This window comes from Chryseotalea sanaruensis, assembly GCF_003990915.1.
In the GTDB taxonomy this organism is placed as follows: domain Bacteria; phylum Bacteroidota; class Bacteroidia; order Cytophagales; family Cyclobacteriaceae; genus Chryseotalea; species Chryseotalea sanaruensis.
Genome location: NZ_BHXQ01000004.1, coordinates 1 through 230,686, shown reverse-complemented (window position 1 = coordinate 230,686; position 230,686 = coordinate 1). Strand labels below are relative to the sequence as shown.

The following is a 230,686-nucleotide window of genomic DNA, read 5'->3' as shown; positions in this document are numbered from 1 at the left end:
GATATCGCGTGGATAAAACCAGGAAAAGACGGACAGTTGCATGCTATCAATCCGGAAGCAGGATATTTTGGTGTAGCTCCGGGTACTAATGAAAAAACAAATCCAAACGCTATAAAATCTATTGCGAAAAATACAATCTTCACCAATGTAGGCGTAACTCCCGATGGTGATGTATGGTGGGAAGGATTAACAAAAGAAGTTCCCAAAGACATCATTGATTGGCAGGGAAAAAAATGGAATCCTGCAAGTGGCAAACCAGTAGCGCATGGCAACTCACGCTTTACTGCACCTGCTATTCAAAATCCTAGCATTGATGAAAATGTAGAAAACCCTAATGGTGTACCTATTAGTGCATTCATTTTTGGTGGTCGAAGAAGCACAACAGTACCGCTAGTATACCAAGCCATGAATTGGAGTTATGGTGTTTACACAGCTTCAACAATGGGCTCTGAAACTACCGCGGCAGCTTTTGGCGAGCAGGGGAAAGTGCGAAGAGATCCATTTGCTATGTTACCTTTCTGCGGTTATCATATGGCCGATTATTTTAATCACTGGTTACAATTTGGAAGAGACTTACCAGCACCTCCAAGAATCTTTAATGTAAACTGGTTTAGAAAAGATGCGCAAGGGAATTTCATGTGGCCTGGATTTGGTGACAACATGCGCATTTTGAAATGGATCACAGAACGTGTTAAAGGAAAAGCCTCTGCGGTAGAAAGCCCTATTGGATGGATGCCTCACTATGATGACATTGATTGGAGAGGTCTCAATTTTACTAAAAAACAATTTGACGAATTGATGTCAATTGATCGGGAGGCATGGAAACAAGAATTATTATCTCATGCTGAATTATTTGAGCGCATGTATGACAAACTTCCCAAAGAATATATTTTTATGCGCGAGCTAATGCTCTCCGCATTATGGCGCTCTGCCGCTCAGTGGAAGTTAGAACCAGAAACTGTTTAGTGAATTACGTTCGCGTTAATTCACTGGGGAGGTGCAAGGGGCACCTCCTTTTTTTATAACCACAGTAATACTAACCTTTAGAAGTTTAAGCCTGCCCCATTGCTCCCCCAAAATTCATAGGAAATTTAGGTGATTCAGTTGTTTGCTTAATCGCACCAAAAGATGCTTCGTATTTAGCAATGTTATCTTCAAGGGCTGCAAGTAAACGTTTAGCATGCTCTGGAGTTATAACAATTCTAGATTTAACTTTTGCCTTTGGTACTCCAGGCATAAGTCTGATAAAATCTATGACAAACTCACTATTAGAGTGGGCTATCATAGCCAGATTAGAATAGATGCCTTCTGCTACTTCTTCCGTAAGCTCTATGTTAATCTGATTTTGATTGGGTGCGGGTTTATTTTTTTCGTCAGCCATAAGTTGATTCGTTAATATGTCAATTCGTTGATTCGGTGATGTTGTGATTCGTGTATTTTCGGTGGTAACTCCCATAAAAAAGAAATGTGCTAATGAATCCACCAGCACATTTCTTAATTATCGAATCAACGAATCAATTCATTACCGAATTAATCTTGGAGTTCTTTCTCTTTACGAGGAGTACGCTCAGGAGCATTTCTCAATGCTTCGTATTCGTCTTTGTGTGTAACAAGCAAGTCGTTGAATTTACGCTGACCTGTACCAGCAGGGATCAAGTGACCTACAATCACATTTTCCTTCAAGCCATTCAGACCATCTGCTTTACCACGGATGGCAGCTTCGCTCAACACTTTAGTTGTTTCCTGGAATGATGCAGCTGACAACCAGCTTTCAGTTTTCAAGGAAGCTTGTGTGATACCTTGTAGCGTTGGTCTTGAAACCGCAGCCTGTGCATCACGCACTTCAGCCAATTTCATATCCTTGCGCTTCAATTGCGAATTCTCATCGCGGAACTCACGACCCGTTACGATCTGGCCTGGCTTGAACTTATCTGAGTCACCGGCTTCGGTTACTACTTTCTTATCCAACACCAAGTCATTCTCTTCACGGAATGTAAGTTTGTCTACCATTTCACCAGGCAAGAAGCTTGTATCACCTGAATCGATGATCTCTACTTTTTGCATCATCTGGCTAACGATACACTCAATATGCTTATCGTTGATCTTCACACCTTGCAAACGGTATACTTCCTGAATTTCATTCACTAAGTATTCCTGTACTGCCGTTGGACCTTTGATCGCCAAAATATCTGAAGGCGTAATTGAGCCATCTGATAAAGGTTGACCTGCTTTTACAAAGTCATTATCCTGCACAAGAATGTGTTTAGACAATGGCACTAAATAACGCTTCTGTACACCATCGCGTGACTCGATGAAAATTTCACGATTACCACGCTTGATACCACCATACGTTACTACACCATCGATCTCACTTACAACAGCTGGGTTAGAAGGATTTCTCGCTTCAAACAATTCTGTTACACGTGGCAGACCACCAGTAATATCGCGTGACTTACCCATTGTACGAGGAATCTTGGCAAGTACCTGACCTGCTTTGATTTTTTGTCCTTCTTCTACCGCTAAGTGAGCGCCTACCGGGATGTTATATCCCTTCGTATCGTTCTTACCCTTAACAATTACTGCAGGGTTCTTAGTCTTATCACGTGTGTCAGTAATTACTTTCTCACGGTGACCAGTCTGCTCATCTGATTCTTCTTTATAAGTTACACCTTCAATAATGGCTTCATAACCAATTTCACCATCGAATTCAGATAAGATAACTGCGTTGTAAGGATCCCAGTAGCAAAGCTCCTGACCTTTTTCAACAGTTGCACCATCTTTAATTCTTAAGAACGCACCGTAAGGAACGTTATTAGAAATCAAGACTCTTCCTTCACCATCAACAATCTTAATTTCACCAGTACGACCCATTACGATCTGTACTTTGTTGCCATCGTTATCAGTGGTATCGATAGTACGCAAACCTTCGAATTCAATCTTACCTGGGAATTTAGCCTTCACGTTTGCTTCAACAGCAATGTTCGAGGCCGTACCACCCACGTGGAATGTACGAAGTGTAAGCTGTGTACCAGGCTCACCAATTGATTGAGCAGCGATAACACCTACGGCTTCACCTGCCTGAACCATACGGCCGCTGGCAAGGTTACGTCCATAACATTTCGCACAACCACCTACTTTAGATTCGCAAGTAAGGATAGAACGAATTTCAACTTCTTCAATATTTGTCTCATCAATCTGCTTAGCAATCTCATCAGTAATTTCCTGATTCGCTGCTAATACCAATTCTTGAGTTAATGGATCATAAACATCGTGTACTGAAACACGACCTACAATACGTTCTGCCAAAGGCTCAACAATATCTTCGTTGTCTTTCAAAGCAGTTACTTTCAAACCGCGCAAGGTTCCGCAATCCTCTTCAGAAATTACAAGATCCTGTGCAACGTCTACTAATCTTCTTGTTAAGTAACCAGCATCAGCTGTTTTCAAAGCAGTATCGGCCAAACCTTTACGCGCACCGTGTGTAGAGATAAAATACTCTAATACATCTAGCCCTTCTTTGAAGTTAGATAAGATCGGGTTTTCAATGATCGAACCCACTGAACCTGCAAGGTTCTTCTGAGGTTTCGCCATCAAACCACGCATACCACCTAACTGACGAATCTGTTCACGAGAACCACGAGCACCTGAGTGCATCATCATGTAGATAGGGTTGAAGCCCTGATCATCATTTTCTAATTGATTCATCAATGTATTTGTTAACATGGTGTTAGCACGTGTCCAAATATCGATTACCTGATTGTAACGCTCGTTATCCGTGATAAGACCCATCATGTAGTTGTTCCAAACTGAATCAACTTCTTTCTGAGCATCCTTAACAAATTTCTCTTTCTCAACAGGGATCTTCACATCGTTCAATCCCATTGACAAACCACCCTTGTATGCCATCTGGAAACCAAGCTCCTTAATATCATCCAGGAATTTAGCAGTCTTAGCAAGACCAGCTAGTTTAAATACATCGGCAATAATTGTTTGAAGCTTCTTCTTAGAAAGAAGTTCATCTACAAAACCAACTTCTTCAGGTACGTATTGATTGAAGATCACGCGACCTGCAACAGTTTCAATTACCTTTTGAGTAAGCTCGCCTGTTTTCTTATCTCTAATTTTAGCTCTTACTTTAATGATGGCATTCTTAGAAAGTTTGCCTTCATTGTAAGCAATTACCAATTCTTCAACTGAATAGAATTTTCTGCCTTCACCTAATACTGCTGTTTCAGGCGTTCCTTTTCTACCTTTAGTTAGATAGTAAAGACCCAACACCATGTCCTGAGAAGGTACAGTAATAGGTGCACCGTTAGCAGGGTTTAAGATGTTGTGAGATGATAGCATCAATACAGATGCTTCCAAAATTGCTTCTTGTCCAAGTGGCACGTGTACGGCCATCTGGTCACCGTCAAAGTCAGCGTTAAATGCAGTACACACTAGAGGGTGTAACTGAATCGCTTTTCCTTCGATCAACTTAGGTTGGAAAGCCTGAATACCTAATCTGTGAAGTGTAGGAGCGCGGTTTAAAAGAACAGGATGTCCTTTTAATACGTTCTCCAAAATATCCCAGATCACAGGATCCTTGCGATCAACAATTTTCTTAGCTGACTTTACAGTCTTCACAATTCCTCTTTCGATGAGCTTGCGAATAATAAATGGTTTGAATAATTCAGCTGCCATATCTTTTGGCAGACCGCACTCATGCAATTTCAATTCAGGACCAACCACAATTACGGAACGGCCTGAGTAGTCAACACGCTTACCAAGTAAGTTCTGACGGAAACGTCCTTGCTTACCTTTCAACATGTCACTCAATGATTTCAATGCACGATTACCATCTGAACGAACCGCATTCACTTTACGTGAGTTGTCGAACAATGAGTCAACCGCTTCCTGAAGCATACGCTTCTCGTTACGAAGAATTACTTCAGGTGCTTTAATATCGATCAATCGCTTCAAACGGTTGTTACGGATAATAACACGTCTGTAAAGATCATTCAAATCTGATGTTGCAAAACGACCACCGTCCAAAGGAACAAGCGGACGAAGTTCTGGTGGAATAACCGGAACCATTTTAATCACCATCCACTCAGGCTTGTTGGTAATGCGTGTGTTTGCATCACGGAAAGCTTCTACAACTTTCAAACGCTTTAAGGCTTCTGCCTTACGTTGTTGTGAAGTATCGGTTGCTGCCTGGTGGCGCAACTCGTACGACATCTCATCAAGGTTAAGACGAGACAACAACATTTCCAATGCATCAGCACCCATCTTCGCAATGAACTTGCGAGGATCGTTGTCATCAAGCATTTGGTTTTCGCGTGGAAGTTTATCAACGATATCGAGGTATTCTTCTTCAGTTAAGAAATCAAGACGGTTGATGCTGTCTTCTTCTTTAACACCTGGTTGGATAACCACATAGCGTTCGTAGTAAATGATCTGATCTAATTTCTTGGTAGCAAGACCAAGCAAGTAACCAATCTTATTCGGTAAAGAACGGAAATACCAGATATGAGCAACAGGTACCACCAATTCGATGTGACCCATGCGCTCGCGTCTTACTTTCTTCTCAGTAACTTCTACACCACAACGGTCGCAGATGATACCCTTGTAGCGAATACGCTTGTATTTACCGCAATGACATTCCCAATCCTTTACAGGACCAAAAATACGCTCACAGAACAAACCGCCCATTTCAGGCTTGTACGTTCTGTAGTTGATGGTCTCTGGTTGTGTAACCTCACCATGCGAGCTTTCCAAAATAGATTCCGGAGAAGCTAAGCTGATGGTGATTTTAGAGAAATCGCTGTTGATCTTTTTATTTTTTCTGAAAGACATCTCTGTGTTGTTTAGTCTTTAGTACTATTCTTAGTTGTTCGTTGTTGGTTGTTAGTTGTTTGCAACTCTAAATGAGTAACCAACAACTAACAACGATCAACGTTAATTAATCCATTGTAATTTCAAGAGCAAGACCTCTGAGTTCGTGCACCAATACGTTGAACGATTCAGGAATATTTGGCTTGCGCATGTTCTCTCCTTTTACAATTGATTCGTATGCTTTTGCACGACCAATTACGTCATCAGACTTAATCGTCAGGATTTCCTGAAGGATGTGCGATGCACCGAAGGCCTCAATCGCCCACACTTCCATTTCTCCGAAACGCTGACCACCGAATTGTGCCTTACCACCCAATGGCTGTTGCGTAATGAGTGAGTACGGTCCGATAGAACGTGCGTGCATCTTATCATCAACCAAGTGACCAAGTTTAAGCATGTACGCCACACCTACGGTTACAGGCTGATCGAATTTCACACCGGATAACCCATCGTATAAATAAGTTCTTCCGTATTCAGGTAAACCCGCTTCATTCAACTCATTCTGTACTTCTTCAATAGAGGCACCATCGAAAATCGGAGTTGCATACTTGCGACCCAATTTCTTGCCGGCCCACGCCAATACTGCTTCATACAACTGACCCAAGTTCATACGAGAAGGTACACCAAGCGGGTTCAGGCAAATGTCAACAGGTGTTCCATCTTCCAGGAATGGCATATCTTCATCACGTACGATACGGGCTACAACACCCTTGTTACCGTGACGCCCCGCCATCTTATCACCTACTTTCAACTTGCGTTTTTTCGCAATGTATACTTTCGCTAACTGAACTATACCTGTTGGTAACTCATCACCTACTTCCAGTGTAAAACGCTCGCGCTTAAATTCACCTGAAATGGTATTGCGTTTTAAGATGTAGTTCTTAGTCAACTGTGCTACAAGATCATTGGTATGGTCATCTGTTGTCCAGTTTTCTAATGATACGTCAGCAATCAAGTTCACTTCTTCAGGAACTGCATAGTTGCTTTCATCACGGTAGATGTTCTTATCAGGGAAGAGGTTGTTCTCAATTACTTTCGCAGAGAACTTAACGCCTTTACTTACTAATTCATCACCGAACTTATGTTTTACACCGTTGCTGGTTTTAGTATTCAACAAAGCGCTCAACTTCTTGATCATTTCATTGCGCAGGTCAGTCAATTGCTTGCTGTAGCGGTTCTTTAATGCATCAAGTTCTTTCTTGTTTTTAGTACGAAGATCTTTGTCACGTTTAGGACGTGAGAACAATTTCGTTTCTATAACCACACCTTTCAATGATGGTGGTGCCTTCATAGAAGCATCCTTCACATCACCAGCCTTATCACCGAAGATTGCACGAAGTAGTTTTTCTTCTGGTGTTGGATCTGTTTCACCCTTAGGTGTGATCTTACCAATAAGAATATCACCTTCTTTCACTTCAGCTCCAACGCGGATGATACCGTTTTCGTCAAGGTTTTTAACAGCCTCTTCGCTTACGTTAGGAATTTCAGAGGTTAATTCTTCTTCACCACGCTTAGTATCACGAACCTCAAGTTCGAATTCTTCAATGTGGATAGATGTGTAAATATCATCGCGTACAACACGCTCAGAAATTACAATCGCATCTTCAAAGTTATATCCCTGCCAAGGCATGTAAGCCACTACCAAGTTACGACCTAAGGCGAGTTCACCACCTTGTGTTGCATATCCCTGACATAATGGTTGCCCTTTCACAACTTTATCACCCTTTCTTACAAGAGGTGTTAAGTTGATACAAGTATCCTGGTTAGTTCTGCGGAACTTGATCAGGTTATATGTTTTGTATTCGTTATCGAAGTGTACAAGCTCTTGCTCCTCAGAGCGCTCGTACTTCACTACAATTTTCTTTGCATCAACATAATCAACCACACCTGCACCTTCAGACAATACCAATGTGCGTGAATCCAACGCGATACGGCTTTCAAGACCAGTACCAACGATTGGGGCTTCAGGGCGCATTAAAGGCACTGCCTGACGTTGCATGTTCGAACCCATCAGGGCACGGTTAGCATCGTCATGTTCAAGGAAAGGAATCATAGAAGCCGCTACAGATACGATCTGGTTAGGAGCCACATCCATGTAACGAAGTTCTTTAGGTTCAACCACAGGGAAGTCACCTTCAAAACGTGCTTTTACCTTCTCATCGGTTAGTTCTCCTGTAGAAGATATCTTAGCGTTTGCCTGTGCGATATAATGTGTATCCTCCTCTTCTGCTGTTAAGAAGATGATAGAATCTTTCATTTTTACTTTACCATCTTCAATCTTACGGTAAGGTGTTTCGATGAAGCCCATCTTGTTCACTTTTGCGTGAACGCAGAGAGACGAAATCAAACCGATGTTCGGACCTTCCGGAGTTTCAATAGTACAAAGGCGACCGTAGTGAGTATAGTGAACGTCACGTACCTCGAAGCCTGCACGCTCTCTTGAGAGACCGCCTGGACCGAGTGCCGACATTCTGCGCTTGTGCGTAATCTCGGCCAGTGGATTGGTTTGATCCATAAACTGGCTAAGCTGGTTAGTACCAAAGAATGAGTTGATAACAGAAGACAAGGTGCGCGCGTTGATCAGATCAACAGGCTTAAAGTCTTCGTTGTCACGAACGTTCATTCTTTCTTTAATGGTACGCGCCATACGGGCAAGACCTACACCGAATTGGGTGTAAAGCTGCTCACCTACAGTACGCACACGTCTGTTACTCAAGTGATCGATATCATCGATCAAGGCTTTTGAATTGATCAAACCGATCAAATACTTAACAATAAGGATGATGTCATCCTTGGTAAGTACACGATGATCGTAGCTCAATTCAAGACCTAATTTTTTATTGATACGGTAACGACCTACTTCACCAAGATCATAACGCTTCTCACTAAAGAATAAGCTGTTGATGATATCGCGTGCTGTTTGTTCGTCAGGCGCTTCAGTATTTCTTAATTGACGGTAGATGTATTCAACTGCCTCTTTTTCAGAGTTAGAATTATCTTTCGCTAAAGTGTTGAAGATAATTGTGTAATCAGCTACGTTGATATCATCGCGGTGAAGAATGATTGACTTAACACCTGATTCAACAATCGTATCTGTATCTTCAGCTGAAAGAACGTGGTCACGCTCTAACAACACTTCGTTACGGTCGATAGATACTACTTCACCAGTATCTTCATCCACGAAGTCTTCAGTCCATGTTTTCAACACCCTTGCTGCAAGCTTGCGGCCTACTACTTTCTTCAAGGTGTTTTTGTTAGCCTCCACTTCTTCAGACAAGCCGAATAAGTCAAGGATATCTTTATCAGTACCATAACCAATTGCGCGAAGCAAGGTGGTTACAGGGAATTTCTTCTTACGGTCGATGTACGCATACATTACGCTGTTCACGTCAGTGGCAAATTCTATCCACGACCCTTTGAAAGGAATGATACGAGCCGAATATAGTTTAGTGCCATTTGTGTGCTTGCTCATAGCAAAGAACACGCCTGGTGAACGGTGTAATTGAGACACGATAACGCGCTCTGCTCCGTTGATGACGAACGACCCGCGTTCAGTCATATAAGGAATGTTACCAAGGAACACTTCCTGTTCGATGGTTTCAAAATCTTCGTTGTCCTCGTCATTACAAGTGAGGCGCAACTTGGCTTTTAAAGGCACAGAGAAAGTCAAGCCTCTGTCGATACACTCATCAACTGAGTATTTCGGAGGATCGATAGTATAGTCCACAAACTCAAGCACAAAGTTTTCGCGCGAGTCGCTGATGGGAAAATTCTCTGCGAATACTTTAAACAAGCCTTCGTTTTGACGTTTCTCTGCAGGTGTTTCAATTTGCAGGAAATCCTGAAAAGACTGGAGTTGAAGATCCAGAAAATCGGGGTAATCTATTACGCGGTCGATGGATGAGAAATCGATACGACCATTAGAATTTTTCTTTGCCAAGGTTAATTTTTTTAGGTGCCTGGACTCTTGAAAGAACTTTGGGTAGAAATGGGAAAAGACCCTGTACCATTTTGACACGGAACAGGGTCTGTGAAGATGGTGTGAAGACGCTACCCAGCGTATCTCACCAACCGAAGGGAATTATTTCAATTCTACTTCAGCACCAGCTTCTACAAGCTGCTTCTTCAAGTTTTCAGCTTCGTCCTTAGGAAGACCTTCTTTGATAGTCTTAGGCGCGCCATCAACTACATCTTTAGCTTCTTTCAAGCCAAGACCAGTCAATTCTTTAACAAGCTTCACGATTTGAAGTTTGTTAGCACCAGCGCTTTTCAAAACTACATCGAAGTTAGTCTTAGCTTCAGGGGCAGCAGCGCCACCAGCAGCAGGACCAGCAACCGCTACAGCAGCAGCAGCAGGCTCGATTCCGTATGTTTCTTTTAGGTAAGAAGCTAATTCGTTTACTTCTTTAACTGTGAGTTCAACTAGTTGATCTCCAAGTGCTTTAACATCAGCCATTTTTGTAAAATTTAAAAGTTTTTAATTCAGTTAATTATTGTTTTGAGGCGCGTTCTTCCAAAGACTTCACCAAACCGGCCACGGTATGCTTTCCGCTCTGAAGAGCAGAGATAACATTCTTGGCAGGTGATTGAAGTAATGCAATAACATCACCGATGAGCTCATTTTTGCTCTTAAGCTCGCTGAGCATGTTCAGGTTCTCAGCACCGATAAATAAATCGGATGATACTGAGGCGGCCTTTAGTGCAGGTCTGCCATCCAGTTTCTTATGGTATTCCTTCAGAACTTTTGCAGGTGCATTACCGATCTCTTTAGAGAACATAACGCCTGAAAATCCTTTTAATACTGTGAATACTGGAGAGAAATCCGTGCCTTCTTGTGCTTCTAAAGCTTTGCGAATAAGTGTGTTCTTGTAAACACGGTATTCAATTCCACTTTTAAAGCACATTCTTCTAAATGCATTTACCTGTGCTACGGTTAAACCGCTGGCATCGGTAATGTAGAAGTGCGCGTTTTCTGCAAACTTGCCTTTCAGCTCTTCTATTATCTGTTCTTTTTCGTCTCTGGTCATGTCTTAAAAATCTTAAATGCCAGCAATTGTACCTTTGTCAAGGATGATACCCGGGCTCATAGTAGTCGAAATAGTGATACTTCTGAAGTATTCACCTTTCGCAGAGGCGGGTTTCAACTTTGCCACAGTGTTGATCATTTCCATTGCGTTGTCGCGGATCTTATCAGGAGAGAAAGAAGCCTTACCAATGCTTACATGGATAATACCGGTTTTGTCGATTTTAAAATCGATTTTACCAGCCTTCACTTCTGTTACTGCTTTTCCTACGTCAAGCGTTACTGTACCTGACTTAGGGTTTGGCATTAAACCACGAGGGCCCAATACTTTACCCAACTTACCCACCTTAGCCATTACGGTTGGCGTACAGATGATCACATCGATATCTGTCCATCCACCTTCGATCTTAGTGATATAGTCGTCAAGTCCTACGTGTTCTGCACCAGCATCTTTCGCAGCCTGAACCTTGTCAGGCGTACACAATACCAATACACGAACTGTCTTACCGATACCGTGAGGCAATGCAACTACGCCACGCACCATTTGATCAGACTTCTTAGGGTCAACGCCCAAGCGGATGTCTAAATCAACAGATGAATCAAATTTGACGAAGGTTATATCCTTCAACATTTTTGAGGCGTCTTCGAGAGAGAATTCTTTCTCGAGGTTGAATTTTGCCAAAACGGCCTTTCTATTTTTTGAAATCTTTGCCATGTTCAATGATTCTTTTTCGTTGAACTTAATTTTCCCACGGTGGAGTACCACTTACTGTAACACCCATGCTACGCGCTGTACCGGCAATCATCTTCATGGCTGACTCTACTTTAAAAGCATTTAAGTCAGGCATTTTGAGTTCTGCGATGGTCTTCACCTGTTCCCAGGAGATAGAACCAATCTTTGCACGGTTAGGCTCAGCGGAACCCTTCTGCTTCTTCATCGCTTCAAGGATGAGGTTAGCAGCGGGCGGTGTTTTAATGACGAAGTCAAACGACTTGTCATTGTAAATAGTAATGAGAACGGGCAATACTTGTCCTGGTTTGTCTTGCGAACGGGCGTTGAACTGCTTACAGAAATCCATAATGTTCAAACCCTTGCTACCCAAAGCCGGACCAATTGGCGGTGACGGGTTAGCGGCACCACCTTTTACCTGAAGTTTCAGATAACCTGTAATTTCCTTTGCCATTGCTACTTAGTCTAGCTTTTCAACTTGCATATAACTCAACTCAACAGGGGTGTTTCGTCCGAAGATTTTCACCATCACGTTAAGTTTCTTTTTGTCTTCGAATATTTCCTCTACAGAACCTGTGAAGCCACTGAACGGTCCGTCCATTACTTTCACTTGTTCTCCCTTAATGTAAGGGGTGTCGAGTTTTTCTTCAAAGCTGTCAATCTCATCAACTTTGCCGAGAATTCTGTTAACCTCTGATTGACGAAGAGGAACAGGAATCTTGGAAGCCCCGGTGCCGTTGTTGCCCAAGAATCCGATTACACCTGGTATTTCGTTTACCATGTGGAATGCTTTTTCATTGGACATATCTGCACTAATGAGGATGTAACCCGGAAAAAAGCTGCGCTCACGTACACGCTTTTTACCGCCCCTCATTTCGTACACTTTCTCTGAAGGTATAAGCACTTGCGGAATTGCTTCAGCAAGCTTGGAACGCTCGATCTCCGTTTCCAGGTAAGATTTTACTTTCTTTTCCTGGCCACTGACAGCGCGTAATACGTACCACTTAAGTTCGCCCATACCCTATTAAAATTCACTGTAAAACCACTCTAACCCTGACTTGAAAACCCAGTCAATAGCGCCAATAACCAAAGCAAAAATGGTAGAGGCTACCAATACCAAAATGGCACTGCTTTGCAACTCGCTATACTTGGTCCACGAAACCTTGTTTTTGATTTCGTCCCAGGATTCAGATAAATAGGTTGTTATCTTTTCCATACAACTCTTTTTGTTTGCTGCCTCTCAGCAGATTGTCTCCTAAACAACTGTTTAAGAGGTTTTTACCTTTGGCCTAAGCTTTAGATAATTTTTGCACGGGCGGAGAGATTCGAACTCCCATCTGCGGTTTTGGAGACCGTAATTCTACCCTTGAACTACGCCCGTTTGTTTATTTTATCCTCACCACACTACTTCAGGTCAAGTTTAAAATTTAACCAGACTCCCTAATCCTCTGAATAACACACGTTTACACCTGTATCCAAATTCAAAAGGACTGCAAAGGTATAAATCGGCTAATAGAAAACAAAGGCGTTCCAGAATTTTAGTTCCGGAACGCCTTTTTTAAGCTTTTCGTAGTGATATTCTACGATCCCACATATAATGTGGTGCCGGTATGAATCCGGCACAGCCTTGTTTAAATTTATTAATCCAAGATCTCAGTAACCTGACCAGATCCTACAGTACGGCCACCTTCGCGGATAGCGAAACGAAGACCTTTTTCCATAGCAATTTTGTTGATCAAAGTAACTTCGATAGATACGTTATCACCAGGCATAACCATTTCTACACCAGCAGGCAACATAACTTCACCAGTTACGTCAGTTGTACGGAAATAGAACTGAGGACGGTATTTGTTAAAGAATGGTGTGTGACGACCACCTTCTTCCTTGCTCAATACGTAAACCTCTGCTTTGAATTTAGCGTGAGGCGTAACTGAGTTAGGCTTACAGATAACCATACCACGAGCGATTTGCTCTTTTTCAATACCACGTAACAATAGGCCTACGTTATCACCAGCTTCACCTCTGTCAAGGATCTTACGGAACATTTCCACACCTGTGATTGTAGATTCTAAGTTCTCAGCACCCATACCTAGGATTTGAACTTTGTCACCTGAGTTGATGATACCACGCTCAATACGACCAGTAGCAACAGTACCACGACCAGTGATTGAGAACACGTCTTCAACAGGCATCAAGAAATCTTTGTCGATCAAACGAACAGGAAGAGGAATGAATGTATCTACTGCATTCATTAATTCATCTATTTTCTCAACCCACTTCGGCTCGCCATTCAAACCACCCAAAGCAGAACCACGGATAACTGGAGTGTCATCGCCAGGGAATTTGTATGATGATAAAAGTTCGCGGATTTCCATTTCAACCAGGTCTAACAATTCTGCATCGTCAACCAAGTCTACTTTGTTCATAAATACCACAAGAGCAGGTACACCTACCTGACGAGCCAAAAGAATGTGCTCGCGAGTTTGAGGCATAGGTCCATCAGTAGCAGCTACTACAAGGATAGCACCGTCCATTTGGGCAGCACCAGTAACCATGTTTTTCACATAGTCAGCGTGACCTGGACAGTCAACGTGTGCATAGTGACGGTTTTCTGTAGCGTATTCTACGTGTGAAGTATTGATAGTGATACCTCTTTCTTTTTCTTCAGGAGCGTTGTCGATTGAAGAGAAGTCGCGCATTGCTGCAAGACCTTTCTTAGCCAATACTTGAGTGATTGCAGCAGTAAGCGTTGTTTTACCGTGGTCAACGTGACCGATGGTACCAACGTTAACGTGCGGTTTTGAGCGGTCAAATGTTTCTTTTGCCATATTTGAAAATCCCAGTTAAAGTTTAAAAGTGTATAGTTAATTTAATTAGTTACTAGCTATTGCCTCCTTTTACAGAAGCTTATACACCCCAAACATGATATGCCTGTCGAATAAGGGTTATTCGATGAAATTCCTGGATTGCTTTCTTGATGGTCGCTACGCATCGGCAAAAAGGAAATTTCAAAATTTCAAATTTCAAATGTTAAGAATGCCTCGTTTGGCAATCCTTTTTCAAATTACTTAGAGCTGTTGAAGAGAATTGAACTCTCGACCTCTTCCTTACCAAGGAAGTGCTCTACCCCTGAGCTACAACAGCGGATCAATTCAAAATTTCAAATTTCAAATTCAAAATTCTGTCATAATCAAAGGTTTCAACTTCAAATTCAAGCCCATTTGAAATTTGGAACTTTGAATTTGAAATTAATCCGAGCGGGAGACGAGGCTCGAACCCGCGACCTATAGCTTGGAAGGCTATCGCTCTACCAACTGAGCTACTCCCGCAAATAAATTTCAGATTTTAAATTTCAGATTCCAGATTTAAAGCAATCTGATATTTGAAATATTGAATTTGAAATTTCTAGTGGGGGAAATAGGATTCGAACCTATGAAGTCATACGACAACAGATTTACAGTCTGTCCCAGTTGGCCGCTTTGGTATTCCCCCTCAGTATTTTTAAGAACGCTCTGCACCTTTTTAAGGGTGCTCCTAAAAAATAGGAGTGCAAAATTATACGCTTTTATACTTTTTCAAAACTTTATCCTCGTATTTGATCAGTATTTCTTTCAGATATGCTATAAAAGGGGTGAAAATCTGGAATTATTTGAGGTGAGCTCCTTTTTTGAGAACCCTTTTACATGATTATAATCTCTTTAACCGATTCTTTACCAAACTCTTTCTGGAAAATCTCGATCACTTTAGTCTTGTGGAAAGAGAAGTCGCTTTTAATGGTTGGTGAATCAAATTCAACAAATAAGACTGCGTTTTTAAGCCAAATCCGTTTGGTTCGTTTGGCAATAGGCTTGCCCACTAAGCGTTCCCACGAGGCCAGCACCGATTTTTCATCGAAACGATCTTTCAGTCTGTAGGTCTGTAGCAAATCTTGCAAGGCCTGCCCTACTGATTGAATTTCATCCCTTTTCTTGCGTATAGCCACTGATTTCTCCTTTTTCTACTGTAAAAATTTTTCTTTCCAGATTTACCACGTCCAACAGGTGCAAAGTACGATCCGGCCGGGCATCAGTTAAGAAAACCTGACCAAAGGTCGGGAATAGTTTTAATAATTGTCCAATACGTTCACTGTCAAGCTTATCAAAGACATCGTCTAATAATAATACAGGATAAAAACCTTTATGCTGTTTAAGAATTTCAAGCTGAGCCAGCTTCATGGATAGGACAAATGATTTTTGCTGACCTTGTGACCCAAGTTTTTTCAGGTCGCCTTCGCCTAATAAAAAAATAAAATCATCGCGATGTATCCCGAAACTTGTTCGTTGCAAAGCGAGGTCTTTTGTCCTGCCTTTGAGTAGTCCCTCTTTATAATCCTCCTCTATTAACTGAGATGAATAGCGAAGATTCACTGGCTCATTTGCCACTAAAAGTTGATAGTACCGTTGAAAGACTCCAAGAAATTCCTCAATAAAGCTGAGGCGCTTCTGAAAAAGTTGCTGCCCCAATGGCGCAAGCAGGTCATCGTATGACTCAATCATTACCCAATCTTGTCTTCCCGATTCCGCAAACATTTTAAGCAAGCCATTGCGCTGTTTCAAACAGTGGTTGTAACGCATCAAACTATCCAAATACACTTTATCAAATTGAGAAATGAGCGTATCGAAAAATCTACGCCTTGCTTCGCTGCCATCTTTTACAAGATCAACATCATCGGGCAGTACCAATACGGCAGGGTACTTACCGATATGCTCGCTTAGTTTGGCATAATCTTGCCCGTCTTCGCGGAAAATTTTCTTCTGGCCAACCTGTAGACCCAGGGTTAAATCATGTGCTTTGCCTTCTTTGGTAAAGGTGCCCCGCACAACCAACTGGTTTTCGCCTTCCTTAATATAGTGTTGATCGGCAGATGAGATTGCTCCCTTGGTAAATGCCAGACTATAAATGGCGTCTAGTAAATTAGTCTTACCACTCCCATTTTTACCAACTAAAATATTTAAGTGCTTAGAAAAGGTGATGTCAGCCTCCGCATAATTTTTAAAATTGAATAAGTGGAGGTGATCGAGCGTCATTAAGTCGTTGGTAGCTGATTTAAGTTGCGAAAATACTATTGTTTCGAATTGAAGTGCGAAAGCTACAGCTTGATTATTCGGTTTCTGTTTGTGACCGTGACTTTTAATAGCTTGATAGGGGGTGTAGCAAAACAGCCAATTATGGTTAATTCTATTTTATTCATTGTTAATTGGCGGTGCGGACGTATTTTCGCAGTTCAAAATTAGTGTTATGGCTACATCCAAGACGGCTGCGAGTGCAGCAAAGGGATCAAAGACTGAGTTTTCTAAAGAAACCTACCTTTTCTGGTACGAAAGCATGCAATTGATGCGCAAATTCGAAGAGAAGGCTGGCCAATTATATGGTATGCAGAAAATTAAAGGCTTTTGTCACTTATATATAGGACAAGAGGCTTGTGCAGCAGGTGCAGTTAGTGCCCTTGAAAAAGGTGATAAGTATATTACTGCTTACCGCGATCACGCCCATCCATTGGCATTGGGTACCAGTGCAAATGCGGTAATGGCTGAATTGTATGGCAAGGAAACAGGCGTTTCGAAAGGAAAAGGCGGTTCAATGCATATTTTTGATGTTGCCAACCATTTTTATGGCGGTCATGGTATTGTAGGAGGCCAGGTGCCACTTGGTGCAGGTCTTGCCTTTGCAGAGAAATATAATAAGACAGGTAAACTTTGTATCTGTTATATGGGCGATGGCGCTGTGCGTCAGGGTGCCTTTCACGAAGCGTTGAATCAGGCTATGTTGTGGAAAATTCCTGTGATTTTTGTTATCGAAAATAACGGTTACGCTATGGGTACCTCCGTAAAGCGTAGTTCAAATGTAACTGATCTTTCTACGTTGGGTGAATCGTATGATATGCCATCTGAAGCAGTTGACGGCATGAGTGTTGAAGCTGTACATAAATCAGTGGCCAGAGCAGCAGAAAGAGCAAGGGCTGGAGAAGGACCAACTTTATTGGAATTCAGAACTTACCGTTACAAGGGACATTCAATGTCTGACCCTCAAAAATACCGCACAAAAGAAGAAGTAGAGGAATACAAGAGACAAGACCCTATTGAGCAGGTGCGTGAAAGCATTTTAACAAACAAATTTGCTACTGAGAAAGATTTGGAAGCTATTGATGCCAAAATAATGGCTACAGTAGAAGAATCTGTTCGTTTTGCGGAGGAATCTAAATTCCCCGATCCGGCTGAAGCTTTAACCGATGTTTATGAGCAAAAGGACTATCCTTTTATTTTTGGTTAAAAAGGCAATTTGTTTAAAAAGCAGTAATTAGTACTTTTGCGTCCCGCTTATCAAAGCGGGACTATTTTTTTATCAAAATGGCAAAGAAAGACGAAAACAAAAACGTACTCGAGAACTCAGAAGTTCTGGAAGAAAAAGTAATAGGTTTTGAACATTGGATTGAAAGCAACTCCAAACTTGTTTTTGGCATTTTGGGTGCCTTAGTTATTGCGGTTGGCGGTTACTTCGGTTTCCGTTACTATGCTGACAGTCAAAACGAACTTGCTCAAAAAGAAATGTTTCAGGCAATACACTACTTTGAAGCCGACAGCTTAAACCTGGCTTTAAATGGTGATGGTAATAACCTAGGTTTTATTGACATCATTAATGACTACGGTATTACAGAGGCTGCTAACCTTGCGCATTACTATGCAGGTGTAAGTTATCTGAAGCAAGGAAAGTTTGATGCTGCTGTTCTCTATCTGCAAGATTTTAGCTCTAATGATTTATTGGTGCAACCACGTGCGTACAGTCTTTTAGGCGATGCCCACATGGAATTGCAACAGTATGAAGAAGCTGCTAAAAATTACGGTAAAGCTTCTACTTATAAGCCAAACAAATTTTTTACACCAGCTTACTTGATGAAGCAAGGTTTGGCATATGAGAAGCTGAACAATAACGAAAAGGCTATTGAAGCTTACGACAGAATTATTAATGAGTTTTTTGAATCACCTGAGTACCAAAACGCAAGAAAGTACAAGGCTAAGTTGCAGAGTAACTCATAATCAGAAATTATTTTATATTTAAAGGACAGTGGAAGCTGTCCTTTTTTGTTTCTAACCACACAATGATTTTTAAGCATGGCGGGCACCCTTACATCCGGAAAAATTAAAACCAAACGCAACCTTAGCAAAACTAAAGTTGCCATTGTGGTAGCTGAGTGGAATGAAGATATTACAGGAGCTTTGTATGAAGGCGCTTATCAATCCTTGTTGGCGCACGGTATAAAGAAGCAAAATATTATCCGCAAGAATGTACCGGGTACTTTTGAACTAACGCTTGGCTCTTTGTGGATGGCGGAGCAAAAAGATGTACAAGCAGTGATTGCTTTGGGTTGTGTTATACAGGGTGACACCCCTCACTTCGATTATATCTGCCAAGCGGTAGCTTATGGAATTACTGAGGTCAATATTAAAACAAAAAAGCCAGTGATATTTGGTGTACTTACCACACTTAATAAAAAGCAAGCGCTTGAGCGTGCCGGTGGTAAATTAGGTAATAAAGGAGAAGAGGCTGCACTAACAGCATTAAAGATGCTGGACTTCTAGCGCAACCTCTACTTCAGTATTAGTTATTGCCTTTGCTTTTGATAAAACTTTTTAACTCTTCTTTTTCAGACTGAAATATTAAATCATCAACCAGTAGATAGTAGTTCTTTTTATCGGGACACTTATCGTATAATTTTTTTAGCAGGTCTGGTTTTCTTGCTGCCTGACTAATCTCTGTAAACATTTTTTTGATCTGACTTACCTTAAAGCAATGGTCTATGGCTAAGGTTTCAATAAGACTAATACGCTCATGATCGAAGAATTTATCTTGTACTTTCTTTAGCACTTTTTGAAAATCTGCATCGCTTTCTTCACAAGCTGGCGCTGGTGGGGCCAGGTAAAAAGAAGCATATTTCAACCACTCTTCCCGAAGTTTAGTGTCTAGAAAAAGTTGTGCCCCTAATCTGTATGCTTCCTGATCGTACACTCTAGGGAAAATTTTAATCAGCACCTTTAGCTTAGTTTCTTCTAATCGGAAGGTGGAAATTAATTTCATTGCTTGTGCAAAATCAAAACATGCAGTTTCAACAGCATTTACTACGACTACTTCTTTAGCCTCTTCGGTTGGCTGGTAAAAAGCATTATTGGCAGTTCTTCGAAATATTTCCTCATTTGCAACAGGTCCGTTACAGCCCTTTACTCCTGCATAACGAATACTAGACGGGTAATTGTATCTAGGGAAAGTTAGCACTTGCTCTATAGGTAAAGGTGGATTAACTGGTACTGTAACTGCAGGTTCTTTTTTAACAGGAGCTTTGATTATGTCGTATAAACGGAAGGCGTAAGACAGGTTAGTAAAAGCATCCATCACCTCATAGAAATTAGCGGGATCAGATGTGCGTTTAAAGGCTGTCGTGGAAAAAATAAGACGAGGTTGATCTTCTGAAAAAAGTTGCGCCATTGTCTTAACCTGTGCCGATACCAAACACTTGTCTTTGATAAACAATAAAGCCACATCAAGTTTTTTCGCATTCGTTCCTTGTATGGCTACTTGATTAAATCCTTCCTGAAAAGAACTTTTATCAATTGGATTTGTGCAATCCTGAGCAAAGGCTTCAAGGCCAAGTATCAGCAACATAAATAAAATGAGAGCTCTCATAGGTTTAAGGGTTTGGTCGAAGACTAAGTACGTGATTTTAATTTCCGCAACATAATATGAGTTTGGACTTTCAAGTAAGGTGCCAAATACCTTATTAAATAATTCAACCTTAAAGTACTTGCCCACATTCTACCACGAAATGGTGTTTGAGCCATTAAAACTCAATTATATCCGAATAAATAACAAATATACCGATAAGCCAAATACCTGAAAATTAAGGTCTTGTTTCAGCCTTTAAAACGACCTAGACTTACTTTATAAATCTTCAAGCGGTCAATTTAAGGCTGACACCCTGAAGTCGAGTATGTGCAAGCAAAAATCGACATGAAATAAATAAGTAGCTGAGTGAGCCGAAAATCAAAAGAGTAGGCATTAAACCTAAACAACCATCACTATGAATTTAGTAAGGACCTATTTAAGGCCAATCGCATTTCTTATGAGTTTGGCAATGATCATTTCAAGCTGTTCTTCGCTTGACTCTACTGTGTCACCTGAAGTTTCTCAATTTTCTGGTAAAGAAATTTTTGAAGGTGTTTTTTTCTCATCTAATTCTTTCGCTCAAAAAATTAATTCATATAAAGAAAATGTAGCTGGGCTTGAAGGCATGTCTACTAAGCAAAGAGCTGAATTTGATAAAACGCTCTCTGAATTAACAACCTCTATTGAACAAAACAACCCACAATTCTTTGAAAATTTTAAGGGCGAAATTCTATCCAAAGATCATCTTAGAATTAAAAAAGCAATCATAAGTGGAGGTAAGGAGCTTTATACTCATTTGGAAATTCTTTACCCAAATGCATACAAGGTTGTTGACAAGGTAAAAGAAGATTTTGTGAGTGGTGAAATTAAAACAGATGGTCAGCTTGACAGAAATAAACTTGAGTCAAAATCTGAAGAGTATCTTGAGTTGTTAGATCATAATATGATTACTTCTGAATCTGGAAGAGAAGCTGCTTGTAGCTTTGTTCTTGTTTGCGTTGCATACTTTGTCTTGGCTGTCCATAATCAAGTTGCTGTAACCTTTAACGTTGCAGCCGCCATTACCGTAGCTGTTGCCGTTGCAGCAACTGTTACTGTAACCGTCACTGAAGAAGAAGTCGCCCAGGTTGAAAGAATAAATGGAGTAAATGCAGAAGATCTACTTGTCTTCGAAATTCTTGTAAATGATTTAGCGACCTTAACTGATTAATATTTTGTTTCAGTACAAGTATTCAATAACCTTCTTGATCGGATTAATCTGTATAACAGCACTGTTATCTATTGTTTTCTTTTCTGTTATTAAGTTTAATCCGGTTCAAGATGGTTTTGTGAGGCGGATGGTCTTTGCGGTTGTTCCGCAAGGGTGGTCATTCTTCACTAGAAGCCCTCGTGAAGCGCAGACCGTTATTTATGAAATAATAGATGATGAGTTAACTCTTGTTGATCATCGTCATTCAAGCTTCAGGCATTTTATCGGTTTAAATAGACGGGCCTCAGTTGTTATGTCTGAGATGCAAATAGCACGTGCTGAACTACCCGATAGCATTTTTATGACTACTGAATGGAATTATCAAGCTGGAATTACTGGAAAATACCCTGTTGCCTCATCTAAAGAAGTCGAGAATAAGTTATTCAAGCCACTCCTTTGCGGGGAATTTCTATTGGTTTTTCAGGAGCCTGTACCTTGGGCATGGAGTAAATCTCTATCAAAAATTAAAATGCCTGCAAAGGCTGCACGAATAACTCTTACATGCCATGATAAAAAGTAAACTGGATAATTTTGAAAGTTTTATTAGAAGATTATCCAAAAAATACGATCCTCACACAAATGTAATTGGTTTAGGGAGATCAATATTAGCAATTGGTACATTACTTACTTTACTTACTAATCCAACTCATTATCTCTTCAACAAGTCAACAGAGGGCGTCTACTTTAATCCATTACTGAACACAGATCAGTTTACACTCAACAAACTAAATTTTTTTCTGCTGCTTGGTGCTGATCACGCTTACCTCATGCAGATAGCAGCGATTGTAATCCTTATTGTTGTTGTCTCAGGCTACTTCATTAAGGTTACCTCTGTTTTACATTGGTGGATTGCTGTTAGTTTTATGCTTTCTTCTTCTTTATTGGATGGTGGCGATCAAATTGCCGCGATAATGTCATTACTGTTAATCCCAATTTGCATAACTGATACGAGAAAAAATCATTGGGAGGTTTCGACAAAAAGAGAATCAGCTTCTAATGTTTTGGCAATTATGGCTGTTTGGCTCATTCGTATTCAAGTTGCCATTATTTACCTTGATGCGGCAACTGGTAAATTTCCTGTAACTGAATGGGCAAATGGAACAGCTCTTTACTATTGGCTCAATCACTCCGTCTTCGGAATTCAAAGCGGATTAACACCATTACTTAACCCAGTATTGAGTAATAAATTTTTAGAGCCCATACTTACTTATAGCGTGCTTATTCTGGAGCTATTACTTTTTACTTCAATATTTGCTTCTGTTAGATTCAGAAAAAGGATACTTCCTATTGCCATAAGCTTTCATTTATTTATAATAATCTTTCATGGTATTTTCTCGTTCTTTTTTTCTATCGTTTGTGGTTTAGTATTGTATTTGTATCCGACATATCATGACTTAAAGTTTAAAGCGCTTACATTGAAAATAAAAAAGGCGTCATGATAAGTAGGTGGCTTTTTATATTCTCTTATCTAATTACAATAACTATAACCATAATTGTTATCACATTAAGATTTGAGCTATTGGCAAATTCTATAGAAGTTATAATTCTTCTTTCTTTACTTTTAATTATCAATTTATCACTCTACATGTTGTCGCTCAGGCCATCGAAGTTAGCTTATCCCATACTTATAAATGAAGAGAATAAAAAAACAGCATACAAAAGGGTTAAAATTTTATTATCGGGAATTTCATTTTTTATATCAACCTTATTCTTCGTATTAATATTTCAAAAAATAAATCAATCAGATTTTAACATCCCAGATTGGGCCTTAACAAGCTACATCATTCTTTTGTCTATATTACCTCTATTTGCAATCAGGTATTTTGTAAAATAAAACTGCCTTCTGTTTATGTCAGAAGGCAGTTTATCCGAGACAACAGATTCTCTGATTTACATATTCTTAACAATTTCTTGTGCAAATTCTGAGCACTTCAGCATAGTTGCGCCTTCCATTTGTCTGTGGAAGTCGTAAGTTACACGCTTTGATGCAATAGCTTTTTCCAAACCTCTGCTGATCAAGTCAGCGGCTTCTTGCCAACCCATATACTCCAACATCATCACACCAGAAAGAATTACAGATCCGGGATTAACTTTATCCTGACCAGCATACTTAGGTGCAGTTCCGTGTGTTGCTTCAAAAATTGCGTGACCAGTTATGTAATTGATGTTTGCACCCGGAGCGATACCAATACCACCTACCTGTGCTGCCAATGCATCACTCAAATAGTCACCGTTTAAGTTTAGTGTTGCAATCACATCGAAATCTTCAGGGCGTGTTAATACCTGCTGAAGTGTGATGTCTGCAATAGAATCTTTGATAATTATTTTGCCAGCTGCAATGGCCGCCTTTTGTTCTTCATTAGCGGCAGCTTCACCTTTTTCTTTCTTTGTTTTCTCCCACTTGTTCCAAGTGTAAACCTTATCTCCAAAGTATTGCTCTGCAACGGCATATCCCCAATCGCGGAAAGCACCTTCGGTAAATTTCATGATGTTACCCTTATGCACAAGCGTTACTGATTTCTGATTGTGTTTGATTGCGTAAGCAATTGCACTGTGAATTAAACGCGTACTACCGCTCAAGCTTACTGGTTTGATACCAATACCTACGTTTACATCAGTCTTTACATCTGTTGCACCCACCATCTTCCAGAAATCTTCTGATTTCTCTTTGGTGTTGAAGCGGATTTTGTTAAACTCTTTAGGGAATTCTTTTGCTATAAAGTCTAGTACTTTTTGTGCTTCAGGTGTACCTGCCGCAAATTCAATACCTGCATAAATATCTTCAGTGTTTTCGCGGAAGATAACCATGTCAACAGCACCTGGATTTTTTACAGGAGAAGGAACACCTTCGTACCAACGTACCGGGCGTAAACAAACATACAAATCGAGGATTTGACGAAGTGCTACATTTAGTGAGCGTATACCACCACCAACGGGTGTGGTTAACGGGCCTTTAATACCTACTAAATATTCACGGAAAATATCCAACGTTTCATCTGGCAACCAGTTTCCAGTTTTATTAAATGCCTTCTCTCCTGCTAGTACTTCTTTCCAGTTGATTTTTCTTTTTCCATTGTAGGCTTTCTCAACTGCTTTATCAAATACTAGTTGAGAAGCTGGCCAAATATCTACACCAGTACCATCTCCTTCAATAAAAGGAATGGTTGGGTTTTCAGGCACATTAAGTTTACCGTTGCTAATGCTGATTTTCTGATCGCTCATGGCTATAAAATTTGAATATTGACTAGGGTAATTTCAGGGCTCGAAAATAGTGATTCCATCTCTGCTATCAAATCCGTTGGAGTACTTGTCCTCTGTGGGCATCTAATTTTAAGAGAATAAACAGCATAATTGTAAAGCCCCATAAAGAGGAGCCTCCATAGCTAAAAAAGGGCAATGGTATACCAATTACAGGGAAAAGGCCGACCGTCATGCCAATATTAACTGCAAAGTGGAAAAGCATAATGGATAATGTTGCATAGGCAAATACCCTGGTGAACCTATTTTTTTGTCGCTCTGCAATAAAAATTATGCGGAACATAAGCACCACCCATAGCCCTATGGTTACCAGGCTTCCTACCCAGCCATGCTCTTCGCCAATGGTACAGAAAATGAAGTCAGTGCTTTGTTCTGGTACAAAATCAAATTTAGTTTGGGTGCCCTTTAAAAATCCTTTGCCAAAAAGTCCTCCACTACCGATCGCAATTTTTGATTGCGTTACATTCCATCCATAACCTAAGGGGTCTGCATCAGGATTGATAAGGGCTTTTACACGATTTTGCTGGTGAGGTTTTAAAACATTGTCCACCACATAATCTACACTCTGCAACAAACCAATTACGAGCAGCGCGCCTATTGTTAATACCGCGAGTCGTTTAAATTTTTTTCTGCGTGAGAAGAAGATGAGAACTGCCCATATTACACCTATGCCCGCATAGAGATAAATATTATTCTCAACTAACAGAGCCAGCACAAAAATGATAGCGCAGGCTATACCGACAATAATGAGAAAAGGTGACATACCTTCTCTATAAAATACAATTAAGAAAGATGTGAAAACCAAAGCTGTACCTGTATCCTTTTGCAGTAAGATCAATAGCATAGGAACAACAATCATAACAAAAAGTACAAATTGATTTCGTAGGTTGTCCATGCGGAATCCAATAGTGCCTACAAACTTGGCTACCGCCAATGCTGTAGCAAACTTGGCAAACTCTGAAGGCTGAACACCAAAACTGCCTATACCTAGCCAGGCTTTATTCCCACCCACCTCTTTACCAATAATTGGCACCAGTATTAAAAGAAAAAGTATTACGCCATAAATGATGTACGCGAACGTATCATAAAATCTCATGTCAATAATGAGAATGGCGATAATGATGATAATGCATGCAGCCATGAATAATAGCTGCCTGCCAGGGCTCAAGGAAATATCAAAAATAGATTGACGAATGGTTTCGTCATATACCGAAGCGTAAATGTTCAACCAGCCCAATAGTACTAGTGCCGCGTATAACATTACTGTTACCCAGTCCATTTGTGCCGGTATGTGTTCGTTCCTACTCAATTATAAAAAATCACCTCGTAAAACATAATCTTCAATGTGCTTACGTTGAGTAGCACCCAATAAATATTTTTCAATAATCAAACTGGCAATAGAAGCTGCGGCACGCGCACCTTGTCCTGCATCTTCAACATAAACAGATACTGCAATTTTCGGATTGTCTCTTGGCGCAAAGGCAATAAATACTGAGTGATCAGCCATGGGTGGGTTATTCTCGACTGTTCCAGTTTTACCACAGACAATAATATCTTTTAGACTTGCTCTGTACTGACCTGTACCACCCTGTACCACGTTTTGCATTGCATCTACAGCAACAATAAAATAGGATGTGTCTATGGTTGTATAATGTTTATCCAAATATTGCGGGAGTGGCTTACCGCCATCGCCTATTGATTTTACTAAATGAGGTGTGTAAAAGTAGCCACGATTAGCAACTGTTGCAGCAAAGTTTGCCATCTGCAATGGCACTACCAGATTTTCTCCTTCGCCAATTGCAATTGAATAAATATTTGAGAATTTCCAAGGTCGACCTCCGTAAGCTCTATCATAGAAGTTACTATTTGGAACCAAACCGCTTTTTTCATTAGGAAGGTCTATGCCTAGGGGAGAACCAAAACCAAAACTTCTGATGTGTTTACTCCACTCATCTAAACCAATACGTGTATCTTCAAAAGGATCGTTTACTTTTCCTTTATTCAGCATTCTGCGAAGCACATTATGGAAATAGGGATTGCAAGAGTGGGTAATGGCTCCGCGTAGGTCTTCATTGGAATGTGCTCCATGGCAGTTAATAATTGAACGGTTACATACCACACGAGTTTCAGGGGTAATAACACCTTCTTGCAAAGCCACCATTGCTTGTGCAATTTTAAAAATGGAGCCTGGCCGATATTGCGCCATGAGCGGACGATTGAATAAGGGCTTGCTTGTGTCGCTGCTAATGAATTTAAAGTTGGCACTGTAATATTTTCCTGATAACATATTAGGGTCGTAAGATGGCCCTGACACAAAAGCCAATATTTCTCCCGTTGCAGGTTCAATGGCCACAATACTTCCTGATTTTCCTTGCATCAAAAACTCGCCATACAACTGAAGATCAAGATCTATTGTTGTTGTTAGGTTTTGACCAGGAATCGAGACAGTATCAAGCTCTCCATCTTTAAAGGAGCCTTTATCAATTCCATCAACATCGCGCATCTTATAACGCACGCCTCGTTGACCGCTTAAGTATTTCTCGTAGTACGCTTCAATGCCACTTTGTCCAATATAGTCTCCTTGTTTGTAAACTCTTGTACTGTCTTTGCCAAGCTGGTTTTTACTGATTTCGCTTACATAGCCCAAGGCATTTGCAAATGCTGACGTAGTGTAAGAGCGTGTAGATCTAGCCTGAATGTAGAAGCCATCAAAATCATCTAGACGATCCTGAATGCGGGCAAAATCATCATTTGATAGTTTTGTTAAGAAAGTAGTGAGCTTTACTCGCGAATACTCTTTTTTCTTTTTTAATTCTTTAAATGCTGTTCGGAGCTCTTCTCGTGTAAGTCTGAAAACTTTGCAAAATTCCGCTGAGTCCAGGTTTTTTATCTCTTTATATATAACCTGTAAATCATACTCAGGTGTGTTATACACCAATAGCTTTCCGTTGCGGTCGTAAATTAAACCCCGAACCGGATAATCAACCTGACGAAGAATGGCATTACTATCTGCCAGTTTCTCGTATTTATTGTCCAGTACCTGAATGGCAAATAGCTTAATAAGAAATACCAGTGCGATCAGTATGACCAGAACCTGAATAATATCTTTTCTGCCTTCGTTCATATCTCCATTCCTATCTCGAGAAAAGTAATTGTGCTATTACTAACGCTGCTAAAGTAAAAAGCGTACTCATCACAACCTTAAATAAAGTAAACCAGAAATACATTGCACCGCCTGCTTCAACAAAAAATAAAACAAGATGATGCACAAAGACTAATGGCAAAGCATAAACAATAAACCATTGAACTCCGTTCACAGCTAGCGTTGGCATTGAATTTCTGTCATACCCTCCCTGTGGTGTTATTCTGTTCAACCAATAGCCACGCAGGTAGACCATAAACACTGAAGACATGGCGTGAAGGCCAACACTGTCGTAAAAGATATCAATACCAAGCCCCATTGCGAAAGCAATCGCCATCAATATAAGGGGATTGGTTTCCACTGGAAATGTTAGCAGATAAAGCAAATAGATAAAGCAAAATGCTGTATGAAAGAGCACCACATTTTTAAACAGCAATACCTGCACTAATAGTAAAAAGAAAAAAGATATGACCTTTATAATGTTAAAACTCATTTTTCGTCAATCAATTGTTCTAATTCATCCTGCTCCTCCCTCAGGTTACTCTTCACTACTGCTACGTAGCTGAGTTTTCTAAAATCCTGAGAAAGTTTAACGCGTAAATCATAAAATAGTGCTTCGTCTTTCAAATCAACCTTGTCGATAGTACCGACCATTAAGCCGTCCGGATAAATTGAATTATAACCTGAGGTTACAACTGTGTCGCCAACTTGAGGCTGGACATGGCGTGGTACGTATAACAAGTTTACATTTTCAGTGTTGGCACCATCCCATTGCACCGTGCCAAAATGACTTGTTCGTTTTAACTGAACAGAGGTTAACACGTCAATATTTAAAAGTGAAGTAACAACACTGAAATTATCAGACACTACTTTTACCTTACCGACAATTCCATCAGCACTAATAACAGCCATACCAGGGGTTATACCATCCTTTTTGCCCTTATTAAGGGTTAAGTGATTTTTGAATTGATGCACAGAGTTGTTGATAACCCTGGCACTTAAAAAATCAAAGCGATTAATTAATACAGGATCATTAATTTCTCTGACATTCAGTGTATACAGGCTTTGATTTCGTTGCTCTAGCTTTCTTTTTAAGTATGCATTTTCTTCTGATAGCCTTTGGTTGGTCTCGCGCAGCGATAAGAAGTCCCTAAAGTTTTGAGATGTATTGTTAATCGTAGCAGCCAAACCATTTGCTGAGTTAAAAAACTTAGCGCCTTGGTACTGGTTGTTTTGTACCAACAGCCACACACAGATAATCTGGAAAACCAAAAAGGTAAAAAAGGAACGGTATTGGTAAATGAAAAGGAAAAGTCTTTCCATATTACTTTGCTAACTTTGTTATATCTGTCATTTTACTTTTTCCAAGCGGTATTGTTTCATGTATGTATAGCCTTTCAGTATACAATGGAATCAACTCATCAATACAGTACGGAAATGGTGTAAATTCTTAAGTGCAGCACCAGTGCCTCTAACAACAGCACGCAAAGGATCGTCTGCAATGTGAATGGGGAGTTTCGTCTTCAGGGCCAAACGTTTGTCAAGACCTCTCAGCAGTGCTCCTCCACCAGTTAAGTAGATGCCTCGCTCGTAAATATCTGCTGACAATTCTGGTGGTGCCGTTTCCAACGCTTTCAACACTGCCTCTTCTAATTTAGATACAGACTTGTCTAAGGCGAAAGCAATTTCAGAATATGAAACTTTAATAGTTTTTGGAATACCGGTCATTAAGTCACGACCACGGATTTCATAATCATCTGGTCCGTCATCCAGTTCAGTTAAAGCCGATCCTACCTCAATCTTTACACGTTCAGCAGAACGTTCACCAATCAACAAATTGTGCTGGCGTCTCATGTAGTCAAGAATATCTCTGTTAAAAGTATCACCCGCTACGCGGATGGACTGGTCGCAAACAATGCCTGAAAGCGCAATTACGGCAATATCAGTGGTGCCTCCACCAATATCTACAATCATATTTCCAAGGGGTTGTTCAATATCAATACCCACACCGATGGCCGCAGCAATGGGTTCATAAATCATGTACACTTCTTTTGCCCCAGCATGTTCAGCAGAGTCGCGAACAGCCCGTTTCTCAACTTCAGTGATTCCGGAAGGAATACAGATAACCATACGGTATGAAGGTGGAAAAATACGTTTACCCGTATCAATCATTTTAATCAGACCGCGAATCATCATCTCTGCCGCCTGGAAATCGGCAATTACGCCTTCTTTTAGTGGACGAGTAGTTTTAATATGATCGTGGGTCTTCTCATGCATCTGCATCGCCTCTCTTCCAATGGCCAGCACTTTCTGGGTGCGCTTGTCCATCGCTATAATCGATGGTTCATCGACAACGATTTTGTCTTTGTAGATAATCAGTGTATTGGCAGTGCCTAAGTCAATGGCTATATCACTGGTGAAGAAATCAAAAAGTGCCATGTAGTAATGATGTATTAATAATTATGCAAAAGAAACAGCTATCCGAAATTTACCAAAATATAATTCGAAAGTTCTTTATCACGTAAGTTAATATTAGAAATAACAGAAAGCTAAGGTCTCTCTTTCAGTGAGCGTACCTTAACCCTTAGTGCTTAAAGTGTCTGATGCCTGTAAACACCATTGCCATCTGGTGGCGGTTGCAGAAGTTGATGGAATCTTGATCACGCACAGAACCTCCTGGTTGAATGACAGCAGTGATGCCGTGTTGTTGGGCAATCTCTACACAATCTGCAAAGGGGAAGAAAGCGTCCGAAGCCATAACAGAACCTTTCACATCAAAATTAAAGGCTTTCGCTTTGTCCAGGGCTTGCTTCAGGGCGTCAACGCGCGATGTCTGACCTACGCCACTTGCCAGCAACTGACCATCTACAGCAAGCACAATGGTGTTCGACTTAGTATGTTTTGCCACTTTGCTGGCAAAAAGGAGCGCTTTTATTTCTGGCGTTGAAGGTGCTCGCTCGGTCACAACTTTCAAATCTGACTCAGCGTCTGTTTTTAGATCTAAATCTTGAGCAATAACTCCGTTCAGTAAGGTTTTAAACTGCTTAGTTCCTTGCAACTTGGTTTTCTGGAGCAACAACATACGGTTCTTCTTCGATTTCAAAAGCTCGAGTGCTTCCGCTGAATATGCGGGGGCGATCAAAATTTCAAAAAAGAGCTTATTGATTTCTTCAGCTGCTGCCAGATCAATAGTAGTATTGGTTGCTAACACACCACCAAAGGCGGAAGTTGTATCTGCCTGATAGGCTTTAAGGTAGGCATCTTTAACCGTTGGCGCAGTTGCCACACCACAGGCATTGGTATGCTTAATGATGACAAAAGCTTTCTCCCCATCAAATTCTTGCACCAGATTTACGGCAGCATCAACATCTACCAGGTTATTGTACGATAATTCTTTACCGTTCAATTGTTCAAACATGGCATCTAAATCGCCATAGAAAGCTCCTTGTTGATGTGGATTTTCTCCATAACGCAGTGTTCGTCCTTGTCTTATACTTTTCTTAAAGCCCGGTAATTGCTGCTCGTTATTGAAGTATTCGAAAATTGCAGCATCGTAATGAGAAGTGACATCGAAAGCCATGGCCGCGAAGCGTTTGCGGTCCAAAAGAGACGGTGCACAATTACTTTGTTGTAACACTGTGAGCAATCCGGCATATTGCTCGCGCGAAGAAACGATTAATGTGTCGTTGAAATTTTTTGCACCGGCACGAATCAGAGAAATACCTCCGATGTCAATCTTTTCAATGATATCGTCCTCAGTTGCTCCACTAGCTACAGTCTCCTCAAAAGGATAAAGGTCAACAATAACAAGATCTAAAGGCCCAATGTGGTGCTCTTTAGCCTGAGCGACATCGCCTGCATGGTCTCTCCGATAGAGAATGCCTCCGAAAACTGCAGGGTGCAAGGTTTTAACACGTCCTCCAAAAATGGAGGGATAGCCAGTCAGTGTCTCAACAGCTGTTACTTTGTATCCCAATTTCTCGATAAACTCCTGTGTACCCCCTGTTGAAACAAACTCAACATTATTTTTAGCTAACTCATGAATGATTGGTTCAAGGTTGTCCTTATAAAATACAGAGATAAGAGCACGGGTAATTTTGCGATTCATAGGCGGGAAATTTGTCGCAAAGCTAATCAGGATTTGATTAATGCGCATAGCTTATCAGGATTTACAGGATTTTAAGATTAGCAAGATTGATTTGTGCGCTTCGCGCATCAGGATAGACAGGATTTAAGGATTGGCAAGATGGAGGTTTGTGCAGGGCGCATCAAAATTTACAGAATTAAAGGATGGGCAGGATTTGGCTAGGTGCTATCCATGCCAACATAGGCTGGAATAAAATCCTGAAAATCCTCCAATCAATAAAATCCTGATCTACTTACGATTGGCCAGATAAACACCCATAGTTATAGCCGTCATACCAATAAAATGACCAATGCCTAGTGCTTCGCCATCAAATAATCCCCAGCCTACTGCCACAATAGGCATGATGTAAGTAACTGAGCTTGCAAAGATAGGTGTGCTTATTTTCACCAAACGGTTGAATAAAAAAGTAGCGATGGCCGTGCTCATAATGCCTAGCAACACAATGAAGCCTGCTGCTCTCCAGGCACCATCAATCGTTTGCAATTTGATTGTGAAGTCAGAGAGACCAAATAAATAAACTATTGCCAAAGGGCCAATCATTAGCAAGGAACCGCTAGTGATGGTGAGTGCTTTAAGATCGGTTATTTTATATTTAATGAAATTGAGATTAGCTCCGTAAAAAATACAGGCTATTAAGATCAACAAGGCATATACATTCAAGCTCCCAATTTCCCCACCTGTTCTGGCAAACATCAATACTACACCTCCTAAAAATCCTAATATTATACCGACAATGGCGAGGTTCTTGAATTTTTGTTTAAAGATGAAAGCGCCAATAAGTAAAGTGAAGATAGGTGTAAGCGTATTGAGTATGCCTGCAACTGAGCTCTCCATGTTGGTTTGCGCTGTGGCGAATAGAAAAGCAGGGATAAAAATACCCATCAAACCAGATAGCAATAGTTTCCAATAGTGATCGCGGGTGAGCTCTTTAAATCGGATTAGTGCTGCGGGAAGTAGAAATAAAGCTGCCGCTGTTACACGCAAAGCACCAACTTCATCAGGTGCAAAAACTTTTAGTCCTTGTTTGATGAGGATAAATGATGTGCCCCAAATAAGTGCCAGGAAAATTAGTAAGAAGATAGCTGTTGAGCGAGGGGTTTCTGACATAATCGGCTTTCGTTCATACCTAACGGCTATGCGAATGAACAGTTGTAAAGATTGAGAAAGCTTTTGCTATTTCAAACCGGAATTTTGCTAAAATTCTTGTTTTATATGAATAGGTTACAAAACAGACAAGGAAGTACTAAACTCAACTGCGTTAACCAACTCATCTAATATTTCATGAACTGCTTCTGCTGTGGGAGCTTCAACCAAACGGGTTCTGTAAGGCTTGATGTCTTGCATTCCCTTAAAATAGTTGGTGTAGTGTCTGCGCATCTCAAAGACACCAAGTTTTGGTCCCTTCCAGCGGATGGAAAAATCCAGGTGTTGCTTGGCTACTTTAACACGCTCATTTAAATCAGGTGCAATCAGCATTTCACCTGTTGCCAGGAAATGTTTGATCTCATTAAAAATCCAGGGGTAACCAATAGAAGCGCGACCAATCATCAGACCATCTACTCCATATCGGTTTTTATACTCTAAAGCTTTTTGCGGTGTATCAATGTCTCCGTTACCAAAGATGGGGATATGCATGCGTGGATTCTCCTTGACTTTAGCGATTAGTGTCCAGTCTGCTGAGCCTTTATACATTTGTACCCTGGTACGACCATGAATACTTAACGCCTTTATGCCAATATCCTGAAGACGTTCGGCAACTTCTACAATATTTTTGGTTTGCTCATCCCATCCCAAACGTGTTTTAACAGTCACCGGCAAGTGAGTACTCTTCACTACCTCCTCTGTCATTCTCACCATTTTTGGAATGTCTTGCAGCAAAGCCGCACCTGCTCCTTTACAGGCAACTGCTTTTACAGGACATCCGTAATTAATATCGATCAGATCCGGTCGTGCAGCAGTTGCTATTTCGGCTGCCTCTCGCATGCTGTCTACATTACCACCAAAAAGTTGGATGCCAATAGGGCGTTCATATTCAAAAATATCGAGTTTCTGGCGGCTCTTGGCGGCATCACGAATGAGGCCTTCAGAAGAAATAAATTCGGTGTACATTAAATCGGCACCATTCTGCTTACAAACAGCACGGAAAGGCGGATCACTCACATCCTCCATGGGTGCTAGCAACAAGGGAAATTCTGCTATTTCTATGTTTCCGATTTTTACCATTCTAAATTTGAAAACAGACCTGTCTGGTCTTATTACCTATATTAGTGCGCAAATTTACGAAAACCTTTGTGGATGGAGAGAAGTTCCGGCTCAACACAGCCAATTATTGAAATTAACATACTATTAGTCCTCGTGGCGGTTTTAGCAGGCTTTATTGTTGTTGGTCCGCTGATTGGTATTCTGATCGCCCTACCTTTTTACGAGGGTAGTATTATGGATTTTATGTCGGCCCTCAGCGACCCCATCAGCAATCCAGGGGTTAAAATTCCCTTCTATATTGTTCAGGGGTGCTCTACATTGTTTGGCCTTATTATCGTTCCTGCTTTATTAGTTGTCGCCAAGCGACAACCGCTAATAAAATTAATGAGTGTGCCGAATACACAACTCACTGCCTATTTGATAGTAGCTTTTTCCACTATTTCCTTCATGTTGGTCAACTCTCCTTTTATTGAATGGAATGCCAACCTGACATTTCCTGAATTTATGAAAGGTTTTGAGGAATGGGCCAAGACACGCGAGGAATATGCCGGAGAAGTAACAAGCTTTTTAACAACCTTTTCTAATAGAGGCGAATTAATACTGGCGCTATTTGTCATCGCTGTACTCCCTGCCTTTGGAGAAGAATTGGTTTTCAGGGGATTGCTTCAGCCACAATTGAATAAGCATACTGGAAACATTCATGCAGCCATTTGGATCACTGCCATTCTTTTCAGCGCCATGCACATGCAGTTTTATGGCTTTGTCCCACGCATGCTGTTGGGTGGGTTGTTCGGTTATTTATACTATTGGTCTGGAAATTTGTGGGTTGCTATACTTGCCCACTTTGTTAACAACGGGTTCTCTGTATTAATGCTCTATCTCTACCAACAAAAGGTAAGCGAATTAGATATGAATAGTACAGAATCAGCACCATGGCCCGTTGTGGCAGGCGCTGCCATGATTAGCTTTGCGCTTTTATATATTTTTAAGAAACAAGTTTCAAACACCACCCCTGCGTGACAGCTCTACAGAAATATAATAACCTAACACAACGTATCATTACTGGTATACTTGGATCAGCGGCCGTAATAACTGGCGTATGTTATAGCGAGTGGACTTACTTCGCTTTATTCTTTGCTTTGTGCGGATTGGCAATGTTTGAATTCTACAAACTAGTTGGATTAGATGGCATGATTCCTCAAAAGACTTTAGGAATCGTGATTGGACTGTCTATTTTTTCTCTTACTTTTTTTATTGAACATGGTACAGTCGATCCTAAATTCTTCTTTCTGATTTTTCCGATGGCTTCTATTGTTTTCATGATTAAGCTCTACAAAAAGTTTGAGCGAAAACCTTTCACCAACATTGCCTTTACTTTTCTGGGTATTTTTTACATAGCCACTCCGCTATCGCTGATGAGTATTGCGGCATATGAAAATGGCTCTTATAACTTCGAAATTATTTTAGGTTCATTGCTAATTCTATGGGCGAGTGATACTGGTGCATATTTTGCAGGCACCTATTTTGGAAAAAGAAAACTTTTTGAACGCATCTCTCCCAAAAAATCGTGGGAAGGTTTTTTTGGTGGAGCAGCGCTTGCTTTGGTCATCACTTTTATTTTCACCCAGTACTTCCATTCTTTAGCCAGCTATCATTGGTATGTAATAGCTGTGCTGATTATTGTTGGCGGTACTTTTGGAGATCTGATTGAATCGCTTCTAAAAAGAAGCATAGAAATTAAAGACTCAGGCACAGTGTTACCAGGGCATGGTGGTTTTCTAGACCGTTTTGATGGTTTATTGATCTCTGCCCCTTTTATAGTGGCTTATCTGGAGATTTTTTGAAAACTGTTGTTTGCCCCAGATTTCACTGATCTGCACATCTAAATAGCTGGATTTTGCGTGATGCCACGCGTAGTAAAAGCTGGCATTTGAAACTGATCATCCCATATTTACTTAAGCTTTTCCGTTAAGTTTTGTAACTTAACAGCATGAAGTCGGGCATTCGTGAATCCCGTATATACGAGGTGTGGAGATAACCAGATTTCATGCCTTCATACCGTAACACAATTCCGATATGCAGGCATTTGCCCCATAATTAAAAATATTTTCAGATGAAGACACTCACTATTGATAACTCCAAAGTCTGGACAGTAGAGGATTATCTCTTACTGGGTGAGATGTCTACGCCATGTCAACTAATCGATGGAGATTTAATTATGAGTCCTGCACCTACCCCAAATCATCAAAGAATATCTCGTAGAATTTTTAATTTTCTTTCAAAATTTGCGCAGGAGCTTGATGAGGTTTTCTATGCTCCTATTGATCTATACATCGATAAAAAAAACGTTCTTCAGCCCGATTTACTTTTTATTTCTAAAGAAAACAAAGACATCATTACTCATCGTGGTATTGAAGGTGTACCTGACTTAATCGTTGAGATTATCTCGCCATCCAATATTTTTACTGATAGAAATAAAAAGAAGAAGATATACCAACAAATTGGCGTGAAGGAATTTTGGATTGTTGACCCTGCCAATAAAACACTTGAGATCTATAGCAAGAGCCAAACAGACCTTGATACACCAAGTCTTTTTCTGGTAGGGGAAGGCGAAGTGCGCTCAGCAGTATTACCTGAACTTTCTTTTAACCTTCAGGATATTTTTTAACTGCCACACAACTCTAACTCAACACGACTAATCTTTAAACTCACTGGTAAAGTGGAAACTGATGTCTGGGAAATTGTCCTGCACCATTTGTAACCAGGCTCTCGACTCTGCCATAAAAACCAACTTATCATCTTTATCACGCGCCATGTGACGTTGCTTGGAGTCTATAAACTCTTGAAGTTTTTTGGGATCCTTACTACTAATCCAGCAAGCTTTGTACAGGTTTTGTGACTGAAATTGTACAGTAGCTCCATATTCGTTTTTTAAACGAAACTGAATTACTTCAAACTGGAGTTGACCTACAACACCCACTACTTTTCTATTACCCAACTCATAGGAAAAAAGCTGAGCAACACCTTCTTCCATTAACTGAAGCAATCCTTTTTCAAGTTGCTTAGTTTTCATGGCGTCCATGTTAATTACCTCTTTAAAAATTTCAGGTGAGAAACTGGGTATACCAGTATACATTAACTTCTCTCCTTCTGTTAGCGTATCGCCAATTTTTAAGTTACCAGTATCGAAGAGACCAACGATATCTCCCGGCCAAGCTTCGTCTACTGTTTCGCGGTCTTGTGCCATGAAGGCTGTAGCGTTAGAAAAACGTATGCCTTTTTCCTGACGCACATGGGTGTAATTCGCGCCTCGCTCAAATTTGCCTGAGCACACACGCAAGAAAGCAATGCGGTTTCTGTGCTTCGGATCCATGTTGGCGTGTATCTTGAAGATAAACCCGGTGAATTTATTTTCATCGGGTTTAACAATCCGTAAAGTCGTGGCGCGTGGAATGGGTGGTGGTGCCAGACGGATGAAAGAATCTAATAATTCTTTTACACCAAAGTTATTAACTGCGCTACCAAAAAAAACTGGCGCAACTTTCCCTTCTAAATATTCATTTACATCGAAGTCAGGATATACGCCTTCTATAAGCTCAACGTCTGCTCTGAGTTGTTTTGCATTGGTATCGCCAACTAACCTGTCCAGTTCTGTATCGTTGATGTCTTTAATCTCTAGGCCTTCTTGCACTGTTTGTTTGCTGCCAGTGAACAGGTGGAGACTTTTTTCGTAAAGATTATAGACACCCTTAAAATTCTTACCCATGTTGATGGGCCAGCTTAGCGGACGAACCTTAATGGAAAGTTTTTCCTCCACTTCATCCAGCAGCTCAAAAGGATCACGGCCCTCACGGTCGAGTTTGTTAATGAAACAGATCACAGGTGTATTGCGCATACGGCATACCTCCATCAACTTTTCTGTTTGAATTTCCACACCCTTTACGCAGTCGATAACCATGATTACACTATCTACAGCTGTTAGCGTGCGGTAAGTATCTTCAGCAAAATCCTGGTGACCGGGTGTATCGAGTAGATTGATTTTAATATTTTTATAATTAAAACCCATTACAGAGGTAGCCACAGAAATACCGCGTTGTTTTTCTATTTCCATCCAGTCGGAACGGGCGTGGTCTTTAATCTTAGATGATTTTACGGCTCCAGCCTTTTGAATGGCTCCACCAAACAACAGTAATTTTTCTGTTAAAGTGGTTTTACCAGCATCGGGGTGACTGATGATACCGAAAGTTCTGCGTTTGGCTATTTGTTGATCGAGTGTCATTCTATTTCAATAAAGAAGGCGCAAAAGTACGGAAATCGAACTACTTAGGTAATAGGATTCTCAGTTATCGTGAGGAATGAATTTCTTCAGTCAGATTTTTCTTCAAAAACCTCTTTAATCCCATATCCAGAAGAAATGGTTTGTGCAGACACAAACCATGGATAGGGAGGCTGTAGGTCGCATTGCAAATTGTAACTCAATTATTCTGATAGACGTTAGTGCTAAAAACTAAAAGCATGAAATACCTGATAATAGGTTTAGCGAGTTTTATCTCTTTTACAGCTCCAGCACAGTCTGTTGTAGACTCAGTTAAAGATGTGACGACTGAAGTATACTCGATGATCGTGGTAAATAGATATTATGAGAGAGGAACGATTAATGGTTCAATTCAGACTTACTTTCCGACTATGGTCGCCCCCATCCTTCAAAAAAATAACACCGCAGTAAGTTTCAATGTAAACTTATTAAATGCACTGAACAAACATGCGGAAGAAGGCTGGTCGTTAGTTACTGTTGAAGCTAAGGATTTGAAATCGTACTCTAACCATACGGAAGCCTCGGGTGGTTGGACAGACAATAGTTTAGTCAACAGTGAGACAATCTATCTTTTTAGAAAAATCAGATAGTTGTTCCATCCAGAATTGTTAGAAAACGAAATGCTATTAAGAACCTGAACAATAGATTGGTAATTCGCTGGCAGGAAAGCTGTCAACTTTGTTCTTACTGTTTTTTCTTCTGGCCAGGTGCTGTACTTTTTCCGCCTTTCTTCTGCTGACCTGGCGCATATGGCGCGGCTGACTTACTGCCTGTTAACTTTTTCATTTGTCCGGGGGGTAAATTCCCAGACTTTTTTGATACAACGGTAGATTTTGAACAACTAGTCGTTGCGATCAAAACTAGAGCAATCAGTGTAAGACTTATAAAACGTTTCATCAGTATTTTTTTTCAAACACAAAGCTGTACTAAATGGCTGGATGAAAATATGTTAAAGCGAGGTAAACCTTACTTCTTCGCTGAAGTGTAGTGTGGTGAGATAACTGACTGGCTACCGGAAATAGTTAATCTCATTTATCTTCCTGATATTATTGACTAGTAAGTTGGATTACCTCTTCTTTGTCAAAAGTTCAGCCCTAAGCTAACTCTTATGTTGATTTTATAGCATTCCTTGTCAGCTTAGCTTTTAATAGTAGGCTTCATGTGTTCTTCATCAGATTTTCCCGAATTCCTATTATCTGCCAGACACATACCTGGTACTTGTCTTATGCCATTATTGCCTTTGAAGTGATTATCCCAATAATGATTCTGATACCCACTGTGCGAAAATACAGTTTACAAATTGCCCCTTTCCTATTAATTTTTTTTACTATGTTTATCTTAAGTAAAGAAATAGATTCATCCAGCGAACCTTGCATGTGTGGTGGCATATTGGAATCGTTAAAGATACGCCAGCATATTGTATTCAATCTTTTTTATTGCTATTTCAACAGGAGTGCCCTTCAAAGAAGAAAATAAGGCGACAGCATGATTAAACCAATATAATTGATTCTAAAAAGCAAAACGGTTCTCTTTTATTTAATACCCAAACACTTTATGAAACGCTTCTTACATTTATTGTTTGTCTTCCTTTCAGTTGTCTGCTATGGACAAGGATTTAACAACAGCCAAAGTTTTGATGACACAGACCTCCGCTTTCTCTTTTCAAAGAACGGTATTGAGGCTTTTAAATTTCCCTTTACATCCACTACCAAAAAGAGTATGAACATTGTGGTTGAGGAATATTCAAATAAGCAGTTGAAGAAAATCATTAACTTTTACGATGATTTCAAACCACTGATGAAGCTTTTTGATGAGCCTCTGACTCATTTTTTTCCACCGCTCCAAGATAGCATTGCCCAAGTGGTGCGTTTCTATTTAACCAATAAAAAAAGTGGCCTGTCTGTAACAATCAAGACTAGCACGATTGAGCGTGAATACAAGTTTTCTTTTAGGGTTGAGAAACTGACTCAATCCCGAGCTTTTGATTACATACCTAATAATCTTTCCAAACGGGAGCCGCTCTTAGTTTATTATGGAAATAAGAATACCAGTCTGATTGCCTGCCCCGGAGATGCTTCAGTGGCTAGCATCGTTAGCATGTACGATCACGTACTCATTTTTTATGCCGAGATCTTAGACCTGCATTGATATAACTTACTCTCTTTTAATGTGTGATAACCGATTTGATTTCCCCCCTGCTTAAGCAAGACAATCTATTTACCTTCAAAATACACTAGCCCTACTGACGCACTCATGCAGGTAGGTCAAAAGCAGTCCAAATTACAGCCTAAGCTTAGGTTTATTCAGTGAATACTGTCAACCTGTCACTTTTTTGGCAGAAATATGCTCGCTATTGCTAATGGCACAGTGATTGACAAAGGGTAGGAAATACTTGTAGCGAACAACAGAAATTTAAGATTATGGGAAAAATAATTGGTATCGACTTAGGAACAACCAACTCGTGCGTAGCCGTAATGGAGGGCAGCGAACCAGTGGTGATAGCCAACAGCGAAGGCCGCAGAACAACGCCTTCTATCGTTGGTTTTTTGGACAACGGTAAGGGTGAGCGCAAAGTGGGTGATCCGGCAAAGCGTCAGGCCATTACTAACCCAAAAAATACAGTGCAGTCCATCAAGCGCTTCATGGGTAAAAAGTTTGGTGAAGTGAGTGGTGAGAAGAAAATGGTTTCTTATGAAGTAGAAGCCGGTAACAATGATACAGTGCGCGTGCGTATTGGTGATCGTTTGTATACTGCTCAGGAAATTTCAGCAATGATTCTTCAGAAAATGAAGAGCACCGCTGAAGACTATTTAGGCACTACAGTAACAGAAGCTGTAATTACAGTACCTGCTTACTTTAACGATGCAGAACGTCAGGCTACAAAAGAAGCTGGACAGATTGCTGGCTTGGATGTAAAACGTATTATCAACGAACCAACAGCGGCAGCGCTTGCTTATGGTTTGGATAAGAAGAACAAAGACATGAAGATTGCGGTGTACGACTTAGGTGGTGGTACATTCGATATTTCAGTACTTGAATTAGGTGATGGTGTATTTGAAGTGAAATCTACTAATGGTGATGTACACCTTGGTGGTGATGACTTTGATATGCGCATTATGAACTGGTTAGCTGATGAATTTAAAGCTGACAAAAACATTGACTTGCGCAAAGACCCTATGGCGCTTCAGCGCTTGAAGGAAGCTTCTGAAAAAGCGAAGATTGAATTGTCGAGCTCTACCGAAACTGAAATCAACTTGCCTTACATCACCTCTATTGATGGTGTACCTGAGCACTTAGTGAAGAAACTTTCTCGTGCTAAGTTCGAGCAACTGGCTGATGATTTGATCAAGAGAACATTGGAACCTTGTAAGAAAGCTGTTGCTGATTCTGGTTACTCTGTAAGTGAAATTGATGAAGTGATTTTGGTGGGTGGTTCTACGCGTATTCCTCGCATACAGGAAGAGGTAGAGAAATTCTTTGGCAAGAAACCTTCTAAGGGTGTAAACCCTGATGAAGTTGTAGCGGTAGGTGCTGCGATTCAAGGTGGTGTGTTGACTGGCGAAGTGAAAGACGTATTGTTGTTAGATGTTACACCTCTTTCTTTAGGTATTGAAACCATGGGTGGTGTGATGACTAAACTGATTGAATCAAACACAACGATTCCTTCTAAAAAGTCTGAAACATTCTCAACGGCATCTGATAGCCAGCCTTCAGTAGAAATACATGTGTTGCAAGGCGAGCGCCCGATGGCACGCGACAACCGTACGATCGGAAGATTCCACTTAGATGGTATTCCTCCTGCTCCACGCGGTGTACCTCAAATTGAAGTAATCTTTGACATTGATGCCAACGGTATCTTACACGTAGCTGCAAAAGATAAAGGCACAGGTAAAGAGCAGAAGATTCGTATTGAAGCTTCTTCTGGATTAACTGATGCTGAGATTCAAAGGATGAAGCAGGAAGCTGAGGCTAATGCTGAGTCTGATAAGAAAGAGAAAGAGAAGATTGAGAAAATCAATCAGGCTGACTCACTTATATTCCAAACTGAAACACAGTTGAAGGAATACGGAGAGAAACTTTCTGAAGGAAATAAGACCGCCATTAACAGTGCGCTTGAAACCCTTAGAACTGCACACAAGTCGCAAGACTTAGCCGGCATTGATGCTGGTATGGCAGCACTAAATAATGCATGGCAGGCAGCTTCAACTGAAATGTATCAGGGTGGTGCCCAAGCTGGTGCTCCTACTGATGGAGCTACCAACAATGGCGCCAACGCAGGGGCTGGTGGTAATCCGGATGTATCGGATGTACAATATGAAGAGGTTAAATAATTAACTTAATTCAAGTTTTAGACAAGCCCCGCTTAACAGCGGGGCTTTGTTGTTTATGGGCAAAAGTGTTTGTTCACCGACCTATGCACTTTACCGAAGGCTACCAGCCACTATGTTTACGTATACATGTACAAACAACTTACAAATCTTATGAAAAAAATAATTCGTTTAACCACACTCTTTTTTGCGCTGTTGGCGGTGTCATTGATGTCCTGCACAGAAGAATCGGCTAAAGGAAAAGTTCAGCTGTACATTACAGATGCCCCCGTGGATGATGCCAATGTTGACGCTGTTTTCTTAAGCATTATTGGTGTTGAGTTGAAAAACAATGATGGGTGGCAAACCATTGCAGCCTACGATGAGCCTGTAACTGTAAACATCCTTGACTACCAGGAGGGTAATGCACTTTTTTTAACGGAAGAAGAAATAAGTGCAGGTACTTACACCGAAGCGAGATTAATATTGGATGCACCAGCTGAAAATGTTCCTGCTGCGAACAACCCCGGCTGTTATCTTCGTTATAAAGACGGAAGTACACAAGCGCTCTTTATCCCAAGTGGCGCACAATCTGGCTATAAAGTAAAGGGCTCTTTTACACTAGCTGCAGGTGGTACTGTGGCGGTAACGCTTGATTTTGACGTGCGCAAATCTATAGTAGTTGCAGGGGCAAGCGAACGTTTCGTGCTAAAACCGGTGGTTCGATTAGTGGCTAATCAGGATGCCGCATTAATTGAAGGCGATTACCTTGATTTTACTGAAGGTACAAGAGTAGTAGTTTACGCTTATGAAGCTGGTGGATTTACAACAGGTGAAAGTGAGGCAGATGCTGACGGTATTCGTTTTCCTAATGCCATAACAAGTACACAGTTGAATGCTGAAGGTGAATTTACACTAGCCTTTATGAATGCAGGTGATTATGAACTTGTGTTTGTTACGGTAGATGGAGAAGGGGAATTGGTTGATTTAATCGGAACCATAGATGCCACACTTACCGCTGGGGTTCGCTTAGATTTGGATATTGATTTGGCCGCCCTAGCGCTGCTTTGATCAGCAAAACGTTAATCACACAGTAATAAAGTCTAGGGCTGATACTTGAAAATCCTAAGTAATTTTCAGTGTCGGCCCTTTTATTTTTAGAGTTTAAAAAGCACTAACTTTAAATCCATATTAAAACTACATCTACCATGCCTCGTAGATTAATCCTAAGGTCTTTCAATAAAAACACATACTATTTATTTATAGTGTGGCTAAGTCTTGTAACGGGGGCTTGTATTGACAACGAAGCCCTTAGGGGACGTATTATCATAAATCTAACTGATGCTCCAGTAGATGCCTCGAACATAAAGGAGGTTAATATTGCTATTCGTAGCATTGAGGTTTTAAAAAAAGGCAGCGAAACCTGGCAAACCATTAAGTCATTTGAAGAGCCCAGAACCATCGATCTTTTATCTTTTTCGGAAGGCAAGGCCTATGATCTTACTGAGCAATACCTAACACCTGGAGAATATCTGGGTATCAGACTAGAACTTAACTTGGCCAATGTAGACAACGGACTTACAGTCTTTCCACAAAGCAATATCGTGTTTACCAACAATACACAGGAGGTGCTTTTTGTTCAGGCGGGTGGCGATAGTTATGTAGAGTCCATGGAGGCATTTTCAATTGTTACCAATCAGACTACTTTTTTAACCTTGGATTTCGATGTCAGAAAATCCGTGCTCTTAACCAATAGTGGTTATGCACTTGACCCCCAGATGCGCGTTGTAAAAACTGATAATAGTGGTACTATCGATGGTCAATTCCGAGACTTTGCCGATTATCCTAAGATGATTGCCGTGGCCTATAAACCGGGCTCCTTTAATACCAACGAAGCTGCTAATGAACGGGCTTTTGCTAATTCAGTTTCCAGCACAAATGTGAATGCAAACGTGAGCGGACGGTTTACACTTGCTTTTTTAGAGCAAGGCAACTATGATGTTGTTTTTGCCGCACTTAATAACGATGGTACGATTGCTTCTATGCTTGGTAAGGTGCCAAACGTTAAAGTTGATAAAGGAGAAATTACATCTGTGTGCGCCCAGCTAACCGCACCGCTGGTACAAGGTAACTGCGTACAAACAGACCCGCTCTAATAATTCGATCCAATGTCGTTTAGTTAAGCCTTTTTTTAGCCTCACCTCCAATCCTCTCCAAAGGAAAGGATGAACATGGAAGCTTAGCTAAATGACATTGATATTTAAATCCCTTAGCTCTTTTACACTAACGCAGCGTCACTATCTTTGTCGCCTTAAAAAATAAAATCTATGGCGATCATCATGAAATTCGGAGGCACTTCGGTTGGCAGGCCGGAGCGCATGAAAAAAATTGCAAACCTTGTAAGCAGCTCACCCGGGCGAAAGGTTGTTGTACTCTCTGCCCTTTCTGGCACGACCAACGCACTTGTGGCAATTGGTGATGCCTTACTTAAAAAGGATGCTGCAAAAGCTGAAGCTGAGATTGCTACACTGGAAAAACATTATCTAGCCTTTGTCGATGAATTATACTCCACCGAAGCTTTCAAGGCTATAGGTCATGAAATAGTAAGCAGGTTTTTTGTTTTCATTCGTATGCTGGCTGCAGGCGAATTCGATGATAAGAGTTATCGTGAACTACTGGCACAGGGAGAGTTGATGTCAACCGAAATGTTTTACCAGCATTTGCAGGAAATTAAAATTCCTTCACGCCTTTTACCGGCACTTCATTTCATGAGCATTGACGAGAATGAGGAGCCTGAATTGGAAAAAATTGCTGTGAGATTAAAACCTCTGGTTGACTCACTTAAAAATATTGACATAATTATTACACAAGGCTATATCTGCCGAAATCACCGAAATGAGATCGATAATTTAAAACGTGGTGGTAGCGACTACACTGCATCGCTTGTAGGTGCTGCCATTAGAGCTGAGGAGATTCAGATTTGGACAGACATTGACGGTATGCACAATAACGATCCACGTATTGTAAAAAAGACAATGCCTATCTCTGAGCTGACTTTCGATGAGGCTTCAGAACTTGCCTATTTTGGTGCAAAGATTTTACACCCAGCCACCATTGTACCCGCACAGAAGTACAACGTGCCCGTGCGTTTAAAGAACACCATGGATGAAAAAGCTTTCGGTACAATTATTACCAGCAAAAGCACTGAAGGAACTTTTAAAGCTGTTGCAGCTAAAGATGGCATTACGGCCATTAAAATAAAGTCATCACGCATGTTGATGGCCTATGGTTTTTTAAGAAGGGTATTTGAAATATTTGAACAATACAAAACACCAATCGATATGATCACTACTTCAGAAGTAGCCGTATCATTAACGATTGACACAAATACAAATCTTGATAAAATTGAAGTAGAGCTTAAGAAGTTCGGCTCCATTGAAATTGATAATAACCAAACAATCATCTGTATTGTAGGGCATCAGATTGCTACACAAAAAGGTGCTTTGAAAAAAGTGTTTGATGCGCTGGAAGGTATTTCTATACGCATGGTTTCCTGTGGAGGAAGTAACAATAATATCTCCGTTCTGGTGGATACAGAATATAAAGAAGAGGCACTGATAGCCCTTAACGAGGGACTTTTCAATTTGCGTTAATAAATTGTTAACCTAATGTCGTTTAGCCAAGCCCTTTTTATGGCCTCACCTATAATCCTCTCCTTCGGAAAGGATTAAAATGGAAACTTAACTAAACGACATTCATCTGGTAATCCTGTAATGACATTCATCATAACAAGAGATTGAATGAATCAGGAGGAGCAATGATTTTAATAACCATTGATCAAAAAATTGGCAGGCAGTTTTTATTGCCTGCTTTTTTTTTACATCTTTCAGGGACTAATCAGCTGCACTATGGAACTCTTCATCGTATTATTATTTGTTCTCGGTTATCTGGCAATTGCTTTCGAACATCCCATAAAGGTTAACAAAACAGCTTCGGCACTATTAACGGGTGTTTTATGCTGGACGTTGTATGCCCTCTCATCCCAAGATTCCATAGACATTATTGGTGAAGATTTATCACATCACTTAGGTGAAATTGCAGCTATCCTTTTCTTCCTAATGGGCGCCATGACTATAGTTGAGTTAGTGGATGCTTACCAAGGATTTAGGATTATTACTGATCGCATTAATACCAAAAATCCTAAAGTTTTACTTTGGATAATCTGTATTGTTACATTTTTTCTTTCTGCCATTCTCGATAACCTTACTACATCTATTGTAATGGTCTCGTTAATTCGCAAGCTCGTTCCTAATAAAGATATGCGTTGGTTTTTTGGAGGCATGATTGTAATTGCAGCTAATGCCGGTGGTGCCTGGTCGCCCATTGGTGATGTTACCACTACTATGCTTTGGATAGGTGGCCAAATAAGTGCTAGTAATATTATACTGACACTCTTTTTACCAAGTCTTGTCTGCATGATTATCCCATTGGTTTACTTGCAGTTTACATTAAAGGGTGAATTAGGTTTGCATGCAGGTAGTCATGTTCACGGTGACGGGCATGGACATGGTAAAGAAGTTAAAGGGTCGAAGGCTATGTTTTTTCTTGGTGTAGGCGGATTAATTTCTGTACCTATTTTTAAAACAGTAACACATCTTCCCCCATACCTAGGCATGTTATTAGCGCTGGGTGTATTGTGGGTTGTTTCTGAATTAATTAATCCAGATATGGATGATAAAGAGAAAAGACCTTATACCGCAGCCGGTGCCTTGTCTCGCATTGATGTGCCCAGTGTACTTTTCTTTTTAGGAATTTTACTAGCTGTTGGTGCTTTGCAGTCGATGGGTACACTCGCTAATTTCTCAAGGTTCCTAGACGAATCAATCGGTGATCAGCGTATCATCATAACCCTGGTTGGCATTCTTTCTTCTATAGTAGATAACGTGCCTTTGGTAGCCGCCAGCATGGGCATGTACGATATGACAATCTACTACCAGGATCACTTGATTTGGGAATACCTGGCGTATTGCGCTGGTACAGGTGGTAGTGTATTAATTATCGGATCCGCTGCTGGTGTAGCTGTTATGGGCATGGAGAAAATTGACTTTATCTGGTATGTTAAAAGAATATCACTTCTTGCCCTATTGGGTTATTTTGCAGGTGCTATTGTGTACCTGATTATTCAACCCTACCTAGCCGTTCATCCACCTGTACACTAATACTTTGGCGGAACTTTTAGAATATAGCTGTTGACAAATCCGCTTGTCTAAATTATTGATATTAAGTAAATGAATATGAGTACATTCATACAAAGCATTTTGTATGAAGTACACAGAAAGAATCCTCGCATTGACACTCTTAGCCATAATATGGCAAAGCTGTAGTCAAACCAAAGAAAAACCAGAAATTCCGGCCTACACCATCGCACAATTTATGGACATCGTGCAGATAAGTGGAGGAGCATTCTCGCCAGATGAGACTAAACTGTTGATATCATCTAAAGCAACAGGTATTTTTAATGCTTATGAAATTGATATTGCTACAGGTGAGCAAAAGCCACTAACCAGTTCGAATGACAATGCTATTTTCGCACAATCTTATTTTCCGGAAGATGGACGCGTGCTATTTACAAGCGATAGAGGTGGTAATGAAATCACGCATTTATTTGTACGGAGTAACGAAGGCAATACTATTGACCTGATTAAGGATAGTACAGCGAAAGCACAATTTTACGGATGGAGTCACAATAAGAAGCTGATGTACTATGCTTCCAACGGTCGCGATAAGCGTTATTTTGATTTGTATCGCATACAACTAGGCAATGAACAGGAAGGTAATGTTTATCCTGCCACCCTTGTCTATAAAAATGAAGAGGGTTACGATATCGGAAGTATCTCCAATGATGATCGCTACATCGCTCTCACCAAAACCATTACTACCACCAACAACGATATGTATCTGCTAGATACACAAAGTGGTAAGGTTAAACATCTCTCGGCTCACGAAGGTGAAGTTTCATTTAACCCGCAGTACTTTAGTCTGGATGGAAAGAAACTATTTTATACTACTGATGAGGGTAGCGAGTTTGCCTATTTAGCGAGTTATAATATTGCAACAGGCGAAAAAGAAAAAGTAGAAGAAGCACCATGGGATATTATGGGATCATATATATCACGCAACGGTACTTATCGTGTTACCGTAATTAACAATGATGCGCGCACTGAAATAAAAATATACGATGAAAGCTATGGTGGGAATGAAATAAAAATTGAAGGACTACCTGATGGCGATGTGACAGGAGTTAATATATCTGACAGTGAAAAACTGATGTCCTTTTACGTGACCAGTTCCAAATCGCCAGCCAACCTTTTCGTCTACAATTTTGAAACCAAGGAGATCAAACAGCTAACCAATAGCATGAGCAAGGAGATTAATCCTGAACATTTGGTAGCCGGAGAGGTAGTGCGTTTTAAATCTTTTGATGGCATGGAAATACCGTGCTTACTCTACAAGCCTAAAACATTGGTGGAAGGTGAAAAATCTCCTGCCTTGTTATGGATACATGGTGGACCCGGTGGACAAACAAGATTAAACTACTCCCCTATCATTCAACATTTGGTTAATCATGGCTACACCATTTTGGCAGTGAATAATCGTGGCAGCTCTGGTTATGGAAAAAGTTTTTATGCTGCGGATGATCGAAAGCATGGTGATGTTGATTTGAAAGATTGTGTTGAATCTAAGAAACTACTGGCATCACTGGGCTATGTTGACATGGATAAAGTCGGTATTTTGGGAGGTAGTTATGGAGGTTATATGGTAATGGCTGCACTAACTTTTACTCCAGAAGAGTTTAAAGTGGGTGTTAACTTATTTGGTGTTACTAACTGGCTGAGAACCTTAAAGAGCATTCCACCATGGTGGGCATCATTCAGAAATGCCTTGTATACAGAGTTGGGCGATCCAAACACCATAGACTCTGTCGCGCTTTACAATAAATCGCCATTATTCTTTACACAAAATATTACCAAACCTTTTATTGTGTTTCAGGGCAGCAATGACCCACGAGTGTTGCAAGTAGAATCAGACGAGATTGTGGCCAACGCAAGAAAAAATAATGTGCCGGTAGAATATATCATTTTCCCCGATGAAGGACACGGATTTGTTAAAAAGGAAAACAACATTAAAACTTCGCAGGAGATGCTGAAGTTTTTAGACAAATACCTGAAAGGCTTACCAGACGATCAGGCGGGTGAACAAGTAGTAAGCCCTGTTAAATAAAAGAATACAAAAACATAAAAGGCTACCCTGAGGCTAAAACCACAGGGCAGCCTTTTTTATTTATTAAATTAATTCATTTTTAACATCTTCGCAGCTTCAAATTGCATTCTATGGTTCTATACGACTCCGCTAAAATCAGGCATATCTCTGCACACAAAATAGGCAACAAAACCAATGGCGAAGACCTGATTGCTTCGAGAAGCGAATTAGAAATTGCTGATGAAGGTCGTGAACAGTTGATTTCTTATTTTTTAAAATCTTTCACTTCTGAAGAATATTATCACCTTAGTTCTACTGATGGCGATTTTCAACTAAACCCTTTATATCAGTTTGCCAAAGACGTGTTTGAATCCGGGAAACAGTTTCACAATCGCTCCGTAAGTATTGCCAAACATTTATATGAGGTCTCACTTCATCCGCAGATTAAATCAGGCGATTTATTTGTTTCCTTATTCTCTGATGTATTAGTAGATGGAGAGAAGACAGATGTGCTCGGTATATTCAAATCAGAAAGTAAAAGTTCAATTTTAAAACTGACTACGCACAAGCAAGGTGAGTTCGAACTCACTTTCGATGAAGGGATTAGTTTAGAAAAACTTGATAAGGCTTGTCTCATTTATAATTTAGATGAAGACAGTGGTTATCGTGTATCCATTGTTGACCGGACTAGCAAATCAAGCGATGCACAATATTGGCGAGAACTTTTCTTGCGTGTTGTACCTGTTAATAACCATTTTCAGGCAACATTAAATGTATTGGATATTACCAGGCATTATGTAGCTGATCAGATCACTGAAGAGTTTGATTTATCGAGGGCAGACCAACTTTCCTATCTGACAAAATCCATCGACTATTTTAAAAAGCACGATGAGTTCAATCAGCGTGAATTCGAAAATGAAGTTTTTGAAGATCCTGAACTGATAAAATCCTTCAGAAAATTTGAGAACAATTTCAGAGATCAATTAGATATGGAGCGCGAGGATTCCTTCACCATATCTGCTGAAGTAGTTAAGAAACAAGCAAGGGTTTTTAAAAGTGTATTGAAGCTGGACAAAAACTTTCACATTTATATTCATGGTGACCGTGAGTTAATTGAACGCGGTGTGGAGAAAGATGGAAGGAAGTATTACAAGATTTATTATACGAATGAACTCTGATTACTTTTACTTTGACACCTGCAAACCAGAGGAATAAACTCTTCTTTATTGTAAGCTGTGAAGGCTTTAAAAAAATACGAGTTGCAGTAAACTGCAACTCGTATTTTTTCTTATTATCTAAATGTCTTGATTCATGAGATCAAGCATTGAGAAACAATTATTGCTTGATTTGAATGATCTCGCCATACTCTTCGCTTACTTCAAAATCTACTTCAATTAAAATCGAGTATGATGCCTTAGGGAAATCGTTTGGAATTAAAAAGGTTACCTCTGTTCCTTCGTCATTAACAACAGCACTTCTTACAATAGTGGTGCCACCTAAAAAAGGAATAAAGTTGATGTTGGTAGCAAATCCTTGTTTTTTAAGGTTCTGACCTGTTATAACCATTGTCTCGCCTAATGAATATGAGAATTTATCAATGTTAGTGATAATTGGTGTGGTTGGCGGTAAGGTTACCGTAATTGTTTGTGTGTTGTAAAACGTTGTCTTGTCATTAGACGTAACATTGAGTGTATAAACATCCACAGGAACGCTGTTAGGAATTGTTACTTCAATTGAAGTGGTGGTTTCGCTCACTATGTCAAGCGTGTAGGATGTATTTTCTTTTGATAATTTCACAATATTACCAGATGCTTGAAAATATTTTCCTGTGATTTGCAAGTTTTGCCCTCTTTCTACTGAAGCTTTATCGACTAAAGTGATCTGTGGTGCAGGAAGCACTACAGTAAATGTTTCGGGCATCGTTAGCTGTTGGTTGTTAATGACTACCTTAACTTTGTATTGCCCTAAAGGCATAGTTTCTGGCAATAAAAGGCCAATTGAAGTATTGTTAACTATAACGAATGTAGTTATATCTACAGTAGCCTGATTTGCCTGGTTCGTCCAAACTACTTTTACATTAGCTGCTTCAGTACCGAAGTTAGTTCCCTTAACTAATAAATACCCAGCTTGTGCAATTTCTGTTGAACCAATATGCGCATCAATGGTAAAGTTAACGTTAGGGTCAAGAGATACAGTTACTTCGTAGGCTTGTTGTGTACCATCTTCAGCTGTAACCGTATAAATGGCAGGTGCTGTAAAGTCAACAACTGTACCTGAAGTTGGCACAACTGTAGCTTCTGGTGACACCTCAACAACAGGAGCAAGTGTTGCTACGTTTAGGGCGTTAGGGACAAGAAGTGTTACTTTTTTTGTGGCCTCATTGATAGTGCCTGATACTTCTGGTGTTAGGTTTAGTTTGAAAGAAAGTATTTTTTTCTCATTGCTTTCTAATTCAGTAACTGTAACCAAATATTCTTGAGTCGATCCATCCTCAGCAGTTACTGTGTAAACTACCGGGTTAGAAAAATTGACAGCTACATCTGATGCCGGAGAAATCTGGGCACCTTCCGATATTTCAATAGTGGGAGTAAGTGCATTTACTGCTGTTCCGTTTGGTACTGATACAGCGATTAATTTTGTTGATTCATCAATTGTTCCGACTACCTCTGGTGTAAGTGCCGAAAATTTAAAGTTTATAATTTGATTCTGATTGCTTTTTGGTGTTTCGTCATCACAACTAATGATGATAGTAATAAAAAGTAAGAAGATCAGGATTTTAGAAATTTTCATTGATTTACTTTGGTTAATTAATTTTTAATAGTGTTTTTGACGATTCAAAGATATGTGTTGTCAAACTGTTAAGTCGAGATCAATAATATATTTTAGTGAATAAGAGTACTAATTACTATTTGCAAAAAGTACATCAGCGATTTATCAAAAAAGTATTAGTTATTGAATTGCATTTTTACGTTGCTCACACTATTGCTTATTTATGCGTTGTGTAATTACCTGCTTTTCATTTTTTATGTATACAAGGTATATGCCCCGCGCTAAGGCTTCAGTATTTACCTGTATGTATTTACTCCCAGTAGTGGTTGCAACTAAACGACCTGTAACATCGTAAAGCATAACTTCTGTAATATTCGAAAATGCCATGACATCAATATTGAGTATGTCTTGCACTGGATTAGGATAAACAGAAACAGTGGATGACAAAGGCTGTTCCGCTTCAGTAATAATAAGTGGTAAGGGATCTGAGTTTTCGCTAGTACATTCCTCTATCACAGTAACAAGCGTATAGACACCTGATTGCGTTGCTGTAAGGGTGGGTGTAGTGGCTACAGATGCCCCGCCCAAATACCATACATTACCGATGGCAGCACTGGAGGTAAGCACAGTGGTAAGCAGCTCACTAACACTAATGGTGGGTTTAGCAGGGTTGATACAAAATGTTTGATCCACCGAAACGGCTGCGGTATAGTTAGCATCGCCCGTTTGTATAGCTTGTAAAGTTGCCTGGCCTGGTGCAGTTATGGTTATAGTGTTTTCATTAACAGTAATATTATCTGTTACAGCACTAAATATTACTGGAAGACCTGCGGAAGACGTAGCACTTACCGTAAACGGGGCATCGCCCATGACTTTAACCGGCAAAGAATTGAATGTAATGATTTGTGTGTTTTTATTGACCACCAAATCTTGCATAACAGAAGTAGCTGCTGTATAAGTAGCATCTCCATTTTGCGAGGCAGTAATGGTGGTAGTGCCTGCTCCCACTATTGTTACCCTATCACCCCATACAGTAGCTACATTTTCATTTGAGCTGGAATAACTAACAAACAAACCAGATGAGGAAGTAGCAGTTAAATCAAAAGAAAAATCACCAAAGGTTTTAGCCGGAAGCGCATCGAAAGTAATGGTTTGATTAACTTTATTTACAGTCAACTCCTGATTAACCGAAGAGGCCGGATTGTAATCATCATCACCTGACTGGTTGGCTACTATGGTTGTAGTGCCTACTCCTACTATAGTTACAGCACTACCTGATATAGTAGCCACATTTTCATCGGAACTGGAATAACTCACTGTTAAACCGGAAGATGCAATCGCTGTTAAATCAAAAGGAGAGTCCAGCACTGATTTTGCAGCCAGTGCACTAAAAGTAATTGTCTGATCAATTTTGTTTACAGTCAATACCTGATTAACCGAAGTAGCTGCATAATAATCATCATTGCCTGACTGAAGAGCCGTAATGGTTGTACTACCTGCTCCTACTATGGTTATGGTATTCCCTGATATGGTTGCTACATTTTCATCGGAGCTGGAATAACTCACTAACAAATTCGAAGAGGAGGTAGCTGTTAAATCAAAAGGCAAATCGAGCGTTGACTTAGGGGGTAGTGCATTAAAAGCAATCGTCTGGCCTAGCTTTACCTGCAAAACTCTCTGTACATTAATGGCTGAGTTATAATTTACATTACCTGCTTGAGAAGTAGTAATAGTGGTAAGGCCTGCTCCTACAATGGTAACTGTACTGCCCGATATGGTCGCTACATTTTCATCGGAACTAGAATAAGTCACTGGTAAATTAGAAGAAGAGGTGGCTGTTAAATCAAAAGGTACATCCAGTGTTGACTTTACAGATGGTGTATCAAAAGTAATTGTTTGATTAGCCTTTTTTATGGTCAATACCTGATCAACTGATGGGGCTGCATAATAATCATCATTCCCTGACTGAAGGGCTGTGATAGTAGAAGTACCGGCTCCCACGATGGTTACTGTACTGCCTGAGATTGTGGCCACATTCTCATCGGAACTGGAATAGCTCACTGACAAATCGGAAGAGGCAGTGGCCGTTAAATCAAAAGCCGGATCAACATAGGTTTTATCCAGAAGGACATCGAAAGTAACAGTTTGATTATATTTCACAATTAACGCTCGCTGTACAGAGGTAGCAGCACTGAAGTACTCATCTCCATTCTGGGATGCCGTTATGGTAGTGATGCCCTTTTCCACTATCGTTACCATTTTACCAGAAAGTGTAGCGACATCATCATTGGCGTTGGTTAAGGTTACCGGAAGTCCGGAGGATGAACTAACAACAAGTTCAAAGTCAGCGTCTCCCACACTTTTGTTCGGTATAACTTGAAAAGTAATGGTTTGTTCACAGTTTTTGATATCACCGGTAATGATCCATCCATGAGTACTAACCAAAACGCTGCGCGCAGCTTCTCCTACACAATACCTAAGACCTATAACGCCAAAAGTAACTCCCGGTTTTACATTTTGAAGTGCCCAAGCTTGTAAGATAGCATCATAATTCCCTCGGGATAGCTTTGAACCTGGGAACATTAAACTCATGTCTGATACATTGCTTATGTTCCAGCTATTGAGTGATTGATTGAAAGAGGAGGCGCGGAAAAACATACTCACCATGCTCGTCACGTTGCTTACGTTCCAGCTACCAAGTGGCTGGTTAAAAGAGGTGGCATCGCCAAACATCAAACTCATATTTGTTACATTGCTTACATCCCAACTATCCAAGGGATAATTAAAGGAAGTGGCATAGTAAAACATCCTATGCATGGTTATAACATTACTCACATTCCAATTACCCAACGGTTGATTGAAAGAGGATGCATTGGAAAACATTGTACTCATATTGGCTACATTACTAACATCCCAGGTATCGATTGGTTGGTTAAAGGAAGCGGCTCCGGAAAACATGAAACTCATATCTGTTACATTGCCTACATTCCAACTATTAATCGGTTGATTGAAAGCAATGGTTCCGTAAAACATACCTTTCATAATGGTTACACTACTTACATCCCAACTATCAATAGGTTGGTTAAATGCTGTGGCTCCAAAAAACATATAATACATATCCGTTACAGCACTTACATTCCAATTACCAATTGGCTGATCGAAAGTAGTAGCTTCATAAAACATATTCCTCATATTCGTTACATTACCTACATTCCAACTGCTAAGCGGTTGATTGAAAGCTACGGCTTTGTAAAACATACTATTCATATTGGTTACATTACTCACATCCCAACTATCAATTGACTGGTTAAACACCGTGGTTGAGGAAAACATAAACTCCATGTTTGTAACATTGCTTACATTCCAATTAGCAAGTGGTTGATTAAAGGAGGTAGCGAAAGAAAACATCTGGTTCATACTCGTTACATTACCCACATCCCAACTTTCCAAAGGCTGATTGAAGGCCGAAGCAACCTGGAACATAAGATCCATATTCGTTACATTACTCACATTCCAATTATCAAGCGGTTGATTAAAGGAGGTGGCTTGCCTAAACATATAGATCATACTTGTTACATTACTTACATCCCAACTATTCAGTGGTTGATTAAAAGAAGTAGCGTCCCAAAACATAGAATTCATAGACGTTACACCACTCACATTCCAACTATCCAGGGGTTGATTAAAGGAAGTGGCTCGGAAAAAAAATCCATACATAGATGATACATTGCTTACATCCCAACTATCTATAGGTTGGTTAAAGGAGGTTGCCTTATAAAACATCTCGCTCATAGTCACTACGTTACTTACATCCCAATTACCCAATGGTTGATTAAAGGAAGTGGCCTCGTAAAACAAAGCACCCATACTGACTACATTACTCACGTCCCAACTATCAATTGGTTGGTTAAAGGAAGTGGCGTAAGCAAACATCTGCCTCATAATTGTAACGTTGGTCAAATCAGGAGTATCTTCAGCGGGTATGGTTAAGTTGTTGCAGCCCATAAATGCCCTATCCATTGAGGTCCATGCTATACTCCCCCACTGTTCTACAGTGAGTAGTTTAGATTTATCACCTGTATAGTTGAAGTAAATACGTGGAAAAGCACCTGTAATCTCTATGCGATAAACGCCCGCTGTTCCAAACTCTATTGTATGGCTGCCTGTTACATTGTTAACAGTACCATTGTGGGTGGCATTCCCCACTTCTTCCCAGTATATAGCATAGTTGTACCCACCCCCTGAAGTTGGTATGGTAATTTGGGTGGTGGTACTGGTACCGGGGTTATCAGTTTTCCAAGTGGTGATAAAGGCCTGTGCGCTTGCCTGAACTGCTGTTAGCAAGAGAAATGCTGAGAATAATATTGCTTTTTTCATTGATTAATAATTCTTTGTAGGGGCTAGCGTATCTCCGCGGAATCAATGGTTTTTGGCTGCACGCTAAGTAAGTGGGATAGGAGCTTTTGAAATTAGACGTAAAAATAATAAAAATCAACCAAAATACTTCAACATACCAACGGAACTCTACTGGCTTTCTATGACTGATATACTGCTTGGCGTTTTGGAAGGAGATAGTGACCTTTAGACTAAAAAAGAAAGCACATGATCAATGGTATTCAGATTTGTGAATACAAAATCTGAATAATTATTTAAGAAGTTTTCTTTATTACTCTAGGAAAATACTTAACCAAAGTTAAGTGTTTCAAAGAATGCAGTGCTAATTCAATTTTAAAATAAAAAATAACAGCATGTTAATATTTTCTAATTATTACTACCGTCTACCCTGGCCCAAGCCAACAGCGTTACACCATCACAAATCTGTTTATTCACTCCCAACGAGGTGGTAAACTCATCATTAGGATTGTATTCATCGCTAATAATAAAATCATATGCACAAAGAAAAGCAGCCAGGCGAACATCTCTGTCCCATGTGGTTCGTTCGGCTGCTGACATATCGAAATAACTATTCATTAAATCATGATATGGTTTTCCTTCCCTGACTTTCTGAACTGCAGGTAACAGCAAACCAATCAATACAGCCTCTTGAGGACTTGCTGCAGCTAGCATTTCATCTATACCAGTATCAAGCACACTTGTACTTGCCGCTGTTGAAATGAGTTGCAACATTTTTTGGTAATTTATTTTTATCTCTTCATAATTCAAGGTGAAAGTTTCATTTGGCCTTGAGCTGGATGAACCACCAAAGGAGAAACTTTCGATAATCACTTGCTCTCCACCACCTCTTGCATTGATACTATCCAATACTTCTTTGGCAAAATTATCTATTGCACCACTACCCGGATTTGGCCCTGTGTAGCCCGAGGGAAATGGGAGTAGGTGTTTACGCATTTTTTGTGCGGCCCTATCGGATGTAGGAACAATTTTAAAAGAAGCAGGAAGTGTCGAGCTCGCTACAACCTCTCCATAAGCAGGCTGAGTTAATTCCAGCATGTGTTTTAAAAACAAATCTCTCTCCCCATACTGCGAACGTATCGTTTGTAAATCTTGAGCAGTAAGCATGATGCGTTCGTTCTCAAAAAAGTCATCCACCAGTGTAGCATTTTTATCGAATTGTTGTCGAATAAGGATACTGAAATTTTTTGGAGTAATTACTTCTAAAGCCTTTTTGCATGAACATACAAGTAGCAGGGATAAAATCAGCGCAGATGAAATTCTCATAACGTAAAAGTTTATTCAATATTCATTTAGTTGAATGAATATTGCAAGGCATCTAATACACATTGGGCTTTTTACAATATTTTATGAGCTGTTTGCAACGATAAAAAAGTAACGATCAAGAATTTAACTTAACTCCTGTGTCTACATTTGCATTCTAGGTATCAAAGTAAAAATATTTTAATCAAATGAAGTTCATTTGTATTGTCTGGAGTTCAAATCCATCTATTCCCTCACCTCAGGAATGATATTTGTCGTTATATAAAAAATGTATTGTAAAACTAAATCACAAAAAGATGAAACGCACATTCAGGTTATTATTTTATGCTTTGTTGATAGGATTAATGGGAGGGTGCAAAGATGATGACACCGTGCCGGCAGAAGCCACACTCGAGGCTTCCTCAGATCAACTTGTTAATGGAATATATAGGGGGGTAGTTGGCGCCACAGATAACAAGGGCAAATTAACAATTCACCTTGAAGGAATAGTACCAGCGGGAATAAAGTCTCTTGAGATTATTCGAAATTACAATAACGATGCAGGCCCGCAAACTTCAGTTGAGGGCATATACGAAGGGCTTGTTAATAAAAAAGAAATTGATTTGGATTTTGTTTATACGGTGCAAAGATTCGATATCGAAGCAGAGACAGAGCTTAAGGCAGTGGTTATTGACAACCGTGATCGCGAGGTGATTCTTAATCTTGCCCAAGTAGAAGCTTTTTGGCCACTCGACTTAACCAGTAATGTTACGCTTGATAGCGATACTGAAGAGGGTATTCAAAATTATGCGTATTATATGACTGTTCTAAATGCGGGAAATGAATTGGACGGTAAACCGAAGATTGATCCGCAAGCTACCAACGTTGTTTCCCTTGAATTGGATGGAATCTATAACAAAGTTCACCTGATATATGATTATGATATTGCATTAAAAGGAGTTGGGCTAGGTGCAGCACCAGTGGGTTCGTACTTATGTTCACCTTTTCAAGCTTCAACGAGTAACCCTGATCTGGTCACAGAGTTTACCGTGAAAAACCAAACGGTTCTTAAAATAATTACCTACTCTTCGCTTACAGACGCAGAAAAAGCACAATTGGAAAATATTGGTGTGAATGATGTGGCTTTACTAATGGGCTTGTACGATAATTATCAGCCTAGCGCCACAACCGAGCGTGTCACCTTCAATGGTGCACAAGGCGATGAGGCTTTCGTACTTTTCAAAACAAATCAGGGTAAGATTGGGTTGATTAAGGATTATGAAATCACCGAAGGCTCTGAAGCGTCTATAAAATTTGATTTTTGGATTATGTTGTAATCACTAATATTCATATAAAATGCTTTGTTCACCAAAGCATTTTATATATGACTACAAAGAATAGACATTGTAAGTAAGTGCAAACTTTAAAACATTCTTCAGCTATTATTATTTTAATAGAGATTAACTAACGGATTAACATTAATACCAAAGTTATTCTTATTAAACCACCCGATGAATCTGTTTGACACAATTGTTTACCCGATTACTGAAGCATCAGTAATCCCCGATGTGTAGGAGCCTGTATTTATGAGGATTTCAAACAATAGCCATTGTGATTTGAAAAACATTGAAATCAACTCTCCAGCGAATGGCCTCGTTCATTTTGGTATGCTCAAGTCAAAACAAAATTCCGGATATCAAAAACTTAAGGAGGCATACCCTATTATGGCTGTGACAGGCACAATAAGTGATAAAAAAATTGAATTTCTTCCTGATGATTACATTGGAGAGCAACTTCTTCAACCAGGAAAATACACTTATGAATTAAGCGTAATAGAGGTTGATAGTATAAAGTATTTTCGCTCAAAATTCGTTGTTGAGAAGAAATAAACTCGCCCTCTCCCAAGGATGTAACCTTACGAGAGGGCGAGTTAATTATTAGGACCCTGATTATTGAGAAACCTCGTAAGCCACTACTTTATTCTTAAAGAAAGTAGGCACTAACAATAATCTCTTCTCGGCAATGTATTCAATGTCTGCTGCATTAATGCTTTCTGCACTTGTGTCCAGCAATAAGCTGTTCTTCCACTCAGGACTAACATAAGTTACTTTACCCGTCCAGCTAGAAACAAGATATCCGCCTTCGCTTAGCGCTACAATACCATCACCTGCATCGATGCTATCTGTTTTTAAAGTTACTTGCTTGTTAACATCTATAGTGTTGAATACACCTGTTGCGAAAGAAACCATTTGTAAATCTGTGCCTTCACTTAATAAACCATTTACACCTGCAACACCCGATACATACTCAGATACTACACCGTTCTCTAATACAAGTATGTTACCTACATTAGAATCACTCACATAGACTTTACCATTTGCATCAATAGTTATGTCATTCAAGAATTGGGCACTGTCCACTACATAAGTATTGATAATATTGCCGGCAGCGATGTCAATTTCGTGAATGCGGTTAATATCAGAAACGAATAGCTTACCATTGTAAATGCCCATGCCTTTAGGAGCATCCATACCACTAACCCATTGTGCCTGAACAATTTTGCCATCCAGACCAAGTTTGGCAATAAATCCATTGCCGTCTTTGTCAGTAGGAGTTCCGTTGATATTGGAAACATAGAGCACCTCGTTTGCAGAATCATAAATAACGGATTCACAAGTTGTTAAAACTGTGTCTGTTTCCCATTTCAGGGTAAGTGAGGGAATTTTAATTTCTGCAGTTTCTTCTTTTTTAGATGGCTGGCACGCAGCAAAGGCGATAACAGCGACTAAGGCTAGGTATGTGTATTTCATGTTTTAAAATTTATTTTTTCAATTATGGAAACATGGAATCGCCTGAATTGTTCCGCATATGAGGTGCAAAGCACTTTAGTGGCGATTTCATGTTTTTACAAGTTTTTGCTTCTAAACACGAAGATAGCGTAAAATGTTTGCGTGTTGTTAATAAAATAAGCTGTCCGGAATATGCCGATACAGCTTATTTTTTGCCTGGATACTTCTTAAATCAGGCTATTGTTCTTTTTTAGCAGTATGATGAGTTATTTCAGCACAACTGTCGAGATCGAATGCGGCAAAACAGTAATCGCTGATACTTTACCATCAATTGACAAAAGGCATGAAATTTTCTTGGATGTTTTATTCATGGCTACAACAACCAGGCTATTGTCAGTATTTAAAAATGCTGTTGTTAACATTGAACTCCTGCTGGCTGATGTCTGCACACGTTTAGCACCCGGTCGTATAAATTTTGAGAAATGACCCAGGTAATAATATGCATTGGTGTAGATCAATTGTCCGTTTCTGGTATCGGCATGAATGGGTGCGAAACAAAAATTCTTAACATGGTTAGGCCCACCGGTTTCATCCAGTAAAATATTCCAGTCTGTCCAGGCTACCGTACCATTGTTAAAATCATTGATCATAGATTCACCATAGCGTTCACCCAATTTCCAGTTACTCGTGCTATCGATAGAGAATGGACAATTGCATCCTTCCGTAAAGAAAAGATTTTTCTCAGGCCAGGATTCACTAACCTTTCTGACATTATCAAACATTTGCTTACCACCAGCCCAATCTTCATACCAATGGAAACCCAATCCCCAAATGTATTTAGCAGCTTCAGGGTCGCTGAATAAAGTTTCTGCGCGCTGGTACATTAAATCGCGGTTGTGATCCCACGCAATAATTTTCTTGTCTGCAAGCCCTTCCTTCGCTAAGGTTGGGCCGAGAAAATTCTTGATAAAATCACGCTCATCTTCTGCTGAGAAGATGCAACTCTCCCAGGTTTGGTTGGCCATGGGTTCATTTTGCACAGTTAATCCCCAGATCGGTAAACCTTCTGCCTCGTAGGCCTTAATGAATTTAGCATAATAATTTGCCCATGACTGGTGGTACTCCGGTTTCAGTTTTCCTCCTCGCAACATGTTGTTGTTGTCTTTCATCCAGGCTGGCGGACTCCACGGGCTCACAAACAAGGTGAAACTACCTGCTTTTTCCTGTGCTTTCTTAAGCAGAGGTATGCGCATCTGTTTATCATGTGCAATATCAAATGAAGTCAGCTCAGCATCATTATCTTTTACATAGGTATAACTCTCGCTACTGAAATCGGAACTGTTGATGTGTGTACGACCCAGTGTGTAGCCAATGCCTGTCTCTGCATTGTAGTAGGCGTTAATAAACTCTTCCTGTTTATCGGCTGAAAGTTTAGCAAAAGTTTCTGCGGATGCATCTGTAATGGCACCTCCGATACCCAACATGGTTTGAAAGGTCTTTGAGGGATTAATGAAAATGGATACTTCCGTTTCTAAAGGTTGTGCATAATCATTGAAACTTAGTGTGTCTGTTATTGATAAGCGTAAATCAGCGGAGTCAGCGGTAGTATATTGATACGCTTCACGCATGTTTCCTATTTGAAAAGAAGTTTCTTTCTTTTCTTCTTTAGGAGATGAACAGTTTATCAATGCAAAAGAGGCAAACAGTAAAACCAGATAAATTGAAAAAGACTTCATTCTATACATATTAAAAAGTGTATGTTATAATTTCCAGGTGAGGGTAACGACAGACTTTGCAGGAATAGCGTAGGTAAACTGACCTGAACCCTGCTTTACCGCAAATGTTTTCATTGTATCATTGTTGTTGGCGACCACCATGGCAAGATTTCCATCTGTGTTAGCAAAAGCCACATAATCAACATTTGCTATATTTTCTGAAATGGTTGAAGCGATGCGTTTAGCACCTGTTTGAACAAATTTAGAAAAATGTCCGATGGTATAGTACTCAACATTACGCGTGATTGTTCCATCCGGTGCTATGGTGATGACGCCACGGCAATCGGAACATCCATTATTTTTAGGACCAAAGTTCGGATCAAGCGCCATGTTCCATAGCAATACATTCTTTGACCAATTCTTAGTAGTGCCTATAAAGATATTACTCATGCTCCATTGCAGGTTATCACTAAAATTCGTAGCCCACTCTCCTCCACTCACTTCCGTAAAGTATAAACCTTTATCAGGATGTGCATTACGCACGGTTGTCATGGCGGATACATTTCCGGCATAAGCGTGAAAAGCCGAGCCTGCTACATATTGCTTTGCTCCTGCATCATTCAATACACTAATGGCATAATTAGTATTATCCCAGTTATGGTCGTAGGCTATTATTTTTGTATTCAACGAGGCTGCCTGCAACGCAGGACCCAGATGATTTTTTACAAAATTGATTTGTTCAACAGCTTCCATGTGCATGCATGGGTATCCTGCTGTATAGTGTAAGGGCTCGTTTTGTGGAGTGATGGTTTCAATAGTAATACCTTCTGCTGCATAAGCCTGAATGTATTTTACAAAATAATCAGCGTATACTTCGTAGCAATCTTCTTTCAGTTTGTTGGCTTGCCCATTCACATACTTCATGCTGCCATTTGTTTTCATCCAGGCAGGTGCACTCCAGGGCGATCCCATAATGTGTATAACCGGATTCACCGCCACAACCTGTTTCATTACACTGATCACATCAGCATCTTTACTCAGTGAGAAATTTTGCAGACTAAAATCAGTTTCACCAGCAGGCATATCGTTGTAACTATAATCTTCCAATGAAAAATCTGATGCTCCTATTGTAAGCCGAACATAAGAAATACCAATTCCCGCACCTGGATCAAACAACTCTTGTAGTAAAGCATTGCGTCTGCTAGCCGATAAATTCTTGATCAGATAGGCTGATGAACCTGTCATGGCTGCGCCAAAGCCATCGATCTGCTGGTATGTTTGAGCAGGATCGATTGTAATTAAAGGCAGTGTAGTCGCTATTGGTTCTGTAATGGAAATGTCTCCTTCTTTGTTGAGCAATTTTGTTTTATCTCCTGTTGTTAACCATACACTTGCCTTACCTATTTCATCGGGGGATACAGGTGGACCAACCACAGGGCCGGATTCTTTATCACAAGCCTGCAGTAAGCTTAGTCCTGCCACAATTAAATAACATAATTTCTTCATCATCATTCCCAGGTATAGGTAGCCACAGCGCCTGCGGGTATCGCTACTATTAAATTTTTATTGTTGGATTTGACTGCAAATTTCTTTTCTACACTTGCTTCGTTCACTACGATCAGCACTGTTTTACCTTCTGGGGTAACAAAGGCTACGTTGTGTAAGCTGTCAGGTTCGTTGCTTGCAACCCTTACAGAACCTGGTCTTACAAACTTCGATGCCTGTGCTATAATGTAGTATGAAACGTTGCGTGCTATGCTGTCACCAATGGTTAGCGCACCCTGACACATGGTGCAACCGCCATCATCGGTATGCGGATTAAATTGCGGATCTGCTGCCAGATTCCATTCCAACACATTGCGCGACCAATTGCGTGTAGCGCCAACAATTAATTCTCTGGTGTGCCACATTAAATCTCCATCAAAGGTACCTTCTGGTGAAGTCCATTGTTCTGTAAAATAGACATGTTTGTCAGGATGAGCGTCATGCACTTTTGATAATGCTTCAATTTCACCCAGGTATAAATGGAACGCTGAACCGTCAACGTATTTTTTGGCGTCTGCATCATTGAGTATTTCAATCGGATATTCAGGATGATCGCAGTTGTGATCGAACACAATAATTTTTGTTTTGATTCCTGCTTTTTCAAAAGCAGGTCCAAGATGTAATTTTACAAAGTCTGCCTGCTCCCGAGCCGTCATTACCATGCTGGGTTTATTCTTGGGATTTTCCGGTTCATTTTGAATGGTGATGGCATCCAGTGTAATACCGTGTGCAGCCATGCCCGTAATGTACTTTACAAAATAATCTGCGTATGCTGCATAATATTCAGTTTTGAGATTTCCACCTTTAGGACTGTTGTTGTCTTTCATCCAAACAGGTGCGCTCCAGGGGCTGCCCATGATTTTGATGTCGGGCGCGAGTTGAATAATTTCTTTCAGGATTGGAATAAGATGTTTCTCATCTTCCGCCAGCGTGAAAGCTGTTAATGCTTTATCTGTTTTACCAGCAGGCAAATCGTTATAAGAAAAAACATGGTCATCCAGATCAGAAGCACCAATACTGATACGCAGGTAGCTGATCCCAATATTATTACCGTCAGACAGAAATAGTTCCTTCAACAGAGCCGCACGTGTTGCTGCATCGAGTTTTGTATGGAGCAGATAGGCGCTTCCTCCTGTTAAGGAGTAACCAAAACCATCTATGGTCTGGTATTGCTGTGCTTCGTTAATTATAATTTTGGGTAATATAGTTGTATCGCCACTTACTTCTCCAATATCAATCTTCGCCAGTAAACTTTTTTTATCTACCGTGGTAATCCACTGTTCTACACCATCTGCTTTTATTGTTACCTCCTTACTTTTTTGCCGGCAAGCAAAAAGTACTACTCCTAAAGCTATCGCAAGTAGTTGCCCATAAAAATTAATTTTCATGCTGTTGTCGTTAAAAACATCAGGAGCAGGAAGTCTGCCCCTGATGATTACCTGTACTAAACTTAAACTATTAAACTAAAAAACTACTGCTTTACAAATGTGTATTCACAAGAGGTAAAATCATCCGTTACAACAATGCTTGCATTGTATGTTCCGTTGGATACAATTCCTGTAAAGTTTGCGCCACCATTCGTCATTGTTCCAGATAGTGCCGTACCATCTGTACCAAACTGCACTTCCCATGGAGAATTAAACTTCGAGAGAAAGCCTGCTGAAAGTGCTCCGCTTACTTTAAAAGTATACGGATGCTCATAGGTCATCAATAATTCCTGACGAGCATCCCAGCCTCCCTCTACATCAGCCCAATGGAATAGTTTCATGTTGTAATATTTCCAGGCCAGTCTCCCGGTTTCAAAATTTACGCTTAGCTGATAAAGCTGATCGCGTGCGACAGCCATTTCACCATCATTCACTTCTCCGTAGTTTGTACCAGAGCCATCACTGGCTGAGTTGATGGTATACGTTTTACTTGCCTGCAGTGCCCAGAATTTTACTGAGTTAAATGTGTTAGCATCTTTTTCAAATGTTCCAACCATTACTCCATCGGCCAGCAAGTATAATTCATTTGGTACGTTATACTCACCAAACACAAAATTGCCGCTCACCGCATCTCCATTGGGATTAGCAGTTTCACCAATGATGGTGGGTGTAGGTTCAGGCTCGCCTTGTTTCTCAAGTAAATAGGTGTACGCATCTGCAGCCAGGTTGAGTGTTACCTTATAAGTTCCTATTTCAGGGCCGGGTACGTCTTCAAATACCTTACCCATTCCAGCGGCCTCTGATTCCATCACAAGATTTCCTCTAGTGTTGTTTGCATTACCACTGTTTACAATCCGTTTCAGCAAATAGCCCCAGTCTCCATTGGCGCGGAAAATGCAGCCCGCACTTGCATATGGCTTATAAAATTCAATGGTTGTTGTCCACACACTATTACCCTGGTAAGTTAAGGGAACGTCTCCTCCCCAACCGCCTTCAACGGCATCACCTACCAAACTCCAGCGATCAATCTTTAATAACGAATAGGTGTTGCTATTTAAATTAACAGTAATACGATATTGACCTGTTTCAGGTGCAGTAATGCCTGCACCACAACCCTCCAGAGTACCTTCTTCGCCACCAAATAATTTTGAAGTTGTATTCCTTTCATCACGGAAGAAATAAGTTTTACCAGCTGTTAGTGTTGTATAAACATCAAAAATATTGGTCACGTTACCTTCAGCATCTTTATGGGCGCGCATGGGTGTTGCCGCTGCCACATCGTCACCTGCTTCGGTTGCCGCACCGGTAATGAACATTGTCTCGGGCATGTAGTCATTTTGAAAACGCTTAATACTAAAGGCTTGTTTTGCAGTAGTTGTTTTGTCGATTGACTTCGCCACTACTACCCACTCAAGATCCACTTCAGCACCTGCCGGATAACAACGTGTCCACAAAATGTAATCAAGCTGCTGGGCTGTCATCTCTACGAATGCATTTTTTCCGGAATTTCCTGGTGTTAATGTCAACAAGGCATTTTCAAGACCAGTACTGCCTGCTGTTACTACATATACTGTGTACTGAACAATAAAGCGACTGCTGGCAGATGCCGGTTGCCATTCGAAACGAACTGCCGCTGCCGGTAAATTATCTTCCAATACTACATTAGCGTTAACAGCGGGTGTAGTAGGTACGGGCGTTGACAATTCCCAATTGCCAACGGGATCCATATTGCTTTCTTCACCACAGGACAAAACAATGCCTGCCAGTAGGATGAAGCTGAAAATCTTTTGTATTGTTTTCATGTGATCTGTCTTTTAATAATCTCAATCTTTAGTTACCATAACCATCATTCTGACCCAGGTTAGGATTACGATTACGCTCTGACTGAGGTATAGGTAATAATTGCTTATCCGCATTCATGTTGTAAACTTTAGCACTTCCTGTGCGCAAGTCTATTTCATTCAGACTATTCATTACTGCTACAGCTCTATTATAGCGCTTCAGGTCGTTCCATCTTTGTCCTTCCTGAGCAAGCTCCAGTCTCCGTTCATTTTCAATGGCCAATTGCATTTGAGTTTTATTTGTGGCTGGGGTAGGTGTAAGACCAACACGGTCGCGCACAAAATCAATTTCCGTACGGGCTTCTTCCAGACGATCAAGCTCGTTCAGTGCTTCAGCTTTTAATAAAATAATATCTGCTAAGCGAAGAATATACTGACGATTAGTACTTGCCCAACCATTCGCTGATTTCCACTTGTAAGCAAAAGGTACATTACCATTTACCGCTACTGACCAGAATTCATCTGACCAAGGAGCCTGTTCAAAAAGAATGGTAGCATCCTTACGTACATCATCGCCTTCGGTATCATAAGCATCTACTAAATTGTGTGAGGGTGTAATGAATTTTCTCCAGGAGTCTCCGGAGATTGATGGCGGTAATAACAACTGAGGACCAAAGTTAGCTTCTGGTGCACCTGTAAATTGTATTTCCAGAATTGACTCTGCATTGTTGTAGTGATTACCATCAAACAAGTGTGTAAAATCTGTAAGTAGGGTATAACCAGCCGGACTAGTAATTACTGCATTACAATATTCCAATACTTCATTGTAATCACGGTCGGGTTTTTGTGCATGGACCTTTGCCAACATGGCATTGGCAGCACCTTTTGTTGCACGTGCTTTATTTACAGATGCATCTGCACCATAAGTGTCAGGCAGGTGTGCTGCTGCGTATTCAAGATCTGCAATAATTTGTGCGTACACTTGTTCAACAGAACTGCGAGGTAATTGCACTTCTGCTGGTTCCGTAGAAGAAACAGGGCTTGTAATAAGGGGCACTCCTCCCCACAGTGTTACCAACTGATAATAATGATAAGCGCGTAAGAAGGAAGCTTCACCGAGAATTTGTTCTCTCCTGCCACCAATATCAAGTTTAGGATCAGTAATGGCTGGTACCTTTGCCAATACTACATTGGCTTTGGCAATGCCATTGTAGAGCTGACTCCAGTTGGTAAATAAACGACCATTGGTTGGTGTTAGTGTTAAATCTTCCGCAGCAAAAACTTCGGGGTTATCACCACCGGCATAATGATTGTCGGAGATTACATCGCTGAAAATAATGTTATCCCAGATGTAATACTCTTGTTGAAAAGTATCGTATGCTCCAATCAATGCTGCTTCTGCATCGCTGGCTGTTTTATAGGCATTACCTACTGTTGATTGCGAAATAGGAACTTTGTCCAGAAAATCTTCGCAAGCGGTAAATGCAACAGCCATTGCTGTCAGCATTAAATATTTTTTGAAATTCAGTTTCATAGTCTTCGTGCTGTTTTAGAATGTAACATTCAAACCAAGAATGAGATTGCGTGTTTGCGGATAGGTTCCATAATCCACTCCAAGCGCAGTGTTGTTGCCACCAAAGGCATTCACCTCTGGATCGTAGCCTTTATAGTTTGTAAAAGTGAAGAGGTTCTCTCCGGTTGCGTATACTTTTACTGATCCTAAATTAATCCGTGACAAGATTGATTGAGGCACATTATAGCTAAGTGTTAATGCTTTCACGCGCAGGTATGAACCATCTTCTACAAAGCGGGTAGAAGCACGCGAATTATTTGTGTTACCAAATATAGCACGCGGAATATCTGTAATGTCGCCTGGTTGTCTCCATCGGTTGTTAACAACAGCGGATTGATTTTTTACATCAATCATACCCTCCGTTTCAACACGTGTTGCATTGAAGATATCGTTGCCCTGAGTGCCTTGCAGAAATACACTGAAGTTGAAGTTTTTATAACTCAGTGTGTTAGTCATACCGTAAATGAAATCCGGATTGGGATTACCGATGAATGTACGATCAGTTGTTGCCGGTGTAAAAGTGCTCTCTCCATCCGCATCAATGTAGTACACATTACCTGTTGTAGGATCTACACCACCTGCAATATATCCGAAGAACAGACCAAGCGGTTTACCTTCGGTTGATAAACTCACTTCTCCACGCCCGGCAACACCACCACTGTAGATGTCCTGATCATTGATATCGATAATTTTATTGCGGTTGAACGAGATGTTAAAATCTGTTTCCCACTTCAATGCGCCAACTAAATTTTGAGATGTTACCATAAATTCCAGACCGCGGTTTTCCATCTTGCTCACATTCTGAATGCCACTATCAAAACCAGTTGATCTTGGGATTGGCAGGTAGAACAGTAGATCATATGTGTTTTTCAAATAAGCTTCCGCTGTGATTACTACACGCGAGTTAAGTACAGCCACATCTAAACCAATGTTGGTCTGTTGCGTTTCTTCCCACTTCAAATCAGCATTTTCAATAGAGGATTGATAATTACCCGGTTGAATCACACCGCCAATAGGATAATTCGCTCCTGCAGAAACTGCACCAACCCAGGGGTACGCATTGTTACCAACTTCATTACCTACAATACCCCAACCCAAACGAAGTTTCAGATCGTCCACAAAGGTGATCGCATTCATGAAGCTTTCTTCAGACAAGCGCCAGCCTAAGGAGAATGAAGGGAAATAACCCCAGCGATTGCTTGGCCCGAAAGTAGAAGACGCATCTGCACGGAAATTTGCGGTTAACAAATATTTATCGTTGTAGTCGTATGTTACGCGACCCATGAAAGAAGCATTACTTTTTTCGCGTTTATTGTTGTTGGCAGCAACAATGATGGAGCCTGCATTTGTAGTCGGCACAGCATTACCTGAGAAACCATTTGTTTCTATATAGCTGTCTGCCCAGCGTGTTTCCTGCAATACAGAACCCAGCATTGCGGAAACTTTGTGTATATCGGCAAATGATTTTTGATAAGTGAGTGTATTGTCGATAATGTAGTAGTTGGAAATGCTTGTGCTATTTTGAGCGATACCATTTTTTGCACGACCATATCCGGTGCGGAATGGATCGAGAAAATAATCGTAGATGCCATTGGAATAGTCTATACCAACATTGCTTCTGAATTTTAAATCTTTCAACACATTCACTTCGGCATATAAGCTACCCAGCACTCGACTGTTGTTATAACCACGATCTGATCCATCAGTAGATGAAACAGGATTTTCCCAGTCCTGAAATGGATTACGGGTAAATGTTCCATCTGCATTGTAAATGCCAATGTTGGAAGGTGTTGATAGCATGCCCAGAATTACACCACCCTGGTTGATGGCCTGGTTATCTGAAACATCTACATCATGGTAGCGCATGTAGCTGATATTGGTACCGATCGTTAACCAGTTATTTACTTTTTGTTCAAGGTTGGTTTTAAAATTATAACGATCCATTTCTGAACTGCGTATGGCACCAATTTGCTGCATCCAGCCTGCTGAAATGTAATAGCTGGTATTATCATTCTTACCAGATAATGATAGCTGATAGTTTTGCGAGCGGCCATTCTGGAATATTTCATTTTGCCAATCCGTATTGGCTGTGTATTGGCTCCAATCTGTTGACTGGCCAAGTTCAGTCATCAGGTCGCGATACTGTTCACTGTTCAATACTTTGAGTTTTCTCCATGCACTGGTAAAACCTGTGTAGGCATTAAACTCAAAACGTGGTGTTCCCGATTTTCCTTTACGTGTTGTTATCAATACCACACCATTGGCACCCTGAGCTCCATAAATGGCAGCTGAAGATGCATCCTTCAAAATGGTGAAGCTTTCAATGTCAGATGGATTGATGCTACGTGTATCGGTAATCGGAATTCCATCTACTACATAAAGTGGTTCGCTGTTACCATTGATAGAGTTAGTTCCGCGTATACGAATGTTAAAACCAGCAGAAGGTTTCCCGCTGGATGAGAGTATCTGTACTCCTGAGGTTTTTCCCTGAATAAGGTTTCCAAACTGTGAATTCGGTCGCGACTCCAGGGCCTCGCTATTCACAACCGATACAGCACCGGTAATGTCTTTCTTCTCCTGCACCCCGTAACCCACCACTATAATTTGTTCAAGTGTAGTTACGTCTTCCTCCATGGTTACGTCAAGTGTGGTTCGCCCATCTGTATTTAGTTCTACTGTTTTATAGCCAATGAAACTGAATACAAGTGTAGCATTGCCTGTGGCAATTTTATAATTGCCATTCGCGTCTGTCATCGTTCCCACATTCGTGCCTTTCACCAGCACGTTTACTCCGGGCAACGCCTCGCCTGTGGCGGTAGCCACACGTCCGGAAAGCACTACATCCTGCGCCTTAACGGCATGACAGGCCAGCAGTACCAGCAAAAACTGTAAAAATTTCTTCATAGGTAAGTGTTAGTTTATTCTATATCCAAAGCTAGAATGTATTCGTCAAATCACATTGTAACTACCTGATAAGTAGTATGTTGTAAATAATGATACGGTTCAGTCGCAGGTGAAAAAGGCTGTTTTATAAGAAATTGGGGTGTTAGTGCCTGTACGGCAGAAATCGATTGATACGCCAGCTTTTTTGCAAACGGTTTCGAAGAGTGATTTATAAGCTGTTGGAAATCAGAATTGTAAGTTATAAAACCCTGTTTTGAAAAAATTTCAACTATTTTTCAATCGTTTGAAAAACAGAAACTTACGCAGAGACTTCTTCCATTAAAAGCAATGAATCCCAGCCTTCATGGTGGCCGAAGGGGGAAATCCTGCGCCTTTCTTTCATCGCTTTTTTGATTTTGTTGCTGTAAGCCCAGCAAGTACTTTGGCGGATATGCAGGAGTTCTGAAAGCTTATGTGATGAGATGCTACCCTTGGACGAGTACACCAGAAAAATCATATAGAAAGCTTTGTTAATAGGCAAACGAGTGTTCTGTAAAAGTGTGTAAGCTGTAACAGACTCCTCATAACCACAACGCGTGCATCTTCTGGCATAAAGACTTTTGCCTTCACTGTAAGCTGTATGAGTACATTTCCGGCAACTGAAATGATTATGCCATTTACGTTCTGCCAGAAATTTCAGGCAGCTGGCATCGTCAGGATACATGGCACTGAATTCCTCGAAATCCACATCTTTAGAAAGTATACGAGCTTCCTTTACTTCTGCCACATCATGTTTCAGTTTGTCATTATCGCGTTCGAGCAGGGCATTCATGGCAGCGATCTCAGCTGATTGCTGCTCTAATAGTTTATTCGCATCCTCAAGGGCTTCTTTCTGATGTTCGATATGAGCTGTTTTTATTTTTACCTGCATTTCCAATTCCTGATTCAGGTTGTCCTTCAGGCGTTGGTTTTCATGCAATTGTTCAATCGTTCTCTCTTGTGCCACCTCTTTGTCAATTCGAAGCAGTCTGATTTTATCACTAATAGCAAAAGACAAGAAGAGCATCTCCATTACAAAACCAAAACTGAGACTGTAATGCGAAAGTTGCCCAAAGGGCATCCAGGTGAAATTGAAATACAAGGATACTTTGCTGATAGCACCATAAAATAAAAACGCATAAGCTATCACAAGAAACCGGGCTGCTTTATAGCCTTTCTTCCACCGATAAATACCTGCAAACAGGGCGGCAGAAAATGGTATAATTTCAATAAACCTAAAGGAGAACCATGAAGTAAATACAAGCACACTCAAGGCCAGAAAAACAGTTCGTACTACAAATACAAACATGAGTAGTTGGTAAAGCCAGCGCTCATCTTTTTTTAGGTTTAATACCGATGAGGCAAAGAGTAATGCTGCGGATGATGCAAGGTATAAGGTGAAGCCTGGAGCATATTGGTTCCATTCAACTGCCCGGGGCCATAAGTATTGAAAGCCTATGCCGTCAGCACTCATTTCGTACAAGCCAATTCCTATCAGGTATAGGATATAAAAAATATAATGACTCTCTCGTACGGCAAAGTACATTAAGAGATTATAGAAAATGAATACAAGGATCATCCCGTAAAAAATACCGAAGAAGAAGTATTCATCCATCGCATATTCGAGCAGATAATCGGCTGAGCGAAGTACTACTATGACGTCAGCTTGTTGCTGCGACTGTACCCTAAAGTAATACGTGATGGCATCATTGCGGTTATTATCAATCGGAAAGACAAAATTTTTGTGGCGAAGCATTCGTTTGGTGAACTCAAACTGATCGCCTTGCTCAATGTGCTGATACCCTCCTTTTCCGTTGGGTATATATAAATCAATTTTGTCTATGGTTTGATCAAAGAACTCCAGTACCCATAGTTTTTTTGATGATGCATTGTGTTGAATGCGGATGCGATGCCAATAAGCCGATGTGGGATTTACATTCTTTGGATTAAAATTCGTGGTAGAGAAAGTAAACTCACTTTGGTGATGTGAGAGGATATCCTCAAGTGTGAGTTTTGCTGTAGGATCTTCCAGGTATTCAATTTCATGAAAGGTAAAAATATGTTGACCAACAGCGTCATTAATTGTATAAGCTGGCTGCGCCACTATCGCCAGTGGTAATGCTATACTTAGAATAAAAGCTAAAAAATATCTTGCGGTCACGTTTGTGAATTGAAAACCTGACAAAATAACGAACAGAGACAATTAATGAGACTCAATCAAGTACATTGGTGGTTACCCAGTATTTGTAAGCCACCAACACTTTCTGTGCTTTCGATAAGTTATTCAAATCCATTTTGCCAAGGCGTGGCAAAAAAAGTCTATTAAATCTTGCGAGTGCTTTAAAGAGTATCTTTTTCATTTCAATACATCTCTTCTTTATTCGGAAACGATTTGTTCTTCACATCGTCAACGTACTGGCTAACGGCATTTGTTGTAATGGTAGCCAGGTCTGCATACCTTCTTAAAAAGCGGGGCTTAAACTCTTGTGTAATGCCTAGCATATCCTGCATAACCAATACCTGACCATCCACATCAGGTCCAGCACCAATTCCGATTACAGGAATGTGTAAACTGCCTGCAACTTGCTTAGCAAGTGTTGCCGGAATTTTTTCTAATACTAATGCAAAGCAACCACACTCTTGTAGAAGTTTGGCGTCTTCCATTAATTTATTAGCCTCTGCTTCTTCTTTGGCACGCACTGAATATGTGCCAAATTTATAAATAGACTGAGGTGTTAAGCCCAGGTGCCCCATTACCGGTATACCTGCTGTGAGAATGCGTTGAACAGAATCTTTTACTTCACTACCACCCTCAAGTTTAACGGCATGCCCACCTGACTCCTTCATAATGCGGATAGAAGAACGTAACGCTTCGCCTGAACTACCCTGGTAAGAGCCAAAAGGCAAATCAACCACCACCAGCGCACGCTGTACAGCCTTTACTACAGAGCTAGCATGGTAAATCATTTGATCGAGTGTAATGGGCAAAGTTGTTTCATTACCCGCCATAACGTTAGAAGCAGAATCACCAACTAAAATAATGTCTATTCCTGAAGCATCGATTAGTTTTGCCATACTGTAGTCATAGGCAGTGAGCATTGCTATCTTCTCTCCCCTGTTCTTCATTTCCTGAAGCTGGTGAGTAGTTATTTTCTTTACATCTTGCTTTTTGTGGATGGACATATTTCAAATTCAAAAATTCCAAATTTCAAATTCAAAATTTGTCGATTAATTTCGAATTTCAAATTTATAATTACTTAAGAAAGACTGCTGTTTCTTTGCCCAACACAACCTCAACATGGTCTTTGATGGTTGTTGCCAATTCATAACCAGTGTATTTTGGTAAAATTGGAAAAGAACTGTGGCTTCGGTTCACCAGTACTGCTATTTCAATACACTTTACTTCTACATCTAAAAATGGTTTGAGGCTGTAAGCCAACGTACGTCCTGTGTTCAGCACATCATCAACTACAACTATCACGCGTTTCTTAACTTCCTTCAAGTCGCAGTCGATATAAACAGTGTCTTGCTGAGGCTCTGTTTTATTTAGATGGACTTTTGTAAGCAAAGTTTTAATGGGAGAAATTGCCTCCAGTTCTTTGGCTAACAACTTAGATAATGTATAGCCCTGCCCATCAATACCTGCAATAACCACTGTACGGTCTTTGCTATGATTTTCATAAATCTCATATGCCATGCGCTTAATTTTTTGTTTTACCTGGCGCGCATCCAGTATGAGGGTTTTATCCGACACCGTCATTAATTATTAGGCAAGGGTAATACTTTACTGTCCTTAAAAGTTGATAGGATGACCATAGACTGTAGACCATCCACTACATCAATATTAGAAACCTTATCCAGCATAAGCTGTTGGTAAGCAGCAATATCAGAGCAAACAATTTTTAATACGAAGTCACCTGCACCTGTTATATGATGACATTCAACAATCTCTTCAATGTCATGAATGGCTTTGTTGAATTTATTGATGTTGTCTTTGTTATGGCCTTTTAATGATACCATTACAAAAGTGCTCACACCTAAGCCAACAGAAGCGGGGTCTATTACTGCGTGGTAGCTTTTAATAACGCCTGCATTTTCGAGTTTGTTAACACGCTCCAAAGTAGGTGCTGGAGACAAGCCTATTTCTTTTGCTAATTGTGCGTTTGTAATGTTTGAATTCTTTTGAAGTAGTTCAAGGATCTTGCGATCGGTGGCGTCTAGTTTTATGTTTTTCATATTGTAAAAAAGATTTGTAGCCAAATATAATTTGGTTAAAGATAAGGGAAAATCCTCACGTTTTAAGACCTAGCGTGCTATAATAGTCCGGAAATAATGCGCTTTGGAGGCTGATTTAAGCCTAATGTAATAAATACCCGCTTGCCAGTCCATGGTTTGGAGTACAATTGTATTTAGACCCTGTTTTGCGCTGATGCTTTCAGTAGCTATACCGTTGCCCAGGTTATCGGTTACCGCTATCAAAACCTGCTCATCTGCTGGTGAAATCCATTCTACTGTTACCGAGTTGTTTGCCGGATTAGGGTATGGACTGGTTAGTACTGAACTTGTGTTAAAAGTAATGCAGGCCTCGGTGTTCTCTAGTGCCTCATTGTTTGGCAATAGTAACCGAACACATGCATAGCTCAAGTTATTGACATTACTTACCTGAGTTGCAAAAGTATAATCGATTGCATCTCCCGGATCAATGCTATTATTAACAACCTCCTGAAGCGTGGCGGAATTATCCAATCGTATTTCAATTCTAGGATTTTGCACTAATACATTACCGCTATTCACTATGTTGGTGAGAAGTAAAAAAGATCCATCTGTATTTTCAATAATTCTAAAATTATCGAGCGTAACATTAAGAAATGGAAAAGCCACAGCTATCAATTTGCTTGTAGTGCTTTCGCAACCTGCCGTATTGTAAGCAGTAAGATCAACAGCATATTCGCCAACTTCAGTAAATGTGAACGCAGGACTATTTAGATTGCTTGTATTGTTATTCGAATCATTAAACCTCCAAGCAAAAGAGTTAGCATCTACGGATAAATTAGTGAAGGTAACCGCTAAAGGAGGCGGGCCTGATAAAGGCGTAAAAGAAAAATCTGCTTTTGGCTCTGGTAAAATATTAACAGCTTTAGTTATGGTGTAAGCGCATCCACTGGTTGCTGAAGCGGTTAGTTGTACTTCCTGAATTCCTGGTTGACTGTACAAAAAATTAACCGAAGAGCCATTTCTTTGTTCTTCACTAAAAGTCCAAGTGTAGGTTAGCACTGGATCTGATTCATCATTGATTAGCGAAGTAAATTGTGTTGAAGTGTTTACACAGTTAAAGGCACTTTCAAAATTTACTACCAAGGGTACTGGCACGTTTATTTGTTTAGTAGCAGTACCCACACATCCATTAGAGGCTGTAAGTGTAAGGCTTACCTGGTAATCGCCTGGGGTTGAAAAAACATGACTTGGTGATGCCGTAAAATAAAAATTATTTCCAATCTGCCATTGCCAGGCGTTGGCTGTTGTTGTAGTTGTCTCTTGCAGCACAACGGCAGTTTCCACACAAGCTGCAGTGTTGGTAATACTTGGTGTTGGTGATTGTGCGATGGTAATTGTTTTATTTAGCGTAGCCACGCAATTCTGATCAGAAGTAACAGTCAGTGAAACATTATAATCGCCACTTAAAGCGTAAGTATGCTGAGGATTTTGTGTTGAAGCACTTGCGTTCTGATCATCAAAATCCCACTGCCAAGTGTTAATGTTGCTGTCTGTAAGTGCTGGAGTAAGGTCGTTGAATTGTGTAGGCGTGCCATTACAAGAAAACGGTGGAAGGTCAGTATTAAAGTTTGGCACTGGGACTGAGAAGATTTGATGGGGCAATGACTTTGTACTAAGGCAACCGTTGGTTCCTAAGGTTTGCAACTCAATTGTATAATTACCTGCTGATGCATAATTAACAAAAGGACTCGTATCGTTACTTGATTGACCATCTCCAAAATCCCAAGCAGAGCTGGCAATATCTCCCTGTGAATTATTGGTTAGCTGAGTACTTTCATTAAGACAACTACCTTCGGCAGTGAAATCTACAGTTGGCCCCACTCCTACGCCTGTTAATACTTGCACAGATTCACTTGTGCAGCCGGGTATAGAGGCCTGCAATGTTAATTCCTTGTCGCCACCGCTCGTAAATGTATATACAAGGTCTTCATCTGTGCTGACAGGTACATCGTCTAGTAACCATTGAAAGCTCAGGTTGCCCTCAAAGGAATCGACAGTATTATTAGTAAAGGTAAATTCGTTGCTAGTGCATATAAGGCCAGTGGGAAGGGCAAAGGTGGCGGAGGGGGGATTATAGATTTTGATTGTTCTCTCGGTGAAGTTGTTGCAGCCGTTTGCTGCTTCAACCTCTAATCTTACTAGGTAATCTCCTGAAGACAAATACTGATGTGTTGGACTTAACTGATCAGATTCGTTTGTATCGCCAAAAAACCATGCATAGTTTTGAATTGGAATATCTGATGAAGCTGAAAAATTAACAACTCCATCTGTACAAACTCCGTCCGTTTGTAGTTCTACCAATGGCGCAGCAATATCTTGGATAAGTATTGACTTAGTTATTTTTTCAGTTAATCCATCTCGCACTGCCCGTAAAGAAATATCCTTTACCCCAGGTATGCTGAAGGAAATTTCGGGAGGGTCTTCGTTTACTGAATAATGAATATTCACATCACTACAGGATTTATTAAAGTATAAAATAACAAGCGAGCGTGAAACTGTTGGAAATGTAAGAGCACGCCAAACTCCCTTCTCATAAAATAACGTGAGTGCAAGCGTGGGTCCAAAGGAAGCTGGATTAACAATACTCGATGATTCGATTGAGCTAAAATTCGAAGTTCTTTCAAAATGAATCCGGTGAACTGAACCACCGTAAGCCATCACCAGTAATACGTTTTCATCACCCCAGTTAGCAAGTACCAATTTTACAGGGTTAGGAATAGAGGGCAATAAAGCAGTAATATCTGTAACAATAGCAGGTTCTTCTAGTCCGTTACTAAATTCTACTGTTTGAAAGCTGCTGTTACTAAACGATCCAGCAATACCACGCCACCTACCATCCTGATATTTCTGAAAGCTAAAGCCATAAGGATTACTCGAACCCGGTAATAAAGTATTCAACAGTAAGCTGGGTGAATTATTCGTAATACTGGTTCCCAACTTTGCCGTAACCATGTTATTTAGACCAAAATTTAAAACCAGTAGAAAGTAGTTTGAATTCTCTCGTACAATTTCTATATCTATAGGACTACCTAGTGTATTTTGAAAGTCTACCTCGACAAATGAAGGGTTAGATGTGAGTTGCGATCCAAAATCTAAGCGAAAAACCTTATTGTTACCCGTACTGGTAATAAAACAATACCAAACATCTAAAACCTTTATTAAAACAATACCCTGAGGGCTTAATAATGCCATTCCAGCAGGCAAAACCACCTCTTGGTTTGTAGGAATGTTACTCAAGTCATCGCCAAACTCCAGCCTAATTAATTTATTGGTGTTGCGATCAATAATAAAACCAAAATACATTCCATCATCCTCAACAATCCGCATACTCGCTGCTTGATCAATTGTATTGATTTGGTGAGGGGTGCCTACAGAAACTGATTCGAGCAAATCTCCTTCACAAAAATCCCACTCAAAATTTTCAAAATTATTTTTTATAACGTCTTTAATAGCAATTTGCTCGCCATAACACACAGTACTCGGTAATGTAAAATCGAGTTCTTGCGCATTTAGAAAAATCAAACACGAGAGACTATTAAGGATAAAAGTTAGAATCAAAGTTTTCATGCTCATAAAGAGGAAGTCAAGCCTTTAGTACTTTCACCTAAGGTTAAGCTATATAAAGTTTTGAGTCGGTATGATGTGTTTTCAATGCTAAATCTTTCACGAGATCGTCTTCTCCCATCATCTCTAAATTTATTACGAAGATTTTTATCTCGAGCTAACCGTAACATTGCTTCACTCATAGCATTAATATCTCTATTTGGCGTTAGTAACCCCGTATCATTATGATCGATTATTTCAGCTGGCCCACCGCAGTCGGTGGCAATTAAGGGAGCCCCGTAGAATAATGCTTCAAGGCAGGTAATAGAAAAAGATTCAGATTCAGAAAAATTAAGGGCAATATCGGCTCTTTTGTATTCAAGCTCTGTATCTTCAATAAAATCAATCCACTCAACTTTGTGACTAACACCTAGTTCAAATGCTCTTTCTTTCAACGATTCTTTAAATAGTCTATTTTTCTTCAATCCCATATCTCCACCAACAAAGCGAAGTTTCCAATTAGGTAATTGATCAGCTATTTTTGCAAATGCCTCCAATGCGAAATTTTGTCCTTTCCCGGCAATATAATTTGAGAGATAGAGGAAAGAATGGCTTGTTCGACTCTCATCATTCATTAAATTATGGGTTTCTCGGATTGGGAGTTCATTGGGTATCCATTCTACTTTTGGACTTAATGGTAACTGGTTTTTAAGATAGTTTGATACCACAATTATTCTTTGCGCAAATTTATCATGCAAAAGAAACCAAAATCTGAAAAGTAAAGGGGGAAAGCCATTAGGCAAAAACCGAATATGAGAGAAATAAGGCTTATCACCACCCATTAATTTATAAAGAACAGGGGTAAGGTTATACAAATCATTTGAATGTATCAGATCAATTTTCTCCTTCTTAACTATACTCCTAATTTTAATTGAGTTAACTATTAGATAAGGAACATATAAAAGAATAGCGCTTACTTTTCTACTGAGCTCTTTCATTGGGAGTTCATAAATAAGCTCAAAATCGAATTTTTCTATCAACTGTCGGCCTTGACTTTTCGAGGGGAGTACAAAAACAAAAGAATAATATAAACGCAAGTCTGAAGCAACTCTCACAATAGATTTTAAAGCGCCCGTAACATGTGTACTGTTTTCGATAATAAGTATCTTAGGTTTTATCATTGCAGAATCGGTACATCGGTAATTCGCCATATTGCCAATGCTTTGTCAGCAAAACGCTCATCATCGTTAAAGAGTTCAGAAGCAACATATAAAGGCTTAGGGAAATTAAATGGTTGCGCTTGTAAATTGATTGGGCGCCAATCGCCCGTAAGAATATCGTGGTTAGTATGATTCGGAAAAGTAGTCGTCATCAAATATGTCGCTTTCGAATCTCGAATATTATTAATGGCTTTGAAAATATCCTTAAATGAAAAATGAACCAAACAATCCCTACAAAAAAGCAAATCAACTTTTGGCAAAGCATCATTCAATAAATTGAGCTTTTCAAATTTTATTTTCTCTGTTGAAAATTGAGCCTGATTAGATGCAATCAATTCTTTAACAATATCAGCTCCTAGATATTGAGTATTTTGAAGATCTACATGTTTCATCCAATGAAAGTCTCCACATGGAATATCTAATAAAAACTGAACTGAAAACTTACTTAAGGTTTCATTAACAAGTTGAATAACAGTTTCTGTATTTTTTTTATTTGAGCCTGTGCCTGATCTAGATTCGGAATCCCGCCAATGGTTCTCTTTAAAAATAGTCTCAAAAATTTGTTCAGTTGATTTTCCCTTAAATCTATAATGTGCTGCATAATTAATGAGACGGTTTCGCCATCCAACTAGTTTAGGAAACATTTTCTTTAGAATTGCTTTCATAGTAAGATTCTATCAACTAGTTTACTTACCTGCGAAGCATTTTGTTCTTTAGAAAAGGCTACAGCACGGCCAGTTGATTTTTTTTTATAATACTCCAAAACTACCTTATCGTTAATTAATTCGGAGAATGCTTTTGTCCAGACTCCCTGAGTTGACTCATTCAATATAGGGAGCAACACACCAAATTCAGCTTTATAAGGATAATCTATTTCTATTGAAAGTGGAGATTTTTCTGTATCCATTAACATCTCTCTAGGGCCTGTAGGGCAATCAGCTGATACAATAGGTATTCCACAATACATAGCCTCGCCTAAAACCATAGGGAATCCCTCCCACATAGAAGGAAGAACAAAAACTGTGGCTCTTTTTATAAATTGAAATGGATTACTCTGAAATCCCAAAAAATATACTTGATACGCTGCATGTAATTCCATAGCTGACCACGGGTGGTACGTATTCAACTTTAAATCAGCACATAAATCTAACAATTCATCACGCAAATCTCCTTCACCAACAATAACTAATTTACAATGATGTGTTAAAACAAAAGAAGCAAACCAGTGCAACATAGCTGCCGGATTTTTTTGTGTGACTAATCGGCCTGAGAAAATCAAAACCGGAGCACCTTCATAGATAGGCTGAAAATTGGCTGGTATAGCTATGTTACCTTTATCACTGATTGTCTCTCCATCGAAATAATTATAAATAGTTTGGATGGCCTTTGGCTTGACACGATAATGAAATATTAACTCTTGCTTTATCGCCTCACTTACAGTAACAACACAACTAGCTCGACTATACATAAACGGAATTAATAATCTATGTCGAATAATCCCCAGAATCCCAGAAATATTCTGATCATACCACTTACTACCATGTACCCATGTTATGGTTTTTTCACCTTGTGCTGATAATATATTAATTAGATCGGCTCCCTCTAAATGACTAATGGATATATCGGGTTTTAACTTTTTCTTTAAAGCACGTAAAGCTTGAATACGTTTGAAAAATTGAATCAACTTACTTAATGCATTAGCGCCACCCGCTACATTCAGCGAAAACACTTCGTTACCTGATTGAAACGCATGACCTGCATCAAAATTAAACACACACTCGACTACTTTATGATTTCTCGAAAGCTCTATTGAATGATTATAAAAAACACGCTGCGCACCTCCAAAATTCAAATTTGGGATAATCATTAAAATGATTTTTTGTTGCCTATTCATATATACTAGTCAACATTAAAATAATCATACTGGTTTAAAACGGATGAGATATGAAACTTCTCTATTATAGATTGATTTAAGGCAGCGCCAAGTTGGTTTCTAATCTTTTGATTTGTATGCTGAGCAATTATTTCACATGCCTCCATTAAAAAAGTGTCTGGATGAACAAGCATAGAATTTTCTTCATGAACTAGATAATCATCAAAATCACCAATTCCCTTACATGCAATAACCGGAAGCTTTACTAATCCAGCCTCTTTAATCACCACACAACTAGCCTCTGAAATAGAGGGGTGTAGTAACCAATCAGATCCTTTCAACTGATCTAGGACATCATCTCGGTAACCTAAAAATTCTACCTGGTTTGTCAGACCATATAGATTAACCAATTGCTCAAGGTCTGTTTTCATTTCTCCTGCACCTAAATACTTCAAGGAAGCCTGTATTCCACGATCTGTCAATCTCTTAAGTACTTCAAGCGAAAGTTCAGGTCTCTTATTAGGCTCCAACCGTCCAACAGTAATTAATCCTATGGCTCCTTGCAATTGGCTTCTCAATTGACTCACGCGAGAATCATCTACCGGAGTGAATAAGTTAAAGTCATAGCCTAAATTTATATGAACAATTTTGCTTCGGTTAATTCCTTCCTTCAGAATCATGTACTCCTTAGTAGCCTTGGCTACAACAATTACATGATTTGCCAATCTGTATGTTAATTTATAAGATAAGTCGTTAGAAAAACCAGCAAGCGCTGCTAAATCATGGTGGTGCCTAACTATAATAACTTTTGCTCGGATAAGGTACTGTGCCAATACCGCAATAAAATTAGCTGGCTCAAGATGGCTATAGACTATATCTATCTTATTCAACCATACAAATTTTGCTAATTGAATGCTGTAAAAAAACGTTCTTACTATCGATGATTTTAGTTTGGGAATACTAACTCTTTTATAGATAACTCCCGCTTGTTTACAAATTGTCGGTAAATAATCATTTTGCTGTTGATTAATAAAAAATACCTGGTGCCCTTTTTTAACAAACTCAACCATTAGCGACTCTTGATCACGAACTCGGGTTCTAATAGAGGTATAGAAAAGAATTCGTTTCATTACCATCAAGAGGTTTGTATTGATACTACACTCTGTAAGTTACGCACCCAAGAATTCCAATTAAAAGTATTTCGGTACGCTTCTAAACAATTCTCGGACAACAATTTATAAGATTCCTTTTCACATAACAATTTAGTTATAATGCGAACATATCCTTCCACATCATCTTCCAAAAATAAAAAACCAGTTATTCCGTGCTCTACCTGTGAAGCTATGCCACCAGTATTAGTGGCGAGCACTGGTAAACCAAACGAAAATGCTTCAGATATCACAATTGGTGTACAGTCAGCACGTGTTGGCAAAACAAAAAACAAAGCCTGTTTAAATAACCTTTTAATTTGTAAGTCTCCTGCTTCACTGTCTTTGTCAATATGAGGTATTACCGTCACGAATTCTGGAATAGTTTCCTCAGCCGGAAAAGATAAGCCAACCATTGTTAATCGGGAGGGAATGCCGAGACCTAATAATGCTTGATGAATTTTCAGGGCAATGTCAGCTCCTTTGCGTTTCCAATCTACACCAACAAATAGCAGGTTACAGTCTTCTTGAAGAACAGTTTTGGGTGTATGTATTGTTGCTGCCTCAGAAATATTCGATCCAAACGGTATTGTAATGCAGTGTCTGGAAAATTTGCTTTGCACAAAAAATGTTGCCCAATCAGATGAAAAAATAGAATGAGTTATTCGCTTAAATGCATAACGTTCAACAAGTTCAATCTCTTTGACTGAGAACTTAGCGACACTCATCAAAGCCGGATAGAAATTAATAAGCTGCAATGTTGAACAATCACCATATGCAACTATTGGTATGGATGTTCGCAAGAACGCTAACTCTGTTAAGCCTGCAGGCGAAAAAATAAATTGTATGTTTCGCTTATTTCGTAGCCGAATTGATCCTGCCATGCCATACAGAATAGCCATCACCACCCCATAATCAAACACATACTGTTTACCTGTTAGCTTTAAAAAAAAAACACTGAAGTAATATCCTATCCGCCTTACAACTGAAAACGAGGGGAGAGAAACATAGTCAACTTCATATATTGTTGAGAGGGAACGAAAAAGAAAAAATGGAATTCCAGACCAATCCTTTGTTGTGAATGGATTTTTTGAACTTAAGAAAACGATTCTCTCACGCTTCATACGTTAGACTCAAAACCACTAGTCAACAAAGGGTTGTATGCATACACATAATCATCAACCATGCTATTTGCGGTATTTTGAGTAACTACAACAAAATTACTTTTTTCGAGAAATTGCAACACTATATCTTTTGTTTTAAAGAACTCCGACTCCCCGTTTTTATATCGGAAATCATGACAGGAAATTGCCATATGCTTTATACGTGAAAGAGAACGCTGCATACCTCTTATGATTAACTGTTCTGCCCCTTCCACATTCATTTTCACTAAGTCGATACGATCAATGTTATTGCGTTCAACAAAGTCATCAAACGTCTCTGCATCAACTTCGAAAGCCTTCTTTTTAGGGGTTGATAAAATTGTGTTAGCCAATGAATTATCTGAATCGTCAATGGAAACTGTCCCTGCAATATCAGAAAGTGCCACATTTGAATGCACTACATTTTTAAGATCATTTACTGCTACTAAATACGAAAGCGCTCGAAACGTTTTTGGATGCGCTTCAACAGAATAAACTTTTCCTCCTGAACCTACTAAATCAGAAAAAATAATAGTTTCTTCCCCAACCCCGGCTCCAATGTCAATAACCGTATCCCCCTTTATAGGTAAGTAAGCATAGCCAGATAACTCTTTTAATTGTGTTAGCAAATACTCATAATCATATGCCCACCCTGGCCCTGAGCTTAAATAACTAACACCATCAATTCGAAACTCCCATGCACCAAAATCCTTATGACTTTTAACCGCCTCAATCTTTCTTCCACGCTGCTTGTAACGTAAAAAAATAAGCATTCGTAAAATCCAGCGTGTTGGTGGATTATCTAATACTTGGATGATCGAATTCATACTAGCCATAAAAAAATTATTTAAATTGGGTATTAATACCCACCGTTAGCTCCCCTTGATGCGTAACTTCAAAATTATACTTTGCCAACAATTCTAAAATTGATGATCGAATAGAAAACTCGTCATGAATTTCAATTGCAATAACTTTTACTTTACTCAACCAGCTTAAATCGTTATCCGCTTCAAATAATTTTGCCTCCGCACCCTCAATATCAATCTTAAAAATATCAACAACTCCGCTGAAGCCTGAAACTATCTCATTAGGTGTTAGAGAAGAAATTGTACCGTCACTATTTTTTTCAACTCGAAACGACCATTCGTTTTTATCTCTAAAATCATTAACTACTGCAAGGGTTTCTTTTGTAGGCCAAAGTGCTGCCTGGTGAAGAGTTACTGAGATTAAGTTGTTCACTTCAATATTATGTTGAGTGCGTAAAAAGTTACCCTTGTCTGGCTCAATTGCAACAATTTGAACATCGGGATTTACAGCCTTAAAATAGAGAATGAACAACCCTATATTAGCACCTGCATCAACAATAGTGACAGGAAGCTTTCCAAAGTGGTATTCATATTGTTCTAAAACGTACTGATAGCCAGCATGTACAAGTACCTGATCATACACCCATACATCACTACCCGCCAAGCGTAAATGAACCTTAAAACTTCTTCCGTTTAACCGGTGGGTTACAATAATTTCGTTGCCATCAATATTTGCGGATGGATCTGCTTTTAAAATAACATATAGCTTGTTTTCTTTTACTTGTAAATCCGCATACAATTCCGACCGGAATTTTTTAACCAATTTTCCGCAAATGAGTTGTATCAACTCTTTACTTGTAAAATGCCTTAAAATGGTTAACCGCTTAATGTACATCCGTTACAATTTCTTAGTTTCTTTTTGTGGCGATAGAAAGGGTATCGTAAGCTACTTCTACGGGTACTTTTAGTTTTTTTACTATTGGAATAATATGAATCATGGCGTTCCAAAACTTAATTAACATTATTCGCTTACTCAAATCAAGAAAAGTATATGACTGCCCAGGAATTGTTGGCGTGTATGTATTGACAAAGTGCTCTGCTTCCAGTGACTCAAACTCAGATAGCACAAGTTCTAATTGAACATGATCGCATAATGCGCGCATTCCATCTGGGAAAATTCTCCAGCAATCAACCGGGAACGCATGGTAGGGCCAACTAATAGGATTCACAATAATGATCGTGCCATTTAGCTTTAAAATTCTTTTCAGCTCCGCCATCCAAAGCCAAATTTGCTTTACATGCTCAATTACTTGTCCACTGATGATCAAATCATATGATTCCGATTCTATAGGATAACTGTACTCCTCGGTGGCAACATATGTAATACCGGAATAGTTTGGGGCAATATCTAGCGTATGCCATACAATTGTATTGTTATTAACAACACGTTGGTAAGCAGATGGCACACCCGAGGGGCCAATCTCAAGTACCTTCATATTATCCTTAAAATAGGACAGAGCATACTTTCGCAAAAGCAATTCACTATTAAGATGCATTTATTTCAGATTTAAATTCCCATTTGCAAGACACATAAACATCACCATAAAACCATTTATTCTCATATTGCACAAACTCCGACCCATTATCATAAATACTAATCGGACAAATATTATCAGCTACATCATACCCCATAGTATTTGGACAATGTAACGCAACAAAGAATGTATAATTTCCTGGTGTTAATGTGGTTTTTGGTATCGTAATCCTTACGGTCGTTGGCAAATTCATTTCTAATTTAACATGATCTAACGCTTTATCAGAAGAGAAAACTCTTTGTCCGTTACGATTATTAACAGACACCATTAAATGTGTATTGCGAAGCAGCTGAGTAGCTAAAAAAACAATCTCCAGAACAATCTCTTCATTATGTGCAAAATTTGAAGTCACCTGAGAAAAATTATTTAGCGATTGCACCTGCTGAATAATGTAGCTCTTCCCCATATCTATTGCCTTGCTAACAAAGGTGTTGCTGGTCGCATAGGAATTTGTATAAACATTTATTATTTCATTTACTTCCCCTTGACAAACAATTTTGCCTCTATCAAGTAATAAAGCATTTTTACATAATTGCCCAACCATACCCAACTGGTGACTCACAAACAAAATCGTCCTCCCACTTTTGCTCACATCCTCCATCTTACCCAAGCACTTCTTTTGAAACTCAGCATCGCCAACGGCCAGAACCTCATCAATAATTAAAATTTCTGGCTCTAAAAAGGCTGCAACAGCAAATGCTAAACGCAATTGCATACCACTTGAAAAGTGCTTGAGTGGCGTATCCAGAAATTTTTCTACTCCACTAAAATCAACAATCTCATCAAACTTTGAATCAATTTCAAAGCGTTTCATACCTAGCAAAGAGCCATTAAAATAAATATTCTCCCTGCCTGTTAGTTCAGGGTGAAAGCCTGTGCCCACTTCCAATAAACTTGCCACGCGACCACGAGAAACTATGCTACCACTGGTTGGGGGGGTAATTTTAGATAATACTTTTAACAAAGTTGATTTACCAGCTCCATTCCGCCCAATAATACCAACTGACTCACCTGGATTAACAGAAAAGGAAACATCATTTAATGCCCAAAAATCCTCAACGTTATTCTTTTCAAATTTTAAAGCATTTACCATTCTCTCACGCAAGCTTAAGTAGCCTCCAGATAAATGTTGGATTCTATACTTTTTAGAGATATTCTGTACTTCAAGAATAGGTTTCACTGTCTGTTTTCCAGGTATAAGAAATAAAGCTATTTAAATTATTAGCTTAATGTAAGGGGTAACTACTATCTAAAATTATCGTTTCAATCTCTTATTTCGGCATTAAGCAAAATCTGCAAAAAAATCCTCTGTTCTTTTAAAATAAACCAAACCGATAACTAATAAGATCAAGCCCGATGCCAAACTAATAGTTAGTAAAGTTGTATCAGGATACAAACCCGTTAATGGCATTCTAAACAGCTCAATAGCCGCATACATGGGGGAACAAGCCAATACATATTGCAACAATGGATACTTTAACATTGAAACAGGATAGATCACTGGTGTCAAAAAGAAAAGAACCTGTACCAAAAAGGGAATAACGTATCTGAAATCTCTATACTTAACATTAAGGGCTGCCAACCATGAACCCATACCCAAAGCTGCAATAACGGTAATTATTAACCCTGCTGGCCAAAGTATAATTGCCATCCAACTGAGTGGCTGCTGGTAGTATAGTAATAACATTACAAACAACACAAATGCCATTAGAAAATCAAAAAGTGCCACAAGTATAGATGAAACAGGGATAATCAAACGAGGAAAATAAATCTTCTTAATAATGGAAGCATTGTTTACCATGCTGTTAGATGCATTCGTAAGCCCTGTTGAAAACATGTTCCAAACAAGTAAGCCTGAAAATACATAAACGGGATAAGGTAAATTTTGGGAAGGAATATTGAGCGCTTTACCAAAGAAAAATGTAAAAATAAGCATCATAAATAATGGCTGGAGCACTGCCCACAAAAACCCGAGCGCAGTTTGCTTATACTTAATTTTTACATCCCTCCAAGTGAAAAAATAAAAAAGCTCCCGATAGCGCCACAGCTCTTTCCATTGAAACAACTTGTGCCCACCAGATTCGATTACATACTCTACAGGTTCTGCCATTCTTAAGTCTCTTGCGTTATTTCCGAAAAGGTTTTTTGCCTATTATTCTGCAACTTTATGTAAAGTTACCATGAAAATTCTATTTATTGTCCCTTACCCCACAGGTGAGGCGCCCTCTCAAAGATTTCGTTTCGAACAATATTTTAAGTTCCTTTCAAGCAAAGGACATATTTATCATATTTCTTCCTTTTTAAACGCCCATAACTGGAGGCTATTCTACAAACCTGGGAATTTAGTGCGCAAGGGTGCTGCTTTATTAAGGGGCTTTACTGTCAGGCTTTTGGACTGCTTCAAGTCGATGAACTATGACTTAGTTTTTATACACAGAGAAGCCAGCCCTCTTGGCCCACCACTTTTTGAGTGGATAATTGGTAAGGTGTTGAAGAAAAAAATAATTTATGACTTCGATGATGCCATTTGGTTAACAGATAAGCCAAAAGAAACTCTCTTAGAAAGGTTTGTCAAATCAAGAAGTAAGGTAGGTCAAATTTGCTCTTGGAGTTACAAAATTAGTTGTGGTAATGACTATCTGGCAAACTATGCAAAACAATTTAATGCAAATGTTTTAGTGAACCCTACAACAATCGATACAGAAAGATTAAAAACTTCGACATTGGTTAAAAAGAATCCGCATAATGAAAATATCGTGATTGGCTGGACAGGCTCTCACACAACTTTAAAATACCTAGAAAGCATAGCAAATATTTTATTTAGGATAGAGCAACAATTTGTCAATGTTTCATTTCTGGTAATTGCTAATCGTGAACCTATTCTGAACTTAAAGAACTTAAAGTTCATTCAATGGAAAGAAGAAACTGAAATTGAAGATCTGAGTCAAATAGATATAGGACTGATGCCATTGCCAGACGATGAATGGACAAAAGGTAAGTGCGGATTTAAAGCCCTACAATATATGTCGTTGGGTATCCCTGCTGTCGCATCTCCTGTGGGCGTTAACACTACTATTATTCAGCATAGTACTAATGGTTATCTCGCAAAAACGGACAAGGAGTGGTTTGAAACACTATCAGAATTAATTGAAAAAAGAGAGTTACGCGATCTCCTTGGCCTAAGATCTATTAAAACTGTTGAAATGTATTATTCTGTAAATTCGAACAAAGAGAGATTTCTTAGTCTCTTTGCATAAGCCAAAGGTTAGCTAATATTTTTCTTCTTTACTTGCCCTAATTTTATTAACCATTAACACCAATCCTAAGGCGTAAAAAGGAAGCAAGGGAATCTTATATCGTGCCAAGGTGCCGAAGTTAAATGTTGATACGCCTACACCAAATGCAAACACCAAACTGAAAATAAAACAGAACAAAATATTCGGATCACTGAATGCTTTTAAAAACGCCATTGGATAGCGAAGTAACAAAAAGACAGTTATAGATAAAAAAAGAAAGCTCTCCATTGCGCTCAACAGCATAAGTGGATTTTTCACCTCCCATAGGTATGGTCTGAATAATGAAACGTTTACAGCCTTTGGCGCAAGGGCAAGCATTCCCGTAAAGGTACCATCAAGCTCGCCTAAGGTATAACCTGAACCAGCATCTCTGCCTGTCCAGAACCTGATATCGTAGGCAGTTATTTGTGCTGTTTTTGCGATTTTATCTAGTGAATACTTTTCGTCAGCTTCAGAAATTTTTGCAACACCAAAATATGCGCCCACGATTACAAAAGGAATCAACAATGGCGCAAATACAACACGGGCAACAAAGGAACCTGTAGAAAAAAGCTGTTTAGCATAAACCCAAAAAAAAGCTGCGGGTAAAAAACAAAGAATAATATACATCTTTACTTTAATAATAATCCAGGCACTAAACAGAAGCAGGATTATATTAATAATTGCCAACTTCTTTTCTATCAAAACCTTGTTAATGGCATAGGTGAGCAAACCCAATGCAGAAAGGGTAATCGTATCTTTTAAAACTCCTGAACCCCAAAAAATTACACTTGGAATGAATAGAATTGAAATGGCAATCCATTTATGGAGGTGAGGAAATTGTTTAAAAAAAGTAATAAAAAATGCCCAAGCGCCAGCAAAGCCAAATAATGCAAAAAAAATAGCTGTTGCAGAGTAGGAGGAAAATGTAAGCAAATCAAAAAATGCAGCAATTCTTACTATGAAGAAAGACTTTTCATCATAATAGAAAGGGATTTTCTGTGAATATGAAAATACTTCAGGATGCAATCCCGGTTTCGCAAATAAAAGCTTGAAACCTGTTGCGTAATCATCGGCAAATGCTTCCCAAATAATTCTACTTCCTAAAGTATGATAGTTATAGGTATCTCCACCATTGTAATAAAATTGATAGATGAAGCCTAATGCGAGCGCGCCAAAAATTTTAAGCCAGAGTGCTGGCATAAAATATCTGCGAAGAATAGGATCTTCAATACGGCTCTTGACATAAAGAGATGTCAAAAAAACCATCACTAGTACCAGGGGCGTTACAACGATATCTCTAAGCTCCACCCTTTCTGATGTTAAATAAACTCTGTACTATTAGGTAGACCCTTTACATCATTTACAAATTTTCGAAATTGCTCTTCTTTGTCTTTTTCACAAACAATCACAACGTTTCCAAAATCACCCACCAGATAACCATTAAGTCCCTGTACCACAATTAACTTTCCTTTCGATCCTCTTATAATTGAATTGCGTGTATCGTAAGTTAAGGCTTGTGCCTGAATAGCATTATTATGATCATCTTTTTCTGATATCTCATGAATAGAGCCCCACGAACCCAAATCAGACCAAGCAAAATCACCTAAACAGACATGCACGTTTTCAGCCTTTTCCATTACTGCATAATCAATAGAAATATTTTTGCATTGACCATAGGCTTGTTCAATAGCCATTTTTTCCTGATCCGTTCCTAGGTCTTTTTCAATATCTTCGAACACATCAGCAAGCTCGGCCTGATGTGTTTGTAATGCTTTAACAATTGCCTGTACGCTCCAAATAAAAATCCCAGCATTCCATACAAAGTCTCCGCTTTCTAAAAACTTCTTGGCAATGGCAAGCGCTGGTTTCTCCGTAAAAGTTTTTACTTTTTTAATAAAACCTTTGCCTTCAATAAATTGAATATAACCATAGCCCGTTTCCGGCCTGGTTGGTTTAATTCCCAATGTGATAAGTATATCTTGTTTTGCTGCCTGACTTGCCGCTTTAGTAATTACACTCTGAAAATCTATTTCCTTTAAAACAAGTTGATCCGAAGGAGTAACCACAACAATCGCATTGGGATTCATTTTTCTAATCTTATAACTCGCATAGGCAATACATGGAGCGGTGTTCTTTCTCATAGGCTCAGCCAAAATTTGGCTTTGCATAAGATCTGGCAATTGCTCATGAACAAGTTTGGTATGCTCTTCATGTGTTACTACAAGAATATTCTCTTTAGGACACAGCGGAAGAAATCTATCGTAGGTAGATTGTAAAAGTGTTCTGCCAGATCCCAACACATCCAGAAACTGCTTAGGCTTAGAATTTCTACTATAAGGCCAAAAACGCACACCGACTCCGCCAGCCATGAGCACTATGTACAAATCCTTGTTCATGTTCCAAAAATTAAGATGTTGTCGAGTTCCGTTAGAGACCAATTAAATAATCCCTTCTTTTAGTAAATCGTGAAGGTGCACAAATCCTGCAACTTTTTCATTGTCAGTAACCACCAATTGGGTAATACTTTTCTCTTGCATCACATGTAAGGCTTTGACCGCAAATTCATCTAAAGCTATGGTTTTGGGCGACCTAGTCATAATATCAGCTGCTTTTGCCACTCGGATGTCCACATCTTGCTGAAGCATTCTTCTCAAATCGCCATCTGTAATTATGCCCAATAGATGATCATTGTCATCAACTACAGCCGTACAGCCTAGCCGCTTTGATGATATCTCAAAAATAACCTCTCTTAACGAAGTAGTGGCCTTTACTTTTGGCACCTCATGGCCCGCTACAAGGTCGGACACTTTAAGGTACAATTGCTTACCTAATGACCCACCGGGGTGTAGCTCGGCAAAATCTCGATCATTGAAGTTACGCATCTTTAAAAGACACACAGCTAGCGCATCACCTAATGCAAGGTGCGCAGTGGTACTGGTGGTTGGTGCCAAATTATTGGGACATGCTTCTTCACCAATCGTTGCATTTAGTATGAAGTCTGCCTGCTTTGCCAAATAAGATTGTGTATTGCTTACCAGCGCAACAAGTTGTGAACCTCTGCGTTTTAGTAAGGGCACTAATACTTTTATCTCAGGCGTATTGCCGCTTTTAGAAATGCAGATAACAATATCCTCTTTTTGTATCATACCCAGATCACCATGGATAGCGTCTGCTGCATGCATAAAAAGCGATGGCGTTCCGGTAGAGTTTAAAGTAGCCACCATCTTGTTTGCGATGATAGCACTTTTACCAATACCGGTGATTACCACACGTCCCTTACTGGCCAATATAGCGTGAACGCAAGCCTCAAAGCTTTCGTCCAAATAGTCTATAAGCCGTTGCACAGCTAAGGATTCGTTTTGTAATACTTCCTGTGCAATGTTTTTGATATTTTTTGCTAAATTCAATTCGTAGTCGGAGTTAGCTTTGTAATAGTGCAAAGATAATGTTTTACACTAACCCGCGTTAGGCGTTAATTATGATGTTGGTAGAAGAGAAAGACACCCTCAAACTTAAACTGAAAGAAATTTTCGGTTATTCCCAGTTTAGGGGTAACCAGGAAACCATCATCCAGAACTTGCTGGATGGTCGCAATACCTTTGTTATTATGCCCACAGGGGCCGGCAAATCACTTTGCTATCAGCTTCCTGCCATGGTGCATGACGGATTGGCTATTGTTATTTCACCCCTGATTGCTTTGATGAAAAATCAGGTAGATCAGATGAACGCCTATGGCGTTAATGCTCGTTTTTTAAACTCTACCTTAAGTAAAGGGGAAATAACCCGCTTAAAGAAGGATTGCATGAATGGAGTAGTTAAACTGCTCTATGTTGCACCAGAGTCACTTAATAAAGAGGAGAACATCGAATTCTTGCAAAAAGTCAATGTTTCTTTTGTGGCTATTGATGAAGCGCACTGTATTTCAGAGTGGGGACACGATTTCCGACCTGAATACCGCAGAATCAAAACCATGATTCAGCAGCTTGGCAACTTACCGGTTATCGCCTTGACTGCCACTGCCACACCAAAAGTTCAGATTGATATACAGCGAAACCTGCAAATGGAGGAAGCTGATGTTTTTGTATCCTCTTTTAACAGAAAGAACCTGTACTATGAGGTTCGCCCTAAAAAGGAAACCAAGAAGCAACTCATCAAGTTTTTAAAAGATAACAAGGGTAAGAGTGGTGTAATCTATTGCCTTAGCCGCAAAAAGGTTGAGGAAATAGCACAACTCCTTACTGTTAATGGCTTTAAGGCTGCTCCTTACCATGCCGGGCTTGATCCTGACGTGCGTGAAAAAAATCAAGATGGATTCTTAAATGAAGATATTGATATTATTGTAGCAACCATTGCCTTTGGTATGGGTATTGACAAACCAGATGTACGTTTTGTTATTCACTACGATGTACCAAAATCCTTAGAAGGTTATTACCAGGAAACAGGTCGTTCAGGGCGTGATGGGCTGGAAGGACATTGCTTAATGTTCTACAGTCATAACGACTTAAATAAGCTTGAAAAATTCAATAAAGATAAATCGGTTCAGGAGCGTGAAAATGCAAGGGTACTCCTTCAAGAGATGGAGTTCTATGCAGAATCGCCTGTTTGCCGAAGAAGACAATTACTCCATTACTTTGGTGAAGAGTATAAGCAAGACAATTGCGGCATGTGTGATAACTGCGTGCATCCGCGCGAACGTTTTGAAGGTTCTGAGTTTGTTAAAATTGCCATTGAGGCTGTTAAGCAAACGGGTGAACGTTTTGGTATACAACACCTCGTTAATGTAATTGTAGGACTTGAAGATGATTACGTAAAAAGCTACGGTCACTTCAATTTGCCCATTTACGGAAAAGGAGGAGATGAAAACACCGACTTCTGGAAATCAATTGTTCGTCAGGCACTCATATACCAATATCTTGAAAAAGATATTGACAATATCGGTGTGCTTAAAATCTCAGAACGTGGTGAAGCGTTTTTAAAGAAACCTCACAATGTTGAATTAGCAAAAGATCACGACTTTACTACAGATATTGACGAAGAGGAAGAGTCTAGCGAGAGGCCACCAGTTAATGCCAAAGCATATGATCCTCGTCTTTTTGAAATGCTTAAAACCCTTCGCAAGCAGATGGCGAAGGAAAAAGATTTGCCTCCATATGTAATCTTCCAGGATCCGTCATTGGAAGAAATGGCTACTACTTACCCTACAACTAAAGATGACCTGGCACAGGTTAACGGTGTTGGTATGGGTAAAGTCAATAAGTTCGGTGCAGCATTTATTGAGCTTATCTTAAAATATGTCGATGACAATGATATTGAAACTGCCAGCGATGTAATTGTTAAGAGTTCTGTAAACAAATCGAAAGCGAAGATTCAAATTATTAATCAGGTAGATCGTAAGGTTGATCTTGAGGAGATTGCAGAAACCATCAATCATTCTTTCGAAGACCTGCTTACTGAAATTGAAAATATTGTTTACTCAGGCACTAAACTAAATCTTGGCTATTATATAGATCAGGCTGTTGACAAACATAAACAGGAAGACATTTATGATTATTTCATGAATGCTGAAACTGATAGTTTGGAAGATGCCTTTAATGATGAAAGCCTGATGGATTATAGCGAAGAAGAAATTCGTTTGATTCGCATCAAGTTTATGAGTGAACACGCGAACTAGACACTCGATGTTGGAGGCTGGAGGCTAGACGCTTGATTTTGGAGGTTAGAAATACTAACCTTAAAAATCAAGTCTCGAACTTCCAACCTCGAGCTTCTAGCCTCGAACTTCTAATCAACGAATTAACAAATCATCTAATCAACACATCAAATCTCCTATCTTTGCCGATTATGAATATTCTCATCATCGGTAATGGCGGACGCGAACATGCCTTCGCCTGGAAAATCAAACAAAGCCAACAGTGCGATCATTTATTCGTTGCCCCCGGTAATGCAGGCACTGCACAAATAGCCGAAAATGTTGCTATAGCTGTTGATGATTTTGAGAAGCTAGGCCAATGCTGCCTAGATAAAAAAATAGACCTTGTTCTGGTTGGACCCGAGGTGCCCTTAGTAAAAGGCATCAGGGATTATTTTGAAAGCAAAAAAGAACTTCAACATATTTTACTAGTTGGCCCCGGAAAAAATGGTGCCCAACTGGAAGGCAGCAAAGATTTCTCCAAGCAGTTTATGCTCCGCCACGGAGTACCTACTGCCAAAGCCAGAACTTTTACAGCTTCCGCACTGCAGGAGGCTCTCAATTATATCGATCAATGCAACACACCCATCGTTTTAAAAGCTGACGGACTCGCTGCCGGCAAAGGTGTAGTGATTGCCGAAAATCTGAAGGAAGCCAAAGCGGAAATTACCGAGATGTTGCAGTCGCAAAAATTTGGTGCTGCCAGCAATAAGGTGTTGATCGAGGAGTTTTTAACAGGTATAGAACTATCCGTTTTTGTTTTGACTGATGGAACAGATTACGTTATTCTACCAGAAGCAAAAGACTACAAACGTATTGGCGACAATGATACCGGTCTTAATACAGGTGGCATGGGTGCAGTCTCTCCAGTTGTTTTCGCCACGCCTGAATTTCTAAAAAAAGTAGAAGAACAAGTTGTAAAGCCAACCATTAAAGGACTTCAAGCTGAGAATATTCCCTACCAAGGTTTTGTTTTCATTGGCTTGATGAATGTAAAAGGCGAGCCTTATGTTATTGAATACAATGCGCGAATGGGCGATCCAGAAACGCAATCAGTTATGAGTCGTATTGACTCTGATTTTGTCGATTTGTTAGTTGCCTGCGCTAAAAAGGAGTTAAAAGGTAAAGAACTCAGCATCAGCAAAAATTACGCACTCACTATTGTGATGGCCTCAGGGGGTTATCCGGGAGAGTTTCAAAAGGGCTTCCCCATTTCCGGACTAAATGAGCAACATGAGGCCAACGTATTTCATGCCGGCACAAAATTGAAAGAAAACAGTATTGTAAATGACGGAGGGCGTGTTTTAGGCATTACTGCCACTGGCGCTACCCTGGCTGAAGCAAGAGAGAAAGCTTACAAAAGCGCTTTAAACATTGGCTGGGAAGGTGTAACTTTCCGAAACGACATAGGGCAAGACCTTATGAAGTTATCAGGTTGAGTCTGTGCGAACCTGAACAATATATTCGATCAGCCTTATCAGACTCAGGCTGACATGATAAATATAAATTTTGAGACATGGGATGTGCGTGTGGTACTACCAAAGACAGTTCTGTAAAAGGATGCCAGAATAACGGCACCTGCGGAACAGGTGGTTGCAATAAAATGAATGTATTCGACTGGCTTTCTGACATGGAAGTGCCAGCTGCAGATAAATTTTTAGCGGTAGAAGTTCGTTTTAAAAATGGACGTAAAGAATTTTATCGTAATACTGATAAAATTGAGCTTTACACTGGCGATCCAATTATTGTTGAAGTGCAAAATGGTCATCACTTAGGCTATGTTTCTATGCAGGGCGAACTTGTTCGCTTACAAATGCAGAAGAAAAATATTGCTGACGATGATCAAATCAAAAAAATATACAGAAAAGCAAATCAACGCGACCTTGAAAAACTACAAGAGGTACAAAAACGCGAGATGCCTACCCTGTACCGCACCAGAGAAATTGTAAAAGAAAGGAAACTAAATATGAAACTCTCTGACATAGAGTTTCAGGCAGATAATACCAAAGCAACGTTTTACTACTCTGCTGAAGAGCGTGTTGACTTCCGTGAACTTATTAAAGTACTCGCAACCGAATTTAAAGTTCGGGTGGAAATGCGCCAGATCAACTTGCGTCAAGAGGCCGGAAGACTTGGCGGCATTGGTGTTTGTGGTCGTGAGTTATGTTGCTCTACATGGCTTACTGATTTTAAAAATGTTACAACAGGTGCTGCACGTTATCAAAACCTGTCGCTCAATCCCACAAAACTTTCCGGGCAATGTGGTCGCTTAAAGTGTTGTCTCAATTATGAACTGGAGACTTACATGGAGGCTTTACAGCATATACCAAAAGTAGAGGCCCCACTATTAACACAACAAGGTGAGGCCAAATTACAGAAGACAGACATCTTCCGTAAAATTATGTGGTTTGGTTATGAGAGTGAAAATACCTGGTTCCCCATTAATATTGATCGTGTTAATCAAATATTAGAATTAAACCGTGCCGGAAAGAAGCCCGCAACTCTTGATAAAGATGCTGAAGCAGTAAGAGAACCGCTTGCAACACTTAATAGCGATCTGGTAAGCATGGACAATAAGTTCCGTGATAAAAACAAAAAGAAAAAGAAGAAGAAACCAAATCGTCAGGGAAATAGTAATAATCCCAACCCAAATCGCCCGAATAATCCTAATCCAAATCAGGGAAATAATGCTGGCGGTAATCGCCCCAACAATCCTAATCAAGGTAACAGACCTAATAATCCTAATCGACCACCCAAGGCCTGACATGAGAAATAGTTTTTATAGTTTACTTTTTGTAATCATTTGTGTAGGCTGTGATAGCACACGTTTATTTGAAGAGAACAAAGACCTTGCTAACAATCAGTGGATACAAAGTGATACTATCAGTTTCTCCTTCACCATTCGTGATCTTGGCAAAAAGTATAATGTTTATAGCAACATTCGAAATACTTCTGACTACCCTTATGCACGCTTTTTCTTTAACTATACCATCAAAGACTCTACAGGTGCTATTTTACATAACGATCTGAAATCTGTTTATCTTTTCGATGCAAAAACGGGTAAACCATTTGGTAATACGGGTATTGGCGATGTGTTCGATCATCGGGTTGGCCTTTTAGAAAATTACGTGTTTAAATACAATGGCCGATATACTATCTCACTGGATCAGCAAATGCGGTTAGACACGCTAGCTGGCATCTCATCGGTGGGGTTTAGGTTAGAAGAAGTTGTAGAACCAAAGCGTTGAAGTATTTATTGCTCGGTCTGTGTCTTCACAGACCGAAACATTTTGATCGAATAATCATTCATTAAAATGCTTTAATCATGCTGGTCTGTGAGGACACAGACCAAGGATAGAGAAAGCGCATAACTACAGCGTTATTTTATCTTGTTAACACTACATAATCATGCAGTACAGTCTGCAAAAATTGTTTTGCGTTTTTATCTTCACCTTCAGTCTTAAAACTTTTCTGCAATTTTTCAGCCAGCAACACCACAGCCTCACGATGAGCATTATTAGGGAAACTTTTAAAGCGATCCAATGTACTCTTTATAAGAAGCGCTTCATACTCCTTTAAGTACTTTGCCTGTGTATAAGTTACAGCATGCGAGTCGCGTGACTTTAGATTTAAAATATCCTGCAATTTCAAATCCATTTTCGGCACCGTTTTTACAACGGCAGTGGTGGCCACAATATCACCAATGCGCTGGGCCTTTTCAGAAGATGCTACCAAAATAGATGCAATTCCTCCTAACGAAAAGTAAATATCAATCATCCTAAAAACCCACCTGGCCGAGAAATCAGCAAAACCGGCTTTGGATCCATTAGTCTTCATCACCTGAATTTTCATTAACATTTTTCCCAGGCTTTGTCCATGATTGAGTGTTTCGAAAGCCAAAGAATAAAATATGAAAATGCAGGTAAGAAAAATACCGTAAACAGTGCCTGCGGTACCCTCTAAAAAAAATCCGGCATAGCCTACAAAGGCTAATAAACCTATAGCGCCACCCATGGCCATCAGATCTACCAAAAAAGCAACGATTCTATCGCGCAAATCTGCCAGCTCGTACTCTAGCACAACATTTTGTGTGGTTTTAATTTCTATATTTTTCATTTTTTAACCCGAAAAGAATACTTTCACTTATTCATGAAAGAGACTCGTTTCATTGCTCAAAATAAGGAAAAGTGGCAGGAATCTGAAAGACTCCTGAAAGAGAGTACTAAAGATCCCGAAAAAATCAGCACACTCTTTACCCAAGTAGTAGACGATTTATCTTATTCACGCACTTATTACCCTAATCGTTCGGTACGTGTTTATTTAAATAAAATAGCCCGAGAGTACTTTTCTATCCTTTCACGTCATCAGAAAGGGAAGCGAAATATTTTTATGAGTTTTTGGCTCGAGGAATTACCTCAGATTATGATTTTCTCCCGCAAGCCCATGCTTGTGTCATTATTTGTTTTCTTGCTGGCCGTGGCTATCGGAGTATTCTCAGCTGCTGAAGACCCACAGTTTACACAAAGTATTTTAGGTGATCGATATGTAGAAATGACTAAAGAGAATATTGCCAGTGGTGACCCTATGGCGGTGTATAAAAAAAGCAACCAGGTCGATATGTTTTTGGGTATTACACTTAATAACCTGAATGTGGCATTCCGCACATTTGTATTCGGCATTTTCTTTTCCATTGGCACCCTGGGTATTTTGTTATACAATGGTATTATGGTAGGGTGTTTTCAATACTTTTTTATCGAACGCGGTTTATTTGTGGAGTCCGCACTTACTATCTGGCTACACGGCACCCTTGAAATCTCATCTATTATTCTGGCTGGTGGTGCAGGCCTGGTGTTGGGAAGCGGCTTATTGTTCCCTGGTACTTATACGCGGTTACAGGCCTTTCAACTGTCGGCTATGCGCTCGCTCAAAATTATGCTCGGCATTTCTCCGATTTTTGTAATTGCCGGCCTCATTGAAAGCTTTCTAACCCGTTACACAGAAGTGCCTGATTTTCTTCGGTTGTTTTTAATCCTTCTTTCAGCTGCTTTCATTATCGGTTATTTCATTGTTTACCCATGGTTAAAATCACGCAGTGGCTTTGCGCATCCGCTTGAAGAAGAGAAAATAACAGCGGGTAATCATGAAACCTTACAGTATCATCGTATAAAAAGTAATGCTGAAATTTTAAAAGATGCATTCTTATTCTACAAACAGCAGGCTGGCCGAATCATACCATGGGTAATTGTGACTAGCGCTGTTTTAGCCATCACGCATGTGCCGATGAATGATGTAATAGCTGATGCTCGTATTTATGAAGAATGGTGGCAGTATTTCTTCAGTAGTCTTTATTATGCGCTCGATGTCAAAAACTATGAAATGGTAATACTTGCGAGTATCGCTTCAGCCATAATTAGCTATAGAACCTTTATAGTTTTTAAGAGTGAAAAAGAGCAAATGAAAATATCTTTTAAGTTAGGAAAGTTCTCAGCTATTCTGCTAATCTCATTAGGCTTGTACCTTATGATGTTCTGGATTGAAGGTTTTGCTACACTTATTTTAATATTGAGTTTTCTATTTATACTTATATTCTCTTATACATTTTTTGTAAAACGAGGCACAACATCAATTTGGGATAATTTTCAGGAATCAGCTGGTGCGCGCACTGGCCAAGTTTTTGGACTACAATTTATCCTTCTGTTGTTGTCTTTCTCTTTTCTTTTAATACTCTCTGCCCCACTTATCTATATGTATAGCTCTATGCTACAGTGGAATTTCTCTGAAGGTGATGCATGGACCCAATCAATAGTGAGATTCTTCGAATCATTTGTTAAGATCATTTCTTTTTACCTTGTGTTGCCTATTTTTACCATTTCTGCTTCCCTTTTATTTCATTCGTTGCAGGAAATTGCCTCTGCGCAAGCGCTTAAGAATGATATTGATAAGACAGACTTTACGCAAGCATGATTTTTTATAGGTACCTGGCATTATTTCTCATAGGCTTTTCCTTTATGACTTCAGGCTACGCGCAAGAATTCGATAGCACCTGGGTTGTAAATGAGAATTATATTGAAGAAGAATCTTCATCAAGTGAAGATGAATACAATTTGATAAAGCCTAATGAGCTTCCAGGCGCCAATGACTACCAGAAAGAAAATATCAACAAAAGAAGGCTTTCTGAAAGTGAGTGGGAAAAAGTTGTAGGAGATCAGCGTTTTGATGAGAAACAAAAAGAAAAGGAAGAAGAAAAAAAGGCAGAAATGCCAAAAGGAAGTCGTCCATGGAATTCAAATCTTTTAAGGATAATTAGTTTCGTTATTCTCATTCTTATAGTCCTGGCGCTGGTTCTTGTAGTTCTGCGTAATATTCGTCTTGATAGTAAGGTAAAGAAAAATATTTTGCTCGTTCAACAGGTTGAAGAGATAGATGATATTGAGCAGCTTGAAACTGAAAGCCTGATGTCGCAAGCTTTAAAGGCCAAAAACTATAGGCTAGCTATTCGTCTTGTTTACCTTGATTTACTAAAAAATTTACATGAAAGTAAAATCATACGTTGGAAAAAAGATAAAACGAACCTGGATTACATTTCCGAATTGAGTAACGAAAACTTTATCACCGAGTTCAGAAAAATAACACTCGGTTACGAACTGGTTTGGTACGGTGAACGCGAAGCAACTGAAAACAATTACCTTTCGATGAAGCAAGTGTACGAGACTGTTTATAATCAATTAAACAAACAAGTACGATGAAGGGTAATACTAAAACAACAGTCATTGTTCTGCTTGTTGCGCTTGTACTTGTATCACTAATTTACTTTATAAATCAACTAAGTGAAGGCCGCTACAATTGGTATGAAAGTTATGACACCAAAAGTGATCAACCCTACGGAATGGAGTTTATGCAGAAGCTACTCCCATCCTACTTCCCAGGCGCTACTATTGAAATAAATAAAAAGAAAAACCTCTCACAATTAATCAATAATTCGTCTTCTACACTCTATTTTTTTATTGGCCATAATATTTACCTGAATGAAGCAGATGAAAAAACTTTTTTAGAGTTTATTCAAAATGGTGGAACGGCTTTTATTTCCACAAATACTTTTCCTTCCAATATTATATCTGATGTTTATAGCTCTCCATGTGTAGAAGAGGTATTATACCTACATAGCAACGTTGAAAAGGCTGGTCTGAATTTCTATCATCCTGATCTACATAATAAAGGAAACTATCTATACCGTTTCCGAGAAAATAATACGGATCGAGATTATTTTTGGAAGAGTCTCGATGCATCAGCCATATGCGAACTCGAAACCAGCGTTATACCTTTGGGCTATATAGTAGCAGATGATGAATATGTTAATTTTTTTAAAATAGCTGTGGGAGAAGGCTTTATCTATTTCCACAGCAATCCAGTGGTATTTACCAACTATTTTCTCACCAAAAAATTTAATATTCCTTATACAGAAGGCGTTTTAAGTCACTTTGAAGCCAAGTCTATTATTTGGGATGAAAAATCTAAAGTTCCGTTGTTTTCGGATGATAGTAAGTCAAAAAGTCCACTTTACTTTATACTTCAACAACCAAGTCTTAAATATGCCTGGTGGTTATTCTTGTTCAGCGTTGTGTTGTACTTGATTTTTGCTGCCAAACGTAAACAACGAGAAATACCAGTATTAGAAAAAAAGAACAATACGTCACTAGAATATGTGCGCATGGTTGCTGCATTACACTTTCAAAACGGAAACCATCTAGACATTGCCCGAAAAAAGATGAAGTATTTCCTCTACTTTATCCGACAACGTTATGGTATACAATTGTCAGTAGAAAATGATAAGAGTATGCAGGCTCTTGCTCAAAAATCGAACGTGAGTAAAGAACTCATTGAAGCTATTGCCCGGCAATTTCACCTTATCGATCGCTATTCATACACTAACGTTGAGTCGGATAAACTCAGTCAACTTTATTTTGCCATTGATCAATTTTATAAATCTTGTAAATAAACATGGAAGAGCAACAAACATTACCTGACGACCGCCTGCAGCAGGAATTGCAAGAATTGCAACAACACATTGGCCGTATCAAAGAAGAAATAGGCAAAGTGATTATTGGTCAGGATAAAACTATAGACTTGTTATTAGCTGGTCTTTTCACCGGTGGACATATTTTATTAGAAGGAGTACCCGGTATTGCCAAAACACTTACCGCTAAGTTGCTGGCTCGTTCGTTATCTGTGAATTTTACAAGGATACAGTTTACACCTGATCTAATGCCTACCGATGTAACTGGCACTACTGTGTTTAACATGAAAACGTCTGAGTTTACTTTTAACAAAGGACCAATCTTCACCAATCTTGTGTTAATTGACGAAATAAATCGTGCTCCGGCAAAAACACAATCTTCATTATTTGAAGTGATGGAAGAGCGTCAGGTTACCATAGACGGTACTACCTATGTTTTAGATTTTCCATTTTTAGCAATAGCCACACAAAATCCGATTGAGCAGGAAGGGACCTACAGACTCCCGGAAGCGCAGCTTGACCGCTTTCTATTCAGAGTAAAACTGAAGTACCCAAGTCTTGAGCAAGAGATTGAAATTCTCAATCGTTTCAAAGATGATTTTAAGCAGCGCAGTATGGATGATGTAAAAGCGGTACTCAGTATTGCTGATTTAAAACGTTGTCAGTCGTTAATAGAAAAGATTCATATTAAAGACGAGATTATTACCTACATCGCTAAGCTGGTACATGCCACACGAAATCATGGAGATTTAACACTTGGTGCATCACCTCGTGCTTCATTAGCGATTATGCGTTCTGCCAAAGCAATTGCAGCCATGAGCGGCCGCGACTTTGTTACGCCAGATGATGTTAAATATGTAATGGGGCCTGTTTTGAATCACCGCATTGTACTAACTCCTGAGCGTGAAATGGAAGGTATTGAAGCTGAAACGGTAGTAAAAGAAATTGCGGAGCAATTAGAAATACCACGTTAATGCGCTTGATCAAAGATTTATTTCTAGGAACACGATTGTTTGTAGGGCTTGGCTTTGTTATAACACTACTAATGTTAGCCTTTGCCTTTCCAATTTTGATGGCAGTAGCACAAAGTCTTCTGGTGCTTTTATCTGTTTTATTTGTCTATGATTTAATTTCATTGTTTAACAGGGCAGTAAATGTGGAAGTTGAAAGAAATATTCCACATGTCTTATCACTTGGTGATGATAATGTAATCCGACTATACCTCAAGAATAAATCCCGTCTACGCTTGGGCATAACCATAATTGATGAACTGCCCGAACAGTTTCAATTACGTTCATTCACCATCAACACAATCCTCGACCCAAACTTTGAGAAAAAAATTGAATACACCATACGTCCATTAAGCAGAGGTTTGTATGAATTTGGTTCTGTACAACTTTTCTGTCAGTCAGCACTTGGTTTAATTCAAAGGCGAATACGCACCGGAAAAGAAATTCAGGTGCCCGTTTATCCATCCGTAATCCAATTAAAAAAATACGAGTTAAAAACATTTGCGCGAATAGCGACTGAGAATGGAATAAAAAAAGTAAGACGCATTGGACATAGTTACGAGTTTGAACACATTAAGACGTATAACCGGGGAGATGACTATCGAAGTATTAACTGGAAGGCAACAGGTAGAAAGGCTCAATTAATGGTGAACCAATATGAGGATGAAAAATCACAACAGGTTTATTGTATCATTGATAAAAGTCGTGTAATGCATATGCCCTTCCATGGCTTGAGTTTATTTGACTATGCTGTAAACTCAGCCCTTGTAATGAGTAACATTATATTGGGTAAGCAAGACAAGGCGGGATTGTTGAGTTTCGCAGAAAGTACTAAATCCATAGTAAAGGCAGACAGGAGTAGAAATCAACTCAGAAAAATTATGGATGCTCTTTATAAAGAGAAAGAAGATTTAGTTGAGGCAAATTATGAAAATTTATATTTAACCTGTCGCAATGTAATTAATGGAAGAAGCCTCCTCATGCTTTATACCAATTTTGAAAGTCAGTATGCTTTGCAACGCGTTTTGCCGCAACTTCAAAAATTGAATCGTCAGCATCTTTTAGTTGTCATCTTTTTTGAAAATACGGAAATCGCTAAAGACACTGCAAAAGAAATAGATAGTCTCGAAGATATTTACACTCAGGTAACTGCTGAGCAATACGCTTTTACTAAACTACAATTGTTACAGCAATTACGGCAACTGGGTATTATTGCATTATTAACGCGTCCTGAAGAGTTAACAGTTAACGCTATTAATCAATACCTGGAGTTAAAAGCAAGGGGAATGATTTAGAGAACCCAACAAAATAAAAATCCCAAAAAATATCTTCCGGGATTTTTATTTAAACTCAAGTTAATCTTAGTTATAATAAACATAAGTGCCCATAATTTTATCATGAAGCCCTTGTTTTCTATCATCCCAACCTACCATCATAAATCCAATCAATAGAATAATAGCAGACAATATTTTTGAAAAATAACGACCAACCGCTGTGCCTGCGCTTATTTGATTTCCGTGTTCATCGCCAACTTTTAAGCCCACTACAATTTTACCCAAGGTGCCTTGTTTAGCAGAACTTTCTAACACAACAAAATAAGAAATGCCTACTACAAATTGTAAGGCTGTTAAAAGAAGGCTTTCCTGAACCAGGCTATAACCGCCTAGAATGATATAGCTAAGTATAACTCCTATGATCCACAATATAATTGCGTCAATTAAATAAGCTGCGAAACGAATCCAAAAACCAGCATAATTTTTAGGGGATTGCTCATTGGAGAAGGGGGCATCGAGTATTTGTCCTGTCATAATTTTTTAGGTTTATAAATGAAAGTATAAAAAATAACGATTATTAGCAACCAAAAATTTCCCTGATACGGGTTGAGGTCTCTGTTGAATCTGCCATTACTAGCATGTGGTCCCTCGCGAGTATCTCTGTTTCTCCATTTGGTGTTACGTATTTATTACCCCGGTGAATCATAACGATATGGGAGGTTTTAGGCAATTTCAATTGTACAATAGCCTTGCCAATAGCGGGTGAGTTATCCGGAATATCAAGCTCTACCAATTCAGAAGTAGAATGTTCCTTCAATTCAAAATCAACAGGAAATTTACGTTTTAACTTTTCTGGCACACTTACATGTAACCATTTTGCCATTAGCGGTATAGTTGTGCCCTGTATTAAAATGGAGGTGGCTGATATAAAAAATACTATGTGAAAAATCATCCCTGCGTATTCTACACCCGCCAATAAAGGATACGTTGCAAATACAATAGGTACAGCCCCACGAAGACCTACCCAAGACAAAAATAATTTCTTTCTAAAGTTAAATCCCTTTGAAAAAGCCAACGATACAAAAACCGCTAAAGGTCTAGCCAATAAAATTAAGCATAATGCTATCAGTATAGCAGGCCCCAAAACAGGCACGATTTGAGAGGGATAAACAAGTAAACCCAAAGTCAGAAACATCACAATCTGCATTAACCATGATTGTCCATCATAAAATTTCATTAAACTTTTCTTATGAATGAAATTACTGTTCCCCAAAATCAATGCAGAAATATACAAGGCGAGGTAACCATTCCCATTGATTTGTTCAGTAAATGAAAATGTGAAGAATAACAATGCTAAAACCAACACCGGATAAAGTCCCTCCACATCTAATTTAATCTTGTTAACAACCCAGATCATAATTCGGCCAAAGGCATAGCCGCACACGGCACCAACAGCCATGTTATAAAAAAATCTTGGAATGAGTGAAACAAGTGAAGCATCAGGCTCCTGTACCAGGTAGATAAAACTAATGGTCAAAAAATAAGCCATGGGATCATTACTGCCACTTTCAAATTCAAGTAAGGGTCTTAAGTTGCCTTTTAACCCAACACTTCGCGAGCGTAAAATTGAAAATACTGCAGCAGCATCTGTTGATGAAACAATCGCACCAATCAACATACCATCAACCCAAGGAATATCTAATATGTAAGCAGAAAAAGTGCCTAATGTAAAGGCAGTGATTAATACACCCAGCGTTGCCAGAGATATACCCGTTCTTAAAACAGGTTTTATACTTTCCATCTTTGTATCTAAACCACCAGAAAAAAGAATAAAGGCAAGAGCTACCGCACCGAGAAATTGTGTGGCTTTGGGATCGTTAAAATAAATACCCCCAGGTCCATCGGAACCCGCCAGCATACCAATAGCGAGAAAGACTACAAGAGAAGGAATACCAAACTTGAAAGAGGTTTTACTGGCAATGATGCTGAGAAACAGCAAAATTGATCCAATCAGTAAAATATTTTCAGTGGACAAAGTCATATCTTTTAAAGATACAATGACTTTATACGGCTTTCAATAGCTATAAAACAAAAATACCAAATGTGTCAGAACGATAGATTCTTCAGCAATCATCGGCCTGACGCATGGTAAAGTAAAATTAACAAAGCGGATTATTCACAAAACAAAAATGCCCCCGAAACTCGGAGGCATTTTCAACTTAAATATTAAACTAATCTTAAACAGTTGCAGGCTTAGTCTTTTTTACATCAGTTTGTTTATCAGCACTATCTTCTTTATCAAGATCCAACACTGTAGGACCCGCGATAAATACAGAAGAATAAGTACCAACAGCAACACCTACTAATAAAGCAAAAGCAAAACCTCTCAATACTTCACCTCCAAATAATAACAAGGCTACTACAGTTAATAAAGTTGTACCTGCTGTAATGATAGTACGTGCAAGCGTGTCGTTCAATGCATCATTAACAATTTTTGCTTTGTCGTGTGATGTACCCAAACCTATATATTCACGAATACGGTCGAAGATAATTACTGTATCGTTAATAGAGTAACCAATGATGGTTAAGATAGCGGCCACAAACACCTGATCAATCTCAAATGAGATACCAAAAGCGCGAGCAATGCCAAAGGCTGCAAAAACAAACAAAGCATCATGTAACGTTGCGATAATAGCACCTGCACTGTATTGCCACTTACGGAAACGAATTAAGATGTATAAGAAAATACCAACAAGAGAGAACAAACTTGCCTTCCAGGCCGAGTTCTTTATATCGTCAGCTACGGTTGCCCCTACTTTAGTAGAACTTGAAATGGTAAAGTGCGTATCATCTAATGCACTCTCGTTTTCAGCAAACTCCAGTCCGGTGAACTTCGCCAAACCGCTTACTAAGGCATTTTTTACCTTTTCATCTGTTTGATCTGACTCGTCATCTATCAACCATGAAGTAGTAACTTTTACAACATTGTTACCACCGTAGTTTTTCACTTCAGTGCCTGAGTTTTCAAAGCTTTCGCTAAGTGCAAGTTTCATATCTGTTGCTACTACTGGCTTGCTAAAACTCACTACGTAAGAACGACCACCTTTGAAATCCACACCAAGGTTTAGTCCTTGAATAAATATTAAAACAAAACCAATAAGGATAATAACAGAAGAAACTAGGTAAGCAGGTTTGCTGTATTTAACAAAATTGAAATGCTTACGCTTCTTAATAGCGCGTGCAATAACTGTATCGAATGATATATTGCTGTCATCTCCTTTATTAGCAATCATCCACTCAACTACAATGCGTGAAATATACACTGCTGTAAAGAATGAACAGATTATACCTATGATTAGTGTTATAGCAAAACCTTTGATCGGGCCAGTACCTAATATAAACAGGAAGAAGGCCGTGATTAAAGTTGTCAAGTTTGAGTCCAGAATAGTCGAGAAAGCTTTTTCGTAACCCTTTTTAACTGCCGCACGCAATTTTAGACCAGCTGCCATTTCTTCTTTAATCCGTTCGAAAATCAAAACGTTCGCATCTACCGCCATACCAACAGTTAACAAAATACCTGCAATACCTGGAAGTGTTAATGCTGTACCCAAAGTAGGTTGAGCCAAAATACCCAAGATGAAGAATACGTTGAACAACAATGCAAGGTTAGCAATTAAACCACCTTTAGCGTAGTACATCACCATGAACACTACTACAAGTGCGAAACCACTAAGGATAGAGATAAAGCCTTGGCTCTGTGCCACCTGCCCCAATGTAGGACCAACAATAGCCTCTTCAACTATGCGTGTTGGCGCAGGAAGAGAACCAGCCTTTAAAATATTGGCTAAGTCTTTTGCTTCATCGGTAGTGAAACTACCCGATATTTGTGAATTGCCATTCGGAATTTCATCATTCACATATGGAGCAGAGTAAACAACATTATCCAATACAATCGCTATTCTTCCTTTCGGTGATTTAGCAGCAGCATCAGCAGTCATCTTAGACCACATCCGTGTGCCTGCTGCATTCATTGTCATGCTTACTGCAGCACCTTTCAATGGGTCAAGTTCGTATCTTGCATCATTGATTACTTCACCTGTTAATCTTGACTTGCCATTTCTTCCTAAATCAAGGAAGTGTAATTCCATGGCTTCATTACCTTGCTGATCCTTATCAGGTTTTGCTGCCCAGAATAAACCAACATTTCTTGGGAACATGTTTTTGATATCCTGACGCTTAAAGATAGCGTTGATCTCAGCTGTATCTTTTATATCATAGCGGAATGAACCCATTGGCACACTCAGCGAGTAGATAGGAGAAATGTTAAGATTCTGTAATGAATCTAATCCTGACTTAGTACTGTCAGCGGCTAATTGACTTTCCAAATCTGAACCAACTTCAGGAGTTGAAGTACTTACTGGCGCTTGTGCTGCTGCTTTTGCTTTTTGTTCATTAACCAGCAAATCGTTGATGGCAATAAATGAGCTACTGAGTGTAGACGTTTCCACAACATCCCAAAATTCAAGACGAGCAACACCTTGTAATAATTTACGAATACGCTGTGGATTATCTGCACCTGGTATTTCTACCTGAATGCGGCCAGTGCCTGGTAAACGTTGAATGTTAGGTGATGAAGTACCGAATTGATCTAAACGATTTTTAAGGATAGTATATGAACGATCGATAGCACTTTCTATCTCATCATTCACAACTTTCATAACTTGGGCATCATCATCGCTGATGTTGATACGACCACGAGTTGAAGCATTTGCAAAAACAGATGAAAGTTTTTTGCCCGGATTAGCATCACGATACGCATCAAAGAAAAGATCTCCAAAGCTTTCCTGGCTATTGCGCTGTGCAACACGTGCGGCATTTATAGCTTTTACAAAAGCAGAATCAGTTGTGTTACCAGCTAATCCCCTGATAATATCGATAGGCGAAACTTCAAGTGTAACATGCATACCGCCTTGTAAGTCAAGACCCATGTGAAGCTCATTGTCTTTCACATCTTTATAGGTATACTCATACCCAAATACATTGTACACAGGCTTATTCCATACTGAGTCAATATAACCTTGCTTTTTATTTAAATTCACAATACCAGTAGCATCGGTAGCATAAGCAACAGCATCTTGCTGCACCCCGCGCGATACATAGGTAAACGATAAGTAGAACAGGCACAATGCCGTGATGACTACCGTGAGCGTAATTACGAAACCTTTGTTTTGCATAAACTTAATTCAACATTAAAATTAATTCAAAATTAAAAATCTAAAATTCAAAATTGTTTTCAGGCATAATGTATAAAGCTCAATGTTAATGGCTTGTTTCCATTAATTTGAAATTTTCTAACCTGAAATTTATAATTGCTTAAGGCGCGTTAGGAGAAATAATTGCGCTGAAGAGTGTTTGAAAAAACTTGCTGGTTCTGACAACCAATGTGCTTACTAATTCCTGCTTAACTTCTTTTACCTGTTGCTTAATATCCTGGATAAAAGAGAAATCCTGCTCAACTACAATGCTACTTGATGACGTAGAAGGAGAGGAAAGTTGTGTAATGTAATTTTCTGTCGTCTTATCTGATTCATTTTCAGTGCTGGCACTTTGTTCTGTACCGTCTGATTTTGCATCAATTGAAAAATCCTGAAAGCAAAAAAGCTGGCTGAATACAACTACCACAGCGGTAGTTACACCCAGAATTAATGTCGCTATTTTGTTTTTTTGGTTCATTCGGATGGCAAAAGTAAGCCTTTAGATGAATTGAGCAAGCCTTTTATGGTCTATTTTGTATGAACTGTTGGCATCATATACTGAAGCCTTGCCTTTAAAGAAAGTACCAAAACCTCAATAGCCCTGTCAAAATGGCTATTATTAGGTATTACAAGATCAGAACTGTGCTTTAGCGGCTCGATGTATTTCTCGTAAACCGGCATAACGTGGTACTGGTAGCGGTACAATACATCGTCAAGATCGTAGCCCCTTTGTTCATTATCTCTACGGATTCTGCGGCTTAGTTTTACGTGATCTTTGGCCTCCAGAAAAATTTTAAGATCAAGCTCGTTTTCAATCTCATTAAAGTACTGCACAAAAATACCCTCAACAATGATGATGGGTGCGGGTTTTAAAACAATGGTTTTAGGGGTAGCGTTGGGATTGTTAAAGGTGTACTCCAGTTTTTCCACCTCATGCCCACCCTTGAGCCTCATAAGGTCTGCATAGAAACGCTCGTGATCAATGGCATTGGGTAAATCGAAATTTTTAACGCCTTTTTCATCGGTAATCTGTTCTTCGCGTGTACGGTAATAGTTGTCTTGCGAAATCAGGCAGATTTCTTCAGGTTTAAACTGATTTGACAGGTTTTCGATCAGGTAGGTTTTGCCTGAACCGCTGCCTCCGGTAATGCCAATGGTATAGGTTAACACAGATGATAGGTTTCAGGGTGCAAATTACAAATTTCAACTGAGGCTTTCTTTTAAAAAAGCAGTCAGTTTTTTCACTGCCTGTCCTCGGTGGCTGAGTTGATTTTTCTCTTCCATGCTCATCTCGGCAAAAGTTTTAGTAAAGCCATCTGGTACAAAAACGGCATCATAGCCAAAACCGCCTTTACCCCTGCGTGTATCAATAATTTCACCTTTTACAATTCCTTCAAAGTATTGTGCGCCAGCAGCAGTTCGCCAACAGATAACAGTTCTGAATTGCGCCTTTCGATTATTTTTACTTTTAAGATTCTCGAGTAAAAGATCGATGTTTTGCTCATTGTTCCGCTGAGGTCCTGCATATCGCGCAGAATAAACACCAGGCTCATTATTTAAAGCCTCTACCTCAAGACCTGTATCATCTGCAAAGCATGTTATGCCATAGTTTTTGAAAACGTGATCTGCTTTTTGGAGTGCATTTGCCTGAAGGGTATTGCCTGTTTCAGGCAATTCTTCATTACAATTAATTTCCTGCAGACTTAAAACAAGAAAGTCAGGCACTAGCGCGTGCCTGACTTCTTCTAATTTATGTTGATTGTTAGTGGCGAAACAAATTGAGTTCATAACTAATCATAGAAACAACGATAGGTATTATTTGACGGGTTAAGTTCTTGTTTAAATACCTCCTTAAGTCTTACATGAAAATACAAATTAGAGTTAGGTGGTATTGCTTTACCACTTCCTGCACTTCCGTAGGCAAGTACTGATGGAATATAAATTGTGGCTGAATCTCCAACATCCAATAATTGGAATGCTACCTTCCAACCAGCTATGATATTCTCCCCTGGAACACTGCTTTCTAAGGTTGTCTCAAAATTAGCACTTTCATCAAAAACAGTATCCACAGCAACAACATAACCTTTATAAGAGGTAACAAAACAGTCTCCTGGCATATTTGTGTAAAATTGAGGAGACACCGTACTGCTGCTTTTCTCGTGAATGACATAGCGAATACCACTATTGCCACGCTTTGCTACTATACCCCTGCTTTGCAAGTAGGCATCTATAGCTATTGTGTCTTTGTTCAACTGACTGTTGATTTGTTCTTGAGCGCTGGGCTCATCATCTCCACAAGCAAGTGAGACAAAAAGCACTGCTCCAATTAAAAATAAACCTAATCTCATTTTATGTCTACCATTTCAATGTCAAAAACTAAAATCTGGTTCTCGTTAATTTCGTTGCTCACCTTACGTGGACCATAGGCGAGTGGTGATGGAATGTAGAAAGTAGCTTTAGAACCTTTGTTCATTACTTTTAACGCCTCGTGCCAGCCTTTTATTACACCAGTCTGGTCGATAGTTACATCAAAAGGTGCATAAGGCTCACGTTGTGGATTATAGATTCCTTTTTCTTCAGCTAGCTTTTTAATGCTAGAATCGAAATACAAGCCATCAAGTGTATAGCCTGTGTAATTTACTGTTGTAGCCTGTCCTGATTCAGCATTAGGCCCTTTACCAGCTTGTGTAATTACGTAGCGTATACCCGATTCCATTTTTTCGGCAGTGATTCCCTTAGCAGCCAAATGAACATCAATTGCTTCAATATCTGATTGCAATTGTTTAGCACTGCGCTCTTCAGCAAGCTTCATTTGATTAGCTTGAAAATCTGCCACCTCAGTGATTTCTCTCACCTTAAAAATGTAAGTCATGGTTAAGGTTGTATCAATACCAGGAGGTACAGGACCGCCTGCCATTTCATTAAAGAATTTTTGAATTGGCATGCTGCAAGTCACGCTATCGCCAGGCGATAACATTCGGAACATCTGCATAACGCCAAACTCAGTAGCCGCAGATGCGCTATCGTTAATCATTACAGGAGCTGGCATACCTGCTTTGTAGGTATCATTCCAAACAGAATCTTTAGAATCTTTGAAAACAAAATCAACCATTAACAGCTGACCTGGCTTTGCAAGGTTACCATCTCCTTTGGCCAATACAGTATATTTAAAACCGTTGGGCGTTTCTTTTTCTGATGAACTGCAAGCAGCGCTAATTACTACCAGTGCTGCAAAAAATACATTTGTAATTTTCATTGTATAGATTTAATCGATTGCGTTTAATTGTTCTTTATAAGTAGGAAGAAGTTTTAAGAATTTTTGAATAGTTTCTTCTAATGAAAGTTTGGACTGACCCCCGGCTGCATTCTTATGCCCGCCTCCTTCAAAATGGGCGCGCGATAAGTCACTTACCGAGAAACTGCCTAAAGAACGAAATGATAGTTTAACATCTTCTTTACGTTTATAAATGAAGGCAGCCATTTTTATCCCTTGTATTGACAAGCCATAATTAACTAAGCCCTCGGTATCACCGGTTTGTGAGCTGAAGCGTCTCAACTCCTCATCAGTAAGTGTTATGTATGCAGTTTTGTATTCAGGAAGTACCACTAGTTTTTCGCTGAGGACAAAACCTGTAAGTCTTAAACGTTCCAGTGTATTTGTTTCGTAAACTAATTTAGAAATGCGTGACGGGTTCGCACCAAGCGATACTAAATCTGACGCAATCAAAAATTCTTCATGATGGGTATTGCTATGTCTGAAGCCACCTGTATCAGTCATAAGTCCTGCATACAAACACGAAGCAATGTCAGTGTCTATAATAGCACGTTCTCCAAATTCTATAATTAGCTGGTAAACCAATTGTGCTGTTGAAGCAGCATTAACATTCCATTGCACAAACTCGGCAAAATCTTCCGGCTCAAGGTGGTGATCAATCATTACCTTTTTCGCACTGGCCTGTCTCACCATATCGGCCATATCATAAATTCTAGATAAGGCTGAAAAATCAAGACAGAAAATAATCTCAGCTTCTTTTATTTTATTAGCCACCAAAGCTGCTTTGGCTGGTTCGTAGGCTATAACCTCTTCATTGCCTGGCATCCAACTTAAAAAATTTGGATAGTCACTTGGTGTTATCACCTGAACCTGATGTCCTTTCTTTTTTAAATAACCAGCTAAACCTAACGATGAGCCTAAGGCATCCGCATCCGGTTTGTGGTGTGTAGTAACCACAATTCTTCTGGGTTGGTCTAGAAATGCTTTTAAGGCTTGGGCCTGTTCCATAGATAAAAAAGAAGGCAAAAATAATCAGGATTTAATCAGTATTTATGGATTTTAATGATTCGACCCTGATTTGTCCAATTCTAGATGTTTTATAGTGATTTAAGCGAAAAAAGCCTATTTTTGCGCCCGAATTCGGGGCCAAATACCCGAATCCATTCTTATAGAAACTAAAAAATAATAGGATAAAATGGCAACAAACAGAACATTTACCATGATTAAGCCCGATGCTACAGGGGCAAACAATGTAGGCGCAATTACTAAAATGATTGAGGAAGCAGGTTTCCGTATCATTGCGATGAAGAAAACTGCCCTAAGCAAAGAGTTGGCAGGCAAATTCTACGCAATACACAAGGAGCGTCCTTTCTATAACGATCTATGCGCTTATATGAGCAGTGGTGCTATTGTCCCTATGATTTTAGAAAAGGATAATGCTGTTGAAGATTTCCGCAAACTGATCGGTGCAACTGACCCGGCTAAAGCTGCCCCTGGTACCATTAGAAATTTATTTGCGAAGTCGATTGAAGCGAATGCTATTCACGGAAGTGATAGTGATGAGAATGCAGCTATTGAAGGTGCTTTCTTTTTCTCTCAATTTGAACAGTTTTAAGCAAAAGCATTTTTATAATAAAAAAGTCAGGGCGAGTGTCCTGACTTTTTTATTATATACCATTTGATTGGTTTAACAGATCACCAACGTTGCATCGCCCGCTAATCTTCAAAGTATCTGAACTACTTCTTTTTCTTGTCTCTATTTTCGTATTCCACTAATCGCATGCGTTGATCTTGTAGATCTGGACTTTCGTCATGCAACAACAACTTGCCATAAGCCAACACCATGATGGTATACTTTTGAATTGGTTGACCTCCAATTTTTAGTAGCAGCAGCGGATTGGTGTCAGTAGTATTTTTGTCCTTTGATTCAATACCCCAGGTTCCTTGAGCAGTTTGTGCACCCATGACTACTGTCAGTATTCCATTAGCTTTAAATTGTAGATGGATCTGTTCAAGGTTGGTACGCATAGCTGGGTTTTTCCTGAAATCATCTTCAAAGCGAGCTTCGATATTTTTCATTTTTATTCCCCAGCCCTTTACAGAGTTTTGCAAATTCTCCTCACAATACTTTATCCCCTCAAGGCCTTGCCACTGAGCTTTTGCTTTCGTGGTAATGGAACATATAAAAATTAGTATTAGAATATACTTCATATTTTTAATCGTTTAACAAATTACAGGTTTGCTGATCTCGTATTAATCAACTGATTCATGCCAAAAATAATAGTAATGGCAGTATAAAGAGGTGCGAGTTAGTACATCTTGCAGTATGGCGTTTAACTAATCGACCTCACTTAGTATCTAACTATTACAAGCGCTCGATAGCATTAACTACTTCCAAAACTTGTTGCTTATTAGCTTTTGATATACTCAATTGTGCGTCATCACTCATAACCACATAACCACCATCACTTCTCACATAACGTTTTAGATGTTGAGGGTTAACTAAATGAGATTGATGAATCCGTAAAAATCCATTGGGCCTCAAAATGCTGTCTACATCCTTAAGTGTTCTGCAAATGAGAAACGAAATGTTATCCTGCAAATAAATATGTGTGTAATTACTTTCAGCCTGACAGCGTATAATTTTTGTAATCTCAATAAATTCCAAACCATCAGTTGTGGGCAGGGCTACCTTAGTTTGCAGCTTTGCACTATTCTTAAGCATATCTAACATGAAGCTGAACTGATCTGTTTGCAAGGTTTTTTGTTTCTTTTCAAGCCAGCGGTTAATGCAGTCTGTCAACTCTATTTCATCAATTGGTTTTAATAAATAGCTAAGTGCGCTGAATTGAAATGCCTTGATAGCATATTGATCATAAGCTGTAGTAAAAACAACATCGAAAGAGAAACGATTTAATCGGTTCAATAAATCGAATCCACTCATCGCTGGCATTTCAATATCAAGAAATAACATGTCGCATGAATTCTCCTTTAAGAAAGCCATCGCAGTTAGCGGATCGTTAAATTTACCCAACACAATAGTGGGAATATCCAATTGTTCTAATTGAATACTTAATGATTCTGTACAGTGCTTTTCATCATCAACGAGCACCACTTTAATAGGTTGATACATTTTCATTCTAAATACTTCTAACTTCCTGCTTCACTTTTAAGCGAATAATGACCCGTGTTCCAACTGCTTTTTCCTGTTCATATAAATCCTGTACTTCCAAACGGATATCATTGTTCAAATTTTTATTAAACAACTCAATTCTACTTTCAGTTAAAGCCATTCCAACAGATTTATGCGTGTTAACACGGGTTGCTTTTATAGCCTTGGCATGCTTACGGCCAATTCCGTTATCTTCAATTATGAATACATAATCTTCTGTGCCTTCATCATCGAATACAGAAATGCCTAATTTTTTTTCGTTAGATTCAGAATTTAGTAACCCATGCCAAATAGCGTTTTCAACAAAGGGTTGCAACAGCATAGGCGGAATTAAAATGGCTGATGCATTTACTTCATCACTTACATTTATCGAGAATTGAAATTTTCCTTCAAAACGATTGGCCTCAATCTCCAAATACAATTGAAGTGCAGCTAATTCCGCTTCTAATGAAATAAGATTATGTCGCGAATGATCTAATATTTGTCGAATAAGCTTTGAAAAGCGAGATAAGTAACCGGAAGCTTTATCGTTTTGGTTACTCATGATAAAGTACTTAATAGAGTTAAGGCTATTAAACAAGAAATGTGGATTCATTTGCGAACGCAACGCCATCATTTCTGCTTCCATCAGTTTTCTTTCCAGTTCAGAACGCTGCGCTGATGCTTTTTCCTTTTCAGCTTCTTGTGTTATAGAAATAATTTTTTCGGAACGTTGCAGTACCTCCTCTTCCAATTTATGCGAATAATTTTCTGCCATTTGTCTATTGGCCTCTACTTGTTGTACGTAAGCCTGATGATTTTTGCTGCGTTCATCCTCGGCTAACTTTATTCTATAACCCAAAGCAAAAGAAAAGCATAATACTTCAAGTAAAATACCGGCTTGATAAATGTTAGAAGGCTTTAGTGCAGGAAAAAACTGTGGAAGAATAGTTGGTTCATAATAACAGTAACTTGCTACAATACCTCCGAGCAAAAAAGCACTCAATCCGCTTATAAAATACTTTACAATTGGGGAATGTACTTTTCTGATCACTTGTATTATCACAATTAAGTTGACCGGAAAAATAATTGCTCTGCTTCCTATAAAAAGAGGCAATGCTATTGCTGCGGGCGCTTCTACCAATTGCACTATTAAAATAGCAGGAATATATACAAGGTAACTCACAGTCATTACCCAGATAATCTTGTAAATTTTTTCATCGGCCTTTTTAATTTGCAGCAATTCCAGTGCGAACAAATTATAAGCTGCAAAAGAGAAAAACTGAACTGGTTCAATTGCATAAATACGCAACCATGGCCAGTAATCCACCCACTGCCCGATAAGGGTAAGTCGCGGCATGTTTAACATTACATAGAGCACACAAAATGCCAGATAAAATGAGTAGTACAAATAAATGACCTGCTTATTCTTAAAATAAAGGAAAGCCATGAACAACACCATAAAACCCAAAGCCCCCTGAAAAAAAGTTGCCAGCAAAATGGAAGTAGTGTGGGTGTCTCGAAAAATATGGATGGTCTTGTAAAAACTAGTCTCGCTATGAAGTGCAAGCTGGAACTCTGCTTTTTTCTTCGCCCGATTTTTTATTGTAACCACTAGCTCCCGATCTGCCTTAGAAGGTAAGGTGAAAGCTGTATAGAAGTAATGAGCTTCGAAAGTGGCTTCATTTACCGGAACCCGGTAACCCACTTTCAATTTTTGTTCAAGAATACCCTCATTGTATATATAAACCTGAACAAAATCATTGAATCCAGAATAAAAGTAAATGACTTCGTCAGTTTCTAAATCGTTTCTAACGGTGAGACCAATGGTATAAATAGTATCGGCTAAAGAGGGAGTCTGACAGGTAAAGGGAATAAATTGCTTAACAGTATCTCCATTTGCGCTAACAGTAATTGTCTTTAAAAGTTTTGCGCCTTGTATTTCACAAACACGAACTTGACCATTCCACTCTGAGAGCAGATAAATCTCGGACGATTCCATTGATTGCTGAGCACGCAAATGAGTCGTTATACTTAGCAATACTATTAACAAACAGACTTTTGGCACACGCATATCGGTGTAATTTACAACTGTATTCATATTCCAAAAAATCTTTATACAAGAGTTGTCTCTACAACTTAGTATTTGATTTACCCAAGTGAGTATTTCGCCAATGGTGTTAGTTCAATTCTGGATTCTCAGTCATAAACTACTTACACTAAGTTACAAGTCTGTCAATACTCAATAGAGGTTCCTGCAACGCACCCCTTACTGTATTTTGCATCATTATAATAAAACAAAACCCAATTAAATTACCAGTCATGAAAAGAAAGATTCTCGTTGTTATTGCTTTGTTTGTTTGTTCATTCGCCTGGTCACAGGATCAAAAAAAAATCGGTGGCTTTCTGGCCTATGGCACCGAAGTGGAAAGTCTAGGAATTGGTGTTAATGCCGAGTTTCCCATTGCTGATTCCAAATTTAGTATCGCTCCAAATTTCATTTTTTACTTTCCTAAAGAAGAGTTTGGTATAAAATCAACCATTTGGGAGCTCAATGCTAATGCAAATTACTATTTCTCCTCTACCGAATCTGCAAGTTTCTATGGTGTTGGCGGCCTTAACTACACACAGGTAAAAGTAAAAGGCGAAACTTTCTTTGGAGATTTCTCTGCAAGCGAAGGCAGTATTGGATTAAACTTAGGAGCGGGTGTTAATTTCAATCTCGGTAAAAGTTTTGCGCCCTTTGCCGAACTTAAATATACCATTGGTGATTTCGATCAATTGGTATTGGCAGGTGGTTTGAAATTCAACTTCTAACCAAAAAAAAAATTAAACCTTATATAGAAAATTACTTAATATGAAATTAGTTAAACTATTTCTCCTTATAAGCTTATCGTTTTTCACATTCTCTTGCTCTGAAGATGACGAACCAGAAGTGAGCGAGTTGGAAGACATTCGCCTAAGCTTTGCAGAAAGAGACGAAGTTATCGAACTGCCAGCAGGATTGATTAACTCTTCTGATCCGTATGCTCAAACAGCTTATGGTTATGCCTCTAGCGCTAACCTCATGACGGTCTATTTTAGCTTTTTTGCATTTCCGGAAGGCGCCACCAAAACTACAAATAGAATTGTTGCCGCAAACGCCCGCACCTCTGCTACCGGGGAATACTTAGTCTACACTTGGTCAGATCCACAAGTGGGTGGAATTGCCTACCAACTTGGTGACTTAGGAGATCGTTACTCTTTTGAAGTATTCTTTCAAAATGTAGGTAGTACACAATGGCTTCGTTATTTATATGCCGAAGAAAAGAAAGACCAGAGTAGTGGGTTTATGAAAATCTTCGACATAGATGCAGAAGATGCCTCATTTGCGGTTATTGAATATTCATGGACACGAGCAAATCAATCAATCGTGTTTCGCTATGATTTCTATACTGAAAATGAATCTACTGTAAGCACTGTTATAACAGTTAATGAAACAACAAATGCAGGTAAGGTTGAGTACTTTATCGGTACTGATTTAACTTCACTTATATCATGGGATGCCCTGGGCAATGGTACATGGGAAGAATACGATGAAGATGGAAATGTAGTTAATGAAGGAAGCTGGGTGGCGGGAGTTTAAATTAAAACTTGTCAGCATTAAAGTCAGGGCAACTATGCCCTGACTTTATTATTAATAGAAAATCAATTTGGTGCTTAAAATCCTCAAATTTTAGTCGATCAACATTCATTTATCGTGAAGTTGAATTTGTTTCCATTCCCCGGAAAGCTTTGTAAATTGTTGCCATATCATTATGACAAAAGCTGAGCTCAGAAAACTATACCTGCAAAAACGTCAAAATCTAGGCGAAGTCAACTATCACCAACTGAACCTGGCGCTCTATCATGCTTTCTTCACCAACATTGATTTGTCTTTTTTAAAAACAGTTCATACTTTTTTACCCATTCGCGAAAAGCATGAACCTGATACCTGGATGATCATCGATCGTATACGCAGGGAATTCCCTCACATCCGATTATCACTTCCAAAGATTAATGCTGCCGGAGTAATGGAAAACATTTATTTCGAAGGACTTCATCAACTTGAAAAAAATAAGTGGGGAATAGAAGAACCCAGACATGGTGTGCCCACACCAGCAGAAAAAATAGACTTGGTGCTTATGCCTCTCCTTTGCTATGATGTTGAAGGTAATAGAATAGGGTATGGAAAAGGTTACTACGATATCTTTTTAAAAGCATGCAAACCTACCTGTAAAAAAATAGGTGTTTCACTTTTTGATACAACTGAGATAATCGATGACGTTGATCCTCATGATGTACCGATGGATGCCATACTGACACCCACTGGGTTAAGGTCATTTAAATAGAAGGTTCTTGCTGGCTAAGGCAATGGAATGAACCAAGACCCCAAATAATATCTACTGAATCAACACCAACTACTTTACGATCTGTGAAGCAGTTTTGTAAAACATCCAGTGCGTGGTCGTCATTTTTATCACGGAAGGTTGGCACCACCACATATTTATTTGCAATATAGAAATTGGCATATGAAGCTGGTAAACGCATGTCATCATAAATAATAGGTGATGGCATGGGTAACTCAACAATGTTCAATTGCTTTCCTGTTTCTAGTCTGAGTCCTTTTAAGTCTCTCAAGTTCTCTTGTAGAATCTCATAGTTCGCATCCTGTTTATTCTCCTCCACAATAGTTACAACTGTATCTTCATTTACGAAACGAGTCAGGTCATCAATGTGTCCGTCAGTATCATCACCAATGATTCCATCGCCTAACCACAAAATATGATTAACACCATAATAGTTAATCAAATATTCTTCAATCTGCTGCTGGTTTAAATGAGGATTTCTGTTTTCATTCAATAAGCAAGCGCGTGTAGTCAATAACGTACCCTTACCATTAAATTCTACTGAGCCTCCCTCCATTACTATTCCAGGATGTGCTACGGGTATGTTGTAATGCTCAGCAATCAGTGTTGGAATTACATCATCCAGATCAAATGGCGGATATTTTCCACCCCAGGCATTGTAACCCCAATCAACAATCATTTTTTTCTTTTCTGCAGGGTTAATTAAAAAAGCAGGGCCATGATCTCGGCACCATGCATCATTAGTGGGATGAAAGAAGAATTCAATATTATTCAGATCAGCTCCAGCCTCGGTAATGTGACGAAGTGCTTTTTGTTTCATCGCTTCGTTTAACACATTAATCTTCACCTTCTCACCTTCCGCTACTAGCTTAATGAATTCAGCATATCGCGGATAAATAGTTTCAATCTTACCTGGCCACGAGGCTTCTTTGTGGGGCCAGCTTAACCATGTTGCATCATGCTTGGCAAATTCTGCCGGAAAGTGGTAACCGAGTTGCTTTGGTATCATACAGGTTGTTGGTTGCTGGTTGTTGGTTGTTGGTCCCGAACAACCAGCAACGAACAACTATCAAAATTACTCTTCGTCAATATATCTCTTCGTAATTGGCTGATACGAGTCAATGCGTCTGTCGCGTAAGAATGGCCAATGTGTTCTGTAACGATCTGTCTTGGCTAAGTCAAGTTCCTGAACATGCACTTCTTCTTTATCATGTGAGGCCAGGTAAATTACACTACCAAAAGGATTTGAGATAAAAGACCCTCCCCAAAATTTCATGGCGCCATTTTGTTCAAAGCCTACACGGTTTACGCTCACCACATGTACACCATTCGCTACTGCATGACTGCGCTGAATGGTTTGCCATGCATTGTATTGTTCAGTATTGGTTGCCTCATCCTGAGAAGTGGCCCAACCGATAGCAGTAGGATAAAATAAAATTTCAGCACCCATTAAAGCTGTAATACGTGCAGCTTCAGGATACCATTGATCCCAGCAAATGAGTACGCCAAATGTGGCAAACTTTGTTTTAAATATTTTATAACCTAAATCACCCGGTGTGAAATAAAATTTTTCGTAATAAGCCGGATCATCGGGGATGTGCATTTTTCTATACTTCCCTAAATATTTTCCATCTGCATCAATTACGGCAGTAGTGTTGTGATATAAACCTTCCGTTCTTTTTTCGAAAAGGGAAGCAATGATTACAACATTCAATTCCTTAGCAACCGCAGAAAGTGCATCGGTAGAGGGGCCAGGAATGGATTCTGCCAGTTTAAAGTTTTCGTAATCTTCCACATCGCAGAAATACAATGAAGTGAACAACTCTTGCAGGCAAACGATTTGCGCACCTTTTGCGGCCGCATCTCTGATTTTTGCAATTGCCTTATCCAGGTTTTCGGCTGGTTTGGCCGTACAAGTCATTTGTACGGTACCAATATTTACTTTCTTGTTCGACACAATTATTCCGTTAGACCGCAAAGATAAAACAAGTCTGTTTTATTACTCATTTTTTTAATGCCCTTACCATCTCTCTTTTGCCCGGAGGACCAGGCAAGGATTCTACCACCAGATCAAAAGATTTGAGATCGCGCTTGAGCTGGCCTTTGGCGCAATAGGTAACAAATACACCTGAAGGATTCAGTGAAATGACAACTTTTTGAAGTATTGATGCTTCCCACAATTCCGGTTGCTTATTCGGTGCAAAAGCATCAAAATAAATTATATCGAAACTCTTTCCGACAACATCAAATTCCTGAAGACTTTGCTCCACTTTGTGAAGACTGAAGTCTTTGTTAATCAATACCTCTTTATTCCACTCAGCCTCGTGAAGTTTCTCGAAATCTTTTTCAAATTCACTTCCGGTTGCATAATTCAATGAAGGCCAAACAGATTTGGGCAGCGGGTAGGTCTCTAAACTTGTATAGTGGATGCTAATATTCAATGCTTGTGCCTCTTGTAAGGTTAACCAGGCATTCAAGCCGGTTCCAAAACCTACTTCAAGGATTGACACTTGCTTATTCCCAGCTTTTTCAATAAAAAAGTTAAGCCCTTGTTTAATAAAAACATACTTAGACTCCTGTAGGGCACCATGACGTGAGTGATAGGTTTCATCCAAAGATGTATTCAGTAATGAATGTGAACCATCACCTGTGGTTATTAACTCAATCATGCTTATTCAATTTCATCACAGGAGAACTTTCCTTTGGGAACATGTAAAAACTCTTTTTTTGGTAGCCTCAACCCTTGCCAATCAGCAGGCTTCTCCCTTCTCCAAAAGAGAAGGGAACAAGGAGTTTTTTAGAGGCTTCCTTTATAAATTAAAGCCACAGCATACGCACACACTCCCTCTTCCCTACCTACGTAACCCAGTGTTTCGTTAGTTGTTGCTTTAATTGACACTGCATCTTCCTCCACATTCATTAATGGTGCCAACACTTTTTTCATGGCTTCAATGTGTGGATTTATTTTAGGCTTTTCTAAAACAATGGTGCAATCAACATTTCCCACAAGCCAGTTTTTTTCAGCTAATAGTTGAGCGACTTCTTTTAAAAAGAATTTACTATCCATGCCTTTCCATCGATTATCAGTATTAGAAAAATGGTAACCAATATCTCTCAGATTAGCTGCGCCTAGTAACGCATCGCATAAAGCATGAATCAACACATCGGCATCTGAATGGCCAACAGCGCCCTTGGGCGCATCTGTCAACTCAATGCCACCCAGGTAAAAATTACGTCCAGCTTCCAGTTCATGCACATCGAAGCCCATGCCTATACGTATATTCATTACGATAAAATTTTACTTAGTACTTGTTGATTGATAATACAAGGTTGACAGATTTTGTTCTGTCAGGATGTAACCTGCAACACGTTTGATTTCATCACGTGTAACAGCATCAATTTTAGTCATCTCCTGATTAACAAGATTAGCATCACCTGATAATTTAGCAAAGGCTAAATTCATCGCGCGATTCATTACCTCTACTTCACCAAAAGCTAATGTAGATAAAGTCTGGTTCTTCACTTTCACCAATTCTTCTTCTTCAATACCTTCATTTACAAGCTGTGTCAATATTTCTTGCACCGCAGCCTCTGCTTTATGCAGGCTTATTCCATTGTTCACTCTCCCACTAATCACAAACATACCCGGATCAACAGTGCCCATTACGAATGATGAAATTGAAGTGAATATTTCATTTTCCTTAACCAATTGATTATAGAGCCTGCTTGATTTGCCGCGGCTTAATATATCGCTTAATAAATCGCTGGCGTAATAGTCATCATGAAAACGACCCGGCATGTGCCATGTCATGTATAAAGCATCGGCAGGTACATTTGCTTCAACAGTTGCGCTACGCTTTTGCGTTTGCTTAGGCTCCACTGGCAAATTTCTTTCTGGTCGTTTACCTGAAGGAATTGGTCCAAACCATTTCTCCGACAATTGTTTTACCTGATCTAGTTTAATATTACCAGCTACTACCAGAATAGCATTGTTAGGCACATAATGCTCAAAGAAAAATTGTTTAACGTCATCCATCGTGGCATTTTCAATGTGACTAATCTCTTTACCAATAGTTGCCCATTGATAAGGATGCGCCTGATATGCCAGCGGTCTTAGCTTGAGCCATACATCACCGTAAGGTTGATTTAAGTATCGCTGTTTAAATTCTTCTATAACTACTTTGCGCTGCACTTCTAAAACCTGCGGATCAAAAGACAAGCTCAGCATACGATCACTCTCCAGCCAAAAGCCAGTCTCGATATTCGTTGCAGGTACAGTAAGATAATAATTGGTGATGTCTGTATTAGTGAAAGCGTTGTTCTCGCCACCAACACGCTGTAACGGCTCATCGTAGTTGGGAATGTTTTTTGAGCCCCCAAACATTAGGTGCTCAAATAAATGTGCAAAACCTGTTTTATCCTCACGCTCATCGCGCGAGCCAACATTATATAAAATATTAAGAACTGCAATCTGCACACTAGTGTCTTCGTGTACAATTACCTGCAGGCCGTTATCAAGGGTAAATTCGTTGAATGAAATCATGGTAGAAGAACAAAATCAATAACAAACATAGTTCTTCTTAGTTTAAGGCTTGCCTTAAAATCCGGATTAATTAATCATCCACTCCACACGCTTCATGGTTTCATCGTGGTTTTGCTTGTTGAGAATGTTATGACGTACAGCTTCAATTAATTCTTTAATACGATCGCGGTTGTAGCCAAACTTTATAGCATACAAATTACACAGCTTAGACTCTTCGTCATGGATGGCATTATCAACACTCATCATGTGTACAAGGTCATATAACTGATGAAATTTTTCTCGCTTATCAGCTGGAACCTCAAATACAACATCGTTGGGGTTCGCTTTGATCTCCTTCAACTGATTTTCCGAAATACCGTTTCGTTTGGCGATGGTTTTAAGTAGCTCAAACTCTACCGGATCAAAATTGCCATCTACAGCAGCCATTTCAATCAGGTTTTTCATGTGACTACGGGCAGTACCTTTTCCTTGTTTAAATAGATTAAGAATTTCAGAGAATTTCATGAGAGGGCTGGGTTATTAAGTCGGGATGAAGATAAGGATGTGTCCTTGGCTTAGCAAGCGCATCCACTAAAATCTCCTATCTTCGCATCGAATTTGCAGTATGAAATTTGATCGTCAGCAACTAACACCCGACACGCTAAAAAAGCTTTATCGTGCTATTCTGTTTCCCCGATTAATCGAGGAAAAAATGCTTATTCTTCTACGTCAGAACCGGATCAGTAAGTGGTTCAGCGGCATAGGGCAAGAGGCTATTTCTGTGGGGCTTACCCAAGCCCTGGAAAAGGATGAATATATTTTACCAATGCACCGCAATCTAGGTGTGTTTACAGGTAGGGAAATGCCTTTCGATCGGCTTTTCGCACAGTGGCAAGGCACCATGATGGGCTATACTAAAGGGCGCGACCGTTCTTTCCATTTCGGCACGAACGAGCACCATATTGTAGGCATGATATCCCACCTAGGCCCCCAAAATGGTGTGGCCGATGGTATTGCATTGGCTACCAAACTGAAGGGCGAGAAAAAAGTAACCGCTGTGTTTAATGGTGATGGCGGCACCAGTGAGGGCGATTTTCATGAGGCCATAAATGTGGCTGCGGTTTGGGATTTGCCGGTAATATTTATCGTAGAAAATAATGGTTATGGCCTTTCAACACCCAGCAATGAGCAGTTTCGATGCAGGCAGTTTATCGACAAGGCTATTGGCTATGGCATTGAAGGTGTCCAAGTCGATGGTAATAATATTCTTGAAGTGTATAGCACGGTTGTGCGCATTGCCGAAAAAATGCGCAAAGACCCTAAACCTGTTTTATTAGAGTGCATCACTTTCCGAATGCGCGGGCACGAAGAAGCCAGTGGTACTAAGTATGTACCTAAAGAACTGATGGAAACCTGGGCTAAAAAAGATCCGGTCGAAAATTATGAACAGTTTTTATTAACAGAAGGCATAGTAGATGCTGGCTACATAGAAAACCTTAGAAAAGAATTAAAGAAAGAAATTGAAGATGGACTTGCTGTAGCCTTTGAAGAAACACATCCCGAGGCCAGTACCGAACTTGAATTACAGGATGTTCATGCACCTTATGTGCAAACAGTTGTGGCTCCCGCCTCTAACAATCAAACCGAAAAACGTTTTATTGATGCTATTAGCGATGGCTTACGTCAAAGTATGGAGCGCCACGACAACCTGGTGCTGATGGGACAAGATATTGCTGAATACGGAGGTGTTTTTAAAATCACAGATGGATTTGTTGAAAAGTTTGGCAAAGCACGTGTGCGCAATACACCTATTTGTGAAGCAGCCATTGCGGGTGCAGGTCTAGGTTTGTCTATTAAAGGCATGAAGGCCATGGTAGAAATGCAGTTTGCTGATTTTGTTACTGAAGCCTTCAACCAAATTGTAAATAATCTTGCTAAAGCGCATTGGCGTTGGGGACAAGCTGCCGATGTAGTGGTGCGCATGCCAACAGGTGCCGGTACTGCTGCCGGACCTTTTCATTCGCAGAGTAACGAAGCCTGGTTCTTTCACACACCTGGTTTAAAAATCGTTTACCCTTCTAATCCTTATGATGCAAAAGGTTTGTTGTGTGCATCCTTTGATGATCCGAATCCTGTCATGTTCTTCGAGCATAAGCTTATGTATCGATCCATTAAGGAGATGATCCCGGATGATTATTACACGATAGAAATTGGTAAAGCTAAGCTTGTCAATGAAGGCAGTGATTTATCCATCATTACGTATGGTATGGGCGTGCATTGGGCAAAAGAAATTATCAACACTATGCCTGAAGTAAAAGCTGACATACTTGATTTAAGAACATTGCTTCCCTGGGATAAAGTAGCCGTTGCTGAAACGGTGAAGAAAACAAATCGAGTGCTTATTCTTCATGAAGACACATTAACTGGTGGCATTGGTGGCGAAATCAGTGCATGGATTAGTGAACATTGTTTTGAGGATTTGGATGCTCCTGTTTTGCGTGTTGCCAGTCTTGATACACCCATTCCTTTTGCGCCAACCTTAGAAAATAATTTTTTAGCGAAGGGGAGAATTAAAGAGGCAATAGAGAAACTCTTAAAGTTCTAGAAAGTATCTTTTTCGCTTACTTTCTGCACTATGATATATTTGATTGGTGAGATTGCTGTGATTTGTACTTGTTAGAAAACCGCTTAAAGTTCAAGCTCCGTTCACCAAAATTGATTAACAGACCAATCTCAAGGTTATATGCTTCAAGATAATTGATGGCCTGCGCAAAGTGAACATCTTCAACTTTTGTGATTGCTTTTAGTTCAACTGAAATCAGACCTGCCACTAAAAAATCAACTCTTCTGGTGCCAATCTGCTCATCTCTGTAAAATATGGGCATTTCAAACTCTCTGCTGAAATCAAGACCGGCCAGACCCATCTCAATCTCCAATGCCCGCTGGTAAATAACCTCCTGAAAGCCATTACCCAAAGCACTATGCACCGTCATAGCACACTTGATAATCCTTCCGGTTAACTCAGAATACTTATACTTTTCATCAATCATAGTAATCCTCTAATCTTAAAAATCACTGTCCAGCGAGTCCTTACCTCGCTGTCCAAAAATTACTAATTGGATATTTTAGTCCTGTGCTCACACACCAAAACTCACCTTTGCTAATTGCAGTTCCTGTCGCTGGGTTTGCGTTATTAGCCGTGTAATTAATGTCTATTTGCGTGGTCTTGTTCAGCCCGCTGTAATAGTTTGTAGATATTGAAAGCAGTAAGGTTTCGAATAGTTTAAATTCTAAACCAATACCTGTTTGTATGAGAGAAAAATAACGAGATACATCAGGGTTCTCTGAGTAGTTGTACTCTATTGTTGTAGTACCTGATGTTTGATTGCCGTAGCCTGAACCGTAACCAAATGGAGGATTAATACCAAATGAATACCCAACAACAGGAACCAGAGAAATTTTTTCCTTGTAGAGATTCAAGTTAAGACCGAAACGAACCGGAATTATCCATGAAGGGTCACTGCTCGAACTTCCGTAATAAGGTATTGTTTTGAACCCAAAGCCTTGCCAGTAATATTTTAGTATCAACCCTGTTTCAATAAAAAGGTTTTTGTTTAGTTCTTGTCGTATATGAAAACCTCCTGCCGCGTTACCTAGCGGCACGTTCATTAGGTAATCACCATTGTCGGTAATCTTGTAAATGTCATTAGCTGACGAAAATTCGATTCCGAAATATGTCTTGTTTTGTCCGAGAGCAGAATTCAAATAACAGATTACTATTATAACTGCTAGCATAAATTGCTTCATCATGATTTGGCTTAGTGATACTGGACTAACGTAGAATTACTAATAATATTTTTATTCTATCAGTCTTTACATTGTGAATGATCATAACACAAATCAATCGCTATATACTTTACAAATCAAGGTATTTAATAATCAGTCTAACTTGTCAACCTTATACTAGTCTAACCTAAAGGCTATGCGCTACACAAAAACTAATGCTCTTCCGCCAACAGTGCTGTATACAAATCCAACCACTCAGGATTTTTAATGGCAATCAAATCTTCTTTCCATTTTCTCTTTTGGCTTCTAACAAATTCTTTGCGGGCTAATGCTTCTTCAATCGTAAGAAGGTGTTCGTAGTAAACTAACTTGTTAAGCTTATGTATTGCTGAATAGACGTGGGGGTGATAACCGTTTTGATGTTGCCATATTCTTACCGGCAAATTTGCAGTTGAGCCCACACAAAAAACGGTGTTGTCTTCGTTGCTAACAATATAAATGCTGCCTCCTCCCATCAGTTGGAAGGTAGCGCATACAGCTAAAAATCGCCTGGATTTCTATTTAGTACCAAGACCAATTTTCATAAAAAGCCGACCATGCTCGTAAGTGATGATTATAGCAGACGAGCTGTTCGAGATGTTTTCAGCGATTTTAAAAATTGATTTTGGTTCAGCAACAGCGACCGGTCAGACCGCTTCTAGTTATTGCATACAGCGATCAGAACGGTTGTTATATCTGTTGTACAGTTTAGCGCAGCGCATCTCGAACTACAATAATGCCGGATTAAAATCCGGTACATTAAAAGTTCCAGATGCCCTTCGGAACATCTGGAACAGCAAACCGATTATATCAGAGCGTATAAATACAAACCATCATTGCAAAAGGTAGCTAACGGCAGACTACTGGTGTTTTTACTATGGTGCACAGGCTCCGCACTTAGAAATTTTTACTTACGCCCTCTAAATACAGTGGTGCTATTTTTTTCGTTATCTTAGCTCCTTACTTAGCCAATTTTTTGCAAGGATCACACCGTCATATCGCTTGTATGCTTCGCTGGCCAGCTTTGCTGGTGCTATGGATATTATTTTTATTGACATCCGAGCAAGTAAACGCTCAAAATACCAAAGGTGACAGACCGGCAGCACCTAATAAAAAGGAAACCAGGCAAACACGATTTAAAGTTAAATCCAAACAAGGCGATAGGGCCAAAACCAAGGATATTGCTGGTAGAAGACTAAGGACCAAAAATAAATCCTCGGCAAATAAAGCCAATGCCAGTTATCCGCAACCCCGAACTGCCACACGTAGCCCGCGTCAGGGACGCGACAGGGCTGGCACTCCTATAAGACCTATTGTAAGCAGCTCACCTCGTGATCGAGAGAGGAAAAATTCAGCAGGCAGACCTCCTAAACGTGTAGAAGTAAGGTCTGTTTCTGCCGCAGCATCCAAACGCAACATCTACCCACAAAAAAATGTGAGGAGTGTTAGCGCACAAAGTAGTAAGCGCAATGTTTATTCTCAGCGATCAAACCCCTATGTAAACAACGCTTCACGCAAACCAAAAGATCCTCAGGGTACAAGTGGTGCCAGACCAAAAAGGCGTGTTCAGGTACGGTCAGTCACCGCAAAATCATCACGACAAAATGTTTATTCTAACCGTGGTAATCGCTATGTAAACAATGCATCTCGCAAACCACGCGACACACAACGGCCAAGTACGCGCACTGCTTCGGGAAGAAAGGTGCAAACTCGTAGCTCAGGGCCAATTTCATCCAAAAGAATAAGCACAACACCTAAATCATCTTCACGTGCATTTATTCGTCATAAAGGACTAAATCCTTTTGTTGGTTTTTTTAGTGTAAAGAGGAAAGAAGGCGATGTCTCAGGTAAAGATCTTGCCGGAAGACCTTTGCGTATGCGGAATTTTCGATCCCCTGCACAGGCAGTAATCAAACCAACTATAGATCCAAAAAGTAAAAGGCCAAGAGGAGATCGTTCCTATAAAGGTCCGACTGGATCTTATAAATCAGCTACCCGCAAGCAACCAAAAGCATGGGTTGGTGATTTAGCAGGTCGAAAGATTCGTGGGCGCAATTTCAAATCTAAAAAAGGAGGAAGTAACGCTCCTATTTATGCACCTCGACTGGCTAAAGCAAAAGTAGGTGATCACCCAAAGAATAAAAGTATTGGCGGTTTCAGGTCCTATTCGAGTAAATATGTTGGCAAAGTAGGTATGCCCATCCCTGTAAAAACACCAGGTAAAAAAGCAGAAAAAACAGCGCGATATCAAAACAGACTTAATGGCAAAAGGGTAATCAGTGGTGGCGGAAGTATAAGTGGTAAAAAGTGGAATAATAATGGACAACCAATATCGCCACGACAGCCAGGCATTGGTATAAGAGGTATTAACTATGCGGGAAATTTAAAAGCCGGCAAGCCACAAAAAGGTGGTGGTAGTATTAGTGGTAAAACATGGAATAATTCCGGACAGCCTATTACTCCACGACAGCCAGGTATAGGCATAAAAAACATAAACTATGCTGGTAACCTAAAAGCAAGTAAACCCCAAAAGGGTGGTGGCAGCATCAGTGGTAAAACATGGAATAACTCCGGACAGCCTATTACTCCACGACAACCGGGTATAGGCATAAAAAATATAAACTATGCTGGCAACTTAAAAGCCAGTAAACCCCAAAAAGGTGGTGGTAGCATTAGCGGTAAAACATGGAATAACAATGGGCAACCTATCACCCCACGACAGCCGGGCATTGGTATTAAAAACATAAACTATGCAGGCAATCTAAAAGCAAGTAAACCACAGAAAGGTGGTGGAAGTATTAGTGGCAAGCTGTGGAATAACAATGGACAGCCTATCAACCCAAGACAGCCAGGTATTGGTATTAAAAATATTAACTACGCAGGCAACATCCCAGCCACAAGACCACTAAAAGGTGGTGGAAGTGTTAGTGGCAAAATGTGGAATAACAACAACCGACCCATTGCACAGCGTGTACCTTCAAAGACGGGCATGCAAGCAGCCACTTATAAAGGGACTATTGGTGTAGGTAAGGTTATGGTAGATCAGGGAGAATCATTTACAGGTTTTAAAAAGCAGAGCAAATACCTTAAAAGCCCTTACCAACATGCTAGCGCCTTAATGAAGAGAGAGCAGAAGTATGCCTATCAGGCAAACGGAGTACCTATAAAAATGAGACAACCCGGATGGGCACGAAATAAAAATGCGCATGAGGATGCGATGCTGAAGAAAGATCCGGGTGGAAATGTTTTCAAGACTGGTGGATTACAAATTGCTGTTAAAAGCCCTGGTTATAAACAAAATCCAAATGCTAACGCGGGTTCTATCCTTAAACGCAAGCCATCGGAGCAGACTTACCAGACCAATGGCCTTACCACCAGGTTGAAGCAACCCGGATGGGCACGAAACAAAAATGCGCACGAAGATGCTCTGCTAAAGAAAGACCCTGGTAGCAAAGTGTTTCAAACTGAAGGCTTACAAATTCGGATAAAGAGCCCGGGGTATAAGCAAAACCCTAATGCACATGACGCCTCAATTATGAAGCGCAAGCAAAGTGCAGGAACATTTGCCATTAATAACCTCACCACTAAAGTAAAACAGCCAGGATGGGCACGAAACAAGAATGCACATGAAGACGCACTGTTGAAGCGCGATCCAAGTAAGTCTGTGTTTGCTACCAATGCTATTTATGGTAAGGTTAAGGCCTATCAGTATATCCGGAATCCATCCTCTAGTAAGGATGCATTGAAGGTTCGCGAACCTGGAAAAGCCTTTGCCAAGGCAAACAACTATCAGGGTAATATTAAAATGCAGAAGTTTAACTTCTTCAAGAATCCAGATTATCATCCCGACTCACAATTTGTGAAGACAAATAAGAACAATGTGAAAGGCGAACGGGACCTCTTTACCAATATTCGCTTGTTCTGGGCAAAAAACTTCCGCAAAAATGAAACACAACCCGATAACATTAAAGAGAAAGTGCGCAAACCAAGATATGACAAAAGAGAGGTCGGACTTTGGTATGATTAAGGTATGATTAAAAGCATATCAAAATTTTAAACGATTGACCTCTTCTTCCTTTTTCATTTCGTTAACTTGTGCCCCAAATTTATTGTCTTGCTGTACCTTGAATATATTTTCTTTGCTGCCATAATCGCGCAACTTATTTACTTCACGCTGTTTGTAATTGCTTTTTCCAGGAAAACCAAGGCTGTTAGTGCTTTGTCTCTGCCTTCAGCTACCCCCCTTTCTGTGGTAGTATGTGCACATGATGAATTGGAAAACCTTCAAGTGCTTATACCTTCACTTTTGCAACAACAACATCCCAATTTCGAAGTAATTGTTGTTGATGACAGAAGTAATGATGCTACGCGTGATTGGCTTTTAGAAGAGACAAAGTTGTATCCTTCATTGCGCATGGTGCACGTAGACCATACCCCCGATCATATTAATGGGAAAAAATATGCACTCACACTCGGTATCCGGGCGGCAAAACACGATTGGATTGTACTCACCGATGCCGATTGCCTACCTGAATCAACTAATTGGTTGTCTGGCTTAAGTGAGAGCATAAGTGAAAGCACACAAATTATTTTAGGATACTCTCCTTATCAAAAAAAGACAGGATGGCTTAATCTTTTTATCCGATTTGAATCGATTATAACTGCCTTACAATACATGGGTTTCGCTTTGTTAAAAAGACCCTACATGGGTGTGGGCCGAAATATGGCCTACCGCAAATCTTTGTTCATGGACAATAAGGGATTCACCAACATGCTTTCCTCCACAGGTGGTGACGATGATCTTTTCGTGAATAAACATGCGAAGGGAAGCAATACCGCAGTGGCCATTGGTGCGCACACACTTGTATCATCTGTACCTAAAACCACGGTAGCCGAGTTCTTTCAGCAAAAGATTCGGCACATGGCAGCTGGGAAGCGGTATAAGTTTATTGACCGCCTGCTACTGGCTCCCTTTCTTTTAAGCTGGCTGCTAAGCCTTATTTTGGGCATTACTTTACTTTTTCTCTCCACTAATCCCATTTTTATAGCCGCAGCGCTTTTATTACGTTTACTCGTCATGACTACCACACTCTATATCGCTACAAAACGTTTAGGTGATAGTTTTGAGCTTTGGGCGCTGTTGGTGTTAGACATTATTTACGGCATTTACTATCTTACCACTGCTCCAACCGCTCTGTTAACGAAAAAGATTCAATGGAAGAATTAGACGAAAGCAGGTTTTCTCAAAAAGCACTGGAAGATTTCCAGTTGATCGATCGTGCCGTTGATGGAGATGATGCCGCGTATGCCAAACTCTTGCAACGGTATAAGCGTGCCGTTTACCATATGGTGCTTAAGATGGTTAGAAACGTGGATGATGCAGAAGACCTCACCATCGAATCTTTTGCCAAAGCTTTCAGAAGCCTTCACCGTTTCAAAAAAGATTATACTTTCAGCACCTGGCTTTTCAGAATTGCCACTAACAATACCATTGACCACATACGAAAAAAGAAACTCAACACACTCAGCATAGAAAACACCTATACAGATGATGATGGTCAATCTGTTTCTATTGATGTAGAAGACGAAAACAACAATCCTCAGGAAGAAACCATTCGTGCACAAAAAGCTGAGCTTTTGTTAATCTTTGTTGATAAGTTACCAGCCAAGTATCAGAAACTGGTGCGACTGCGTTACTACGAAGAACTTTCTTACGAAGAAATAGCAGTGCGTATAGAGGCACCGTTGGGTACTGTAAAGGCACAACTACACAGAGCAAGAGAACTGATGTATGAAATGGTTAAAAACAAAAGAGAACATATCTAATTTTAAATTTGAAATTTAAAATTTAAAAATTCTTCAACTTGAGATCCGCCATCATTCTAAAATACTTCCCCGATCTTTCTGACATACAGAAAAAACAATTCGAAATGTTATTCGATTTGTACTCAGATTGGAATGAGAAAATCAATGTTATCTCCCGCAAGGATATTGATAATCTATACACCAACCATGTGCTGCATTCACTAGGCATTGCCAAGGTGCAACAGTTCATGGCCGGTTCAGACATTCTTGATGTGGGTACTGGCGGAGGTTTCCCAGGCATTCCCTTAGCTATACTTTTCCCTGATGTAAAATTTCATCTGGTTGACTCAATAGGGAAAAAAATTACTGTTGTTAAAGAAGTGTCTACTGCCCTGGGACTAAAAAATGTAAAAGCAGAACAAGCAAGAGCGGAACAACTAAAAGGTGAGTACGATTTTATTGTAAGCAGAGCCGTTACACGCATTAAAGAATTCCATCAGTGGATTCATAATAAGACGAAGGATAAGTCTATACATGAAAGGGACAACGGTATACTCTATTTAAAAGGGGGCGATCTTGATGAAGAGCTGAATGAATTAAAAAAGCCTTATCAACTTAATAACCTATCTGATTATTTTAAGGAAGAATTCTTTGAAACAAAAAAGGTGGTGTATGTGCCACTATGATATTATGGCCTCACTAACCATTGTCCGGTAAATACAGCCATCAAACAGAGGGTAACACTAAGCACAATGTATAACACAGACATTAACTGAAACTGGGCATTAAACATACTCAATGTTTCATGGCTGAAAGTTGAGAAAGTACTAAAGCCTCCACAAAAACCAACCGCCCAAAACAAGCGACCACTACTGCCGATTAATTGTCTCTCTTCAGCCGTTCCGACAATAACACCTAATATAAAGCAGGCTAACACATTTGATATTAGTGTTGCGTACGGAAATGCTAAGGCATACGGATTAAGCATACGTGCTATGAAGTAACGCACAGCACTGCCTAATCCTCCGCCTAAAAAAACCAGTAAAAAACTTTTCATGATTTGTCTAACATCAAGTTAGTCATAACTTCAAAAGTATGTTGCTTTAAAGCTGCCAAATCGTTGCCAAAATCTTTGATACCTATCGGTTTACCAGCTACAACTTTGATTACTCCCGGAGAGGAAATTCTGATTTCACCTGGATACATTAATTTCGATGCGCCAATTACTACCATCGGTAAAATGTCAGTTTGTGTATCAATGGCTATCCTGAATGCACCATCTTTAAAAGGTTGCAGTAATTCTTTTGTTCGATTCTGTGTGCCCTCTGCAAAAATTAAAGGTGAGGTGCCCCGCTTCAATACTTCAATCAATTTACTTATACTTTTCTTTCTACTATTCTGATCACCCCTGTCTAACATAATACAAGCCGACTTGATGATTAAACCTAAAATCGGAATTTTACCTAATTCCTTTTTTGCCAGCGGTTTAAATTCACCAGGAATCATTAAACGCACACCCGGTATATCCAAAAAAGAAGTATGGTTACTTACAAAAATATACGACCTGTTTTTTTCAATAAATTCCTTTCCAATAAGCCGATAACGTATACCGGTAAGTTTATCAAATATAGAAGCCCATATCCGTAAAAACTTATTCCCCAGCCAGCTGCTACGTTCACCCAATAGAAAAGGTATGATAATTCCTGGGAGTAAAATGATCATGGATACTGTAAAAATAACAAAGACCCAAATTGTGTAAAAAGCGGAAAGCGTTTTTTTAAAACCGTTCACTGTTAGCTATTTTTTCTCTTCAGTTAATTTTTGAATAGCGAGGTATTCATCGCGCAGTTTTGCGGCCTCAATAAATTCAAGATCCTTAGCTGCCTTTTCCATTGCTTTACGTGTGCGATCAGCCATTTTTTGCAATTCATCCTTACTTAAAAATGCAACAACAGGATCGGCAGCTAATGTTATCTCTTCATTTTCTATATAGTAATTTTTTGTGCTGCGTTTCGAATCCGCCACTTTAGTTTGTCCAAGTATGGAATCTTTGCTTCTAATGATTGTCTTAGGAGTTATGCCATGTTCTGCATTATAATCTAACTGAATTTTTCTGCGCCTGTTCGTTTCATCAATGGCTTGTTCCATCGATTCAGTGACTCTATCTGCATACATGATTACACGACCATTCTCATTACGTGCGGCACGACCAATGGTCTGCACCAACGAACGTTGATTGCGTAGGAAGCCTTCTTTATCAGCATCCATAATGGCTACCAAGGAAACTTCTGGCAAATCCAATCCCTCTCTCAATAGATTCACACCAACCAATACATCGAACACACCTAAACGTAGTTCCCGTAAAATTTCAACCCGATCGAGTGTACTTACTTCTGAATGTATATAGCGACACTTTACCCCTACCCTGTCCATATACTTGGTCAGTTCTTCTGCCATGCGTTTGGTCAAAGTAGTAATCAGCACTCTTTCTTTCTTCTTAATGCGTTCATCAATTTCTTCAAGCAAATCATCAATCTGATTTTTGCTTGGTCGTACATCAATGATGGGATCCAATAAACCTGTGGGCCTGATCAATTGCTCAACTACAACACCTTCTGACTTTCTCAACTCATACTCAGCTGGTGTTGCACTCACATACACAACCTGTCTGTGCATTTCTTCAAATTCATTAAAAGTAAGTGGTCGGTTGTCTAATGCTGAAGGCAAACGGAAACCATAGTCAACTAAATTGACTTTTCTAGATCTATCCCCTCCCCACATCGCCCTGATTTGCGGCACTGTTACGTGACTCTCGTCAATCACCATTAAATAATCATCTGGGAAGTAATCAAGCAAACAGAAGGGTCGCTGACCGACTTTTCGTCTGTCGAAGTAACGCGAATAATTTTCTATGCCTGAGCAATAGCCCAACTCACGCATCATCTCAATATCAAACTCAGTGCGTTCTTTAAGGCGCTTCGCTTCTAAATGTCTTTTCTCACTCTCAAACATTTTAACTTGCAGCACCATGTCATCCTGTATTTCCTTTATAGCCTGATGCAGCGAATCCTTTCCTGTTACGAAAAGATTAGCAGGAAAAATAGTGACAACATTTTCGTCAGAAATTTTCTTACCACTAACAGGATCTATTCTTTGTATCGATTCAATTTCATCGCCCCAGAAATAAATGCGTAAAGCATAATCTGCGTAGGCAAGAAAAACATCGACAGTATCACCTTTAACACGAAAGGTGCCGCGCTTGAATTCAGCTTCTGTCCTATTGTAGAGAATATCAACTAAAGCAAAAAGTAAACGGTTGCGTGCAATGGTTTCACCTGCTTTAAGTCTGATTACGTTTTTACCAAACTCATCAGGGTTACCAATACCATAAATACAAGAGACGGAGGCGATTACAATTACATCTCTTCTGCCGGTAAGTAAAGAAGAAGTTGCACTCAGGCGCAGTTTCTCAATTTCTTCATTAATGGATAAATCCTTTTCAATGTATAAGCCTGAGGTGGGAATAAAAGCCTCAGGTTGATAATAATCGTAGTATGAAATGAAGTACTCTACAGCATTTTCAGGAAAAAATTGCTTGAATTCACCGTAGAGCTGTGCCGCTAGGGTTTTATTATGACTTAAAACCAATGTGGGTCTATTGGTTTGGGCAATTACATTGGCAATAGTGAAAGTTTTACCAGATCCGGTTACACCTAACAGCGTTTGATGCGCTTCACCACGTTCCACTCCAGCCACCAATTGAACAATGGCTTTTGGTTGATCTCCGGTGGGTTTGTATTCACTGGTAAGTTTAAACTCCATTATGTAAATGGAAGGCTCAAAATCCAAAATTCAAAATTATTACGTGATAATTTTGAATTTTGGATCAGAAATTTTTGGAGTGCGGTTATGAATTCCAGATTTCCCAGGACTTCTCTGCCTGTACATGAAGCATTTCTAGGCCATTCTTAATGGTTGCACCGTGCATTTCTGCTTTTTGCAAGAATACGGTTCTCGCTGGGTTATAAATTAGATCATAAACAAAATGATTCTTCCCAATGTTTTCCATACTGATGGGTGCCATGGTCTCGGTATTAGGGTGCATACCCAGAGGTGTCGTGTTAATTACCAAGTTACACTCACTCAATATTTGTTTGTTTTTAGCGTCTAATTCCTCGTACGTGAGTTGTCCTTTGCCAGCTTCGCGTGAAACAATCTGATGCTCTATTTTCAATTTCTTTAATGCCTGGCGCACTGCCTTAGAAGAACCACCTGAACCCAGTACCAAGGCTTTAAAAGCGGTTCCTTTTGGAAGCCAACGTTCTAATGTTTCGTAAAATGCAGCAGCATCAGTGTTGTATCCTTTAAGTTTGCCGTCCTGAATTTTAATAACGTTTACGGCACCAATTTCCTTTGCAGCGGCATCCACCTCATCAATCAAAGCAATCACTTTTTCTTTGTAAGGAAGGGTAACATTTAATCCACTTAAGCTTTTATTTTTTTCTACTAAATCTGTGAGTTCATTGATTGAACCGAGTGGAAATAATTCATAATGATGATCTCTTAATCCATCTCTGAAAAATTTCTCATCGAAATAAGCTTTTGAGAAAGAGTGACTAACTGTTGATCCTATTAAGCCAAATATTTTTTCCATGTTAATGTTTTAGTTTTAGTCGCGTAGCAATACGCTCAATCAAAATCACAATAAATACACCTAAGGCCATCATTAAAATGGCTTGTAAAAGTAATGGATCTTTACCTGTTACTTCAAAATACTGTCCTGGTAAGATACTTTGATCAAAAACTGAAATTTGTTCTCCTTTACTGTTGGTGGCATATTCTTTAATTTCTCTCCATGGCCACACTTTATTGAGAGAGCCTATCATAAAACCAGCTAAAATAGCTATGGCAAGACTATGGTAATGCTTTAGTACCCATGAAAGTAATCTTGAAAAAGAAATGATGCCAACAAAACAACCCAATACAAATATTGATACAATAGTTAGATTAAATTCAATGAGGGCAGTTATCATGAATTGGTATTTACCAATCAGCAGTAGAATGAAAGCTCCGGAAATACCAGGTAAGATCATAGCACAAATGGCAAGTGTACCGCTGAGGAAAATAAAGAAAAGGTTATTCGGGCTTTCCGTTGGTGTTACTACCGTGATGTAATAGGCCACACCTACACCCGCCACAAAGCTTAAAATAGATGAAGCGTTCCATTGTTTTATTTCGCGCATTACAAGGGGCGCAGAAACCAGAATAAGACCAAAAAAGAAAGACCAGATCAGGATGGGTTGCGTGTGCAACAAGTGCGTCATCAGTTTTGCTAATGAGAGCAAGCTTGTGATGATCCCTGCAAAAAGTGTTACCAAAAAATTGCCGTTTATCTTTTTCCAGAAATCTGCAAAACGAAAACGAATCAATAATTTAAAAGCTTCTCCATCTACTGCTTTGATCGAGGAGAGCAATTCATCATAGATACCACTTATAAACGCTACCGTTCCACCTGAAACGCCTGGTATAACATCGGCAGCACCCATAGCCATACCCTTCAGGTACAACAAAATATAATCAGCAGGATTTTTCAAATTAACTTTTACTCAACCTCAAAAGGTGGTGTTGTATTTGTTTTCTTTCGCTCAATACCAAGGAAATGTAAGAAAGTATCTCCTCTTAAACCTAAACGAATTGTTTCCAACGGAATCACTTCATTAGGTGCGATATTCCCCAGGTTTACATTAGCACCCAACAATTTGATAAACCAAACTTGTTGCGCTTTTTGCGGTGCTTCCCAAATAATTTTTTCGAAAGGTATTTTAGTCAAGATCTCCTGAACAAGACCTGAACGCACTTCACCGGTTGAACGGAATAAACCTACGTTACCACCTTCGCGTGCTTCACCAATTACTTTCCAGGCACCGGCATCCAATTCTTTTTGCATCAACTCTATCCACTGATATGGTGGGATAATTTTATCTGCATCCTTAGACCCTACTTCTGATAACACAGTTACCTGCTCAGATAGCTTTGCTATGTAATCGCACTTTTTGTCGTGATCTAAATCTATTGAACCATCTGATACTTCGGCAAACTGCATATCAAATTTATCAAGCACTCTGCGATAGTCATCAAACTGATCGCGAATAATAAAAGCTTCAAACAGCGTGCCTCCAAAATAAGTGGGTAAGCCAGCGTCTTTAAAAACTTTTAGTTTTTCCTTCAGGTTAGGGGTAACAAAAGAGGTTGCCCAACCCAGTTTTACAATGTCAACATGGTCGGCACAAGTAGCCACAAAGTCTTCTGCTTCCCGCACACTAAGCCCTTTATCCATGGCCATAGTAAAACCGAATTGCCTGGGCTTACGGGTACGCTCAGGCAGGTTCTTTAGTTCGTAGTTCATTAGTTGTTTTCTTTTCTAAATTGTTCGATGATCTTATAGAGCGCTTTCTGCGTTTCCAACTGCGGAAAGAACTCGAAGAGGATCGTATGACCATCAAAGTCCAAAATTAATGCATTTTCTAGATAGTTAAAGGCCTCCTTAAATTTGCCTCCTGCAATTAAGTAGACCGTCATTCTGTAAAACATTTCCGAATCATCGGGAACTTCGACAAAACCTTCCGCTAAAATACCAATAGCACGCTCAAATTCGCCTTGATCGTAATGAATAAATGACCAATTGAGCCAAATTTCTTTATCTGATGGATCTAGTTTGGCCGCCTCTTCATAAGATTCTAAACTGCGTGGAATATGTCCGATTTTGAAATCAGAGTGTGCTACAGCTTTCCAATATTCAGAATTTTCGGTGTGCAGCTTGAGTGCTTTTGTGTAATGATGGTTGGCTTCACTCCATTTCTCCATCTTTTCAAGGCAAGCACCACACCCAAACCAAGCCTCATCATACAAACTGTCGATCTTAGTTGACTTCTGATAATATTTAAGCCCTAGTTCAAATTGTTCTAAACTTTCATAGGCAGCACCAATGCAGCAATACACTTCTGCGCTTGGTCCTTCTAACTCTATTGTCTTTTTAAATGAATCCAGTGCTTTGGTGTACTCTGCCAGATTCATGTAAGTGTTACCCACATTGAAATATGCTGAGGCAAAAGTTTCATCAATAGTGATAGCGTAGTCGTAGGCAACTAAGGCTTCACTAAATTTTTCTAGTTTATTATAGACAATACCCAAGTTGTACCACGCTGCTGCTGAGTACGGATCTTCGTCAATAAATTTTTGATAATACTCAACACTACTTTCTAATTGATCCGTTACATCGAGACAGAAGGCAAGCTCGTATAATGCACCTTCATGGTTGAGGTTTAATTCTATTGCTTCTTTATAGGCGTCTATTGCCAGTTGGTATTGCTCAATTTGCTGGTAAGCAAGACCGATGTTATAATAAACTTCGTCTTTATCCTCTGCAAGATTAAGTGCTCTTTCGTAGCACTCAATTGCTTCTGTATGTTTATTCTGAAGTGAAAAAATGGAGCCTTTGGTTAACAAAACTTCTGGATCATTGGGTTGCATACTTTCTACGTCACTAAGTATATCCAATGCTTCGTCATGCTCACCCAGGTTGGAAAGAATTTGAGCTTTAACAACCTTTAACTCTGCAGAGAAAGGGTATTGACTAATGCCCAAGTTTGCTGCATGTAATGCCTTATTATTTTTTCCTCTGAATAAATAATAATCTATGATTTCCTGAAAAGCTTCCAGATCAAAAAAACCTTGTTTCTTTTTTCGCAGGTTCTCCTCAAAAGTCTTTATCAGCTCATTTTCTTCTTCCCGCTTACGATACTCTTTTGCCATGTGCAATCGGTTTGCAAAAGTTAACAAATACAAGGGCAAAACTAAATAGCAAATCCTACTTTTTAAGACTTATTTTTTGCCTATACTCCCCGCAGCACCAGGAAATAGTGTTTTCAATCGATTGAAACTCAAGTCCAAGAGCTTTCTTAACCTTGATATTGCTGTAAGTGAAATTTTTTCCGGCTAAATGGGCTGTTTCCTTGGTGATTAAAGGTCTGGACCTTGTTAAAAAGGAGCGAAAAGCGTCAAACCGTGCGGCAAATTGAATCAGTTTCCGATTAACACGTATTGAAGGTGGCTTTTTACCGAAATAATTTGCTGCCTTGGTGAAAAAATCGAGGTATGAAATCGTCTCAGCCGTAAGAATAAAACGCTCAGCTTCAATTGAAGAATTATATAGTTTGATGATAGCGGTCGCCACATCACGAACATCTACCGCACTAAAAGACCCATCAGTAAAAAAGGGACGTTCCTGCCAGGCGTATTTAAAAAGTTGTGCGCTGCTTTTATCCCAATCAGTTGGGGCAAGAATAACTGAGGGGTTTACAATTACCGTACAAAGCCCTTCTTCTTGTCCACGCCATACTTCCAATTCAGCCTGATACTTTGAAGTGGCGTAGTTACTAACAATAGCTCCCTCTATCCACTTACTTGTTTCGTCTATATATACTTGCCCTTTTTCTTTTCCAATGGCGGCTACCGAACTTACATGTAGCAAACGTTTTATGCCTGTTATTAAGCAGGCGTTTACTACATTTCTTGTGCCCTCTACATTAATAGATTTAACAATCTCTCCGTCTTGTTTATGATAAGAAACTACAGCTGCAGTATGGATAACACCGGTTGCTTTAGAAAATATCTCAATCAGCGAGTCTGGATCTGTAATATCGCCTTCAACCCATTGAATAATATTATTTATATCAGCAAGCGATGATATGTCGCTCGATTCTCTGCGCATGGCGACAAAAGGAATCTTAGCTTCGACCAGCCTCCTCACCACATAACTACCCAACAATCCGTTAGCTCCCGTTACAACAATCATTATAAAGAATAATTTAAAAGTGGCAACGCCAATGCTTTGCTATAGTATTTGCTTTTTTGTGCGCGTTTTAATATTTCAGCATGTTGCAGATTATGACAATCACTTCCTAACATGTTTACATATTTTTGGTCGATTAGGAAGCGTGCCAATTTTTCAACTTCTGGGCCGTACAACCCCCCTAATGACATGCTGTTTACCTGTAAGAGAACACCGCGCGATAGTAAATCTTCAATTCTACTTTTGTTATTAAGCAAGTACATATACCGTTCGGGATGTGCCATAACCGGCTTATACCCTAGTGTAGTAATTTTAAAAATAAAATCATTTAGTATGAGTGGTTCTGAGAAGAAATTAGTTTCAAACAATAAATGATTTTGAGAAAAAGTAAGAAGTTTAGCTTTAGCATCTACTTGTTGCATCAGCCATTCATCTAAATTATATTCGGCAATTGCTGATAAAGACACCTCAACATTTCTCTCCTTCAGGTAATCTTTAAGCAAGATTAGTTTTTGTTGTATGGTCTCAGAGCTATTTCTGTATAATTCGTGTACGTGAGGGCTGGTAATAAGTCGTGTAAAACCAAGTGCTTTAAGTTTAAGAATTACCTGCTCTGCTTCTTCAAGTGATTTTACGCCATCATCGATTCCTGGTAAAAGATGTGAGTGCACGTCTGTTGTAAACGCTGGCATCCAAACGGACTCTTCTTTCTTTTTAAACCAATGAAACACTATCTGTTAAAAAAAATGGATTCGAAATATTTAGACTTCTTTTCTTCGTGGTAGTAGCCATAGCCATAGGTTTGTGCGGTGGCCGGTAAAGCATTGAGGATAGCTGTTACATTAGAAAAATTATGAAGGGAATTAATTCTTTTTAAATTATGAAGAAACTCTTTCTTGGAATAATTAGCACGGAATAAGTACACACAAACGTCTGAGCGCTTCATAGCCATAATACCATCAGTAACTATACCTACTGGTGGTGTATCAATGATAACAAAATCGTAGGCTTGTCTTAATTCTTGAATTAGCTTTTCAAAAGCACCGTTAACTAATAGCTCCGATGGATTTGGTGGATGTGGACCAGCAGGGATAACATCAAAGTTGGCAACTGAAGTGGATTGTGCACACTCCTGCCATGTATTTTTACCAATTAATACACCGCTAACACCAAGTGCCTTATTATTAAATGGAGGTGGCTGATCATCTTTAGGTTTGCGCATATCCAAATCGACAAGCACCACCCTTTTATTTGACATTGCTATGACGGCACCCAGGTTGCGTGCTACAAAAGATTTTCCTTCGCCTGATACAGTTGAAGAAATAGAAATAACCTTTTGCACACCATTTACATTAAAGAAATCCAAATTGGTTCTTAATGTTCGAATGGACTCTGATACCATTGAATGAGGCTGATTTTGAACGGGTAAATTATCCTTTCGGGAATTTCTGAAAGCAGGAATGATACCTAGAATAGGCACCTTGGCAATTCTTTCCAATTCATGCACACTGGTAATTTTATCATCAATCAAATAAAGAAAGCCTACAAAGAAAAATATAACCACAAGGCTAGTGGTAAAACCACCGATTGTTATTAAAATTCTCTTTGGTGAAATCGGTTTACCTGGTAGATTGGCAGCAGATAATATCTTAAAGTCAGGTATGGTACCTGCCTGTGCAATCTCAAATTCAGAGCGCGATTGCATAAGCGTAAAATAAAACTCTTCGTATAACTTGTAGTAGCGTTGGTTCTTATTGTATTCAGTTGCCTTATCGGGCATAGTTGCAAATTCTCTCTCTAACAGTCTGCGTCTTGTGTCTGCTCTTCTTGCCTGATCCAGTACAATTTTCTCCAACTCAGTTAACTGAATGACTAAGGCTTTTTCAGCAAATTCAATATCACGTTGTAGTTCCTGATATGCAAATGTTGATTCTTTATAAGAAAGCTTTAGTTCATTAATTGCCTCTCTTTTTTTCTGATAGGCTAACACATCGTTTATTACTTCTTGTGGCAGCGTCTCTTTATCTGTAAGACTTACATAACGCTCAGTCTTTCCATCTTTTAAATCCTCCTTTAATTTACGAATTAACCTTAGTCGACTGTTAATTGTAAAACTTGAGGTATCAAGGGCGTTAATCTGTTCGACCGTTCTGCTCATGTCAGCAGTAAGGTCTTGGGTTTTGTTTTTGAGCGTGAAGTCTTTAAAGTAATCTTCATACTGAGACATTTTTTCTTCAATCTGCTCAAGCTCATTGTTTACCCAGTCGATCTTATGTTTGTTGGCAAAGTTTTTTTGTTCGTTACTAAAGCCCAGGTAAATATTTACAATTTTGTTTACAATGTCCATGGCTTTTTCTGCACTAAACTCCTTAAAGGAAATGCGAATAGTATTTGCATTATAATTTTTAGGAGTTACCATAAGTCGCTCTGTAAAATACGCACGTAATGCCTGCGCATCATTAAGCATAAAAGAGTATGTGTTCTTGGGTTCGTAGGTATATCCCTTAGCACTTTCTATTAATACTTTAAAGCCCTCCATTTGCACAACTTTCCCAAAGTTGCCAGTTAACTTTTCCCCATCACTTAATGTAATCTCAAATTGCGCTTCAGATTTTTTATCAATAGTGTGATTTAGATTATAGTACGAATTGTTTACTTCAATTGGGGTAACTTTAAACGGTGAGTTTTTATACAACTCATAATCTAAAAACTCACCCACACTATAATAAGAAACATCCAATTTAAGTGAGTCAATTACCCTGCTTAAAAATAAATTTGATTGTATAAGTTCAATTTCGCCCGAAATTAAATTCAGGTTTTGGTCTTCCATTATTTTGGTGATACCAAATTCATTTGCCTCGTTATTTACTTCAAGTTTTATTTCTGCTTCTGCCTCGTAAACATTTTTAGTATAACGTATGTAGAGATAAGCTGATAAATTACAAAGTATAAATAATAACAATATCCAAACTGTATTCTTCAGCAGAATAGACTTGAGTTTTGAGAAGTCAATTGTTTCCGATTCGTTTGTAAATCCTTTATCCATATAGCAGATTTACCTTAGCGTTACTATTAAAATTGCAACAATAGAGGTGGTGATCGCTAGCAACTGACCATAGTCGCGTAGTCCCTCGGCCAAAGGTCTTCGTACAGGTTCTACATATACTATATCCCCCGGCAAAACAGTCATGTTACTATTTCTGTAGCTTTCTATTGTACTAAAATCGAGTATGTAAACATCATTCCCCCTTACCAATCTGATATTTTGTGCTTTTGAATCGATAGCAAAAGCTTTACTAAGTGCTAATATTTCTAATACGGAAGTGTTAGTAAAAGTAAGTGGCACCACTTGTCCTCCAGTTGAACCCAACACCACAACTCGATGCGAGGCACATTCAACTGTTACAAAGGCATTTTCATAATATTTGGTAAATTCCTTCTGAAGCAATAGCTCTGTTTCTCGCAGGGTTAAGCCCGCGAGCTTAACTTCATTCAACATAGGCAACTTAGCGACACCGAATTTATCTATCTCAAAATTTTGAGTCTTTATAAGATCTTGTGCTTGCTGCGGATTGGCCATGCCTTGACGCATTAACAAGTCGTCAGGGTCGATAATGCGTTCTCCATTTTTAGTGAAAACTTTTAGTGAAATCTCATCAAAATTAGTAAGTACATAGGCCTGATTGAGATTATTCGCGGCTTGTTTGATTGCAGAAGATTCGGATGTTTTAAACATTATACTCTGCTTGTACGAGCTACAAGAAGCAAATGATAACGAGATAAGCACTATCCAATAAAATGGTTTCAAAGGCGCTTTGATTTAGCAGTTAAATTACTGAATTTCTAATTAACTCTTGTAATGTATGGAGGTATGTGTCCTTTTCTGAAATTATTGGTTCATCGAAAGGCCACTTTATTTTCAAATCGGGATCATTCCACAATAGTCCACGTTCAAATTCCTTATTGTACACCTTACTGCATTTGTAGAAAAAAATACTGTCTTCTAGCGCTGCCAGGCCGTGTGCAAACCCTTCTGGTACAAACAATTGGTTTTGTTTTTCACTATCAAGCACCAGGCTATAGGTTTTAGCAAACGTTGCAGAATCTCTTCTCAAATCTACAACGACATCAAGTACTTTACCTGAAATAACCCTTACAAGCTTAGCCTGCGCAAAAGGCGGCAACTGGAAATGGAGCCCTCGGATTACACCCTTTTTAGAAAACGATTGGTTCTCTTGAACAAATTGAATGTCTGGATCAATATTAATTAACCAATCATCTCGATAGCTTTCGAGAAAATAGCCTCTCTCATCAAGGAAAAGCTTTGGCTCAATTTGAATAAGTCCGGCTATGCCAGTTTCAATAAAAGATACGTTAGGATGCAATTTGTATGATTTTCAGCTCAGCAAGATACTTGTTGATCACTAATTTTTCATCAAACTGACGCTCCATTTTTACACGGCCATTTTGGCCAAAAGCCTTAAGTTTCGAATCATCCATGGCATGCATCTGAACCATTTTGTTTGCAAGATCTTTTTCATCCTTTATTTTACAAAGCAAACCATTGATATTGTTCTCTACCACATGGTTACAACCAGGAACATCAGTTGCAATTATCGGTTTAGCAGAACTCGCTGCTTCAAGAAGTGTCCTGGGGGTGCCTTCTCTATAAGAAGGTAAAACTACACAATCTGCTGCCTGGATAAATTGACGCACATCGTTGGTAGTTCCCAAATATTCAAAAGTGCCTTCTTCAATCCATTTTGCAATTGTTTTTTCATTTATACCTCTTTTGTGTTGTGGATCAATTGCACCAAGTACCTGGAATTTTGCTTTAAGTCCTTGCTGTTTAAAGCGTTGAATTGCATCGACATACTCCAAAACACCTTTATCAGTTATAAGCCTTGAAATCATTAAAAAAGTAAAAGTCTCATTCCGCTGAAAATCAGCAGGCATGAAATGCTCAAGGTTAATACCCGAACCCGGAACAATATCGGCTTTTTGTGCAGCAACTAATTTTCTTGACACGAAAAGTTTGAGGTCGTCAGGGTTTTGAAAGAATATTTTTGAAGGGTAGCGAAAGCTGATTTTATAAAGCCCAATTGCAATTTTTGAAACCAGATTGTCTTTTAAAAAAACTGTGCCTAAACCGCACACATTATTTACTGATGGAATACCCAGCATAGCTGCTGCTAGGGTGCCGTAAACGTTAGGTTTTATGGTAAAATGAAGCACTACCTCTGGCTTTAGCCTTCGGTAAATGGCCCATAATTCTATAAGTAATCCTAGGTCTTTAATGGGATTAGCTCCACGACTGTCCATTTTTACATTGTGATGGGTACAACCTATTTCAGTTAAAAAATGGGTATAATCATCGTTTGGAGCTATGGTATGAACTTCATGTCCTTCAGCCAGCAAAGATTTGATAAAATTTAGCCTGAAATTGTAAATATTCCAGGAGGTGTTTAACACGACAGCAACTTTCATAGGCCCCTGATCAAAGCAACGAAGTCTCGATGGTCAGTCGAAAAAATCGTTTAAGCACATTTATAGACATTAATACTACAAATCTAAGAAAAAGTAACCTGTAGTGAAACCAGCTATACTTTTTTTCCGTTTATTTCGCACCATTTATAAATGACTGAAAAACAAAACACTGCAGTACTCGTTGCTTTAGGTAACAGCCGACACCCGGAACTTGTTGAAGAGCATTTGCACGAACTGGCCTTTTTAGCTGAGACTGCAGGAATTAAAACCGGCAAAAGACTTATCCAGAATCTGGAAAAGCCGGATGGCAAATTCTTTATCGGTAAAGGAAAGCTGGAGGAATTGAAAGAATATGTGCGTGCACTACCTGCTAATCATGTAATCTTTGATGATGACCTAAGCCCATCTCAACTCCGGAACCTGGAGAAGGAACTGAACCCAAAAGATGAGGAAGCTAAAGTGCGTATTTATGACAGGAGCTTGTTGATACTAGACATTTTTCTGCGTAGAGCCCAGACCTCCCAAGCCAGAACACAAGTAGAACTTGCCCGAAACCAATACTTACTTCCACGCCTTACCCGTATGTGGACTCACTTGGAGCGCCAACGAGGTGGTACAGGGACAAGGGGGGGAGCAGGTGAACGAGAAATTGAAACAGACAGACGTATTATTCGCGACCAGATATCTCTTTTAAAGGAGAAACTGAAAAAGATTGAAAGTCAGCATGCTACCCAACGCAAATCTCGGCAGAACATAGTGCGGGTAGCTATTGCCGGTTATACCAATGCGGGTAAATCAACATTAATGAATTTGCTTTCTGGATCAGATGTGCTAGCCGAGAATAAACTCTTTGCTACAGTAGATGCTACGGTGCGTAAAATCAATTTAGGAACAATCCCCTTTTTACTTTCGGATACTGTAGGTTTTATCCGCAAGTTACCTCATCACTTAATTGAATCATTTAAATCTACTTTGGACGAGGTAAGAGAGGCAGATATTATACTACACGTTGTAGATGTATCTCATCCTTATCATGAAAACCATATTGAAGTCGTGTCCAAAACATTGGCTGAACTTAATGCTGGTTCCATACCGGTGGTATTAGTGTTAAACAAAGTAGATATACTAAAAGAGCAGCGACCTGATTTTGATGAAGAAGCAGCTAAGGGCTATTACAGACAAATGGGCTTCGAACACATCATATTTATTGCGGCAGCCAAAAAGCTGAACATTGCTGCGTTGAAGCAACTTCTGTTTGAAGAGGTGAAGAAGAAACATCTGCAGTTTTATCCTAACTATATCACAGATGGATATGAATTTTCATTTATTAATAATCCCGAAGCTGATCAACCCACTTAGTTTTATATTTTTGCATTCTAATGGTCTCATAGTTCAACGGATAGAATAGAAGTTTCCTAAACTTTTGATCCCAGTTCGATTCTGGGTGAGACTACTTAATTATATTGTTACTTGAAAGACCAGAGATCTCTGGTCTTTTACTTTTAGTATCTCTTAGAAACTTTCAATCTTCTAATTGATATTTGAATACGCTGATTTAAAAATTCAAACTGCGTAAATGTAAGATCAGACCATTAAGGAATTCCCTGTCAAGATTAGTTGCCAAACAATTACCAGAAGAAAAAAATCATGCCTCACACAATATAAGATGTGTTTATCCATTTATATACATTGTCAAGGTATGTGCAGTCGGGAAGGAAAGGTAAATGCGCGCTGCGTAGAGTGAGTATTATCAAAGCAAATGATCTAACAGCTTTGTAAATGCAGGAAGTTGATAATGCAATAACCTTACTCATGCAAAGCAATAAATTAACTATCCCTATATCCTTTGAGACAAGGTTCCCTCAAATATCATCAACTACTGTACAGTAGCATCATGCTCTGCCTATCTTTAAATAGCTTGGGTCAAAGTATTAGCGGTTCAATCACAGATGAAAATAATCAGCCTGTTCCATACGCCACCATTTTTATAAGAGAGTTAAACTCGGGCACTACAACTAATATGCAAGGCAAGTATTTTATGCTAATGAATACCGGCATTTATCATGTTGCCGTTTCTTGTGTTGGTTATGAGTCGCAGGCCTTTGTTATTACTGTGGCTGATAGCGAGTTGATTAAAAATATAAAGTTGCAAACCTCAAGCACCCAACTTAACGAACTAGTGATTAGGGCCAGCAGGCGTGATCCTGCTTTTGAAATTATACAATCTGTAATCGACAATAAAGAAAAGCACCTGACACAGGTTAAAAGCTACAAGACAAACATCTACGTGCGTGCTTTGGAGCAATCTGACAAAAAGAAAAAATCAACACAACAAAATCCAGCTGATGAAATTTCTAAAATAGATCCAACAAAAGATCCTCTCGAAGAAGCGCGCAAGCAAGAAGAAGCCAGATTAATGCAAATCAATTTAGTGGAAATGCAACTCACGCTAAATTATAAATACCCCGACAACTATAAAGAAGAAAGAACAGCCTATAAATTATATGGCAGTAAAGCAGGTTTGTACATACCTATATTTAGTCAAGCTGATTTCAATTTCTATCATAACCTTGTTGATATGAAGGGAATTTCTGAAATACCACTTATCTCTCCTATTAGCAGAACAGCCATACTATCATACAAGTATAAACTAGATGCTGTTTTGAAAGAAAATGAAAAGGTGGTTTATAAAATAAAAGTCATTCCAAGAAAAAGTGGTGACGCAACTGTTAATGGATTTTTGTACGTAAATGATAGCACTTGGAATATTAATCGCCTTGAGTTTACCATTGAAAAGGGTGGGTTAAAATTTTATGATCTCTTCATTATTAAACAGAATTACGAAGAGATAAGTGAAGGCTGGTGGATTCCAACAAGGCAAGAATTTACGTACGAAACAAAAGCAAGTGAAAGAATTTTTAAAGGGAAAACCATTCTTGCCTATTCAAACTACGAAAAAGACGTTGCCTTCCCAGAGCGATTTTTTGGCAATGAGGTTTCCGTCATAACAAAAGATGCTTATAAAAAAGATTCAAGTTACTGGAATCAAGCTCGCCCTGAAGCACTCTCTGCTGATGAGAAAAAGTTAATTGCCCTCCGTGATAGTATTGAAGCAGTAAGGAGCAGTAAGCGCTATATCGACTCTATTAATGCAAAATTTAATAAAGTAACTATCGGTGAAGTTTTATACCACGGAGTTGGCTTTAGAAATGGGAATAAGAAAAGTTCAGTCAACATAGCCTCATTACTCAGTCTTATTGATTTTGCAGTTGTTGGTGGCTTTCGACTTGGCCCTTATGGCAGTTATTTTCGTAGATATGAAAATGACAGAACACTTTGGATAAACGGCTCTGTTAATGTAGGTTTTAAGAATAAAGACATTCAAGGAAACGTAAATGCATGGTGGAGACATGATCCATACCACTTAGGTGATCTGGGTGGATTTGTAGGAAGATCCTTTTACACCATCTATCCCTTTGATGCGTACTTAAACCAGTTAAAAATTGCCAATTACATTTTACACGAGCACGCTGACATTTTTTACAGAAGAGAACTTTTCAATGGTTTTTATGTAAGATCACAGTGGGGCTTTGCCAATCGAAAACCTATCGATTCATTAAATGCAACGTCAATAATTGATGACATCTATGAACAGGGTGATCCACTCATTTTTAATAATTACCAGGCATTTATATCTAACACCACAATTTCCTATACACCTGGTCAACAATACATGACCGAGCCAACACGTAAAGTTGTATTAGGTAGCAAATACCCAACATTTACTTTTAATCATAAAAAGGGTTGGGATTATATTTTCGGAAGTGATGTTGATTTCGACTACATAGAATTTTCCGTTCAGCAAAATTTACTTTTAGGCACACTTGGTGATTCAAGGTACACATTTCAGGCAGGCAGGTTTGTTAACACAAAAGAGCTTCCTGATATCGATATAAAACGTTTCAGACAGGCAGACCCAGTCTTGTATTCCGAGCCGTTACACTCCTTTCAATTATTAGACACTTCACTTACTACCACTAACTGGTTTTTAGAAGCACACTACATCCATCATTTCAATGGCGCCATGATCAATAATATTCCATTAATCAAAAAAACCAAAATAAGAACTGTTGCCGGTGCAGGGGCTATGTGGATACAAGAGAGCAACTTTCGTCATCAGGAGATTTTTGGTGGCCTTGAGCGTATATTTAAGTTAGGACCTCGAAGAAGACTACGATTAGGCGTTTACGGTATTATCGGACAATCTAATAATCTAAAACCTACCTCAGGTTTTAAATTATCATTTGATATTATTGATACCTGGAAACTGGATTGGAGTTATTAGAAATTATTTCAGTAACACATCGATTATTCATAAAAAATAAAAACCGGATTACTCCGGTTTTTTATTTTAGATAGAGAATCTAAAATCTCCATTTTTCCAACGCTTTACTAAGGGCTTCGTGAATCATGGCGATGTATTCTCTTTCTTTACTAACAACGACTTCTTTTTCACCTTCGGCTGTTACGATTTGCACGCCATACTTTTCTCTCTCAATTATCAGAAAAATAATTCCCGCCAGAAACATCATAACTCCGAAGATGAGTGAAAGCAAACGTGCTGTTAATATATACTCACCAACCTGCAAATTTTGTATAGCGTTAACAGGGGTCAAGTTAAAAACACCCAAGGCTAAAAAGACAAGTCCAAGCGCGAGCATAACAAGCACTGGAATACGTCTTGGTGGAATTACCCTGAAATCGTGCCGGATAATTCCCTCCAAATGATACAGGCTCTTCTTCACTTTAAAAGTTGAATCCGTAACAGTGATCTTATGACCATCTGTGTACAATAGTTTTTCCGTATTCATAGCATACTGGTTTTACTGTTTAAACGATACACGAAATATTGTGGATGAGTGGTGAGGCATTTGCATCTTTAAACGGCTTGTTTTTATTGACGAACTGCTGATTACAACGAGGACTGTAAGTGTTAAATCTTAGCAAAAAGATTCAGTACGGTTATCAAGAGACCGTATAACAATTTAAAATGCAATATGATCAAACAAAAAGATCAGGAGTGAACTTATCACTCCTGATCTTTTCTAAGTGCAGATGTTTTCTTCAGAAAACATTTACTTCTTCTTTTTAACAATAGGCAAACGAATACTACTCAAATATTTTGCTGCGTGATGCACACTGTTCGTAGCCACCTTCGCTTCTGATTCATCAAAGTTATTTCCCCCTGTATTTAAGTTTCTGTCGAAGCGAGGAAAATTGCTGCTCGATACTTCAATACGAATGCGATGTCCTTTCTCAAAATAATTGCTGGTTGACATGGGTGTTAAATCCACTTTATACACCTGGTCAGCTTGCATAAATACTTCCTTTGTGTAGCCCTCGCGGTAGCGTACTCTTTGAATGGTTTCATCCAGGTTATATGCCTTACCATCCGGATATACATCAATCAACTTAATCGTAAAATCAGTATCCTTCATATCGGATGATATGTACAAAGTAGATTCAATAAATCCGCTTACTTCTATACCCTCTGTGAGTGGTTCACTTGTGTACACCAATATGTCATCGCGCTTCTCCATTTCCTGCTGATCGAACGATCCACCTTGCACTGCATTTCCAGTACAGCAAACGTTGCCTCCGTACGACATCACAGGATTCATGGGATCGTATTTAAAAGTATCCGGATTATCTTTAGTTGGTTTTTTCGTGCTCAAGGTTCCGTTACCAGCACCTGTGTTTGCTTTACCCTGGCTGTTTAAATAGTAGGTAGTCATCACTGCATTTTCAGGTGGCCAGGTATCAGCACTTTGCCATTGGTTACTTCCCATGGTAAAGTATTTAACCTTAGGCATTTTTTTCAAGGCATCGCTTGATTCACCCTTTAGCCAAACATCAAACCAACCATAAACAAGCTCGTTGTAATTAAGACGTGCATCACCAACACTACGCTCACCCACAATGGTATTTTCAGTTGCTCTTGTATAAGCACAATGCAAAGTTGGTGCAATTACTAAATATTGATTGTCACGCACAGCAGCATCTTTCGCATTATTGCGCACATGATTGTATAAAGCAAGATTAGGACTGCTTGACACATCGTACCACGACACAAACCAGAAACTTGGTGTGTTAAATGGCATGTCGTCATGATATAACCCACCTTTATACCATGCCGGATCGTTGGGTGTTCTCCGGATCATGTCTTCGTATATGCCTTTTGGGCCATTTACATTTTTGATAATATCCTGCACTGGTAAATGTTTCAAACCTACCGACCAATCTACTTTTGGGTAACGTGGTGCCATGTCGTAGAAACGTTGTATACGCTGTAAATCCTCTTGTGTAATATTTGAAGGCAAGGAAGGTTTAAACTCATCGTGTTGGGTTCCATACAACCATGCAGTAAATAACATTTGTTGTGCACCACCCCTAAACCAATTGCCTTGTTCGTAGAATTTACCAATGCGACCCACGCCCGCACCATAACCCTGTGGCACCATAGCAGCCAGATTAGGATGCTCTAGTGCAGCAACAGCCATTTGCCATTCTGCCGTTGAAGAACAACCCAGAGTTCCAATTTTTCCATTACTCCAATTTTGTGCTGCCATCCAGGTAAAGGCATCATAGCCATCAGTAGTAGGTGTACCCAGAATATCCCACTCGCCTTCTGAGAAAAAGCGACCACGTTCATTTTGTACTATATAAGCGTATCCTTTTTGTACAGCATCTAATGCTGTTTGCAAAGTTCGTGTTACCAACTCACCATCGCGGTAGCTGTTAAAATTATAGGGGGTACGTGAGAATATTATCGGATACTTGCCATCACCTTTCGGTCGATAGATGTCGGTTGAAAGGCGCACGCCATCACGCATCGGCATCATTACCTTTTGATCTATGATGGCAACTTTCTTAAGTTCTTCCAGTACATTCGTATTGTCTTGGGCATATCCGTTAATCAAGCATAGCAAGAATAGCAGTACGGCAAGCATGAGTTTAGGTTTCTTCATAATATTGACTTGGTTGGAAATTGAAGTTAAATGATTGACCTTGATAAGTGTTGGAAAAGTAGATGATCGGTCAATGGCTTCTGTAGCGTTTACTTATTTGTATGTAGATTTATGCGGAAACATTTTTTCAAAGAATAAACAGAACAATGGCTTAAAATATGGTAAAAATTAATGCCGTGAGAAAACTGGCGCTTTCATTTCCGGAAGCCACAGAAATGCCACATTTTGAAAAGACTTCATTCATGGTGAAAGCAAAGATATTTGCTACCTACGACCAGAAAAATGAAAGACTTTGCATTAAACTTTCTGAAATTGATCAGCACGTGTTTTTCTCAGCTGATAAAACAATCATTTATCCACTAGACAATAAATGGGGTAAGCAAGGCTGGACATTGATTGAAATGAAAAAGGTGCAGAAAGATTTACTTGTGGATGCTTTAACTACGGCATATTGTGAAGTGGCACCGAAAAAACTGGCTGAACAAGTAAGGCCTAAAGATTAAGAGGCAGCGCAATTGATTTAATCAATCATGCCATCCAGCCAGTGAATAATGTTTAAGAGCAATTGCATATTCTGCGAAGCACTTTTCTCATTCATACCAATTTTACTATTGCCTTGTCGCTGTGCCGTAAACATGGCTGCTTCCCCAAACACCACAATTCTACCCTTACCAAATTTCATATAAGCACCCTGCACAAGATCTTCGCCTGACACTGAAGGTGTGTTTTTATTAAACTCCCAGGCAACTTCAGGTATTTTGACCTTGTACTTATCGTTTAGTGTAATAATCGCCTGCGCGTTAGTTGGAATTTTAAATCCCTGACCTGTAAAAGTCTGCACAGTTGTAACAGACTCTTCTTCGTCACGACCTTGCGTTAAAGTATTGCTGACAAGTCCATCATCGATAGTAAAAATATCTCTGCCCCCATTTTTCATGGCGAAGCCATTGATGAATGCTACATCAAAAGCCTTGGCAAGTTTTTCAGCGGCTCCCGGGAAAGGCATGTGATCGGCAATGAGAAATAATGAGCCGCCATCTTGTACCCATTTTGTTAAGGCTTCAATCTCTTCATCTGTAAAAGCAGAGGGCGTTGGTAATGTCCATCGTTGTTGGTTTGAAGCATGCAAGGCATTAGCGATTACAAAAATTTTAGTTGAGTCCAGATTTTCTCTTGAAACAAGTTGCGTGCCCCTTTCAACCCTGTAACCATCCTGTTCCAGCACGCGGGCAAAAGGAAGGTAACGCCCGCGCATGGTATGAAAGTTATAATGTGCTTCATCAATCCTAACAACAGATCCTGTTCCTCTTTGATAAGCGGGATTTATAATCGTGGGCTTGAACAAAGTGTCAGCCAATTGTTGTGCGTTTGCCGAAAGTGAACAAAGCACCATCAGTTTTAATACCAGCGCTTTTACTTGCATGAAGGTAATTTAACACTATTCTACAAAATTATAAAATGACCATCTCTGTCTGAATTGATTTCAAATTTGGAATTTAAAATTTGGAATCAACCCCATGCCTATGCTAAACAAGTGTTAATATCTCTAAAACAAACGTTTTCGCTACTGATCGTTAGTTCGCTTCTTGATTTTTTTACAACACTTTTCCATTTATGGTCAGGATAGGATTCTTTGATTACTTAAATTGACTGACTTACGTCAACCTTAACCTTAAAGAATTGTCATTAGCCGGATTGTATCACGAAAGTTTTGAACACGACTCATGTGGTGTTGGATTTATTGCGAATGTTAAAGGTCATAAGTCGCATCAAATTATAAGCGATGCACTTACCATGTTAGAACGCATGGAGCATAGAGGTGCTTGTGGCTGCGAACCCAACACAGGTGATGGTGCAGGTATTTTAATACAAGTGCCACATGAATTCTACAGCAGCGAATGTCGTAAGCTTGGTTTTAAGTTACCTTCATTCGGTAACTACGGGGTAGGGCTCATTTTTTTTCCACGCGATGCAAAAGTGCGTGAAGAGTGTCGCACGGTGCTTAGCCGACAAATCAAAAAAATGAAAATGCAGTTGTTGGGCTATCGCACACTCGAAACCAGCAACGAAGCATTGGGGGAAACTGCGCTACAGTCTGAGCCGGTAATGGAGCAGATCTTTATTAAAAGGCTGGATGATGGTACCAATCCTGATGATTTCGAACGCAAACTTTTTATTCTTAGAAAATATGTCACGCAATTAATAACGGAGTCTGTAAAGGGTGTCGATAATCAATTTTATTTCTCATCGCTATCTTATAAAACCATTTCATACAAGGGCATGCTCATGTCCGGGCAGCTGCGTTATTATTTTCATGATCTGGAAAATGAAGAAGTGGTTTCAGCACTCGCGGTAATCCACTCTCGTTTTTCAACTAACACCTCTCCTTCCTGGAGATTAGCACAGCCCTTCCGTTATATCGCACACAACGGAGAAATTAATACTGTGCAGGGTAATATCAATTGGTTAAAAGCCAAAGAAACATTTTTCGCTTCGCCTTATTTTACCCGCGAAGAGTTAGACATGATTTTACCGATTTGTAATTCAAAACAATCGGACTCTTCCAACCTCGACAATACGATTGAATTGCTCGTTCATGCCGGTCGTTCATTACCGCATGTGATGATGATGCTCATTCCCGAAGCATGGGATGGCAATGAAGCAATGAGTCGGGAGAAAAAAGATTTTTACGAATACCACGCTAATTTGATGGAACCCTGGGATGGCCCCGCCTCTATCACTTTTACAGATGGTAAAATAGTGGGTGCTACGCTCGACCGAAACGGACTTCGTCCATCGCGTTTTATTGTTACAGAAGATGACATGGTGATCATGGCATCAGAAGTGGGCGTGTTAGACATTGATCCAGCCAGGGTTATTTCCAAAGGTCGTTTGCAACCAGGTAAAATGTTTGTGGTTGATTTGGAGAAAGGCCGCATTATCAGTGACGATGAATTAAAAAGAGAAATTTGTACACTGCAACCCTATGGAAAATGGCTGAAAGAAAATAAAGTAAGACTCATAGACCTGCCTGAGCCCGGAGGAAGTTTTCACAAATACGATCCTGTTACTTTCTTAAAACGCCAGATTTCTTTCGGCTACACATCAGAAGACATCAAAACCATACTTTTGCAAATGTGCGAAACGGGTAAAGAGGCGATCGGTTCCATGGGAAATGATACGCCACTGGCTGTGTTGTCTAATCAGGCGCAACATTTATCTAATTACTTTAAGCAGCTTTTTGCACAAGTTACCAATCCACCGATTGATTCTATTCGCGAACGTTTAGTGATGTCACTTGCTTCTCATGTAGGGGGTTCGTTAAATCTTCTGGAGGAATCACCCGAGCATTGTATTACACTGGAATTACCAACGCCTATCCTTACCAATACTGAGTTAGAAAAAATCAGATACATCGATCACCTTCATCTTCAAACCAAAACCATCTACACCTATTTTCGGGCTGATGGCAAAGCAGGTTCGTTGGAAAATGGTCTCAATCGTGTTTGTCAATATGTAGAGGATGCCATTGAAGATGGTTTTACCATTATTATTCTTTCTGATAGAAGCTTTGACAGCGGTCATACGCAAATCCCTTCGCTACTCGCTGTTGCCGCAGTACATCACGATCTGATCCGAAAAGGTCTGCGTGGTAAAGTTGGTTTGTTAGTTGAGGCTGGCGATGTATGGGAAACACATCATTATGCAACGCTGATTGGTTATGGTGCTTCAGGTGTAAATCCTTACCTCGTGTACCAGACCATACACGACATGAAGAAACAAAATCTGTTAAAAAATGATTTGACAGAGGAGAAAGCAATCTATAACTATAAAAAAGCAGTAGGTGGTGAGTTGTTAAAGATCATGAGTAAGATGGGCATCAGCACTTTGCAGTCTTATCATGGCGCTCAGATATTTGAAGCGCTGGGCATTCATCAAAGTGTAATCTCTCACTACTTCACGGGGACTGTTTCCCGTATTGGCGGTTTAACGCTGGATGATATTGCGAAAGAGGCATTGGTTAAACATCAGTTTGCCTTTCCAAAAAATTATGGCACGCAACCAAAATTGGAAGTGGGTGGCGTTTACCAATGGAAACAAAGAGGAGAAGCGCATTTGTTTAATCCGCAGACCATACACTTGCTGCAGCAATCAACCCAAACAAAAGATTATTCACTTTTCAAAAAGTATACAGCACTCATCAATGAGCAAAGTGAAAAAGCCATTACACTGCGTAGTATCTTAAAATTCAAAAAAGGAAAATCTATTTCCCTTGATGAAGTAGAATCGAAAGAAAACATTTTTAAACGTTTCGCTACGGGCGCTATGTCTTTCGGTTCCATTTCGCATGAAGCACACAGCACACTGGCGATTGCCATGAACCGCATCGGTGGTAAAAGTAATTGTGGTGAAGGTGGTGAAGAAGAAAGTCGTTTCTATAAAAAAGAAAATGGTGATTGGGAAAACTCAGCCATTAAACAAGTAGCCTCTGGTCGGTTTGGTGTTACAAGCAACTATTTAACGCACGCTAAGGAATTACAAATAAAAATGGCGCAAGGTGCCAAGCCCGGTGAAGGTGGACAATTACCCGGTCATAAAGTAGATGATTGGATTGGTCGCGTGCGTCATGCTACACCTGGGGTTGGTTTAATCTCACCACCGCCACATCACGACATTTATTCAATAGAAGACCTCGCACAATTAATCTTCGATTTAAAAAATGCCAATCGCGAAGCGCGCATAAGCGTTAAGTTAGTAAGTGAAGCCGGTGTTGGTACAATTGCTTCCGGTGTAGCCAAAGCACATGCAGATGTCATTCTAATTTCCGGTCACGATGGTGGCACAGGTGCTTCTCCACTCAGCTCCATTCGTCATGCTGGTTTGCCCTGGGAATTAGGTTTAGCAGAAGCGCATCAAACATTAGTAAAAAATAAATTGCGTGGACGTGTTGTGCTACAAACCGATGGACAAATACGAACCGGGCGAGATTTAGCCATTGCTGCTTTACTTGGTGCTGAAGAATGGGGTGTGGCTACTGCGGCACTTGTAACCACAGGTTGCATTATGATGCGTAAGTGTCATTTGAATACCTGTCCTGTTGGTGTAGCAACGCAAAACAAAGAACTACGCGCTTTGTATACTGGCAAGCCTGAACATGTGGTAAACCTCTTTGAGTTTCTTGCCGAAGAACTAAGAGAGATTATGGCTGAGCTCGGTTTCAGAACGGTGGACGAAATGGTAGGACAGAGTGATCGTTTAGCATTACGTGAATCGAATCAGCATTGGAAAAGTACACATCTTGATCTTTCTCCTTTATTGTTTAAGCCCGCTGTACAATTAGACACAGCCATCTTCCAGCAGGAAACACAAGATCATAATATCGATTATGTATTGGATAGAAAACTAATCACTGCAGCACAACCTGCCTTACTTAACGGTGAAAGTGTAGCAGGAGAATTTGTCATCACCAACCAGGATCGTTCTGTTGGTGCGATGCTCTCGAATGAAGTATCAAAAATTTATAAAGGGAAAGGACTACCTGACGACACGCTGCAGTTTTCCTTTACAGGTACAGCAGGACAAAGTTTTGGTGCCTTTTCAACACATGGCATTACTTTTAAACTGGCAGGCGATGCCAATGACTATTTTGGTAAAGGACTCTCAGGCGCTAAACTGATTTTACATCCGAATAAAAAAACAAAGTACAACGCAGCAAAAAATATTATCGTAGGCAACGTTGCTTTCTTCGGTGGCACTTCTGGTGAAAGTTACATCAATGGGATGGCGGGCGAGCGTTTCGCAGTGCGCAACTCTGGTGTACAGGTTGTGGTAGAAGGCGTGGGCGATCACGGTTGTGAATACATGACTGGTGGTGTAGTGGTGGTGCTGGGAGAAACCGGGAGAAACTTTGCAGCCGGGATGAGTGGTGGTGTCGCCTATGTCTGGGATATGAATAAACACTTTGTCAAGAACTGCAATATGGAAATGGTATTACTCGATACGCTGGAGGCTGAAGATGAAGTATGCTTGAAAAAAATGATTCAGGCACATGCGGATTATACTAACAGCAATGTTGCTGCACACATTCTCAGTTATTGGCCAACTGCCTTTAAACAATTTGTAAAAGTAATGCCAGTCGAGTACAAAGCTGTTTTAGAGAAGCAAAAGCTTACCGGTAAAGTTAAGCAAGCAACCAGCTAAAATATTTTCAACTAAATACATCAGGTATTCTATTTAAATCATTTTAACATGGGGAAACCAACAGGATTTTTAGAAGAAAACAGAGCACTTCCAAAAAAACGCGATCCAAAGATTCGTGTAAAAGATTACAATGAAGTTGATGGTGCGCTGGATTTTAATATCACCAACAAGCAGGCTTCCCGTTGTATGGATTGCGGCACACCCTTCTGTCATAGTGGTTGTCCCCTGGGCAATATCATACCGGAATTTAACGATGCTGTTTACCAGGAGAACTGGCGACTCGCTTACGAAATTTTAATCTCCACCAACAACTTTCCTGAATTCACTGGAAGAATTTGCCCCGCTCCCTGCGAAGCATCCTGTGTGTTAGGCATTAACAAACCTGCTGTTGCAATTGAATACATTGAGAAGTCAATTATTGAAAAAGCATTTGAAGCTGGTTACGTAAAGCCGCGCATTCCTGCCAATCGAACGCATAAAATAGTTGCCATCATCGGCTCCGGACCAACAGGTTTAGCTGCGGCAGCGCAATTGAATTATGCAGGGCATACCGTAACTGTATTCGAACGTGCAGATGAAGTGGGAGGTTTGTTGCGTTATGGCATTCCCGATTTTAAATTGGATAAGCTTGTGCTCAATCGAAGAATCAAGTTGATGATGGAAGAAGGTGTGAAGTTTCAAACCAATACAAACATCGGTGTAAACTATGCTGTCGATCAACTGTTTGATAACTTCGATGCTATATTACTTTGTGTGGGCTCAACTGTGCCTAGAGATTTACCCTTACCGGGCCGCCAGTTAAAGGGTGTTCATTTTGCGATGGATTTTTTAACACAACAAAACCGAAGAGTATCAGACAAACCTGTGAAAGAAGAAGTATTGTTGGCGACTAACAAAAATGTGGTGGTGATTGGTGGTGGCGATACAGGTTCCGATTGCGTGGGCACTTCTAACCGACATGGTGCAAAGTCTGTAACACAACTTGAGATTCTAAACAAACCACCGCAAGAAAGAACTGAAGCTATGCCATGGCCGAACTGGCCAACGATATTGCGGACTTCAACATCGCATGAAGAAGGCTGTGAACGTAAGTGGAGTATTGTGACTAAAGAATTTATGGGTGATGAACATGGCCAGCTTAAGGGTATTAAAGTAGCCGATGTAGTGATGAAAACTAATCCAGGCTCTGCACCTACCTTTGAAGAAGTACCGGGGAGTGAAAAAACAATTCCTTGCGAACTCGCTTTACTGGCCATGGGCTTCTTGCATCCACAACATAATGGACTACTTGATCAGTTAGGCCTTGAGTACGATGAGCGCGGCAATGTTAAAGGCAGAAATTTCAAGACCTCAAAAGAAAAAGTATTTGCCGCTGGCGATTGTCGCAGAGGACAAAGTCTGGTGGTATGGGCCATAAGCGAAGGACGTGAAGCTGCAAGAGCGATTGATGAAAGCCTTATGGGAAAATCAAATTTAGAAGCGAAAGAGAAGGGAATTTTGAGTGTTGTCTAGTTGATGTGCTGATTCGGTGATTCGATGATTTGTTAATTAAAGAATTAAATAAAATATACACGTCTTTGCGAGGAATTGATCTGGAATGTGTGGTGGCATGACGAAGCAATCTGGATTGATGTGCTGATTCGGTAATTCGTTGATTCTTTCCAACCAGCATCACTTAGAGAACAGCCCCGCTGTGCCCCGCTGTTCGAGATGTTAGCGCAGCGCATCTCGAACTACTAATAATGCCGGATTTTAAATCCGGTTTAAAAGAACTTATGCATAGTAAAACGGGGCATAAGTCTCTTACATGTTTACACCAGTTTGTTGTGCCTATCCTTGATTGAAGAAGTAGAAAAATGCATCATTATTTTTAGATTATTAGAGCATATAACAACAAACGAGTTTTCGCTCTCAGGCCGCTGGGCCTCGCATACTCATTCAAGGCATTATGCTATCCCTGCCTACCGGCAGGCAGGCACACATTCCCTGCCAGACCGAAGATAGCATAATGCCTTGTCTGAGCATGCTGTGATGAAGCATAGGAAATTCAAATTAGATGAAACGAACAACACCTGACCTCCAGCCTCTATCATCCATCCGCTCTCCAAAAAATCTTCATCCTCCCCAGCTCAATCTTCATCGTAAAAATTCACCACCCTTCCAAATTAAGCTAAAAAACAATCTTCACGTTTTCTGCATTAAATCCAGCATTGTTTTATACAATCCTCCTGCGCTAACTTAACCAGTGCAGCAGAAAATTTCTGCTGCGCATGACACGCCCCCTGTCAAGCTTTACACTTCGTTTTGCAACAACCGGGCGCGCATGTCAATACCTAAACATGTTTTATTTTTCCTTTTGATGGTGTTATCACTTTCCCTCAAGGCTCAGGTATTTCCAGTACAAGGCAACGTTGTACTCAACCCACCTTATAGTCCGTACATGGCCGACTTAACTGCACTAGGCTCACAACGCTTCTGGCTCACTTTGCGACTGCAAGATCCCACCATCAATACTTACAATTGCAAATTGCGACTAACCATTGAAGGAGTCGGTATTACCATACGAACAAAAAATACTTTTCTTCCACAACCCATTACCCTGGAAGGTGGTGGCATACCACAATTTTTTTATGGCGATGATCTGGTAGCTTACTTCAATCCTGCCAACCTCGACTTTGTCGGCCTCACCCGCAGTCAGTATGAAAGAACACAACGCCTGCCTGAAGGTGTTTACCGCTTTACCATAGAAGTACTCGATTACAATAGAGGAACCTTGGTCAGTAATAAAATTGGTACCACCGCCTGGATAGTACTCAACGACCCGCCCTTGCTTAACCTACCACACAACGATACTAAAATTGCCATACTTGAACCGACCAACATTGCTTTTACCTGGACACCACGCCACACAGGCTCACCCAATGCAGCCTTTACCACAAACTATACTTTTAAAATGGTAGAGTTGGCACCCAATGCCACTAGTCAATCAGCCAATGCTGCTTTTTTAAGTCAACCGGTGTTATATGAAACAACCCTGAGTCAAAACCAATTGGTGTACGGCCCTGCCGAACCTACTTTAATGGCCGGAAGAAAATACGCCTGGCAAGTGCAGGCAACAGATACAGAAGACAGAGACCTTTTTCGAAATAATGGAAAAAGTGAAGTGTTTGTTTTTCAATATGGTGATGCCCTTGGCATACCAAGAAATGTTTTACAACAAGGCGGTAATGCAACCACACTTTCAATGCAATGGGAATTGCCAAGTGAAGGAGAGATGCCTGCACAATACCGCATCCGGTATAAACCACTCAGCAGTCCTGCAAATAATTACTTTGAATCTGTTACCACTAACCGCTACTATACATTAGGCGAACTGAATCCTTCTACCAACTACTTAGTACAGGTAAGGTCAGAGCGCAATAGCATTTTTAGCGAGTACAGTGCTCCCTTGCAGATGAGCACCACCTCACTGGAAGACGGACCATACACCTGCGGACAAGCACCTGTACTTACACCCCCTACTACAACAGAAATACTACCACGCTTATTTCCCGGAGATGAAATAAGGATGCACGACTTCCGGATGATGGTGCTAACCGTAGAAGGTAGCAATGGCTACTTCAGTGGTACGGGTTTAATGCCCGTGTCGTTATTTAACAATGCGAGCGTGAAAGTGCGCTTCAGCGGCAAGGTGAATAAAAACCACGAACTGGCAGGCGAGATTGTAAGCACCTATGCCAAAGGCAATGCCATGGGGCAACTTGTAGAAGAGATGGAGAAGATCGGTGCCGACAGGAATACAGCACAAAACAATGCAAGCGAAACGATTGCCATACCGGTAGCCATTACCATCATTGGCATCATCGACAGCGTGTGGGTACAAGACAGCACTATTGTAGTCTTAAAAGAAGATGGAACACAAGAAGAAATAACTAGACCTGTAACAGCCAGTGGAGCAATGCAATCAGTAGTGCTGACTGATAGTGAAGGCAATAGTTATACGGTGAATAAAGATGGAGAAGTAATCAATAATGGATCGAGTGCGACAAGCACCGTAGCTTCAACTGTACATTATAAAGTAAACTTTACTGCCAAAGAAGATCAGGACTATGGTTTTGATGCTAAAGTGCATGAAGTACTCAACCACTATGAAACAACAAGTATTGAAGGCGACACTTATACCGTCCCCTGGAAATCAGTGGAGACAGGACGCTTTGATAAAGTTAAAGTAACCGCCACAGTACCGCGCGAAAACTTGATTCAAGAAGTGGGCTTTAGTGTAGATGCGGCATCACTCCCAAAACAACAAGGAGAAAATGCCAACGAATTAATTGTGACGCTACAGGGAAAAGCACACGAGCAGGCAGAACAAGTCAGCGCTTATCTCAACCAAGAGAATACCGCAGACTCTACAACAAGCAGATTAGAGGTTGGTAAACTGAATGTGATCAGCTACAACAAGGCCTACAAAAATCTGGTATTGATCTCCGTGAACGGTGCACAGCTACCCGTACAAAAAGAAGTACTCCAAACAGAACTCAATGACATTTACAAGCAAGCCATTGTACAGTGGCAGGTGGAGCCAGTGCAAACCCTAACAGAAATAGATTACGACAAAGACAACAACGGACTTGAGTATGGAAACAGCAATTGGTTTTCGAACTACACCGGAGAAATGCGCACCATCATCAATACCTATTTGCAAAATAGATCATTAATGCCAGACACTTATTACTTGTTTATAGTACCCAAAACAGACGATCCTCAAGTTATGGGCTTTATGCCGCGCATGAAACAAATAGGCTTTATCTGCTCGGAGAAAGTTACAGCAAAAAACATTACAAAAACCATAGCCCATGAGTTAGCTCATGGTGCCTTCCGCTTAGAGCACACCTTCCCATTACTACCCCAGCAAGGCGACAATTTGATGGACTACAGTGCCAATGGCAAAAACTTATTTAAAACACAATGGGATTACATACACAATCCTGTAGCGATGTTGGGATTGTTTGATAGTGATGAAGAGGGGGCGATGGCGCTGCCGTGCTGGGGTTGGTTTGATGATTGTGATGATGTGATTGCTATACTAAATGGAATCAAATCTAGAGTTGGCCTACCGTTACCGTCACTTCCTTTATATAAACCAGATCCTTCAAGGAACAGAGGTAGTGAATATGTAGGTTATTCTATTGAACTGGGTGGTGAAACATATGCTAAGATTACAATTAAAAATGAAATCAAAAGAGATACAGTAATACGTGCTGAAAACTATTTGGATTATGAAAGTCAGGAAGGGGGCAAAACATATGTAGGGTTTATGTACAAACCAAATGATGAATCTTACTTTAAGATACTGCTTTCGAACGAAGAAAATACTGTAGCTCTTGGTTTAAAAAGAGAAAAGCTAAGAAATTACATTTATAAATCGACTCAACAAGGAGGCAATGATGGTAATGAATCAAGTATACTTGATTTTGATGAAACTAGTTATGTGGTTTACCGAAGTAATGCAAACATTAGAGAAAAGATATCACCATACAATCTTTTGAGCCCTGAGAGTTTTTTAGAAAAAGGTAAAGAGGTAGAATTAATTTCTATCTTGGTTGAAGGATCTGATGGCAGAGTAATAGTAAAATGTGATGGAGCTGAGTACTGTACTTGGGTTGGAAATCTTAAGAAGATCATTCCTGTAGAAGATAATGAAGAGTATAAAATTAAAAAAGAGCAATCACCAATTACATCTCCATATTCAGTCACCAACGCTAACATCAATATTTTGAAAAACGATATTTTGAGCATTTCTCATGAATGTGGGATATATCGATATGTAAGAAAAAAGGAAAATACTAATTGGATAAATTTAGGCTGGGTTAAAAACGAGGATTTAAAAAAATACGTTAACATTGGTGCAATGAGTAATACGGTCTTCCGTCAAAAATACCTAGAAGCTTCCATTAAAGCCATTACAGATATAACTGAGGATTGGCGAACAGATCAAGCTGCATGCAACCTGTGCGTCCGTGCAGCACTATTAAACTTTACAGGAGATGATGTATTATTTCCATCTATTGGGAGTTCATTGACAATTCTTGACAATGGGGAACAAATTTATGGAAAAGTTGAAGCTGGTGATGGAAGCGCACAAGGTATTATTGATGATTTAAAAAATGGCAAGCTTAATTCTCATTTTGAGGAGATCGAAAGAACTACTTCAGAAGACTATTCTCAGTTTTGGACAAGAATTCAATCTATGGTAGATAATAACAAACAAATAATAATTGGTGCGCATGATCCCGGTCATGTATTTTTAGTTGTTCCAGGCGGCCTTCATCAAGTTGTTGACAACACGGCAAGGGAGAATAGCCGACTAAATTTAACGGATACAAAGGTTGAGTTAGGTGATAAATGGGGAGGATCGTTTCATAGACGGCATTACAACTTAGTTCTTAGAATAATGGACTGTGGAGCAGGAGTCAAATTCTCAGATGGCCCTATGTACGGTGTAATGGAAGGCGCTGCAGTTAATGGTGAAAAAGCTAACCGTGTAGTTAAATTTTATAAATACAAATTATAAGAATAATAAAATGAAGAATACTTTTTCGTTCAACATTATTTTCTTTCTATTAAGCTTTACCAGCTCTGCACAATATTCAATAACAGATGAGATTATTGTAAAAAAATCAAATGATCTTTTATTACTTCAAAAAAACAGAAACTATTTTCCCGTTGGTAATCAGGATGAAAAGTTAGTTTATCAACTCAATGAAAAAATTGATAAATCTTTGGGATATAGTTCTGAAGCGACAGCAAAGGTTTATTATGAGGAAGTTGCAAGGAAGGTAATTGATTCTTTTAATATCAAAAGTCAAAATGGAAAAATTTTGCGCGTTAAGCAAAAAAATGAAATAACCATAATGTATGGATTTTTTTCAGTTCCTTACAAATTTCGAGAAAAAAGAATCGATGATTTAGCTATGGGCGAATCTTTATTGAGTTACCAGGATATTTGGGTCAAGACAAAAGACGAGAATATCAAATTAAAGTCATATCCTGAGCATTACTATGACAAAGCCGTAGAGTATAGCTTTGATAACTCTGGTAAGTACATACTAATAAATACTTTTGTAAGTGATTATTTACGCTCAACTGATGCGGACAGTATTATATATGGTTATAATTTTAGTACAAAAGATAGTTTTAAGATATTTTGTCAATCGTGTATCAAACCCCAAATAGTTGATGACTTTCTTTACTATGGGAAGAAATTTTATTACCTAAAAGGTTCAGACGCTTATGACTGGAAAATATATCGCGCTCCACTCAACGACCTTACAAAAAGTGAACTACTTGGAGAGTTTATAGAAATAATTGAAGTGAGCCCAGATGCTAAGACAATTTTATGTAAAAAGAATCTTTATGGAAAGGTTGTCCTCGCTTTATTAAATGTTAGCACTAAAAAATTTCAATATTTACTTGGCCGGGATTATCTGAAGTTAAAGTTCTTTTTTTCACCAGGATATAATAAATGGGCCTTTGACTTAGATGATGAAATCGTATACATCAACTATCCAGATCAGTTCACATTTAAAGCTATTGATATAGAAATGAAACAAATCCACACAACTAAAAGTGAAAATAAAATATTTTGGGAAAAACTATTACCGCGAAATTAACTTTTGTGTCCGAATTACGTCTAGTAGAGCTGAGTTGTGATAAAAATATACTTATACCTTCTAGTTTTTATTTTAATCTTCTGTTCGAGCAAACGCACAAATCAATCGAACGATCAAAAAAATTCGAGAGAAACCGTTGAGAAGTTTTATCTATGGTATATTAAGGATGCATATCCAAAAGATTTTAGCTATTACCAAATCCCTCCATATAAAAAGGTTGATCAAAAAAAATACGCATTCGATAATAATGAACATAAGGCCAGGCTTGAAAAAGTTAAATATTTATCGAAAGAATATATCAATTCAAGTTTAGAGAAACTTGAAATCTGTAATACTGAAATGTTAAAACTCGATTGGGATGCTCAGCCTGAATCACAATTCAATATAAGAGCTTGTGACTATCTGTGGTTTGACAATTGGGTAGGTGGACAAGGTGAGGATATTGATGGATTTAGAATTGTAAATGAAGTTGCAAGTAATGATAGAGTGGTATTTATGGTGGAGATACTTATTCAAAAGGATGTTTTCGCTAAATCAAAGGTGACTGTAAAAAAAGAAGATGGCATTTATAAAATCACTAATATTGAATTAATCTGGAATTAATTAGACAACAATTCGTAAAAGAGATTATGTTAACCCGTATGCTTTCTCAAAATAAAAACTTAACCAATTTAAAGAAAAGTTAAAAAGTAGTCTTGATTGCAGATCAACGATGAAACATTATCCAAATCTTCTTCTCCTACTACTAATTTGTTGCAGTTCATGCAATGCAGAAAAGGGTAATTCCACTTCCTCAGTTCAGGAAAAACCAAAGCTGATTTACGGCAGAAACTACTATTGGGAAAAAAGTGATCAGGATAGATTCGTAGCAATAAGTTTTGATTCCACAGATAACATATACTGCACTCTCTATTCTTTTGGCAGCAAGGAGGAGGAAAATGAGAAAAGATATTTAGTAAAATCCACTGGAGTTAATATCTATGAGTTAATTAGTCTAGACAGCAACAGGATTCACTATGAAATAAATATAACTACTAATAAATCTCTAGTCCTGTCAACAACCAATCAACCACTCATCAGCTACACAACCGTTATTGATGATAGTTTTCAAAAGCTCTTCGGTAAGGTAAAAAGTAAATTCCAATATAAGTGTATTTCAAGTGATGAAATTGTTTTTAATGGAATAGTCTGCTACAAAACAACTGTTCATGAAATCTTATCGAAACCAAGCTACAAAAAGCGGATTGAGAGTTATAATGATGAGATATATGGAAAAGGTGAAAATAACTATCTTGAATATAATGGAAACAGATTTTACTATGGAATTGAAACCGGTAGAGAGTATTTTTATAAAATTGAGATAGTTAATAATAAAATGGATTCTCTTTATTTAGGTATTAAGATTGGTGACAAAAAATCAGAGGTAACTAAAAGATTGAGTGTAACATCTAAACCTTATAAAGCTACACGTTCTGAAATCGTCATACGTATCTGCAATGCAAAGTATGAGGGTGGATTTGGTTACCTAAAGCTCAAATTCGCTGATCTAAAAGATATCGATCCAATACTCAAAAGCATTGATTATAATCCATATTATGACGGTGAGTAAGTTTCTAAGAAGGTGCGAGTGAGGCACCCATCCCTCACTGTTCGTAGGGTCTCCCTACGAACTAACAAGAGTAGACTAAAATGCATTTGGTCTTAGAGATACGCTAAGACTAGTTGGGTAATAACAAAACAATTGATTTTTAATTGAGGAATTGGACTGATGGATTTTTAAATCATCTTTCAATAATTGAAGGGCATTAATCTGTTCTTCTAATAATTTGTTTGATAATGAGTCTATTGTTCTTCTTGACGGTTCATGATGTGTTTTTGCAAAATTATAATTTAACCAACTAACATATGTGCTAATCCCTGATATAATTAAAGTTGTAATCAAGATTGCAATTGTACCCTTATTTGTTCTTATAGAAATTTTATTTGCTATTACCGATGATTGATTAGTCTGTATTGAGGAGGAAATCAAGTCATTTTTTAATTTTTCTAGTTCCTTTGAATATTTAATGTATTCATTCCAGCCTCCTGATGTAATTATCTTGTAGCCCTTTGGAGTTATTCTACAATAAGGATTACTTGGTTGAAGACTATTTTCTTTTTCAATTTGTAATAGGTTTTCATCGAGGAGAAAATATTTAAAAATATTTCTTTCTGTCTTTTGATGTGGTAAGTCCTTTACCAAGTCTATACCATCATATATTAGAGCCTTTTCGCCTGATTTAAAATGATTCAATACTATGTCAACATAATTATCAAAGTCACCGGGTCTCAGTTCCATATGATTTATTGGTTAGTTGTTTGTGTGCCCTAACTATATGCATGCTTTGGTTGTGTGGTCTCCCTCAGAGCTGATGGGAATACTTAAACCTACATAAGCTTAGTGTAAGTAAGAGATCTTGTCGAGAAGTTAACCTTAGTGTAGGTTAATCGTTTTTCTTCTATTCTTTTCCTCCTTCCTCTTTTCCGTTGGAATCCGACATTACCGAAAGAGTATTTACAGATTTCTCTGCTGTAACCTTGAGCGTCTTTTTTACTACCGGTTTAAATTTGGGGATTTTCAATTTTTCCAATGGAATCTCATTACAAATTACATCTGTCAACGCTTCTATTATCTCATTGTCTTCAAATTTGGTATCATACTTTGCCTTAAGCTCCTTTTTTAAGAATGTAACAACATGCGGAGAGAATAATAGCCCTGCAAGTCCAATTGGTTCTAATGCTGTATAACGTGCCCAAAGATTTAAAAGGCTATTTTTTATAACTGCATCTTTATAAAAATAGGTTAACAATTCATGAGCTATTTTTATGTCAAAGTCTTCTGAAGCAAAGTCAACTTCAAAAACAAGTTTTTCACTTATCGGCTTTTCAAACAATATCTTATAGAATTGAAATTGCCTTCCATTAGTCAGCAACGCCCATTCTATTCCTTCATTAGCACCATAGTTTATAGCTTGTCTAAGGTGTTTATCGGAAAGTTGTAAAGAAAATGCTTTAACCTCTACTAAGAAATGTCTCTTACCTCCAGTCTGAACTATGTAGTCGGCATAAGTTCCTTTGATCATAAATTCAGTTTTAATTTCTTCCAATTCTAGGTAACCTAGAATAGAGGTTAAAAAGGTGTTAATCATTATTCTGGTGCCTGACTCATCAAGGTCTCCAATATTCTTAGTGATGTAATGTTTCCTGTAGTCTTTTAATGCGAGGAGCATTTTGTCTGATTTGGCTGATGAGATCATAACGAGGGATTTTTGGTTGAAACTTTTACGAGTATTTAAATATATCGATTTTTTTGATCTATCCTATACTGCGGAATGTTCGGGCGGTCAGAATGTAGATCCTTATAACTAGCAAAAAATCCAGATTGCTCAACACTCCTTACCTATCCTCAAAAACCTACTCGATCCCAAAGCCGCATATTCTCAATATCTCATTCAATAAAAATGGTCACAGTAAAACACTACGACCATTTCCATAAAACCTATTTTTAGTAATCACACCTTACTCATACCGCAAGGCTTCTACGGGATTAAGGTTTGATGCTTTCAACGCTTGTGTTATAATAGTAAGCCAACCCAATAACAACACGAAGAAAGATGGCACTAGAAAAATATCAGGTGTCCACGAGGTTCGGTATGGATAAACACGCAACCATATATTACCTAAAAAGTAAGCCAGCGGCATTGCCAACACCAAGGCCCATACAAGTAGTTTCAAAAAATCTTTTGATAGTAAATAGAGTAATTGATAAGTACTGGCACCCATAATTTTTCGAACGCCCAATTCTTTTATGCGTTGCTCACCTTCATAAGCAGCTAGTGCATACAATCCCGAACAACCAATTAGTATAGCGAGTATGGTAAAAAACGTAAGCATCTCTGAACTCTTGGTCTCAGCTGCATATCCTTCTTCTAACGCATCCATCAAAAACTTTGATTCAAAGTCATTGCTCTGTGTAAGCTTCGCGGCCACTTCATCAAGCTTTGCTCTTGCGGTAAATAAGGCTGGGTCAGTAATTTTAACCATGTACAGTTTTTCATCAGCACTATAGCGAATTACCAGCGGCATAATTTCCTTACGCAACTGACTGATGTGAAAATCTTTGATCACACCAATAATCTCACCGGGCAGTGAGTCGCTAAACGTAAAGCCTGCAAGCTTTTTACCGATGGCTTCTTCGCGTGTCCAGCCAAAAGCAAGCACTGTATTTTCATTGACAAGCATTCCCGTTTCTCTATCATTGCCATTCGCATTAAAATTGCGACCAGCCAATAATGTAAGCCCTAACGTTTGTAGATAATCGTGATCGGCATACAGCCACAAAGCCTTAATACTTTCGTCTTCTGTTTTGTTTAGCTCCCACAAATTTGTACTGCTCAGTCGTGTATAACCCGGAAAGCCTGATGCACTGGCTACTCGCTCCACTCCGGATAATTGTAACAACTCTGCTTTAAAGGCTTCCAGTCCTATGTCTTTATTTCTGTCGTCCGCAAAAAGCAGGAGTTGTTCTTTATCAAACCCCATATCCTGCGAACGCATGTAATTAGTTTGTTTGTTAATCAGCAGTATCAACACAACCAATAAACTGGTTAGCGAAAACTGAAATATGACCAGCCCTTTACGAAGTCCACGGCTAGAGTCTGAATTGTGTTTTCCTTTAAGTACTTGTGCCGGTGTAAATCGGGACAGGAAAAAAGCCGGGTAAACACCGGAAATAAATGTAATGGTCAGGAAAGCGATGATTAACCAAAAAACCAAAACCGGACTACTATAAAAAGTTTTAAAAGTAAGCTCAAAACCAGTGAAGTAGTTAAAGTATTGAAGACCAATATCTGACCATAAAACAGCAATAAGAAAAGCAAGTGCGCACAGGATCAATGACTCCATTAGAAATTGTTTTATCACCTGAAATCGCTGTGCCCCAACTACTTTTCGTACCCCCACCTCTGTTGCCCTTCTTACTGAGCGTGCAGTAGCCATATTCATATAGTTGAATGATGCCAGCAGGAGAATGATAAGACTTACCATCATAAAGCCATTCACCAATATTTTACCAACAGATCCTTTGTTGTTACCTATGTAGCCTGGTTGTAAATTGATCGACAATAAAGGTTGCAGAAAAAATTCATACGATGCCCATGAAGTAGGCGTGTAGCGATGTATGAGTTCATTCATTTTTTTTCCGAATTCTTTTGCATCGGCATCTTCTCTCAGCAAAACATAATTATAATGTGTATTCGAATGCCAGTTTACCGATTGTGGCTCCAGTTTTTCAAGCCAGTAAAATGAAATAATATAATCAGTAGCCAGGTTCGACTGGTAAGGAAAATCGTTGAACACACCTGCGACTTTCATCTCCATGCCTTCAACAAATGAAATTGTTTCGCCAATAGGGTTTTTATCGCCAAAGATTGTCTTGGTAATTTTTTCGCTTAAGTAGATTTCATCTTCCTTCAGCAGTTTGTTTGTTTCTCTAATTTTAAATGGGATTGTAAATATTGAGAAGAAGCTGGTGTCCACCGCCATAACACGCACTTGAATAGGATCAAGATTTTCGCGGTTGATACTAACGTGCTTAAAACCGATTCGTGTTGCGTCTTCTACTTCCGGAAATGACTTTTTTAATTCGGGTGCCAATACCCCTTGCGTTAATGACACATAGTTTGAGCGGTTTTCCTGAAATTGTCTGTTCACTACTCTGTAAATTCTGTCAGCAAAAACATGGTGTGCATCGTAGTGGTATTGCTCGTAAGCAAATAAACCTGTTACCAAACAAGCCGCCATGCCGATAGAAAGTCCAATGCTGTTTAGCCCCGTAAACAGCAGGTTGTTTCTAAGATTTCTCCAGGCTATTATAAAATAATTACGCAACATATGATCTGGTTTGGGCTCATCTATCAAAAAGCAATGCCAGAAGCTGAAGTTTCATTTTCATACTCATTTCGCAGCTTCTACCTTAAAAATACAACGAACTGCCCATGCGTAGAAAAAATACTGTCCATAAATGGGCAGTTTCTTCATCTTATTTCAAAAGGACTTCGTAGGTTTATCTACAAATAAAAAATAATCATGGTCAAGAGCCCTGGTAAAGTATTGCTTGCCGATGACGATGAGTTTGTATTACTCTCGCTAAAAGTGCTGTTAGAGCAGCATAAAATTGAAGTAGTCAGCACTTCAAATCCCGAACGCATTATGGCGTTACTTGAAAAGGAAAATGTTCATGCGGTTATGCTTGACATGAATTTCCGTGCGGGAGACACTAGTAGTACGCAAGGCCTTTTCTGGTTGGGGCGCATCCTTGAATTCAATAAAGATTTACCTGTAATACCACTCACTGCCTATGGGGATATTTCGTTGGCTGTTGAGGCGATGAAAAGAGGTGCGCACGATTTTATAACAAAGCCTTGGGAAAATGAAAAGTTGCTGGCTACAATTAAAAACGCCATTATTTTATATGAAGAGAAGCAGAAAGTAAAGGTGCTTACTGCGCAACAGAAAATACTTACTACAAGCACTCAGCAGCAATCGCTTATTGGTTCATCATCAGCAATTGAACAAATTAAAAATAAAATAGAAAAAATTGCACCTACCGATACGAGTGTACTGATTTCTGGTGACAATGGTACAGGCAAAGAAGTAATTGCGCGCGAAATTCACAGATGCTCAAAACGGAATAGCCATGTGTTCATCAGTGTTGATGTTGGTTCCTTAAGCGAGAGTATTTTTGAAAGCGAATTATTCGGACATAAAAAAGGTGCCTTTACTGATGCCAAAGAAGATCGCATCGGAAGAATTGAAGCTGCACATGGTGGCACGCTCTTTTTGGATGAGATTGGTAATTTACCCTTATCGTTGCAGGCTAAATTACTAAGTGTTTTACAACATAAAATAATCACCCGCCTGGGCACCAACCAACCCATAGCTGTGGATGTTCGCATTGTTTGCGCCACCAATAGTAATTTGCAGGGGTTGGTAAAAGAAGGCAAATTCAGAGAAGATCTTTATTACAGAATAAATACAGTAGAAATTGGCATTCCTCCACTGGCAGAAAGGCAGGAAGATATCCCCTTATTAGTAATGCATTTTTTAAATAAAAATGCGCAGCATTATCAAAAGGAGGATCGCTACATACCTGAAGAAGTAATGACAGCCTTACAGAAATACCGTTGGCCGGGTAATGTAAGAGAACTGCAACATGCAGTAGAGCGGGCTGTTATTCTCAGCGAAAATCAGGCGCTTAGTTTAGAAGATTTTGGTATTTCGCGACACCTGCAATCTGGCGAATTAATTTTCGATCACCTCAACCTCGAAAAACTAGAGGCCTGGGCCATACGAAAAGCCATCGCTAAACACAAAGGCAACATCAGTCATGCCGCACAAGAGCTGGGGTTGTCGCGTGGTGCTATGTATAGAAGAATGGAACGCTATGCTATCTAAAAATTTCTATTTTAAAATAGTACTGCGCATAATCTTACTCACCCTGAGTTTATGCGTATTCAGTTATTGTATTATAGATCAGTTATACCTTCGCGCATTTTATGCAGGTATTATCGTAGTCATTCAGGTTATTGAGCTTATCAATTTCATTTCACGTTTCACCAAAAATATTACTACACTTTTTCAGAGTATTGAGGAAAGGGATTTCAGTATTCATTTTACAGAAGAAAAAGCGGACAGTACTTTCCGGAGCTTGTACGCATCGCTAAACAGATTAAATACCCTCTTCAGCAAAATCAACAGTGAAAAAGAAATTAAGCAGCGATTTGTTGAATCGATTATAGAACACATCTCCTTTGGCATTATCAGTTACGATGAAAAAGGAAATGTTACGATGGCCAACCAAGCTTTTCTGAAGTTTGCAGGCTTAAACAGTATTAGTTCAATTAAACAGTTGGAGATTAAAAATAAGATCTTATCAGAGGCAATACTAAATCTGAAAGCCGGAGAAAAGAAACTTCTTAAATTGCAAAGTACTCAGCAAATAATAACCTTATCCCTATACGCTACAGTATTTAAGTTAGATGATCAATCTCACACACTCATCTCAGCACAGAATATTTCTAATGAATTAAGTACAACCGAAATGGAGGCCTGGCAACGACTCATTAAAGTCCTCACACACGAAATCATGAATTCCATTTCGCCCATCTTATCGCTGAGTAACTCGCTGCACACTATTACGCAACGCAACTCGGATGATACAAAGGAAGACTGGAAAACTTTAAACAGCGGGCTAGAAGCCATCAATATTAGGAGTGAAGGCCTCTTAAATTTTACTAAGCGCTATCGCGAGCTCACCCAAATTCCTTCACCGAAATTTCAACAAGTAAATGTCTACGAATTTCTTATTCAGATTATACACCTCCTCGAACCTGAATTCAAGAAGCTTAATATTCACCTGGTGCAAGATCTCAGGCCAGCATTAGCCTTATTAGATGCCTCGCTTATGCAGCAGGTAATTATGAATATCTTTAGAAATGCAATGGATGCCCTAGAAGGTGTTGATAATGGAAAAATTACAATTGCACTGCATAAAACAAATGAGCGAATAACCATTAGCATAGAAGATAACGGCAAAGGAATTGATGCAGTCCACCTGGATAAAATCTTTGTGCCCTTTTTTACCACTAAAATAAATGGTTCCGGTATCGGTCTTTCGCTCTCACGGCAAGTAGTGTTGTTACATGGAGGCGAGCTTTTTGTGCATTCGAACACCGGGGTCGGTACACAGGCTACTTTGATACTGTAGCAGGTGACCATAAACTGAAGGAGCAAATTTTAGCCACACCGCGTATTCAATACAGGCAAGCGAGCAATTATCGAGTTTCTGGCCCTATTTTTACACCCAAAACTTATTAAACTCGAGTATGTTTATTATCAGTCAGCTGATTTTTAATAGATTTACGGTGACCTAACCTCTATGAAATATTGCAAAGTACTTATAGTAGCCCTTTGCTGCTCTACATCCCTGTTATTTGGCCAGGCAACCAAAAAATTGGTTGATCAGGGGGATAAATTATATTCACGTCAGGAGTTTGTAAAGGCGCGTGCTGCATTTGAAGCGGCCGAAAAAATAGACCCTAATGATGCCAAAATTCAGTTAAAAATTGGCCTTACTTTTTTATCCAGCTCGCCAAAATTTCAGTCACTCCAACACCTTGAAAGGGCTTATAAACTAGATCAACAAGTTGACCCTGATATTCACTATTATCTGGGCATGTCTAATCAGCTGAACTTTCATTTTAAAAAAGCACAAAAACATTTTGAACTTTATAAAGAGCGCAATAAGCGAATGGGGCCTATCTGCGATCATAAAATAGAAGAGTGTAAACGTGCGGACTCTCTCATGAATACAGCAGTGTCAGCCATTGTGAAAGTAATGGACTGGCCGGTAAATTCTCCTTATGATGATTATGGACCGCTACTCAATGCCAGCGAAGACAAACTTATATTTACTTCTGCTCGTGACTCCAGTTTTTTTGACAGACGTACTAAAACCTTATTTGAGGAGATTTTCATTTCTGAATTAAAAGATGGAGTATGGACTGTGCCTCAAAAAATCAGCAGCAATATTAATAATCAATTTCATGATGCTGCCGCCTCACTTACACGCGATGGCAAAACGTTAATAGTTTATTATGGTGAGGGTAATGGCGATTTATACCGATCCGATTATGATGGCGTTAATTGGTCGAAGCCTGTGAGTATGGGAAATATCATTAACGGTCCTATGAGTAACGAAACATCGGGATGCTTTACACCTGATGGAAATAAATTTTACTTTGCCAGTGATCGTCCTGATGGCTATGGTGGGCTTGACATTTACATGGTGGAAAAAGATAAACATGGTGAGTGGACCAATGCTATAAACTTAGGCCCCGAAATAAATACACCTGGTAACGAAGATGCGCCATTTTTACATAATGATAGTACTATCTACTTTGGCTCTGATACACATCCGGGTTTAGGAAGCTACGACATATTTAAATCCAGCAGTATAAACGGGAAATGGCAAAAACCGGAAAATCTTGGTTACCCGGTTAACACCGCTGAATATGAAAATTTCTTTCACCTGACGGAAGATAAGAAAAGAGGTTACTATGCTTCCGTGCGACAAGAAGGAAGTGGGCGAACTGATTTATGCATGGTTACTTTCCTTGAACCGGAGCCCGTAGTACAGGTTGAGACTGAACCAGAACCTGAAGAAGTTGAGACAACTCAACAACCAGCGTCCGATGAATTCGTTGATCCGCTGATTAGTTTACAGAAAGACCTGGGTATTGCCACTGCTTTGAAAGGAACGGTTATCGATGCGCAATCTTCCATTCCTTTAAAAGCACAAGTAGTACTTATAGATAACGCAACAAATACAATTATTTCGCGCGTATACTCAAATCCGGCAACCGGACAATTTTCTATTGATATTCCTCATGGTGGTAATTATGGTATAAATACTTCTGTAGATGGATATCTATTTAACTCTATGAATTTTGAAGTGCCCACTTTTTCGGAGTATCAGGAAATTGACACACACATTTTAATGGCCAAAGCAGAAACTGGCTCCAAAGTAGTTTTGAAAAATGTATTCTTCGATAGTGGTAAAGCTGATTTGAAAAAAGAATCTATTGGAGAGATGGAACGCATTTTAACTTTACTCACTAAAAATCCAAACTTGCGTTTACAGGTGAACGGCCATACCGATAGTGCCGGTGATGATGCACTGAATAAACAACTTTCGTTAAAAAGAGCACAGGCTGTTGTTACTTATCTGGTAAGTAATGGCATTGATCAGGAAAGACTTACTGCAGTTGGTTTTGGTGAGGAAAGACCACTAGTTTCTAACGATGATGAAATGGAAGGTCGTGAAATAAACAGAAGAACTGAAATTGAAGTAATACAAGGTTCTTAAGATTAATCAGCGCTGCTATAGCGGCACTGATTAACCTTTTACTCCTGAAACATGCGATTGTACAGCCTTCCAAATGGAATCTTGTTTAATCAAAATGTTGCTAGACTGATAAGTAGATAAAACAGAATCCTTCCATATATGTCCGGTGTCACAAACAATAGCTGTGCCGTTGGCCAGAATATCGAGTCTCTTTATTTCGTAATAGAAAGAATCATTTTGTGTTGCGTTGGTTTTAATCCAATCCAATTCATCCTGTTTTGTAAACCAGTTTCCATCAGCATCAATTAAAAGAAAATCGTCCGCTAAAATTCTATTTAAAAGAATTGTGTCGTGTTGAGCATAAGCTTTAGGCCATTCCACCTGCTTCAGGTCTTTTAAAGTTTTGACATCATCCTCTGAAACAATCTTATCTGCCTGCTGACTTGGTTTTTGGCAAGCTGACAATGATATAAGTGCGATCAATAGCATTTTCATTTTCATATTATGACTGTTTAGCAATTGAAAGAAGATAAGAAGGAGTTGATCTCAGGTAAGATTTATTTTGAAGATCATCTCATCAAAAATCCTACTGATATTATGAATACAAATTACGATGCAGACCTAGACAAAACAATTGTTGATCGGCTTATGAGGTATTTAGCGTGAGTGATTTTTGTTAAACTTTGTTAATTAAGAAATGAGTCTTCTAAATTGATTAGATTACTTATGCCCATACTTTGGTGCCTTCAGTGCAATTCTTGCACATTTCAATTTCGCTACGAGACTTAAAAAGTGTGTTTCTAAATTGCTGATACTTTTCACCAAACCAAATCTCCTCGAATGAATTCTTGGTAAGATCACCCATTACATATTGAGCATCTTTATCAAAACAGCAAGGCAATACTTTTCCGTCCCAGGTAATTACACAACTCTGCCACATCTTCCAGCAGTTATTCTCCAGACTATTTTTAATACTGTATTTTCCGGAAGCATTCAATTTATAACGTGAGTATTTATCTTGTGTGGGTATTAACTCCGAACCATTTTCATAATCGTAGATCTGAGCTGTTTTAAGTTTTACTTCGTCAACACCTAATTCCTTTGCTAGTTTATACACCTCAGGTATTTGATGTTCGTTAGGTTTCACCACCAAAAATTGAAAAATAACATGAGGTGTTTTAGATTTTAATTTTCGCTTCCAAGCAATAATATTTTTAGTGCCTTCGATTACTTTGCTTAAGTCACCGCCCACTCTGTACGATTGATAAGTATCTTGTGAGGTGCCGTCAATAGAAATGATGAGTCTGTCTAATCCTGACTCCACAGTTTGTTGTGCTGCTTCATCTTTTAAATAGTGCGCATTAGTAGAAGTGGCCGTATATATTCCTTTATCAGAAGCATACTTAACCATTGGCAGAAATTGCGGATGCAAATAAGGTTCTCCCTGAAAATAAAAAGTAAGATAGCTGAGTGTGGGCGCAAGTTGATCGATTACATTTTTAAATAAATCCTGCTGCAACATACCGGTTGGTCTGGTGAACGAGCGCAGACCACTTGGGCATTCGGGACATCTTAAGTTACAACTTGTAGTAGGTTCAATGGAAATGGAGATGGGAAGACCAGGGCGCTTAATATATTTACTTTTTTTTGAAACTTGATAGCTGACAAATCCACTTAGTGCATTTAAGGTTCTACTCAATGAAGTTCTTCCTATAATATTTAATTTATCTTTCAAAAGAGAAAACATTATGCAAGATAGGAAGAACAGGGGGAGTTAATAGGTAGAATTACAATAAAAAAGGAAGGCCTATTTAAAGCCTTCCCTTTTGTTATAATTAAGCTAAGGTCTAACCGCCTTGAACACCAATTTCATTAAATGGTCTCGGTAACTGAGGAATGACCGAATCACCTGGCCTGTCAATGGTAAGTTCATCCAATCTATTATACCGTCTCATATCAATCCAACGATGTCCTTCATCCCAAAGAGAATATCTTCTTTGAAAAAGTAATTCATCAATCATTTCTGGAGAAGCCAGGGGACCTGTATATACACCAATCCCTCCAACATCAACACGAATCAGATCTATGATAGTTTTAGCATCGGCAAATTGATTTGTTTGGATTAGTGCTTCAGCTTTAATCAGTAATAACTCTTCATTTCTAATAATCGCAATTGGACTAGTGTTTGAAGTGTACCGAAAAGCATCGTGTGTTGCAACTAAATCAGCAGTTTCAGCTACTTCGTTTCTGATAGTGGCTTTGCTTAATCGCAAGTCACCAGGAATAGCATCAGTTAACCATGTAGGATGTGCTAAACGTGTTGTACCATTTGTGTTTTGTGGAAAGAATAAAGGATTTACTCTATCTCCAGAAGCATTAGCAAATACCCTATAGACTCCAAGGTTAAAATTGCCGGATTCATCGATAAATGATTGATTTACGAAAGTTAATGCTTGAGCAAAATTCCCTCTGTAAAGTTCTACACGTGCCTGAAGTGCTTTGATGAATTTTCCAAAATTAGCAGGTATAGTAAAGCTATCTGCATCGGCTTCTGTTTCAAAACCAGATGTTAGATCAAATGCAAATGAGTTTCCTGCAGCAGCATTATGAACTGCGGCTTCAGAAAAAATTGTTGCGATTTGAGCAAGTGCCTCCGCTGCATTTGCTGTAAATGGTCCCAGATTTAGTGGGTCTGCCACTTCAATTCTGATACCATTGTCATATTGCTGGTTAAGAACGTTTAGCAATTCAAAAGCTTTTAGCGTATTAGCAAATCCCAAATAGCCTTCTACTTGTTCAGCAGTTAGCACAGGCGTGTTTTGGCATGCTTCAATTAAGATATTAGCTGTCTTGATGGTTGCATAACGTTGTGCATAGCTGGTATTTGTATAAAAAGCGCTATTATCCAGATTACCAGTGCCCATCAAATCACCAACATAACGGGGATCAGCGGTGTCAAATCGATATACATCCCTTCCTACTACACCTGCTACTTCATAGTAAACACCAAGACCAGAACTCGTAGAAGCCAATATTCCTGTTACAAGTTCATTTAGCTGACCAATGGTTGCATTTTTAAGTACGCCATCCGCACTTGGTTGATTAGGATCAACAGTCTCTTCAATCTCACAAGAAAAAAGTGAGAGTAGAACTGTAATTGTAAGGATAAAATATGTTTTAGTATTTTTCATAATGTTTTGCATTAAGGAGTTAAAATCCAACCTCTATGTGAAAGAACATTCTTTTCGAATTTGGGAATGGAGTTACTTCTACACCACCCAGTACTCCTCCACTTCCAAAGTTTGAAACTTCAGGATCATAGCTGGAGTAGTCACTGAATAATAAAAGGTTATTACCTGACACACCAATTCTGACACGTTGAATTGCATCTTTAAACATTGAAGTAAGAACAGTTTTTGGCACTGAATAATATAATGAGATCTCTCTTAGTTTAATGTATTCAGAATTTTCAACATATAGAGCAGCGTTTTGCCCACTAAAAAATGCAGCAATCCTTGCATCACCTAAGCGTTCACCAGTAGATATTATTTGATCATAATTATAAGAAGATCCGCCAAAGTCAGTTAGGAGACCAGTAAGATTAATGTTCTCACCGCCCTTTTTCCAATGCCACAACATCGAGAAACTAAAATTTTTCAAAAAAGTAACAGAGTTATTCCATGACATTTCCCAATCAGGTGCTGTGTTACCCAACTCTTGTACCGTAGCTGAGCCTTTGGTTCCTACTATTTGTGTCAATGATTTGCCTTGTTCTAATCTAACAGTACCAAGACCCGTTCCAAATCCTCCTCCAGCTGGATTAAATGCAGGAACATCCAATCTTGTAAGTTCAGAGACATTCTTCCACCAATTTAAGTTGGTACTCCATTTTACCTTATCGGTGTTCACAACATTAGCATTTAAAGCTAACTCCACTCCTGTATTTTTAAGTTCTCCTAAATTTGTAACAAGGTTAGTAAAACCCGAAGATGGAGGCAAAGAAGCCTGCAAAATCAAGTCCTCAACTGTTTTATTATAGTAGGTTGCTTCAAGGTTGATTCGACTATTCAACAACCCAATATCAAAACCAAGTTCCAATTCTTTAGAACGTTCAGGTTGAATATTAGGATCTCCCTGAATTGCTCCTATAACAGAACCTGTGTTGCCACCAGTATTGGTAGCTCCCAAAATTGTAAATTTTGATTGAGCAAGGGTTACCGGGTTCGGATTAGGAACACCCCCAGCCTCACCATAGGCAGCTCTTAATTTTAATTGATTTATTGATTCAACATTCCAGAATTCAAAATTAGCTAGGTTAGCTGCTAACGAGAATTTTGGATAGGCAAAAAGCTTGTTAGGATCACCGTTTAAAGAAGATTTATCTAAACGAATACTTGCGGTTCCAATAATTTTATCTTGCCAATTTGCTTCCTGCTGTGCAGCATAGCCAATATCTTGTGTATCCAACTTCCTATTAAATACACTAAGTGCTCCACCTTGCTGAAGATTTGCCTGACCTGAAACTAACTGTTGAACCTGTGTTGTTAAAAGCTCTCTGCTTTGATCTAAACGATTTACTCCCACTGATGAGGTTAAGTCAATCTGATTAAAGGAAGTATTGTAGATTAAAAAAGCTGAAGCATTTGTATTGAAAGTTACATTATTACCCCTGGAGTATAATCCATCCTGCCTGCCAACTGTAAACTGCAAGTATTCTGGGAAATATAGGGTAGATTCATTGTTATAGTAATCTATTCCGCCTGTTAATTTTAATTTAAGAAAGGAGTTGCTTTTACGTATTAAATTAAAATTCGCGCCACTCCCGATAACAAAACGATTTGTCACATCACCTACACTGGATTTGTCACGTGTTTGTAATGGGTTTGACGGGTTGGCTGGGTGATTCGGAAAATGCCTTGAGCATTTGGATGAAGCTCATGCCACGGTAATGTGGCTGAAAGAGCAACTCCATACGACACCCCTGCATTATCGTTATTTGTTACTCCACGATTAGTGGTTGAGCGAATATAATTAGTAGAGATATTCACATCTAATAAATCTGATACTTTGTGATCTATATTTGCACGGACAGACTGACGTGTAAAACCAGTATTTTTAATAATACCTTCTTCATCTTTTGTACTCCCTGCAATAAAGAATTTTGTTTTATCGCTGCCTCCTGCCAAAGTTAGCCTTGAGTTAAGCAGTAAACCCTTTTCTCCATACATTTCGTCTTCGTAATTATACAATTTACCTGCCGTAGCTGCTGCATTGTATTGAGCTTGTGCTGCTGCCCCAAAATCTGCCAACACGCTAGATGATGTAAAGGGGCGAACTCCAAGTGGATTGAGTATGCTAGCTACACCTATATCCTGCCCAAAACTAATGTTTGTCTTTCCAGTTGAACCTCTTTTTGTGGTTATTAGTATAACACCTGCATTAGCCCGCGATCCGTAAATAGCAGAAGCAGAAGCACCTTTTAAAATTTCTATGTTAGCTATATCATTTGGATCCAAATCTGCCATACGATTTGCTCCATTATCTTGATTCGAAGTGGCTGCTCCTCCACCTGCTGCTCCAGTTACTGAGTTTGTACCAGGTTGATTAACGGAGTTATCCATATAAACACCATCAACAATATAAAGTGGTTCAGAAGATCCAGTTATTGTGGTAATACCACGCAACTTAATTGAAATTCCGCCACCAGGTGCACCTGAATTTGATAGTATCTGTGCGCCCGTTACTTTGCCCTGTAAACCGCCATCGAGTGTTTGAATTGCCGTCCGACCAGCTAGCTCATCACCCGAAACAGTTCCTACCGCATTAGCAAGATTTGATCTCTTAACAGAGGTAGCTAAGCCTGAAACAACAATCTCTGAGAGTTGTGTTACATCTAGAGAAAGTGATACGTTAATTACAGATTGATCACCAATAGCAACTTCCTGAGTTTGTAACCCAATAAATGAAAAGATCAAGTATTGCGCTGAGCCTGTAACAGGAAGAACGAAGTTCCCTTCTGCATCTGTAACTGTTCCCGCTCCAGTACCTTTTACAACAACGTTTACACCTGGCAAAGCGGTACCATCCTCTGCTGAAGTGACCTTCCCTGAAATTCTTCGCTCCTGTGCATATATGCTGGTTAGTGCACACAGGCTTGCGAGAATTAACATTAGTACAATTTTCTTCATATTAAATTGTTTTTAGTTTAAGATTAAGTAAATATCAAAAATTTTATTCTGAATCTGGCAACGTTTGCATTCAATAACCAAAACATACCACCAAATAGGTTACATAATATTTGGCGGGGTAAATCCAGTAAATCACCTTAATTTTAAGATTACATTATTACTCCTATGCCTAAAACAGTTATCCATTTCTTTGCCTTAGTGGCCTTCTTATGCGTGACGCATAATCTGCGGGCTCAGGAAAAATTATCCGAAAACGCAGAAATCTATGTTTTAACACTAGGTCCTTACCAGGGTGAACTTTATTCTGCCTTTGGACACAGCGCCATAAGGGTTGTTGATACAACGGAGGGTCTAGACGATATTTATAACTGGGGAGTGTTCGATTTCGATCAACCTAACTTTTACCTGAATTTTGCTCGCGGCTACCTCTATTATAAACTCGGAGTACACGACTATGAGCGTTTCAGGGATTATTATATTTATCACAACCGATATATACACGCACAAAAACTAAACCTGAGTCAAGCGCAAAAACAAAAACTGTTCGACTACCTGCAATGGAATAGCTTACCCGAAAATCAAAACTACCGTTACGATTATTTCTATAACAACTGCGCTACTAAGGTTAGGGATGTAATGCTTACTGTTTTTGGCGATAGCGTAAAGTTTGATGGTTCTTATGTGCAGACTGATTATTCTATCAGAGATTTAACAGATATCTATTTAGCACAACAGCCCTGGGGAGATTTAGGTATTGATATTTGTCTGGGTTTACCGATGGATAAAAAAGCTAGTCCTGATGAATATATGTTTTTACCAGACTATATAGAGTCAGGTTTTAACCACGCTACTATTGGCTCTGTGCCCTTAGTTAGTGAAACAATAAGCATTTACGAAAGTCGTGAGGAAGAAACAAAGTCAAGCCTGTTTCATCCGCTTATCGTTTTTATAGTGTTTGCAATTTTAGTTTTAGCATTAAGTATCTGGGACTTCAGAAGAAAAAAATTAAGCAAATGGTTTGATGCTTTGCTCTTTGGAATACTTGGTTTGGTAGGTTGCTTACTTTTCTTTTTGTGGTTCTTTACAGATCACAAGGCAGCAGCTGTAAACTTTAATTTGCTTTGGGCTTTTCCTCTTCACTTGGTGGTGGCTTTTGCTTTATTTAAAGATAGAGGGTGGTTGATTAAATACTTCCGTATTTACGATGTTATACTGTCTATCTCAATATTGTTCTGGTTTTTTTTACCTCAGCAACTAAATCTTGATTTAATGCCCTTAGTTCTTGTGGTGCTAATGCGTAGTTCTGTTAATTATTATCTGCGCAAAGTTTAAGGAATAATAGTTTTTTGCCACAGATAACACGAATGCTCACAGATGATTTTATTTGGTAATCACTGTGAGCATTTTAAATTTTAATCAATAAATCAAGCGCTTGTATTCCAATTTTCTCCTTCCAAAATTAATCAACAAACCAACCTTGCATCCGAAGCTTTTAGGTAGTTAATTGTCTGGGCAATGTTTGCATCCGGCATTCCTCCTTCTGCAGCCTTGACTTCTACTATAATATTAGATTCAATAATAAAACCTGCGAAAAAAATGTGATTCAGAATGGTGCCTTTATAATCAATCAGAAATTCCTTCTCTCTCTCAAAGAAAATATTCTTCGTTTTTATCTCCAGCTCCATAGCATCTTTGTAGACAATCTCCGAGAAGCCATGTCCTAATACCCTGTGAACTTCCATACAGATACCAATGATTCGATAAGTCTCTTCTTTCAAAGGGAAGTCCCCATCAAAATCTGTGTTCATCAGCGAAATCCGTGGCAAAACAGAAAATGTTTGTTTACATATGAAGTGGTCTGTTGGCTGTTGCTGCTAAGCAAGCTTCCTTCACAGCTTCCATGTAAGTCGGGTGTGCATGACTCATTCTCGAAACATCTTCAGCTGAAGCGCGGTACTCCATGGCAACCACTCCGGCCGCAATCATATCCGCGGCTCTTGCACCAATGATATGAATACCTAAAATTTCATCTGTAGTCTTATCCGCTAGTATTTTTACTAAACCATCTAAGTCCATACTCGCACGCGCACGCCCTAAAGCCTTGTAAGGGAAGCTTCCAGTTTTGTATGCACGACCTTGTTCTTTTAATTGTTCTTCAGTGTAACCTACACTCGCCACTTCAGGCCAGGTGTATACAACGCCAGGAATTAAATTATAATTAATGTGTGGCTTCTGTCCTGCCATTTGTTCTGCTACCATTACGCCTTCTTCTTCAGCCTTGTGTGCTAACATAGCGCCACGCACTACATCACCAATGGCATAAATGTTATCTACCTTAGTTTTTAAATGATCGTCAACTGGAATTTTACCTTTGTCTAATTCTATACCTACCTTCTCCAATCCCAAGCCATCCGTATAGGGTCTACGACCAATACTTACTAAACAATAATCTCCCTTCAATTCAATTGCTGCTCCACCATTTTTTGGTTCTGCTTTTACAATTACTTCTTTGCCTTTGTTTTCTACTGCTGTCACTTTATGGCCGAGGTAAAAATCCATGCCCAACTTCTTGGTTGCTTTTTGCAATTCCTTACCCATGGTCCCATCCATGGTTGGAATTAAGCTATCCAAAAATTCAACTACCGTAACTTTAGCACCGATACGTGCATATACAGAACCTAATTCCATACCGATTACACCGCCACCAATTACAATCATGTGCTTGGGCACTTCTTTTAATTCAAGTGCCTCAGTGCTGGAGATAATTTTCTTTTTATCGAAAGCTGCGAAAGGAAGTGGTGTAGGTTTAGAACCCGTTGCGATAATTACTTTTTCTGCGGTAAGGGTTGTTTCCTTACCATCGTTAGTAACTTTAATTGTATTCTTATCAACAAAAGAGCCTACACCTGTGTGAACATCAATCTTGTTCTTTTTCATTAGATAGGCAATACCATCAACATTAGCTTTTACAACATCGCCTTTGCGTTTAATCATTTGCCCAATGTTAACCTTGGGTGCATTGATATCAATGCCGTGTTCTTTAAAAGTATGCGCAGCATTGTGAAAATGCTCAGATGAGTCCAGTAATGCTTTGGATGGTATACATCCTACATTTAAACAGGTTCCACCTAAAGTATTGTATTTTTCAACGATGGCTACTTTCATTCCCAGTTGAGCGCAACGAATGGCTGCTACATATCCACCAGGGCCTGAGCCGATAACTACTACGTTGTATTGCATCACTAATTAAATTTCTAGTTCCAAATATCAAATTTCAAATTCTCTATCTTCAAAAAGGGTTGTTGTCTTAAACTCCCAAAATCAATCTTCCCGGATCTTCAAGTAATTCTTTCACACGCACCAGGAAGCTAACCGACTCACGACCATCAACAATGCGGTGATCATATGATAATGCCAGGTACATAATCGGGCGAATTACAATTTCTCCATTTTTCACTACTGGTCGCTCAACAATATTGTGCATCCCTAAAATGGCCGATTGCGGTGCATTTATAATAGGTGTAGAAAGCATTGAACCAAACACACCACCATTTGTAATGGTAAAAGTGCCGCCTTGCATTTCTTCAATTGATAATTTTCCATCTCTGCCTTTAGTAGCCAAACGAATTACTTCGTTCTCAATCTGATCGAATGATAACGATTCTGCATTGCGAATAACAGGCACAACTAAACCTCGCGGTGTAGATACGGCTATAGCTACATCACAATAGTTATGATACACAATCTCTTCACCATTGATTTGTGCATTAACAGCTGGCCATTCTTTCAACGCAATACAAACTGCTGTTGTGAAGAAAGACATAAAGCCTAAACCAACACCGTATTTTTCTTTAAACTTATCTTTATACTTTGAACGCAACTCCATCACAGGCTTCATGTCTACTTCATTAAAAGTAGTAAGCATGGCTGTTTCATTTTTTACAGATACAAGACGTTTAGCAATTGTTTTGCGCAATGAAGTCATTTTCTCTGAGCGCTTATCTCTGCTACCTCCTCCTGTTATTACTGGAGCTGAGGCTGGTGCAGCAGGCTTACTTGCTGATGCCGGAGCTGCTTGTTGCGCCTTCATGGCATCTTCTTTGGTTATGCGTCCTCCAACACCAGTACCCTGTACGTTGCCTGAAGCAATACCTTTTTCGTCTAATAACTTAGCCGCTGCAGGTGATGCATGACCAGCTGCGTAACTACTGCCGCTAGTAACAGCTTGTGGAGCAGGTGCAGCTCCTCCTGTAGCTTTAGGTGCTTCCGCTGGAGCACCTTCCATTACCTCAATCTTACAGATCAAACCACCAATGGGTAATGTCTCTTTTTCTTTTGCAACAATTTTTAAAATACCATTTGCTTCTGCAGGTAATTCAAAAGTTGCTTTATCTGATTCTACTTCAGCAATAATTTCATCTAGTTTTACAAAATCGCCATCCTTCTTTAACCATGTTGAAATGGTTACTTCAGTAATCGATTCACCTACAGCAGGCACTTTCATCTCCTTTATTGCACCAGTTGCTTTTGGCGTAGCTGCTGCTGAGGATGTTGCTTGAGGTGCGGCTGGTGCAGAAGCACTTTCTGCTTTAGGTGCAGGTGCTGCAGCAGTTCCTCCATCTGCTATCTCACAAATCAACTCGCCAATGGGTACAACATCACCTTGCTGTTTTACTAATTTTAATGTGCCTGCTTGCGGAGCCGTTAATTCAAAAGTTGCTTTGTCTGATTCCAACTCAGCAATGATCTCGTCCATCTTCACAACATCGCCATCCTTCTTAAGCCAGTTGGCGATGGTTACTTCTGTAATCGACTCGCCTACAGTAGGTACTTTTACTTGGATTGCCATTTTTAAATATTTTAAAATTTCAGATTTATTATTTCAAATTCTACAGAGAAGTCTTGCGTCTTGCTACTCTATACTTATGTCTTTTAAATTTCAAAAGCCTGGTTTACAATTTTATCTTGTTCAATTTTATGAACTTTAGAATAACCTGTGGCTGGTGAAGCACTTGGTTTGCGTGCTACCAGATCTAAACCTGCTTTGGACATGAAACGAAGTATGTAACTCCAATAACCCATGTTTGCCGGTTCTTCTTGTGCCCAAACCAATTTCGCATTTTTGTATTTCTTCAATACAGCACCTAATTGTTTTTCAGGGAATGGGTGTAACTGCTCAAGACGAACAATTGCTGCATCCTTAATTTTTTTCTTTTGCTGAACTTCCTGTAAGTCGAAGAAAATTTTACCTGAACAAAGAATTACTCGCTTCACATCTTTTGCCACAGCATTCGGATCATCAAGCACCTCTTTAAATGTGCCGGATGTAAAATCTTTCATAGGAGAAGCCACGCCTTCGTGTCGCAGTAATGACTTAGGCGACATCACCACACATGGCTTACGGAATTCCCACATTACTTGTCTGCGTAATAAGTGGAATATGTTGGCTGATGTTGTCAAGTTAGCCACAACCATGTTGTTTTCGGCAGCCAATTGCAGGAAGCGCTCAGGACGTGCGTTGGAGTGTTCAGGCCCCTGACCTTCATAGCCGTGTGGCAATAACATCACTGTTCCATTTTGTCTTTGCCATTTCGATTCTGCACTCGACAAAAATTGATCGATCATTACCTGGGCACCGTTGGCAAAATCACCAAACTGTGCCTCCCATATTACAAGTGCATTTGGTGTTGACATGGAGTAGCCATATTCAAAACCTAGCACACCAAACTCTGATAATAAGGAGTTGTAAATATGAAACTTCGCCTGACCTTGCTCTATATTATCTAATCCGCAGTATGGTGTATTCGTATTCGCGTCAAAGAAATAAGCATGACGATGAGAAAAAGTACCACGCTTTACATCCTGACCAGACATACGAACAGGAATTTTCTCAGCGATTAACGAGCCATAAGCCAGCAATTCTGCTTCTGCCCAGCCCAACACTTTATCATCGAAGAAAGCCGCCTTACGGTCTTTCAATAATTTTTCAATTTGCTTTAATGGCTTAAACCCTTCCGGAATAGTAGTTAACGCCTTTCCTACTTTTTCTATTAATGCAGGCTTTATACTTGTATCAGGAGATTGTTCAAAATCTTCCGCCTTAGCCCAGCGCATATGATTCCATTCCTCTTCGACTTTTTGTGGTTTGTAAGGAAGGGGCTTTTGTTTTACTTCATTCAACCTGTCTTGCAACTGATTCCTGAATTTGGCATCTAAGTCATCTGCTATTGCAGCATCAACATCACCACGTTCCACCAGGCGTTTCACATACACTTCGCGCGGGTTTGGATGCTTGGCTATAATGTTGTACAATTTCGGTTGTGTAAATTTAGGTTCATCACTTTCATTATGACCATGTCTTCGGTAACATAATAAGTCGATGAAGATATCTTTACCAAATTTTTGACGATACTCAACTGATAGGTTAGCGGCAAAATTCACAGCCTCTGCATCGTCACCATTTACATGAAGCACAGGTGCATCTACAATCTTGGCAATATCTGTACAATAAATAGAAGTACGAGCATCATCATAATCGGTGGTAAAACCTACCTGGTTGTTAATAACAAAGTGAATAGTGCCACCTGTAGTATAACCAGGCAGTCCAGACATCTGAAGTGTTTCGTACACTATACCTTGTCCTGCTACAGCTGCATCACCGTGAATGAGGATCGCCATTGCCTTACGTAAATCTCCTCCATATTCATCATCTATCTGACCGCGTGTGTAACCCAACACCAAAGGATCAACCGCTTCTAAATGTGAAGGGTTAGGTGTTAGTTTCACATATATCTTATTTCCGGAAGGCGTTGCAATATGACTTGCATATCCTAAGTGATATTTTACATCACCATCACCCATCGTAAGGTTATCAGGATTTACATTACCCTCAAATTCTGTAAAAATCTGTTCGTAGGTTTTACCAAGAATATTAGACAGTACGTTGAGGCGACCACGGTGGGCCATACCAATCACTACTTCTTTTACCCCAAGCTCAGCCGACTTGTTAATTATTTCATGCAAGGCTGGAATTGTGTTTTCACCTCCTTCTAAAGAGAAACGCTTTTGTCCTAAAAACTTCGTGTGCAAAAAGTTTTCAAAAACAACAGCTTCATTCAGTTTTGCAAGAATGCGTTTCTTCTCATCCTGTGAAGGATTATAATTGAAGTACCCTTTCTCTATTTTTTCAATAAACCAGCTACGCACATCATCATTACGGATGAAGTTGTATTCGAAACCAATTGGCCCTACATATATATCCTGAAGGCGTTCAATTATTTTACGAAGCGATGTGCGTTGCATACCAATTTCGGCAGCCACATCAAACTCAGCATCCAAATCTGCATCTGTTAAACCAAAAGTTTTATGATCTAGCTGAACGTTATGGTTTCTGCGCTCACGCACTGGGTTGGTCTTTGATTTAAGGTGACCAAAAGAACGGTAAGCAAAAATCAGGTTTCGCACCTGTGTTTCCTTCACACTTAAAGAGTCTGCTCCCGAAGAACCGTTTTCGCCATAGCGCTGTTGAGAAAATTCATATCCCTCAAAAAACTTCTGCCAAGTGGGGTCTACAGATTGTGGGTCAGCTTTGTAGCTTTGAAAGAGTTGGTCTAAGTAGCCAACATCTGCATTTGATATATAAGAGAACTTATCCATAATTTTAGCTCAAGTAAACAAATGTAGTTTAGGCTTCACGGAATAAAAAACCGTTTACTCGCTTAAGCAATTATTTACTGATTATCAGGCCAGTAAATTCTTCTGAGCCTAGGCTTGTCGACTACCAGAAAAGACCTATATTTGCAACCTTAAAAAAATGGGACGAGCTCCCGCTAAACAAATAACTAATGGCTGTAAAAATCCGTTTGGCCCGCAGAGGCCGCAAAAAACTGGCAAAATACGATGTAGTCGTAGCCGATGCCAGATCACCACGTGATGGTAAATTCATTGAAAAACTGGGGACTTACAACCCTTTGACTGTTCCTGCCACCATCGAATTGAACGATGAAAAGGCATTTCAGTGGTTGATGAATGGTGCACAACCTTCTGATACTGTAAAGGCAATGTTGTCTTACCGAGGCGTTATGTTACGCAAACACCTTCAAATTGGTGTAGTGAAAGGCGCTATTACTCAAGAGCAAGCTGATGCTAAATTAGATGCTTGGGTAAAAGATAAGCAAACTAAAATCGAAGCAAAACGCGATAAAGTTTCTCAATCTAAGCAAGACAGTGCAAAAGCCCGTAAGGATGCTGAAACAAAGGTTAAGGAAGCAAGAGCTGAAGCTATTCGCAAGAAGGCTCAAGTGGCTGCTACTCCTGTTGTTGAAGCTGCTGCGGAAGGCGAAGTTGCTGCCGAAGGTGGAGCTGCTCCTGCAGAAAACACCGAAGCATAATCTTCAAATAATATTTTGTAAAAATGCCGGTGATTTTCATCGGCATTTTTTTTACCCACTAATCTGTTTGAAATCGTAAATTTTAAAACAAAATAATCTATAAAGTTAAGACCATCCGTCAGACCGCTTTATTGCGCAGCCAACAGCGGTCAGACGGATTTTTGGGTAAGAAAACCCTCTAAACTTTTTAACCCTCCACGATCATCGGTAAAAGAATATGGAAGTTTCAGACTGCTTTAAAATAGGATATGTGCAAAAAACACATGGTTTAAAGGGCGAAGTAACTATTGCCTTAGAACCAGGTGCACCTGATGATTTTGAAACCATCACTTCTATTTTTGCCGAAGTAAAAGGAAGGTTAATCCCATACTTCATTGAAGAAATTTCTTTCAAAGGCGATAAAGCCTTTGTGAAATTTGAAGACGTGAATACCTCAGAAGAAGCCACTACACTTAAAGGCACTTCTTTATACCTACCCAAATCGACAAGACCAAAATCAAAACGTGGTGAATTTTACAACGATGAGGTTATCGGTTTTACTGTAAATGACGCAACGGCTGGTCTATTGGGAAAAGTAAGTAGTGTTGAAAACGAAGAGGTGAATCCTCTACTCATTGTGCTGCAGGGTGAAAAAGAAATTGCCATCCCGATCAATGCCCCTTTTATTACCAGCGTGAACAAGTCAACCAAAAGAATTGAAGTTGACTTACCCGAAGGCTTATTAGAGTTGTAAAAGCAACATAAGGCTTCAACTTTCAGTTACTTTTTTTAAACTCAAAACAACCTATCTCTGCTAAAATTCAAGTTTAGTCCTTCATTAGGATTATTCTTTGTAAATTTTATCCCCATCAAGTAACCTCTTTTAAAAATCTGAGTTACCCTACACGAACGACACATTGATTGGAAGCGCTTTCGGATAATGCTTTAATGCTTAAGGTAAAGGACAATGACCTGGACAAACTGGGCCTGCTCTTTGAACGCTATAAAAAACCGCTGTTCGGGTTTTTCTATAACCTCAATAAAGATCAGGAGCTTAGTGAAGATCTTGTACAGAATACTTTCCTGCGAATTCTAAAATACCGTCATCTCTTTCGCTTGCCTGAAAACAATTTGCAAGATGCGGGAGAAGGTAGTTTCAGAACCTGGATGTTTCACATTGCGCGTAATGTGAGTCATGATCATTACCGAAAGGATAAAATTAAAAACAAAGAAAATGTGGAAGACTGGCAACACCAACTAATTCATCATGAGCATAAGTCGAGTGAACTGGAACAGCAGGACGAACAGACGCTACTCAATATGGCGATGGAAAAATTGCCAGCTGACAAGCGAGAGATTTTGTTACTCAGCAAGTATCAGGAAAAAAAGTATAAAGAAATAGGCGAAGTATTGGGATGTTCTGAAGGAACTGTAAAAGTAAAAGTGTTTCGGGCTTTACAAGAACTTAAGACTATTTATCAACAATTAGAAAAACGCGTGTAGTATGGAAAGGAATCGTGTAGAAGAATTGATTAAGAAGTACAATGCCCGAACAGCTGATGCAACAGAAATGCAATTACTGGAGCGCTTCCTCGAATCTGGTGAAGTATCAATTGAGCAATTGGAGGATGTTAATATACTGCAAGACAAATTTGAGCAGATAGATAACGGATCACCCTCTCTTCAGCTTGATGATCATTTTTACACAATGCTGACTAATGAAAAGCGGAAAGAAAAGAAATTTACTTTTTCACTTCCTACCTGGTCTGCATTTTTACCAAAGCTTTCTTTCGCAGTTTCTTTTACCATACTCGGTTTTTTTATGGCTTACTTCTTCATCAACAGAACAGCCGCCCCTGAAGTAAAACAGCTGACACAAGAAGTAAGTGACCTGAAAGAAATGATGATGCTTTCATTATTGGAAAAAGAATCCGCTACCGATCGCTTACGCGCTGTAAGCTTAACTGATGAAATGCAACAAGCCAGTAAAACTGTAACTGAAGCATTGATTAAAACATTAAACAAAGACGCAAACATTAATGTTCGTCTGGCTGCACTTGAGGCACTAAAACCCTATGTGGGCGACAGTTCAGTGCGCATGGCTTTGGTGAGATCAATAGCTCAGCAAGAATCACCTTTAATACAGGTAGCCATGGCAGAATTGATGGCTGCCATTCAGGAGAAACATGCTGTAAAAGAGCTTGAAAAAATGCTGGAGAATAATAATACTCCAGAAGAAGTGAAAAGAAGAATTCAAAAAAATCTGGAGGTTCTTATCTAAGTCTTGTGTCGTTCAATACAAGTATTTAAAAAAAGAACGGTTATGAAAAATCTATTGTCACCCATTTTGATTATGCTGACTTACACTATTGTGCAGGCTCAGACATTTACAGAGACTATTAAAAAAGAATTCACTTTCGAAAAGAAAAGCGATGCGAATGCACTGATGCTTTTCAATATTAGTGGAGATGTGAGAATCAAAGGCTACGATGGTGATAAAATTATTATTGAAGTGGAAAGAAAAATAACAGGTAAGACAGCGGAAAGACTTGAGCAAGGAAAACGAGAAATAGAACTTGGCTTTATCGATAAAGCTGATACGCTTATTTTGTATACAAAAGGCATCTGCACTGCTTTTGGTAAACTCAATCATCCAAATGGCAAACGTAACAACAAAAAGTACAATGGTTATGGATATGATTGGAACAGCTGTAATAACAGAAAGTCTGAGGAAACTTATGATTATGAAATGAACTTCATTATCAAAGTGCCAAAAAATATCCATGTCATGGCTTCCACTATCAATAACGGAGATATCTGGATTGATAACACTACCAAATCTGTTGTAGCTAACAACGTAAATGGAAGTGTCATTCTCAATAATATAACAGGTTCTACACAGGTGTCTACAATTAATGGCAATGTTGACTTGAACTACGTAAGTAATCCTCCGGCTGACAGTCGCTACTATACTTTAAATGGTGACATAAACGCAAATTTCAAAAAAGGATTAAAGGCTGACCTGACCTTCGAAAGTTACAATGGAGAACTCTACACTAATGTTGAACAGCTCGAAGTCATCCCAGTAAGCATTGAGAAAAAAGAGAGTGCCAAAGGATTAAAATATAAGGTAGGTGGAACAAGATACCGAATAGGTAGCGGTGGTGTGCTACTTGATTTTGAAACCTTCAATGGCGATGTCTATATCAAAGAAATGTAAAAAAAATAATCACGTTGCAATCATCAACTCAAAACAGCAATCATTATGAAAAAATATATAACACTTTTAGCAGCAGGTATTTTCCTTTTAATCTTCAATGCCACTGCGCAAAATGACGGAGAGTTTACTGTGCCATTAAGTGATCCTGCCAAGCGGATAAAGTTAGTAGTAGATATTAATTATGGAGGTATCATTTTAGTAGGTACCCCTCGCAAAGATGTGCTCGTTAAGTATGCCTCTGAAGAAAGTAAGAAAAATAATAGCCAAAGCAACAGCACCAAAGATGGTATGAAAAGAATAAGCGGTGGCACAATGGACTTAGAGGTTTCTGAAAACCAAAACAGTGTTCGCATTGAATCAAGTTCGTGGAGTAATAAAATGAATCTATATGTTGAGGTACCTTTTGGGGCTGATGTTACGCTGAGCAGTCATAACAGTGGTGACCTTAGTGCCAGTGCAATTCAGGGGCAAGTAGAATTGGAAACCTACAATGGAAAAATCACTGCTGATAAAATTTCAGGTTCTGTTGTTGCTTCAACCTATAACGGAGAAGTAAAAATCAGTTTTGATAAAATAACAGAAGGGACACCCATGTCTTTTTCAACATACAACGGAGACATTGATATTACGGTGCCCACAACCTTCAAAGGCTCGTTAAAGATGAGAACAGAGCGTGGAGAGGTTTATTCAGATTTCGATGTGAGTCTTGTAAAAAGTGGCCCGATACAAAAGAAAGACACGAAATCAGGTGTATATAAAGTAGTAATAGATGAGTGGGTAAAAGGAGACATCAATGGAGGTGGTCCTGAATTTATGATGAAGACTTATAATGGAGATATCTTAATTCGGAAGAAGTAAGCAGTTGTCAATAAAAAAAAGAAGGAGTCATCATTATAAAGATGACTCCTTCTTTTTTATTGTTTCACTTCCCTTGGTCTGTGTCTTCACAGACCGGTATTGTTATACCAATTTTGTTTCCATCCCCTGGTCTGTGTCCTCACAGACCAGTATCGATACGATATTTTATTTCAATTAAGAATTACTCATATGTTGCATCATATCATGTTTCGGTCTGTGGAGACACAGGCCGAGGAATAGATCAAGGCTTATTTAGTAAAATCAAGTATGCTTTTTTCAATTATATCACAACACTCGTGCATTTGTTCTTCAGTAATGACAAGCGGTGGTGCCAGTCGAATAATATTTCCCTGAGTAGGTTTCGCCAACAAACCATTCTCAGCAAACTTCACACAAATATTCCACGCTGTTTCGCTATTGGGCGTGTCGTTGATCATAATGGCATTTAATAAACCCTTACCTCTTACCAGCGTCACCATGCTTGATTTATGCATGAAGGCTCGCATACGCTCTCTGAAAATTTTTCCAAGTCGCTCAGCATTGTCCGCTAAGTTCTCATCTTTCACAACTTGTAGTGCTGCCATACAAACCGCTGCTGATAGTGGATTACCACCATACGTTGAACCATGTTCACCTGGTTTAATCACCAGCATTACTTCATCACTGGTTAACACAACTGAAACAGGCAATACACCACCTGATATAGCCTTACCTAAAATCAGCATGTCTGGTTTTACGTCTTCATGATCTGAAGCCAGCATTTTCCCGGTACGCGCAACACCAGTTTGTATTTCATCCATCATCAACAACACATTATGTTTTTTACATAATTGTTCTGCTGATTTTAAATAACCCTCTGCTGGAACATAAACACCGGCTTCACCTTGTATAGGTTCAATCCACAAACCACAAACATTCGGATTGGCTAATGCTTTTTCTAAAGCAGGTACATTGTCATAATCGATTATTTCAAAACCAGGCATAAAAGGTCCGAAGCCTTTACGTGCCGATGGATCTGTTGAAGCAGAGATAATAGTTGTGGTGCGGCCGTGAAAGTTTTTCTTCACCGCAATAATTACAGCTTCATTATCAGGAATACCTTTTTTTGTATAACCCCATTTACGCGCAAGCTTAATGGCCGTTTCATTAGCCTCTGCACCACTGTTCATGAAGAGTGCTTTCTCATAACCAAAAGTTTCGCAAACGTATTTTTCTGCAATCCCTAGTTTATCATTATAAAAAGCACGAGAGGTTAGTGTCAATTCTTTAGCCTGATTGATCAATGCATTAATAATACGTGGATGACAGTGACCCTGATTTACAGCACTGTAGGCGGACAAAAAATCAAAATATCGCTTGCCTTCTACATCCCACAAAAAAACGCCTTCTCCTCTGTTTAGTACAACCGGTAGGGGGTGATAGTTATGTGCACCAAACTTATCTTCCAGTAAAATTGCCTCTTGACTAGATGTTATTGTTTCGACCATAAAATACTTGTTAGCTTTAATGCAAACGTTGCAAATTTACCAAATATGGGCTTCAAAGCCAATGAAAGACAAGGCATAAAGCTGTCAAGAATTTAAAAACCCGACAGTATTTGTCAATAAGAAAGGGTTTATTTGCATATCAGTAATGCTATGGAAATTCTTTATCTCGTTATCGGATTGTTGATTGGGGGGCTTTTAGCCTGGTTTGCTTTACGTTCAAAGTTTTTGTCAGAAAACCAGCAAACTGGGGGGCTTTTATTGGCTGAACAGGAAAAAGTTAAGGCCCTTGATTTGAGATTAATTGAACAAAAAAAGGAGCTGGAATCCGAACGAAATAAAGCAGCTGCCCTGGCAAACAATCTTTCAGCTACGGAAGCTGATTACCGCAACCTGGAAGAGAAATTAAAAGAACGTAAAAAAGAAGTTGAAGAACTGCAAAATCAGTTTGCTTTTCAATTTAAAAACCTGGCCAACGAAATATTTGAAGAAAAAAGTAAAAAATTTACTGAACAGAATAAGACTAATTTGAGTGAAATCTTAAATCCACTTAAAGAAAAAATTACCGATTTTGAAAAGAAAGTAGAGCAAACCAATAAAGAAAGTATCGACCGAAACTCCGCCTTGCGCGAACAGCTGGTTAACCTGAAAGAACTAAATCAACAGATAACAAAAGAAGCAAGCAATCTTTCTAAAGCATTAAAAGGCGATTCTAAAACACAAGGTACGTGGGGAGAAATACAGTTGGAAGCCATCCTCGAAAGAGCCGGTTTGCAAAAAGACATTCATTACTTCAAAGAAAAAAATTTCAAAAATGAAGAGGGGCAAAATCAACGCCTTGATTATATCATTAAACTTCCGGATGATAAGTACTTAGTGTTGGATTCTAAAGTTTCATTGACTGCCTACAGCGAATATTACAACACAAGTGATGAAACTGAACAAAGTAAGTTTCTAAAAAGTCACTTGGATAGCGTTTATTCACACATCAAGCTTTTGAGTGAGAAGAATTATCAAAATCTTTATGAAATCAATCAACCAGATTATGTAATGATGTTTCTGGCTAACGAGCCCGCACTTACCTTGGCATTGAGAGAAGATAACTCTTTGTACGAAAAAGCACTCGATAAAAATATTGCTTTGGTTTCAGCCACTACCTTACTGGCTACCTTGCGCACAATCGGTTACATCTGGAAGCAGGATATGCAAAATAAAAATGCGCTGGAGATTGCACGACAGGCTGGTTCTCTTTATGATAAATTTCATATGCTTATAGAAGACCTGACCAAAGTGGGTAATAACTTAAAATCAACGCAAAACAGTTACCAAGATGCTATGAATAAGCTCATTGAAGGCAAAGACAACCTGGTAAGGAAAACAGAGCGCTTGAAAGAACTCGGAGCAAAAACCACCAAACAACTTAGCCAGCAATTGCTAGACCGAGCCGATTAAATAGCACAAAGAATTATCTTGAAAAGCAACAAAAAAACTATTTCTTTTTTATAATCACGGACTTGCCCACGATCAGGGTAATCCTAAATTTGCGTCCCTATTTTACAATATGAGTGTAGATCAGAATCTTTCGCGCTGGACAGAACAAATTGCCAGAGAGTTTTCATTAGTACAAAAAAATGTTGATGCCTTAGCCGACCTCTTAGAAGAAGGTGCTACGATACCCTTCATTTCGCGCTACCGTAAAGAAATGACGGGTAGCATGGATGAGGTCATGATCGCTAATGTGCGCGATCGTATCGAACAATTGCGGGAACTCGATAAACGAAAAGAGGCTGTTATCAGCTCTATCGAAAAACAAGGCAAACTTACGCCTGAATTACTATCGGCTATTGCCAAGTCTGAAACCCTTGCAGAAGTTGAAGATTTATACCTTCCTTATAAGCCCAAGCGTAAAACGCGTGCTTCTGTAGCTAAGGAAAAAGGCCTTGAACCACTGGCCGAAAGAATTTTCAGCCAGGAAAAGATTTCTATCGCGGAGCTTGCCAAAACTTTTATTGATGCCGAAAAAGGTGTGAATACAGAGGAGGAAGCATTAGAAGGCGCACGCGATATCATGGCTGAATGGATCAGCGAAAATCAGGAAACCAGAAAGCGGATACGCGAAATCTATTGGACACAGGGCGTGGCTGAATCGCGTGTGTTAAAAGGTAAAGAGGCAGAAGGTCAGAAATTCAAAGATTACTTTGAATGGAAAGAGCCTATCGGTAAAGTACCTTCCCACCGTATGCTGGCCATGCGAAGAGGAGAAAAAGAGGGTGTTTTAATGCTGGATATTTTCCCAGGTGAAGAAGAAGCTATTTCTTCTATTGAAAGACAAATCATTAAAGGTGAAAATGCTTCCACCGATCAAATTCGTTTAGCGATTAAAGACAGCTATAAGCGTTTGATACGCCCTTCATTAGAAACAGAAGTGCGTATTGAAAGCAAGATGAAAGCTGATGATGAAGCCATCAAAGTATTCTGTACTAACTTAAAAGAGTTATTGCTGGCAGCACCACTAGGACAAAAAAATGTTCTGGCACTTGATCCGGGCTTTCGTTCAGGCTGTAAACTTGTTGTTTTGGATCGCCAGGGTAAATTACTTTTTAACACCAACATTTACCCGCACGAACCACAGCGTGAAACTGCCAAATCAAGAATAATTGTAAAAGAACTCTGCGAAAAATTTGATGTGGAGGCTGTTGCTATTGGTAATGGAACAGCAAGCCGTGAGACAGAGTCTTTCGTAAAAAGTATTGGCCTCCCTAATAAAATATTGGTAGTAATGGTGAACGAGAGCGGTGCATCAGTTTACTCCGCCAGTGATGTAGCGCGTGAAGAATTTCCTGACTACGATGTAACAGTGCGTGGCGCTGTATCGATTGGAAGACGCTTAACTGATCCTTTGGCCGAGTTGGTAAAAATTGATCCTAAATCCATTGGCGTTGGTCAATACCAGCACGATGTAGATCAGGTTAAATTAAAGCAAGGGTTAGATGATGTAGTGATGAGTTGCGTAAACTCTGTAGGTGTTGAAGTAAACACAGCCAGCAAAGAATTACTAGCTTATGTTTCTGGTTTAAACAGTTCTATTGCCAAAAATATTGTTGAGTACAGAAATCAAAACGGGCCTTTCAAAAGTCGTGAAGAGTTGATGAAAGTTTCTCGCCTTGGTGAGAAAGTATTTGAGCAAGCTGCAGGTTTCTTACGCATTCGCGAAGCACAAAATCCTTTAGATGCCAGTGCCGTTCACCCGGAGAGTTACACTATTGTAGAAAAGATGGCCAAAGACCTTCAGTGTAGTGTAAAAGATCTGATGAGTACTTCAGAATTACGCAAACAACTGGATCTTAAAAATTACATCACAGAAAAAGTAGGTTTACCAACCCTGACAGATATTGTTACTGAATTAGAAAAACCTGGTCGCGATCCGCGCGAAGGATTTGAAGTATTCAGCTTTACCGATGGGGTCAATGAAATTAAAGATCTGAAGATTGGTATGAAGTTACCTGGTATTGTAACTAACGTAACAGCGTTTGGAGCTTTTGTTGATATTGGTGTTCATCAGGATGGTTTGGTACACATCAGTCATTTATCTGATAAGTTTGTAAAAGATCCTAATGAAGTAGTGAGTGTTCAGCAGAAAGTAACCGTTACGGTTACAGAAGTGGATGTAGCGCGTAAGCGTATTGGTCTGTCGATGAAAGCCGATCCTTTTAGTGATGCTCCGGCTCAACAGAAAACAAAGAGCTCACCAGATAAAAAACGAAACGATAAGCCTGCTAAGCCAGAGCCAAGCATGGAAGAAAAACTTGCTATGCTAATGAGTAAGTTTAAAAAGTAATCTTACTTTAAAATGATTAAAAAGCCAGAGTAGTTTTATTCTGGCTTTTTTAATGGCTGATTTTGAAGATGATAAATCAAACTCAATACCTTAAAATTAAGGTACCCATACAGTCCAACACAACCATCCTTGTAAGTCTTGTATTTTTGATTTTAAAAAATTTAGAAATGTTTTGCACTTATTAAAACTTACTGCACTTTCGCAGTTAAACTTGCTTGGGTAAAATACTCGATCATAAGTTTTAATAGTAAGCAACTTTACATTGTCTTCAGACTTTAGGTAAATGCTTCCACAATTTAACGCCTAAAGTAATCACGTCTTTATGAAAATAGATTTTGCTTCAATGAATCGTGTTAACCTCAATTTTTAAGTATATTCGTTAAAACGATATTTTTTGAAAAAGTCTGCCCAATACTTTTTTCGACTTATTGCACTTCAAACTGTCTTAGTCACATTATCTTACCTCTCCCATCAGTTAAGTAATGTTACCAGTTCACTACTTCTCTACTTACCATTGGTGCTTGGTATATTATTCATCCATTGGTTTGGCCTCAAAATATTACCTGTAATATTCATAAACGGTATTACAACTATGCTTATTTGGGGTGTAACCAAATTTCCTTTAAAGATGGTAATGCTGACAACCCACGAGGCGGCTGTTGCACTTACATCCTGGTTGCTCTACACCCAATTGAGTGGCAACAAAAATTTCCAGCCTTTCTCAAACACTAATAATTTTTTACGCTTTGTCTTATTGGGCATTGTTATACCCATATGTATTAACTCAATCTATGTATACCATTACGGATATGTAAGGGGCGACATGGATAAGGTTTCGCTTTTCTGGCTGTCAGATTTCATCACCATTTTCCCCATTGCAATTTGCCTGCTTTACTTCATTCAACCAGCAAAAACCTCAGGGCAATGGACTATCAAATTCAATAAGCCAAAAGTTTCGAAGCAGGCATATTTAGAGTTAAGCTTAGTGTGCGCAGTCTTTATTGCCTTGTCCTTACTTTTTCCTTTCAATAAATACTGGTTTATATACGGCATTGGTGCAACATTCTTTGCATTGCGATGGGGTTTTGAAACAGCCATAATTCTGAATGTAATCATTTTCATGCTCAGCTACTTATTACCGCTATTTGATTTTGCATCTTCACTATTAATTACACAAGGCTCTACGCAATACTTTAGTGTTCATTTAGGAATGAGTACGATGATGTTTGTTTCGGCATTAGTAGGTAGAGTGGTTTCTGATCTGAGCGAAACCGAGAGAAACTTAAAAGAACAGAAAGGTAAAGCCGAAATAATGAATGCTGAACTTGAACAAAAAAATGAAGAGCTCGACCGTTTTGTGTATAGCGTTTCTCATGATTTAAGTGCACCACTAAAGTCTATTAAAGGCCTTGTTAATATCAGCAGAATAGAACCACAACAGTCGCATATCTACATTGATAAAATCGACAAAAGTGTTAACCGTCTGGAAGAGTTTATTGAAGAAGTGCTGGACTATTCACGTACCAACCGCAATACTATTCACTACGAAAAGATTGAGTTAAGTGGTTTGATTTACGACATTAATAAAAAGTTTGAGTTTCTCGAAGGCTTTGATAAAATTGAATTTAGCATCAATCTTGAAACAGTTTTTATTATTAGTGATAGATTATTACTCCGTATTGCGCTTAATAACATTTTGTCTAATGCAATAAAATATCAAAAGAAATACAAAGACCATAAGCCTTCGATTACAATACACGCTTATGTATCTAATGATGAGCAGGTGATTGAGGTGAGCGATAATGGTGAGGGCATAAGAGAAGAGTATCAGGATAAACTCTTTAATATGTTTTATAGAGGAACAGCAAATTCTTCTGGTTCAGGACTTGGTTTATACATTGCGAAGGAAGCGATTGGAAGATTAAGTGGCAAAATTACCCTGTCATCAACCTGGGGGCAAGGCTCATCTTTTACAATTCACTTGCCCGATGTGAAATAAAAAAGACCTGATCGTTTGTCAGGCCTTTCATTAAAAATAAAATCAATAATTATTTAGCAGCAGCAAAACGTTTTGCCACCTCTGCCCAATTCACCACATTCCAGAAAGCGGTAATATAATCAGGTCTGCGGTTCTGATAATTCAAATAGTATGCATGCTCCCAAACATCTAAACCTAAAATTGGTGTGCCCTTTACTTCAGCTACATCCATTAATGGATTATCCTGATTGGGTGTTGAGGTAATAGCTAATTTGCCATCAGCACCTACAATCAACCAGGCCCAACCCGAACCAAAACGTGTTGCACCTGCAGCAGCAAATTTGGTTTTAAACTCATCAAAGTTTCCAAAAGCAGCGTTAATAGCATCAGCCAATGCACCTGTTGGTGCGCCCCCTGCATTTGGCCCCATCACAGTCCAGAATAAACTGTGGTTGTAATGGCCACCACCATTGTTACGAACGGCAACCGGATATTTAGAAATGTTTTTGCATATCTCTTCAATGCTCAGATTTTCTTCTGGTTTGCCTGCAACAGCCGCATTAAGATTTGTAACATATGCATTGTGATGCTTGCCATGGTGTATCTCCATTGTTTTTGCATCGATGTGTGGCTCCAAAGCTGTAGTAGCATAAGGAAGCGCTGGTAATGTAAAAGCCATAATTGATATATTAAGGTTTAACTATTTAAATTGATGATCTGCATCATATTCACTTAACCTGATAAAGATTGAAATTGAATACTCTTTAACAACTACAATACTTCAAAATTTGTTCACGATGAAGTACATTATTTGTTAAAATGGTAAATCATCAGATGACTGTGTCGATGAAGATGAATCAAAAGTATCATAAGCAGGTGGTGCACTAAAGCCAGCACCGCCTCCGTTGTCGCCTTGTTTCTCAAGTTTCCATGCGCGTGCTTCAGTATACCAACGGCCATTATATTCACGGCTTTCTAAGTCTACCGATACACTAACCTGATCACCAACTGACAAGGCAAACTGTTGTATTTTATCACCCCATATTGAAAGACAAATTTTCTTAGGGTATTGACTTTGTGTTTCAACAATAAATTCCTGCTTGCGCCAGGTTCCTTTTTTTCCAGCTCCGGTTTGTTCAGCCAAAATCTGGATCACTCTTCCTTTTACGTCCATTATACTTTAATTTAATCTCTGATACTTTTAAAAAATGTGTTGATCAATGTTCGACTCTCCTCCTCCTTCACACCGCGTACTATTTCAGTTTTTGAATGAAGTATCGGTGACTTAATCAATCCATACCCCCTTTGCACATCGCTGGCACCAAACACCAATTTACTTAACTGCACCCAATGAAGCGCACCTGCACACATCACACAAGGCTCTAAGGTAACATATAAGGTGCATTCTGTTAAGTATTTTGAGCCAAGAAAATTCGCAGCAGCAGTTACCGCCAGCATTTCTGCATGGGCTGTGGCATCTGTCAACTTCTCTGTTTGATTATGGGCTCGTGCAATTATTCTATTATTAGCCACCACAACGGCTCCTACGGGCACCTCTCCTATAGCAAGCGCCTTTTGCGCCTCCTTAAGAGCCTCTCGCATAAAGTATTCGTCTGTAAAAACCTCCACTATGGCCATAAATTATTTTACCCTTACCGATTTCATCACCTGAATAGCCGTTTCCTGCCAATCCTCTTTTACACGAGATGGACAGTTGAAGGAGAAAACCAACGTACGGTTTTTCTCTACCAGGTATTGTATATATGTGTACTTAATAACAGGTGCCCGTTGTGACTCATTGGCTCTCAGGCCATTCGTGCGCGACTCTATCTCAAAAAATAAGTATTGCTTTCCGTGAATTTCAACAACACCTTCATTGATAAAATCGACTTGATCATATAAGTTTTGTAGTCCCGACCTGAAAAATTTACCAGCCAGTTCAAGGTTGGCGTCTGGCCATTGAGTAGCTGAAATATTAACACTAAAATCAATATCTCTATCCGGATTAGTATAGGCAGCCAAAGGTGCCCTAACCGAAGGAAGTCTTTGTACAATGTCGTCCGGCAGCATAGGGGTAAACGTCTCAGGAATGGCTACTGTGATGCCATCGCTGATCTTGGTTTTAACCAGTTTGGGGCCATTTACAAAAGCCGTAGCCGTAAAGAGGAAAATAATGAGTAAGTATCGCATAGCTAGAAAAGATTCAATTAAATTCGCGCCCGGCCTGCGCTAACACTTCGGCCGGTGCACAAAATTAACATTTCTATATGCTACGATCTCATACCTGCGGTGAATTAAGAATTTCGGATGTTGGAAAGACAGTAAAGCTGGCTGGCTGGGTACAGCGTAGTCGCGATAAGGGCAGCGTATTATGGATCGATTTACGCGACCGTTACGGCCTTACGCAGTTGATTTTTGAAGAAGGTAAGACAGAAGCGAGCTTATTTGAGCAGGCGCGTGCCACCGGCCGTGAATTTGTTATTCAAATTGAAGGTGTTGTAGCTGAGCGTCTTTCTAAAAATGATAAAATCCCTACCGGGGAAATTGAGATAAAAGCAACTAAGCTTACTGTACTAAACACGGCCAAACTACCTCCTTTCACTATTGAAGATGAAACCGATGGTGGTGATGATCTGCGCATGAAATACCGCTACCTGGATTTGAGAAGAAATCCTGTGCGTGAAAAATTACAGTTACGTCATAAAATGGCACAGCAAACACGTGCTTATTTAGATGCGCAACAATTTATAGAGGTAGAAACTCCTGTGCTTATTAAGTCAACGCCCGAAGGTGCCCGCGATTTTGTAGTGCCTTCACGCATGCACAATGGTGAGTTCTATGCATTACCACAATCGCCACAAACGTTTAAGCAGTTACTGATGGTTTCAGGTTTCGACCGCTACTATCAAATTGTAAAATGCTTCCGCGATGAAGATTTGCGTGCTGATCGTCAGCCGGAGTTTACGCAGATCGACTGTGAAATGGCTTTCATTGAACAAGAAGATATTCTCAACACTTTCGAAGGGCTGATCAGACATTTATTCAAAAGTGTAAAAGGTATTGACTTGCCAACAGTACAACGCATGCAATATGCTGATGCCATGAAGTTTTATGGTAACGACAAACCTGATACGCGTTTTGATATGCGGTTTGTGGAGCTGAAAGGCGAAGGCATAGATCTTACTTCAGGTAAAAACTTTGTGGTGTTCGACAATGCAGAGCTTGTTGTGGGTGTAAATGCCAGCGGCTGCAGCGACTTCACACGTAAACAACTTGATGAATTAACTGAATTTGTAAAGCGTCCACAAATTGGCGCAAGGGGCTTAGTCTATGTGCAATGTAAAACGGATGGCACATTCAAATCTTCTGCGGATAAATTCTTTAGCAGCGATGACTTAAAGAAATGGGCGGAAACCTTTAATGCCAAGCCGGGAGATTTATTATTAATATTAGCAGGAGAAAGCAATGCCACCAGAAAACAATTAAGCGAGTTACGCTTGCATGTTGGTGAGCAATTAGGCTTACGTGATAAGAGTAAGTTTTCTGCATTATGGGTACTTGACTTCCCACTATTAGAATGGGACGAAGAAAATAAACGTTACCATGCTATGCACCACCCTTTCACTTCTCCTAAGACTGAAGACATACACTTACTGGAAAGCGATCCGGGTAAGGTGAGGGCTAATGCTTATGACATGGTGTTGAATGGAACTGAGATTGGTGGTGGTTCTATTCGCATCCACGACAAACCTACACAACAAATGATGTTCACACATCTTGGCTTTAGCGAAGCCGAAGCGAAAAAACAATTTGGTTTCTTAATGGAGGCTTTCGAATTTGGTGCACCACCCCATGGTGGTATTGCCTTTGGATTCGATCGATTATGTTCACTTTTTGGCGGTTCCGATTCTATCCGCGACTTTATTGCGTTCCCTAAAAATAATGCCGGCCGAGATGTGATGATCGACACACCTTCTACAATTTCGGAAGAGCAATTGAAAGAGTTGGGGATAAAAATTTAGAGTACAGGAGGCAGGAGATAGAATGTAGAATACAGAAGTTAGCATGAAGTGACGAGTGATGTTTTGTATACTCCGCTCCATGGTCTGTGTCTTCACAGACCAGTAATTAAATCATCATCTTATTATTAAACCCTTAAGAAAGTTGCCTCAGGGTATCGTGTGCATCTTGCTCCCTGGTCTGTGTCTTCACAGACCAGTAATTAAATCATCATCTTATTATTAAACGCTTAAGAAAGTTGTCTCAGGGTATCGTGTGCATCTCGCTCCCTGGTCTGTGTCTTCACAGACCAGCAACTAACATCATCATATTATTATTATTAAACGCTTAAGAAAGTTGTCTCAGGGTATCGTGTGCATCAATCTTAATATCATCTTCGCCTACTTCATCAAAAGGATTCTCGAGGTGATCTTGTATGTTATCTAAACTCACTAAAATAAAACTGTATAATACGGGCATGGCATATTCCAAATGCATAGAGTAGTCCATATGCGCACTGGCAAAGTAAGGTCCGTAAATAATCGGAAAAATATAAATGAACACTTTACTATAAGCACGCAGGGTAATCGGTGTACGATAGTTGTGAATAATTTTCATGTTATCAAAAGCGATAATCATCTTACTTACATATTGATTAATACGCGAAATCTCACCACTCTGTGTACCATAGTCACGCATTTGTATGGTTAGCTTTGACAATTCAGAAAATTTCTGATAAATGCCTTTTTCATTGTTTGTCCAATCCTGATCATGGCTGGTCTTAAACATGTCTTTCATGATAATCACCATATCTAAAATAAGGGCACGCCCTTGCTCAGCCAGTGTATTATTTTTATTGGTTGGCCAATCTCTCATAGCAAAGTAAATCGCAACAGCATGGCCTTTAAAGTCGGATAGACGTTGCAGGGCAGTTTCACGCCTGGTATAAGCAGAGCCAATTGAAAAAACTACCGGAAACACAATGGCTACGCCTACCAGCATATCGGGAAACTTCGCTGTGATATTATATTGAATACAGAAATAAGTTGATACCACAGAGAGTATGGTGATCAGAATGGTCTTATAGTTAATGATGAGAAAAAAACTCTTCAGAACTCTTTTCATAGGAGGCTTAGAAAACTGCCCAATATTAATAAATTGTTAACAATGGTAAAGGAAAATCGTATAGGACATACGCTGAGTTATCTATTAAATACAAGAATTTTGGTCATTTTTAAGTAAACACATGGCAAAAGACTACTTTTCCCAACAGGCTAGCACCTACGCCAACTTCAGACCACAATACCCTGCAGACCTTTATGCTTATCTATTTAAACGGGTAAAGCACTTCGACAAAGCCTGGGACTGTGCTACAGGTAATGGTCAGGTCGCTCATGAACTTGCCAAACATTTTATAAATGTTGAAGCAACGGATATTAGCCAACAGCAGCTGGACAATGCAGTTAAGGCAAATAATATTCATTACACCCTTTGTCCGGCCGAGCAAACAAATTTTCCTGACCAGTCTTTTGATCTGATTACTGTAGGTCAGGCTTTGCACTGGTTTGATCAGGCCGCCTTTTTTAAGGAGGTCAAGCGTGTTGGTAAGCCCGATGCATATCTCGCTGTTTGGGGTTACGCTATCATTAGTGTTGACAAAGAAATTGACAAGCTCTTTTATAGTTATTATGAGGGAACTGTAGGTAGATACTGGGATCAGGCGCGAAGGCATATCGAAAACGAATATGCATCTTTCCATTTTCCCTTTGCGGCCATTGATCAGCAACACTTTACTTTACAACTCAGCTGGACAATGGAGCATTACATAGGCTACCTGCGCTCATGGTCAGCCACTCAAAAATTTATAAATGAAAATGGTTTTGATCCGCTAATAGATTTTGGGATAGAATTATCACAGTTCTGGAAGCATGGAGAGTTAAAAACTGTTCAATTTCCAATTTTTTTGAAACTATGTCCCCTTAAATAGGTGTTTAACTATTCATTTAACATTGAATTTTAACCTTTTATCCGAGATGCCGGCTGTGCCTCAGTAAAAGCGTTGTCCACCTCCATACTTTTAGTAGTTTTGTTTAAGCTGATAACTATACGTGAACGATTCTCTTGTCATAATACCCACTTATAAAGAGCGTGATAACGTTCAGGCCATTATTGAGGCTGTCTTTGCACAACCTAAAGCTTTTGACGTTTTAATTGTTGACGACAATTCGCCAGATGGCACAGCACAAATTGTTGAAGACTTACAAGCAAAGTATAATAGCGAAAGCCCGAGACTCCAACTTTTAAAAAGACCAGGCAAGCAAGGTTTAGGCACTGCCTATATTACCGGTTTTCATTATGCCATCGAAAAAGGCTATGAATATGTGTTGGAGATGGATGCAGACTTCTCGCACGACCCCAAAGATTTAGTTCAGCTTTACAACGCATGTGCCACTGGTGCAGATTTATCTATCGGTTCGCGTTATGCAACAGGGGTAAATGTAGTGAACTGGCCAATGGGCAGGGTGCTGCTATCGTATTTTGCCAGTATGTATGTTCGCCTGATTACGGGTATGCCTATAGCGGATACTACTGCAGGCTTCGTTTGTTATAAAACCAAGGTATTAGAAACAATTCCTTTAGATAAAATTAAGTTTGTGGGTTATGCTTTTCAGATTGAAATGAAATTCATTACCTGGAAATACGGTTTCAAATTACAAGAAGTACCCATTGTATTTACTGAGCGTGTAAGAGGAGAATCAAAGATGTCGGCTGGTATTTTTAAAGAGGCTTTCTTTGGTGTACTGCAAATGACTATTAGCAGTTGGTTCAAGAAATATATTCCCACAAATTAATTGTCAATGGTCAATTGACCACGCATAAAAATCTTGATTAATCAAGTATCTGAGCTACTTGAATTATACTACAAATTCATGCCCACTCCTCGTCTCCCGTAGGGGACGAGGAGTTAGGTAAATCAGCGTCTCTGCGAAGACGCTGATTGGAAAGAAATATATTCCCACAAATTAATTGTTAATGGACAATTGACAATGTACAATCCGCTAGTCCATGTCTTTGACGAGTTGATTGGAAAGCGTTTTGCATTAGTATTAATCAAACTTTATCGCCTTAATAGGATTAATACGTGCAATTACCGCAGTTGGCAGTAAGAGTACAACCGAAACTACAATAAACATCAACAAGTTAAGCAACAAGATCACATCCCAATGCCATGCAATAGGCACATAAGCAATGTAATAGTCGTGGGCGTTTAAAGGAATTATCTTGAACTGATACTGAATATAACAAAGACCAAGCGCAAGCACATTGCCCCAAAAAAGCCCGCGTAATACAAGATTAACCCCATTACTTACAAAAATATTTCTAATGAGTTTATTCGTTGCGCCCATTGCCTTAAGCATACCAATCATTTGCGTCCGCTCCATTACTAAAATCAATACAATAGAAATCATGTTAATACAGATTACTGTTAATATGATTACTAATAAAATATTAACCTGTCGGTTAATTAAGTCAAGCCACTGAAACACCTGTTGGTACTTAAATGCTGTACTCGTCACCTGAAGATCGTAGTCAATAGCATCGTGAATGTTCTGCCCGATTACATCGGTCTGCGAAACATCCCTTAAATACACCTCAAGTCCTCCAGCTAAACTATCGCCCCAATCGTTTAAGCGCTGCACCATACGCAGATCGCTGATGATCATCTTACCATCAAAGTATTCTGATAAATTGGTTTCATAAATACCTGTGATGCGCAGCTTGCGAAAGCGTGGCGGATTCTGAAAGAAATGTACTATGAGATCATCGCCCGTTTTTAATTTCATTTTGTTGGCAATTACACGACTGATCACCACTTCATTCGCTATTGACGAATCCGGAAAATGTATGAAACGACCTTCCACCATCGTCTCATCAAAAGCCAGTGTGTCAAAACGCTTACTCACCCCCTTCACCACAACACCTAAAATCTCTTCTTCTGTTTTTAACAAGCCTGTTTTATGGGCATACTCCTGCACTTGTTGCACACCTTCAAACTGAGTTGGGTCGTTATATAAAGGAATGTTGAAACTAAAGGGCGTTTCTTCCAGGGAATTATTATAGGACAGCGCATTAACAACAAGGTGGCCGCTGAAACTGTACATTTTCTTCTTCACTGCCTCCTGAAAACCGTGCATAATCAGAAAGGAAACAATAGCGGCCGCCAAACCCAGACAAATGCTAACAATGGCAATCTTGTGAATGGTTGCCGAAAAGCCTGCTTTTTGTTGTTGGCTTATGCGTTTTGCTATGAAATATGCGAGGTTCAAAGACTATTGTTAATTTTGATTGCTTGCAAAATACATTATTTGAATGATACGATTTTTAAGTGTGCTCTTTTTGATTGTAGCTTGTAGTAATAAAGCCTCTCATACTTCAGCAGAAAGTAACGAAGTTGAACAAAAAGCCGAAAGTGTAAAAGTGGGCGCAGAACAGCTTGACCTGCTCATACCCTTACTACAGAATAAGCCTATTGCCATGGTGGTTAACCATACCGCTATGGTTGGGAGCACCCATTTGGTTGATACACTTTTGAAAAGCGGTATCAACATAAAAAAGATAATGGCACCCGAACATGGCTTCAGGGGCAAGGCGGATGCCGGTGAAACCGTAAAAGACGGAGCCGATAGCAAAACAGGTTTACCAATTGTATCGCTCTACGGCAACAATAAAAAACCAACCAATGAACAATTAAGTGATGTGGACATAGTGGTTTTTGATATTCAGGATGTAGGTGTTCGTTTTTTTACTTACATCAGCACCTTACATTATGTAATGGAGGCTTGTGCTGAAAATGGCAAGCAGGTAATTGTACTCGACCGCCCAAATCCTAATGGTGATTATGTAGATGGCCCGCTCCTGCAGGCAGAACATCAGTCTTTTGTTGGCATGCATCCAATTCCTGTTGTTCACGGTATGACTATCGGTGAATATGCCAGCATGATTAACGGCCAAGGTTGGATAAAACGTAAATGTGCGCTCGAAGTAATTAAGCTAAAGCATTGGAAGCATAGCGATGCTTATTCGTTGCCGAATAAGCCCTCACCAAACTTACCCAACGACCATGCTATAAGATTATACCCTTCTACTTGTTTATTTGAAGGCACTGTAATCAGTGTTGGTAGAGGTACCCAGATGCCTTTTGAAGTATTAGGACATCCCAATTTAAAAAATATGTCTTTCTCTTTTACACCGATCAGCATAGAGGGCATGTCTAAAAATCCTCCGTTCGAAAACAAAATGTGCTATGGTTTGGATTTACAAAAAGTTGCAGTAAAAAAACAACTCGACTTATCCTACCTCATTCAACTCTACCGGCTGTATCCTGATCAGGAAAAGTTCTTCATCCCTTACTTTGAAAAACTTGTCGGCACCAGTGCGCTACGCGAGCAAATTAAAAACGGTATGACTGAAGAGGCCATCAGAAAAACATGGGAAGCTGACTTGAAAAACTTCATGGATATTCGTGCGAAATATTTGCTCTACCAGTAACCTCAGCCCCTCCAGGTTGTTCTTTCACTAACTATGACAAAAGCAGAAAAAGTAGCGGATATACTGGCCATTCTTGATAAGCATTATCCTACAGTAGAGGTTCCGCTTCATCATAAAGATGCCTATACATTACTGATTGCTGTTTTACTTTCTGCGCAGTGCACCGATGAACGCGTTAATAAGATTACGCCCCTGCTTTTCAAACAGGCCGATAATCCTTATGATATGGTGAAGATGAGCGTGGAAGAAATCAGGGAGATCATCAAACCTTGCGGTTTGTCGCCTATGAAGTCGAAAGGGATTTATGGTCTTTCAAAAATACTAATTGACCAATATAACGGTGAAGTACCAGCAAGTTTCGAAGCCTTAGAAGCCTTGCCTGCTGTTGGTCATAAAACAGCTTCTGTGGTTATGACGCAATGGTTTGGAATTCCTGCATTCCCCGTAGATACACACATTCACCGCCTCGCCTACCGTTGGGCCTTAACAACAGGCAAAAATGTGGAACAGACTGAACATGATTTAAAACGCCTCATCCCAGAGGACAGTTGGAACAAAGTTCACTTACAGATAATCTATTTTGGCAGGGCATTTTGTCCCGCTCGTGGTCATGTTTGGACAGACTGCCCTATTTGCAAGAAATATATGCGCAAGGAATTAAGAGATTAGGTAGCAATATTCTTTATTTGCGCTCATGAATGAACTCAGAATTATATTCATGGGCACTCCAGATTTTGCTGTGCCCAGCTTAGAAATTTTGATCGAGCACAAATTAAATGTTGTTGCCGTTATAACTGCGCCCGACAAGCCTCAAGGTCGTGGCTTGAAGATCAGTCGCTCCCCTGTTAAAGACTGTGCTGCAAAACACAACATACCCATTTTACAACCCACTAATTTAAAGGCTCCGGAATTTCTCGAAACTTTAAAATCCTATAACGCTAACTTGCAAATAGTGGTGGCCTTTCGCATGCTGCCAGAAGTAGTCTGGAACATGCCTGCTTTTGGTACGCTTAATTTGCACGGCTCATTGTTACCGCAATACCGTGGAGCAGCGCCTATCAATTGGGCCATTATTAATGGCGAGAAGGAGACTGGTGTTACTACCTTCTTCCTTAAACATGAAATTGATACCGGTAGTATTATTTTTCAGGATGTTGAAACCATTAAGCCAGATGATGATGCCGGTAAATTGCACGACCGACTCATGTATAGAGGCGCTGAACTGGTGCTTAAAACTGTAAAGGCTATTGAGAAAGGAGATTATCCTTCTACACCACAAAATGAAAATGTGGAGATTAAGCATGCACCTAAAATTTTTAAAGAAACGTGCGAGATTAACTGGAACCAGACCAGTGAGCAAGTGTATAATTTTGTTCGTGGCTTAAGTCCTTATCCGACAGCCTGGACAAGAATTAACGACAAGGTGTACAAAATTTTTAGTGTGAAGCATGGTGGTTTTATGCAGCATAAAAACGTAGGTACCATAGAAACTGACCATAAAAACTTTTTATACTTCCGTACAATTGATGGACTGGTGAGCATTGAGGAGCTGCAACCCGAAGGCAAAAAGAGAATGAGTATTAAAGACTTTTTTAGAGGAAACAAAATATAGCCACAAGCTTCAGGCTTCAAGCTCAATACAGCCTTGCCTGAAGCGTGTAGCTTGTAGCTTGAAAATATGACAATATCCCTAATCGCTGCTCTTGCTAAAAACCGTATTATCGGAAAGGATAATGATTTGCCCTGGCATTTACCGGACGACATGAAATTTTTCATGCAAAGCACAAAAGGTCATTGCGTGATAATGGGAAGAAAAAACTACGACTCACTCCCACCCAAATATCGGCCACTCGCTAACAGAACAAACATTGTAGTAACTCGTCAAAAAGACTTTAAAGCGGAAGGATGTCATGTAGTGCATTCACTGGAAGATGCCTTGGCTTTTGCAAAACAACAACATGAAACCGAGGTGTTTGTGATTGGTGGTGCTGAAATTTACAAACAAGCCTTGCCGCATGCCGATTTACTATACTTAACGGAAATTGATGCCAATATTGAAGGTGACACATATTTTCCGTCAGTAGATCACTCAAAATTTAAGGAACAGTCACGTGTAGCCCATGCTGCCGATGCCAAACACGCCTTTGCTTTTGATTTTGTACTCTATAAAAGGCTTTCGTAATTTCTTATCTTGTAGAAAAAAAACTATGGACGCGCAAAAATTAGACAATCACAAAAAGGTATTGGGTATACTTTATGTTGTATCCGGAACACTAACTATAATCGGTGCACTGCTTATCAATGCTATACTCTCGTTAGTTTTTTCCTTTGCTTTCGATAATGCAAACCCTGAGGAACAAAAGGTTATTGATTTTGTAACGGCTATTGTAGCCTATGTACCAGGCCTAATCATGATCTTCTTTGCCGGCCCCTCCCTATTGGCTGGAATCGGTTTGCTGGCAAAACAAAAGTGGGCATTGATCCTTTCACTGATTGTCGGTTGCTTAAAATTATTCTCTTTCCCTATCGGTACCGCAATTGGTGTTTACGCCATCTGGATTTTTTCAGAAGATCAAAAACTTTCACGTACAACTCAAGCCTAGCATGACATCACTTCAAGGTAAGGTTATCTGGATTACCGGAGCATCGTCTGGTATCGGAGAAGCCCTGACATACGAGTTAGCCACACTCAATACTAAACTTATTTTATCTTCTCGCAGAAAGGAAGAACTAGAGCGGGTAAAAGCGAACTGTACTGCAAGTGCACAAGCCAACATCCATATCTTACCCTTAGATTTATCGCAAGCTTCAACGTTACAGCTATCAGCAGAAGCCGCTATACAGATTTTCGGTCATGTTGATATACTCATTAATAATGGTGGCATTTCTCAACGCGCTTTGGCAAAAGAAACTACACTTGAAGTTGATAGAAAAATAATGGAGATCGATTATTTCGGTACCATTTCATTAACTAAAGCACTCATTCCACATTTTATTCAACGCAAGGAAGGCCACTTTGTAACGGTTAGTAGTATTACCGGAATTATTGGCACACCTTATCGCACAGCATATGCAGCTGCTAAACATGCATTACAAGGTTTTTTCAATTCACTTCGTGCAGAGTTGTGGAAAGAGAACCCTGCTATTTACGTAACCATGATTTGTCCGGGTTGGACTAATACTAATTTAAGCCTGACTGCTTTAAAAGGTGATGGATCTGCACAGAACAAGAAAGATGATACCCATGCAGCAGGATTAACTCCAGCCTTTGTCGCACATAAAATTGTGCAAGCGATTAAAGGAAGAAAACGGGAGATTTATGTTGGTGGCTGGAAAGAAACATTAGCTGCCTACCTGCATCGCTATACGCCAGGATTGTTTGCTAAGATTGTACGAAAGGCGAAGGTGAAGTAAAGAAACACTTTGCAGTGCAGTGAATACTTTGCACAAGTATACTACGCTGCAAGTGTAAAAAATGACTAGAGGTCCCGGAAAGTAGTTCCAGCGGCTAGCACTAAGAATCCTACAAGTAGTAAAATATAATTGTGTTCGCTTAAGATTTGAACATCTACATAGTGACCAATTATGCCTAAGAAACCAGCGATCATACCAATGATCCATGTTATTTTTTTGGGGGAAGAAGGTGTTTTCATATATTAATTGAGGTAAAAAATAAGGGCTCGCTTGAGTAATATATTCGTTAATAAATATTTTAAAATAAAAAAGAGACTTTTATAGAGTCTCTTTTTTATAATCAACTATTAATTATGGTTGAATAAATAGAATACACCGACCTGTACACCTCGGTTAAAATAATCTGTAGTTCCATTCTTATTGACATTGCTTAAACCAAGATTATAACGAACATCTACTCCAAAATCAGAAACTGGATTAATGTAACTTACGCCCAATCCTAATCCAAGATCAACACCTTCGAAATCATCTTTCACATCAGTATCATCATCGTTTACTTCAGATTTAGCACTCGCTAAAAAACCAAGTTGAGGACCGGCTTGCAATCTGAAACCGTTATCAAACATGTATTGAAACAATAAGGGAACATTAATGTAGTTAAGGTTTAACTTAACCTCTTGACCAGCTATTGTGGATTGTGCACCCTGCACAGAGTAAACAAGCTCAGGTTGTAATGCAAATTGATCGGAAATATGAATATGACCAATAAGGCCTAAGTGAAAACTCACTTTTGTATCAAAGCCGTTATTATTATCGCTTTTAAGTGTGTAGGCGTTTACACCACCTTTAATACCAATGTTGGTATGTTGGGCAATAGCAGCGCCAGAGATAAGCAGAACAGCAAATAGTGTTGAAATAATTATTTTCATAAATTTAATTAAAGTGAACCTGTTATGTTTATAACCAGGTATTAGATAACAAAGGTCAGTTCTTTTCAATTACGCTTCGTTGCAGAACTATTGTAAGTTGTTACATAAATCACAGTTATGAATTATAGCAATAAGGGAAAAGATCGATGATAAAACTGTTGTTCTTGCAAAAGCTCACTAAAAATCACGATGATGATTGATAAAAAACTTACTTAGATAAACTGATTTCTAAAGATATCCATAGTGAAGTTCTAAGTGAAGTTCTAATGGAATTGCAAATAATAGAATACAATTTAGATACTATGGATACTTCCTGTCGAGATAGATAACTCGTGCAACACCTTACCAGAATATATTTAGTATATTTAATCTGCACTGAAATAGAATAACATGAAACAGATATCGGAATTCTTTCTCAATTTGTTTGATACCTCCGACTGGCCCGCCCGATGGAATTGCGGCACATGGTCAGACTTTCATGGATGGCTCTATATAATATCTGATGTTGCTATCTGGGCTGCATACTTTGCCATACCATTTATATTGGTATACTTTATACAGAAGCGTGGGGAGGTTCCTTTTAAATCAATTATTTGGTTATTTATATTTTTCATTTTATTCTGCGGATCTACTCATTTAATCGATGCACTTATTTTTTATGTGCCTGTATATCGTTTTAGTGCACTTGTCAGATTCATGACTGCCGTAGTTTCTTGTGCTACTGTATTCGCATTAATACGTAACATGCCTGATATTATAGCATTAAAAACGCCCGCCCAACTTGAAAAACTTATTCGGATACGCACGGGTGAATTAAAAGAAACAACTTCTTACCTTCAAATGAAGAACTCTCAGTTGGAAAACTTTGCAGAGATTACTTCTCATAATCTACGTTCTCCACTTGGCAATATGGTGGCACTGATTTCCTTGTATAATAGCATCAATGATCAGAAAGAGCGAGATGATTTAGTGAGTAAGATGAAAATAGTTTCTGATAAAATGATGCAAACACTGACGGACCTGTCGATGGTTGTGCTCAACACCCGTACTGAGAACACAACATATGAAGAAATTGAGTTAGACAAATTGACTAATGAAATATGCCAGACACTTACTGAAGATATCCAAAAATCCGGAATTGAGATCGTAACTGATTTCTCTTCACTACCGGTAATACGCTATCAAAAAACATATCTCGAAAGTATTTTACTTAATCTAATCACCAATGCCATTAAGTACAGAGATCCGGAGAAAAAAGCTTTCCTAAAAATATCAAGTCACAAGGAACAGGGTATTGATGTACTTATTGTTGAAGACAATGGTTTAGGCATCAATCTGAAGCGTTATGGTGATAAACTATTTAAACTTCATAAGACTTTCCATAAAAATGAAGATGCCCGTGGTGTCGGTCTATTTATCACCAAAAATCAAATAGAGTCACTTGGAGGTACAATTGATGCCCAAAGTGAATCAGGAATAGGAACAACTTTTACTCTACGTTTAAATGCAATAAAAACCCCAAGCAATGATTAAATCGCTAGCCATTATTGACGATGATGAAATTTTTCATTTAACCGTCTCCAAAACTATTCAGCTTGTTAAAATAGACTGTAAGGTTAAATATTTTGTTAACGGTGAGGAAGCAATGAGTTTCCTTTTAACTCAAATTGATATTGTAGATGATCTGCCTGAAGCCATTATGCTGGACATTAATATGCCCGTAATGGACGGTTGGGAGTTTATGGAAGAATATGCTGTGAAACTTAAGCCACGACTTAAAAAACCAATCACTGTATACATGGTAAGCTCTTCTATAAACGATAAGGATATAGAACGTGCAAGGAAATTGTCGGATATCTCCAACTATTACGTTAAACCTATCACAGAAAACAAGATTCGGGAAATTATTAACAACTTGAATTGATCCCGGAGTATCAATCACCCCAGTTGTAAAACGTTTCTCCTTCGTAGGTTGACAGTCGGATGGAAAGCGCTTCTTTAAAATTCTTTCCTTCCACTTCAACTATTTGCTCAAGTTCTGTTTCATCACCATCATACTGAAAAATAAAATTCCTCATAAAATAGTAACCTGAATTCTCAGCATTGGTAACTATGTCTCCTGCGTTATCAATCTCGTAATAGAAGTAGTGTCCAGGTAATTGCTCACCAAAATTTGCTCCAGCGTCTACGAACTTCTGAATGAACTCGTCTACCAAAGTAGATGAGGACGCTACATGATATCCAATGGTTCCCCAATAAGTATTATTAGGAACTCTCATAGTAGTTGTTCTGATGAAATCAATTCCATTTCTTTTCCCGAATTGAAAAGATATGTCAGTGTCGGTAACCTTTAATGTGCCCTTATTGCGGAGCTTTGCATTGTTCAACTCAATTTCATATTCTCCATTTGCTACTGAATTTAAATCTATCACTACAGTTGCTGGTCCAAAGGCTGTTAAACATAAGACTGTCTCACCTACTTCAGTGAATGTAATTTTAAACGAGTTTGCATCTATCTCCTCATCCGCAATTATAGGATAGTTTACACAAGGATAAATTTTTTCTGTTCTGCAGAAGAGATTCAGGCGCCTTGAGTTGGGCTCAAGCACTTCTCTGGCTTCAATGATTATTTTTGAGTCGATTGGGTTTGACTCTAATCCCAAATCATTGTCTTCACAGGAGATTAGCAGTATCAAAAAATACGGTAATAATCGTTTCATAATTATTAGACACCACCTTAGGTCCATTCGTTGGGAAGTATTTTGTAGAACGGAATTAACAGCCAGTTTCATAGGTTGGCTGTATTTTCATGGGTTCTTCTTTCCAGGTTTAGTTAGCTTTTTCTTTTTATTCAGTAGCTCATGATAAACCTTCAGTGCTTGCTTCATGATGGAGTCATTATCTGCTTCAATCTTCTTGCTGCGTCTATCCATGATCTCATCATACCTTGTAAAGGTTTCATCCGTGCTATCACATAGACCCATGCTCTCCATAATCAAAACATCCAAATGTGGTTGGAAGTAGCAATCATCAATACCAACTTCATGTAGGGCGTGGAAGAGCTTACGGGATTTGAGTTCCTCCTTGATAAGGTAGATAGATAGCTGAATATTGTCTGGTATTCTGACTATTGGATGCTTTATTCGGATCGGCATAGATCATTATATGTTTTAAATATTGACATGAAATTATAATTAATTATTGTATTACAGAATAATAATGCTATAAAATTATAATTTAATATCGTTAAATACTGATTTTGAGGAACTTAAGAGTAGGGTGTGATTTGTTGTAGAAAGGCAATAAATTTACACTGTGTCGAAACTACAGTTAAACAGAATCAAGATTGTCCTGCTGGAACGGAATAAAACGAGTAAGGAATTGGCCAACTATCTTGACAAAACAGAGTCAACCGTTTCGCGTTGGTGCACCAACGATATCCAACCTTCTATTGAAACTCTCTACGAGATCGCTAAGTATTTGAAAGTGGATATTCGGGAGTTGCTGGTGTCTACAGCAAAGTAAAATTCCCTGTCTTGTTCTATAAGCCTAAATGTTAGGCATTGTACGATGTTCTTTGAGTTATCTTACAGTTTACTGTGGTTTTGCATCAGTAACTTTCATTGACAGGAGTGCCTTACCTTAATCCATCAATTAGTGACCTGATTTCGTCCCCACTTTTTGCGAGGTCAGAAATATTAAATACATCTGGGGCTTTCTTCGTTGTCGACCAAATTGTCAAGATTGTCTGTTCCGTTGAACGGGCGTTACTATTTTCCGCAACGACTCCTTCAACTTTAACTGTCTTGATTTCTAACCACCGGTAATGGTAAACTTTGTCCTCATCTTTAACAACCAATTCATCCTGACTTAATGTAATGATGGAACCTAAAAAAATTCTTTTGATAAATAGCTTATACATGTAATACCCCAGAAAGATGACTACTGGTAGACATACAACCTTTAAGACTAAATTGTCAGAATGATTATCAGTAAAATAGACAAAATATGGGGGTAGTATCACCATCCCAAGCATGATTATCAGAAAGGAGATTGCTTTAATTTTATTGACGCCAATTCTTATTTTTTCCTCACTGGTCATAAATGGTGTTCAGACAAACGCTCGATTAAATACCTTTCCAACTTTCCAAACACTTTTATTTCCAAGGTTACTAAGCGAATTTAGTAGTTTGTTTATAATTGGCAAATTACCCGGCATGGGACGTAGCTATTGTTGCGTGCGGTACGGATTTTAGTCTGACCGTTACGTTAATGAATGATAATCATAATCGCGTTGTGACTAAGACCCGATTATTTTTCAAATGAAGTCTACAGTTGCTATATAGTCAGACGAATCCGTCCAATGCAATACCGTTTTCCTAATTAGAACCCTCGTCTCCTTCTATCATGTTAAAATATAGCGTATATGCATATGAACGTGAACGCTGTGTGATGTTCAATTTAAGCACCAAAGTGCTGTCAGTAATTTCCAGTATATCATATGTATTAATTGAACCATTAGCAGTCAACAGTAATTGCTTATTCTGTTCAACTACTTGCCAAGTACCATGTGAAAAAATCCTTTTATCGTTTGGTTTATCTCTCGTTGCTCCTTCGTCATAGAGATACGTTCCATCGTCCCTCAATATAAGTATGTCATCGCGCTCAGGTGCTGGGAATTGTAAAGTAATATTACGAACAGTTGTATCAGGATGCTCAGTTAACAATACATCACCTTCTAACCAATGCTTATTAATTAAAAGCTTTGCAGTAGAAGAATGCTCAAACGTTGGCAGTTGCGTAGAAATGTTTTTATGCGAGCAGCCCGATAATAGAATGATTAATACTGCAGGCATTATCAGATAGTTCTTAATTAATGAGTAGTTCATAGAATTAATATCTACGCAATTCTGTCTGGTCATTTATAATCCGTATAGATAAGCCATTTGTGTTAAAAATTTGACAGGTAGTCCGTTGATTGTTGCTGGTTTCCATTTAGGCATCTTTTTGAATGCTTCAACAGCCGCTTCATCACAACCATAACCTATCCCTTTAATTACTTTAAAATCACTTGACGTCCCGTCAGCGTTGATAATGAATTGAATAATTACCTTACCCTCAATTTTATTTTTTCTTGCCTGTTCAGGGTAATAATGATTTTTCCCGTCAACGTATTTTCCGAGTGCTTTCATTCCTCCTGGAAATTCTGGGAGAACGTCAACTTTTGTATAAACTGAGTCTGGATTTATTGTCACGTTGTCTTGAGCTTTTATTGATAAAACTGAAAGTATCAGAAGTCCGATTGTTAAGGTTAAAAGTTTCTTTGTCATAGTATTAGAGTTAATATTTATCTCTGTCAATAACGTCTTTATTCGAAGCTAAATCTGTCCTGCCGCCTTGCGCACAACCTTTAGATTCAAACCGTGATTTGAAGTAAAGGTATTAATAGTTAAATTTTATAAACAAAAGCAATGATACATAGCCGTTGTTGTAGGCAGGGCTTAACTGTTCATTAGTTTTTCTCTACTTATTTTCTTTCTACCCTTTTTTGTCTCCATGCCTTCGGCATATATAATGTAATCGACTATCAAATCAGTTGGCCCCTTTTGATCTTGAAAAATCCCTGATATTTTGTCAACGTCAATGGATGAATTGGGAAAGATGACAATATCTTGACCACCACTATAGTTGATGTCAAATGATTGATTATTACTAATTCGCTTTAGTCCTGTTTGTCCATTACCATTAACTCCAAAAGTGGATTGAGTATATCCTTTACTAAGTTTGAGTGCCACGTATGGATGTTTTGCAATTCCGTTTCCATTGTTAATAATTGAAAATAGAATTTCATATCTAAGTAATTTGTCACCAGACCATGTGTGGGAATCTATTTTGCCAATCTTAAGATCAAGCTTAGGCTTACTTTTTCTAGAGAACATATCAACTATGTCATAATGTTCTGCCCTGAAAAAGCTGTCCCCGTTACGCTTGTAGTAATATTTGTCTGCGAAATTAGCCATATGAGGACCTGTTTCACTTTCAGGTATAAATGTTACTACGAAGCCAGTATCATTACCAATATCAATTTTTTTGTGTTTAACGCCTTTAATTTTCGGTGTTGTTGCTTGTCCCTCGAGTGTGTTTAGCTTATTAAGAAATAATGAAAGTTCCCTTATCGGAGATGTTTTTTTAGCACAATCTATTTTGTCGCTATCCTTCTCCGCATGAATTCCCCAAATAACTAGTCCGCCACTTGAGTTAGCAAAACCAGATAAACATTTAGAGTAGTTTCGTTTGTCAGCTTCTTTATCCTCCTTGGGAATTGTAGGATGAACAACAGTCTTAAATTCAATATGAATATTCTCTTCCTGCTTGTCTTTCACAAGTCGGTTTATCTCATTTTCATCAATTGCTGCAAAATATTCTACTAAATCCATCTCTAATTTTCGGTGCCTTGCCTACAACGCTTGGCTATTTGCATTGGCTGGCTTTTGAAAACGTATTTGTCCACCATGGCCAAACGTAATAGCGAAGATAAAACTTTTTAACTACACGTCACTCAGCCATTGCAAATAGCTTTTGTTAGCGGCAGTTGTTTTTATTTATCAGGTAATCCCCATTTTTTAACCAATTCCGCATTCAGTCCTCCTTCTTTTCCGTTTGGTTTTCCTTTACCTGTTTCAATATAGTTTTTCAAACTGCCCTGTATGTAACTTGTCCAAGCATCGTTGCAGACATTGTAACATTCATATTTAGGTGTCAAACCTTCGTGGGTAAAAATGACTTTTGTTTTATTTCCTTCTGCAGATAAATCAAAAATCAGTTTGGTGTTAATCCATTCTGTTTTGTCTTTTGTAAAATTAAATTCGTTGTCTGTTATTAAATAGACTAATTTTTTGTTTGGGATTTCTTCAATTAGTTTCAGTTTGCATAAATGAACGTCTTTATAATGATAAAAGAATGTTTCACCCAATTTGTCGGTGTTTCCTTCTATTTCTTCGCTCCACCATCCTCTGAAATTATTTATAGCATTGATTGTAGTTAAAGGGTCTTTGTCAACCTTAATGGTTGAAGTATAGTTTGTACTAACCCCCTATAAGACTGGACAAGAATCTGAAAACAGATTTATAACAGTTAAATTAGGGAAATATGCCAAGAGGAAAAAGAACATTCACACCAGAAGAGCGATTAAGCCTTTTACAGGAAG

General features: G+C 39.3%; 192 protein-coding genes and 5 tRNA genes (1 of these 197 cut by a window edge). 76 read left to right on the top strand and 121 right to left on the bottom strand.

Annotated elements, in window-relative coordinates; all coding sequences use genetic code 11:
* On the top strand, positions 1–966 hold the 3' portion of the coding sequence (locus SanaruYs_RS11775; RefSeq protein ID WP_127122757.1) for a phosphoenolpyruvate carboxykinase (GTP). Its footprint begins 861 nt before the window's first position; 966 of the gene's 1,827 nt are visible here — the last part of the coding sequence; its start codon lies off the left edge, out of view; its stop codon occupies positions 964–966.
* A gap of 85 nt (positions 967–1,051) precedes the next feature.
* Here SanaruYs_RS11775 and SanaruYs_RS11770 read toward each other — a convergent pair whose 3' ends face one another.
* From SanaruYs_RS11770 to recF, 16 genes are all read right to left on the bottom strand, one after another.
* Positions 1,052–1,381: a DUF3467 domain-containing protein gene (locus SanaruYs_RS11770; RefSeq protein WP_127122756.1), complete on the bottom strand. Its 330-nt coding sequence runs from the start codon at positions 1,379–1,381 to the stop codon at positions 1,052–1,054.
* A gap of 149 nt (positions 1,382–1,530) precedes the next feature.
* Positions 1,531–5,838: a DNA-directed RNA polymerase subunit beta' gene (gene rpoC / locus SanaruYs_RS11765; protein ID WP_127122755.1), complete on the bottom strand. Its 4,308-nt coding sequence runs from the start codon at positions 5,836–5,838 to the stop codon at positions 1,531–1,533.
* A 106-nt stretch (positions 5,839–5,944) separates the two neighbouring features.
* Positions 5,945–9,817, bottom strand: coding sequence for a DNA-directed RNA polymerase subunit beta (gene rpoB, locus SanaruYs_RS11760; protein WP_127122754.1), 3,873 nt, complete (start codon positions 9,815–9,817; stop codon positions 5,945–5,947).
* Between the two features lie 141 nt (positions 9,818–9,958).
* A complete protein-coding gene (gene rplL / locus SanaruYs_RS11755; RefSeq protein ID WP_127122753.1) occupies positions 9,959–10,333 on the bottom strand; it encodes a 50S ribosomal protein L7/L12 in 375 nt (124 codons plus the stop codon).
* A 34-nt stretch (positions 10,334–10,367) separates the two neighbouring features.
* Complete coding sequence (gene rplJ / locus SanaruYs_RS11750) at positions 10,368–10,904, bottom strand: 50S ribosomal protein L10 (protein ID WP_127122752.1); 537 nt, start codon at positions 10,902–10,904, stop codon at positions 10,368–10,370.
* Positions 10,905–10,916: 12 nt separating this feature from the next.
* Entirely contained in the window at positions 10,917–11,615 is a 699-nt protein-coding gene (gene rplA, locus SanaruYs_RS11745; protein ID WP_127122751.1) for a 50S ribosomal protein L1, read from the bottom strand.
* Between the two features lie 25 nt (positions 11,616–11,640).
* Positions 11,641–12,084, bottom strand: coding sequence for a 50S ribosomal protein L11 (gene rplK, locus SanaruYs_RS11740; RefSeq protein WP_127122750.1), 444 nt, complete (start codon positions 12,082–12,084; stop codon positions 11,641–11,643).
* Positions 12,085–12,090: 6 nt separating this feature from the next.
* Positions 12,091–12,648: a transcription termination/antitermination protein NusG gene (nusG, locus tag SanaruYs_RS11735; RefSeq protein ID WP_127122749.1), complete on the bottom strand. Its 558-nt coding sequence runs from the start codon at positions 12,646–12,648 to the stop codon at positions 12,091–12,093.
* A gap of 6 nt (positions 12,649–12,654) precedes the next feature.
* Positions 12,655–12,846 carry a preprotein translocase subunit SecE gene (secE, locus tag SanaruYs_RS11730; RefSeq protein ID WP_127122748.1) on the bottom strand — a complete coding sequence of 64 codons (192 nt, stop codon included), beginning with the start codon at positions 12,844–12,846 and terminating at the stop codon, positions 12,655–12,657.
* 94 nt (positions 12,847–12,940) lie between these two features.
* Positions 12,941–13,011 (bottom strand) — tRNA-Trp (locus SanaruYs_RS11725).
* Positions 13,012–13,270: 259 nt separating this feature from the next.
* Positions 13,271–14,458: an elongation factor Tu gene (gene tuf, locus SanaruYs_RS11720; RefSeq protein ID WP_127122747.1), complete on the bottom strand. Its 1,188-nt coding sequence runs from the start codon at positions 14,456–14,458 to the stop codon at positions 13,271–13,273.
* 244 nt (positions 14,459–14,702) lie between these two features.
* Positions 14,703–14,774, bottom strand: a tRNA-Thr gene (locus SanaruYs_RS11715).
* Between the two features lie 112 nt (positions 14,775–14,886).
* Positions 14,887–14,959 (bottom strand) — tRNA-Gly (locus tag SanaruYs_RS11710).
* 80 nt (positions 14,960–15,039) lie between these two features.
* Positions 15,040–15,122, bottom strand: a tRNA-Tyr gene (locus SanaruYs_RS11705).
* Positions 15,123–15,309: 187 nt separating this feature from the next.
* Positions 15,310–15,612 (bottom strand): DciA family protein, encoded by a 303-nt coding sequence (locus SanaruYs_RS11700; RefSeq protein WP_127122746.1) that lies wholly within the window; start codon positions 15,610–15,612, stop codon positions 15,310–15,312.
* On the bottom strand, positions 15,587–16,696 hold the full coding sequence (recF, locus tag SanaruYs_RS11695) for a DNA replication/repair protein RecF (protein ID WP_127122745.1): 1,110 nt from the start codon (positions 16,694–16,696) through the stop codon (positions 15,587–15,589). Before recF ends, SanaruYs_RS11700 begins: the two co-directional genes overlap by 26 nt.
* Positions 16,697–16,907: 211 nt before the next feature.
* Here recF and pdhA point away from each other — a divergent pair, with 211 nt between their 5' ends.
* From pdhA to ribH, 3 genes are all read left to right on the top strand, one after another.
* Positions 16,908–17,939: a pyruvate dehydrogenase (acetyl-transferring) E1 component subunit alpha gene (gene pdhA / locus SanaruYs_RS11690; protein WP_127122744.1), complete on the top strand. Its 1,032-nt coding sequence runs from the start codon at positions 16,908–16,910 to the stop codon at positions 17,937–17,939.
* Between the two features lie 77 nt (positions 17,940–18,016).
* Entirely contained in the window at positions 18,017–18,703 is a 687-nt protein-coding gene (locus SanaruYs_RS11685; protein WP_127122743.1) for a tetratricopeptide repeat protein, read from the top strand.
* A 75-nt stretch (positions 18,704–18,778) separates the two neighbouring features.
* Positions 18,779–19,246, top strand: coding sequence for a 6,7-dimethyl-8-ribityllumazine synthase (gene ribH / locus SanaruYs_RS11680; protein ID WP_127122742.1), 468 nt, complete (start codon positions 18,779–18,781; stop codon positions 19,244–19,246).
* Between the two features lie 19 nt (positions 19,247–19,265).
* Here ribH and SanaruYs_RS11675 read toward each other — a convergent pair whose 3' ends face one another.
* The gene (locus tag SanaruYs_RS11675; protein WP_127122741.1) at positions 19,266–20,345 is read right to left on the bottom strand and encodes a DUF4476 domain-containing protein; all 1,080 of its coding nucleotides are present in this window, start codon (positions 20,343–20,345) and stop codon (positions 19,266–19,268) included.
* 436 nt (positions 20,346–20,781) lie between these two features.
* Here SanaruYs_RS11675 and SanaruYs_RS11670 point away from each other — a divergent pair, with 436 nt between their 5' ends.
* From SanaruYs_RS11670 to SanaruYs_RS11660, 3 genes are read left to right on the top strand one after another with little or no spacing between them, the layout of a single operon-like run.
* A complete protein-coding gene (locus SanaruYs_RS11670; RefSeq protein WP_148115045.1) occupies positions 20,782–21,534 on the top strand; it encodes a sporulation delaying protein family toxin in 753 nt (250 codons plus the stop codon).
* A 34-nt stretch (positions 21,535–21,568) separates the two neighbouring features.
* Positions 21,569–22,093: an SdpA family antimicrobial peptide system protein gene (locus SanaruYs_RS11665; RefSeq protein ID WP_160118648.1), complete on the top strand. Its 525-nt coding sequence runs from the start codon at positions 21,569–21,571 to the stop codon at positions 22,091–22,093.
* Complete coding sequence (locus SanaruYs_RS11660; RefSeq protein WP_127122738.1) at positions 22,080–23,012, top strand: sporulation-delaying protein SdpB family protein; 933 nt, start codon at positions 22,080–22,082, stop codon at positions 23,010–23,012. Before SanaruYs_RS11665 ends, SanaruYs_RS11660 begins: the two co-directional genes overlap by 14 nt.
* A 451-nt stretch (positions 23,013–23,463) precedes the next feature.
* Here SanaruYs_RS11660 and icd read toward each other — a convergent pair whose 3' ends face one another.
* The 9 genes from icd to dusB form a co-directional block, all read right to left on the bottom strand.
* Positions 23,464–24,795, bottom strand: a complete 1,332-nt coding sequence (icd, locus tag SanaruYs_RS11655) for an NADP-dependent isocitrate dehydrogenase (RefSeq protein WP_127122737.1) — start codon at positions 24,793–24,795, stop codon at positions 23,464–23,466.
* Between the two features lie 67 nt (positions 24,796–24,862).
* Entirely contained in the window at positions 24,863–26,110 is a 1,248-nt protein-coding gene (rodA, locus tag SanaruYs_RS11650; protein ID WP_127122736.1) for a rod shape-determining protein RodA, read from the bottom strand.
* 30 nt (positions 26,111–26,140) lie between these two features.
* Entirely contained in the window at positions 26,141–27,955 is a 1,815-nt protein-coding gene (gene mrdA / locus SanaruYs_RS11645; RefSeq protein ID WP_127122735.1) for a penicillin-binding protein 2, read from the bottom strand.
* Between the two features lie 10 nt (positions 27,956–27,965).
* On the bottom strand, positions 27,966–28,466 hold the full coding sequence (locus SanaruYs_RS11640) for a Rod shape-determining protein MreD (protein ID WP_127122734.1): 501 nt from the start codon (positions 28,464–28,466) through the stop codon (positions 27,966–27,968).
* Complete coding sequence (mreC, locus tag SanaruYs_RS11635; protein WP_127122733.1) at positions 28,463–29,296, bottom strand: rod shape-determining protein MreC; 834 nt, start codon at positions 29,294–29,296, stop codon at positions 28,463–28,465. The genes SanaruYs_RS11640 and mreC overlap by 4 nt, the downstream gene beginning before the upstream one ends.
* Before the next feature lie 90 nt (positions 29,297–29,386).
* Positions 29,387–30,412, bottom strand: a complete 1,026-nt coding sequence (locus SanaruYs_RS11630; RefSeq protein WP_127122732.1) for a rod shape-determining protein — start codon at positions 30,410–30,412, stop codon at positions 29,387–29,389.
* Positions 30,413–30,557: 145 nt separating this feature from the next.
* Positions 30,558–32,081 carry a bifunctional phosphoribosylaminoimidazolecarboxamide formyltransferase/IMP cyclohydrolase gene (gene purH / locus SanaruYs_RS11625; RefSeq protein ID WP_127122731.1) on the bottom strand — a complete coding sequence of 508 codons (1,524 nt, stop codon included), beginning with the start codon at positions 32,079–32,081 and terminating at the stop codon, positions 30,558–30,560.
* Between the two features lie 267 nt (positions 32,082–32,348).
* A complete protein-coding gene (locus tag SanaruYs_RS11620) occupies positions 32,349–33,227 on the bottom strand; it encodes a DMT family transporter (RefSeq protein WP_127122730.1) in 879 nt (292 codons plus the stop codon).
* A gap of 114 nt (positions 33,228–33,341) precedes the next feature.
* Positions 33,342–34,343, bottom strand: coding sequence for a tRNA dihydrouridine synthase DusB (gene dusB / locus SanaruYs_RS11615; RefSeq protein WP_127122729.1), 1,002 nt, complete (start codon positions 34,341–34,343; stop codon positions 33,342–33,344).
* Positions 34,344–34,415: 72 nt separating this feature from the next.
* Between dusB and SanaruYs_RS11610 the strand changes: the two genes are divergently transcribed.
* The 3 genes from SanaruYs_RS11610 (at position 34,416) to SanaruYs_RS11600 (ending at position 36,990) form a co-directional block, all read left to right on the top strand.
* Positions 34,416–35,342, top strand: coding sequence for a CPBP family intramembrane glutamic endopeptidase (locus SanaruYs_RS11610; protein WP_127122728.1), 927 nt, complete (start codon positions 34,416–34,418; stop codon positions 35,340–35,342).
* Positions 35,339–36,166: a phosphatidate cytidylyltransferase gene (locus tag SanaruYs_RS11605; protein WP_246011902.1), complete on the top strand. Its 828-nt coding sequence runs from the start codon at positions 35,339–35,341 to the stop codon at positions 36,164–36,166. The genes SanaruYs_RS11610 and SanaruYs_RS11605 overlap by 4 nt, the downstream gene beginning before the upstream one ends.
* Before the next feature lie 269 nt (positions 36,167–36,435).
* Positions 36,436–36,990: a Uma2 family endonuclease gene (locus tag SanaruYs_RS11600; protein WP_127122727.1), complete on the top strand. Its 555-nt coding sequence runs from the start codon at positions 36,436–36,438 to the stop codon at positions 36,988–36,990.
* Positions 36,991–37,017: 27 nt separating this feature from the next.
* On the opposite strand, the gene SanaruYs_RS11595 is transcribed toward SanaruYs_RS11600, so the two are convergent.
* Complete coding sequence (locus tag SanaruYs_RS11595; protein WP_127122726.1) at positions 37,018–38,601, bottom strand: peptide chain release factor 3; 1,584 nt, start codon at positions 38,599–38,601, stop codon at positions 37,018–37,020.
* Positions 38,602–38,837: 236 nt separating this feature from the next.
* Between SanaruYs_RS11595 and SanaruYs_RS11590 the strand changes: the two genes are divergently transcribed.
* The 10 genes from SanaruYs_RS11590 (at position 38,838) to SanaruYs_RS11545 (ending at position 51,382) form a co-directional block, all read left to right on the top strand.
* Positions 38,838–39,227, top strand: a complete 390-nt coding sequence (locus SanaruYs_RS11590) for a hypothetical protein (RefSeq protein ID WP_127122725.1) — start codon at positions 38,838–38,840, stop codon at positions 39,225–39,227.
* 571 nt (positions 39,228–39,798) lie between these two features.
* Positions 39,799–40,113, top strand: a complete 315-nt coding sequence (locus SanaruYs_RS20500) for a MauE/DoxX family redox-associated membrane protein (RefSeq protein WP_502697144.1) — start codon at positions 39,799–39,801, stop codon at positions 40,111–40,113.
* 78 nt (positions 40,114–40,191) lie between these two features.
* A complete protein-coding gene (locus tag SanaruYs_RS11580) occupies positions 40,192–40,785 on the top strand; it encodes a hypothetical protein (RefSeq protein ID WP_127122723.1) in 594 nt (197 codons plus the stop codon).
* A 272-nt stretch (positions 40,786–41,057) separates the two neighbouring features.
* Entirely contained in the window at positions 41,058–42,968 is a 1,911-nt protein-coding gene (dnaK, locus tag SanaruYs_RS11575; RefSeq protein ID WP_127122722.1) for a molecular chaperone DnaK, read from the top strand.
* A 150-nt stretch (positions 42,969–43,118) separates the two neighbouring features.
* A complete protein-coding gene (locus tag SanaruYs_RS11570; protein ID WP_160118647.1) occupies positions 43,119–44,015 on the top strand; it encodes a DUF4382 domain-containing protein in 897 nt (298 codons plus the stop codon).
* Positions 44,016–44,152: 137 nt separating this feature from the next.
* Positions 44,153–45,100 (top strand): DUF4382 domain-containing protein, encoded by a 948-nt coding sequence (locus SanaruYs_RS11565; RefSeq protein WP_127122720.1) that lies wholly within the window; start codon positions 44,153–44,155, stop codon positions 45,098–45,100.
* 171 nt (positions 45,101–45,271) lie between these two features.
* Positions 45,272–46,597 carry an aspartate kinase gene (locus SanaruYs_RS11560; RefSeq protein ID WP_246011901.1) on the top strand — a complete coding sequence of 442 codons (1,326 nt, stop codon included), beginning with the start codon at positions 45,272–45,274 and terminating at the stop codon, positions 46,595–46,597.
* 255 nt (positions 46,598–46,852) lie between these two features.
* Positions 46,853–48,163 carry a sodium:proton antiporter NhaD gene (gene nhaD, locus SanaruYs_RS11555; RefSeq protein WP_127122719.1) on the top strand — a complete coding sequence of 437 codons (1,311 nt, stop codon included), beginning with the start codon at positions 46,853–46,855 and terminating at the stop codon, positions 48,161–48,163.
* Between the two features lie 103 nt (positions 48,164–48,266).
* Positions 48,267–50,225: a S9 family peptidase gene (locus SanaruYs_RS11550; protein WP_127122718.1), complete on the top strand. Its 1,959-nt coding sequence runs from the start codon at positions 48,267–48,269 to the stop codon at positions 50,223–50,225.
* A gap of 110 nt (positions 50,226–50,335) precedes the next feature.
* The gene (locus SanaruYs_RS11545; protein ID WP_127122717.1) at positions 50,336–51,382 is read left to right on the top strand and encodes a nucleoid-associated protein; all 1,047 of its coding nucleotides are present in this window, start codon (positions 50,336–50,338) and stop codon (positions 51,380–51,382) included.
* Positions 51,383–51,539: 157 nt separating this feature from the next.
* On the opposite strand, the gene SanaruYs_RS11540 is transcribed toward SanaruYs_RS11545, so the two are convergent.
* The 3 genes from SanaruYs_RS11540 to SanaruYs_RS11530 all read right to left on the bottom strand — a co-directional run bounded on the left by SanaruYs_RS11540 (position 51,540) and on the right by SanaruYs_RS11530 (position 58,652).
* The gene (locus SanaruYs_RS11540; RefSeq protein WP_127122716.1) at positions 51,540–52,994 is read right to left on the bottom strand and encodes an SGBP N-terminal domain-containing protein; all 1,455 of its coding nucleotides are present in this window, start codon (positions 52,992–52,994) and stop codon (positions 51,540–51,542) included.
* A 189-nt stretch (positions 52,995–53,183) separates the two neighbouring features.
* On the bottom strand, positions 53,184–57,350 hold the full coding sequence (locus SanaruYs_RS11535) for a BspA family leucine-rich repeat surface protein (RefSeq protein ID WP_127122715.1): 4,167 nt from the start codon (positions 57,348–57,350) through the stop codon (positions 53,184–53,186).
* Positions 57,351–57,734: 384 nt separating this feature from the next.
* A complete protein-coding gene (locus SanaruYs_RS11530; protein ID WP_127122714.1) occupies positions 57,735–58,652 on the bottom strand; it encodes a hypothetical protein in 918 nt (305 codons plus the stop codon).
* 293 nt (positions 58,653–58,945) lie between these two features.
* Between SanaruYs_RS11530 and SanaruYs_RS11525 the strand changes: the two genes are divergently transcribed.
* Positions 58,946–59,965: a hypothetical protein gene (locus SanaruYs_RS11525; protein ID WP_127122713.1), complete on the top strand. Its 1,020-nt coding sequence runs from the start codon at positions 58,946–58,948 to the stop codon at positions 59,963–59,965.
* Positions 59,966–60,214: 249 nt separating this feature from the next.
* Positions 60,215–60,517, top strand: a complete 303-nt coding sequence (locus tag SanaruYs_RS11520; protein ID WP_160118646.1) for a hypothetical protein — start codon at positions 60,215–60,217, stop codon at positions 60,515–60,517.
* 60 nt (positions 60,518–60,577) lie between these two features.
* Here SanaruYs_RS11520 and SanaruYs_RS11515 read toward each other — a convergent pair whose 3' ends face one another.
* From SanaruYs_RS11515 to SanaruYs_RS11410, 23 genes are all read right to left on the bottom strand, one after another.
* Positions 60,578–61,438 (bottom strand): SMP-30/gluconolactonase/LRE family protein, encoded by an 861-nt coding sequence (locus tag SanaruYs_RS11515; protein ID WP_127122711.1) that lies wholly within the window; start codon positions 61,436–61,438, stop codon positions 60,578–60,580.
* 245 nt (positions 61,439–61,683) lie between these two features.
* Complete coding sequence (locus SanaruYs_RS11510; protein ID WP_127122710.1) at positions 61,684–63,153, bottom strand: glycoside hydrolase family 30 protein; 1,470 nt, start codon at positions 63,151–63,153, stop codon at positions 61,684–61,686.
* Positions 63,154–63,177: 24 nt separating this feature from the next.
* On the bottom strand, positions 63,178–64,641 hold the full coding sequence (locus SanaruYs_RS11505) for a glycoside hydrolase family 30 protein (RefSeq protein WP_246011900.1): 1,464 nt from the start codon (positions 64,639–64,641) through the stop codon (positions 63,178–63,180).
* The gene (locus tag SanaruYs_RS11500) at positions 64,641–66,065 is read right to left on the bottom strand and encodes a glycoside hydrolase family 30 protein (protein ID WP_127122709.1); all 1,425 of its coding nucleotides are present in this window, start codon (positions 66,063–66,065) and stop codon (positions 64,641–64,643) included. Before SanaruYs_RS11500 ends, SanaruYs_RS11505 begins: the two co-directional genes overlap by 1 nt.
* 83 nt (positions 66,066–66,148) lie before the next feature.
* Positions 66,149–67,906, bottom strand: coding sequence for a SusE domain-containing protein (locus tag SanaruYs_RS11495; protein WP_127122708.1), 1,758 nt, complete (start codon positions 67,904–67,906; stop codon positions 66,149–66,151).
* Positions 67,907–67,934: 28 nt separating this feature from the next.
* Complete coding sequence (locus SanaruYs_RS11490) at positions 67,935–69,419, bottom strand: RagB/SusD family nutrient uptake outer membrane protein (RefSeq protein ID WP_127122707.1); 1,485 nt, start codon at positions 69,417–69,419, stop codon at positions 67,935–67,937.
* A 15-nt stretch (positions 69,420–69,434) separates the two neighbouring features.
* The gene (locus SanaruYs_RS11485) at positions 69,435–72,362 is read right to left on the bottom strand and encodes a SusC/RagA family TonB-linked outer membrane protein (RefSeq protein ID WP_127122706.1); all 2,928 of its coding nucleotides are present in this window, start codon (positions 72,360–72,362) and stop codon (positions 69,435–69,437) included.
* 298 nt (positions 72,363–72,660) lie between these two features.
* On the bottom strand, positions 72,661–74,541 hold the full coding sequence (locus SanaruYs_RS11480; protein ID WP_160118645.1) for a 7TM diverse intracellular signaling domain-containing protein: 1,881 nt from the start codon (positions 74,539–74,541) through the stop codon (positions 72,661–72,663).
* Between the two features lie 52 nt (positions 74,542–74,593).
* The gene (locus tag SanaruYs_RS20210) at positions 74,594–74,740 is read right to left on the bottom strand and encodes a hypothetical protein (protein ID WP_170177234.1); all 147 of its coding nucleotides are present in this window, start codon (positions 74,738–74,740) and stop codon (positions 74,594–74,596) included.
* A gap of 1 nt (position 74,741) precedes the next feature.
* On the bottom strand, positions 74,742–75,563 hold the full coding sequence (panB, locus tag SanaruYs_RS11475) for a 3-methyl-2-oxobutanoate hydroxymethyltransferase (RefSeq protein ID WP_127122704.1): 822 nt from the start codon (positions 75,561–75,563) through the stop codon (positions 74,742–74,744).
* A gap of 70 nt (positions 75,564–75,633) precedes the next feature.
* A complete protein-coding gene (locus SanaruYs_RS11470; RefSeq protein ID WP_174842772.1) occupies positions 75,634–76,140 on the bottom strand; it encodes a phosphoribosyltransferase family protein in 507 nt (168 codons plus the stop codon).
* Positions 76,140–76,616 carry an Lrp/AsnC family transcriptional regulator gene (locus SanaruYs_RS11465; RefSeq protein WP_127122702.1) on the bottom strand — a complete coding sequence of 159 codons (477 nt, stop codon included), beginning with the start codon at positions 76,614–76,616 and terminating at the stop codon, positions 76,140–76,142. Before SanaruYs_RS11465 ends, SanaruYs_RS11470 begins: the two co-directional genes overlap by 1 nt.
* A 69-nt stretch (positions 76,617–76,685) precedes the next feature.
* Entirely contained in the window at positions 76,686–80,222 is a 3,537-nt protein-coding gene (locus SanaruYs_RS11460; protein ID WP_160118644.1) for a PKD domain-containing protein, read from the bottom strand.
* A gap of 2 nt (positions 80,223–80,224) precedes the next feature.
* Entirely contained in the window at positions 80,225–81,379 is a 1,155-nt protein-coding gene (locus SanaruYs_RS11455; protein ID WP_160118643.1) for a glycosyltransferase family 4 protein, read from the bottom strand.
* The gene (locus SanaruYs_RS11450) at positions 81,376–82,083 is read right to left on the bottom strand and encodes a class I SAM-dependent methyltransferase (protein ID WP_127122699.1); all 708 of its coding nucleotides are present in this window, start codon (positions 82,081–82,083) and stop codon (positions 81,376–81,378) included. The genes SanaruYs_RS11455 and SanaruYs_RS11450 overlap by 4 nt, the downstream gene beginning before the upstream one ends.
* Positions 82,080–83,312 (bottom strand): glycosyltransferase, encoded by a 1,233-nt coding sequence (locus SanaruYs_RS11445; RefSeq protein ID WP_127122698.1) that lies wholly within the window; start codon positions 83,310–83,312, stop codon positions 82,080–82,082. The genes SanaruYs_RS11450 and SanaruYs_RS11445 overlap by 4 nt, the downstream gene beginning before the upstream one ends.
* A 5-nt stretch (positions 83,313–83,317) precedes the next feature.
* On the bottom strand, positions 83,318–84,421 hold the full coding sequence (locus SanaruYs_RS11440) for a glycosyltransferase (protein ID WP_160118642.1): 1,104 nt from the start codon (positions 84,419–84,421) through the stop codon (positions 83,318–83,320).
* Between the two features lie 5 nt (positions 84,422–84,426).
* A complete protein-coding gene (locus SanaruYs_RS11435; protein WP_127122696.1) occupies positions 84,427–85,563 on the bottom strand; it encodes a glycosyltransferase family 4 protein in 1,137 nt (378 codons plus the stop codon).
* On the bottom strand, positions 85,560–86,417 hold the full coding sequence (locus tag SanaruYs_RS11430) for an FkbM family methyltransferase (protein ID WP_127122695.1): 858 nt from the start codon (positions 86,415–86,417) through the stop codon (positions 85,560–85,562). Before SanaruYs_RS11430 ends, SanaruYs_RS11435 begins: the two co-directional genes overlap by 4 nt.
* 7 nt (positions 86,418–86,424) lie before the next feature.
* Complete coding sequence (locus SanaruYs_RS11425; protein ID WP_127122694.1) at positions 86,425–87,282, bottom strand: FkbM family methyltransferase; 858 nt, start codon at positions 87,280–87,282, stop codon at positions 86,425–86,427.
* A gap of 13 nt (positions 87,283–87,295) precedes the next feature.
* Positions 87,296–87,883 (bottom strand): class I SAM-dependent methyltransferase, encoded by a 588-nt coding sequence (locus SanaruYs_RS11420; RefSeq protein WP_160118641.1) that lies wholly within the window; start codon positions 87,881–87,883, stop codon positions 87,296–87,298.
* 49 nt (positions 87,884–87,932) lie between these two features.
* Complete coding sequence (locus SanaruYs_RS11415; protein WP_218022436.1) at positions 87,933–89,162, bottom strand: ABC transporter ATP-binding protein; 1,230 nt, start codon at positions 89,160–89,162, stop codon at positions 87,933–87,935.
* Between the two features lie 102 nt (positions 89,163–89,264).
* Positions 89,265–90,092, bottom strand: coding sequence for an ABC transporter permease (locus SanaruYs_RS11410; RefSeq protein WP_127122692.1), 828 nt, complete (start codon positions 90,090–90,092; stop codon positions 89,265–89,267).
* A 298-nt stretch (positions 90,093–90,390) separates the two neighbouring features.
* Here SanaruYs_RS11410 and SanaruYs_RS11405 point away from each other — a divergent pair, with 298 nt between their 5' ends.
* Complete coding sequence (locus tag SanaruYs_RS11405) at positions 90,391–91,239, top strand: glycosyltransferase family 4 protein (protein ID WP_246011898.1); 849 nt, start codon at positions 90,391–90,393, stop codon at positions 91,237–91,239.
* A gap of 12 nt (positions 91,240–91,251) precedes the next feature.
* On the opposite strand, the gene SanaruYs_RS11400 is transcribed toward SanaruYs_RS11405, so the two are convergent.
* From SanaruYs_RS11400 to SanaruYs_RS11390, 3 genes are read right to left on the bottom strand one after another with little or no spacing between them, the layout of a single operon-like run.
* Complete coding sequence (locus SanaruYs_RS11400; protein WP_127122690.1) at positions 91,252–92,568, bottom strand: hypothetical protein; 1,317 nt, start codon at positions 92,566–92,568, stop codon at positions 91,252–91,254.
* An 11-nt stretch (positions 92,569–92,579) separates the two neighbouring features.
* On the bottom strand, positions 92,580–93,656 hold the full coding sequence (locus tag SanaruYs_RS11395) for a mannose-1-phosphate guanylyltransferase (RefSeq protein WP_127122689.1): 1,077 nt from the start codon (positions 93,654–93,656) through the stop codon (positions 92,580–92,582).
* 42 nt (positions 93,657–93,698) lie between these two features.
* The gene (locus SanaruYs_RS11390) at positions 93,699–94,667 is read right to left on the bottom strand and encodes a KpsF/GutQ family sugar-phosphate isomerase (RefSeq protein WP_127123037.1); all 969 of its coding nucleotides are present in this window, start codon (positions 94,665–94,667) and stop codon (positions 93,699–93,701) included.
* A 74-nt stretch (positions 94,668–94,741) separates the two neighbouring features.
* Between SanaruYs_RS11390 and recQ the strand changes: the two genes are divergently transcribed.
* The 4 genes from recQ to SanaruYs_RS11370 all read left to right on the top strand — a co-directional run bounded on the left by recQ (position 94,742) and on the right by SanaruYs_RS11370 (position 100,197).
* Positions 94,742–96,931, top strand: coding sequence for a DNA helicase RecQ (gene recQ, locus SanaruYs_RS11385; RefSeq protein ID WP_127123036.1), 2,190 nt, complete (start codon positions 94,742–94,744; stop codon positions 96,929–96,931).
* A gap of 170 nt (positions 96,932–97,101) precedes the next feature.
* Positions 97,102–98,388 (top strand): phosphoribosylamine--glycine ligase, encoded by a 1,287-nt coding sequence (gene purD / locus SanaruYs_RS11380; RefSeq protein WP_127122688.1) that lies wholly within the window; start codon positions 97,102–97,104, stop codon positions 98,386–98,388.
* A 77-nt stretch (positions 98,389–98,465) separates the two neighbouring features.
* On the top strand, positions 98,466–99,713 hold the full coding sequence (locus SanaruYs_RS11375; RefSeq protein WP_246011897.1) for a PSP1 domain-containing protein: 1,248 nt from the start codon (positions 98,466–98,468) through the stop codon (positions 99,711–99,713).
* Position 99,714: 1 nt separating this feature from the next.
* Complete coding sequence (locus SanaruYs_RS11370; RefSeq protein ID WP_160118640.1) at positions 99,715–100,197, top strand: gliding motility lipoprotein GldH; 483 nt, start codon at positions 99,715–99,717, stop codon at positions 100,195–100,197.
* 136 nt (positions 100,198–100,333) lie between these two features.
* Here SanaruYs_RS11370 and SanaruYs_RS11365 read toward each other — a convergent pair whose 3' ends face one another.
* Entirely contained in the window at positions 100,334–101,065 is a 732-nt protein-coding gene (locus SanaruYs_RS11365) for an RDD family protein (RefSeq protein WP_127122686.1), read from the bottom strand.
* Positions 101,066–101,098: 33 nt separating this feature from the next.
* Between SanaruYs_RS11365 and SanaruYs_RS11360 the strand changes: the two genes are divergently transcribed.
* Genes SanaruYs_RS11360 through SanaruYs_RS11340 form a run of 5 tightly spaced genes read left to right on the top strand, consistent with a single transcriptional unit; the run spans position 101,099 to position 107,268 of the window.
* A complete protein-coding gene (locus SanaruYs_RS11360; RefSeq protein WP_127122685.1) occupies positions 101,099–102,913 on the top strand; it encodes a stage II sporulation protein M in 1,815 nt (604 codons plus the stop codon).
* Positions 102,910–103,695: a DUF4129 domain-containing protein gene (locus tag SanaruYs_RS11355; protein ID WP_148115043.1), complete on the top strand. Its 786-nt coding sequence runs from the start codon at positions 102,910–102,912 to the stop codon at positions 103,693–103,695. The genes SanaruYs_RS11360 and SanaruYs_RS11355 overlap by 4 nt, the downstream gene beginning before the upstream one ends.
* Positions 103,692–104,945: a DUF4350 family protein gene (locus tag SanaruYs_RS11350; RefSeq protein ID WP_127122683.1), complete on the top strand. Its 1,254-nt coding sequence runs from the start codon at positions 103,692–103,694 to the stop codon at positions 104,943–104,945. Before SanaruYs_RS11355 ends, SanaruYs_RS11350 begins: the two co-directional genes overlap by 4 nt.
* A gap of 2 nt (positions 104,946–104,947) precedes the next feature.
* The gene (locus SanaruYs_RS11345; RefSeq protein ID WP_127122682.1) at positions 104,948–105,937 is read left to right on the top strand and encodes an AAA family ATPase; all 990 of its coding nucleotides are present in this window, start codon (positions 104,948–104,950) and stop codon (positions 105,935–105,937) included.
* Entirely contained in the window at positions 105,937–107,268 is a 1,332-nt protein-coding gene (locus SanaruYs_RS11340) for a DUF58 domain-containing protein (RefSeq protein WP_218022434.1), read from the top strand. The genes SanaruYs_RS11345 and SanaruYs_RS11340 overlap by 1 nt, the downstream gene beginning before the upstream one ends.
* Positions 107,269–107,334: 66 nt before the next feature.
* On the opposite strand, the gene SanaruYs_RS11335 is transcribed toward SanaruYs_RS11340, so the two are convergent.
* The 9 genes from SanaruYs_RS11335 to SanaruYs_RS11295 form a co-directional block, all read right to left on the bottom strand.
* Positions 107,335–107,781, bottom strand: coding sequence for an RDD family protein (locus tag SanaruYs_RS11335; RefSeq protein WP_127122681.1), 447 nt, complete (start codon positions 107,779–107,781; stop codon positions 107,335–107,337).
* Between the two features lie 43 nt (positions 107,782–107,824).
* Positions 107,825–109,288 carry a potassium/proton antiporter gene (locus SanaruYs_RS11330; protein ID WP_127122680.1) on the bottom strand — a complete coding sequence of 488 codons (1,464 nt, stop codon included), beginning with the start codon at positions 109,286–109,288 and terminating at the stop codon, positions 107,825–107,827.
* A gap of 196 nt (positions 109,289–109,484) precedes the next feature.
* The gene (secDF, locus tag SanaruYs_RS11325; RefSeq protein ID WP_127122679.1) at positions 109,485–112,481 is read right to left on the bottom strand and encodes a protein translocase subunit SecDF; all 2,997 of its coding nucleotides are present in this window, start codon (positions 112,479–112,481) and stop codon (positions 109,485–109,487) included.
* A 139-nt stretch (positions 112,482–112,620) separates the two neighbouring features.
* Positions 112,621–112,980 carry a hypothetical protein gene (locus SanaruYs_RS11320; protein ID WP_127122678.1) on the bottom strand — a complete coding sequence of 120 codons (360 nt, stop codon included), beginning with the start codon at positions 112,978–112,980 and terminating at the stop codon, positions 112,621–112,623.
* 50 nt (positions 112,981–113,030) lie between these two features.
* Positions 113,031–113,672, bottom strand: coding sequence for a uridine kinase (udk, locus tag SanaruYs_RS11315; protein ID WP_127122677.1), 642 nt, complete (start codon positions 113,670–113,672; stop codon positions 113,031–113,033).
* 33 nt (positions 113,673–113,705) lie between these two features.
* The gene (locus SanaruYs_RS11310; RefSeq protein ID WP_127122676.1) at positions 113,706–114,290 is read right to left on the bottom strand and encodes a non-canonical purine NTP diphosphatase; all 585 of its coding nucleotides are present in this window, start codon (positions 114,288–114,290) and stop codon (positions 113,706–113,708) included.
* A gap of 2 nt (positions 114,291–114,292) precedes the next feature.
* Positions 114,293–114,850 (bottom strand): FKBP-type peptidyl-prolyl cis-trans isomerase, encoded by a 558-nt coding sequence (locus SanaruYs_RS11305; RefSeq protein WP_127122675.1) that lies wholly within the window; start codon positions 114,848–114,850, stop codon positions 114,293–114,295.
* Positions 114,847–115,758 (bottom strand): FKBP-type peptidyl-prolyl cis-trans isomerase, encoded by a 912-nt coding sequence (locus tag SanaruYs_RS11300; protein WP_127122674.1) that lies wholly within the window; start codon positions 115,756–115,758, stop codon positions 114,847–114,849. The genes SanaruYs_RS11305 and SanaruYs_RS11300 overlap by 4 nt, the downstream gene beginning before the upstream one ends.
* A 9-nt stretch (positions 115,759–115,767) precedes the next feature.
* A complete protein-coding gene (locus SanaruYs_RS11295; protein ID WP_127122673.1) occupies positions 115,768–116,784 on the bottom strand; it encodes a DHH family phosphoesterase in 1,017 nt (338 codons plus the stop codon).
* A 187-nt stretch (positions 116,785–116,971) separates the two neighbouring features.
* Here SanaruYs_RS11295 and SanaruYs_RS11290 point away from each other — a divergent pair, with 187 nt between their 5' ends.
* Entirely contained in the window at positions 116,972–117,391 is a 420-nt protein-coding gene (locus tag SanaruYs_RS11290) for a nucleoside-diphosphate kinase (RefSeq protein WP_127122672.1), read from the top strand.
* Positions 117,392–117,513: 122 nt separating this feature from the next.
* Here SanaruYs_RS11290 and SanaruYs_RS11285 read toward each other — a convergent pair whose 3' ends face one another.
* The 3 genes from SanaruYs_RS11285 to SanaruYs_RS11275 all read right to left on the bottom strand — a co-directional run bounded on the left by SanaruYs_RS11285 (position 117,514) and on the right by SanaruYs_RS11275 (position 121,028).
* A complete protein-coding gene (locus tag SanaruYs_RS11285) occupies positions 117,514–117,987 on the bottom strand; it encodes a hypothetical protein (RefSeq protein WP_127122671.1) in 474 nt (157 codons plus the stop codon).
* Positions 117,988–118,141: 154 nt separating this feature from the next.
* Positions 118,142–118,915 (bottom strand): LytR/AlgR family response regulator transcription factor, encoded by a 774-nt coding sequence (locus SanaruYs_RS11280; protein WP_127122670.1) that lies wholly within the window; start codon positions 118,913–118,915, stop codon positions 118,142–118,144.
* A gap of 1 nt (position 118,916) precedes the next feature.
* A complete protein-coding gene (locus SanaruYs_RS11275) occupies positions 118,917–121,028 on the bottom strand; it encodes a histidine kinase (protein ID WP_127122669.1) in 2,112 nt (703 codons plus the stop codon).
* 221 nt (positions 121,029–121,249) lie between these two features.
* Between SanaruYs_RS11275 and SanaruYs_RS11270 the strand changes: the two genes are divergently transcribed.
* The 3 genes from SanaruYs_RS11270 (at position 121,250) to SanaruYs_RS11260 (ending at position 123,297) form a co-directional block, all read left to right on the top strand.
* A complete protein-coding gene (locus SanaruYs_RS11270) occupies positions 121,250–121,744 on the top strand; it encodes an outer membrane protein (protein WP_127122668.1) in 495 nt (164 codons plus the stop codon).
* Between the two features lie 40 nt (positions 121,745–121,784).
* On the top strand, positions 121,785–122,552 hold the full coding sequence (locus tag SanaruYs_RS11265) for a hypothetical protein (RefSeq protein WP_127122667.1): 768 nt from the start codon (positions 121,785–121,787) through the stop codon (positions 122,550–122,552).
* 172 nt (positions 122,553–122,724) lie between these two features.
* Entirely contained in the window at positions 122,725–123,297 is a 573-nt protein-coding gene (locus SanaruYs_RS11260) for a 5-formyltetrahydrofolate cyclo-ligase (RefSeq protein WP_127122666.1), read from the top strand.
* Here the strand turns inward: SanaruYs_RS11260 and SanaruYs_RS11255 are convergent.
* The 6 genes from SanaruYs_RS11255 to SanaruYs_RS11230 form a co-directional block, all read right to left on the bottom strand.
* Entirely contained in the window at positions 123,290–124,324 is a 1,035-nt protein-coding gene (locus tag SanaruYs_RS11255; protein WP_127122665.1) for an agmatine deiminase family protein, read from the bottom strand. The two genes, SanaruYs_RS11260 and SanaruYs_RS11255, sit on opposite strands and share 8 nt — an antisense overlap.
* 66 nt (positions 124,325–124,390) lie before the next feature.
* Positions 124,391–125,272 carry a carbon-nitrogen hydrolase gene (locus SanaruYs_RS11250; protein ID WP_370684884.1) on the bottom strand — a complete coding sequence of 294 codons (882 nt, stop codon included), beginning with the start codon at positions 125,270–125,272 and terminating at the stop codon, positions 124,391–124,393.
* Positions 125,273–125,318: 46 nt separating this feature from the next.
* On the bottom strand, positions 125,319–125,984 hold the full coding sequence (gene mnmC2, locus SanaruYs_RS11245) for a tRNA (5-methylaminomethyl-2-thiouridine)(34)-methyltransferase MnmC2 (RefSeq protein ID WP_127122664.1): 666 nt from the start codon (positions 125,982–125,984) through the stop codon (positions 125,319–125,321).
* Between the two features lie 128 nt (positions 125,985–126,112).
* Positions 126,113–126,601 (bottom strand): 2-C-methyl-D-erythritol 2,4-cyclodiphosphate synthase, encoded by a 489-nt coding sequence (ispF, locus tag SanaruYs_RS11240; RefSeq protein ID WP_127122663.1) that lies wholly within the window; start codon positions 126,599–126,601, stop codon positions 126,113–126,115.
* Positions 126,602–126,613: 12 nt separating this feature from the next.
* Positions 126,614–127,858, bottom strand: coding sequence for a M16 family metallopeptidase (locus tag SanaruYs_RS11235; RefSeq protein WP_127122662.1), 1,245 nt, complete (start codon positions 127,856–127,858; stop codon positions 126,614–126,616).
* A gap of 66 nt (positions 127,859–127,924) precedes the next feature.
* The gene (locus SanaruYs_RS11230; RefSeq protein ID WP_127122661.1) at positions 127,925–128,362 is read right to left on the bottom strand and encodes a tellurite resistance TerB family protein; all 438 of its coding nucleotides are present in this window, start codon (positions 128,360–128,362) and stop codon (positions 127,925–127,927) included.
* Positions 128,363–128,462: 100 nt separating this feature from the next.
* Between SanaruYs_RS11230 and SanaruYs_RS11225 the strand changes: the two genes are divergently transcribed.
* Positions 128,463–130,442, top strand: a complete 1,980-nt coding sequence (locus SanaruYs_RS11225) for an alpha-ketoacid dehydrogenase subunit alpha/beta (RefSeq protein WP_127122660.1) — start codon at positions 128,463–128,465, stop codon at positions 130,440–130,442.
* A gap of 28 nt (positions 130,443–130,470) precedes the next feature.
* Here the strand turns inward: SanaruYs_RS11225 and SanaruYs_RS11220 are convergent, their stop codons facing one another.
* The 3 genes from SanaruYs_RS11220 to SanaruYs_RS11210 all read right to left on the bottom strand — a co-directional run bounded on the left by SanaruYs_RS11220 (position 130,471) and on the right by SanaruYs_RS11210 (position 132,138).
* Positions 130,471–130,887 carry a GxxExxY protein gene (locus SanaruYs_RS11220; RefSeq protein ID WP_127122659.1) on the bottom strand — a complete coding sequence of 139 codons (417 nt, stop codon included), beginning with the start codon at positions 130,885–130,887 and terminating at the stop codon, positions 130,471–130,473.
* Between the two features lie 40 nt (positions 130,888–130,927).
* The gene (locus SanaruYs_RS11215) at positions 130,928–131,647 is read right to left on the bottom strand and encodes a hypothetical protein (RefSeq protein WP_127122658.1); all 720 of its coding nucleotides are present in this window, start codon (positions 131,645–131,647) and stop codon (positions 130,928–130,930) included.
* 188 nt (positions 131,648–131,835) lie between these two features.
* The gene (locus tag SanaruYs_RS11210) at positions 131,836–132,138 is read right to left on the bottom strand and encodes a GIY-YIG nuclease family protein (RefSeq protein ID WP_127122657.1); all 303 of its coding nucleotides are present in this window, start codon (positions 132,136–132,138) and stop codon (positions 131,836–131,838) included.
* A gap of 530 nt (positions 132,139–132,668) precedes the next feature.
* Here SanaruYs_RS11210 and SanaruYs_RS11205 point away from each other — a divergent pair.
* The 4 genes from SanaruYs_RS11205 to rsmG all read left to right on the top strand — a co-directional run bounded on the left by SanaruYs_RS11205 (position 132,669) and on the right by rsmG (position 138,153).
* Positions 132,669–135,689 (top strand): hypothetical protein, encoded by a 3,021-nt coding sequence (locus SanaruYs_RS11205; RefSeq protein ID WP_127122656.1) that lies wholly within the window; start codon positions 132,669–132,671, stop codon positions 135,687–135,689.
* An 87-nt stretch (positions 135,690–135,776) separates the two neighbouring features.
* Positions 135,777–136,889: a glycosyltransferase gene (locus tag SanaruYs_RS11200; RefSeq protein ID WP_246011896.1), complete on the top strand. Its 1,113-nt coding sequence runs from the start codon at positions 135,777–135,779 to the stop codon at positions 136,887–136,889.
* The gene (locus SanaruYs_RS11195; protein WP_127122655.1) at positions 136,877–137,488 is read left to right on the top strand and encodes a sigma-70 family RNA polymerase sigma factor; all 612 of its coding nucleotides are present in this window, start codon (positions 136,877–136,879) and stop codon (positions 137,486–137,488) included. The genes SanaruYs_RS11200 and SanaruYs_RS11195 overlap by 13 nt, the downstream gene beginning before the upstream one ends.
* A 38-nt stretch (positions 137,489–137,526) precedes the next feature.
* Positions 137,527–138,153: a 16S rRNA (guanine(527)-N(7))-methyltransferase RsmG gene (gene rsmG / locus SanaruYs_RS11190; protein ID WP_127122654.1), complete on the top strand. Its 627-nt coding sequence runs from the start codon at positions 137,527–137,529 to the stop codon at positions 138,151–138,153.
* 2 nt (positions 138,154–138,155) lie between these two features.
* Here the strand turns inward: rsmG and crcB are convergent, their stop codons facing one another.
* From crcB to SanaruYs_RS11125, 13 genes are all read right to left on the bottom strand, one after another.
* The gene (gene crcB, locus SanaruYs_RS11185; RefSeq protein WP_127122653.1) at positions 138,156–138,524 is read right to left on the bottom strand and encodes a fluoride efflux transporter CrcB; all 369 of its coding nucleotides are present in this window, start codon (positions 138,522–138,524) and stop codon (positions 138,156–138,158) included.
* Positions 138,521–139,189 carry a lysophospholipid acyltransferase family protein gene (locus SanaruYs_RS11180; protein ID WP_127122652.1) on the bottom strand — a complete coding sequence of 223 codons (669 nt, stop codon included), beginning with the start codon at positions 139,187–139,189 and terminating at the stop codon, positions 138,521–138,523. Before SanaruYs_RS11180 ends, crcB begins: the two co-directional genes overlap by 4 nt.
* Positions 139,190–139,264: 75 nt before the next feature.
* Positions 139,265–141,289 carry an excinuclease ABC subunit UvrB gene (gene uvrB / locus SanaruYs_RS11175; RefSeq protein WP_127122651.1) on the bottom strand — a complete coding sequence of 675 codons (2,025 nt, stop codon included), beginning with the start codon at positions 141,287–141,289 and terminating at the stop codon, positions 139,265–139,267.
* A gap of 85 nt (positions 141,290–141,374) precedes the next feature.
* Positions 141,375–142,121: a shikimate dehydrogenase family protein gene (locus SanaruYs_RS11170; protein ID WP_127122650.1), complete on the bottom strand. Its 747-nt coding sequence runs from the start codon at positions 142,119–142,121 to the stop codon at positions 141,375–141,377.
* 1 nt (position 142,122) lies between these two features.
* Positions 142,123–143,061 carry a polyprenyl-phosphate transporter gene (locus SanaruYs_RS11165; RefSeq protein WP_218022432.1) on the bottom strand — a complete coding sequence of 313 codons (939 nt, stop codon included), beginning with the start codon at positions 143,059–143,061 and terminating at the stop codon, positions 142,123–142,125.
* 8 nt (positions 143,062–143,069) lie between these two features.
* Complete coding sequence (locus SanaruYs_RS11160; RefSeq protein ID WP_127122649.1) at positions 143,070–143,873, bottom strand: phosphosulfolactate synthase; 804 nt, start codon at positions 143,871–143,873, stop codon at positions 143,070–143,072.
* The gene (locus SanaruYs_RS11155) at positions 143,873–145,279 is read right to left on the bottom strand and encodes a tetratricopeptide repeat protein (protein WP_127122648.1); all 1,407 of its coding nucleotides are present in this window, start codon (positions 145,277–145,279) and stop codon (positions 143,873–143,875) included. The genes SanaruYs_RS11160 and SanaruYs_RS11155 overlap by 1 nt, the downstream gene beginning before the upstream one ends.
* A 55-nt stretch (positions 145,280–145,334) precedes the next feature.
* Complete coding sequence (locus SanaruYs_RS11150; protein WP_127122647.1) at positions 145,335–146,321, bottom strand: NAD-dependent epimerase/dehydratase family protein; 987 nt, start codon at positions 146,319–146,321, stop codon at positions 145,335–145,337.
* On the bottom strand, positions 146,321–147,049 hold the full coding sequence (locus SanaruYs_RS11145) for a tyrosine-protein phosphatase (RefSeq protein ID WP_127122646.1): 729 nt from the start codon (positions 147,047–147,049) through the stop codon (positions 146,321–146,323). The genes SanaruYs_RS11150 and SanaruYs_RS11145 overlap by 1 nt, the downstream gene beginning before the upstream one ends.
* Positions 147,049–149,364: a GumC family protein gene (locus SanaruYs_RS11140; protein WP_127122645.1), complete on the bottom strand. Its 2,316-nt coding sequence runs from the start codon at positions 149,362–149,364 to the stop codon at positions 147,049–147,051. The genes SanaruYs_RS11145 and SanaruYs_RS11140 overlap by 1 nt, the downstream gene beginning before the upstream one ends.
* Before the next feature lie 9 nt (positions 149,365–149,373).
* The gene (locus SanaruYs_RS11135) at positions 149,374–150,054 is read right to left on the bottom strand and encodes a polysaccharide biosynthesis/export family protein (protein ID WP_127122644.1); all 681 of its coding nucleotides are present in this window, start codon (positions 150,052–150,054) and stop codon (positions 149,374–149,376) included.
* Between the two features lie 91 nt (positions 150,055–150,145).
* Positions 150,146–150,703 carry a dTDP-4-dehydrorhamnose 3,5-epimerase gene (gene rfbC, locus SanaruYs_RS11130; RefSeq protein WP_127122643.1) on the bottom strand — a complete coding sequence of 186 codons (558 nt, stop codon included), beginning with the start codon at positions 150,701–150,703 and terminating at the stop codon, positions 150,146–150,148.
* Positions 150,693–151,805: a glycosyltransferase family 4 protein gene (locus SanaruYs_RS11125; RefSeq protein WP_127122642.1), complete on the bottom strand. Its 1,113-nt coding sequence runs from the start codon at positions 151,803–151,805 to the stop codon at positions 150,693–150,695. Before SanaruYs_RS11125 ends, rfbC begins: the two co-directional genes overlap by 11 nt.
* Positions 151,806–151,955: 150 nt before the next feature.
* On the opposite strand from SanaruYs_RS11125, the gene hflX reads away from it, so the two are divergent.
* The 3 genes from hflX to SanaruYs_RS11110 all read left to right on the top strand — a co-directional run bounded on the left by hflX (position 151,956) and on the right by SanaruYs_RS11110 (position 156,150).
* Complete coding sequence (gene hflX / locus SanaruYs_RS11120) at positions 151,956–153,164, top strand: GTPase HflX (RefSeq protein WP_127122641.1); 1,209 nt, start codon at positions 151,956–151,958, stop codon at positions 153,162–153,164.
* A gap of 22 nt (positions 153,165–153,186) precedes the next feature.
* Positions 153,187–153,258: transfer RNA gene (locus tag SanaruYs_RS11115), tRNA-Arg, on the top strand.
* Positions 153,259–153,699: 441 nt separating this feature from the next.
* Positions 153,700–156,150, top strand: coding sequence for a DUF5686 and carboxypeptidase regulatory-like domain-containing protein (locus tag SanaruYs_RS11110; protein WP_127122640.1), 2,451 nt, complete (start codon positions 153,700–153,702; stop codon positions 156,148–156,150).
* A 79-nt stretch (positions 156,151–156,229) separates the two neighbouring features.
* Here SanaruYs_RS11110 and SanaruYs_RS11105 read toward each other — a convergent pair whose 3' ends face one another.
* Both SanaruYs_RS11105 and SanaruYs_RS11100 read right to left on the bottom strand, forming a co-directional pair.
* On the bottom strand, positions 156,230–156,676 hold the full coding sequence (locus tag SanaruYs_RS11105) for a DUF6232 family protein (RefSeq protein WP_127122639.1): 447 nt from the start codon (positions 156,674–156,676) through the stop codon (positions 156,230–156,232).
* Positions 156,677–156,940: 264 nt separating this feature from the next.
* Positions 156,941–158,833, bottom strand: coding sequence for a CocE/NonD family hydrolase (locus SanaruYs_RS11100; protein WP_127122638.1), 1,893 nt, complete (start codon positions 158,831–158,833; stop codon positions 156,941–156,943).
* A 158-nt stretch (positions 158,834–158,991) separates the two neighbouring features.
* On the opposite strand from SanaruYs_RS11100, the gene SanaruYs_RS11095 reads away from it, so the two are divergent.
* On the top strand, positions 158,992–159,336 hold the full coding sequence (locus tag SanaruYs_RS11095; protein WP_127122637.1) for an MmcQ/YjbR family DNA-binding protein: 345 nt from the start codon (positions 158,992–158,994) through the stop codon (positions 159,334–159,336).
* 17 nt (positions 159,337–159,353) lie between these two features.
* On the opposite strand, the gene SanaruYs_RS11090 is transcribed toward SanaruYs_RS11095, so the two are convergent.
* Complete coding sequence (locus tag SanaruYs_RS11090; protein WP_127122636.1) at positions 159,354–160,256, bottom strand: DUF4350 domain-containing protein; 903 nt, start codon at positions 160,254–160,256, stop codon at positions 159,354–159,356.
* 257 nt (positions 160,257–160,513) lie between these two features.
* Here SanaruYs_RS11090 and gltB point away from each other — a divergent pair, with 257 nt between their 5' ends.
* The 6 genes from gltB to SanaruYs_RS11060 all read left to right on the top strand — a co-directional run bounded on the left by gltB (position 160,514) and on the right by SanaruYs_RS11060 (position 174,316).
* On the top strand, positions 160,514–165,034 hold the full coding sequence (gene gltB, locus SanaruYs_RS11085; RefSeq protein WP_127122635.1) for a glutamate synthase large subunit: 4,521 nt from the start codon (positions 160,514–160,516) through the stop codon (positions 165,032–165,034).
* A gap of 48 nt (positions 165,035–165,082) precedes the next feature.
* Complete coding sequence (locus SanaruYs_RS11080; protein ID WP_127122634.1) at positions 165,083–166,546, top strand: glutamate synthase subunit beta; 1,464 nt, start codon at positions 165,083–165,085, stop codon at positions 166,544–166,546.
* A gap of 811 nt (positions 166,547–167,357) precedes the next feature.
* Positions 167,358–171,608, top strand: a complete 4,251-nt coding sequence (locus tag SanaruYs_RS11075) for a fibronectin type III domain-containing protein (protein WP_127122633.1) — start codon at positions 167,358–167,360, stop codon at positions 171,606–171,608.
* Between the two features lie 10 nt (positions 171,609–171,618).
* Positions 171,619–172,707 carry a hypothetical protein gene (locus SanaruYs_RS11070; protein ID WP_127122632.1) on the top strand — a complete coding sequence of 363 codons (1,089 nt, stop codon included), beginning with the start codon at positions 171,619–171,621 and terminating at the stop codon, positions 172,705–172,707.
* Positions 172,708–172,743: 36 nt separating this feature from the next.
* Positions 172,744–173,310, top strand: a complete 567-nt coding sequence (locus SanaruYs_RS11065) for a hypothetical protein (RefSeq protein WP_127122631.1) — start codon at positions 172,744–172,746, stop codon at positions 173,308–173,310.
* 109 nt (positions 173,311–173,419) lie between these two features.
* Positions 173,420–174,316, top strand: coding sequence for a hypothetical protein (locus SanaruYs_RS11060; protein WP_127122630.1), 897 nt, complete (start codon positions 173,420–173,422; stop codon positions 174,314–174,316).
* A gap of 75 nt (positions 174,317–174,391) precedes the next feature.
* Here SanaruYs_RS11060 and SanaruYs_RS11055 read toward each other — a convergent pair whose 3' ends face one another.
* The 3 genes from SanaruYs_RS11055 to SanaruYs_RS11045 all read right to left on the bottom strand — a co-directional run bounded on the left by SanaruYs_RS11055 (position 174,392) and on the right by SanaruYs_RS11045 (position 178,638).
* A complete protein-coding gene (locus SanaruYs_RS11055) occupies positions 174,392–175,045 on the bottom strand; it encodes a hypothetical protein (RefSeq protein WP_127122629.1) in 654 nt (217 codons plus the stop codon).
* Positions 175,046–175,205: 160 nt separating this feature from the next.
* Complete coding sequence (locus SanaruYs_RS11050) at positions 175,206–176,003, bottom strand: type I restriction enzyme HsdR N-terminal domain-containing protein (RefSeq protein WP_127122628.1); 798 nt, start codon at positions 176,001–176,003, stop codon at positions 175,206–175,208.
* A 262-nt stretch (positions 176,004–176,265) separates the two neighbouring features.
* On the bottom strand, positions 176,266–178,638 hold the full coding sequence (locus tag SanaruYs_RS11045; RefSeq protein ID WP_127122627.1) for an ABC transporter permease: 2,373 nt from the start codon (positions 178,636–178,638) through the stop codon (positions 176,266–176,268).
* 195 nt (positions 178,639–178,833) lie between these two features.
* On the opposite strand from SanaruYs_RS11045, the gene SanaruYs_RS11040 reads away from it, so the two are divergent.
* The 3 genes from SanaruYs_RS11040 (at position 178,834) to SanaruYs_RS11030 (ending at position 183,673) form a co-directional block, all read left to right on the top strand.
* Entirely contained in the window at positions 178,834–180,201 is a 1,368-nt protein-coding gene (locus SanaruYs_RS11040) for a sigma-54-dependent transcriptional regulator (protein WP_127122626.1), read from the top strand.
* Positions 180,134–181,513, top strand: a complete 1,380-nt coding sequence (locus SanaruYs_RS11035) for a sensor histidine kinase (RefSeq protein WP_127122625.1) — start codon at positions 180,134–180,136, stop codon at positions 181,511–181,513. Before SanaruYs_RS11040 ends, SanaruYs_RS11035 begins: the two co-directional genes overlap by 68 nt.
* A gap of 171 nt (positions 181,514–181,684) precedes the next feature.
* A complete protein-coding gene (locus SanaruYs_RS11030) occupies positions 181,685–183,673 on the top strand; it encodes an OmpA family protein (protein ID WP_127122624.1) in 1,989 nt (662 codons plus the stop codon).
* 30 nt (positions 183,674–183,703) lie between these two features.
* On the opposite strand, the gene SanaruYs_RS11025 is transcribed toward SanaruYs_RS11030, so the two are convergent.
* The 5 genes from SanaruYs_RS11025 to SanaruYs_RS11005 form a co-directional block, all read right to left on the bottom strand.
* A complete protein-coding gene (locus SanaruYs_RS11025; RefSeq protein WP_127122623.1) occupies positions 183,704–184,153 on the bottom strand; it encodes a nuclear transport factor 2 family protein in 450 nt (149 codons plus the stop codon).
* A 223-nt stretch (positions 184,154–184,376) separates the two neighbouring features.
* Positions 184,377–185,399: an SPASM domain-containing protein gene (locus SanaruYs_RS11020; RefSeq protein WP_127122622.1), complete on the bottom strand. Its 1,023-nt coding sequence runs from the start codon at positions 185,397–185,399 to the stop codon at positions 184,377–184,379.
* A 100-nt stretch (positions 185,400–185,499) separates the two neighbouring features.
* On the bottom strand, positions 185,500–186,843 hold the full coding sequence (locus SanaruYs_RS11015; RefSeq protein WP_160118639.1) for a RagB/SusD family nutrient uptake outer membrane protein: 1,344 nt from the start codon (positions 186,841–186,843) through the stop codon (positions 185,500–185,502).
* A 19-nt stretch (positions 186,844–186,862) separates the two neighbouring features.
* Positions 186,863–188,497, bottom strand: coding sequence for a TonB-dependent receptor domain-containing protein (locus SanaruYs_RS11010; RefSeq protein ID WP_127122620.1), 1,635 nt, complete (start codon positions 188,495–188,497; stop codon positions 186,863–186,865).
* Positions 188,498–188,502: 5 nt separating this feature from the next.
* Positions 188,503–189,840 (bottom strand): carboxypeptidase-like regulatory domain-containing protein, encoded by a 1,338-nt coding sequence (locus SanaruYs_RS11005; RefSeq protein WP_127122619.1) that lies wholly within the window; start codon positions 189,838–189,840, stop codon positions 188,503–188,505.
* Positions 189,841–190,005: 165 nt separating this feature from the next.
* Here SanaruYs_RS11005 and SanaruYs_RS11000 point away from each other — a divergent pair, with 165 nt between their 5' ends.
* Positions 190,006–191,172: a lipoprotein N-acyltransferase Lnb domain-containing protein gene (locus tag SanaruYs_RS11000; RefSeq protein WP_127122618.1), complete on the top strand. Its 1,167-nt coding sequence runs from the start codon at positions 190,006–190,008 to the stop codon at positions 191,170–191,172.
* A gap of 131 nt (positions 191,173–191,303) precedes the next feature.
* On the opposite strand, the gene SanaruYs_RS10995 is transcribed toward SanaruYs_RS11000, so the two are convergent.
* The 4 genes from SanaruYs_RS10995 to SanaruYs_RS10980 all read right to left on the bottom strand — a co-directional run bounded on the left by SanaruYs_RS10995 (position 191,304) and on the right by SanaruYs_RS10980 (position 197,496).
* Positions 191,304–191,648, bottom strand: coding sequence for a GxxExxY protein (locus tag SanaruYs_RS10995; RefSeq protein ID WP_246011895.1), 345 nt, complete (start codon positions 191,646–191,648; stop codon positions 191,304–191,306).
* Between the two features lie 34 nt (positions 191,649–191,682).
* Positions 191,683–193,080, bottom strand: coding sequence for a dihydrolipoyl dehydrogenase (gene lpdA, locus SanaruYs_RS10990; protein WP_127122617.1), 1,398 nt, complete (start codon positions 193,078–193,080; stop codon positions 191,683–191,685).
* A 67-nt stretch (positions 193,081–193,147) separates the two neighbouring features.
* Positions 193,148–194,689 carry a 2-oxoglutarate dehydrogenase complex dihydrolipoyllysine-residue succinyltransferase gene (gene odhB / locus SanaruYs_RS10985; protein WP_127122616.1) on the bottom strand — a complete coding sequence of 514 codons (1,542 nt, stop codon included), beginning with the start codon at positions 194,687–194,689 and terminating at the stop codon, positions 193,148–193,150.
* Positions 194,690–194,772: 83 nt separating this feature from the next.
* The gene (locus SanaruYs_RS10980) at positions 194,773–197,496 is read right to left on the bottom strand and encodes a 2-oxoglutarate dehydrogenase E1 component (RefSeq protein WP_127122615.1); all 2,724 of its coding nucleotides are present in this window, start codon (positions 197,494–197,496) and stop codon (positions 194,773–194,775) included.
* 188 nt (positions 197,497–197,684) lie between these two features.
* Between SanaruYs_RS10980 and SanaruYs_RS10975 the strand changes: the two genes are divergently transcribed.
* The 6 genes from SanaruYs_RS10975 (at position 197,685) to SanaruYs_RS10950 (ending at position 202,287) form a co-directional block, all read left to right on the top strand.
* Entirely contained in the window at positions 197,685–198,230 is a 546-nt protein-coding gene (locus SanaruYs_RS10975; protein ID WP_127122614.1) for a 30S ribosomal protein S16, read from the top strand.
* Positions 198,231–198,447: 217 nt separating this feature from the next.
* Positions 198,448–198,963 carry a ribosome maturation factor RimM gene (gene rimM, locus SanaruYs_RS10970; protein ID WP_127122613.1) on the top strand — a complete coding sequence of 172 codons (516 nt, stop codon included), beginning with the start codon at positions 198,448–198,450 and terminating at the stop codon, positions 198,961–198,963.
* A 167-nt stretch (positions 198,964–199,130) separates the two neighbouring features.
* Positions 199,131–199,712 (top strand): RNA polymerase sigma factor, encoded by a 582-nt coding sequence (locus SanaruYs_RS10965; RefSeq protein ID WP_127122612.1) that lies wholly within the window; start codon positions 199,131–199,133, stop codon positions 199,710–199,712.
* 1 nt (position 199,713) lies between these two features.
* Positions 199,714–200,490 (top strand): HEAT repeat domain-containing protein, encoded by a 777-nt coding sequence (locus SanaruYs_RS10960; protein ID WP_127122611.1) that lies wholly within the window; start codon positions 199,714–199,716, stop codon positions 200,488–200,490.
* Between the two features lie 42 nt (positions 200,491–200,532).
* Positions 200,533–201,429: a DUF4097 family beta strand repeat-containing protein gene (locus SanaruYs_RS10955; protein ID WP_127122610.1), complete on the top strand. Its 897-nt coding sequence runs from the start codon at positions 200,533–200,535 to the stop codon at positions 201,427–201,429.
* A gap of 45 nt (positions 201,430–201,474) precedes the next feature.
* The gene (locus tag SanaruYs_RS10950; RefSeq protein ID WP_127122609.1) at positions 201,475–202,287 is read left to right on the top strand and encodes a DUF4097 family beta strand repeat-containing protein; all 813 of its coding nucleotides are present in this window, start codon (positions 201,475–201,477) and stop codon (positions 202,285–202,287) included.
* 248 nt (positions 202,288–202,535) lie between these two features.
* Here the strand turns inward: SanaruYs_RS10950 and rocD are convergent, their stop codons facing one another.
* The gene (rocD, locus tag SanaruYs_RS10945; protein ID WP_127122608.1) at positions 202,536–203,774 is read right to left on the bottom strand and encodes an ornithine--oxo-acid transaminase; all 1,239 of its coding nucleotides are present in this window, start codon (positions 203,772–203,774) and stop codon (positions 202,536–202,538) included.
* Between the two features lie 150 nt (positions 203,775–203,924).
* Between rocD and SanaruYs_RS10940 the strand changes: the two genes are divergently transcribed.
* The 3 genes from SanaruYs_RS10940 to SanaruYs_RS10930 all read left to right on the top strand — a co-directional run bounded on the left by SanaruYs_RS10940 (position 203,925) and on the right by SanaruYs_RS10930 (position 209,608).
* Positions 203,925–205,223, top strand: a complete 1,299-nt coding sequence (locus SanaruYs_RS10940; protein ID WP_127122607.1) for a DNA recombination protein RmuC — start codon at positions 203,925–203,927, stop codon at positions 205,221–205,223.
* A gap of 109 nt (positions 205,224–205,332) precedes the next feature.
* Positions 205,333–207,609, top strand: coding sequence for a Tex family protein (locus SanaruYs_RS10935; protein WP_127122606.1), 2,277 nt, complete (start codon positions 205,333–205,335; stop codon positions 207,607–207,609).
* A 394-nt stretch (positions 207,610–208,003) separates the two neighbouring features.
* The gene (locus SanaruYs_RS10930) at positions 208,004–209,608 is read left to right on the top strand and encodes an ATP-binding protein (protein WP_127122605.1); all 1,605 of its coding nucleotides are present in this window, start codon (positions 208,004–208,006) and stop codon (positions 209,606–209,608) included.
* Positions 209,609–209,657: 49 nt separating this feature from the next.
* On the opposite strand, the gene SanaruYs_RS10925 is transcribed toward SanaruYs_RS10930, so the two are convergent.
* The 4 genes from SanaruYs_RS10925 to SanaruYs_RS10910 form a co-directional block, all read right to left on the bottom strand.
* On the bottom strand, positions 209,658–210,266 hold the full coding sequence (locus tag SanaruYs_RS10925) for a superoxide dismutase (RefSeq protein ID WP_127122604.1): 609 nt from the start codon (positions 210,264–210,266) through the stop codon (positions 209,658–209,660).
* A gap of 135 nt (positions 210,267–210,401) precedes the next feature.
* Positions 210,402–210,761: a DUF3127 domain-containing protein gene (locus SanaruYs_RS10920; RefSeq protein WP_127122603.1), complete on the bottom strand. Its 360-nt coding sequence runs from the start codon at positions 210,759–210,761 to the stop codon at positions 210,402–210,404.
* 11 nt (positions 210,762–210,772) lie between these two features.
* A complete protein-coding gene (locus tag SanaruYs_RS10915; RefSeq protein ID WP_218022429.1) occupies positions 210,773–211,225 on the bottom strand; it encodes a nucleoside deaminase in 453 nt (150 codons plus the stop codon).
* A gap of 3 nt (positions 211,226–211,228) precedes the next feature.
* Entirely contained in the window at positions 211,229–211,777 is a 549-nt protein-coding gene (locus tag SanaruYs_RS10910; RefSeq protein WP_127122602.1) for a hypothetical protein, read from the bottom strand.
* Between the two features lie 77 nt (positions 211,778–211,854).
* Between SanaruYs_RS10910 and aspS the strand changes: the two genes are divergently transcribed.
* Entirely contained in the window at positions 211,855–213,609 is a 1,755-nt protein-coding gene (aspS, locus tag SanaruYs_RS10905) for an aspartate--tRNA ligase (protein ID WP_127122601.1), read from the top strand.
* A gap of 325 nt (positions 213,610–213,934) precedes the next feature.
* Here the strand turns inward: aspS and SanaruYs_RS10900 are convergent, their stop codons facing one another.
* On the bottom strand, positions 213,935–214,711 hold the full coding sequence (locus SanaruYs_RS10900) for a hypothetical protein (protein WP_127122600.1): 777 nt from the start codon (positions 214,709–214,711) through the stop codon (positions 213,935–213,937).
* A 121-nt stretch (positions 214,712–214,832) separates the two neighbouring features.
* Here SanaruYs_RS10900 and SanaruYs_RS10895 point away from each other — a divergent pair, with 121 nt between their 5' ends.
* The gene (locus SanaruYs_RS10895) at positions 214,833–215,573 is read left to right on the top strand and encodes a class I SAM-dependent methyltransferase (RefSeq protein ID WP_127122599.1); all 741 of its coding nucleotides are present in this window, start codon (positions 214,833–214,835) and stop codon (positions 215,571–215,573) included.
* A 121-nt stretch (positions 215,574–215,694) separates the two neighbouring features.
* Positions 215,695–216,438, top strand: coding sequence for a polyprenol monophosphomannose synthase (locus SanaruYs_RS10890; RefSeq protein WP_127122598.1), 744 nt, complete (start codon positions 215,695–215,697; stop codon positions 216,436–216,438).
* Positions 216,439–216,693: 255 nt separating this feature from the next.
* On the opposite strand, the gene SanaruYs_RS10885 is transcribed toward SanaruYs_RS10890, so the two are convergent.
* Positions 216,694–217,914 carry an ABC transporter permease gene (locus SanaruYs_RS10885; protein WP_246011894.1) on the bottom strand — a complete coding sequence of 407 codons (1,221 nt, stop codon included), beginning with the start codon at positions 217,912–217,914 and terminating at the stop codon, positions 216,694–216,696.
* Positions 217,915–217,957: 43 nt separating this feature from the next.
* On the opposite strand from SanaruYs_RS10885, the gene SanaruYs_RS10880 reads away from it, so the two are divergent.
* The 6 genes from SanaruYs_RS10880 (at position 217,958) to SanaruYs_RS10855 (ending at position 222,550) form a co-directional block, all read left to right on the top strand.
* Positions 217,958–219,136 (top strand): exo-beta-N-acetylmuramidase NamZ family protein, encoded by a 1,179-nt coding sequence (locus tag SanaruYs_RS10880; RefSeq protein ID WP_127122597.1) that lies wholly within the window; start codon positions 217,958–217,960, stop codon positions 219,134–219,136.
* Between the two features lie 33 nt (positions 219,137–219,169).
* The gene (nth, locus tag SanaruYs_RS10875) at positions 219,170–219,805 is read left to right on the top strand and encodes an endonuclease III (RefSeq protein WP_127122596.1); all 636 of its coding nucleotides are present in this window, start codon (positions 219,170–219,172) and stop codon (positions 219,803–219,805) included.
* A 25-nt stretch (positions 219,806–219,830) separates the two neighbouring features.
* Positions 219,831–220,748, top strand: a complete 918-nt coding sequence (gene fmt / locus SanaruYs_RS10870; protein ID WP_246011893.1) for a methionyl-tRNA formyltransferase — start codon at positions 219,831–219,833, stop codon at positions 220,746–220,748.
* A 66-nt stretch (positions 220,749–220,814) separates the two neighbouring features.
* The gene (locus SanaruYs_RS10865) at positions 220,815–221,318 is read left to right on the top strand and encodes a dihydrofolate reductase (RefSeq protein ID WP_127122595.1); all 504 of its coding nucleotides are present in this window, start codon (positions 220,815–220,817) and stop codon (positions 221,316–221,318) included.
* A gap of 25 nt (positions 221,319–221,343) precedes the next feature.
* Positions 221,344–221,739, top strand: coding sequence for a hypothetical protein (locus SanaruYs_RS10860; protein ID WP_127122594.1), 396 nt, complete (start codon positions 221,344–221,346; stop codon positions 221,737–221,739).
* A 1-nt stretch (position 221,740) separates the two neighbouring features.
* A complete protein-coding gene (locus SanaruYs_RS10855) occupies positions 221,741–222,550 on the top strand; it encodes an SDR family oxidoreductase (RefSeq protein ID WP_127122593.1) in 810 nt (269 codons plus the stop codon).
* A 347-nt stretch (positions 222,551–222,897) separates the two neighbouring features.
* Here the strand turns inward: SanaruYs_RS10855 and SanaruYs_RS10850 are convergent, their stop codons facing one another.
* Complete coding sequence (locus SanaruYs_RS10850; RefSeq protein WP_127122592.1) at positions 222,898–223,479, bottom strand: porin family protein; 582 nt, start codon at positions 223,477–223,479, stop codon at positions 222,898–222,900.
* A gap of 390 nt (positions 223,480–223,869) precedes the next feature.
* On the opposite strand from SanaruYs_RS10850, the gene SanaruYs_RS10845 reads away from it, so the two are divergent.
* Both SanaruYs_RS10845 and SanaruYs_RS10840 read left to right on the top strand, forming a co-directional pair.
* Entirely contained in the window at positions 223,870–225,012 is a 1,143-nt protein-coding gene (locus SanaruYs_RS10845) for a sensor histidine kinase (RefSeq protein ID WP_127122591.1), read from the top strand.
* Positions 225,005–225,403, top strand: a complete 399-nt coding sequence (locus SanaruYs_RS10840; RefSeq protein ID WP_127122590.1) for a response regulator — start codon at positions 225,005–225,007, stop codon at positions 225,401–225,403. The genes SanaruYs_RS10845 and SanaruYs_RS10840 overlap by 8 nt, the downstream gene beginning before the upstream one ends.
* Before the next feature lie 10 nt (positions 225,404–225,413).
* On the opposite strand, the gene SanaruYs_RS10835 is transcribed toward SanaruYs_RS10840, so the two are convergent.
* Together SanaruYs_RS10835 and SanaruYs_RS10830 are read right to left on the bottom strand one after the other, a co-directional pair.
* The gene (locus SanaruYs_RS10835; RefSeq protein WP_127122589.1) at positions 225,414–226,199 is read right to left on the bottom strand and encodes a hypothetical protein; all 786 of its coding nucleotides are present in this window, start codon (positions 226,197–226,199) and stop codon (positions 225,414–225,416) included.
* Positions 226,200–226,286: 87 nt separating this feature from the next.
* Complete coding sequence (locus SanaruYs_RS10830) at positions 226,287–226,634, bottom strand: hypothetical protein (RefSeq protein WP_127122588.1); 348 nt, start codon at positions 226,632–226,634, stop codon at positions 226,287–226,289.
* Between the two features lie 160 nt (positions 226,635–226,794).
* On the opposite strand from SanaruYs_RS10830, the gene SanaruYs_RS10825 reads away from it, so the two are divergent.
* Positions 226,795–227,004 (top strand): helix-turn-helix transcriptional regulator, encoded by a 210-nt coding sequence (locus tag SanaruYs_RS10825; RefSeq protein ID WP_127122587.1) that lies wholly within the window; start codon positions 226,795–226,797, stop codon positions 227,002–227,004.
* Positions 227,005–227,116: 112 nt separating this feature from the next.
* On the opposite strand, the gene SanaruYs_RS10820 is transcribed toward SanaruYs_RS10825, so the two are convergent.
* The 5 genes from SanaruYs_RS10820 to SanaruYs_RS10800 form a co-directional block, all read right to left on the bottom strand.
* Positions 227,117–227,581 (bottom strand): hypothetical protein, encoded by a 465-nt coding sequence (locus tag SanaruYs_RS10820; protein WP_127122586.1) that lies wholly within the window; start codon positions 227,579–227,581, stop codon positions 227,117–227,119.
* 277 nt (positions 227,582–227,858) lie between these two features.
* Positions 227,859–228,368: a lipocalin family protein gene (locus SanaruYs_RS10815; RefSeq protein WP_127122585.1), complete on the bottom strand. Its 510-nt coding sequence runs from the start codon at positions 228,366–228,368 to the stop codon at positions 227,859–227,861.
* Between the two features lie 33 nt (positions 228,369–228,401).
* Complete coding sequence (locus tag SanaruYs_RS10810; RefSeq protein WP_127122584.1) at positions 228,402–228,809, bottom strand: energy transducer TonB; 408 nt, start codon at positions 228,807–228,809, stop codon at positions 228,402–228,404.
* A 171-nt stretch (positions 228,810–228,980) separates the two neighbouring features.
* Positions 228,981–229,916: an AlbA family DNA-binding domain-containing protein gene (locus SanaruYs_RS10805; RefSeq protein ID WP_127122583.1), complete on the bottom strand. Its 936-nt coding sequence runs from the start codon at positions 229,914–229,916 to the stop codon at positions 228,981–228,983.
* 161 nt (positions 229,917–230,077) lie between these two features.
* Complete coding sequence (locus SanaruYs_RS10800) at positions 230,078–230,506, bottom strand: SRPBCC family protein (protein WP_262708683.1); 429 nt, start codon at positions 230,504–230,506, stop codon at positions 230,078–230,080.
* Positions 230,507–230,686: the final 180 nt, after the last annotated feature.

Bases quoted from the DNA above. Each gene is read 5' to 3' on its own strand.
- SanaruYs_RS11770 (WP_127122756.1), bottom strand. From the start codon at position 1,381: ATGGCTGACGAAAAAAATAAACCCGCACCCAATCAAAATCAGATTAAC.
- SanaruYs_RS11485 (WP_127122706.1), bottom strand. From the start codon at position 72,362: ATGAAGAAATTTTTACAGTTTTTGCTGGTACTGCTGGCCTGTCATGCC.
- nth (WP_127122596.1), top strand. From the start codon at position 219,170: ATGACAAAAGCAGAAAAAGTAGCGGATATACTGGCCATTCTTGATAAG.
- SanaruYs_RS11525 (WP_127122713.1), top strand. From the start codon at position 58,946: ATGAAACGCACATTCAGGTTATTATTTTATGCTTTGTTGATAGGATTA.
- SanaruYs_RS11685 (WP_127122743.1), top strand. From the start codon at position 18,017: ATGGCAAAGAAAGACGAAAACAAAAACGTACTCGAGAACTCAGAAGTT.
- SanaruYs_RS10935 (WP_127122606.1), top strand. From the start codon at position 205,333: ATGAGTGTAGATCAGAATCTTTCGCGCTGGACAGAACAAATTGCCAGA.
- SanaruYs_RS11675 (WP_127122741.1), bottom strand. From the start codon at position 20,345: ATGAGAGCTCTCATTTTATTTATGTTGCTGATACTTGGCCTTGAAGCC.
- SanaruYs_RS11370 (WP_160118640.1), top strand. From the start codon at position 99,715: ATGAGAAATAGTTTTTATAGTTTACTTTTTGTAATCATTTGTGTAGGC.
- SanaruYs_RS11600 (WP_127122727.1), top strand. From the start codon at position 36,436: ATGAAGACACTCACTATTGATAACTCCAAAGTCTGGACAGTAGAGGAT.
- SanaruYs_RS11260 (WP_127122666.1), top strand. From the start codon at position 122,725: ATGACAAAAGCTGAGCTCAGAAAACTATACCTGCAAAAACGTCAAAAT.
- SanaruYs_RS11045 (WP_127122627.1), bottom strand. From the start codon at position 178,638: ATGTTGCGTAATTATTTTATAATAGCCTGGAGAAATCTTAGAAACAAC.
- SanaruYs_RS10865 (WP_127122595.1), top strand. From the start codon at position 220,815: ATGACAATATCCCTAATCGCTGCTCTTGCTAAAAACCGTATTATCGGA.
- secE (WP_127122748.1), bottom strand. From the start codon at position 12,846: ATGGAAAAGATAACAACCTATTTATCTGAATCCTGGGACGAAATCAAA.
- SanaruYs_RS11495 (WP_127122708.1), bottom strand. From the start codon at position 67,906: ATGAAAACAATACAAAAGATTTTCAGCTTCATCCTACTGGCAGGCATT.
- SanaruYs_RS11350 (WP_127122683.1), top strand. From the start codon at position 103,692: ATGAAGGGTAATACTAAAACAACAGTCATTGTTCTGCTTGTTGCGCTT.
- SanaruYs_RS11470 (WP_174842772.1), bottom strand. From the start codon at position 76,140: ATGACGGTGTCGGATAAAACCCTCATACTGGATGCGCGCCAGGTAAAA.
- SanaruYs_RS10995 (WP_246011895.1), bottom strand. From the start codon at position 191,648: ATGAACACAGATTTTGATGGGGACTTCCCTTTGAAAGAAGAGACTTAT.
- SanaruYs_RS11460 (WP_160118644.1), bottom strand. From the start codon at position 80,222: ATGAAAACTTTGATTCTAACTTTTATCCTTAATAGTCTCTCGTGTTTG.
- nusG (WP_127122749.1), bottom strand. From the start codon at position 12,648: ATGGGCGAACTTAAGTGGTACGTATTACGCGCTGTCAGTGGCCAGGAA.
- SanaruYs_RS11135 (WP_127122644.1), bottom strand. From the start codon at position 150,054: ATGTTTAAAACATCCGAATCTTCTGCAATCAAACAAGCCGCGAATAAT.
- SanaruYs_RS11015 (WP_160118639.1), bottom strand. From the start codon at position 186,843: ATGAAAAATACTAAAACATATTTTATCCTTACAATTACAGTTCTACTC.
- SanaruYs_RS11255 (WP_127122665.1), bottom strand. From the start codon at position 124,324: ATGATACCAAAGCAACTCGGTTACCACTTTCCGGCAGAATTTGCCAAG.
- SanaruYs_RS11020 (WP_127122622.1), bottom strand. From the start codon at position 185,399: ATGTTTTCTCTTTTGAAAGATAAATTAAATATTATAGGAAGAACTTCA.
- SanaruYs_RS11320 (WP_127122678.1), bottom strand. From the start codon at position 112,980: ATGAACCAAAAAAACAAAATAGCGACATTAATTCTGGGTGTAACTACC.
- rimM (WP_127122613.1), top strand. From the start codon at position 198,448: ATGGAAGTTTCAGACTGCTTTAAAATAGGATATGTGCAAAAAACACAT.
- SanaruYs_RS11335 (WP_127122681.1), bottom strand. From the start codon at position 107,781: ATGACAGGACAAATACTCGATGCCCCCTTCTCCAATGAGCAATCCCCT.
- SanaruYs_RS11265 (WP_127122667.1), top strand. From the start codon at position 121,785: ATGAAATTAGTTAAACTATTTCTCCTTATAAGCTTATCGTTTTTCACA.
- hflX (WP_127122641.1), top strand. From the start codon at position 151,956: ATGACTGAAAAACAAAACACTGCAGTACTCGTTGCTTTAGGTAACAGC.
- SanaruYs_RS11285 (WP_127122671.1), bottom strand. From the start codon at position 117,987: ATGAAGTATATTCTAATACTAATTTTTATATGTTCCATTACCACGAAA.
- SanaruYs_RS10820 (WP_127122586.1), bottom strand. From the start codon at position 227,581: ATGACCAGTGAGGAAAAAATAAGAATTGGCGTCAATAAAATTAAAGCA.
- SanaruYs_RS11540 (WP_127122716.1), bottom strand. From the start codon at position 52,994: ATGAAAATTTCTAAAATCCTGATCTTCTTACTTTTTATTACTATCATC.
- SanaruYs_RS11075 (WP_127122633.1), top strand. From the start codon at position 167,358: ATGTCAATACCTAAACATGTTTTATTTTTCCTTTTGATGGTGTTATCA.
- SanaruYs_RS11140 (WP_127122645.1), bottom strand. From the start codon at position 149,364: ATGGATAAAGGATTTACAAACGAATCGGAAACAATTGACTTCTCAAAA.
- SanaruYs_RS11195 (WP_127122655.1), top strand. From the start codon at position 136,877: ATGGAAGAATTAGACGAAAGCAGGTTTTCTCAAAAAGCACTGGAAGAT.
- SanaruYs_RS11490 (WP_127122707.1), bottom strand. From the start codon at position 69,419: ATGAAACTGAATTTCAAAAAATATTTAATGCTGACAGCAATGGCTGTT.
- SanaruYs_RS11465 (WP_127122702.1), bottom strand. From the start codon at position 76,616: ATGAAAAACATAAAACTAGACGCCACCGATCGCAAGATCCTTGAACTA.
- SanaruYs_RS11440 (WP_160118642.1), bottom strand. From the start codon at position 84,421: ATGAAACGAATTCTTTTCTATACCTCTATTAGAACCCGAGTTCGTGAT.
- SanaruYs_RS11450 (WP_127122699.1), bottom strand. From the start codon at position 82,083: ATGAAAGCAATTCTAAAGAAAATGTTTCCTAAACTAGTTGGATGGCGA.
- rplL (WP_127122753.1), bottom strand. From the start codon at position 10,333: ATGGCTGATGTTAAAGCACTTGGAGATCAACTAGTTGAACTCACAGTT.
- fmt (WP_246011893.1), top strand. From the start codon at position 219,831: ATGAATGAACTCAGAATTATATTCATGGGCACTCCAGATTTTGCTGTG.
- SanaruYs_RS11570 (WP_160118647.1), top strand. From the start codon at position 43,119: ATGAAAAAAATAATTCGTTTAACCACACTCTTTTTTGCGCTGTTGGCG.
- SanaruYs_RS10805 (WP_127122583.1), bottom strand. From the start codon at position 229,916: ATGGATTTAGTAGAATATTTTGCAGCAATTGATGAAAATGAGATAAAC.
- SanaruYs_RS11510 (WP_127122710.1), bottom strand. From the start codon at position 63,153: ATGAAGTCTTTTTCAATTTATCTGGTTTTACTGTTTGCCTCTTTTGCA.
- SanaruYs_RS11425 (WP_127122694.1), bottom strand. From the start codon at position 87,282: ATGTACATTAAGCGGTTAACCATTTTAAGGCATTTTACAAGTAAAGAG.
- aspS (WP_127122601.1), top strand. From the start codon at position 211,855: ATGCTACGATCTCATACCTGCGGTGAATTAAGAATTTCGGATGTTGGA.
- panB (WP_127122704.1), bottom strand. From the start codon at position 75,563: ATGTCCATCCACAAAAAGCAAGATGTAAAGAAAATAACTACTCACCAG.
- tuf (WP_127122747.1), bottom strand. From the start codon at position 14,458: ATGGCAAAAGAAACATTTGACCGCTCAAAACCGCACGTTAACGTTGGT.
- icd (WP_127122737.1), bottom strand. From the start codon at position 24,795: ATGAGCGATCAGAAAATCAGCATTAGCAACGGTAAACTTAATGTGCCT.
- rocD (WP_127122608.1), bottom strand. From the start codon at position 203,774: ATGGTCGAAACAATAACATCTAGTCAAGAGGCAATTTTACTGGAAGAT.
- SanaruYs_RS11520 (WP_160118646.1), top strand. From the start codon at position 60,215: ATGAGGATTTCAAACAATAGCCATTGTGATTTGAAAAACATTGAAATC.
- purD (WP_127122688.1), top strand. From the start codon at position 97,102: ATGAATATTCTCATCATCGGTAATGGCGGACGCGAACATGCCTTCGCC.
- SanaruYs_RS11430 (WP_127122695.1), bottom strand. From the start codon at position 86,417: ATGGCTAGTATGAATTCGATCATCCAAGTATTAGATAATCCACCAACA.
- SanaruYs_RS11000 (WP_127122618.1), top strand. From the start codon at position 190,006: ATGCCTAAAACAGTTATCCATTTCTTTGCCTTAGTGGCCTTCTTATGC.
- SanaruYs_RS11235 (WP_127122662.1), bottom strand. From the start codon at position 127,858: ATGATTTCATTCAACGAATTTACCCTTGATAACGGCCTGCAGGTAATT.
- SanaruYs_RS11545 (WP_127122717.1), top strand. From the start codon at position 50,336: ATGGTTCTATACGACTCCGCTAAAATCAGGCATATCTCTGCACACAAA.
- SanaruYs_RS11590 (WP_127122725.1), top strand. From the start codon at position 38,838: ATGAAATACCTGATAATAGGTTTAGCGAGTTTTATCTCTTTTACAGCT.
- secDF (WP_127122679.1), bottom strand. From the start codon at position 112,481: ATGCAAAACAAAGGTTTCGTAATTACGCTCACGGTAGTCATCACGGCA.
- SanaruYs_RS10835 (WP_127122589.1), bottom strand. From the start codon at position 226,199: ATGAAACGATTATTACCGTATTTTTTGATACTGCTAATCTCCTGTGAA.
- ribH (WP_127122742.1), top strand. From the start codon at position 18,779: ATGGCGGGCACCCTTACATCCGGAAAAATTAAAACCAAACGCAACCTT.
- SanaruYs_RS10955 (WP_127122610.1), top strand. From the start codon at position 200,533: ATGAAAAATCTATTGTCACCCATTTTGATTATGCTGACTTACACTATT.
- SanaruYs_RS11455 (WP_160118643.1), bottom strand. From the start codon at position 81,379: ATGATAAAACCTAAGATACTTATTATCGAAAACAGTACACATGTTACG.
- SanaruYs_RS11340 (WP_218022434.1), top strand. From the start codon at position 105,937: ATGCGCTTGATCAAAGATTTATTTCTAGGAACACGATTGTTTGTAGGG.
- SanaruYs_RS11375 (WP_246011897.1), top strand. From the start codon at position 98,466: ATGGGATGTGCGTGTGGTACTACCAAAGACAGTTCTGTAAAAGGATGC.
- SanaruYs_RS10940 (WP_127122607.1), top strand. From the start codon at position 203,925: ATGGAAATTCTTTATCTCGTTATCGGATTGTTGATTGGGGGGCTTTTA.
- SanaruYs_RS10810 (WP_127122584.1), bottom strand. From the start codon at position 228,809: ATGACAAAGAAACTTTTAACCTTAACAATCGGACTTCTGATACTTTCA.
- SanaruYs_RS11290 (WP_127122672.1), top strand. From the start codon at position 116,972: ATGGCAACAAACAGAACATTTACCATGATTAAGCCCGATGCTACAGGG.
- SanaruYs_RS10975 (WP_127122614.1), top strand. From the start codon at position 197,685: ATGGCTGTAAAAATCCGTTTGGCCCGCAGAGGCCGCAAAAAACTGGCA.
- SanaruYs_RS10920 (WP_127122603.1), bottom strand. From the start codon at position 210,761: ATGGACGTAAAAGGAAGAGTGATCCAGATTTTGGCTGAACAAACCGGA.
- SanaruYs_RS11410 (WP_127122692.1), bottom strand. From the start codon at position 90,092: ATGGCAGAACCTGTAGAGTATGTAATCGAATCTGGTGGGCACAAGTTG.
- SanaruYs_RS10900 (WP_127122600.1), bottom strand. From the start codon at position 214,711: ATGAAAAGAGTTCTGAAGAGTTTTTTTCTCATCATTAACTATAAGACC.
- SanaruYs_RS11035 (WP_127122625.1), top strand. From the start codon at position 180,134: ATGCCGCACAAGAGCTGGGGTTGTCGCGTGGTGCTATGTATAGAAGAA.
- SanaruYs_RS20210 (WP_170177234.1), bottom strand. From the start codon at position 74,740: ATGAAAAAGATACTCTTTAAAGCACTCGCAAGATTTAATAGACTTTTT.
- SanaruYs_RS11630 (WP_127122732.1), bottom strand. From the start codon at position 30,412: ATGGCACTTTTTGATTTCTTCACCAGTGATATAGCCATTGACTTAGGC.
- SanaruYs_RS10880 (WP_127122597.1), top strand. From the start codon at position 217,958: ATGATACGATTTTTAAGTGTGCTCTTTTTGATTGTAGCTTGTAGTAAT.
- SanaruYs_RS10840 (WP_127122590.1), top strand. From the start codon at position 225,005: ATGATTAAATCGCTAGCCATTATTGACGATGATGAAATTTTTCATTTA.
- SanaruYs_RS11105 (WP_127122639.1), bottom strand. From the start codon at position 156,676: ATGAATACGGAAAAACTATTGTACACAGATGGTCATAAGATCACTGTT.
- SanaruYs_RS11170 (WP_127122650.1), bottom strand. From the start codon at position 142,121: ATGGAAAAAATATTTGGCTTAATAGGATCAACAGTTAGTCACTCTTTC.
- ispF (WP_127122663.1), bottom strand. From the start codon at position 126,601: ATGAATATACGTATAGGCATGGGCTTCGATGTGCATGAACTGGAAGCT.
- SanaruYs_RS11090 (WP_127122636.1), bottom strand. From the start codon at position 160,256: ATGCAAGTAAAAGCGCTGGTATTAAAACTGATGGTGCTTTGTTCACTT.
- SanaruYs_RS11155 (WP_127122648.1), bottom strand. From the start codon at position 145,279: ATGGCAAAAGAGTATCGTAAGCGGGAAGAAGAAAATGAGCTGATAAAG.
- mnmC2 (WP_127122664.1), bottom strand. From the start codon at position 125,984: ATGATTGAGTTAATAACCACAGGTGATGGTTCACATTCATTACTGAAT.
- pdhA (WP_127122744.1), top strand. From the start codon at position 16,908: ATGGCTACATCCAAGACGGCTGCGAGTGCAGCAAAGGGATCAAAGACT.
- SanaruYs_RS11500 (WP_127122709.1), bottom strand. From the start codon at position 66,065: ATGAAAATTAATTTTTATGGGCAACTACTTGCGATAGCTTTAGGAGTA.
- rodA (WP_127122736.1), bottom strand. From the start codon at position 26,110: ATGGACTGGGTAACAGTAATGTTATACGCGGCACTAGTACTATTGGGC.
- uvrB (WP_127122651.1), bottom strand. From the start codon at position 141,289: ATGGAGTTTAAACTTACCAGTGAATACAAACCCACCGGAGATCAACCA.
- SanaruYs_RS11505 (WP_246011900.1), bottom strand. From the start codon at position 64,641: ATGATGAAGAAATTATGTTATTTAATTGTGGCAGGACTAAGCTTACTG.
- odhB (WP_127122616.1), bottom strand. From the start codon at position 194,689: ATGGCAATCCAAGTAAAAGTACCTACTGTAGGCGAGTCGATTACAGAA.
- SanaruYs_RS10950 (WP_127122609.1), top strand. From the start codon at position 201,475: ATGAAAAAATATATAACACTTTTAGCAGCAGGTATTTTCCTTTTAATC.
- SanaruYs_RS11305 (WP_127122675.1), bottom strand. From the start codon at position 114,850: ATGAGATTAGGTTTATTTTTAATTGGAGCAGTGCTTTTTGTCTCACTT.
- rplA (WP_127122751.1), bottom strand. From the start codon at position 11,615: ATGGCAAAGATTTCAAAAAATAGAAAGGCCGTTTTGGCAAAATTCAAC.
- SanaruYs_RS11280 (WP_127122670.1), bottom strand. From the start codon at position 118,915: ATGAAAATGTATCAACCTATTAAAGTGGTGCTCGTTGATGATGAAAAG.
- SanaruYs_RS11420 (WP_160118641.1), bottom strand. From the start codon at position 87,883: ATGAAGGTACTTGAGATTGGCCCCTCGGGTGTGCCATCTGCTTACCAA.
- mrdA (WP_127122735.1), bottom strand. From the start codon at position 27,955: ATGAACGAAGGCAGAAAAGATATTATTCAGGTTCTGGTCATACTGATC.
- SanaruYs_RS11070 (WP_127122632.1), top strand. From the start codon at position 171,619: ATGAAGAATACTTTTTCGTTCAACATTATTTTCTTTCTATTAAGCTTT.
- SanaruYs_RS10980 (WP_127122615.1), bottom strand. From the start codon at position 197,496: ATGGATAAGTTCTCTTATATATCAAATGCAGATGTTGGCTACTTAGAC.
- crcB (WP_127122653.1), bottom strand. From the start codon at position 138,524: ATGAAAAGTTTTTTACTGGTTTTTTTAGGCGGAGGATTAGGCAGTGCT.
- SanaruYs_RS11360 (WP_127122685.1), top strand. From the start codon at position 101,099: ATGAAAGAGACTCGTTTCATTGCTCAAAATAAGGAAAAGTGGCAGGAA.
- SanaruYs_RS11445 (WP_127122698.1), bottom strand. From the start codon at position 83,312: ATGAATAGGCAACAAAAAATCATTTTAATGATTATCCCAAATTTGAAT.
- SanaruYs_RS11550 (WP_127122718.1), top strand. From the start codon at position 48,267: ATGAAGTACACAGAAAGAATCCTCGCATTGACACTCTTAGCCATAATA.
- recF (WP_127122745.1), bottom strand. From the start codon at position 16,696: ATGACGCTCGATCACCTCCACTTATTCAATTTTAAAAATTATGCGGAG.
- SanaruYs_RS11055 (WP_127122629.1), bottom strand. From the start codon at position 175,045: ATGGAACTGAGACCCGGTGACTTTGATAATTATGTTGACATAGTATTG.
- SanaruYs_RS11080 (WP_127122634.1), top strand. From the start codon at position 165,083: ATGGGGAAACCAACAGGATTTTTAGAAGAAAACAGAGCACTTCCAAAA.
- SanaruYs_RS11670 (WP_148115045.1), top strand. From the start codon at position 20,782: ATGAGTTTGGCAATGATCATTTCAAGCTGTTCTTCGCTTGACTCTACT.
- rpoC (WP_127122755.1), bottom strand. From the start codon at position 5,838: ATGTCTTTCAGAAAAAATAAAAAGATCAACAGCGATTTCTCTAAAATC.
- SanaruYs_RS11030 (WP_127122624.1), top strand. From the start codon at position 181,685: ATGAAATATTGCAAAGTACTTATAGTAGCCCTTTGCTGCTCTACATCC.
- SanaruYs_RS10960 (WP_127122611.1), top strand. From the start codon at position 199,714: ATGGAAAGGAATCGTGTAGAAGAATTGATTAAGAAGTACAATGCCCGA.
- SanaruYs_RS11515 (WP_127122711.1), bottom strand. From the start codon at position 61,438: ATGAAATACACATACCTAGCCTTAGTCGCTGTTATCGCCTTTGCTGCG.
- SanaruYs_RS11535 (WP_127122715.1), bottom strand. From the start codon at position 57,350: ATGAAAAAAGCAATATTATTCTCAGCATTTCTCTTGCTAACAGCAGTT.
- SanaruYs_RS11660 (WP_127122738.1), top strand. From the start codon at position 22,080: ATGATAAAAAGTAAACTGGATAATTTTGAAAGTTTTATTAGAAGATTA.
- SanaruYs_RS11595 (WP_127122726.1), bottom strand. From the start codon at position 38,601: ATGACACTCGATCAACAAATAGCCAAACGCAGAACTTTCGGTATCATC.
- SanaruYs_RS11405 (WP_246011898.1), top strand. From the start codon at position 90,391: ATGAACTATGACTTAGTTTTTATACACAGAGAAGCCAGCCCTCTTGGC.
- SanaruYs_RS10910 (WP_127122602.1), bottom strand. From the start codon at position 211,777: ATGCGATACTTACTCATTATTTTCCTCTTTACGGCTACGGCTTTTGTA.
- SanaruYs_RS10815 (WP_127122585.1), bottom strand. From the start codon at position 228,368: ATGAACTACTCATTAATTAAGAACTATCTGATAATGCCTGCAGTATTA.
- SanaruYs_RS11610 (WP_127122728.1), top strand. From the start codon at position 34,416: ATGGAGAGAAGTTCCGGCTCAACACAGCCAATTATTGAAATTAACATA.
- SanaruYs_RS11640 (WP_127122734.1), bottom strand. From the start codon at position 28,466: ATGAGTTTTAACATTATAAAGGTCATATCTTTTTTCTTTTTACTATTA.
- SanaruYs_RS11565 (WP_127122720.1), top strand. From the start codon at position 44,153: ATGCCTCGTAGATTAATCCTAAGGTCTTTCAATAAAAACACATACTAT.
- lpdA (WP_127122617.1), bottom strand. From the start codon at position 193,080: ATGCAATACAACGTAGTAGTTATCGGCTCAGGCCCTGGTGGATATGTA.
- SanaruYs_RS11005 (WP_127122619.1), bottom strand. From the start codon at position 189,840: ATGAAGAAAATTGTACTAATGTTAATTCTCGCAAGCCTGTGTGCACTA.
- purH (WP_127122731.1), bottom strand. From the start codon at position 32,081: ATGAATCGCAAAATTACCCGTGCTCTTATCTCTGTATTTTATAAGGAC.
- SanaruYs_RS11150 (WP_127122647.1), bottom strand. From the start codon at position 146,321: ATGATTGTTGTAACGGGAGCTAACGGATTGTTGGGTAGTTATGTGGTG.
- SanaruYs_RS11060 (WP_127122630.1), top strand. From the start codon at position 173,420: ATGAAACATTATCCAAATCTTCTTCTCCTACTACTAATTTGTTGCAGT.
- dnaK (WP_127122722.1), top strand. From the start codon at position 41,058: ATGGGAAAAATAATTGGTATCGACTTAGGAACAACCAACTCGTGCGTA.
- nhaD (WP_127122719.1), top strand. From the start codon at position 46,853: ATGGAACTCTTCATCGTATTATTATTTGTTCTCGGTTATCTGGCAATT.
- SanaruYs_RS10845 (WP_127122591.1), top strand. From the start codon at position 223,870: ATGAAACAGATATCGGAATTCTTTCTCAATTTGTTTGATACCTCCGAC.
- recQ (WP_127123036.1), top strand. From the start codon at position 94,742: ATGTTGGTAGAAGAGAAAGACACCCTCAAACTTAAACTGAAAGAAATT.
- SanaruYs_RS11225 (WP_127122660.1), top strand. From the start codon at position 128,463: ATGAAATTTGATCGTCAGCAACTAACACCCGACACGCTAAAAAAGCTT.
- SanaruYs_RS10860 (WP_127122594.1), top strand. From the start codon at position 221,344: ATGGACGCGCAAAAATTAGACAATCACAAAAAGGTATTGGGTATACTT.
- SanaruYs_RS11100 (WP_127122638.1), bottom strand. From the start codon at position 158,833: ATGAAGAAACCTAAACTCATGCTTGCCGTACTGCTATTCTTGCTATGC.
- SanaruYs_RS11210 (WP_127122657.1), bottom strand. From the start codon at position 132,138: ATGGGAGGAGGCAGCATTTATATTGTTAGCAACGAAGACAACACCGTT.
- SanaruYs_RS11580 (WP_127122723.1), top strand. From the start codon at position 40,192: ATGAAACGCTTCTTACATTTATTGTTTGTCTTCCTTTCAGTTGTCTGC.
- SanaruYs_RS11310 (WP_127122676.1), bottom strand. From the start codon at position 114,290: ATGAACTCAATTTGTTTCGCCACTAACAATCAACATAAATTAGAAGAA.
- SanaruYs_RS10925 (WP_127122604.1), bottom strand. From the start codon at position 210,266: ATGGCTTTTACATTACCAGCGCTTCCTTATGCTACTACAGCTTTGGAG.
- SanaruYs_RS11270 (WP_127122668.1), top strand. From the start codon at position 121,250: ATGAAAAGAAAGATTCTCGTTGTTATTGCTTTGTTTGTTTGTTCATTC.
- SanaruYs_RS11110 (WP_127122640.1), top strand. From the start codon at position 153,700: ATGCTCTGCCTATCTTTAAATAGCTTGGGTCAAAGTATTAGCGGTTCA.
- rplK (WP_127122750.1), bottom strand. From the start codon at position 12,084: ATGGCAAAGGAAATTACAGGTTATCTGAAACTTCAGGTAAAAGGTGGT.
- SanaruYs_RS10855 (WP_127122593.1), top strand. From the start codon at position 221,741: ATGACATCACTTCAAGGTAAGGTTATCTGGATTACCGGAGCATCGTCT.
- SanaruYs_RS10850 (WP_127122592.1), bottom strand. From the start codon at position 223,479: ATGAAAATAATTATTTCAACACTATTTGCTGTTCTGCTTATCTCTGGC.
- SanaruYs_RS11435 (WP_127122696.1), bottom strand. From the start codon at position 85,563: ATGAAGCGTGAGAGAATCGTTTTCTTAAGTTCAAAAAATCCATTCACA.
- SanaruYs_RS10915 (WP_218022429.1), bottom strand. From the start codon at position 211,225: ATGGCCATAGTGGAGGTTTTTACAGACGAATACTTTATGCGAGAGGCT.
- SanaruYs_RS11180 (WP_127122652.1), bottom strand. From the start codon at position 139,189: ATGATCATTTTACTCCCAGGAATTATCATACCTTTTCTATTGGGTGAA.
- SanaruYs_RS11355 (WP_148115043.1), top strand. From the start codon at position 102,910: ATGATTTTTTATAGGTACCTGGCATTATTTCTCATAGGCTTTTCCTTT.
- SanaruYs_RS11160 (WP_127122649.1), bottom strand. From the start codon at position 143,873: ATGAACTACGAACTAAAGAACCTGCCTGAGCGTACCCGTAAGCCCAGG.
- SanaruYs_RS10895 (WP_127122599.1), top strand. From the start codon at position 214,833: ATGGCAAAAGACTACTTTTCCCAACAGGCTAGCACCTACGCCAACTTC.
- SanaruYs_RS11345 (WP_127122682.1), top strand. From the start codon at position 104,948: ATGGAAGAGCAACAAACATTACCTGACGACCGCCTGCAGCAGGAATTG.
- dusB (WP_127122729.1), bottom strand. From the start codon at position 34,343: ATGGTAAAAATCGGAAACATAGAAATAGCAGAATTTCCCTTGTTGCTA.
- SanaruYs_RS11095 (WP_127122637.1), top strand. From the start codon at position 158,992: ATGGTAAAAATTAATGCCGTGAGAAAACTGGCGCTTTCATTTCCGGAA.
- SanaruYs_RS11395 (WP_127122689.1), bottom strand. From the start codon at position 93,656: ATGAACAAGGATTTGTACATAGTGCTCATGGCTGGCGGAGTCGGTGTG.
- SanaruYs_RS11365 (WP_127122686.1), bottom strand. From the start codon at position 101,065: ATGAAAAATATAGAAATTAAAACCACACAAAATGTTGTGCTAGAGTAC.
- SanaruYs_RS11275 (WP_127122669.1), bottom strand. From the start codon at position 121,028: ATGAATACAGTTGTAAATTACACCGATATGCGTGTGCCAAAAGTCTGT.
- SanaruYs_RS11205 (WP_127122656.1), top strand. From the start codon at position 132,669: ATGCTTCGCTGGCCAGCTTTGCTGGTGCTATGGATATTATTTTTATTG.
- SanaruYs_RS11040 (WP_127122626.1), top strand. From the start codon at position 178,834: ATGGTCAAGAGCCCTGGTAAAGTATTGCTTGCCGATGACGATGAGTTT.
- SanaruYs_RS11050 (WP_127122628.1), bottom strand. From the start codon at position 176,003: ATGATCTCATCAGCCAAATCAGACAAAATGCTCCTCGCATTAAAAGAC.
- SanaruYs_RS11295 (WP_127122673.1), bottom strand. From the start codon at position 116,784: ATGGAACAGGCCCAAGCCTTAAAAGCATTTCTAGACCAACCCAGAAGA.
- SanaruYs_RS10830 (WP_127122588.1), bottom strand. From the start codon at position 226,634: ATGCCGATCCGAATAAAGCATCCAATAGTCAGAATACCAGACAATATT.
- SanaruYs_RS11300 (WP_127122674.1), bottom strand. From the start codon at position 115,758: ATGAAAATTACAAATGTATTTTTTGCAGCACTGGTAGTAATTAGCGCT.
- SanaruYs_RS11560 (WP_246011901.1), top strand. From the start codon at position 45,272: ATGGCGATCATCATGAAATTCGGAGGCACTTCGGTTGGCAGGCCGGAG.
- rplJ (WP_127122752.1), bottom strand. From the start codon at position 10,904: ATGACCAGAGACGAAAAAGAACAGATAATAGAAGAGCTGAAAGGCAAG.
- SanaruYs_RS11530 (WP_127122714.1), bottom strand. From the start codon at position 58,652: ATGAGAATTTCATCTGCGCTGATTTTATCCCTGCTACTTGTATGTTCA.
- SanaruYs_RS11220 (WP_127122659.1), bottom strand. From the start codon at position 130,887: ATGATTGATGAAAAGTATAAGTATTCTGAGTTAACCGGAAGGATTATC.
- SanaruYs_RS11230 (WP_127122661.1), bottom strand. From the start codon at position 128,362: ATGAAATTCTCTGAAATTCTTAATCTATTTAAACAAGGAAAAGGTACT.
- SanaruYs_RS11215 (WP_127122658.1), bottom strand. From the start codon at position 131,647: ATGATGAAGCAATTTATGCTAGCAGTTATAATAGTAATCTGTTATTTG.
- SanaruYs_RS11025 (WP_127122623.1), bottom strand. From the start codon at position 184,153: ATGAAAATGAAAATGCTATTGATCGCACTTATATCATTGTCAGCTTGC.
- SanaruYs_RS11330 (WP_127122680.1), bottom strand. From the start codon at position 109,288: ATGACTTTGTCCACTGAAAATATTTTACTGATTGGATCAATTTTGCTG.
- mreC (WP_127122733.1), bottom strand. From the start codon at position 29,296: ATGGAAAGACTTTTCCTTTTCATTTACCAATACCGTTCCTTTTTTACC.
- SanaruYs_RS11125 (WP_127122642.1), bottom strand. From the start codon at position 151,805: ATGAAAGTTGCTGTCGTGTTAAACACCTCCTGGAATATTTACAATTTC.
- SanaruYs_RS11620 (WP_127122730.1), bottom strand. From the start codon at position 33,227: ATGTCAGAAACCCCTCGCTCAACAGCTATCTTCTTACTAATTTTCCTG.